Below are 230,686 nucleotides of genomic sequence, written 5' to 3'. Positions count from 1 at the left end.
CCAGCGAAGACGGGCAGGAGCCCGTCGAGCGGACCCCGCTGCTCAAACAGCTCCGCGAGTGCACCGAAGCGATCGCCGCGCCGTTCGTCGTGTCGTCGTTCGTCGGCAACGCCGGGGTCGTCGAATTCGCCAAGGGAACGACCATCGCACTCAAGGCCGAGACGCACAACCACCCGTCGGCGGTCGAGCCGTTCGGCGGGGCGAACACCGGCGTGGGCGGCGTGATCCGCGACGTGCTCGGCATCGCCCACAAACCGATCGCCGTCACCGACATCCTCTGCTTCGGCCCCCTCGACCTGCCGCTCGCCGACCTGCCCGACGGAGCGCTGCATCCTCGACGCATCCAGACCGGTGTGATCGACGGCGTCGCCGACTACGGCAACAAGATCGGCCTGCCGACCGTGGCCGGCGCCATCCTGTACGACCAGGCCTACACGACCAACCCGCTCGTGTTCGCCGGCTGCATCGGTACCGCTCCCACTCGCCCACTCCACGAAGGCCCGCACGCCGGCGACCGCGTGATCGTGCTCGGCGGCGCGACGGGGCGAGACGGCATCCGCGGCGCCACGTTCTCGTCGGCCACCATGAACGCCACGACCGGCGAAGTCGCCGGTGCGAGCGTGCAGATCGGTGATCCGATCGTCGAGAAGCTGCTGATCGATGCGTTGATCGGCGCCGAAGACCTCTACTCCGCCATCACCGACTGTGGTGCCGGTGGTCTGTCGTCGGCGGTCGGCGAGATGGCCGAAGGCATCGGCTGCGACGTCGACCTCGAACTCGTCCCACGCAAGTACCCCGGCCTCGAGCCGTGGGAGGTGTGGCTCTCCGAAGCGCAGGAACGCATGGTCGTATCGGTGCCGCCGCGCGGCGTGAGCGCGCTCGCCAAGCGCTGCGAGCGCGTCGGTGTCGACTGGGCCGACATCGGGTCGTTCACCGGTGACGGCCGACTCGTCGTGCGCGTCGGCGATGCCGTGGTGGCCGACATGAGCACCGAGTTCCTGCACGACGGGCGGCCTCAGCGGACGCTGCCCGCCGACGTGCCGACCCCCAATCGCACCAACGTCACGGGTCGAACCGTCAGCGACCCGGCGGCCACGCTGCTGGCGTTGCTGTCGCACCCGAACATCTCGTCGAAGGCGGCCACGATCCACCAGTACGACCACGAGATCCTCGGGTCGACCGTCGTGCGCCCGCTCGTCGGCGCGGCGAGCGACGGACCGGCCGACGGTGTCGTCTTGGCCGAGCCGACCAGCACCAGCGGCATCGCGATCGGCATCGGCGTCAACCCGTGGCACGGACTGCACGATCCCGAAGCCATGGCGTTCGCTGCGGTCGACGAAGCGGTTCGCAACGTCGTGGCCGTCGGTGCCGACCCCGACAAGATCGCACTGCTCGACAACTTCTCGTGGGGTGACCCACGCCGCCCGTCGACCATGGGCGAACTCGTCGCTGCCGTCGACGGGTGTTGTGCGGCGGCGTTCACGTTCAATGCCCCGTTCGTGTCGGGCAAGGACTCGCTCAACAACGAGTACGTCGGCTCCGACGGCGACCGTCACGCGGTGCCACCCACCCTGGTCATCACCGCCGTCGGACACGTGCCCGACGCCGACCGTTGCGTCACCCCCGACCTCAAGGCCGCCGGCAACGTCTTGATGCTGATCGGCAGCACCGAACCCGAGTTCGCCGGTTCGCACCTCGACAAGGTGCAGAGCCCGCCGCCGAACGTCGGTGTCGCCCCGGCACCCGACCCCGACGCCCCCGAGCACTATCGCCATCTCCACGCGGCGATGCAGGCGGGGCTCATCGCATCGTGCCACGACCTGAGCGAAGGTGGACTCGCCGTCGCCCTCGCCGAGATGTGCATCGGCGGACGACTCGGTGCCACCATCGACGAACTCCCCCACGACGATCTCGCCACGGCGCTGTTCAGCGAGTCGACCGGACGCCTCGTCGTCGAGATCGAACCGCGCAGCGTGCCCGCGTTCCTGCGGATCATGGACGACGACGTCCAGCGCCTCGGCGAGGTGTCCGAGAGCGGGCTGCTCTCGATGCCGCAGGTCGAACCGATCCTCGTGTCCGACCTCGCCGACGCGTTCAACCAGGCGCCCTATCAGACCGAAGGCCGACGCTCGCCGAGCGCCCGACCACCCACCGAACCGCCGGCTGACGCCGAGGGGAGCCAATCGTGAGCAGGGTCAGTGCCGTCGTCATCGCCGGCCCCGGAACCAACCGCGACCTCGACGTGAAGACCGCGCTCGAGATGGCGGGCGCCGACGTGCGCGTCGTGCTGGCCGACGAACTCATCGAGACGCCGCGCTTCCTAGACGACGCACAACTCGCCGTCGTCGCCGGTGGATTCAGCTACGCCGACTCGCTCGGGGCCGGACGCATGTTGGCGCTCGACCTCACCGTCGGCCTCGGCGACCGGCTGCGCCAGTTCGTCGACAAGGGTCGCCCCGTCATCGGCATCTGCAACGGGTTCCAGGTGCTCACCCGGGCACGCCTGCTGCCCGGCGCGCTCGGCCACAACGCCCAGGGCACCTTCGACTGCCGGTGGGTCGTGCTCGACGCCGCCACCAAGTCGAACAGCGTGTGGACCAAGGGCATCGACGCTCCGATCCACTGCCCGATCGCTCACGGCGAGGGCCGCTACGTGCATCCCGACCCGGCGTCGCTCGACGCGGCCGGTCAGATCGCCCTCCGCTACCGGAGCACCAACCCGAACGGGTCGGTCGACGACATCGCCGGTGTGAGCGACAGCACGGGCATGGTGCTCGGACTCATGCCGCACCCCGAGAACCACATCATCCCGCGCCAGCACCCGCACCACGGGAGAGGCGGTGGCGGCATCGACCACCTCGGGTTGCGACTCTTCGAAAACGGCGTCGCCCACGCCAAGAAGCTCTGACATCGAGCGTCGCGATCATGTCGTTCCTCCACCTCGATTCACCGACGAACCACCCGGAGTAGCCGTGACCCCAGAGGCCCTGACCGAGATCGATCTCCCGTTTCCCGACCGGCGTGACGGCAAGGTGCGGGTGTCGTTCGCGCTCGACGGCGAGCACGCAGGTCACCGACTGTTCGTCACGACCGACCGGCTCTCGGCGTTCGACCGCATCCTCGCCGGCGTGCCCTACAAGGGCCAGGTGCTCAACCAACTGTCGGCGTGGTGGTTCGAACAGACCGCCGACATCGTCGACAACCACATCGTGTCGATCCCCGACCCCAACGTGACGATCGCCCGGTCGGCGACGCCGCTCACGGTCGAAGTCGTCGTCCGCGGCTACATCACCGGAGTCACCGACACGGCGCTCTGGACCGCCTACGCACGCGGTGAACGCACGATCTACGGGCACACGCTGCCCGACGGTCTCGTCAAGAACGACCCGCTCCCCCATCCGATCGTCACCCCGACGACCAAGGGCGAGCTCGGTGCTCACGACATCCCGATCACCTGTGCCGAGGTCGTCGACGGCGGGTACGTCGACGCCGAACTGTGGGAGCGGGTGCAGACCGCAGCGCTCGCCGTGTTCGAGCGCGGCGCCGAACGCGGACGCGACGCCGGGCTCATCCTGGCCGACACGAAGTACGAATTCGGGGTCGCCGACGACGGCACGTTGTTGCTCATCGACGAGGTCCACACGCCCGATTCGTCACGCTGGTGGGTCGCCGAGTCGTACGACGAACGCCACGCAGCCGCCGACGAACCCGAGAGTCTCGACAAGGAAGTCGTTCGCCGCGCCTTGGCCGACGTCGACTTCCGCGGCGACGGCGACATCCCCGAACTTCCCGACGACGTCTGGGCCGCCACCACCGCACGCTACGTTGATGCCTACGAACGACTCACCGGCGCGTCGTTCGACCACGCCGACTATCCGGCGGGTCCACGCATCCGCGCGGCGCTCGCGCATCTCGAACCGTCATCTGGAGCAACGACATGAAACGATCGATCCCGGTCCGAGCAGTGCCCGCCGATCCCAACGAGTTGGCCGCCGACGACGTCGCCCATGACGAGTGCGGCGTACTCGGCATCTCGACGCCACACGGTGAAGGCGTCGCTCAGCTCTCGTTCTTCGGCCTCTTCGCGTTGCAGCACCGCGGGCAGGAAGCAGCCGGCATCGCGGTGAGCGACGGCAAACGCGCTCGGGTCCACAAGGAACCGGGTCTCGTGTCGACCGTGTTCACCCCCGAAGCCCTGGCTCCACTGACCGGCTATCACGCGATCGGTCACACCCGGTACTCGACCACCGGCTCCAATGCCGAGCGCAACATCCAGCCGTTCCTCGTCGAGACCATGCACGGCCCGCTGTCGGTGGCCCACAACGGCAACCTGGTCAACGCCACGACACTTCGCGACGAATTGCTGCACAAGGGGTTCGGGCTCACCGCCACCAGCGACACCGAGGTGTTCACGCTCATGCTGGCCGCCGCCGGTGGGCAGACCTGGCAAGAACGCATCGAGCGCACGCTCCCCGCCTGGAAGGGCGCGTTCTCCCTCGTCATCCTCGCCGCCGACCAGGTGATGGCCGTTCGCGACCCGTGGGGTTTCCGCCCGCTCTCGGTCGGACGGCTCCCCAACGGCGGACACGCTGTCGCCAGCGAGACGTGTGCGCTCACCACCCTCGGTTGCGTCGACATCGACGAAGTCCGTCCGGGCGAGATGGTCACGCTGCGCGGCGCCGAGATCGAACGGACCCAGGTGCTCGCACCCCAGGCCAACGGCGCTCGCTGCACATTCGAGTTCGTGTACTTCTCACGACCCGACTCGGTGTGGGCCGACAAGTCGGTCCACCACGTTCGCCAACAGCTCGGTGTCGAACTCGCTCGTGAGTCGATGGTCGACGCCGACGTCGTCATCCCGGTGCCCGACTCGTCGATCCCCGCCGCCATCGGCTTCTCGACCGAGAGCGGTCTGCCGTTCAACGACGGCCTGATCAAGAACCGCTACATCGGTCGCACGTTCATCGAGCCGACCCAAGACATCCGTGAGCGCGGTGTGGCGCTCAAGTTCAACGCGCTCACCGAGAACCTCGAAGGCAAGCGCGTCATCATGATCGACGACTCGCTCGTGCGCGGCACCACCGCCGGGCCGCTCGTCAAACTGCTGCGCGATGCCGGCGCCGCCGAGGTCCACATGCGCATCACCTGCCCACCGATCACCCACGCCTGCCACTTCGGTGTCGACATGGGCCACGACGACGACCTCATGGCCGCACGCCTCTCGGTCGCCGAGATGGAAGCACACATCGGCGCCGACAGCCTCGCGTTCCTCTCGCTCGACGGCATGATGCGCGCTGTTGCCGGTCGCGAGGCCGGTGCCGACGACGGCCACTGCAACGCCTGCTTCACCGGCGACTACCCGATCTCGGTCGGCGACGCGCAGGCCAAACTCGCCTTCGAAGGCGTGTTGAACTGATTTGCCGACCATCACGCACGCCATCACGCACGCCATCACGCACGCTTCGGTGACCTCGCTTCGTTCGCCTCGCCGTCGTCGCGACGCGTCGAGCGTCACCTCCGACTCCACACGCATCCCGGAAAGACACATTGATCGATGAGAGTTCTCGTACTGGGTGCCGGCGGCCGCGAGCAGGCGATCGCCTGGGCCTGCCGTCGCCACGGACACGACGTCCGGCTCGCCGCCGACCTCGGTGACGCGTCGCCCGACGACACCGACCTGGTCATCCCCGGCCCCGAAGCGGCACTCGTCGCCGGTGCTGCCGACGAGTGCGCCCGACGCGGCATCCCGTGCTTCGGGCCGACCGCCGCACTGGCCGAACTCGAGGCGTCGAAGGGCTTCGCCCGCGACCTCGCCACCGCGCTCGACATCCCCGGACCCGCCTATGCACGCTTCGACCCGGCGCGCTCCGAGCGCGTCGTCGACGACGCCATCGCCTGGTGGTCGGCGCTCGACCGGCCCGTCGTGGTCAAGCTCGACGGACTCGCGGCCGGCAAGGGCGTCACGGTTCCGGCGTCCGACGGCGAGACGCGCGCCGCGATCGTCGACGCCGCCGCAGCCGGTCCGTTCGTCCTCGAAGAGCGGATCAGTGGACCCGAGTGCTCGCTTCTCGCGCTGTGCGACGGCACGACGGCGGTCGCGCTGCCGTTGGCCCAAGACCACAAGCGGATCGGTGAGGGCGACACCGGCCCGAACACCGGCGGCATGGGCGCCTACGCACCGGCACCGGTCGCCCACACGGCCGACGACCTGCTGGCGACCTTCGTACAACCCGTGGTCGACCACTTCGCTGCCGCCGGGACGCCGTACGTCGGCGTGATCTTCGCCGGGTTGATGTCGACCGGCAACGGTCCTCGCCTCATCGAGTACAACGTGCGCTTCGGCGACCCCGAAGCGCAGGCCGTGCTGCCGCTCCTCGCGACCGATCTCGCCGAACTCGCGCTGGCCGCCGCCAACGGGTCGATCGGCGACGTGCCGCTCACCATCGACGATCGCTCCGCCGTCACCGTGGTCGCCGCAGCCGCGGGGTACCCCGGCACACCCGAGTCGGGGGCCACGATCACCGATCGAGGTGACGACGGCGACGCCATCCGTTTCGACGCCGGGGTCACCGACGGGCGCACCTCCGGCGGCCGCGTGCTCGCCGTCACCGGACTCGGCGACGATCTCGCAGCAGCCCGCGATGCGGCGTACCGGCGCCTTGCCGCCATCGAGTTCGCCGGCATGCAGCACCGCCGCGACATCGCATGGCGAGCACCCGGCGCTGGCTTCCGGAGCTACGCAGAGGCCGGGGTCGACATCGACGAGGGCGCACGCGCCGTCGCCGAGATGAAGGCGGCCGTCGAGTCGACACACGACGTCGGTTCGGGTCGCGGCGTGCTGCACGGCGTCGGCAGCTTCGGCGGCGTGTTCTCGGCCAAGGCGATCACCGAACTCGATGATCCCGTCCTCGTTGCCTCGACCGACGGGGTCGGCACCAAGGTCGAGCTCGCAGCTCGGCTCGGACGGGTGCGCGGTGTGGGGGCCGACATCGTCAACCACTGCATCGGCGACGTGCTCGTGCAGAACGCTCGCCCGCTGTTCTTCCTCGACTACATCGCGGCGAGCGTGCTCGACGCCGACATGGTCGCCGACGTCGTCACGGGCATGGCCGAGGCCTGCCGTGCAGCCAACTGTGCGGTGCTCGGCGGCGAGACCGCGGAGATGCCGGGTGTGTACCGAGACGGCGCGTTCGACATCGCCGGCACGCTCATCGGCGTGGTCGACACCGCCGACCTGCTGCCGCGCGACGACGTCAGCGCCGGCGACACCCTGATCGGCGTGGCGTCGTCGGGGCCACACACCAACGGCTACTCGTTGCTGCGCAAGGTGTTCGAGTGGATCCCGATGGACGTCGTCCCCGACGGCATGGATCGGCCGCTCGGCGACGCGCTCCTCGAACCGCATCGCAACTATCTCGACCCGCTGCGCGGTGCGCTCGAATCGGGCAAGATCAAGGCGCTCGCGCAGATCACCGGTGGCGGACTGCCCGAGAACCTGCCGCGCGTACTGCCCGACGGCGTGGCTGCCGACATCGAGCTGGGGTCGTGGCCCGTGCCACCGCTGTTTCGCCTGGTGCGTGAACTGACTCCGCAGATGTCGACCGACGAGCTCTACCGCACTCTCAACATGGGCATCGGTATGGTGGTCGTGTGCGCCGCCGCCGACGCCGATGCGGTGCAGGCGGCCATTCCCGAGACCACGTGGCGCATCGGCTCCCTCGTCGCCGGCGAACGCTCCGTCACGCTCCGCTGACAGCTTCGCCACCGGGCGTGACATCCGGCTCAATGGGTTGCTATACCTCGCAGGTTGCGTACTATATCTAGCAACCCGCCAGCAGTGGACCGACGACGAGATCCGTTCGACGAGAAGCTGTCAACAGAATCGGAGCCATCATGAACGCCACCGCCACCATCACCCGCACCCTGTCGGAGACGATCGACAGCATCGAGACGAGCTACGCCGACACGTTCGAGAACATCACGTCGACCCTGTCGGAGCGTGCCAAGTCGATCAACGACGAGATCTCGGGTCGCCTCGACAAGATCGAGCTCAACATGCCCGAACTGCCGAAGAAGATCTTCGCCTACAACCGGGTCGCCGCCGACCGCGTCGTCGCCCAGACCCGTCGCAACAACGACCTCGTCGTCGACGCCTTCCGCCCCGTCGTCAAGATGGCCGACACCGGTGTCCGCACCATCGTCGGCACCGCCAAGTGGGCCGCCGAGCAGACCGCCAGCACGGCAGCGACCGGCGTCCGCTCGGTCATCGGTCAGACGCAGGCCCAGGTCAAGCGCACCGCGTCGACGCTCAGCGACCAGACGTCCGACCTCGTCGAGGAAGCAACCGACCGTGTCGTCGCCGCCGAGAAGTCGGCCGAGCGTGTCGCCCTCAAGTCGATGACCAAGGCCGAGCTGTACCAGATGGCGCAAGACATCGACATCGAAGGTCGCGCCGACATGAACAAGGCGCAGCTGATCACCGCGATCAACAACGCCGGCTGACCTTCGGTCGCTGCCGGGCCACATCGCGGCCGGCACGAGGTCACCACGAGTCCCCCAGACGAACCCCGCTTCCGACATCGGAGGCGGGGTTCGTCGCGTTCGGGCGGCGATCGGGTGAACTGTTTGTTCACCTTGTCCGGGCGTCGGCGGGAGCTGGGTAGCGTTTCGCGATGGATCGGCCGCGACTGGTGGTGTTGGTCTCGGGATCGGGATCGAACTTGCAGGCGATCGTCGACGCCACCACCGACGGCACGCTGGCCGCCGACATCGTCGCCGTCGTGTCGAACCGCACCGACGCCTACGGCCTCGAACGTGCTCGCCAGGCGGGCATCGAGACCTGCGCACTCCCCCGCAGCGCCGACGAGGCACGCGCCGACTACGACGTGCGCCTCGCCCAGGTCGTCGCCGAGTATCGACCCGACTGGATCGTGCTCGCCGGCTGGATGCGACTGCTCACCATGAAGTTCCTCGGCTGCTTCCCGAACCGAGTGGTGAATCTGCACCCGGCGCTGCCCGGCGAACTCGCCGGCACACACGCGATCGAGCGCGCCTGGGAGCAAGCGGTCGCCGGCGAGCGTGACCATTCAGGCGTCATGGTGCACCTCGTACCCGACGAGGGCGTCGATGATGGCCCGGTGTTGGCCACTTCGACGGTACCGATCGACACCTCTGGCACACTGGAAGCGTTCGAAGCAGCCATACACCGAGCTGAGCATCGACTCCTGGTCGACACGCTCGTCTCGCTCACATCCGACCACCGCCCACCGGAGACAACATGACGAACAGCCCCAGCGACTCCCACAACGTGAACGACGGATTCTTCGATCGATTCGAAGCACTCACCTTCGACGACGTGGTCGTCGTGCCGGGCTGGTCCGAGACGTTGCCCGATGCCGTCGACACGACGGCGACGTTCGCCCGAGACATCGAACTCGCGGTGCCGCTGGTGTCGGCCGCGATGGACAAGGTGACCGAAGCTCGCATGGCGGTCGCGATGGCCCGCCACGGTGGCATCGGCGTGATCCACCGCAACATGTCGATCGCCGACCAGGCGTCCGAGGTCCAGAAGGTGAAGCGGTCGCAGTCGGGCATGATCACCGACCCGGTCACGCTCCCGCCGACCGCACTCCTGCACGACGCCGAAGCGTTGATGCACAAGTTCAAGTTCTCGGGCGTGCCGATCACCGACGACGACGGACACCTCCTCGGCATCCTCACCAACCGCGACATCCGCTTCTGCGAAGGCTCCGATTTCGACCGGCCGGTCACCGACTTCATGACGTCCGACGGGCTCGTCACCGCCGAGGTCGGCACCTCGCTCGACGAAGCCAAGGCGATCCTGCAGGAGCACCGCATCGAGAAGCTCCCGCTCGTCGACGGCGTCGGCTGCCTCGCCGGGCTCATCACGGTCAAAGACATCCAGAAGCGGCTCGACTTCCCCAACGCCTCGCGTGACGGACGTGGCCGCCTCCGCTGTGCCGCTGCTGTGGGGGTCGGTGCCGACCTCGAAGAACGCGTTGCGGCGCTCGTCGAGATGAGCATCGACGCCGTCTCGATCGACACGGCCCACGGCCACTCGGCCAACGTGATCAAGGCGATCGAGCGGATCAAGGGATCGTGGCCAGACCTCGCCGTCACCGCCGGCAACGTCGTCACCGAGGAAGGCGTCGAAGCGCTGCACAAGGCGGGCGCCGACGCGATCAAGGTCGGCGTGGGCGCCGGCTCGATCTGCACCACCCGCGTGGTGTCGGGTGCGGGCATGCCGCAGCTCTCGGCGATCTGGCACACGAGTCGCCGCGCGCAGCAGCTCGGCGTGCCGATCATCGGCGATGGTGGCATCACGTTCTCGGGCGACATCGTCAAGGCGATCGTGGCCGGGTCCCAGACCGTCATGATCGGGTCACTGCTCGCCGGCACCGAGGAATCGCCGGGCGAAATGGAGCTGATGGACGGGCGTCGCTACAAGAGCTACCGCGGCATGGGGTCGATGGGCGCGATGACCGGCGACAGCGCCGACCGCTACGCCACCAGCCAGTCGACGGCCGGTGGTCGTACCGACGTCGGGGCGGCGAGCAAGAAGCTCGTGCCCGAAGGCATCGAAGGGCGCGTACCGTACGCCGGCCCGCTCGGCGACGTGCTGTATCAGCTCGTCGGTGGCCTGCGCTCAGGCATGGGATATGCGGGAGCCGCCACGCTCGACGCGCTGCGGACGGCTCGCTTCATGCGGGTCACCACCGCCGGCCGTGAAGAATCGCATCCGCACGACGTCACCGTCACGAAGGAAGCGCCGAACTATCAGCGCGGCTCCTGACGACGCCACGGGCGACATGCGTCGCGTCGTGGTGGTCGGCGCTCCCGGATCGGGCAAGTCGACGGTCGCCGCGGTGCTGGCCGAGCGGCTCGGTGCCGCGCACATCGAACTCGACGAGCTGTTCCACCGGCCCGACTGGGCGCCGACACCCACACCGGAGTTCAGAGCGAAGGTCGCCGCGGCGATCGACGTGCCCCGTTGGGTGGTCGCCGGCAACTACGTCGTCACGGCCGATCTCACCCATGCGCGGGCCGACACGATCGTGTGGCTCGATCTCGGTCGCCGACACACGATCCCGCGGGTCGCCAAGCGATCCATCCGGCGTGCCGTACGACGCGAGCAACTGTGGAACGGCAATCGTGAACGTCTGCGCGACGTGCTGCATCCGAAGCGCAGCATGATCGCCGAGGCGTGGAATGTCCATCGAGCGCATCGCGCGAAGTTCGAGCAACTGTCGACCACTCCCCTGTGGGCACACGCCGATGTCCATCGGTTCCGCACGCCGAGTGAGGTCACCGAGTGGTTGGCGTCAGTGCAGCGCGCGGAGGATCGCGACCAACTCGGGTGACGGGTACACCTCGACGCCGTCGGGTGCGAAGTAGGTCGGAATGCTCGTCATCGCACCGTCTCGCCACCAGTACAACTGCGGGCTCACCGAGCCCGGCCCGTGACGATGCACCTGGCGAGTGATCGGAATCATCGCATTGAGTGCCGTGACGACCGTGGTGTCTTCGATGACGTGGACGAGCACGCTGTGATTGTGCGGGATCGACACGATCGCTCCGTTCGGACCGATGGTTCCGACGACGTCTTCGATCTGGCGCACCAGCGAGGCGTTGAACACGCGGTGGCCGAAGATGTGGACGACATCGGCCCCGCCGACGTCGATCACGTTGACCTCGTCGGGCTGCTCGAGCGCTTCGGTCTGCGCCCAGGCGCTCGACCACACCTCGTCGAGGTCCCAGCCGAGTTCGTCGATCTCGCACCGCGGGACGAGGCGGATGGCGTCGGGGATGTCGACCGCGAGCACTTGCACGATCCCGTCCGCAAACGGTCGCGCGCAGAGTTCGTCGATGACCGGACGATCGGCTGGATCGTCGGGCACGAGACGCACTCGCAGGTCGATCATCGAGATCGGCTCGGCGGAGAGCGTGGCGACCTCGGTGAGATGTGCCGTCACGGTTCGCAGGTGCTGACGGATCAGGTCATGCCAGTCGTCTCGCGGTGACAGGTGGCAGTGCTGTGCGAGTTGGAGCAGCGGCAGCGCTCGACCGCTCTGCAGATGGATGACGCCGGCGTCGATCCGATCGATCGCGATGGCGAGTTCGTCGACGATCGCATACAGCTCGCAGTTGAACTCGAGCCAGGCACCGGGCGCCATGAAGTCGAAGTCGGTGGGCCGGTCGGCGATGTCGGGTCGTGGAGCTTGTTCGAACGGGGTCATGGCGTTCCTTTTCAGCTGCGTTCTCGCCGAGCGCACGGTTGCGTTCGGTCTGAACTCACTCGACTCTTCATCGGCATCCTTGAGAACATCTTGAATGTCGGTTCGGCGTCCGGCGGCGTGGCAGAGTCTCGTCGTGACCGCCGACTACGAGTTTCCGTACCCCTCGGACGACACCGCCGCCCGGTTTCCGTTCCACACGCTCGATTTTCGGCGCTACTCCCCGACCGAGATGCGCGAGCGGGCGAACGACTTCCGCGACGAGATGGAGCGCCGTCGCAGCGTGCGGATGCTGTCGGACGAGCCGGTGCCGCGCGAGTTGATCGAGACGGCGATCGCCACGGCCTCGACCGCTCCGTCGGGGGCGCACCAACAGCCGTGGCAGTTCGTGGCGACCGACGACCCGGCGCTGAAACAGCAGATTCGTGCTGCGGCCGAGGCGGAGGAACGGACCAACTACGACGGTCGGATGAACGAGCGCTGGCAGCAGGAGCTCGCGCCGCTCGGAACCGACTGGCACAAGGAGTTCTTGGAGATCGCTCCGTGGATCGTGGTGCTGTTCGAGGAGCGCTACGGCGTGCGTGACGACGGTTCGAAGCGCACGCACTACTACGTCAAGGAGAGCTGCGGCATCGCTGCCGGGATGTTCATCACGGCGCTGCACCACATGGGCTTGGCGACGCTCACGCACACGCCGAGTCCGATGGTGTTCCTCAGCAAGCTCTTCGGTCGCCCCGAGCACGAGCGGCCGTTCGTGTTGTTCCCCATCGGCTACCCCACCGACGGCTGCCAGGTGCCCACGTTGCAGCGCAAACCCCTCAGCGACGTCGCCACGTTCCTGTAGTCGAGCCTGGCTCACCCGCCAACCCACCGGTCGACACGCCGGATCTGATCGGCTCAGGTGACCGCCCGCGACGCGCTGGCCGCGGGCTTGGCACCAACCGATCAGAGCTGATTCGTCGCGGCGCCCAGGCGGTGCTCGAGGCCGAAAGCCTCGCAGCAGCCGACCGACAGCTTCGATCCGCATACGAACGCCAGCCCGCCGATCCCCGTCTCGTCCAATCCGCGCGACGACTCGCTGCTGAGACGGCTCCTGCGTGGCAGCTCGCAACGACATCTACTGCGCCGACCTCGGTCCCCCAGCAGGTCGCCGGCCTGTCTGCGTGCTGACCCGTGACGCCGCCATCGCAGTACTCACGTCGGTCACCTGTGCGCCAATCACCCGCACCATTTGCGGGATCCGATCAGAGGTGGAACTCGGCGAGGAGCACGGGTTCCCTGAAGCGTGCGTCATCAGCTGCGACAACGTCATCACGATCCCAGTCGAAGCTTTGGACGATGAGCCGGTCGGCCACCTCGGCGAATTCGCACGTGCTCGCCTCGACGAAGCCCTGCGTTACTCGCTCGACATCGTGTACTGACCGGATACAAGTGACGCGTTCTCGAGCGGTCACGGGGCTCGCTGGAGCATGTTGATCGGAGCAGTGTTGACAACTGTTGTCAGCCCCAGCACAATGGTCAAATGAGCCGCAACACGATGAGCTTCGCACTTCCTGAGAGCATGCGCGAGTACATCGACGCTCGTGTCAGCGACGGCAGCTACGGCAACACGAGTGAGTACCTGCGGGAACTGATTCGCCGCGATCAACGTGAGCAGGCTGCCCAACGCCTCCGCGATCTCATCGCTGACGGACTGGCATCGGGCGAAAGGCGCGAAGCGACCGACGACGTGATTTCCGAGTTGCGCGAGCGGGCACTCGGCGCTGACGCGTGACGCGTCCGATTCTTCGCCCACAAGCCGAAGTCGATCTCATCGAACGAGCGCAGCGATGACGGCGTTGGACGCGATTGGACGGATGCCAGGTGCCGGGTCGCCGCGTGTGGGCGAGTTGTGCGCAATCGATGGGTTGCGTGTCCGCCGGGTCCCGAACTTCCCGTGCGGTTGGTTCTACTTCGCCAGCGGCGATCGCGTCGATGTCGTCCGTCTGCTCGCTGACGCTCAAGACATCGCAGCCGTCCTCGCTGATATCGATCACGAGTAGCGATCGTAGGTGCCGATACGAGCGGTTTCGTGCGGGGTCGATGGTGAGCGATATGAGTGGGGATCAGCGAGATCTGTAGATGCGCGAGCGGTGATCGATTCGCAGGACGGTGACGGTGTGCTGATCGTCATCGATCTCGTAGATCACGCGATACACCCCTCGTCGCGCAGAGTGGAGCCCAGCGAGTTCGCGCTGCAGGCGCCCGCCGACGCGATGGAGGTTTTCGACGAGAGCGCCCAGCATGAACTCGACGATCGCAGCTGCGGTGCCTTCTGTGAGTCGACCCAGGTGTCGCTGCGCTGGGCCGGTGACGCGCAGTTCGTAGGGTTCGTCGTGCTCGGTCACTTGGAGGCGAAGCGGGCGCGCAGTTCATCGCCGGTGATGAAATCGCCGGTGTCGGCCGCACGCTTCGCTTCGGTGAGTTCGCGCTCGAGTTGTCACGCTGGAACGCTGACGAGAACCCGGCAGTCGAGGGCGACCAGTACGTGTTCGTCGCAGCAGTCAACTTCGTCGTCAAGCAGTTCCGAAAGCTGCGCGCGAAGTTGCGCCGCTGAGCAACCGACACCGATCAGCTCGAGGTGATCTGGAGCGGGTAGCCACGCCGATACGTGCCGCGATGCGCGGGTAGGCGACGCCCGCGGCGCGATTGATGTGGGAGTTGCGAGAGCAACAGATCTGCCGCGGTCCTCCGCGTGGGCGTTCGTGGACTCAAACGACCCCGACGGTACGTTGGGTTCATGCCGAGCTTCCGCACCCTTTGTGCCGTCTCAGCTGGGTTCTGCGTCGGGACGTTCGCCGTACTGATGGCCGCGCCGACTGTCATCTACTTCCTGTTCGATCTCGAGGAATCCCAAGGCGCTGACGTCATGTCGCGGCGCGCAGCGGTTCTGTTCCTCTCAGTCGGCGTGATCTTGTGGCGACAGCGAGGGGTTGAACAACGCGAAACCAAGGCTGGCCTGGCGCTGGGAATGTTCGTTTTCATGGCTGCGTTTGTGATCCTGGGCCTTGTTGAGTTCGCCCGAGGTGCAGTCGGACCCGGGATTCTCTTGGCCGTCGCTGCCGAGTTCGCCTTTGGCGCGGCGTTCTTCGGTCATCTGCGCGCCACCCGGGGAACTCCCACCTCGGGTTGACCGGTCGAACGTGCGTGGCGGCGCCACCAGCAAGATCCCCGCGTCCTCAAGCGCCGTTCGGGGCGCACATATCGGCTGGGACTCGGTAGCGCTCCTGCTGAGCAGAGCGGCACGTCCGCGAGCGATCGGGCGCTCGGAAGCGTGCGGGTGAGGGCATCGACGGTGCGTCGGGTGCGTGCTGTTGTGCGAACCCTCAGCCGATGTCGAGGATGATGGCGAGCGTTTCCCGAATCTGCGAGAGATCGAGCGGCCCGACGTTGCCTCGGGTTGCGACGATCATCTGCGGAGAAGCGGCTCGAGGGTGCTGGCACTGTACGGCCGCTGTACCGCTCAATCCATTGGTCACGTCGGGTTCGATCACGACCTCGAAATGGAACGTGCGGATCGTGCTGGTGAGCGGAACCACGTGAACGACGGACGGCTCCGCGTCGAGGATCCGCCGTGATCACGATCGCTGGATGGAGAAGTCCTGCTTCGCAGCATTCGGGTTGACGGAGATCGAGGTCGGCGACGTCACCCGAGGTCTGCATCGAGCCAGGCCCGAGAATGGCGTTCAACGGAAGTCGCAAGGCAAGCCGAGCAGCACGGCACCTCGGCGCTCGGGATCGTGCCGTCCGCTGGCTACTGAATCCGCTCGCCTGCTGCGCACGCGGCGACGAGCAGACCGAATCGCCGCTCGCGAGTCTCGGGGCGCTTCGCGTCGCTGATCCAGAAGGAACGCAGCTTGCGATAGCTCGGCGGCGTGGAGTCCCAGAACGCCGCCGCCTTCGGATGGTCACGACGCAGGCGTTCGTCGAACTCGGCTGGCAGTTGGCTGGGCCGCTTCGACGTCGAGTACGGCTCTTCGCTCGTGTCACGGGCGGCGAACGCCTGCCGCCCGGCCTCGGTCATGCGGCCCTCCGCCTCGAGGTCGGCCACCAGCGCGACGTTCACGGCACTCCACCGGCGGCTCTTGCGCGGCGTGAACCGCTGCATGTGGCGCTCGTCGTCGATCGAGCGGCGCTGCCCATCGATCCAACCGAAACACAGCGCCTCACGCACGGCCTCCGCCCATCGCAGCGAGGGCTCGGCTGTGTGCGTCTTCCAATAGCCCACCACGCACTCGGTCGCCGTCGTGTGATGACGCTCGAGCCAGGCGCGGAACTCGTGTGGAGCGCTGAAGAAGATCGGCTCGCCGTCGAACACCCAGCCGATGCTACGTCGGTGCCGTCTCCCGGCACGGCGTCGACCGAACCCGGAGGCCAAGCGACACCGAAGAGCTTCAGCCGTGGGCGAGGCTGCGCGCCAGCAGCGCCACAACGGCCGCCACAGCGAGAGCAACGGCAACGCCGACGGCTGCCTGGCGGACCGATGGTCGACGCAGCCACCACAACATCCAGGTCGCCACGGCCGTACCGACGAAGGCCTTACCCGCGACGTCGTCTTCGAAGAGTGGCGGGCGAGTCCCGTCGCACCGCCCGCCGAACGAATCGCAGCCGCCGAGAGCGACGACCGCCAACATGTAGACCGCCCAGATGACGCCGACGGTCGCAGCCACAGCGATGCGCAGCGTCGAGGACGTGCCCGCCGCCCGGCTCGCTCCAGATGTCGGTTCGGCGTCGCTCAAGAAGCAACACTCTGCCACAGCGATGCTGCGGCGAGTCCGATCCGTGCGAACTCGACCGACTCGTCCGGGTCGATGCTCGGTCGCTGGCCGGCGCTGGCTAGGCCAGGAGGTCGACGAAGGCTTCGAGTTGGCGCAGGTTGCGGCACTCGTAGACGCCGTCGGTGTACGTGCCGTACTCGCCGACGATCGAGTCGCCGGTGTTCCAGTAGCTCTTCGGCTCCGGGTTGAGCCAGTACACGTGACGGGCCTTCTGCTGCATCTCCTTCACGACCCAGCTCTGGCTGGCGTGGTAGTTGTTGCGAGCGTCGCCGAGCAACAGCACAGTGGCCTTGGGGCCGACGTCTTTCTGGTGACGCTGCCAGAACACTTCGAACGCGTGGCCGTAGTCGGAATGGCCATCGACCCAGACCACGTCGGCCTCGGTGTTGACCCGATGGATCGCCTCGGAGATGTCTTCGGTCGACTTGAAGTAGTCGGTCACCTCGTCGATGCCGTCGATGAACACGAACGAACGGACCTTCGAGAACTGGCCTTGGATCGCGTACACCAGCATCAGCGTGAAGCGGGCGAACGCCGCGACCGAACCGGAGATGTCGGCGATCACGATCAGCTCGGGCTTGGCCGGCCGCGGGTACTTGAACTTCGGCTCGGCGGGCACGCCGCCATAGCTGAGCGAGTGGCGCACCGTGTTGCGGAAGTCGAGCGGGCCCTTGCGGCCGTGCTTGCGCTTCCGAGCGAGGCGGGCGGCGAGCTTGCGGGTGAGCGGGTACAGCGACTTCTTGAGCGCCACCATCTCGTCACGCGACGCGTGCATGAACTCGACGTCTTCGGGCAGCGGCTTGCGCAGCGTCTTGGCCATCGCCTCGGCGCCACGGTCGGCGACCAGGCGACGACGGATCTCGGACTCGATCTCGCCCTTGAACTTCTCGATGCGGTCGGAGTACTCCTCCTTCTCGAGGCGCTCCTCCAACGGCGTCATGTCGGAGTCCATCTGATCTTTGGTGGCCTCCATCATCTTGTCGAGCATGTTGTCGAGGTCGAGGTTTCGCAGCGTGCGGTACAGGTAGTACGTGCCGCCGACGGGTCGACCGGGTTCCATGCCGGCGAAACGCTGCACGGCCTGCTTGGCCATCGCCCGCATCATGCCCTGGTCGCCGTTCATCAGCGCCTGCATGAGCATCTGGGCGATCTCCTCGGGCGTCATGGAGTCCATGCCGCCCTGGCCCTTGCCGTTCTGCTCCTGTGAGGCCAGGTCTTGCATCTCGCGCCACAGTTCGTCGATGTCGGTGTCGCCGTCACCGTCGCCGATGTTGTACTCGGGGCCGCGCAGCGAGAAGTAGACCTCGAACACGGTCTCGAAGCTGCGCCAGTGGGCGTGGTTCTTGATGAGCGTGGCGCCGAGCGCGTACTTGAACGCGTCGCGGTCTTCGAGCGGAATGTGCTGCACGGCCTCCATCGCGTCGAGGTTCTCGGTCAACGACACGGGCAGGCCGGCGTTGCGGAGTTCGACGACGAACCCGTTGAGGAGGTCGAGCATGCCGCCTGGCTTGCGTTCGTGCGAGCCCGGGGCTGCGGCGGTGTCGGTCATGTCAGCAGCAACCGATCAGTCGTCGACCGACAGTTCCTTGGCGGCCTTCGCGATGTCGGTCTGGTACTTGAGCAGGATGTTGAGCGTCTCCTTGGCGGTCTGCTCGTCGATGGTCTCGATGTTGAGCAGCATCAGCGTGCGAGCCCAGTCGAGGGTCTCCGACACGCTCGGCGACTTCTTCAGGTCGAGCTGACGGATCGAGCGGACGATGCGAGCGACCTGGTCGGCGAGGTTCTCCGACACGCCCGGGGTCTTGGCGAGCACGATCTCCTTCTCGCGTTCGAGTTCGGGGTAGTCGACGTGGAGGTACAGGCAGCGACGCTTCAGCGCCTCCGACAGCTCACGGGTGTTGTTCGACGTGAGAAACACCAGCGGGATCTGCTTGGCCTTGATCGTGCCGAGCTCGGGAATCGACACCTGGTAGTCGGAGAGGATCTCGAGGAGCAACGCCTCGGTCTCGACTTCGACACGGTCGACTTCGTCGATGAGCAACACGACGGGCTCGTCGGACGTGATTGCTTCGAGCAGCGGACGGGTCAGCAGGAACTCGTCGGAGAAGATGTCGTCTTTGACGTCGGTCCAGTCCTCGCTGCCCTCGTCACCGCCCCGCTCGGTCTGGATGCGGAGCAACTGCTTCTTGTAGTTCCACTCGTACAACGCTTTGCTCTCGTCGAGCCCCTCGTAGCACTGCAGACGGATCAGCTTGGCGCCGGTGATCTCGGCGACCGACTTGGCGAGCTGGGTCTTGCCGGTACCGGCAGGTCCTTCGACGAGGATCGGCTTCTGCAACCGGTCGGCGAGGTAGGCGATTCCGGCGATGCCATCGTCGGCGAGGTACTGCACGTCACGCAACGCGTCACGCACCTGTTGCACGCTTTCGAAGCGGGGTTCCGCATCGAAAGGGTCCACGGCTGCATCAGGGGTCGTCGTCATAGTGGTGCGAACTTACCGTTGAGTACGCCGTTCCAAGGAATCGAAATGCTGTGACGGTCGGCGACACGAGGTCGTGACACCCGACATGCGGCAACCGCCTACGGTGTGGACATGAGTCAGAGTTTGCAGAATTTCGTCAGAGGCGCAGGGATGCTGCGCAGCGTTGCCGTCCGTGTTCCGGCAGGTGCCTGGGACAACTCCTCGTGCTGTGAGGGCTGGTCGGCGAAGGAAGTCGCCGGTCACATCTCGTGGGGTCTCGAGACCCTCGCCAGCATGGCTGCGGGCGGCGGCATGGCCGAACAGATGCCCGAAGCCGAACGGGCAGGGGACGATCCGGCCGCCACGGTGATCGCCGCGATCGACGGGGCCATTGCCGCGCTCGATCAGCCCGGGTCGTTGCAACGCTCCACGCCGCCCGCCTTCGGCGGCATGCCGTTCGACTCGTTCGTCGGAATCATGGCGAACGACGCGCTCACCCACGCGTGGGACATCGCCGACGCGGCCGGCATCGACCACGGCATCGACGAGGCCACGGCCGCTGCGGCGCTCGCATCGATGAAGCCGATGGAGGCCATGCTGCGCGCCCCCGGCCGCTTCGGCAGCGCCGTCGACACCGACTCGCAGAACGCGATCGACCAGTTCATCGCCTTCACCGGCCGCACCAGCATCAACGCCTGACCAGCCTCCAAGCAAGAAGTTGGTGACATCGCTCCGGGAGCGACGTCACCAACTTTTCGCGGAGTGGCGTCAGAGCACGGTGACCGTTCCGGCGACGGGGTCGACGACGATCTCGGAGCCGTCGGGGATCTCGGTCAACGCTCCGGGCACGCCCACGACGGCGGCGATGCCGAGTTCGCGGGCGATCACCGCGGTGTGGCTCAGCAGGCCACCGCCTTCGGTGACCACGGCTCCGGCCATCGCCAGCACCGAGTTGAACGTCGGCACGGTGAGGCGCGTCACGATCACGTCGCCCGGTTCGACTCGTTCGATCGCCTCGTCGGCGTCGGCCACGACGCGAGCGATGCCTCGGTAGCTCGCCCCGCCGATACCGGTTCCGCTCAGCCCGGTACTGAGCGCCGTGTCGCCCGATCCGCGGTCGACACGTTCGAGCAGTTCGGTCACGAGCAGCACGCCGCGCATCATCTCGGGCATCCGACCGGGGAGGATGTCGACCGGCGGCTCCTCAGGCGGACGTCCGAGCACCGTCGGCGGTTCGAGATCGGCGTTCGACATGCGAACCGCGCATCGCTCGGCGAGTTCGGCCGGGCTCGGAGCAGCGGCGCCGCCGAGCAATGCCAGCGTCTCGTCGATCGATGCATCGAAGATGTGCTCGTGGTCGTCGAGCCGACCCGCTGCGACGAGGCGGCGAGCGCACTCCAGCAGCGCAGCTCTCAGAATGCCGAGCGGCCACTGCACGGTGATCGGACCGTTCTCGTCGCGCAGCCCGTAGAGGGCGCGAGCGTCGTCGACGAGCGACACGTACTCGTCTCGATCGACCGGGGCGATCTGTTCGACGAGGAGCGCGAGGGCTGCTGCTCCACGCTGCTCGGCACCATCGGCGGTCGCCGCCGACGTGTCGGCAGCACGGATCGAGGCCACGATCACGTCGGGGAGTTCGGCGAGGGTGCGGTCGCGCACGTCGTAGCCGGTCGAGATGCGGTGGCCGAACACGGCGAGGTACTCGTCGAGGAGCTCCCCGGCTCGATCGCTCGCCGATCGAATCGCCTCGAGCGACGTCGGTGTCGCCCCCGCCAACTCGATCTCGCGGGCGATCGCGGCGACCGCCATGGCGGGCGCGCTGGTCGCTGGCGACGCTCCGGCGAGGCTCGACATCACCTCCGCTTCGTCGAGCCCGGCATCGCGCGACCGCAACAGCAGCAGCGAGATGGGGCCGAGATCGCTCACGTGGAGCCGGAAGTGCAGTTCGGCGCCCGCTCGCACGTGCGACCAGACGTCGGCGAGGTGACGGGCGAGCGCATCGTCGGCGAGTTCGGCGACCTCGACGGCACCCAGTCGGCGACTGGTCGCCACCAACTCCGGTTTCCACTCCGCTTCCCACCGCGCGAACTCGTCCATCCAGTACCGCCCGTCGAGGGCCTCCCCCGAGCGCTTGGTACGTCGTCGAAACTCGGGGTGGAGTCGAGCCGCCAACCAGAGGACGGGTTTCGGCGGCGTCGGAAGGTCTCTCGAACCGCCGACGAGGGGAACCATCCGCAGGTACATGCGCCCGTGTACGAATCGAGCGTCGATGCCGGCGAGGGGCGCCCCGGCGAGTTCCATGCCGGCTTCGAGCCCCTTGCGCATGGCCTCGGTCATGAGATCGCGAACGGGCCGAGACACCGCCGGGTCGAAGTGCGCGGTGTCGAGCTCCCACGTGCCGGGGCCGGGAGGCTCCCACGTCACCGACGCCGTCTGTTGCCCCGTACTCATCGCGCCCTCCAGCCCGCGACCCGGAGCGGTGGCCGGTGTCGCCCGGCCAGTCTCGCCCATCGGGCCGATCAGTGCCAGCCCGATCGACCGAGCGCGGCACTACTGTCTGGCGGATGGCCGAGGCGTTTCACGACAAAGCGAGCGACTTCATCGGTGCGATCACCGAGATCCTCGACGAACTGTCGGGCGGCGCCGACCATCGCGCCGAGTGCGTCATCGAAGCGTCGAACCTGGTCGCGGCATTCATCGATGCCGATGGGCGACACACGGCCGACGAGCTCTCGACGTGGGTCTCGTCGATCGGCACTCGCCTCACTCCCCCGATGATCGTCACCCCGGCCACGTTGCGCTCCGACGACACCTTCGGCGGGCGCAAGGAGTGGCTCGAACAGCCGAGCACGCTGTTCGATCTGCTCGTCAAGGCCGACAGCAACGACACCGGCCGGCGGGCCAACCGTTACTACGCCCTCGCTCTCGACCTCGCGCACGCGACGGCAGCGCTCGACCTGATGCCGTCGCCGGCCGAGGTGACCGCGATCGACCGGTACCGCACGATGCTGCTCACCTCGATGGACCAGCACGGGGTGCCACGACCCGGCCAACCCGATGCGCCGGCGCCCGCCACCAAGGCCGGGGCGACCGCCGGAGCCGAGCCCGCTCCGGTACCGGAGGTCGAACTGCCGCCCGAGCGGCCGATCGAGGAACTGCTCGCCGAACTCGATGCACTGATCGGTCTCGACCACGTCAAGGAGGAGGTGCGCCGCCTCACGTCGCTGCTGCGCATCCAGGAGCTGCGCGCCGAACGTGACCTCCCCACGATCGACACGTCGAAACACCTCGTGTTCAGCGGCAATCCCGGTACGGGCAAGACCACCGTCGCTCGCCTGCTCTCGCAGATCTTCCGCTCGCTCGGCGTCGTCACCAGCGGCCATCTCGTCGAGACCGACCGCTCGGGACTTGTGGCCGGTTTCGTCGGCCAGACGGCCACGCAGACGCGCAAGGTCCTCGACTCGGCGATCGGCGGGACGTTGCTCATCGACGAGGCCTATGCACTCGCTCGTGGCGGCGAGAACGACTTCGGGCTCGAAGCGGTCGACACGATCGTGAAGTTCATGGAAGACCACCGCGACGACCTGTCGGTGGTGGCCGCCGGCTACCCGACCGAGATGCAGGAGTTGATCGACTCCAACCCCGGACTGAAGAGCCGCTTCACACGCACGATCCACTTCCCCGACTACGACACCGACGAACTCGTCGGCATCTTCGGGCTGATCGCCGGTGGCAAGGAGTACCACCTCGACGAGAGCGGTACGGCTGCACTCCAGGCGGTGATCGACGCCGAGCCGCGCGGGCGGGGTTTCGGCAACGGACGCTTCGTCCGCAACGTGTTCGAAGCGGCGGTCGGCCATCACGCGCTGCGCCTCGCCGAACTCGGCGACGACGAACTCACCGACGAGATGCTCAGCACCCTCACCGGCGACGACATCCACCCCGTCGACTGACGGGCTGCACCCTCGGCGTCGACCGCCCTCCCGCATCGTTGTGCGGCTCTCGACTGTCACATTCGTTGCGGAGATCGGCGAGTAACGTCGCAGGACGATGTCGTTTCGGGACCGCTTCTACACCAAGCAGACCGCGCAGGTGATCCTGTCGTGGCGGATCGCCGTCGGAATCGGCGTTGCCGTGGCACTCGTCGTCGGCGGGCTCGCCTGGCCGCTCGGCATCGTCGGCGGCCTCGTCGTCTATGCCGGACTCGTCGCCGTCGGCATGCCGAAGCCGCAGGCTCGACCCAAGATCGACCCGTTCACCGTCGGTGAACCGTGGCGCCAGTTCGTGCAAGGCGCCCAGCGTTCGGCCGCTCGGCTCCACGACACGATCTCCACGGCTCGCGAGGGTCCGCTGCGCGACCGAATGGACGCCGTGGCCCAGAAGCTCCAACACGGTCTCGACGAGACCTTCGAGATCGCGCGACGCGGCGACGAGATCGATGCCGCCGTCACGCGCCTCGACCCGACGGCGCTCCGCTCCAAGCTCGCCACACTCCAACAGCAGCGGGCGTCGATCCCCGACGAGCAGGTCGACGCCGCCATCGCCTCCGTCGAAGCGCAACTGGCCACCACCGACCGACTCAAGGCGCAGTCGGCCCAGACGGCGAGCACGCTGCGCCTCACACAGACCCGTCTCGACGAACTCGTCGCCCGCGCCGCCGAAGTGAGCATCGGAGCCGCCGACACCGACACGTACGAACACGACGTCGACGACCTGGTGGTGGAACTCGAAGGTCTTCGACTCGCCGTCGAGGAGACGAACCGTCCGTGATCGGACGCTGATCGCCTCATGAGCGGTCTCCTCAAGAGCAACCTGGTCGTTGCCGCCGGCACCGCGCTGTCGCGGATCACCGGGCTGCTGCGCGTCACCGCCCTCGCCGCCGTGCTGGGTGACGGTGCGTTGGCCGACGCCTACATCCTCGCCAACGAGTCACCGAACATCGTGTACGAACTGCTGGTCGGCGGAGTGCTGTCGGCGACGCTCGTCCCGCTGTTCACCTCGTTCGACGCGAACGACGACGACGAGTCCCGCAACGTCGTGGTCACCACCTCGGTGGCGCTGATCACCTTGGTCACGCTCATCGCCGTCGCCGCCGCTCCGCTCGTGTTCGGCGTGTTCTCGGTCGATGTGGCCGACAACGTCGACGCCAACCTGTTCCGCACCGTCGGCACGACCCTCGTCCGCATCTTCCTGATCCAGATCCTGTTCTACGGGCTCACCGGCCTGGCGAACGCGTATCTCAACAGCCGCCGACAGTTCTTCGCCGCGGCCTGGAGCCCGATCGTTCCCAACCTGATCATCATCGCGACGCTGCTCTCGCTGCCGTCGCCGGGTGAAGGCGGCTGGCAGCTCACCGACGTGCTCGACGACACGCGGCTCCGGCTCACGCTCGGCTTCGGCGCCACCGTCGGCATCGCCGCGATGGCCCTGATCCTGCTCCCCGCGGCCCGATCGGCCGGCCTCCGCCCGAAGTTCGTGTGGAACCTCAAGCACCCGGCGGTCAGGAAACTGCTCTCGCTGTCGTTCTGGACCCTCGGATTCGTCACCGCCAACATCGTGGCCCTGACGGTCATCCGCAACCTGACCGAACCCGGCTCGTCGAACGCCTTCGCCTACTTCATCGGCTTCACGTTCTTCATGCTCCCCCACGGGCTCCTCGGCGTGTCGATCGCCACGACCTTCCAGCCCGAGATGGCCCGAGCGGTCGCTCGAGCAGACAAGACCGCGTTCATCAGTTCGGCCTCCCTGGGTGTGCGAATGACCGCGTTGCTCACCATTCCGGCGGGCGTCGGGCTGTTCGTCCTCCGACAACCGCTGATCGGTCTCGCCGTGCAGAACGGCGAGTTCGGCGCAGAAGGCTCGATCGCGTCGTCCCGGGCGCTCGCCGGGTTCGCGCTCGGCCTCGGTGCGTTCTCGGTCTACATGTTCGTGCTCCGCACGTTCTACGCCCACCAGGACACCAAGACGGCGTTCAAGGTCAACCTCGTCGAGAACGTCATCAACATCGTGCTGGCGATCGTGCTCGTCGGCTCCTACGGCGTGCTGGGCCTCGGTGCCTCGTTCGCGATCGCCTACGGGCTGTCGGGTCTGTGGGTGTTGCAGATCCTGAGCTACAAGGTCCCCGGGTTCTCGGTCGGCGAGGTGTTGGCGAGCATCTGGAAGATGATCGTGGCCGCCGCGATCATGGGTGAATCGGTCTGGTTCATCACCCGCAACGTCGGCGGCAACGTCGGCATCGACGCCGTCGTCAGGCTCGGCGTCGGCACGATCGTCGGCGTCGTGGTCTACGGCGTGCTCCTCTTCGCCATGGAAGCGACCGAACTCGATGCACTGCGCCGCCGCTTTCCGAGGCGAAGCATCCCGGCGAAAGAGTAAGATCGCCGCATGTTCAAGTACCTGAAGAAGCGTTGGAACTACCTGCTGGCGAAGCTCACAGGCCGATTCGAAGAGAACGCCGACCCGAAGGTGCAGCTCGAACAGGCGATCAGCCAGGCCAAGAACCAGCACGTCACCCTCAAAGACCAGGCCGCAAACGTCATCGCCAACCAGAAGCAGGCCGAGATCCGTCTCAACAAGAAGATGGAAGAGCTCGAGAAGCTCAACGGCAACGCCCGCCAGGCCCTCATCATGGCCAGCGACGCGCAGAAGGCCGGCAACGCCGAGAAGGCCACGCAGTACACGCAGGCCGCCGAGACCATCGCCGACAAGCTGATCTCACTCGAAGCCGACGTCGAGAGCCTGAAGTCGCTCGTGCTCGAGTCGACCCAGGCGTCCGACCAGGCCAAGGCCGCGGTCCAGCAGAACTCCCGCCTCCTCCAGGAGAAGATCGCCGAGAAGTCGAAGCTGCTGAGCCAGCTCGATCAGGCGAACATGCAGGAAGAGATGAACAAGGCGATGTCGGCGCTCACCGAGACGGTCGGCGAAGACGTGCCGACGTTCAACGAGGTGCAGGAGAAGATCGAGGCTCGTTACGCGAAGGCCAAGGCGAAGTCCGAGCTCAGCGAGGTCACCGTCGAGAGCCGCGTGCTCGAGATCGAGCAGGCCACGGCCAACGTGGCAGCGCAGAGCCGCCTGTCGGAGCTCCGTGCCGAACTCGGCCTCGATTCGGCGACCGCCGAGGTCACCGCCGAGTCGAGCGAAGCTCAGGCTCAGCCGTCAGAAGGCTGATCTGCTCAGCGCCGTGCGGCGCTCAGACCGAGTGAGAGCACGACGAGGTCGTCACGATGGACGACCTCGTTGTAGCCCTCGGGGATGTCGGCCGTGCGGCGACCACCGAACTCGCTGACGGCGGCGGCCGACATCGACGCGATGCCCCGAGCGAACACTTCTCCGTCGGCACTCACCACGTCGACCACGTCGCGTGCGGCGAAGTCTCCGGTCGCTGCCACCACGCCCGCGGGCAGCAAGCTGTTGGGCCGATCGATCAACGCCTGACGAGCACCCTCGTCGACCTGCACCACGCCGGCCACTTCGGCGGCGAACGCGATCCAGAGCTTGCGAGCCGACAGCGTGCGTTCGTGCGGAGCGAACGTGGTGCCGACGAGCTCGTCCGACACCGCACCTTGCAGCACGCCACGCCGGGCGGCTCGGGCGATCACGCACCGCACGCCCGACCACGAGGCCATGCGAGCAGCGGTGAGCTTGCTCGCCATGCCGCCACTCCCCCGTCCGCTGCCACCCGAGTCGGCCGAGATCGACAGCAACGGGTCGTCGGCTCGGATGAAGGGGATGAGCGTCGCCGTCGAGTCGGTTCGGGGATCAGCGGTGAACACACCGTCCATGTCGGTGAGCAACACCAGCACGTCGGCGTTGACGCTGTTCGCGATCATCGCCGCGATCCGGTCGTTGTCGCCGTAGCGGAGTTCGTCGTTGGCGATGGCGTCGTTCTCGTTGACGATCGGCACGCAGCCGAGATCGAGCAACCGGTCGATCGTGGTGCGCAGGTGCAGGTACTGCGTGCGCTCGACGAAGTCCATCGAGTCGACGAGCAGTTGGGCGCCGATGAGCGAGTGTCGGGCGAACTCGATGTTGTACGCCTCGACCAGACGGCTCTGACCGACCGCCGACACCGCCTGCACCGTCTGGATGTCGGACGGCCGTTGCGTCATGTCGAGCACAGCGAGTCCGGCAGCGACTGCACCCGACGACACGACGATCACGTCGTGCCCGCCGGCCTTCAGCGCGGCGACCTCGTCGGCGAGGCGCGCGATCGCTGCGGTGTCGATCACGCCGGCATCGGTCGTGATCGACGCCGTACCGATCTTCGCGACGATTCTCATGAGCTCATTCTGGCGTCAGCGTGGCCGAGCGACGTGGATGCGTTTCGTGTCACACCAGCTCAGACGAGCGGGACGTACTCGAAGCTGAACTCGCCGATCCAGATGATGTCGCCTTCGCGTGCGCCGGCTCGGTTGAGCATCTTGGGCACACCGAGTCGTTCGAGGCGGTAGTCGATGTAGGCGAGCGCCTCGGGGGTGGTGACGTCGTTGAGCGCAACGGCTCGCTCGACGTCTCGGCCGACGAGGCGGAACTCGTTGTCGTCGAGGCGCTCGACGATCGCCCCGCTCGCTTCGGGCCGGATGACGATGAGGCCGTCTTCGTGTTCGACCTCCTGGCGGGCGTCGTGGACGAGCGCTGCCATCTTGCCGACCAACTCCCGCACCCCCTGGCCGGTGATGGCCGAGACGGTGTCGCCGGTCCACTCGAGGATCTCGAGGTCGTCGGGCTGCACCATGTCGGCCTTCGTGCCGACGACGAGGCGCGGTCGGTCGAGGAGGTCGGGTTGGTAGCTGCCGAGTTCGTCGAGCAGCGTGGCCACCTGATCTTGGGGCCACACCCCGTCGGTCGGGGCGAGATCGACCATGAGGCACAGGACGCGGGCCCGTTCGACGTGGCGCAGGAACTGGTGGCCGAGCCCCTTGCCTTCGCTGGCACCTTCGATGAGGCCCGGGATGTCGGCGACGACGAACTCGGTGTTGTCGTCGATGCTGACGACCCCGAGGTTCGGTTCGAGCGTGGTGAACGGGTAGTTCGCGATCTTCGGTTTCGCCGCGGAGATGACGCTGATCAGCGTCGACTTGCCCACGTTGGGGAACCCGACGAGTGCGACGTCGGCCATGAGGCGCAGTTCGAGCTTGAGCCAACGCTCTTCGCCGTGTTCGCCCTGCTCGGCGAAGCTCGGGGCGCGGCGCTTGTTCGACAGGAACTTCGCATTGCCACGTCCACCGCGCCCGCCCGCTGCCGCGAGCCACCGGTCGCCCTGGTTGTTCAGTTCGGCGAGCACCTCGCCGGTGTACAGATCGCTGCACTTGGTGCCGATCGGCACCTTGATCTCGAGCGACTCGCCGCGGCGGCCGTGCATGTCTTTGCCCTTGCCGTGCACGCCGCGCTCGGCTTTGCGATGCGGATGGTCACGGAAGGCCAGGAGCGACGCGACGTTGTGGTCGGCGACGAGCCAGATGTCGCCACCGTCGCCACCGTCGCCGCCGTTCGGACCGCCCATCACGACGGGGCCTTCACGCCGGAAGCTGATGCAGCCCGCGCCACCATCGCCGCCCTTGACGTTCAATTGGCATTCGTCAACGAACTGCGACATCCCATCAGGCTAGGGCGGCCGACCCACGCTCCTGACGCCAACCTGGTTACATCGCTCCCGGAGCGATGTAACCAGGTTGGTGCGCGGGGATCGGAGCGGGCGGGCATATCGTTGCCTCATGGACGATCTCCCGTTCGCTGACGACGCCGCCGAGCGTGCCGATCGCTGGGCATCGACCATGTCCGGCCACGAACTCGGCGAACAGGTCGTCGTGGCGCACCGCGACTCGCATGCGACGGTCGGCGAAGCCCACATCATGACCCGCGAGGCACGCGAAGACCTCGAGGGCACGTTGCTCGCCTCCAACGGCACGCGTGCCGTCGGCGCCGGAAACCGCGCCCACGAGGAGGAGCCCGACCCGTATCGCACCTGCTTCGAGCGCGACCGAGACCGCATCCTGCACGACTCGGCGTTCCGGCGCCTGGCCGGCAAGACCCAGGTGTTCGTGTTCCCCGGCGACCACCAGCGCAACCGCATGACCCACGCGCTCGAAGTCGCCCAGGTCGCCCGTTCGATTGCGCAGGCACTGAGCCTCAACGTGCCGCTGGCCGAGGCGATGGCGATCGGCCACGACTGCGGACACGGTCCGGGAGGGCACGCCAGCGAAGACGCGCTGTCGCCGTACCTGCCCGACGGGTTCGACCACGCACCCTGGGGCGCCGACGTCACGTTGCAGCCGCTCAACCTGTGCGCCGAGACCCTCGACGGCATTCGCAACCACTCGTGGAGCCTCCCCGCACCGCAGACCCCCGAGGGTGAAGTCGTGTCGTGGGCCGACCGCATCGCCTACGTCTGTCACGACTTCGAAGATGCCGCAGCCGCCGGCATCGTCACCCCGGGCATGCTGCCCGACATCGTCGCCGAGCGCTGCGGACGAGATCGCAGTACCCAACTCGGAACGTTCGTCCGAGCGATGATCACGGCCACCATGTCGACCGGCCGCATCGGGATGACGCCCGACATCGCCGAGGCGCTCGCCGCATTCCGCTCGTTCAACTACGAGCACGTCTATCTGCGCCCGGCGAGCACCCAGCAGGCCGACGCCGTCATCGCGCTGCTGCGGGCGCTCGTCGAGCACTACGCCGACCGGCCGCACGCCATTCCGTCGGCCACCGCTCGCGCCGCCCTCGGCGACGGCGTCCCACTCGACCTCATCGAGGCCGGTTCGCAGGAGTCGATCACCGCCGCGGTGGCCTACGTCGCCGGCATGACCGACCGCTACGCGTGCGAGCGTGGCCTGGTCGAGCTCAACTGGGACCCGACCAAGCTTCCGACCGCGGTCAGCTGAACGGCAACGTCCAGGTCTGCACGGTCAGCACGGCCAGGCCGACCTCGGTCGCCACGCCGTCGAGGAACAGCGAGCGGATGCCCAGGCCCATGATGAACAGGCTGCCGAGCCCGTACAGCAGGTGGAGCTTGTCGGCGATGAACGGGCTGTTGCGGTAGCTGTAGAGGATCGCCACCGCGAAGATCGTGCTGAATCCGTAGAGCGCGTGGAACGAGTCGAGTTCGACGCCGTGACGGTTCACGATGAGTGCTCCGATCGCTGCGACCACGATGGTCGACATCTGGGCGACGGCGGTCGCCCACCACAGTTCGCGTCGCCGCAACGAGGGAAGCAGGTGGGCAGCGAGTGCCCAGACACCGACGAACGCGTTGGAACAGATGAGAAACCAGCCGGTGGCGACGTGCGCGTCGTGGAGCGAGCTCATCGACCGGCTGGGGTGTTCAGCCCTCGCACGGGAGGCCGCCGGTGATCATGGTGACCGTGTCGAGATCGGTCAGACCGGTGAGATGGCCGCGGAGGTTGTCGTTGACGATGAAGGTCGTCGGTAGGAACTCGTCTTCCTCGATGAACGTGGACGCGGGGTACGCCTGCAGCAGTTCGGCCACCGTCGAGCCGTAGGTGATCCCCTCGGGTGTCGCCAGATCGGGCGGCGTGCCAGGGGCGAGGCCCGCCGGGTCGAGCGACCCGTACTGGTAGGCGTAGAAGTGGAGCCGGCCATTTGCGACGTCGGAGGCGTCACCGAACTCCAACATCAGCGATCCCCAGAAGACACGCCGTGCCTGGGTGCCCGCACAGGCACCGAACTCGAACGGGTCGACGTAGCCGGTGTCGACGGTGGGACCGCCGATGAACGAGCTGATGAACCCGATGATGCCGTCGGGGTCGGCACCGAACGCGGCGGCACCGACACCGGTCAGTTCGAGGTCGAACGGAGCGTCGGCGGACTCGTCGGGAACCGTCGTGGTCGTCGGCGGCACGGTGGTGGTCGGCACCGTCGTGGTCTCTTCGACGGTGGTCGTCGTGTCGTCGAGCGTGTCGGCGGGATCGTCGGCGGGATCGTCGGCAGGCTCGAACACCGGGACCGTGGTGGTCGTGGTCGTGGTGAGCAACGTGATGTCGGGCAGCGTCTGCTCGGCTCCGTCGTCGGAGCCCGACGAACACGCTGCGAAGACGACGAGGGCCGCGACCGAGGCGGCGAAGGCGGTGCGCCGATGCATCCGGCCATCTTGCACGACGCTGCGCCCCGAAGGGCGGATTTCGACGACCACGGTCAGGCGTCGGGAGTGTCGAAGATCCACCCGACGCGATACGGCGGCTGTGCGTCGTGTTCGATGAACCATTCCTTGCCGAACGACATGGCGAACACCTCGGGCGGCATCTCCATGAAGAACGACGAGTCGGTGATCTGGCTGCGATGCGCTCCGAGCGCAGCGCGCTTCTGGTCGATGTAGTCGACCACGTCGACACAGAGGGTGAGCGCCGATTCGGGCTCGCCGAACGGATTGCCGTCGTCGGCCGGACCGGCGGGGTCGAAGTCGAGACCCGCGCCATCGCCCTCCGGGGCCTCGCCCGACTCGCGAGCTGCGGTGATCATCGCCACCATCGCGTCGCGATTCGCTGTCGCTTCGAGCACACGGAGTCCCGGGACCATCTCGGCGGCCCGACGACCGACGGTGTGCACCTTGATGTGATCGGGGTGCCCGTACGTGCCGTGCCAGTCGTAGCAGGTGAGCACGTCGGCATCTTCCTCCCGGAGGATGTCGGCGAGACGACCGGCCGCTTCGTCGAGATCGGCCTGGTGGAAGCTGTCGGCGTTGGCGTTCTGCTCCCAGCCGGTCATGCCGGAGTCGCTGTAGCCGAGCCACGCGACACGATGGATGCCGAGCGCGTCAGCGGAGCGCTCGGTCTCGACACGCCGTCGATCGGCGAGCGTCTCACCCTCGGCGAGGTCGTCGGGGACCTCACCGAAGTCGCCGTTGGTGGCGACGACGAGCACGACGCGATGGCCTTCGGCCGCCGCTCGCGCCATCGTCCCGCCGGTCGAGATCGCCTCGTCGTCGGGGTGGGCGTGCAGGCAGACGAGCGTCGACATCGAGTCAGTCTGTCGGGAAACTCGCGGTGTCACTCCGCGTGCTTGATGGCACCCGACTCCAGCATCGAGTCGATGGCCGTACCGTCGACGCCCCACTCGGCGAACACGTCACGGGTGTGCTGACCGGGCCAGGCCGGCAATCCGTCGACGGTCGCTTCGGTTCGGCTGAAGCGCGGTGCCGGTGCCGGCTGCGTCACTCCCCCGTGTTCGACGAACGTGCCGCGCTCGACGTTGTGCGGGTGTTCGGCGGCCTCGCTCATGGTGAGCACCGGGGCGAAGCACACGTCGGTGTGCTCCATGAGCTCGCACCACTCGTCACGGGTCTTCGTGAGGAACAGTGCGGTCAGGCGTTCTTTGAGCGGACCCCATTCGGACTGGTCCATCTGCTTCGCGAACTGTTCGTCGTCGGCGAGGCCGGTGAGGCGACGGAGTTCTGCGTAGAACTGCGGCTCGATCGATCCGAGCGAGATGTAGGCCCCGTCGCTGCACTCGTACACGTCGTAGAAGTGGGCGCCGGTGTCGAGGAGGTTGGTGCCGCGGTGGTTCTCGTCGAACATGCCCATCGCCTTGAACGACCAGAACATCGTCATCAACACGGCCGAACCGTCGACCATCGCGGTGTCGACGACCTGTCCCTGACCGCTCGACGTGGCTTCGAGCATCGCCGCCACGACACCGAGCGCGAGGAACATGCCGCCGCCACCGAAGTCGCCCACCATGTTGAGCGGAGGCGTGGGCGGGCCGTCTTTGCGGCCGAAGTGGGCGAGCGCACCGGCGAGCGCGATGTAGTTGATGTCGTGCCCCGCGGCCTGCGCGTACGAACCGGTCTGGCCCCAGCCGGTCATCCGACCGAACACCAGCTTCGGGTTGCGTTCGAGGCACACGTCGGGGCCGACGCCGAGCCGCTCCATGACGCCGGGGCGGAAGCCCTCGATCAGCGCGTCGGCACCGGCGACGAGTTCGAGGAGCGCCGCTGCGCCGTCCGGGTGCTTGAGGTCGATGGCGACGTTGCGGCGACCGCGCAGCAGGATGTCGCCGTGGGGCTGGTCGGGTGCCGGGCCGCGCACGGCACCGGCGCGTTCGACGCGCACGACTTCGGCACCGAGGTCGGCGAGCAGCATGGCGGCGAACGGACCGGGGCCGATGCCCGCGATCTCGATGATCTTCTTACCGTGGAGTGGTCCTGGCATGTTCTTCTCCTGAGTGAGGCGTTGGGTCGTTGTGCGAGTGAGATGAGCGGATGTCGAGGCCGTCAGGCGGCGGTGGCGACGCGGATGTGGCCGCCGACGAGTTCGGCGTAGACGGCCCAGAGCGGGCGGGGCATGTCGTGGCCCATGTCGGCGAGCAGCACGTACCGCGATCCGGGGATCAGCTCGGCCGTGCGCTCGCCACCCGATGGCGTGATGAGCGTGTCGTCGCGTCCGTGGATGACCATGGTCGGCACGTCGAGTCGGGCGAGGGCCTCGGTGCGATCGCCGCTGGCGTAGATCGCCGCGAGCTGGCGAGTCGCTCCTTCCGGATAGAAGCAACGGTCGTACTCGGCGGCGGCGCGAGCGCGCACGGCGTCGGCGTCGAAGTGGCGCTTCGACGCCCAGGTCTTGGCGCGCAGCGCCGACTCGATGTATGCCGATCGTTCGCGAGGCGGTGGGGCCAGCAGCGCCTCTCGGGCTTCGGTCGTCGGCTTGCCGACACGCTGGTCGCCGATGCTCGACATGACCGACACGAGGCTGGCGATTCGCTCGGGATGCTCGATCGCCATGGTCTGCACGATCATCCCGCCCATCGACATCCCGGCGACGTGCGCCCGGTCGACGCCGAGGTGGTCGAGGAGGCCGATTCCGTCGGCCGCCATCTCCGACAGCGTGTAGGGCACCTCCGGAACCGGAGCGCCGTCGAGCGTGGCTCGCAGCACTTTCATCGGCGTGACCTTCTGACCGTCGAGTTTCGACGACAGACCGACGTCGCGGTTGTCGTAGCGCACGACGTGCAGGCCCTGGGCGACGAAGTGTTCGACGAGGCCGACGTCCCAACCCAGCATCTGCGACGTGTAGCCGCTCACCAGCAGCAGTGTCGGGTCGCCCGGGTTGCCGTACGCCTCGTACTCGATCTCGATTCCGGAAGACAACGCAGCCCGTGGCATCTGCCGATCATGCCAGAGCACCCGCCCCGACAGGAAAGCGCACCGGCTCTCGCCGGTCAGCGACCGTGTGCGACGTCGAGCGCTCGCGCCATCCGTTCGATGGCCATCGGCGTACGACTCCCCCACCAGAACAGGTCCTGGCCGTCGACGCGCACGACGGCGCTCGTGGGAAGCGCCGCGGTCAACTCGCCGACGTGGCCGTCGTCGAACTCGTACGGCTCACTCGGCACCAGCACCAGGTCGGGAACCTGCGACGCGATCGCGTCGAGTTCGACCGTCGGATACGCGTCGTCGGAACCGGTGGCGACGAGATCGACACCGAGGTGCGCGAGCAGCGAGCCGCCGTAGGTGTTCGAAGCGATCGTCATCCACGGTCGCCGCCAGATGGGAACGAACGCCGTGCGCCTGGCCTCGACGTCGACCGGCTCAGCACGTGTCGTCGTCGGCGCGGCCACGCCCACGGCGGCGGCGAGTTGCTCGACCACGTCGAACCCGGCCGCGACCGAACGCACGTCGGACACCAGCACGTCGAGTCCGGCGACGACCAGCGCGTCGTGATCGTCGATCCGGTTCTCTTCACGGTCGAGCACGACCAGGTCGGGTGCGAGTTCGATGATCTGCTCGATGTCGGGATTCTTGGTGCCCCCGACGTGGCGGAGGCTCGGCTGCTCGCAGAACCGGGTGCAGGCGACGACGTCGGCGCCGAGCGCGAGCAGCGTCTCGGTGCTCGACGGGACGAGGCTGACGACGCGCGTCATCGGCGTGTGCGGCCGCAGCGATCGCGAACGATCATCCGCCGAGCAGGCGGGCCTTCTGCGCCTCGAACTCTTCCTGGCTGAGCGTGCCGCGTTCGAGCATGCCTTCGAGCTTCTCGAGTTGCGTGGCGACGTCGGAACCCGAGCCGGTGGTGTTGACGGTGAACCGACGTTGCTCGTTCGCTTCCATCTGCTTGTGGATCTGGTTCTGCACGCGATCGGGCTGACGGATGTCGGTGAAGCGCTGCTGCCCGTCTTCGCCACCCGACTCGATCAGCAGGTCGCCGGCGCCGATCATGCGCTCGAAGATGCTCTGGTTGAAGTGCACCGTGTTGACGCGTTCGAGCGGGATCTCGATACCCGCCTTGGCGAGCACGCCCGAGCGGAAGATGAGGCGGTCGCTCGTGATGACGAAGTTGGTCGTCGCCCACTTCATGTACCGCACGACCAGCCACACGATCGAGGCGATCAGCAGGATCACCGAGATCCAGCCGAGCACCTTGCGACCGTTGCTGCCGCCATCGGTGAACACGAGCGTGACGATGCCGAGGATGATCGAGCCGACGACTGCGGCGACCGGTTGCGCGTAGTACCACCAGTGCGGGTGGAGATCGACGGCGACTTCTTCGTGATCGTTCAGCAGCTTCTTCGGATACGGCATCCCCACAACGTAGTGCCCAACCACCCGTCGACGACGGAGGAAGCGACCATGAACTGCACCCACGTCTCACGCCGCTCCGCGCACACGTATCATGTCGTCGTGGACGCCGAGGAACTGATCGCGGACCTCGATCCCGACCAACGCCTCGCGGTCACCGCCGACTCGCATCTCGTCGCGGTGATCGCCGGAGCCGGGTCGGGCAAGACCCGTGTGCTGACCCGCCGCGTCGCCTACCGGATCGCCACCGGCGACGCCGATGCCCGCCACACGATGGTGCTCACCTTCACACGCGAAGCAGCGGGTGAGTTGCGACGTCGACTCCATCGGCTGGGTCTGCGCGAGCACATCGAAGCCGGAACCTTCCACTCGGTCATGCTCAGCATCCTGCGACAGCGGTGGGCCGACACCGATCGCCCGACGAAGACCGTCGTTCCCGACCGACGGCGACTGTTGCGTGACGCGCTCACCGATTCACCGCATCGCTCACGCCGCGATCTCGAGTCGGCACACGTCGAGATCGACTGGGCCGCTGCCCGGGGCATCTCGCCCGAGGGCTACGAGTCACTCGCACGCCGAGACGGGCGTCGCCCGGTGGGCGGCGTCGAGCAGGCCGTCGAAGCGCTACGGGCCTACGAGCAGTTGAAGCGCCGTCGCGGCGTCATCGACTTCGACGACGTCTTGCTGCACGTGCTCGACGACGCCCGCAACGACCCGGAGTTCGCGAGCACCCTTCGTTGGCGGTTCCGACACCTGCTCGTCGACGAGGCGCAAGACCTCAACCCGGTGCAGCATCGACTGATCGATCTGCTCCGCTCGGGCCGAGACGACCTGTTCCTCGTGGGCGACCCGTCGCAGGCGATCTACGGTTTCAACGGCGCCGACCCGAGGGTCCTCACCGAGGTCGAAACGACGTTCCCCGGTATCGAGATCGTTCGGCTCCCGGTCAACCATCGATGCACACCGCAGGTGGTCGACGCGGGCCGCCATGCGCTGTCGATGGCCGGCCCCGCGCCGTCGGTGCGGGCACGGCGCCACGACGGGCGACCTGTGACGATTCACGAGGCCGACGACGAGACCGCCGAAGCCGAGTTCGTCGCCCATCAGATCGCCCGCGGCGATCCAAACCTGGTGCGCAGCGGCCAGATCGCCGTGCTCGCACGCACCAACGCGCAGTTGCGGCCCTTCGAGGTCGCACTGGCCGACGTCGGCGTGGGCGTCCGTCGACGCTCGAACGCCAAGGGATCGCCGATGGAGAGCGCGCTCCGCCGGGCGACCGACCTGTCGTCGCCGTCGGCGCTGCGCGCGTGGGCCCACGACACGCTCGACGACCTCGATGCGCTCACCTCCGCCGAGGGGCGGGTCGAGCGACTCGACGAGTTGCGCTCGCAGGTCGAGCCGACCGGGCCGGGTCGGAGCCCGTCGAACCGTCCTCGCCGCCCCGACGCTGCGGCGGTTGCCGAAGCGAAGGAGGACCTGGCCATCATCCGTGCCGAACGGCGCGTGGCCAACGCGCTCCTCGACTTCCTGCGGGACCGTCCTCGCGGCGACGGAGCCGAGTTCCGCGGATGGGTCGCCACCTCCAACCCGTTCGACGACGCGTCGAACGACGGCGTCGAGTTGCTCACCTTCCACGCCGCCAAGGGACGCGAGTGGCACACGGTGTTCGTCACCGGCGTCGAGTCGAGTCTGGTGCCGCACCGGTCGGCCACCACCGCCGAAGCGAAGGCGGAGGAGGCCCGACTCCTCTACGTCGCCATGACCCGCGCCGGCGACGCGCTGACCCTCACCGCGGCACAACGGCGCGGTGGGTACGCCCGCAAGTTGAGTCCCTTCATCGCCGACATCGACCTGTCCGAACCCGAGGCGCTGCCACCGCCGATCGAACTGATCCGCAAGACGCGCGAAGCCGCACCGATCCATCTGCTCAAGAAGTGGCGCGCCGACGCCGCTCGCCGTTCCAACGTGCTGCCTCCGCAACTCGTCAGCGACAGCGATCTGTCCGCTATCGCTCGGCACCGTCCGCACACGGCCGAGGAGCTCGCCGAGGTCACGTCGATGGGTCCGATCACCGCTCGGCGACTGGCGCCCGAGATCCTCGATGCGCTGAGCTGATCAGTCGAGGTCGACCATCACCGGAGCGTGATCGCTCGGCGACTTGCCCTTGCGTGCGTTGCGATCGATGGCGGTCCAGGTGACCCGGTCGACGACCGACTTCGAACACATCAGCAGGTCGATGCGCATGCCGCGGCCCTGGTGGAAGTCGCCGCCGCGGTAGTCCCACCAAGAGAACATCCGATCGTCGTCGTGCATCGTGCGGAACACGTCGGTGAGTCCCCACGCTTCGAGTTCGGCGAGTCGCTGACGCTCGGGTTCGCTGCCGTGGGTCGCGCCGACGAGCACCTTCGGGTCGTGGACGTCGCGGTCATCGGGGGCGATGTTGTAGTCGCCACCCACGATCACGTCCTGGTCGGGTGACGTGTCGGCGTCGAGGTGCGCTTGGAGCCGACCCAGCCACCAGAGCTTGTAGGTGTAGTGGTCGTCGTCGAGCGAGCGGCCGTTGGGCACGTAGACGCTGCTCACGCGCACTCCCCCGCACGTCGCCGTGATGATCCGAGCGTCGGGGTCGGGGTCACCGGGGCCGGCGAAGTTCGCGACGACGTCGTCGAGGCCGACCTTCGAGAGGATGGCGACACCGTTCCACTGGCCTTGGCCGTGGTGTGCGCAGCTGTAGCCCATCGACTCGAACGCGAGCGTGGGGAACGCGTCGTCGGCCAGCTTGGTCTCTTGCATCAGCACGACGTCGGGCTGCACTTCGGCCAACCACTCCTCGACCCGCTCCTGGCGAGCTCGGAGCGAGTTGACGTTCCAGGTGACGATGCGCATTCAGCTGTCCTTCTTCGCCGCGGTCTTCTTGGCAGCCGTCTTCTTCACCGCGGCCTTCTTGGCGGCCGTCTTCTTGGCGGCCGTCTTCTTGGCGGGCGTCTTCTTCGCTGCGGTCTTCTTGGTCGCGGTCTTCTTGGCAGCCGTCTTCTTGGCAGCGGTCTTCTTGGCCGCCGTCTTCTTGGCGGCCGTCTTCTTGGCCGCCGTCTTCTTCGCAGCCGTCTTCTTGGTCGCGGTCTTCTTCGCAGCCGTCTTCTTGGCAGCCGTCTTCTTGGTCGCGGTCTTCTTCGCAGCCGTCTTCTTGGCAGCCGTCTTCTTCGCCGGGGCCTTTCTGGCGGCGGTCTTCTTCGTGGTGGTCGGCTGCTCGGTGGCCGACGACTCCTCGGCATCGGCGTCGTCCGACTCGGCGGCAGCGATCGCGGCCTCGGCCATGTCGGGAAGCGCGCAGTCGATGCTGCGACGTGCGGCAGCAAAACTGACGACGACCAACGACACCTCCTCGCCCATCTTCATCACCTGCTTGGCGCTACGCGGTGCCGGGTCGGCCATGAGCCGAAGCGGGACGTAGGCGCGCACGCCGGTCTCGCCGACGGTGACGTACGCACCGTGCGACGAGTAGGCGTCGACGGTGCCCTCGATGTTCGAGCCGACGGGATGGTGCTCGACGAACTCGAGGAACGGCATCAGGTCGTTGACGGGATCCTGGCTCTTGGGCGCCGACCGGCGACCACTCCGCTCGCCGCTCTTCGACGAATCGTCGCTGCGCTTGGCCGCCGAGCGTTTCGACGCCGGCTTGTCGGATACCGTCTTCTTGGCCGCAGCCTTCTTGGTCGGCGGCGGGCCGCTGGGCACCGGCATGGGTGCCGACGCTTCCTTGCTGCCCGTCCGAACCGTTTCGTCCGACCGCGAGCGTCCTCCACGGCTGCTGCCGCCACCTCGGCCCCGACGGCCACCGGTGGCCTTACGGCTCACCGGGCCGCGGACCGGGTTGCGATCGACCCAGACCCACCCGAGGTGCGGCACCGGCTTGCCACCGATCAGGCGACCGTCGTCGAAGAGCCACTCGTACTCGCCGTGGAATTCCTGGAACGAGTCGTTCGACAGGACCGATGCGTTCGCCTTGTCGGCGATGGCGAGCACGAAGGCATCGCCTCGGCCGACGGCACCTGCCGGCGGAGCAACGAGTTCGTTGTTCGAGATGCCCGCTTCGAACTCCTTCGACTCGGACTTGTCGATGCGGTGGCCGAACGTGGCGTCGACCACGACGGTGATCGCTGCGTCGGGGTACTCCTCCATGAAGCTCATCACTGCTTCCTGCAGTTGCTTCAGACTCGGAAGTGACCGACCTTCGGTGGCGATGTTCGAGCCGTCGACCACGACGTGGGAGGGCCCGTTCTTGTTACTCATTCAGATGTTCTCGTTCCTGTTGTGACGGCGCCGAGAACAGAATCATTCCGGCCGCCGTGTCCCAGTCCTGCGTGTTGCACGGGCCGGGCTCACCGACGATGGTAAGCGGTCGAGGCCCGCTTGGCACAGATACCCCCTGGTTCGACCGACTCGAGATGCTGCCGCGGAGCGCGAAACCGCGGCGCTCGGAACGCTCGATGCCCTCGGCGCACCGCTGCGATCGCGTGGTGAGCGCGACGGTTTCGTAATGTCGCCCTCATGACCGATCGACACATCGAGGCCGTGCTCTGGGACTTCGGAGGCGTCATCCTCACCAGCCCGTTCGAAGCCTTCAACCGGTACGAAGCCGAGCGCGGACTCCCCACCGACCTCATCCGTACGGTCAACACGAACAACCCCGACGACAACGCCTGGGCGAAGCTCGAACGCAACGACATCGGCCCGGCGGAGTTCGACGACCTGTTCGCCGCGGAGTCGGAGGCGCTCGGCCATCGGGTGCCGGGCGCCGATGTGCTGGCGCTGCTCTCGGGTGCCGTGCGTCCGGAGATGGAGACCGCACTCGACCAGGTCATCGCCGCCGGGTACAAGACGGCGTGCCTCACCAACAACGTCGTCTCCGACGACACGGCGACACAGCGCCGACCCGATGTCGCCAACGTGATGGGCAAGTTCGGTCACGTCGTCGAGTCGAGCAAGGTCGGGGTCCGCAAGCCCGAGCCGCGCTTCTACGAGATCGCGTGTGAGCTCGTCGAAGCCGCCCCCGAGGCGTGCGTGTTCCTCGACGATCTCGGCATCAACCTGAAGCCGGCGAAGGCGATGGGCATGACCACGATCAAGGTCGTCAGCGCGGAGCAGGCGATCGCCGACCTCGAGTCGGTGCTCGGCATCGCACTGCGCTGAGCTGTATCGGTCGGCCGACGGGCCGCCCGGACGTCAATCCGTCCAGCCGATCACACTCGCAATGCGTCGGGCGTCGGCGTCTTGGCTCGGATGAACGCCGCCGCTTCGACGAGCGCGGTCGTCGCCTCCGGCATCATCCCGGCGAACGCTTGGAAAACGTGCCACATGTTCGGCGCGACCTCGACGTCGACCATCACGCCCGCCGCGCGGGCCGCCTCGACCAGACGGGTCGAGTCCGACAGCAGGATCTCGTCGGACCCCACCTGCACGAGCATCGGCGGCAGTCCGGACAGGTCGGCGAACAAGGGCGAGATGCCTGGCAGATCGAGCGGCTGGTCACCGGCGTACTTCTCGGCGAAGTCCTGCAACCACGGCGCCTGCAGCATCGGATCGTCGGCCGACTTCGTGCGCGTCGATTCGCCCGAAGCGGTCAGGTCGGTCCACGGCGACATGAGGTACGCAGCGCCGGGAAGCGCGACACCCGCCTCGCGCAACGCGAGCAGGGTGGCCAGCGTGGCGCCACCGCCGGCCGAATCGCCGGCGATCACGACCGACGACGGGTCACGATCGGCGATGATCGCGCGGTAGGCGGCGACGCAATCGTCGATCGCAGCCGGGTACGGATGCTCGGGAGCGAGCCGGTAGTCGAGCACCGTGGTCGACCCGCGAGCCGCCAGAGCGAGACGGGCCGCCATCGCGATGTGGCTGCGCGGCGAGCCGAGGACGTAACCGCCGCCGTGCAGGTACAGGATGTGGCGCTCGTCGGCGCCACGCTTCGGTGTCGCGACGATCGCGGCGACGCCACCGACCTCGGTGTCGACGTAGTCGAGTCCACGCGGTCGAGGGATCTTGTCGGCGCGCTCGAGCGACGCTCGCTGCTCGGCAAGCGGCACCTCGGGGTCGGAGATGAACGCCCCCAGGGTCTTGCGTAGAACTCGTGCTCTCCGACTGGTCTTGCTCATGCGACACACTCCCCGGGTTGTTGAACGAACCAGCACACCTCACCACAGAGGTGCACCGACGTTCAACTCGCCGGGCGAGATCAGTCGACGCTGGGGGCGAAGACCTCGTCCATGAGCTGTGCGAGCTCCTGGTCGTGGATCTTCTTGCTGCCGGTCGCCGGACTGCCAGATTCGGCACGGGCGACGTGGCGCAGGTCGTATCCCTGATCCTTGACGCGCCAGGTGTTGTGCTCGATGAAGTTCCACGCGCCCATGTTCTCGGGCTCCTCCTGGAGCCAACGCAGCTCCTTGGCGTTGGGGTACTTCTTCAAGATCTCGAGCATCTGCTCGGTCGGCAGCGGGTAGAGCTGCTCGATCCGCACCACGGCGACCGGAGCGTTGCGCGCGTCGCGCTCGGCAATGGCGTCCCAGGCGACCTTGCCCGAGCAGAACACGATGCGCGTGACCGCCTGCGGGTCGATGTCGCCCGGATCGTCGAGCACCTCGCGGAACGACCCGGTCGTGAGCTCCTCGATCGGAGAGCGGGTCTGCTTCATCCGCAGCCCCTGCTTCGGCGAGAACACGATGAGCGGCGTCTGGCGCACCTGGTGCACCTGACGACGCAGGAGGTGGAAGAAGTTCGACGCGGTCGTCGTGTTGACGATCTGCATGTTGTCTTCCGCCGCCAGCGTCAAGAAGCGCTCGATGCGCGCCGAGCTGTGCTCGGGCCCCTGGCCCTCGTAGCCGTGCGGCAGCAGCAGGACCACGCCGTTCTGCTGCTTCCACTTGTCTTCGGCAGCGACGATGTACTGGTCGATGATGATCTGTGCGCCGTTGATGAAGTCGCCGAACTGGGCTTCCCACACGACGAGCGCCTCTTGGTTGGCGTGGCTGTAGCCGTACTCGAACCCGAGCGCCGCGTACTCCGACAGGAGGGAATCGAAGCACCAGAACCGGGCGTCGCCGGCACCGTCGAGGTTGTCGAGCGGAACGAATGCTTCGCCGTCTTCGTAGTCGATGAGCGCAGCATGCCGATGGCTGAACGTGCCACGGCGGGTGTCTTCACCGGCGTAGCGCACCGAGCGGCCTTCGAGCACGAGCGAGCCGATCGCCAACGCTTCGGCGGTGGCCCAGTCGACCTCGCCGTCGTGGTACATCTTCGCCCGAGCGTCGAACTGCTTGGCGAGCTTCGGGTGGACGGTGAACCCGTCGGGCACGCGCGTGAGCTGTCCGAAGATCGAGTCGAGCACGGCCTTGTCGGTGCCGGTGGGGATGTGCGGCAACACGCCGACCGGGCTCGGCGGACGAGCCGCCTTGACGTCGGCGGGCGCGTGCTCACGGGTCTGGTCGAGCACCTTCTGCAACTTGTCGTGGAAGTCGGTGAGCGCCTGCTCGGCTTCCTCGATCGAGATGTCGCCGCGCTTCACCAGCGTCTCGACGTAGAGTTTGCGAACGCTGCGCTTCTCGGCGATCGCCTTGTACATGAGCGGCTGGGTGTACGACGGATCGTCGCCTTCGTTGTGACCGTGGCGCCGGTAGCACACCATGTCGATGACGACGTCTTTGTTGAACGTGGCGCGGTACTCCCAGGCGAGGCGGGCCACACGGACGCAGGCTTCGGGGTCGTCACCGTTGACGTGGAAGATCGGCGCCTGCACCGTCTTGGCGACGTCGGAGCAGTACGGGGACGACCGCGCCGACCCGGGTGCCGTCGTGAAGCCGATCTGGTTGTTGATGATGAGGTGGATGGTGCCGCCGATGCGGTAGCCACCGGTGTCGCTCATGGCGAGGCACTCGGCCACCACACCCTGGCCGGCGAACGCCGCGTCGCCGTGGATCAGGATCGGCAACACGGGGAACGAACCGGGCGGGTCGATCTGGTCTTGCTTGGCGCGGACGATGCCCATGACGATCGGGTCGACCGTCTCGAGGTGGCTCGGGTTGGCAGCCAACTCGATCGGCACTTCGGCGCCGCTCGGGCTGACGTAGGTGCCCTTCGAGCCGAGGTGGTACTTCACGTCGCCCGATCCCTGGACCGACGTGGGGTCGAGGTGGCCTTCGAATTCGGAGAACACCGCTTCGTAGCTCTTGCCCATGATGTTGGTGAGCACGTTGAGCCGACCGCGGTGCGCCATGCCGAGAATGGCCGAGTCGAGGCCGGCGTCGGCGGCCCGGCCGAGCACCTCGTCGAGGATCGGGATCGCCGACTCGGCGCCTTCGATGCCGAAGCGCTTGGTGCCGACGTACTTGGTGGCGAGGAACTTCTCGAACGACTCGGCAGCGTTGAGCCGTTCGAGGATGCGCATCTTCTGCTCGGAGTCGAACTCGACCTGTGTCGATTCGACGCGTTCTTGCACCCAACGCTGCTCGTCGGTGTTCTGGATGTGCATGTACTCGACGCCGATGGTGCGGCAGTACGCATCGCGCAGCACGCCCAGCAGGTTGCCGAGCTTCATCTTGTCGGTGCCGCCGACGCCGTCGGTCAGGAACTCGCGGTCGAGATCCCAGATCGTGAGGCCGTAGGTGGCCGGGTCGAGTTCACGGGGTGTGTGTGGCTGCGTCCAGCGAAGCGGATCGAGATCGGCGATGCGGTGGCCGCGAACGCGGTGCACACGGATGAGCTTGGCGACGGCCATCTGCTTGCGCAGCATGGCTTCCTCGCGGTTCATCGGGTTGGTGTCGGGACGCCACTTGACCGCCTCGTACGGGAGGTCGAGCGACGCGAAGATCTCGTCGTAGAAGCCGTGCTCGCCGAGCAGGAGTTCTTTGACCCGCTTCAGGAACATGCCCGACTCGGCACCCTGGATGATGCGGTGGTCGTAGGTGGAGGTGATCGTGACGACCTTGCTCACGCCCATGTCGGCGAGGCTCGCCGGGTCGGCGCCTTCGAACTCGGCCGGGTAGTCGATCGATCCGACACCGACGATGACGCCCTGTCCGGGCATCAGGCGCGGCACCGACTGGACGGTGCCGATCGTGCCGGGGTTGGTGAGCGACACGTTGGCGCCCATGAAGTCGTCGACGGTGAGCTTGTTGTTCTTGACCTTGCGGATGATCTCGTCGTAGGAGGCGAGGAACCCGGCGAAGTCGAGCGTGTCGGCGTCACGAAGCACCGGGGTGAGCAGTGTGCGCGATCCGTCGGGCTTCTCCTTGTCGACCGCGAGCGACATGTTGACGTGCTTGTTCTCGATGATGCGCGGCTTGCCGTCGTCGTCTTCGACGTACGTGTTGATCATGCCGGGCATCTCGTCGGCGATCGCTCGCACGACGGCCCATCCGATGAGGTGGGTGAAGCTGATCTTGCCCTGACCACTGCGGGCCCGGAACCCGTTGATCACCTTGCGGTTGACCTCGAGCAGCTTGGCCGGGACGTTGCGGAAGCTCGTCGCCGTGGGCACGGCGAGGCTCGCTTCCATGTTGCGAACGATCGCGGCACCTGCGCCGCGGATCGGTGCTCCGACGGGCTCGGCGGCTGGTTCGGCCGGCTTCGGCGCCGGGGCTGGCGTCGGTGCGGGGGCGGGAGCCGGGGTGCTGCTCGACTCGGGTGCCGGCAGGTCGTCGACCTCGGCGGTGCTGTGATCGGCGGCGATCGCCCGGACCTGGGGAGATGCTGCCGCAGCCGCCGCCACCGACGGCGCGTCGGACTTGTAGTCGGCGAAGAACTCCTGCCACTGCTCCCCGACCGAGTCGGGATCGTGGACGAATCGCTCGTACATCTCCTCGACGAGCCAAGAGTTGGCACCGAAATCGGAGCCGCTCGATGTGGTCTGGCCATCTGTCACTGACACGTGGGCAAGCGTAACCCTGCGGGTCCGCGCCGACCGCTGTTCGGTCGACGAAATCGCTCGTCACACCCGATTTCCTCGCTGCGGACGCCTGCGGCGAGCGTCCACGGGTCGATTCATGGTCGTCGGACGCGTCGCGATGCCTTCCGAGTGCGCTCGACGGCGCGACACTGGCCGCATGGACGTCGCACGACTCCGTCGCGAGCTCACCGCTGTCGCCGTCGAGGCCGATCGCGCTCCGATGGAGGCGTACATGAAGCATCGGTCGCCGTTCCTCGGGGTCAAGACCCCGGCCCGTCGTGCGGCGTCGAAGCCGTTCATCAGGTCGATGGCGGCCGAATCCGTCGACGAGGTGCTCGCCGCCGCGCTGGCCCTGCGGGAGCAGCCCGAGCGCGAGTTCCACTACGTGGCGTCCGATCTGCTGCGTGCCAACTGCAAGCGTCTCCGCGCCCCCGACATCTCGACGCTGAGCTTCCTGGTGACCACCGACTCGTGGTGGGACACCGTCGACGCGCTCGCGTCGCCCACGATCGGCCAGATGGTCTCGAATCATCCCGAACTCGTCGAGGTGATGGACGCCTGGATCGACCACGACGACATGTGGTTGGCGCGAGTCGCGATCATCCACCAGTTGCGTTTCGCCGACGACACCGACGCCGATCGCCTGTTCCGCTACGCGCTGCGGCGCGCCGGTGACCCCGAGTTCTTCATCCGCAAGGCGATCGGCTGGGCGCTGCGCCAGTACGCCCGCACCGATCCCGATGCCGTGCGATCGTTCGTCGATGCGCACCGCGACGCGTTCGCTCCCCTCACCATCCGCGAAGCCACCAGACATCTCTGAGCATCACTGCTCTGTGCATCACTGCTCTGGGCGTCACAGTGTCTGGGGTTGATCAAGGAGATCGGTCGTTCCGGCCGGTCGGCCACGTTCGGTCGCCGGCCGACAGCGGCAACCCCACGATGCACGCCCGTCTGCACACAAACTTGACCAAGCCTTGACGTCGGTGGCTTGACCACGTCGTGTGACCCGTGATTACCCTGAGTGAGACCAGGAAATGCCGCTTTTCCAGGGCGTTTGGTGCCACCCGGTGCCCCACCGACGACAGGAACGAGACCGATCCATGGACATCACGAGGCTGAGTTCCGGAGCCATGCTCTCCGGCGACGACATCGACGCCAACGCCAACCGCGAGCGGATGCGCCAACAGCGCCTGCGTCGCAAGCTGTACCTGCTGTCGCCGATCTTCGCCTACCTGGTGTACCGCCTGGTCACCGACAACCCGATTCGGCCGGGCATCCCCGGTTGGCTCACGGGCAACCCCGAGATCATCATCGCCCTCGGCCTGATCTGCATCCTCGGCGCCGTCATCCTGATTCCGTTCCTCACCACGGGCCGGTCGCCGCACACGGTGCTGCGAGCCGAGGACTCCAACGTCCGTCTCGACGACGTCGTCGGCGCCGACCAGACGAAGCGTGAAGCGATCGACAGCATGAACCTCTTCCTCGCGTCCGAGACGTTCGAAGAGGTCATGGGCGGCAAGCCCCGCCGCGGCGTGTTGTTCGAAGGCCCGCCCGGAACCGGCAAGACGTACCTGGCCAAAGCGATGGCCGCCGAAGCCGGCGTGCCGTTCCACTTCGTGTCGGCATCCGAGTTCCAGTCGATGTACTACGGCCAGACCAACAAGAAGATCCGGACCTTCTTCAAGAACCTCCGCAAGGCGGCCCGCGAAGAAGGCGGCGCGATCGGCTACATCGAGGAGTTCGACGCCATCGGCGGCGCTCGCAGCGGCATGAACACCGGCTCGCAGCGCGAAGGCATCGTCGGCGTCGTCAACGAACTGCTCGTGCAGATGCAGAGCTTCGATCTGCCGAGCGGCCGCGACAAGTTCAAGATGGTGTGGGTCGACTGGTTCAACAAGTACCTGCCGCCGCATCGCCGCCTGAAGCGTCCGAAGTCGCCGATGGCCAACATCTTGATCGTGGCTGCCACCAACCGCGCCGCCGACCTCGACCCGGCACTGCTGCGTCCGGGTCGCTTCGACCGCACGATCGGCTTCAACGTCCCGGCCCGCAAGGATCGCATCGAGATCGCCCAGTACTACCTCGACCGCAAATCGCACGACGACGAGGTCACCGCCGTGCTGATCGCCGACGTGAGTGCCGGCTACACCCCGGTGCGCATCGAGAAACTGCTCGACGAAGCGCTGATCATCGCGCTGCGCGACGGCCGCACGTCGATGCGGATGGGTGACGTCCTGTCGGCCCAACTCGTCACCGAGATCGGCGTGGCTCAGGAGATGGGCTACCACCCCGACGAACGACGCCGCATCGCCATCCACGAGGCCGGGCACGCTCTCACCGCGGTGCTCACTCGCCGCGACGTCAAGGTCGCATCGATCCTGCGGCGGGCCTCGGCCCTGGGCCTGGTCGCCCACGGCGATGCGGAAGAACGCTTCCTCAAGACCCCGTCCGATGCGCGCGACCTCATCTGCGTCGCACTCGCCGGCCGGGCCGCCGAACAACAGGAGTACGGCGAAGCGAGCAGCGGCATCAGCTCCGACCTCGCCTACGCCACCAACATCGCCTCGCAGTTGGTCGGCCAGTTGGGCAACGGGCCCGGTCTGCTCAGCCTCGAGGCCGCCGCGATGCCGACCGCGGCCAACATCGTGGCCAAGGTGCTCTCCGACGAGGTGAGCCGCGAAGCCGCCGAGGCGTACATGGTCGAAGGCGCCGAGCGAGCGTCGCTGATGGTCGAGAAGTACCGAGCGGCGCTGTACGAGATCGCCGATGCGCTCTGCGAGAACGACGAGGTCGAAGGCGACCAGATCCGGGCGATCGTGGCGGGCTACACCGACATCAGCGAGCGTCGCGGCCCGGTGCGCATCAAAGCGCCGATCTGATCCGACACGCAGCCAGAACCAGCACAGACGCGCATCGCGAAGGCCCACGGCGGGGAGACGTGGGCCTTCGTCGCGCCGCGACGTAGGGTTGCCCGGTGACCACAACGCACACCGAAGCGATGCCGACCGCCGGGCACGTCACACCGTGGAAGGGTCTGCTGATCGGTGCGATCGCCGGCATGTTGAGTGGGTTGTTCGGCATCGGCGGCGGCATCGTCATCGTCCCGGCCCTGCTCGCGCTGACGAAGATGGAGCGCAAGCTGGCGCACGGCACCTCGTTGGCGGCCACGCTGCCGATCGCCGCCGCGAGCCTCGTCACCTACGCCGCCAACGACAACGTCGACTGGCCGTTCGCCGCGTGCCTCGCCGTCGGCGCCATCGTCGGAGCGGTCGTCGGCACGCACCTGCTCCAGGTCATCCCGAAGACCCCGCTCACGATCATCTTCATCGTCACGATCCTGGCCACGGCGGTCCGCCTGCTGCTCTCCGACGAGGTGGTCGGCCGTGATCAACTCAGCGTGCTCGGCGGCATCGCGCTCGTCGTGATCGGCTTCGTCACCGGAACGCTCGCCGGTCTTCTCGGCATCGGCGGCGGCGTCATCATGGTGCCGGCGATGGTGGTGCTGTTCTCGCAGGTGCCGGTCATCGCCAAGGGCACCTCGGTCGCCGTGATCGTCCCGAGTTCGATCGTCGGCACCATCCGCAACCGCAAGAAGCGAAATGCCGACATCCCGCTCGCCGCCGCCATCGGCGTGGCGGGCATCGTCAGTGCGGTGGTCGGCAGCATCATCTCCGACGGCATCAGCGACGGCGTGTCGAACGCGATGTTCGCAATCCTGCTCGTGCTGGTCGCGCTCCTGCAGATCCGGACGCTGTTCCCCTCCCGCGGCGACGACTCGCTTCTCGACGCGTCCGACACCACTGGAGACGCCTGAGCATGCATGCCGCAGTGATCCTGGCGCACCCCAATCCCGACAGCTACGCCCACGAACTCGCCCGGCGAGCGGTGAGTGGCCTCTCGTCGGCGGGCCACGAGGTGACCCTGCTCGACCTCGCCGCGATCGGGTTTCGCGCCGCGATGTCACCCGGCGAGCGTGCGGCGTACCACACCGACGACCCCATCCAGGATCCGATGATCGAGGAACACGCCCGGCTGATCACCTCCGTCGACGCGGTCGTGTTCGTCTATCCCACGTGGTGGGGTGGGCTCCCGGCGCTCTTGAAGGGATGGCTCGACCGCGTGCTCGTCCCCGGCGTCGGATTCCGCTTCGACGACAAGACCGGCAAGGTGCGACCAGGCCTCACCAACGTCCGACGCATCGTCGGCATCACCACGTACGGGTCGCCGCGCTGGTACGTCAAGCTGATCAACGACTGCGGACGTCGATCACTGCTCCGAACGCTGCGGCTCTCGTGCGGGTTGAAGACCAAGACGACCTGGCTGCCGCTGTACGCCATCGACACCGAAGATCACACCGGTCGTACCGAGTTCGCGAGCAGCGTCGAGCGCACCATGGCGGGTCTGCGATGAGCCGCAACGTCCTCGTCGTGTACTGCCATCCGCTCGACGACAGTTTCATCGCCGCCGCCCGAGACCGGACCCTCGCCGGACTCGCCGCCACCGACGCGACCGTTCGGTTTCACGACCTCTACGCGGAGGGCTTCTCCCCCGAACTCACCGCCGACGAGCATCGCAACCACATCCAGCCCGGCGTCGCCGCCGAGTTGCAGACCTACGCCGACGATCTTCGGTGGGCCGACACGCTGGTCTTCGTCTACCCGACGTGGTGGTCGGGGCAACCGGCGATGCTCAAGGGCTGGATCGACCGGGTCTTCGCCGCCGGTGTCGCCTGGGAGTTGCCCGACGGGGCGAACCGACTCGTGCCGAAGCTGCGCAACGTCAAGCGCATCGTGGCGGTCACCTCGCACGGTTCGTCGAAGCTGATCAACAGCGCACAGGGCGAAGGCGGCAAGCGCACGCTGTTCCGCAGTGTGCGAGCGATGTGTCATCCGTTGGCGCGGTGCCACTGGATCGCCTTCTACGGCATCGACAACCGCAGCGATGACGAGCGAGTGACGTTCCTCGATCGCGTCGAGCGGTCGATCACGCGGATCGCCCGCTGACGCACGGGGCGGTCAGCGCACGAACCGGGTGACCGTTTCGACGTGATGCGTCTGCGGGAACAGGTCGAGCACTTCCACGCGCTCGGCGGTGTAGCCGTGCTCGGCGAGGAGTTGCGTGTCACGGGCGAGCGACACCGGGTCGCACGACACCAACACGAGCACCGGTGCTTCGGTGGCCGCGAGTGCACCGACGCCCGGCTTGGCGAGGCCGGGACGTGCCGGATCGGCCACGATCACGTCGATCGGCGGCGAGCCTTCCGGGAGCGCCCACTTCGCCATGTCGCTGCGGACGATCGTGTGGCTGCGACCCTCGAGGTTCGCCTCGGCGTCGAGACACGCCGAGCGTGACGACTCGACGAGCGTGACGTGGCGCGCCGGGCGCATCACGGTCGCGGCGAACAATCCGATGCCGCCGTAGGCGTCGAGCGCATGCTTGGCACGCCCGAGTTCGGGGGCAGCCCGCTCGACGGCGTCGACGAGGAGTTCGGCGGCCTGCACGCCGCTCTGGAAGAACGACGGCGCCGACACCCGGAGGTTGACGTCGGCGACACGTTCGGTCAGGAACGCACGATCGCCGATGTGCACGCTCGAGTGCAGACCGCTCACGGCCTGCTCACCCTTCTTCGCGTCGATCGTGCGGCGCTTCTCGCCGCGACGACGGCGATCTTCGGGCTTCGTCCAGCGTGCCGTGACGCCCCCGGTCGCCTCCGAGGTCCTCAACGTCAACTCGACCCCTGGTGCAACCGTGAGGTTGCGGATGAGCCTGGCGATGTTCTCGTGAGCGACCTGGCAGTGGTCGATGGGAACGATCTCGTCGCTGCGTTCCTCGCGGAACCCGACTCCTCGGCCGACCTTCGACGGCAGACCGGTGAGCCGGATCGTGGTGCGGTAGCCGTACGGCTCGACCGAAGCTCCAGCCTCGACCAGTTGTTCAACCACCTCGACGTCGAGCTTCCCGACACGTCGAAGCGACTCTTTGACGATCTCGACCTTGGCCTCGAGTTGATGTCGAGTGTCGAGGTGCATCCAGCCGCACCCACCGCAACCGGCCACCCGATGCGGGCAGGTGGGTACGACGCGTTGCGGCGACGCCTCGGTGACGTCGTCGGGCGAGGCGAGCTCGGCGCGAACGAAGTCCTTGCGGTCGTTGCGAACCACGGCCTCGGCTTCTTCGCCGGGCAACACGCCACGCACGAAGACCACTCGCCCGTCGTCGAGTCGACCCATCGCTTCGCCACCGGCGACCAGACGGTCGGGGCTCACGGTCACCGTACGGGGAGTATCCATCTCCGCATCGTACGGCCCGGATGGCAGACTGGTTCCATGAGCGATGTCAAGTGGTACTGGGACCTCGGGCGGAGCAAGGCGGTACGCGCCGACGAGCGTGGGCCGGGAGACGACACACTCGGGCCGTACGACACCCGGGGCGAGGCCGAGAACTGGCGCTCGACCGTCGACAAGCGCAACGACGCCTGGGACGACGCCGACGAAGAATGGGACGGCGACGACGACACGCCGGACTGAGTCGCCGCGACTGAGTCAGCAGCAGCGACTCAGCAGCCTCGTTCAGCGTTCGCTGTTGCGCACGGTGCCGACGAGCGGCGCGCCGTTGCTGTTCCCGGCGACGCACAGCACTTCGCGATCGTTCTCCTGGTCCCAACTGGTGAGCGTCGGGACGATCCACGAGTAGAACAGATCGGAGTCGAACGCGCTGATGCCGACGTAGCCCTCGAAATCGCGGAGGCACGCCGCCTGGGCGAACGCCTCGAGCTCGTCGAATCCCGGATACACCGGATAGGTCTCGTCGTCGAGCACCGGCACCGAGTAGATCTCGTGGCTGTGCGGTTCGCCGCAATCGGTCACCGGGAGCGAGTCGATCTCGGGTCCCTGCTCGAGCGGCACAGCCAGACACGTGCCAGGTCCCTGTGACCCGACCTCGATCACCGACTCGCCGTCGACACCGTCACTGCCGCCGGAGCACGACACGAGCAGGATCACCGCGGCGACAGAGCCCACCAGGCGGCTCCATGCGCGCCGGTTCGCCGCTGCTGCGTCGCTCCCCCCGTGTTTCACCGGGCGAACACTACCTCAGCTTCGACGAGCAACATCTCCCCCACCGCCCTTCGACCCCTGAGTTCGGCTACCATCGGACCAGCGATCACGGCGCGTGCTGCGATCAGAACAAGGTCTGGGAGGGCGCAGGTGCTGGAGCACATCGACGACAGTCTCGAAGCACTGTTGCGTGCCACCGTGCCCCTCAGCGCCACCGACGTCGACGTGGCGTTCGAAGCACCCGATCGCGAGTGGAGCGCCAAGCTCACCCGACCGACCGTCAACGTCTTCCTGTGGGACATCCGTCGGTCGACCACGCAGGCGAACAGCGGTCTGCGGACCGTCACCCGTGACGGTGTACGCGTCCATCAGCCGGCGCTGCCGGTGCTCGAGTTGCGCTACGTCGTCACCGCGTGGACTTCCGACCACGGCGACGAACGAGCGTTGCTCGCCGGGCTGCTGCGCTCGCTGCTCGCCCACGCCACGATTCCTCGCGAGTTCCTTCCGGCGAGCATGGCCGAACTCGACCCGCCGCGCGTCGAGATCGCCCGTGCGGGCGAAGACCACATGGACGTGTTCAAAGCGCTCGAAGGCAAGGTCAAACCCGGCATCAACGTCGTGTTGTCGAGCGAGTTCGACATCGGCGTGTTCACCGAGGCGGGCCCACCGATCGAGACCATCGAGACCACCATCGGCCGGTTCGACTCGGTCACCCCGCAATTCACCGGCAACGGACCCGACACTCGTCGCCGGGTCGCCGGCGAAGTGCTCCACGCCGTCGAACGAGGCGCGATCGGTGCGGTGGTCAGATCGAGCATCGACGCCAGCCACGTCAACGCCACCGGACGGTTCGTGCTGCGAACCGGCGTCGACGACGAGATCACGATCGAGACCGAACCTCCGCTCACCATGGCCGTCCCCGCAACCGGAGGCGTGCGCTTCGAGTGATCGAAGTCTGATCCGATGATCACCGCCCTCGAGACCTCTCACCTCTCGGTCACTCCGGGCCGGTCCGCGCGCGTCGACATCCAGGTCACCAACACCGCCGACGTCATCGACGGCATCACCGCGCTGGTCGACGGCATCAACCCCGACTGGGTTCGGCTCGAACGGCCGCTACTCAGCGTGTTTCCCGACGCCTCCGACTCGGTCGGCGTCGTCTTCGACATTCCTCGCACCTGTCCGGCGGGCGACTACCTCGTGGTCGTGCGAGTCGTCTCGACCCTCGATGCGACCCGCGAGAGCGTGCAGGACTTCTGGCTCACGGTCGAGGAGATCGTCGATCTCCAACTCACGCTCACCCCGTCGATCGTCTCGGGCGGTGCCAAGGCCCGGTTCGCGGCGACGGTGGCGAACACGTCGAACACCGAGGTCGAGGTCACGGTCAACGCGTGGGAACCGACTCGGGCGATCGACTGCCGGGTCGAACCACAGAGCATCGTCCTGCCGTACGGCGAATCGGCTCGCGTCGACATCGACCTCCGTGGGCCGCGCCCGTGGTTCGGTCAACCGCTCCCCCACGCGATCGTCGTCACCGCGCAGATCGACGACACCGTCGTCGAACAGAGCGCGTCGTTCAATCAGAAGCCGCGTATTCCTCGGGGCCTCATCACGGCGGTCATCCTCGCGTGCATCGTGCTCCTCTGGGCGCTGATCTTCCTCTGGGTCATCAGCGAGATCCGCGACGGCGACGTGGTCACCAAGGCGGTCGCCACCGACTTCGTGGGCGGAGCCGACAACATCCCGCTCGCCGACATCGCCGGACTCGCCGAAGGTCGCATCACCGCGGCCACCACCGGCGAGGGCGTCGAGCGGATCACGGTCGAAGCGAACCGCGTCACCGCCGATGGCGAACTCCTGCCGGTCGGCTCGGTCGCGTCGGGAGAAGACGGCCGGTACGCGCTCACTGCACTCGTACCCGGCACCTACCTCCTCCGGTTCAGCGCCGACGGCTACGACGATCTCTGGTACCCCGGTGTGCCGACCCCCGACGAGGCGATGCAGATCCCGATCGTCCCCACCTCGGTCGCCACGCCCGACGAACTGGCCGCGTCGTCGGGTCTCGACATCGAGATCTCGGGCGATGTCGGCCGCCTCCGCGGTGCGGTCGCCCCGCCGGCCGACTCGGCCGACGTGGTGCTCACCGTGACCGCCACCCCGGTCCCCGAGGGAGCCGTGGCGGCTCCCGCCGACGCTGGCGCAGGCGTCGACGGTGCCGGCGCCCCGATCGTCGGTGACGGATCGGCGCCGGCTGCCGACGGCCCCATCGGACCCGACGGCACCCCGCTTCCGGTCTACGAGCAGGTCACCACCGACCTCACGTTCGACCTGCAAGGCCTCCCCACCCCGGCGACCTACGACGTGCGCATCAGCGGCGACGGTTTCGAGACGCAGGAGGTGCGCCAGACACTCGGCGGTGGTGACGCCGTCTACATGAACACGGTTCGCCTCGGTGCCGCCGACGGCTCGATCAGCGGCATCGTCGTCAACCAGTCCGACTCCCGACTCGGCGACGTCACGGTCACCGCCCGAGCCGGCGAGAAGACCTTCACCGCCACCACGCCCACTGCCGGTCTGATCGGCGAGTTCCAGTTCGTCGGGCTCGACACACCCGAGACCTACGTGCTGACCTTCGAGCGCGAGGGCTTCGGAGGCAACTCTCTGGCGCTCAGCCTCGCACCCGGCGAGAACCGCACCGGGCTCCGCGCGGTACTCGTCGGCGGCAACGGAACGGTCACCGGCACCGCCGTCGACGGGAACGGCCTGGCGGTCGGAGGCGCCGCGGTCACGGTCGCCGGCGGCGAAACCGAGGCCGAGACGGCCACCCTCACCACCGGGTCCGCCGGTTCGTTCGTGGTGTCCGACCTCGACGTGCCACAGCGGTACACGGTCACCGTGTCGGCCGAAGGGTTCCAGACCGAGACGGTCAGCGCCACGCTGCTCGCCTCCGGCACCACCAACGTCGGCAACATCACCCTGCTCCCCGTCACGTCCGACATCCGCGGCACCGTCACCCTCGACGGCACCGGCGTCGGCGATGTCACCGTCACCCTCGGCAACGGCCAGACGAGCCGCTCGACGGTGAGCGCGACCAACCCGGCCGGTCAGTTCGCGTTCTCGGGTGTCGCCGAGGGCACGTACACGTTGACGGTCGACCGCGACGACGTCGACCGCAAGGTCGTGCTCGTCCGCGTCGTCGGTGGCGTCGACGTCGTGCGCGACGTTGCCGTCACCCGAGCGGCGGTGCCCGCATGACCACCGTGCACGCCGTCGCGTTCCCGCACAACGTCGAGGTCGCTCCCGGCGAAGGTGGGTTGGTCACCGTCACCATCTCCAACACCTCGAAGGTCATCGATTCGTACCAGGTGCAGGTGTTCGGTCTCGATCCGGCGTGGGTGCAGGTCACGCCCGACCGCCTGTCGCTGTTCCCGGGCGACACGCAGACCGCCGAGATCCGAGTCACGCTCCCGGCCGACTACCCGTCGTCGCAGCGCATGATCTCGGTGAACGTCGTGTCCGACGACGACCCGACGTCGTTCCACCTGTCGAACATCGAACTGCTCGTGTCGCCGCGTGCCGAGATGAGCATCGAGCTCGACCCGACCATGGTGACGGGCGGCAAGTCCGCGACGTTCGGCATCGTCGTGTCGAACGACGGCAACGCGGTCGCTCGCGCCGACGGGTTCGCCGTCGATCCGGAGGAACTCGCCGAGTTCACGTTCGACCCGCCGAGCGTCGTCGTGCCGCCCGGACGAAACCAGGTCATCCGCGTCACCGCGCAAGGTGGCCGAACGTGGTTCGGGCAGATTCGAGCCCGGACCTTCACGTTCGGCGTTCGCAGCGATCTCGTCGGCTCGGCCGCCGGGCTCTCCGAGGAAGTGGTCGTCGAGACCGTCGGCACCTTCCTGCAGCGACCGCGAGTCGGTCGATGGATGATGTCGCTGCTCGGTCTGCTCACGGCCGCTGCGGTGTTCGCCGCGGTGCTGAGTCGCACGTTCGACTCGGTCGTCGACGAGGCTGCGGTCACCGACGAGTTGATCGACGCTGCGCTGAGCAGCGACGAGCCCGGCGGCGCGGTCGTCCCGACCGATCCCGGCACGCTCACCGGCAACATCGGCGCGGCGACGGGCGGCGGTGGCCTCGCCGGCGTGCAAGCCGAACTCTTCGTGCCCGGCGACCTCACCACCCCGGTCGCATCCGGCGTGACCGACGAGGCCGGCTCGTTCTCGCTCTCGAACCTCGCAGCCGGTACCTACAAGCTCAAGCTCAGCGGGGCCGGCCTCGAACCGTTGTGGTTCCCCGCCGGCAAGGTCGCCTCCGAAGGCCAGGACATCGTCGTCGGCAAGGGAGAGAATCCGCCGCTCGAGCCGGTCGCCGTCGGCGGCCTGCCGGTCGAGGTCGGCGGAAGCGTCGACGCCGAAAACCCGTCCGACCTGTCCGGCGTGGTCATCACGCTGGTCGCCGAGAGCAGTCTCGACGTCGATGGTGACGCACTCGTGGCCACCGTCGAGGTGTCGCCCGACGGCACGTTCAACCTCGAGAACGTCCCGTCGCCGGGCGTCTACGAGCTCCTGGTCGAGAAGCCGGGCTTCGCGACCGAACGTCGAACGGTCGTGGTCGAACCCGGCGAAGGACTCGGCGACCTCGAACTCTCGCTGCAGCCGGGCAACGGGATCGTCGCGGGCTCGGTCACCGACGAACGCGGTCAACCACTCGGCGGCGTCACGATCAGCGCCACCGATCAGGTCGTCACCGTCGAGACCGTGTCGCTGACCGAAGGCGCCGAGGGAACGTTCCGCGTCCGCAACCTGCCGACGCCGGGCCAGTACACCGTCACCATCAGCCGGCCGGGCTACATCTCCGAGACGCGCACCGTCGCGTTGAGCGAGGGCCAACTGGTCGGCAACTTCAACGCACAACTCGTGCCCGCCATCGGCGAGATCAACGGACGAGCCACGGTCGACGGTGTCCCGGAGCAGGGGCTCACGGTCACGCTCACCGGAGGCGACGTGGTGCGCACCACGGCCGTGGTGAGCCAGGGCCCGGCCGCCGGGTCGTTCGGCTTCAACCAGCTCCCCGCACCCGGCACCTACACGCTCACCTTCTCCGGTGCGAACGTGATCCCGCAGGTTCGCGTGATCGACGTCAACCCGTTCACCGGATCGCCGATCGTCAACGGCGTCGACGTCTCGCTGTCGCCGGAGCGGACCGTGGTCCGAGGCACGGTGACCGGCATCAACGGCGACCCCGAACCCCAGGCGACGGTCATCCTCAGCGACGGCACCAACGTGTTCACCTTCCTCACCGCGGACGAACCGGCGGGTGAGTTCGAGTTCTCCGACGTGTCGCCCGGTGCCTACACGCTCACGGCGAGCCGCAGCGGCACCGATCCGGTCGTGCGCCTCGTCAACGTCAGCCCGACCGCCGGTGCGCCGGTCCAGAATCTCCTGCTCGGCGTGCAGGCCTCGCTGACCGGTCGTGTGAACGGGTTCGACTCGACCGCACGCTCCGTCACGCTCCGCCTGTTCCTGCCCGAGCAGTTCCCGAACGGCGACTCGGTCGCCGTCACGCAGACCGACGCCAACGGCGAGTACACCTTCCCGTCGCTCGATGCCCCCACCACGTACGTCGTCGCCGTGTACGTCAACGAGAACGCGGCCGATCCGCTCGACTCCGTGGCGATCGAGACGCAGCCCAGCGACCCCAAAGAGGTCCCCGACTTCACCGTGAGCCTGCCATCATGACCGCCCAACTCGAGTCCCTCTCCCCTGTCGTCGACGCCACGCCGGGTGAGGTCGCTCCGGGACGCATCCGGCTGACCAACGACGCGGCCACCTCGGTTCGATTCAGCGTGCAGGTCGTCGGGTTGAGTTCGGCGGTCGGCGGTCCGGGAGCGTTGGCCGGCTCGCAGAGTGGCGTGTTCACGGTCGACGTCGACGCCGGGGCCACGGTCGACTGCGACATCCCGGTTCCGATCCCGATCGACATCGCCGTCGGTCAACACGCGGCGGCGTTCCAGGCGTCGTCGAGCCGGCCGGGTGACCGCCCGGTCCTGGCTCCGTTCACCGTGTCGGTCGAATCGGTCGACAAGGTCCGCCTCACGGTCGAACCCACCCCGATCCGAGGGCGTCGCCGAGCCAAGTTCCTGGTCGGCATCTCGAACGACGAGCCGACGCCGGTCGCGTTCACGCTCGACGCCGAGGCGACCGACGTGAAGGTCAAGTTCAAGACCTCGGCGTTCCGGCTCGTGCCCGGCCAACGGGCGGCGACCAAGGCCCGCCTGCGAGGGCCACGTCACCTGTTCGGCGAGGTCATCCAGCACAACCTCGTCATCGCCGCACGCGGCAAGGCATCGGCCAGCACCATCACCACGCCCTACGTGCAGCGTCCGGTGTTCGCCCACAAACTGCGCGCCCTCACCGCCGGACTCGCCGTCATCGCGCTCTGGTTGGCTGCGATCGGTGGCGTGGCGCTGTGGGTGTCGAATCGCAACGACGACGCCGCGACCGAGCAGGCGCTCGAGGCCGAGAACGCGGCGCTCGTCCGCCTCGTCGACGCCAACGGCGACATTCTCGCCAACGGACCGTACGTCGCGCTCGCCGACGGCACGATCGTCGATTCCGACGGCGGGGTCGTCGACGGATTCAGCGTCGACGCGAACGGCAACGTCGTCGACGACAAGGGCAATCCGATCAACGGCGTGTTCGTCGACCCCGAGACCGGCGAACTCGTCGATGCCGATGGCACACCCATCGGACTGCCGACCGGCTCAGGTGACGGAGGTGACGGCGACGGCAACGGATCCGGAGGCGACCAGACCGCCGTCGGAGCCGACGGCACGGGCGGCGACAGTGGCAGCGACGAGCCGGTGCAAGGCATCGTCGCTCCGACGACCACGCAGTTCCGCGGCACCGTCTCGGCCGCCGGAACCGACGATCTCTCCGACGTGGTGATCACCCTCTTGCCGATCGATCTCGGCGAAGAGCCCCGCCCCGACGCCACCGTGCTCGATGCGCCGGGACAGGCGCCAGGCCAGGGCGGAGTCCCCGATGGCACCTCGGCGTCGAAGATGTGGTCGGCTCGATTCGTGCCGCTGACCAACTCGCTCGGCCCGCTCCGCCAGACCGAACCGGCGCCGCCGCTCGAAGCGATCGCCGGCGTCGACGGGGTCTGGCTGCTGTCGGACGTGGCACTGCGCCAGACGTACGAGTTGTCGTTCGCCAAGGCCGGGTTCGACACGCAGGCCTTCGTCATCTCACCGCCCGACGACGGCACACCGGTCGAACTCGACGTGTCGCTCGAACCGTCGAACGGGCTGATCTCCGGTCGCGTCCTCGACAACGGGTCGCCACTCGGCGGCGTCGAAGTCGCCATCTCCGACGGCACGCTGACCTTCACCACGACCTCGTCGACCGACGGCGACGTCGGAAGCTTCGCGTTCGAGGCGGTCAGCACGCCGGGCGTCTACACCCTCACGGCCACGCGCGACGGGTACGGCACCGAGGTCCTCCAACTCCCGATGGACGCCGGGCAGCAGCGCGACGACGTCGTGGTCGACATGCAAGACGGCGTCGCCACCCTGAGCGGCACGATCGTCAACGAATCGGGCACCCGGCTGGGTGGGGTCACGGTCACCGCGAGCAACGGCGAGATCACGCGCACGACCAACTCGCTGACCGACGGCAACCGCGGCTTCTACAGCCTCCCGCAACTCGACGTTCCCGGCACCTACACCGTCACCGTGTCGCTCGACGGCTACCTCCCGCAGACTCGGCGGGTGCCGCTCGGCGGGTCGCTCGGCGGCGTCGACTTCGCCCTGGTCAACACGACCTCCACACTCACCGGCATCGTCTCGTCAGCCGGCGGGGGCGGCATCGTCGGGGCGCTCGTCACGCTGTCGAACGCCGACCTCGAGTTCGAGACGTCGACGGCAGCCGAATCGCGACCCGGGTCGTTCCAGGTCGCCGACCTGCCACCGGGCACGTACACCGTCACGATCGAGCACTTCGAACACGAGACGGTCACCGAACTCATCGAAATCGCCGAGGGGGTCAACCCGCCGCTGTTGGAGGTCACCCTGCCGATCCGCACACGCGGCATCGACGCCGGGTTCGGTTCGCTCGTCGTCGAAGTCGTCGACCCCGGCGCCGAAGACGCCGCCGAACGCGAGATCCGCGGCGCCACGGTCACCCTCGTCACCACGCTGACAGGCGAGACACTCGTGTCTCGGACCGATCCCGACTCGTTCACGTTCGAGTTCACCCAGATCCCGGTGGGCACGTACACCATCAACGTGTCGGCCCCGCTCTACAACGATGCGGCGCCGCGCACGGTGTCAATCGGCCAGTCGCAAGAACGCCGCACGATCGAGATGCTCGCGTTCGGCGCGGCGAGCGGCAGCATGGTCGACTCGATCACCGGCGAGGTCATCCGCGGCTACACCGTGAGGTTCTTCGAGCAGGACCCACTCGGTGGTGGCGAACGCGAGATCGGCCCCGCCGAGGTCAACGTCGCGTCGTCGTCGACCGACGGCTCGTGGGCCACGGCGCCACGTGTCCTGCCGACCGGCACCTACCGTCTCGAAGTGTCTGGCGCTGCCGGCTACCGCGAGCCCGCCACGCAGATCCTCACGCCCGGTCTGCCGCCGATGCAGTTCACGGTCGAACTCAACTCGGGTGAGGCCACCGAGATCCCGACGCTCGTCGCCGATCGCTACCCCGACATCTTCGGACGGGTGTACGAGCCGGTCCTGATCGGTGGTCCGGCCGCTCCGGCGACCGGTACCGACTTCGTGGCGATCGACGAGCCGACGCTGCAGGCCGCCATGAGCTGCAACGGTGGCCCGCAGGTGCCGATGACCATGGGCGACGAGTTCGGCACCACGTCGGGCACCGATCTCGATGCCTTCTCGCTCACCCGTCAGGCGGTCGACGCCAACGAACTCATCGGCGACTGCGAGGTCGAGATCACCGCCGACGGTTACGTGACCGCCACGGTCGACCTGCCCGGTGTGGCCCCGACCGACGGTGACGTGTTCCCCGACCGCGTCGTCACGACCGCTCTCGTGCATCCGGTCGACGAACTCGGCGGACGAGTCTTCTGGATCGACCCGCGCAACGCCCCGAGTGAACTGCCCCTCGCCGGTGTGCAGATCTTCAGTGACTCCGCGATCACGTCGATCACCTCCACCGACACGACGCCGACACCTCCTGGCCCCGAGCCGAGCACGTCGTCGACTCGGATCGAGACCACGTCCGACGCCGCGGGACGGTGGGCACTCGACGACCAGATCTTCGGCGGTGCCCGCTACACGTTCCGTCAGTTCGGATTCCAAGACGGTCTCGTCGACGTCGTCATCGACCAGGACCAGAATCGGGTCGTCAGCGAAGTGTCGGGCGTCGACGTGTCGGGACCGGGAGACGATCTCGCCGTCCAACTGGTGCCGCCGAACGACGGCTCGGTCAGCGGCGAGGTGAGCATCCTCACCATCGACCGCCCGCCGTCGTTCACCGACGTCGGGATCACCGCCGAGAATCCGTTCGGTCAGACCGCCAGCGACCTTCCCGCGTCGGCGCAGTGCCAGGCCGCCGACAGCGGGCTGTGCATCGAGCGCAACGCCAGCAACTTCATCATCGATCAGGCGGCACCGGGTACCTGGCGAGTCGACTTCACGCCGCCCGACAACCACGTCCTCTTCGGCAGTGCGTCCGCCCGCGTCGAGCAACTCGTCGGCCCGCAAGAGGCGAAGGTCGGCTTCAACACGACCTACGTCGAGCTCGGGAGCCTCGACGTCGACCTCTTCGACGTCAGTGCGTCGAACCCTGCACCGACACGCGTGACCTCCAACGTCACGCTGACACTGTCGCCCACGTCGGGGCCGGCGGTCGCACCGATCGTCGCCTGCTTCGGAACGGCGGTGCACCCGGTCACCGGTGCCGCCTGCGACCCGCATCCGATCAACGGGGATCCGTACACGATCGATGGCATCCCCGTCGATCTCTCCGCTCCCGAGGCCGTCGCCGCGTTCTACTCGCTCAACGCCGTCGTCGCCGGGTACGACCAGACCACTGCCGTGGTCACCGTGTCGGCGCCGCTCCCGTCTCCGACCACACAGAGCCAGATCGGATCACGATCCATCCCCGTCGGCTTCTACGCCGGCTCGAAACCGACGGTCAACGTCGACCTCCTACCCTTCGGCAAGATCGAAGTCGACGTGCGCGGCGAGATCGAACCGTGTGTTCAACCCGCACCACCGCCGTCGTACCAGGACTGCTCGGCAACGAGCTACGAAGAGCTGCGCATCGTGCCGACCGATCCTGGTGATCCGGCGCTCGACGTCACGGTCGAGTACGTCGACATCAACGGCAACCCAGCGCCGGTCGACGCCGGCCTGATCGGCGTCACGCAGGCCGACGATCACATCGAGATCCTGGGCCCGGAGGGCTACTACCGGATCCTGGTGAGCCATCCCGAGTACCAGCCCAACGTCCTCCAGCGTCCGCAGAAGACGAACAACGGCGGCATCGGCTGCACTCGCTTCTGCTCACCGTCGTTCGTCGAGGGCGTGTACCAACTCGCGAACGACAACCCGTCGAACGACCTGGCCGGTGCCTTCACCCTGGAGCTGCGTCGGAGCACGTTCGAGCTCTCGGTCTTCGAAACGCTCGACGCAGCGGCCCCCGCCGTCGGTGGCGTGACCTACCGACTCACGCGCACCGACGACAACGTCGTGGCACACACCGGAACGCTCGCCGCCGGCGACAACTCGATCATCGTCGCCGACGTGCTTCCGCGGCCCACGCCGTACCGACTCGACGTGGAGAAGGCGGGTCACTTCACGGCGATCACCAACATCGTCGTCGGCCGCAGCAACACCGACAGCGCCGCGACCAACCCGACCCGCGTGGTCGTCACCGCTCCGCTCCCGGCCGTGGGTGCGAGCGTCGAGGGCAACCTCGTCGTCCGGAACGAAGACGGCGGTCCGGCTCCGGTGCCCGCCGCAGGGTTCACCCTCGCGACCGACTTCGACGAACCACAGATCCTCGTCGACGACGACGGCGACGGCAGCGGCACGTTGCAGGACAACGACAACGCGGCCGGCGACAACGCGGCGGCCGCGCAGACCGGCGGCGGGAGTTCGATTCCGTTCTCGGTGACCGGGTTGGCGAGCGGCGACCACGACCTCACGTTCGAGGTGCCGAACGGTTACACCCCGAACTTCGGCGACACGAACGGAACCCCTGGCCCAGGGTTCACCGTCGTCGAAGAACTGCTCACCAACAACGAAGCCAAGGACTTCGGGGATCTCTCGTACACCGTCGCCGACGTCGACACGGTCACGCTCTCGGTGACCGGTGCCAACGCAGCCGAGATCTTCCCGAACCTCCGCGTGCTCCTCCTCCCGCCGGGTGTGAGCGCCAGCCCACTCCCCGCTGCGTCCGCCGGGTACGACGGCACGCTCGTGTCGGGCAACGCCGACGACAACCCGACACCGGTCACCGTCACGTGGACCTCGATCGCTCCCGACACGCGTGCGTACACCCTCGTGATCGTCGACGACCTGCACACGTTCACGCCCCGCTCCGTCTTCATCCCCGTCGTCCCGCCGGCCATTCCGCCGGCGGCCGGCGGAACGACCCATGCACTGGCATCGGCGACGCCGACGGCCGCCGATGGTCGGGTCCGCGGCACGACGCAACGTGTGGTCGGCAACGACACCGAAGACATCGACAACGCGACCACCATCACGATCTTCCAGGGCGGGACGGCGCTGAGCCCGCAGCCCGCCATCGAGCGCGACGGAGCGACCTATCACGTCGACCTGCCCGCCGGTGGCTACGCCGTCGAGATGTCGCAGCCCGGCTACTCGACCGATCGGAAGACCTTCACGATCAGCCCTGGGCGAGCGATCGACCAGAACCTGTCGATCAACCAAGAGGTCACGCTGACCATCAACGTCACCCCGTTCGCCCCCGCCGACCTCGTCGTGCAGGCCGTGCCGACGAACGGAAACCCGATCGCCGCGACTCGCGTGACCCCCGGTGGCACCACCTTCACCGTGGATGTCCCGCCCGGCAGCTATGTGGCGCGAGCAACAGACACCGACTTCGAGAGCCCCGTCGTTTCGTCGACGGTGACGCTGACCACCGCCGGCGACACCGTCACCCTCGACATCCCGCGGATGCTCACGGTCGACGTCGTCGACAGCGCCGGCAACACGACACGCACCGTTCGTGTCTTCCAGGGAACCACTCAGGTCGCACGCATCCAGCAGAGCGGTTCGAACAAGACCTTCGAGTTCGTTCAGATGGCCGATGGCGCCACCCTCAATCCGAACAACAACCAGATTCCCCGCACCGGTTCGTTCACGGTGCTCGTCGAGGGCGCCAACCGGCTCACCGTCGACGACGCCACCGTCCTCGACACCTTGCAACCCGACATCACGGTCACCCTGCTCCCCGAGGTCGACCTGTCGGGCACGATCTTCGCGGCAGATGGCACCACGCCGATCACCTCGCGACCGGTCGTCGACCTCGTCGTCAAGGCCGGCAGCCCGACCCCACAGGAAGGTCCGGGCAGCAGTCCTCCCGACACGGACCGGGCGAACAACTCGGGCGTCTACGAGTTCGACAACCTCAGCAATGCCTCCGATGGCAGTGCCGTGACCTTCGTGCTCTCCACCTCGGTTCCCGGCCAAGGCGCCGCATCCGAAGAGATCGTGGTCTCGGGGACCAGCACGACCCCGGCCACACAGAACCTCACGCTGGCGCCGCGCGACATCACCGTGACCTTCACGGTGCTCGACGACGAGACGTCCGCGCCCCTCTCGGGCGCGCAGGTGACGTTCGGCGGACAAACGCTCACCACCGACTCGAACGGTCTCGCGGAGTTCACGGTCCCCGAGAACACCGCCCGCGGCTACACGGTCACCGCGAGCCCGTACCTCTCCGACACGGGCACGATCGACGAGGTCACGGCGTACCCGGCGTCGCTCACCGAAACGGTCGACATGGTGCCCGAGACCGTCACCGTGACCTTCACGGCGTCCGGCGTCGCCTCGACGGCCACCCAGCCGAGCGTGACGTTCAACGGCAGCACCGAACAGATGACCGCGGGCAGCGCGTCGTTCACCGTGAACAAGACGTTGTCGACTCCGCAGACGTGGACGATGACATCACCGGCCTATGGCACGCAGTCGGGCTCGATCGCGAGCTTCGCGGCCGACTCGACCGTCAACCAGGCGCTCACGCTGAAACCGATCACCGGAGTCGTGAGCAATGCCGGCGGAACGGTCGCCTCGGCCGGCATCGTGTACTGCCTCCTGTCGGACCCTGTCGTGGCCTGCCCGGCCGGGCCGGCGGTCGCGACCACCGACACTGACGGGGTGTTCAGCTTCGCCCATCCAGGCGACGGCGGCTCGCCCGGCACACCGACCACGTATCAGCTCGAGGCGAGCGGCGGTGGCGAAGCCGGCACGGTGACGTTCGTGGTGGGCGGTGACCTCACGGTCACGCCCACCTCCGTCGACGTCCTCATCGCCTGAACAACCTGGTTATTTCCATCCGGGATGGAAATAACCAGGTGGGTGGTCAGTTGAGATTCTCGTAGATGATCGGGACGATGACGCACGCGGAGAGCGCGCCGCCGAGCAACCACCAGACCCACCACGGCGACGTGGGGGTCTCCTCCAACGGAACCGGCACGAACACCTCGGGTTCTGGCTCGGGTGCCGGGGGCGGCGGTGGAGGCGGCGGGTCGAGATCGGCCTCGCACCTCGTGCAGTGCGTCTCCGACAGCGCGTTGAGCTCGCCGCACTCGGGACAGATTCGGCTGCCGACCCGACGACGACCGCCGGCGCCGGGCAACCGGCGAAGGGTCGCCTGCGCGTTGCCGCCCGGTGTGGTGATCGGCGCCGACGACGGCGCCCAGAACAGCGGATAGTCGCACTGCGAACAGAACTCGTCGGCAGCCCGGCGAACCGCCAGCATCTCGGTCTCGGCGCCGCACTCGGGGCAGGTCACGTCAGCCATCGGTTCCTCCCTGGTCGTCGTTGCCGTCGGGCGGGCGAGGTGCCGGGAGCACATCGCCGGTCTCGGAGGAGGTGGTTCCACCGAGTGTCATTCCGTCGGCACCCGGGCGCAGCGTCGTCGAGTCGTGCGGCAGCGACATCGCCCCCGAGGCTTCGACGGCACCGGCCGGATGGGCACTGCTCGCCGCCAGGCTCTCGGGACGATGCCCGGTCCGGTTCGCCTGGACGTCGGCACGGGGCCACACCTGCTCGGCACCGATCCAGAGATCGAACGTCACCGTGGCCGGCAACTCGGCTCGCACGATGCGAATGAGATCGTCGACCTTGTTCCACCCGGCGTTCTGCACGTCGAGGCGCACGTGTGGCGGCCCACCCGGTGCTTCCTCCTTGGCGAACACGCCGCCCGAATCCTGCACTTCGACCGGTCCGCCCGTCAGCAGTTTGAGCAGCTTGCGCACACCGATCTTGGTGCCGCGCCACTGGATGAGCTCGGAATAGCCCATCACGATCTCGCGCTGCAGACGATCGTCGAGCGACGAGTCGACCCAGTCGACGCCGAACCACTCGGCCATCTGGCGCACCATGTTGTCGGGAGCGACCGTCGGGTCGAACATGTGCTCGAGCGTGTCGACCTGGTCGAGCACGGTGTCGGCGAGACGCTGGAAGATCGTGACGAACCGGACGAAGAAGTCGTCGTCGGTCATGCCGACCGGGAGCTGCCAGAGGAGCCAGTCGTCGCGCCTCATTGCACGACCACCTGATGATTGGTGGAGAGAAACAACGAGTCGGGTGAGAGCTTCACCAGCTCCTTGCCGAACCCCATGCGCTCGTGGTTGCGCAGGTCGTACTCGAAGAACAGGACCTCGTCGACCTTCTCGACGCCCTCGACCGCTTCGAGCACTTGGAACACCGTCGCCGAGTTCAGGTCGGAGTCGAACGACCAACCCTGGCGATCAGCGCCTCCGGAGATGGGGTTGATGTAGTCGTAGAGCGCTCGCTGGCACCGGTCGCGCACCAGCGACGCCGGGCGACCCGGCTGCGCCGAGACGAGACTGGCGACCGTGACGCCCTGGTAGTACGGGGTCCCGATCTCGATCGTGCTGCCGAGCACCCGCCGCTCGTCGAGGTAGCCGGCGATGCGGGCGATCATGTCGTCGGGCAACGCGAAGTCGTCGAGCACGAGCGACTCGGCGCGTCGTTTGACGTTGGGCACCACGAAGAGGCGCACGGGGTCACCGGGCTGCTCAGGAGCGAGGCAGCGCACTCGGGCGACACGACTGTCGGCTTCGCCGGTCAGCCGCTCGAAGTCGGACACGGTGACAGCTCGCCCGCCGGCGCGAACCGACTGGGGCCCGCGCCGCTTCGCGTTCTCGACGGTCTCGGCGTCGACGCCACCCGACGACGGCGCCAGGTTGGTGACACCATTGACGTACGGGATCGCGCTGCGCATGCCGGTGAGGGTCCCGGAGCCGACGTTGCCGGCCGCTCCCCCGCCCGTGCGATAGCTCGTGAGGCGGAGTTCGGCTCCCTCGGGAGGAATCGCTCCGTGCTGGCGGATCCCGCCGTCGGGATAGCGGATGAGCGGCCCGAAGCGGATCTCGCCCGTCGACGAATCCCAGGCGAAGTGGTGATCGTTGTGCGTCGAGTCGACGAAGTCGGTCACCTCGGTCCATTCGCTGCTCTCGGTGCCGACCGTGACGACGAGCACTTCGTGTCCGTCGCGCGGCAGAATCGGCTTTCGCGCGGTCTGGAAGACCTGGTCGGGTTTGCCGGTGCTCATGCCGAGGAACTCGTCGTCGATGCGCTCCGAGTGCTCGGCTTCGACGGTGAGACCGACGCAGGTCGCGCTCACTCGGCGGATCTGTGGTGACGCTCGGTAGAACGGCTGGCCGGGCGCCGGTTCGGTCAACCGGGCGCGCAGCCAGTACGCCCGCTCGCCGCCGAGCGTGAGCGGCTCGTGCGCGTTCGGCACGAGCAACAGGAGCGAGCCGTTCCGGTTGAGCCCACCGGTCGTGTCGGCCACCTCGTCGTTGCCGGGCATGTTGGGGACCGCGGCCGGTATCCAGCCCTCGCCCTGCCAGACCTCCCAGACGATCGGTGGGCGGTCGGGCATCACGCCGATGCCTTCGACGGTCGCCTCGATCGCGAGTCGGATGGCGTTGCCGCTCAGCGAGTTCTCGAAACCAAGGTAGAACGCGTCGCCGGGCGTCAGCGGCGAGCGGGGGAAGCAGGGGATGCTCTCGAGGCCGAGGGCCAACGACTCCCACACGTTGACGTAGCGGTCGTCGCCGTGCGACGTGAGCGCTGCCGTGAGCCGAGGCGGGACCACCGCTGCCGCCTCGATCGTGGTGAACACCCGAGGCGAACCGACCGATCCGACGGTGGTCACCTGGGTCCCGCGCGGGATCTCGATGCCGCCTGCCGCTCCTCCGTTGACCCAGAACGTCAGGTCGGTACGAGCAGCGGAGGCGGGAAACTGCTCGAAGCCGAGGAGGTTCAGCATCCGGGTGTAGAACGTGTCGGGCACCTGGTTGAGCCGGAAGAGCGTCATCTCGGTCATCCAGGCGAACAACTCGATGAGCGCGACGCCGGGGTCCGACAGGTTGTGGTTCGTCCACTCCGGGCAGAGCTGCGGGATCATCCGCTTCGCTTCGTCGACGAGGTCCTGGAACTTGCGATCGTCCAGGTTGGTCACCGGGAGACTCATCAGTCGTCCTCTCTCGGAATCACGTAGAAGGGGTACACGAGGTTGCGTCGATCGTTGGTCGAGCGCACGGTGTAGTCGATGTGGATGTGGACCTCGCCGACGTCGGCGCTGCTGGAGTCGAGTCGTACGTCGTCGAGGTGCACCCGCGGTTCCCAGCGGCTGATCGATTCGCGTACGGCTTCGCCCATCAGCCCGAGCGTGTTGGCGTTGATCGGTTCGAACAGCATCTCCCAGATGCGGCAGCCGAAGTACGGGCGCATCAGGCGTTCACCAGGGGCGGTCGTGAGCACCATGCGAATCGACGAGTCGATGTCGTCGACGCCGGTGGTCGTGGCGATCGCCCCCGTCTGATCGACGCGGAGCGGGAACGAGATGCCGCGGCCGACGAAATCGGACGGGTCGTCGTTGACGTTGCTCATCAGTTGATCTTCACCAGTGAGCCCTTGACCTCGGCGATCGCCGTCGTCTCGACCTTGACCGGTCCTTTTGACTTGAGGTCGGCGCCGAGGGCGCCTTCGAGCTTGAGGTTCTGTTTCGCCTTGACGTCGAGGTTGTTGCCGGAGATCTCGATGTCTTGCTTGGCCTTGATCGTGATGTTGTTGCCGTCGAGCGTGATGTCGCCGTTGTCGGCCAACTCGACGGTCGCCTTGCCGTTGGTGACCTTGATCGGGGTGTCTTGGCTCGTGATCTCGATCTTGGTCTCGCCGAGTTCGAGAAAGGTCTTGCCGTCGCTCAGATCGATGCGGACACCCAGGTCTTCCGGATCATCGCCGTCTTTGTACGTCATCCGGTGCCCCGTGCGTGAGGTGACCGAACGCGACATCACTCTGCCGTTCCTGATGATCTCGCCGACATCCGGGGCGGCGTCCCGACCGTTCCAGAGACCCCCGAGCACGTATGGACGTTGGAGGTCGCCGTTCTCGAAAACGACCGCGACCTCGTCACCGATCTCGGGAATCGACATGGAACCTCGCGCTGCACCGGCTCCCGACGAGATGACTCGAGCCCAATGAGACTCGTTCTCGCCGCGGAGCACCGGGATCGTGACCTTGACTCTGAGGAGTCCCTCGGGGTCCTCCGTATCGGTCACGGTCCCGACGGTGATCCCACTGGTCAGGCGCTCTCGACTCGTCGGCGCCTGGTGGCTGAACAGATCGACGAGGGTCGTCGGTTCGAGCGGGCCGAAGGTGAACTTCGTGGTGAATGACTGTTGCCGACCGAAGAGGTGCTCCACCCCGGTCAGGTAGTACTTACCGTTCCAGTTCGGGTCGAGGTCACCGATCTCGATGACCGACCCCGGAACGAGCTTGCCGTTCACGGCCACTTCTCCGCGCCCGGTCAATTGCGCTGCAGACAGCCGATGCGTGATGCCTTCGGCCACCGCTTTGGCGTCGGCCGGTGTCGACACCGAGATCGGTGAGGCAACGGCCTCCTTGCCGGGGAAGTCGCCGCTGACGTGTCGGGTGATCGGCACCGTGTGCCCGTTCTTCACCGACGAACGCTCGATCTTGCTGTTGACCCCCTTCTTCTCGGACGGGTCCCACCCGAGTACGTCGACCGATTCGGGCTGCTCGGTTCCGCTGAATCGTGCCGAGAACGAACGCAGCGACGAGGCACCGAGATACTTGGCCACGGGTCCGGCGGCGTCGCGACGTCGGACGATCAACTTCGTGTCGTCGACCAACCATTCGCACCCGTAGGCGCGGGTGAGGTCGGTGAGGAACTGATGCGGAGTACCCGATTGCTGAATGTGTTCGAACCTGATGCTTCCGACAGTGTTGTCGACGTCAGCGGTCAAACCGGCCGCCCCCGCGATCTCTCGGATGACGCCACCGAACGTGATGGAGAGATGCGACGTTGCATCGGTCTGGTTGCCGAGCCGGTACGACTTGTCGTACGCACCGATCACCAACTGCGTTTGGCGCACCGACACGTCGATGCCGATCGTCATGACCTCGCCCTTGAAGATCGGGCTGGTTTCGACGTCGTCCTCGGTTGCATCGATGCTCAGTTGGGTACCGACCTTGACCGAGTCCGCAAGCGAGCTCGACTGGTCGAATCTCAGTTCGGCGAACGCTGCCGCACCCGTGGTCCGCGACACGCGCAAGGAGAAGAGCAGGTCGGCATCCTCCGACCGGATCGCGGTGCCGTCGAGCTTGATGAGCGGAGCCGAGGTGACGAGCGTGTCCTGCATGGTCAGGAACCCCGCTCGGGAATCGACAGGAGCCGACCGGGCTTGACGTCGAGCGGGTCGGCGATGCCGTTCAGCGTGGCGATGTCGCGCCAGCGGGTCGGGTCACCGAAGTACTTGCCGGCGATGCGGTCGAGCGTGTCGCCCACCTGGACCTGGTGCGTGCGCTTCGGGTTCGGCGTGCCGGACGTGGGGTTCTGCGGACCCCAGTTCGCGTCGGGTTCGTACTGTTCGAGACTCAGTTCGACGTTGGCGCGTAGGGGCAACCCTTCGTTGGAGAAGTACGTGAACGTGACGTTCGTCGAACTGATGACCGCTTTGAACGAGTGCAGGTGCGTGCCCCAGTGGAACTTCACCCACGGCGGGCGGCCGTTCTTCTTCGCTGCATCGAATCCGGGAAGCGACTCGTCGACTTCCATCAGTTCGAGCAGCTTGTTGGTGTGGATCGTGACGGCCTTGCCCGTGGACGTCGTGTCGAACACGAGGCTCAGCGAGAACGTCCCACCGGCACCGCCTGCATAGCGAAGCGACGGCGTGTTCTTGCCCGGGATCTGGTCGGATTCCCACCGGTTCTGCGTGGCGAACGCGAACGTGGTCGGGTTGAACATGCAGTCGACCCGAGCACCCGTCTCGACTTCGAGGTACGCCTTCTGGAGTTGTGAGCTCATCAGAGCCCTTCCCAGATGCGGCCACCGCGGCGTTCGAACTCGACGATCATCCGATCTTCGAGGGCGGTGACCAACCGGTCGAAGTTGCGATCGAGTTGATCGCTGAACCATTCGGCGGCGTCTTCGGAGTTGCGGAGCTGTGCGCCGATGCCCTGCCCGGATGCGGCCCCGTGCCCACTTGACGGTCCGGACGAGTCCGGCTGACTCGACGTCACGCCGGTCGCTGCCGCAGCGGCAGGGCTGTTGCCCAGGTCGGCAAAGCGCTGCACCTGAGGTCGGCTCGATCCTGAGCCGGTGATCGACGCCGCGAGGCTCGCGGCGGACATGCCGTCGTTCGATGCTGACATGGGCACTGCTCCTGTCGAAGTGGGGGCCGACGCTGGCGTTCGGCGGATCACGTCGCCGCCGCGACCGGCCGGCGAGGAATCACCTGGGGCACGCAGTGCCGGCGCCGCTGCGGCTGGGGCGATCGGCGAGCTCGCCATCACCCGTGCCACCTGCTCGGCTTGGCGTTCTTCCGGGCTGTCGTGTGCGTCGTCGAAGAACCGCGCCACCGGTGACGGGTTCGCGATGTGCGTGAGTTCGTGGGCGATGACCTCGTTCATCCGTGTACCGGGCGTCGGTGCGTCGGCGAGGTGGATCACGTTGTCGGTGGTGGCGGCGACCTTGCCGACCTTGCGAAGTGCCCGTCGTGACACCGAGTCGGTCGAGAGCAGCACGTTGCGCCCGCGGCCGCCGGTGATGGCGTCGGCCATCGGCTGGAACGACACCGGGAGCGGTGCCGGGCGCCGCCGGACCGTCTGGGCGAGTTCGGTCATGAACGCCTGGGCGACGTCGTTGACCTGCGGCGCGACCGTTCTGTGTTCTGCGCTTCGCTCGCTCGACGTCGCCGCTTCGGGGCGGTCGTCGAGCTCCTCGGTGGACCGCCGAACGGTCTGCTCGCCGGCGGCGCGGCCGATGAGTGGATTCGGGTTCATCGGCACGCCGTCGTCGGGAGTACTCGCGACGATCGGGGCCGCCGGGGCGGGAGCGACGACTCGGCGCGAGTCACCAGCCCGAGGCGATGGTGGGACGGTGCTCGACATCGACGGGTCGATCGCCTCGGTCGATCGCGTCGACGGCGACGCCGACGTCGGTCGGCTGGCGTGATCGGACGACGCGGCGGTGTCGGTGCGTGCGAGGTGGGATCGTCGGAGAACGCCGGCGAGCGCTCCCGGCCCGGAGGCGACCAGCGACCGGCGGATCATCGTCGCCGGCCCGGCGGTCGTGTGACTCGTCCCAGGTCGGGGCGTCGCTGTCGGCCGCGTCGACGAGATCGAGGGCGACGCGATCGAGGGCGTTGCCGAAGTCGAGGGCGACGAAGTCGAGGTCGTTGCCGGCGGCGATGATGGCGTCCGTTGTTCGGCCGGCGATGACGTGCGCGATGGCATGGGTTCGGCCGGCGTGGTCGAGGCCGGAGGAGCTGTGGCCGGGAGCGACGAGACGGCGCTGTGCTCCCATCGCTCGTCGACACGTCGCCTCACCAGTGGTGGGGCGACCGTCTCGCTCCCATCGGAGGTCGGCGGCGTCGTGGCGAGCGCCTGGTCGTGCGTCGGATGCGATGTCGGCATCGCCACGGGACCGCGCTGCGACCGCTCGTCTCGACGCCAGGTGACGGCGTTGCGCGGCTCGTCGTGACGGGCGGGGTCGGCGGGCGCGCGATGCGTCGCTCGTGCGGAGTCGGACGGCGCGGCTGATTCCGGGGCTCGACGGACATCGATGCCGGGCGTACGCACGAGTCGGTTCGATCGATCGACCGACATCGGGTTGTCGGGACGGTGATGTGCTGACAGGGCTCGCGGGATGCTCAAGCGGCGTCGGAGCGATGCGACCGAACCGGCGATGCCGGGCAGACGCACGACGTTCGGTGTCGGTGCCAGCACCCCCGACGCCTCGTCGTTGCTCGGTGACGTGCCAGGCGCCGACGTGCCCGTCGAAGTCGGGCCGGGCGCTGTCGGTTCGTCGGTGACGGCGTGCCGCTGCACCGCCTCCGGCTCGTCGAGCAGACGTTGCCGCGTCTCGGTGAGCTGCCGGATCCGGCGAACCACATCGACTCGTTCGTGCCCGCCCGGGCCGACGAGCCCCGGCATGTGCTCGGACGTCGGGTCGTCGACGACCTCGGTCTCCACTCGGTCGAGCAGACCGGTGCCGGCAACGGCAGTGCCGGGCGCTCCCCCGCCGATCTCGACGGTCTGCTGAGCGGCACGGCGTTGCACCGTCGACATGGGGCCGTTGGCGGCCCGACTGAACGCGTCAGCGTCGCGACCTCGCAGCGGTGCCTCCGACGTGTGGTCGGCGACCGATCGGCGGGCCGATGCCGAACCGCCACCTGGGCCACTCGCCCGAGGATCGTTCGGCGCGACGCTGCGATCGCTGCGAGGCGCTGATTGGCGGGCGATGCGGCCGGGTTGCGCTCGGGTGCTGGTGTCGTCGCCGGGCCGCCCCGATGTGCCGCTGGTGGCCGCTGCGCTCTCGCGAGACGGTCGTTCACCGGCCGGGCGCCCGGGTCGGCCGGTGGGGTCACCACCGTCGACAGCCGGATCGGGCGTCGTTTCGTCGTCGCTCGACGGCGAGCCGGGCATGAGACCTTTGCTCTCGAGCGCTGCTCGGAGATCGTCGAGCCGCTGCTCGGCCGACGAACGTTGCGGTGCCCGCTGGCGTTGCGGTGCTCGCTGGCGTTGCGCGACGTTCGCATCGGGCGTCGGCACGACCGGCACGCCGGGAGCCGCGACGCCGGCACCGCGGCGTTGTGTGGCGCGTCCGGCGCTCAGCGCCGTACCTGCGATCGCCGACTCGGGAACGACCGATCGGGCGAGGCGACCCGGCCCGGTCGCTCGCCCGGCGAGCGTGTCGCCACGGACCCCGCCACCCGATGTCGCACCCGACACGGGTTCCGGCTGGTGAGTGTCGGCGTCGTCGGACGCAGCGGCGGCGGGCGCGTTCGCATCGCTCGAGCGTCGAACCGGAGCCGTTTCGGTCGGCCCGTCGTTCTTCGCCGCCAGCAGCAGCCGGAGGTCGTCGAGGCGAGCGTCACCCGACGACACGAAGTCGTCGGCGACCGGCTTGGGTGCCGGCGTGAAGGTCTGCGATGTCGGACGGACGTACCCGACGGCACTGCGCTCGATGACCTGATCGGTCCAGCTGGCCTTGGTGTCCGGCTGCGCGGTGGGTGACGTGGCGACCCGGGCGACCCGCTGCGACGGCTGGTGCCGTCGGCGAACCGACGGACGCGCCGGCGATCGCTGGGTCGATCGCTGAGCGGTCGGAGCGGCGTCACTCGGCGACTCGACTGCCGACTCGACGACGGGGTCGGGCGCGTGGAGTTCGCTCCAGAACCCGGGCGGCGGACGCAGGGCGGGCGTGTTGAGGTCGGCGCGGCGAACGACCGGGCGGATCGATCGCGACCGTCCGACCGCGAGGCCGAACCCGATGCTCGAGCGACCCACTGCCCCGATCAGTCGAGCGGCGGGGCGCTGCCGTGCGAGCACCGCCTGCCGACGGGCTCGATGTACCAGGCCGTGTCCGAGTCCGGCCACCGATGCCGCAGGGGGCTCGGCATCAGTGGTCATTGGCTCGGAATCCGTGATGGGTGATCTCGAGTGACTCGCTCGCGGCCTCGCCGTTCGAGGCGGCGAACGACGGCCCCGACCACTTCACCGGGAACGCGTCGTCGAAGTCCCACGAGCGCAGACGTCGCCCGGCGTCGTCGAGCAGCGTGATCGCCGCCGTCTTGCGAGAGAGCTTGTTCTGGTTCGCTGCGAACTGCTCGCCGGAGCACTCGCGCAGCCACGACAGCAGGTTGTCCTGCCGGGTGAAGCCCCGCTTCAGGGTGATGTTCGGCCACGACATGCGGCCGGGCAGCTTGTGGACGAATCCGTTCTGCCCGCCTTCCTGGATGTCTTCGGTCTCGATCGAGACCTCCAGACCGCTGACCTCGGTGAACCAGCCGAGTTCGAGGCCGTCGACTTCGAAGAGGAAGCGCGCGGTGTTGGTGCCGTGGGCGTACTTGTCAGGCATTGCTCAACGTGTCCCAGGCTCGTTGGTTCATGTCGGCGACCAGTTCGATGAGGCGCGCTCGATCGGCGTGCTCGAGATCGAGCAGCGTCTCGAGGTCCCAGTGGAGGTGGTACGCGAGATATGCGATCTCACTCCAGAGCGACGATTCGGGATACAGCTTCACGCCATACCCACGTCACTCGCGAGCCGATGAAACGACTTCTTCGACGCGCGCCCGGCGCGGGCGGGCCGGTTTGTCGTCGGCGATCGCCCCCAGCGGTGCATCGTCGGTGTTCGCGGCATCGCCGGACAGTTCGGCGTCGCCGGTCTCGTCGCTGCCGTCGGCCTCGGTGGCCGTCGGTGTGTCGACGACCTCGGGTTCGTCGGGCAACACACTCGCCTGCAACGCCTCGACGTCGGCCTGATCGCCGAAGTTGATGATCCCGTAGAGATCCTGCAAGAACGCGAGGTCGGCTGCGAACAGCCCTTCGACCTCGTCGATACCGATCTCGGGAAGCGAACCGAGCTGGGTGATGACCCGTGCCAGCACCAGGATGGTGAGGTACGGGTCATCAGGCCCATCGATGGTTCGATCCCTGAGCGGCTCGATCTCGTCTCGCGCCGTGGCCAGCCGCATCGTGCCATGACGATGCAGCGTCCCGTCGTTGCCGACGTAGCCCTTGGGGAGCGTGAACTCGAATTCGGTGCGCAAGACGGGTGCCGTCAGGCCCAGACGAGGTTCTCGTGGCGGATCGTAAGCTCTTCGATCATCGCCTCACCCGACTTCGCGTTGAGGTCGGACACCGACAGCTTCGACGGGAAACACCCTTCGAGGTTGAAGCGTGCGACTTCGTCGAGCTTGCGGTTGAGCACCACGATCGATCCGGTCTTGCGATCGACGTCTTCACCGGCGTCGACGGTCTTGTCGAACCAGTCGTTGACGGCGGTGTCGGCGGTGAACCCGCGCTTGAGGACGACTTCGGTGAACGTCTGGCGATCGGGGTACTTGACCTCGACGGTGTTGCCACCCGTGCTCATCGTCTTGTGGGTGATCACACTGAGCTCGCTGGCGAGGCCACTGCAACCGGTGAAGTATCCGAGGCTCACGCCCTCCAGCTCGAAGCTGAAGTACGAACCCTGTGCGGCGTTGAAGGTATCGAGACCTGACATCACTTGTTCCTTTCGAGGAATTCGATCTGCAGCGTGATCTCTTCGATCATCGCGTCACCCGAGCCGGCGTCGAGGTCGGAGCAACTCCACTTCGACGGCCACGCCCGGTTGATCGTCCAACGGCTGACTTCGTTGCCGCCCAGGTGGTACAGCACGATGGCGCCGTCTTCGTACGACTCCTGACCTTCGACCATCTCGATGTGCCAGTCCCAGAACTTGCGGTCTCCGGTGAACTCGCGCTTGAGCGTGATCTCGCTGTACTTCACCGTGCCGGGAGTCCAGCGGGTGACTTCCTTGCCCTGCTCGTTGACGACGACGCTCTCGACTTCTTCGATGTCGATGTTGAGCCCCGACACTTCGGTGAACACACCGCCGGCCTTCGCGAACTCGACGTTGAAGAGCGACGAGACGAACGGTGTTGTTTCGGTTGAACCGGGAACGATGGTGGTCATGATTCAGCTCCTGTCGTGTGCTGTGTCGAACTCATTCGCCGTCATCCTTGAACTGGCTGACGCGGAAGATCACGAATTCAGCGGGCTTGACGGGGGCGATACCGACTTCGACGACGACCTTTCCTTCGTCGATGGAGTCGGGCGGGTTGGTCTCGTCGTCGCACTTGACGAAGAATGCCTGCTCAGCCGTATTGCCGAACAGTGCACCGTCACGCCAGAGTCCACGCAGGAACGAGTTGACGGTGCGCTTGAGGCCTTCCCACAACTTCTGGTCGTTCGGCTCGAACACGGCGTACTGCGTGCCGTCCATGATGGTCTGCTCGATCATGTTGAACAGGCGGCGGACGTTGATGTAGCGCCAGTCGCTGTTCGACGAGAGGGTGCGAGCGCCCCACACGCGGATGCCCTGCGTGCCGAACGGACGGATGCAGTTGATGCCGATCGGGTTGAGGAGACCCTGCTCGGCCTTGGTGATGTTGGTCTCGACGTTGAGCGCTCCACGAACGATCTCGTTGGCCGGAGCTTTCCAGACGCCGCGGGTCTCGTCGGTGCGAGCCCACACGCCGGCCAGGTGGCCTGACGGTGGCACCATCATCTCGGAGTCACCGTTGGTACCGATCGGGTTGGCCACTTCGATCCACGGGTAGTAGAGCGCGGCGTAGGCCGAGTCGTACATGGCGATGTCGCTGCGCCATTCCTTGATCTGCTGCGGCGACATGCCGGGAGGCGAATCGAGGATGGCCATGCGGTTGCCCTGGCCTTCGCAGTGGTTGATGATGGCGAGCTGCACGCTCTTCCAGGTGCCGAGGTCGACGGTGCCGTCTTCCTGCGTGGCGGCCGTGATGAGGTCGGGGACCATGACCATGGTGACCTCGTCGGCGATCGTGAGGCCCGAGATGCCCGTGCGAGCGCTCTCGGAACCGTTGAACGCACGGCCCGAGACGCTGACCGGAGTCGGCTCGGCCGGCTCGATGTCGAACGTGCCGGTCGGCATGGTCTGCAGGTCGGCGGCGAGTTGATCGACGTCGATCTTCGTGTCGACCTTCACCTTGGTGGAGGTGCCGTTGATCGTGTCGGAGATGTTGCCGAGCGTGACGCCACTGAAGACCTCGGGCTCGTCGTCGCCGGCGGCGTCGATCGTGACGGCGAACGACGGCGGAGCGTCGTCGCCGGCATCTTCGGCCGGAGGCTCTTCGGAGATCGTGACCGACACGTCGGCGTTCGGCTCTGCGGTCGTGAACTCGACGGCCGGGCCGAGGGCACGGTCAGCCGACGGAAGCGCCAGCATGCCCGGCTCGGTCGACGGCTCGGTGTGCGGGATGCGCACGATGTAGGCCATCGAGCCACCGTTGTTGAAGTAGCCGTACACCGACATGGGGAGCATCGCTCCCTTGACGAAGCCGCCGTACAACTTCTCGAACTGCGACCAGTTGGTCACGAGCCGCGGCTTGAGGCCGTCGGGGTCGCTCGGATCGTCGTTCGGCGCTTTGGCCGTGAAACCGACGAATGCGGGGACGGCTGTCGCCCCAGCGGAAAGTGACTGGCTCGATGAAGGAACTTCCTCCACGTACACGCCAGGGGTGAGATAACTCGGCACTGCTTCCTCCCGTATTCACAAGTTGCCTTGTGGATGTGATGTGCGTATCTCACTCCGAGACACGACCCCAAGAACGGAGAAAAAGCGAGTGACCTCGCCAGAGCTCCCTCCCGTGAGCAGAATCGACAGTACCACTGCACGCGCGTCGAGGGAAGAACTCTTGACAAATACTTTCGACCCCCACCCGACGCTGGTGCCGTTTCAGGCGAAATGGCACCGCCGAGACGCGTCGAATTGCTGCCAGATCAGGGGATCTGTTCGGTGGTGGCGCCCGGAAAGGACACCGAGATCACGCCGCCATACGCGCACATGCACGTCGAGCTGTTGTTGAGCGCCGGGACGTTGCCGATCATCACGGTCGGGCTTCCGGGCATCCACGGCGCCGTGGTCATCGGCGTGCAGACGCCGGGTGTGAGCACGCCGAGCGCAGCAGCGGTCTGAGCGGCGGTGATCGGATTCGCCAGCGACATGCACACACCGAACGGCAAGATGTTGACGAACGGCTTGTTGTCCATGATCGTGGCGGCCGGCTTGTTCTCCATCATCACCTTGTTGGTGGGGATGACGTTGAGTGTGGACGGCGCCGCGCCGAACGAACACGACATCGCTGCGGTTGCGGTCACGGGAATGCCCATGCCGCGAGAACGTAGCGCATCGATTCACGGCGTCGAGCCCGATGTGGTTGACTGACGTCCGTGCTGGGAGGCGACCGGGAGGGTCCGCAGGCGCCGGAATGGTTCGCATTCGGCCGCGATCTGCTGGTTGCGGCCGCCCAGTCTGCGATCGTCGCAGCAGCAGCTGCCGAGGCCGACACGACGGCTGGCGCGTCGCCCGACGTCTCGCTGCCGAGCACGACTCCTCACACCGATCTCGAGTCGCGGGCCGCGTTCGTGTCGTCACTGTCGTCGGCGTCACCGTTCGCGACGATCGTCGCGAACGCTGCGCTGTCGCTCCCCGAGGCGGAGGTGCTCGCCGTGCTGGCCACCGCCGAGGCCGACCGGCACTGCCAGCAGTTGGTCGCGTCGATCCAAGGTGACGCGAACAGCGGCCGCCTCACGCTCGGCACGCTCGGCGACATCTTCGAGCGGGGTCATCTCGGAGCGCTCGCGCTCGGCCCCGAGTCACGGTTGCGATGCGCCGCGCTCGCCGACGTCGCGGTCAAGGGACCGTGGGCCGGACACGTCATCGAGTTGCACCGTGGCGTGGTGTGGGCGCTGATCGGCGACCTCTCGCCCGACCCAGGTCTCCCCAACGCTGTCGACTATCACGAGAGTTCGATCGACGGGGCGGACGACATCGACCAGTCGGGTCACGACCTCGTTGTCGTCAACGGGAGTGACCCGATGCGCCGCCGCCAGATCGGAGCGCAGGCGGCGTTCGGTTCTCGGTTCGTGTGCGCCACGGTCACGCCCGACACGACCGACGAGACGTGGGCGGCGATGGTGCGAGAAGCCACCATCACCGGTCAGGGCATCATCGTCGAAGCCGACAGTTCGCTGCCCGAGATCGGTCGACGATGGATCCAGCGGGCCACGCACCTCGCGTGGGTCGTGTCGGCGCCGAGCGGGCCGCCGGTCGCCGAGATGCCGACGCGACCGTGGCACGCCGTGACCGCCGCGGCGACACCTCCGAGCGACGCCGAGTGGGCCGCAGCGTTCGGCGCCGACACGCCGCGCACGCACCGACTCTCGTACGACCAGATGCACCGAGTGACCAAGTCGCTGCAGTCGAGCGGTGGCGACATCGACGCCGCTGTGCGTCGCCTCGCGAGCGGCCGACTCGAACAGCTCACCCGGCGAATCCAGCCCACGCGCGGTTGGGACGACATCATCTTGAGCCCCGACCGGATGGACGCGCTGCGCGCCATCGTCACCCGCTATCAGATGGCGACGCGCGTCTTCGACGAGTGGGGTTTCTCGGCCACACCGTCCCGAGGGCTCGTCGCACTGTTCTCGGGCCCGTCGGGCACCGGCAAGACGCTGGCGTCGGAGATCATCGCCGGCGAACTCGGCCTCGACGTGTTCAAGCTCGACCTGTCGTCGGTGGTGAGCAAGTACATCGGCGAGACCGAGAAGAACCTCGAGCAGATCTTCGACGCGGCCAGCGCCGCCAACATGGTGTTGTTCTTCGACGAGGCCGACTCGCTGTTCGGCAAACGCTCCGAGGTGAAGGACGCTCGCGACCGGTACGCCAACATCGAGGTGTCGTACCTCCTGCAGCGTCTCGAGACGTACGACGGCCTCGTGGTGATGGCCACCAACTTCGAGAAGAACGTCGACGAAGCGTTCCTGCGCCGCATCCACTCGCGCGTCGCGTTCGCGCTGCCGGGACCGGTCGAGCGTGCCGCGATCTGGCGGCAGAATCTGCCGCCGGGAGCACCGGCCGACGACGTCGACGTCGACTGGCTCGCCGAGCAGTTCGAACTCAGCGGCGGCACCATCCGCAACGCGTCGGTCCAGGCGGCGTTCACCGCAGCCGGCGAAGGCGGCGTGATCACCATGTCGGCCGCCGTTCGCGGCGTGGCCAGCGAGTTGCGCAAGATGGGTCGCCTGCTCCGGCCCGAAGACTTCGGCGAGCACTTCGACCTCCTCGACACCTGACGGGTCGCCGTTCGCGGCGCTCGTCCCCGCGCGGATAGTTTCGGGCACGTGACCCGACCGACACTGATCGCCCCGTCCGTCCTGCCCGCCGACTTCTCCAAGCTGGGCGAGGAGGTCGCCGCGCTCGAAGCGGCCGGTGTCGACCTGATCCAGTGGGACGTGATGGACGGGCAGTTCGTTCCGAACCTCACGTTCGGACCCGACGTGATCGCCTCCGCTCGGTCGCACAGCACGCTGCCGTTCGAGGCGCACCTCATGGTGTACACGCCCGACGTGATGGCCAAGAACTACATCGATGCCGGCTGCTCACGACTGATCGTCCACGCCGAAGCGTGCACCCACCTGCATCGCACGCTCGGCAACATCAACGAGCTCGGGGCGACGGGCGCCGTGGCGCTCAACCCGGCCACACCGGCGTCGGCCATCGAGCACGTGCTCGATCTCATCGACATGGTGCTGGTGATGACCGTCAACCCGGGCTTCGGTGGGCAGGCGTACATCCCGACGATGGAACCGAAGATCGCCGAGGTGCAGCGCATGCTCGAAGCGGCAGGTCGCGCCGACGACGTCCACATCGAAGTCGACGGCGGCATCGGCCCCGACACGATCGCCGGAGCGGCGTCGGCCGGGGCGAACGTGCTGATCGCCGGCAGCGCCCTGTTCCGCGACCCCGAGGGTCTCGAACACGCGGTGACCGACCTGCGCGCACGCGCCGAGGCCGCTCGCGCCTGAGCGCATGAGCGCCTGACTGGGCGCCGCGCCAGCGGGTCAGCGCGCCGGGCGGAGCATCGACCACATGTGCGGCCCCACTTCGGTGGCCGGGTCGTTGCCCCACGACGAGAATCGGTGCGGATGGCCGCCCGCCGGAACATCGAACTCGGCGACCACGTCGAACCCGTGGCGCCGGTAGTACGCCACGTTGACCAGAGTCTCGGTCTCGAGGAAGCAGGCGAGCCCCTCGGCGTCGGCGCGCTCGGACATCGAGGCCATCAGCGCGGCACCGAGGCCCTGACGCTGCCAGTCGGGATGCGTGGCGAGCAGTTGGAGATACCAGTGGTCGTCGGGGTGCGTGTGCTGCGCCATCAGCGGACCGATGATCGAGAACCGGTCGAGCAGTTCGGCGCTCGGCTCGGGCTCCGGGGTGCCATCGGGCGGGGGCGGGATCTCGGGCCGGCCCGGAGGGATCCACACAGCGAGCGCCGCGGCATCGTCGGTGCACCACACCTCGCCGAGACGTAGCCAACCCGCCATCGCCCCGTGGAAGACCGCGCCGTCGTCCGACAGGTACTGGTCGTCGTCGGGGTACAGCCAACGCATGACCGGGTCGTCGACGAACGCTCGCATGGCGGTGACGCTCAGGCGGACGATGTCGGCATCGGTTGCTCGTCGGATGGCCATGCCGACAACGTAGCCAGCGTGCTACAACCGGGGCATGCAAGGTTCCGAGCCGATCGGCGATGCTCCGGTCGTCGGGCGGTGTTCTGCCCGGGCTGCGCTCGCCGGCAACCCGTCCGACGGCTACGGCGGCGCCGTCGTGTCCGTGCCGGTCGCCTCGGTGGCCGCGCACGTCGAGGCGGCGCCCTCCGACCGGTTCGAGATCGACCCCTCCCCCACGGCCGACGACACGTTCAGCGATCTCGACGAACTCTGCGAGCGCGTCGATCGGTACGGCTACGGCGGCACACGTCAGTTGCTCGTCGCCACGCTCCGCTCCCTTCGTCGTCACGTCGACGCGAAGATCGACCCCGTTCGCCTGACCGTGAGCACGACGATCCCGCGTTCGGTCGGTCTCGCCGGATCGAGCGCCATCGTCATCGCCGCGATGCGTGCGCTCACCAGTCGCCATGCCGACAGCGACTGGTCACAGGCGCTGCGGTCCGACCCTGCACTGATGGCTGCGGTGGCGCTCGACGCCGAGACCACCGAACTCGGCATCACGGCAGGGCTGCAGGACCGAGCGGTCCAGAGCCACGACACGCCGATGCTGATGGAGTTCGATTCGGTTCGACCCATCGGGACCGGCTCGTTGCTGAGCGGTACGTACTCCGTGCTTCCGCGTCCACCGGGCATCGTGCTCGTCGCCGCGATCGACGCGACCGCGTCACCGAGCGGCGTGGCGCATCGATCGCTGCGTGACGACTTCGACGCCGACGTCGGTGGCGTCCGCCGACTGATGGGCGAGATCGCCGAACACGCCCGGTCGGCCGCGGCGGCGATCGAACGTGGCGACGTCGAGACACTCGGCTCCGACATGGATTCGACCCTGGAGTTGCGCCAGCAGATGATGGTGCTCGATCCTCGCCACCTCGCGATGGCCGAGGCGGCGCGTAGCCACGGGGCACATGCGAACTGGTCGGGTTCGGGCGGGGCGGTCACCGTGCTCGCTCCCAACGAAGCGGTCGCGGCGATCACGCGTTCAGCGCTCGTCGACGAACTCGGTTGCACGATCGTCGACGTCTGATACTCACCACCCGTTCGACGAGCCGGCCGCAGCTCCGCCGGTCAGGGTCAGACGCCGTTGGCAGGAACCGCAGCGGTCGACGGTGCGGCGGCGGGCGAGCGTCGACTCAGCGAACGCCAGCCGACGATGCCGATCGCAACCGCAGCGGCGGCGACGGTGTAGCGGATGTCGTCACGGCTTCCCCACACCAGATGTCCGACCGGTATCGCTCCCAACGCGGCGACGTGCAGCGCCGTGCGCGAACCGTGCTCGACGGTTGGGGCGTCGGTGCGGCGTCGCGCCGACGGGTGGAGCGCGGCGGCGCCGAGGAGCGACGTGAAGCCAAGCCAGCAGAGGTCGGCGACTCCACCGGCTTCGAAGGTGAAGTCGGCGTTCTGCACGTTGAACACCGCGTTGCCCACGCCCACCAGGACGGGGCCGATGGAGATCATGGCGAGACCGGGGGCCACCCTCGACACGCCGAGTGCGAACCAGGCGGCGACAGCGATCAGTGCGACGTCGAGGAGCGGGTAGGCGCTTCCGACGATCTGCGCTTTCACACCGAACAGGTCGAAGCCGAACAGTTCGTTCATGTAGATCGCGCCGATGACGGCGAAGGCGGCTGCCCCGACGGCGATCCCGTCGAGCACGTCGGCGATCGTCCACTCGGCCACGATCGAGCGACGAATGATCACGACGGCGGCGATGAGCACGGGGTACATCGCGAGATAGATCCAGTCGGCGTTCGACGGGAACGGCACGATGGCGTTGTCGTCCTGCAGGCCGGCGAGCACCGCGTCACCGGTGAGGTAGAGCGCGATGGAGACGGCGATCAGCGCCCAACCGACGCGACTGCTGTCGCGATGGATGATCATGCCCGCGACGACGGCGACGAGCGCCGACACGCCGATCGCTGTGTAGAGGTCGGCGTCGGGCGTCGACGACACGCTCGACACGAAGTAGTACTGACCGATTGCGACGACGAACGCCAGGTACCAGAGCCATGCGTTCTGCTTCACATGTGGTGATCGGCGGGCCTGGCCCGGACCTTGAACACGCGTGACGGTCGACCGACGCGCTCAGTGACGGTCTTCGAGCTCGGCGATCACCTGTGCGGTTGCGCTCATGCCGAGACGGCTGGCTCCTGCGGCCAGCATCGCTTCGACGTCGGCGAGGCTGCGGATGCCGCCCGACGCCTTGACGCCGATGTCGGGGCCGACGGTGTCGCGCATCAGGCGTACGGCGGCTTCGGTTGCGCCGCCTGCCGTGTTGAATCCGGTGGAGGTCTTGACGAAGTCGGCGCCGGCACCGACCGAGAGGCGACAGGCGCGCACGATCTCGTCGTCGCTGAGGATCGCTGTCTCGAGGATCACCTTGAGGGTGGCGTCGGGGGCTGCGGCACGGACCGCGGCGACGGCCTCGGCGGCCGCGCGATCGTCGTGGGCGCGGAGGTGGCCGACGGCGATGACCATGTCGATCTCGACGGCGCCCGAGTCGACGGCGTCGCGGGTCTCGGCGGCGACCGACGTGTTCGACATCGCTCCGAGCGGGAAGCCGACCACGCTGCACACGGCGACGTCGCTCCCGGCGAGTTCGGCGGCGACCGTCGGAACCCACAGTCCGTTCGTACACACGGCGGCGGTCCGCAGCTCGACCGCTTCGGCGCAGAGGTCGACGATCTGGGCGCGTGTGGCTTCGGGTTTGAGCAGGGTGTGGTCGACGAACGCGGCGAAGGTCGCCGCGTCGAGATGCGTTGCGTCTCCGTCAGCCATCAGCTCGCCACCTCGTCCACGCCGTTCAATGCCTCCATCCCCTCAGTGTGCCCCATTCTCCACCCACCCGCGACCACAACGAGCCAGGCCAATAATCACCCCCACAAGACGACATCGAGCCTGGGCAAAAATCACCCTCACGCGACCACATTTGGCCTGGGCAAAAATCACCCCCACGCGACCACATTTGGCCTGGGCAAAACTCACCCCCACACGACCACTCTTGGCCTGGGCAAAAATCACCCCCACACGACCACATTTGGCCTGGGCAAAAATCACCCCCACGCGACGACATCGAGCCTGGGCAGAAATCGTCTTCGGGCAGGTTGTGGGTGCGGTGGGGGTTGCGGTCGCGGTACGTTTCGGACATGAGCACGGTGTTTCATCTCGACCTCGATCGCGAGCGGCTGCAGGGGGCCGAACTGGCGATCATTCCTGGCGACCCGGCACGCGTCGAACGGATCGCGCAGCTGCTGGATCGGCCGGAACCGTTGGCGTCGACGCGTGAGTTCACGTCGTGGTTGGGGTGGATCGGCGAGCGATCTGTGGTCGTCTGCTCGACCGGCATCGGTGGCCCCTCGACCTCGATCGCCGTCGAAGAACTGGCGCAGCTCGGCGTCCGCACGTTTCTCCGAGTCGGCACCACCGGGGCGATCCAGCCCGGTATCCGACCCGGCGAGGTGATCGTCACCACCGGGGCGGTGCGACTCGACGGCGCGAGTTCACACTTCGCGCCGATGGAGTTTCCAGCCGTCGCGGACTTCGCGTGTACGACGGCACTGGTCGAAGCGTGCCGGTCGGCGGGGCTCGATCCGCACACCGGGATCACCGCGTCTTCCGACACCTTCTACCCCGGCCAGGAGCGTTACGACACGTACAGCGGTCGAGTGGTCAAGCGCTTCCAGGGCAGCTTCGAAGAGTGGCGCTCACTCGGCGTGCTGAACTACGAGATGGAGTCGGCGACGCTCTTCACGATGTGCGCGGCGCAGGGTCTGCGCGCCGGATGCGTCGCTGGTGTGCTGGTCAACCGGAACGACACCGAGACTCCCGACGAAGCGGCATCCGCCGCGGTCGAGTCGACGTCGATCGGCGTCGTGGTCGAGGCGGCACGCATCCTGCTCGACGGCTGAGCGGGCAGCGTCACCCGATCTGGCCTACGGTGACGCGCGAGCCGCGCCATGTCCGACACGTCCGATCACGAGCAACTCGACCTTCAGCCCGCTGTCGAGTACGAGAGCGCGGTCGTGGCGCCGGTCGACGCCGCGCCGTCGTCGGCCGTCGGTGGTTTCGCTCCGACCGCATCGATGTGCGCGCTCGCTCAGCGCACACCGGGCCCCGCAGGAGCGTCGTTCCCGGCGAGTCGGGCGCAGCGATCGACCGCACCCACACGTCCCATTGCTTCGTCGCCTTCCCGACAATCGGGGATCGTGCGCCGGGCGGAGCGATCACATCGCGTCTCAGCGGACACCGGCCCGAACGTTCGCCGTGTCCAGCGTTCGCATCACGTCGGCTCCCATCCGACCGCACCCGCTCGACGGGTGCAGCGCCAGACCGGTCGTCCGATCGTGCAGCGAGACCTCGTCGACACGCTCGGGTCGATCGGTGACGGCATCGCGTCGACTGCCCGTGCCATGGGGTCGAAGGCGGTCGATGGCGTCAAGGCACTCGGCAACGCAGCGATCGACGGAGCGCGAGCTGTCGGTGACTTCGCCGTCGGCACGGCGCGAAAGATCCACCGGTCGGACTTCGACGACCTCAACGCGACGCAGTATCTCGTGACGGCCGGCGGCGTGATCGAAGCGATCGACCGGCGGGTGGAGGACGGCGAGGTCGTGTACTACCGAACCGGTTCGGTGACGCCGGGCGATGGTGAACGTCCCGTGGTCGAACCGTACGAGCAGGCGATCCCGATGCCGCCGGGTTGGCTTCCGACGGTGACGCACATCAACGGAATGATGGTGAAGCCGAACGAGGGACTCGGGAGCGCGCTCAGGCTCCAGCAGGAGCTCGAGAACGCCGGCGGTGAGGCACTCCTGACGGCCGATGTGCCCGCCGTGCTCTACACCTACAGCGCCCACCGCGGCTTCGTGACCGACCTCGCCGAATGCGTGTGGGGGAAGCTGTACCAAGACGACGACGCCACCGATCGGCAGACGCAGATCATGCTCGACGCGGTTGCCGGGCAGCATCGCACCACGGTCTCGGCTCACAGCCGCGGCACCATCAAGACCGACAACGCCGTACGCAATGCGCACGCGCAGATCAGCGCCGGTTTCGTCGAGGCGGCGTCGGCTGACCCGGCCTTGCATCAGCGTGCGGCCGAGCTGGCCGAGATGGCGGCCCGGCTCCAGGACGGGCCGGGCCTGTCGGCGAGCATGCTCGAGCCGATGTATCGGCGGTTGCTCGCCCGCGAGCGCGCCGACGAACTCGCCACGATCGAACTCGACCGGTATGTGCAGTTGATCTATGCGGGCAACGCGGTCCAGTTCCCGTCGAACTCGGTGAACCTCAAGTTGGTGGTCGCCGGTTCCGATCCGGTGACGATCGGCGTCGGCAAGTACTTCCGGTTCGCCAAGGGCTCGAAGACCGAGATGACCGACGTCGAAGGCGGGCACGGGTTCGACGACAACTATGCGGCGACGGTTGCGGGATTGATCATCGCCGATCTGGAGGCGCAGCAATGACCAACGATTCGACCGCTTCGTCGGTGGCGCGTGACGCGCTCGACGCAGCGCTCGCCGAGGCGAGCAACGATCCCGATGACCCACATCGGCTCACCGATGGCGAGTGCACACTGGGAGTGCCGCTTCCCGCTGGTCTGGTCAATGGCCTCGACGAGGTGGTGCTGACGGTTCGCCTGTCGGGCGACATCGTGTCGTTCACCACTCCCCTGGCATCGGTGACCGATGGCGGCGAGTTCGGCGAGGTCGCCACGGCGTTGCTCCGCCGGCAGTTCTTCGCTGCGCAGACCGAGGGGGCGAGCTTTGCACTGGCCGACCGTGAGGACGTCGTCGTCGCGACCTACCACTGGATGCCCGAGGCGATCACCACCGACGGGTTCTCGGGAGTGTTCAGCCGGTTCGTGTCGGCGGCGCTCCACCTGCGCGGCGAGTTGGCGCACATGGCCTCGCAGGGCGCACCGCTCGCGATGCTCGATTCGGCGGGTTGACGGGACGGCGACGTTGCCGCACTCGTCGCGGCGACGGCTCAGGCCGAGAGCAGTGCGACGTCCGGCGAGGGTGCCGGGAGCTGCCACAGTCGCGCGTAGTCGTCGGTGACGATGCGAATCGCGGCGACGACACAGCCGGCCGCAACGGGTCCGCGAGCGTGCTGCATGGCCGCTCCGAGATGCAGCATCGCGGCCTGGTGATCTCCGACCGAGGCGAGGAGTTGTGCCAGGTTGCAGCGCAGAAACGAGTCGTTGGGATTGCGTTCAACTTCCGACCGCAGTTCCGCGATTTCCGTGTCGACGACGTTCATGTGAGGTGATCGGACCGGGGTCGCGGCCGCTTGAGTCGACCGAACGAAACCTGCCGAGATCTTTAGAACCTCCGCGATGCGTGCGTTGGGCGGCGCCCTATTCGCGTTCCATGGCGTGGAGTTCGCCGAGGTCGACCCACGGTTGTTTGTCGACGCACCACGCCTGCACTTGCGGTTGCACGACCGTGCGATCGTCGAGCGTGCCGGCCTTGAGCGCGACGAGTCCGGGCGGCTCGACGAGTTCGGAGAGGATGGGTGATCCGCACCTCCCGCAGAAGCGACGGTGCACGTAGACGGCGTCGCCCTTCTCGCCGCGGTCTTCGAAGGTCTTGATCGGGCCCGTCACGGTGACCTGGTCGACGTGCATGATGAGGTTGACCGAGAACGCAGCGCCGCTCTGGCGTTGGCAGTGGTCGCAGTGACAGACCGCCGTGGCGATCAGGTCGCCGCTGAATTCGTAGGAGATCTCGCCGCAGAGACATCGGCCGGTCTGTGTCATCGCCGCAGAATAGTTCGTGCGAGATCGGCGACGAGCGTCGGCCGGCGGCCGCTCGGCCCGCGCCGACACCACCCGCGAAGGTGTGAACGAGGGACCATGTCCTCTGTTCGGCGGTCGCTGCGTCGTGGTGGCATGGGTGACGTGGAGACGCCCAGCAAGCCCCCAGGTCGACCGGATCGCACACCTCCCCCGACGGAACTCTCGGAGTCGGAGTGTCTCGAACTGCTCGGCGGCGTGGACGTGGGGAGGTTGGCGGTCGAACTCGTCGGCGGCGGCGTCGACATCTTCCCCGTCAACTTTGTCGTCCACGACGGCACGGTGTTGCTGCGTACCGGGACCGGCACCAAGCTGACCAGCATCGAGCATGCACCGTCGGTGGCGTTCGAGGCGGACTCTTTTGACTGGTACGAGCGGACGGCGTGGAGCGTGGTGGTGAAAGGCGAGGCGTCGCTGACGATCGACCAGTCGGAGCAGTTCGAATCGCTCGGCATCGAGCTCGAGTCGTGGCAGCCCGGCCGCAAGCCGTTCTTCGTGCGGATCACGCCGTCGTCGACGACCGGCCGCCGGTTCACGGTGAGACGCAGCGTCGTGCCGTGACGAGTTGACGCTCCAGGACGTGGTGTCGCTGCGGAAGGTGGTGTCGCTGCGGAAGGTGGCGCCTCGACCAAGCTCGCTCGTGATGCCGACGAGATGTGTCGGCCCCCGAAAGCCGGGTCGTGCTCAGCTGTGGTGGCCGAGGCGCCAGATCCGTGGTGTTCGTCCTTCTGATTCCAGGATGCACCCGATCACGCAACAGATCAAGAGGAAAAGGTCCCGCCGCGGAGACGAGCGACCGGCACGTCGCACACGGCGGGACGCTCCAGACTCAGGTCGATCCGTCGAGGTAGCCCGAGACATCGACCGTCAGATGCGTCGCCGTGCTCGCGTAGAGGCACAGATCGCCATCGGCGTCGAGCAACGCAACGATCTCGTTGCCGCCGTTCACCCCCGCTGCATAGTTCAGGCTCGCAGCGAGCGGTCGCTCGTCTTCACACGGATGAACCGTGACGAAGCCGACCCCTTCCGGCTGGACCGCCGTGACGTTGACGACCACCGACGACACGCCGCTGGGCACATCACCGCGCCCTGCGATGCTCAGGGTGACCTGATCGCCGGCAGCGAGTTTGCCGTCACCGGCCTGGTCACCGTCGACCGTCTCGCCGCTCTCACGGGTGTCGAGGAAGCGACCCGGATCGACCGGCTGATAGGTGGAGCCGGCGAGCACCGCACCGACGACGTCGACGGTCAGATCGACCCCCGACGAGGTGAAGAGGCAGATGTTGCCGTCGGCGTCGACCGGTGCGATCAGGTCGTTGCCGCGGTTGACGCCCGCCACGTAGTTGAGCGATGCCGAGTTCGGGATCTCGTCGAGGCACGGGTGAACGGTGACGTAACCAGTGTCGGCGGTTCGCACCGCCGTGACGTTGACGATCACCGCGGCGACGTGCTCGGGAACGTCGGCGCGGCCTGCAACCTGCAGCGTGGTGTTCGAACCGGCCGAGGTGCGACCGATGCCCTCCGACAGTCCGTCGACGGTGACGAAGGCGTCACCGATCCGGCTCTCGAGAATTCGGGCAGGATCGACCGGGACGTAGGTGCTGTCGGCGGCGACGAAGCCGACGACGTCGACCGTGAGGTGCGCTGCGGCCGAGGTGAACAGACAGCCGTGTCCGTCGTCGTCGAGGCCGATGATGACCTCGTTGCCGAGGTTGACACCAGCGGTGTAGTTGAGCGACGACGCCAGCGGTGCGGGATCGAGGCACGCGTGCGCGGTGACGTAGCCGACCCCTTCGGGCTGGATCGCCGTCACGTTGGCCACGACCGCCTGAGCGTCGGCGGGCACGTCGCCACGACCACCGAACTCGACCTCGTACTGCGAGCCGGCGGTGCGCTTGCCGTCTGCTTCGAACTCACCGTCGAGCGTGTCGCCGCTCTCGCGGGTGTCGACGAAACGCTTCGGTGCGAGCGACGTGGCGACCGGACCCGGTGCTGATTCGTCGACCGTGAACGTGCGTGCACAGCTGCGGTACGGGCCTGTTTCGGGTGCCTGCGTCTCGGTACCGATCACGGTCACGACAGCCGTGTCATGGTCAGCGAGGATCGCATCCCACTCGGCGTTCGGCGCCCGGTAACGCAGCGCCTCGGTCTCGTCCGACGCGAACAGCAGCTCGCCGGTCGTGGTGCGGTACTCGACGACGAAGGAGTCGTTGGTGCCATTGATGCCACCGTTGCCCGGGGTCCACGAGATCGTCGGCGAGGATGCCGACGACGTCATCGGTGCGATCACGCCACCTGCGATCCGTGGTGCGACGTTGTGCTGACTGAACACACAGTTGACGTCATTGGCAAACTCCGAACCGGCCGTGGTGAACAAGCCGTAGGCGGCCGACAGCGTCTTTGGGTCGCCGTCGTCGAGCGTGGTCCAGATCGTCTTGGCGCCAAGTGTGATGTTGTCGACGTCGTCCTCCTGGGTGTCGAACAGATCCCACAGGATCGACATCACCGTGAACTCGTTGTCCTCGCCGAGCTTGCCGCCCGCTTCGAGGTCGTCGTCGACCTCCTGGTCTTCGGTGTCTTGGTAGTGATCGTCGCCCACGTTGGGGATGCCGAGTTCGGCGGTGTTCATCTCCTGCAGGAGCGACACGGCGAAGTACGTCGGCCACCCCTCACCCCACGCGACGCGGATGCCTTCGTCCTTGTTGCGGCCCTCCGTGTCGGCCAGGTGGTCACGCGAATCGTGGGTGCCGCCGGGGTTGTCCTCGGTTCCGAGTTCCGACGCGACGTAGTGGCCGTACTCGTGGAGCATGACGTCCCAGTCCCAGCGGTCGAGGGCGTCGACGAAGAGTCGCTCGGTGTCGAAGTACGAACCCGACTCCGGGTTCGGGAACACGACCTCGATGCTGTCGAACGGGTCGTCCTGCATCGTCAGGACGTACTCGCCGGCGATGACGAGCGCGTTCTGCAGCGAGAACGCCGTGTTGTTGGGGTCGGTCTGGTTCGTCGTCATGTCGGTCGTGACGATCGAGCCGTTCGACACCTCTTCCGACAGCGGACTGTCGATGAACTGTCCCTCGTAGACCGGTCCGGGGCCGGATTGACGGACGATGCTGAACGTCGGGCCGTCGGCCAGCACGCGAACGAAGACGTCGCGGTTCGGCCCGTCGAACTCGTCGGGATCGGGGTTCGACACCTCCGCAGAGAACGTGCCCGCGTCGTCGCTCGTCACCTCGGTGATCAGCGAGTCGGTCGACTCGGCGACGTTGCGCTCCCGGATCTGGACCGTGGCCTGACGGATGGGATGTGTGCCCCCGGCCGAGTCGGTCCAGAGCAGGGTTCCTTCGACGCAGATGCCTCCGCACGTGAGGTTCGCCGACTTGCTGACCACGACGTCGGCGTCGGTTCGCGACAGCGCCGCGGTGGCAGCGTCGCTCGCCTCGGCGGCGCTGAGCTCGCCGGCGGCGGCCTGTCGCTCGATGATCTGGAGTTCGACGTCTTGAGCGCCGACCGTGCTGACGATCGTCTCGCCGTCGTACGTGTCGAGCCAGATCGTGTCGGCGAACCGGCTGGTTGCGCCGTTGGCGTCGACGGCAACCACCGTGGCGGTCACCGATGCCGAGCCGAGCGGTGCCGACATGTCGACGACGGTCGTTCCGATCCCGTTGCTCAGCGCGATCGGGGTCGACGTGTCGTCGACGTCGATCGCGCCCTCGGCCGCCAGGGTGACGGTCGCGCTGACCGACTCGGGAACCGAGAACGTCACCGACGCGTCCGGGCTGTCGGCTGTGATCGACGAGACGTCGAACTCGACGCCTTCGTACGCGTCGCTGACGGACGCCGATTCAGCGCTCGAGCTGCCCTCTGCACCGGCCCCTGAGGGCACGAACACCATGGCCGACGCGCACGCGAGCGCGACCGACAAACCAAGACGAATACGCAACACCATCTCCTCTGTATGAGCGTGCACGACTCGGCACGGCTCGGACACATTACACACACGCCGTCCGGTCCAACGGACTCCCCGGGCACCGAGATCGAGCGCGTCGTTCAGCCTGATGAGCGAACTCAACAGTGCGGGTGGCGAGGCGTTGGACGGCGGTTGCGGCGCCTACTGGTCGCCGGCGTCCGACGCGCGCTGTTTCAGGCCGATCGTGCCCACCAATCCGAGCACCCCCGCCAGCACGGTCAGGTACAGCCCGAAGCCGACCGAGACGGGCAGGAACAGGTCGTTCACCTCGGACGAGACCTCGCTGATGTCGTAGGCGCCGATCAACGCGATCCCCAGCGACAGGACGATTCCGCCGACTCGGCCACCGGTCGACAGACGCTTGTCCGCACTCTTGTTGACGACGAATCCGATGACGCCGAGCAGCACCGCGAGAATGACCGTGATCTGCCCGTCGCCATCGATGCCGTTGACCGTGAAGGGTCCGGCCGACACCCAGGGCAGGAACGCGCCGACGACCCCTACTCCTGCGCCAGCGAGGAGGATCCACAGCGCCCCCGGCGTGGCGGCGACCTCGACGGGAGGTGGCGGCGGCGGTGGCTGGTCTGGCGTTGCGACCTTCCGCTTCGGCGCCCGGTGCTCCGTCCAACTCTCGCCGTCCCAATAACGGTACTGATCGGAATGCTCCGGGTCGTCCTTCCACCCAGCAGGTACGGTCATGATGTTGACCGTACTCGCCGTGCGTCACTCAGCCGTGACCGACATTCCCGACGGTCGTTCGGCGGTGGGCGCAGAGGGACTCGAACCCCCGACATCTTCCTTGTAAGGGAAGCGCTCTAGCCAACTGAGCTATGCGCCCGGGTTGGCCCGGGGCCTGCCCTCGACGGGCGGCGTCACTCTACTGGCGACACGAGCGGCCACACGCCGCCACTCGGGACGCCGGCACGCCGCGGCTCACCGACAGATAACGGTGCACAACGCCCCGTTCGCCCATACTCGGATCATGAGCCTCGCCGACGCCGCACGCACGATCAACGCCACCGCCTACGGCTACATCTCGTCGTGGGCGCTCCTCACCGCCGCCGAACAGCGCGTGTTCGATCGACTCCCAGCGGCGAGCAGCGACCTCTCCGACACGTACCCCGACGCCGACCTCGTCGACACCTGGTTCCACACGCTCGCGGCTTCGGGACTCGTCGAACACGAAAGCGACGGCGACACGTGGTCGCTCACCGACGACATGGCCAAGCTCCTCAGCGGCGACAACTCTTACGCCGACTACCTCGGCGGCCAGATCATGCAGCAGATGACACCACGCCTCATGTCGGGCTCCGCCGAGCAGAACGTGCTGGCACAGGTGTTGGCCGACCCCGAATCGCGTCGCGGCTACGAAGGATGGTTCGCCGACGCCGACGAGGCCCACGCCTACCAGTCGTCGCAGTACGCCGGATCGCTCGGCCCGGCCAAGGCACTCGCCGCCGCACTTCCCGACCCGACAGGGCGCGTGCTCGATCTCGGCGGCGGATGGGGAGCGATCGCTCGCGCCATCGCGAAGCGTCACGGAATCGACGTCGACGTGGTCGACTTCGCCACGGTGATCGACAGCGCACCGCCGGCCGACTCGACGGTCACCTTCCACGACGGCAACGCACTCGACCCCTCGACGTGGCCGACGAGCACCGACAGCGTTCGCTACGACGGCGCCGTGCTCAGCTATCTCTTCTCGTCGATTCCCGGCAGCGAACACGATCGACTGCTCGGCGCACTCGCCGATCGCGGCGTCCGCTGGATCGCCGTCCACGACTTCATGGTGGGTGGCGGAACCTGGGCCGCGGCGTGGTCACTCCAGCATGCGGTATTCGTTCCCGGCCACACATCACGGTCGTCCGACGAGGTCAACGCGATGCTCCAACGACATGGCTTCACCCCTGTGTCGACCGGCCCGCTCGTCGACGAGATGACAACACTCACGGTCGGTGTTCGTTCGAGCACGGAGTGATCACAGCGTTGCGGCACATGACCTGACAGCGGTGAACAGCGTTCATCACGGACCGTGTTCGGCGCCGCCTTGATCGGTTCTTGACAAAATGTGCGCCATATCAGCGGGGGTCCCCGACACGTTCGTACGGCGTCATGCATACTCCGAAGATCGACCCCGATCGACGGAGAGAGAACATGAACCAACGAACGAGGACCCGGGCGGGCCTCGTGGTCGCAACCGTGATCGCAGCGACTGCAGGCGGCCTCGGACTGGTCCGAGCCGACGACGCTTCCCCGAACAACACCCTCACATCGATCGAACCGTGTCGACTCGTCGACACGCGTGACGCGACCGTCGTCGGCGATCGACTCGAGCCGATCGGCCCCGGTGAGGTCGCCACCTTCGCCGCCATCGGCAACAACGGCCACTGCGTCGGCATCGCCGCCGATGCCAACGCCGTGTCGGTGCACGTCACGGCGAGCAACGCCACCGAACCTTCGTTCTTCACGATGTATCCGGCGGGCGGCGACCTCCCCACGATCGCGCAACTCAACTTCCAAGCGGCCCCGGCGGTCACCTCCAACACCACGACCGTCACGCTGTCGTCGACCGGCGAGTTCTCGATCTACAACCGGTCGGGCAGCGTCGACGTCGTCATCGACCTCCTCGGCTACTTCGCCCCCGGCGAGGCCGGCGAGCCGGGGCCTCCCGGACCACAAGGCCCCGAAGGCCCAGCCGGACCCGTCGGACCGGAGGGGCCCGCCGGACCGGCAAGCGCCGCTGCCCCACCCGGACCTCCCGGACCACAGGGCCCCGAAGGGCCGGCCGGGCCGGCCACGCCAGCGACCTACACCAACCCGCAGTGGGGCGTGATGCTGCGCAACACGACCGGAGCCGCGACCGCACAACTCCGCGGCGGACCGGTCAGCCAGGCCAACGGCGACATCCACCAACCGCCCCACGGCGAGGGCAGCCTCCAGCTTCTGGTTCCCGACGGCGACAAGGTCGACTTCGGCAACGAAGTCGACTTCGTCGGTGACGACGCAACGGCGCTCACCGAGATCGGCTTCCAGTGGTTCTCGACCGGCGAGAGCAACGCGCTGGCCGGCACCAACGTGCCGAGCATCCGCTTCGAGATCGATCCGAACGGTGCCGGCTCCCACGACATCGTCGACGACTACGCCTCGATGGTGTTCGTCCCGGCCGCGGAGAGCCCCGACAACGGCTGGACGGGATACGTCGACGCCACCGATGACGCCGCCGGCACGTGGTTCATCACCGGTGCGCCCGCCGCCGACGACTGCCGTCAGGCAGCTCCGTGCACGTGGAGCACCCTGCAGACTTACCTGGGCACCGCGCCGACTCCCCCGACGATCAGCACCGTGGCCGTCGGCAAGGGCACCGACGTCGCTGCCTTCCAGGGAGCCGTCGACGGCCTGCGCATCAACGACACGATCTACGACTTCGAACCGCTCGGCGTGATCGAAGTGGCGGTCGCCCCGTCCTGACCGAGCCTGCCCTCACCATCCCGGCCCTGACCAACCCTGTCGCACCGTCCGCGTACGGTGTCGGGCATGACACTTCGATTCGACATGTTGGGCATCGTCGCCCGCGACCTCCCGGCCTCGCTGGCCTTCTACCGGCTGCTCGGCCTCGACATTCCGGCGAGCGCCGACGACGAACCGCACGTCGAGATCACACTGCCCAACGGCCTGCGCATGGCGTGGGATCCGGTGTCGACCATCCAGAAGTTCGACGAGTCGTGGGTCGCTCCGAGCGGCTCACCGCGCACCGCCTTCGCGTTCCTGTGTGACTCCCCCGCCGAGGTCGACGAGACCCACGCGCGGCTCGTGGCGGCGGGCGCACACAGCCACCTCGACCCGTGGGACGCGTTCTGGGGCCAGCGCTACGCCACGGTGCACGATCCCGACGGCAACGGCGTCGACCTCTTCGCCCCGCTCGACGCGTCCGGCGAGTAGTCAGCCGCTACGACCCGCCGAGGCGGTACTCCCCCGTCGACCGATACCTGCTCAGGCCTCGAGCAACTCGGCCAGCAGCGCTGCGTTCGACGCAGCGACCGGGCGGCGACGGGCGGCGTGGTCGAGTGTGACGAGATCACGGCCGAGCGCATCGGCCACCACTCCCCCGGCCTCCTCGACGATCAGCACCGACGCGAGGTAGTCCCACACGCCGATTCTGTCGTCGTCGAAGTCGATGTACGCGTCGAAGCCGCCGCCCACGCCTGCACCGGCGACCGATGCCACGTCGAGCGCAGTCGCGCCCATGCCGCGGAACTGACGGGGTCGGAACGTCGACGGTGGTCGAGCGTTGACCGCCACGATCGCATCGGCGAGCCCGACCGGATCGGCGACGGTGATCGGTGCGCCGTTGCGCATCGCTCCCCGCCCATGCACCGCAGCGTACGCGACACCCGTCCGCAGATTGAGCACGTGGGCCACGGTCGGCACACCGTCGACGACCAGGCACATCGCGTTGGCGCACCACGGCAAGCCCAGCGCGGCGTTGGTCGATCCGTCGAGCGGGTCGACCACCACCACCGCATCCGGCGCCTCGCCGAGCGGCGACCCGTCGGGGCCGGTGACACCGCTCTCCTCCGACAACACGGCGAACCCGGCGGCGTGCAATGCGCCGATGCACGCGGCGTCGATGTCGACGTCGATCGAGTACTGGGTGGCCCGCTCGCCCGACATCGACCAGTCGTCGTTGGACGTCAAAATGGCCGCGCACTCCGTCGCGATCGAGCCGAAGAGCGCCAGAACCCGCTCGCTGTCTCGAGGGTCGACCACTCCGTCGGGTCGATCGGCATCGGCGACGTTGGTCGGGTTCACGCAGAGGACGGTAGTGTCCGGATCGCATGGCAGTCATCGATGTAGCGGGATTCGTGGCCGACATTAAGAGTCAGGCCATCGACCACGGCTTTCACGTCCACGACGAGCGTCATTTCGTCGAGACCTATTCGCTTCGCCAACTCTGGGAAGTCGACCTCCACCCCGAGGAGGCCTGCGCCGGCCCGATCGACCTCCACCTCTCGCTCGACGTCGACCCGCGGGCGATGCTCGGGTTCGAAGACGAGGTCATCCGCCTCGAGGAGATGGACGACCCACCGCCGCACGGGTTCACGTTCACCCTGCTGTTCACCTGGACGCTCCCGCCGCTGCCCGAGCCGCCCGACCTGTTGGTGCTCGCCACCGACCTCGCCGGCATCGGCGGCATGGACCTGCCCGTCGAGGTGTCGGCCATCGACTCGTTCCCCTCGGTCACCGACGCTCCCGAGCGCAGCCTCTCGATCGTGGCCAAGATGCCCGTCGACCTCGCCGACGTCTACCTCACCAACGACGACGCCATCGGCGCCGCACTCGAACGCTGCAAGCACGTCAGCCTCTACCTCCTCGACCGGGCTCCCGCCTGGCTCGATGACCTGTGATCACGCAATACGCTGTGATCCCACACCTCACCACCCAAGGAGCCCGCCGTGCGCGTGCATGAACTGATCGACATCCTCACCGACCAGCCGCCAGACGCCGAGGTCGAACTCGCCGTCATCGCACCGGTCGAGGACTCCAACGAAGACATCACCGTCGATCGCTACTTCGTCGACGGAGTGCTGCCGTGGCAGGACGCCGAAGACGACGACGGAGCCGAGATCGCCGATGGCGATCTCACCATCTGGCTCGTCGGCGGCGAAGAGGGCGACGTCAACGCCTTCCTCGACGCCATCGAACAACCCGACGCCTGAGCAGCCCCGACGCCTGAGCAGCCCCGGCGGGTGGGCCTCGCGGCCCATGTGCTGCGGCCCGACGGTGTCCGCGACGTCCTCAGGCGACGAGCATGGTGCCGAGACAGGCCGTCCCTGCCACCAGAATCCACGACAGCAGGCCCAGCACCAGCGGGCGCCCTCCCAAGCGACGCATCTTGGCGATGCGCACGCCGAGCCCGAGGCCGACCAGTGCGACCGTGAGCACGATCTTCTCCACGTCCTTTGCGGTGGCGAGCACGTCGTCGCTCAGCACATCGCTCGATCGCAGCAGAATGGCCGCGAGAAAGCCGACGACGAAGAGGGGCAGCAGCGGCGGGCGCGCTCCCTCGGTGACTTCTGCGTCGGACGTCGATCGACGACGCAACGACACCAGAGCAACCAGCGGGGCCAGTAGCACCACTCGCGTGAGCTTCACCACGGTCGCGGCAGCGAGCGCTTCACTGCCGCCGTGGTTCGCAGTCGCCACGACCTGGCCGACATCGTGGACCGCACCACCGACCCAGGTGCCGTAGTCGGCGCCGCTGAACCCGATCACTTCGGCAATGAGCGGCAACACGACGATCGACAGCGTGCCGCAGAGCGTCACGAGTGTGATCGCGTACGCGGTCTCCTCTTCGTCGGCGTCGATCACTCCGTCCATCGCGGCAATCGCCGACGCCCCGCAGATCGAGTAGCCGGTGGCGACGAGCAGGCTGAGGTCACGAGAGATGCCGAGTCGCCGTCCGAGCCACTGGGTGCCGAAGAAGGTGACCGTGACGACACCGGCCACCACCAACAACCCGTTGGCCCCGAGCCCAGCAAGATCGCCGAGCGACAGGCGAAGACCGAGGATCACGATGCCGACGCGGAGCAACGAACGCGCGCAGAAGGCGACACCGGGTGTGAATCGATCGGGAACGGTCACCACATTGGCGACGAGCGCGCCGAGCACGATGCCGACGACCAGCGGCGACAGCGACGACGACACACCGGCGACCAGCGTCGCCACCGCCGCGATCGCGACGACCAGCAGGATCCCTGGCGCCAAGCGGCAGGCTCGGTCGATGACCGGAGAGGCGCCTGGGCGTTCTTCGATCTCACTCTCCAACATGGCGCCACGACGCTACCGAGGTATGACCGGACAATTCGACGTTCCCCCGGACAAACTCTCGAAGAACCAACCGAACCGGACGCACATGCGAGCGAGTGGGGCGTCCGGGGCTCGAACCCGGGACCGACGGATTATGAGTCCGCTGCTCTGACCAACTGAGCTAACACCCCTCCGCTCCTCGTCGGAGCGTGGCACCAGTCAACACGATCCCCACCGAAAACGACGAAGGCCCACCGCCGGAGCGATGGGCCTTCGTGGCTCCGGGAGCAGGGCTCGAACCTGCGACAACAGCATTAACAGTGCCGTGCTCTGCCAACTGAGCTATCCCGGAATGTGTCGAAGTGCGATGATATCGGCTCGATCTCCACCCGCAACCGGCGAACGGATGTCGTCAGAGATTGGCCGACGCGGCCGACACACCTGCTGATCGAGCCCCCCGCTCGAACCGTGGCTACTCGACTTCGAGAAACTCGCGGAGGCGTTGACTGCGCTGCGGATGACGCAGCTTCGCCAAGGTCTTCGCCTCGATCTGGCGGATGCGCTCTCGTGTCACGCCGAACGCCTTGCCGACCTCTTCGAGGGTCTTGGCCTGCCCGCCGTCGAGCCCGAACCGGAGCCGGACGATCTCCTGCTCCCGCTCCGACAGTTCGTTGAGCACCTCGCCGACCGCATCCGACAGCATGACCTTGGCGGCGGCGTCGGCGGGGCTGTCGGCAGACTCGTCTTGGATGAAATCACCCAGGTTCGATTCGTCTTCCTCCCCGACCGGCGAGTCGAGCGACAACGGATCCTGTGAGATGCGCAGCAACTCGCGGACCCGATCGGGTTCGAGTTGCACGCGCTCGGCGAGCTCTTCGATCGACGGCTCACGCTCGAGCTCCTGGTGCATGGTGCGCTTCGCCCGTGTGACCCGGTTCATGTGCTCGACCATGTGCACCGGGATGCGAATGGTGCGGGCCTGATCGGCGATCGAGCGGGTGATCGCCTGACGGATCCACCAGGTTGCGTACGTCGAGAACTTGAACCCCTTGGTGTAATCGAACTTCTCGACCGCCCGCATCAGACCGAGGTTGCCCTCCTGCACGAGATCGAGGAGTTGCATACCGCGCCCCGAGTACCGCTTGGCGATCGACACCACGAGCCGCAGGTTGGCTTGCGTCAACTCGCTCTTGGCGCGCTCGCCGCGGTTGACCGCCCGCACGAGCATGCGTCCCTCGACGCCCTCGACCGGCTTGCCGGCCTCGTTCGCCTCGTCGATCTTGCCGGCTGCGACCTGGCCTTCTTCGATGAGCTGCGCCAAGCGGCGCTCGTCGTCGATGGTGAGCAGATCGACCTGGCCGATCTCACGCAGATACATGCGAACTGCGTCGGCGGTTCCGCCTTCGCCGCGAGGAGCCTGCTTCTTCGTGCGGCGTTTGCGGCGTCGACTGAGCAGTCGCTCGTCGGCGTCGTCGGGATCGGCCGGCTCGTCGATGACCGAGCGATGAAGCCCCGGCGTGTCGTCGTCGTGGTCGTGCTCGACCGCGTCGTCGATCGAGATGCCCTGATCGGCGAGCGCCGTCTGCACATCGGTGAGCACGTTCTCGGTCAGCTCGACGTGACGCAGCACGTGGCTCACCTGATCGGCGTGCACTTCGCCCGAGGCCTGCCCCTTCTTGAGGAGCTTGCCCCACTCACCGTCGTCGACGCCGAGGAATGGCGCGCCTGACGACGCATCGTTGGTTGCGTCATGTGGTGCGTCAGGAGGTTCCATCGGTCCGTTCTTCTGTGCGGCGGTGCAGCCAACCTAGCAATGACTCAGCGGCGGCGAGGGACCGCTCAGCGTCAGCGCTGGTCAGGTTCTCGACCTCGAGGCGCGCCACACGGTTCTGTTCGAGTTCGACCGGGTCGATCAATCGCTGACGCTGACGCAGCTCGCGACGCACGGCGGCCTCGATCAACTGGCGGGCTTCGACGGTGGCGTCGAGGTCGAGATCGGCCACCGCCGCCCGCTCCAGCACCTGGCGCGCGTCAGGCGGTGCCACCTCGAGGGCGGCCTGCAGGCCACCGGTCTCGGCCAGCGCGAGGAACGCCATCCGGTTCGCATCGTCGTAGAACAGCGCCTCGACGAGCCACTCTGCGATCGAGTCCCAGTCCTGCACCAGCAGCACCAGTGCGGCGAACTCCGCGTTCTCGGGCGGACCGGTGGTGCTCTTGGCCTTGACCTCGATCGACGGTCGGCGCGTGCCGCGCTCGGCGAGGCGGACCATGTCGTTGACGGGGAGCCCCACCTTGGTGGCGACCTCCCCCGCGTACAGCTTGCGCACGTTCGAGTTCGGGTGCTCGTTGACGACCACCATCGCCTCCTCGGCGAGACGTGCCCGGTGCTCGGGCGAATCGGCCGGACGAGAGGCGAGCGTGCGCTGCAACCGGAAACCGAGGAACGGGACCGGGTCGTCGATCGCCTTCGCCAGCGCCTCGGGGTTCGACAGGGCGAGGTCGCCGGGGTCTTTGCCCTGCGGGAGACGGGCGACCGACACCTCCACCTTGTGCTTCTCTTCCCATTCGTAGAAGCGTTCGGCTGCGCCTTGGCCGGCGGCGTCGGCGTCGAACGACAGCACCACCCTGCTCGCGTACCGCTTGAGGATGCGGACGTGTTCCTCGGTGAGCGCGGTGCCACAGGTGGCGACCGCACGCGGCACGCCGGCGAGGTGGAAACCGATGACGTCGGTGTAGCCCTCGCACACCACGACCTGGTCGACCTTGGCCACGTCGGCCTTCGCCCAGTTGAGGCCGTACAGCGTCTTCGACTTCGAGTAGATCGTCGTCTCCGACGAGTTCTTGTACTTCGCCGGGTCGTCGGAGCCGGGCAGGATGCGACCTCCGAACGCCAACGCTTCACCCGAGTCGGAGAAGATGGGGAACATCACCCGCGCCCGGAACGAGTCCTGCATGCGGTTGCGGCGGTTGCGGAACGCGAGACCGACGTCTTGCAGGACGTCGGCGGGCTGCCCGAGCTCACGTGCCAGCAGATCCCAGTCGTCGGGGGCCCAGCCCAGCTTGAACTGGCGAGCGATGTCGCCTGCCAGGCCGCGCTGGCGCAGGTAGTCACGGGCCGCTCGCGCATCGGGGCTCGTCAGCAGTCGCTCGTGATACCACTCGACCGCGTCGCCCATCGCTTCGGTGAGCCGCTTGCGTCGAGCGCGCTCCTTCGACTGCCCGGTGCTCGTGTAGTTGAGTTCGATGCCCGCCTTCGACGCCAGATGCTCGACGGCCCCCGGGAAGTCGAGATGCTCGATCTCCTGGATGAACGTGAACACGTCGCCGCCGGCCTGACAGCCGAAGCACTTGTAGCGCCCCATCTCTTCGCGGACGTTGAACGAGCCCGATTTCTCGGCGTGGAACGGGCACAGTCCGACCCAGTTGCGGCCGACCCGCTTGAGGGCGACGTACTGCTGCACGGTGTCGACGATCGACACCGACGTGCGCAACCGTTCGATGTCGTCGTCGGCGATCCCCATCGCCTGCAACACTACGGCAGCGACGACCGACTCGGGCCACGTGACCGCAGCGTTCGCGGCGGATCGCGTTCGATCGCATCACCCCATCGGGCCTGGTGCTTTTCTACACTTCGACGATGCTTCGACGTCTCGCCATCGCCGCCTCCGCAACGCTGTTGATCAGCGCCTGTGGTGGTGGCAGCAGCGCCCCACAGGAGCAGACCGAGGAGGCGGCCATCGAGGCTGCCACCAAGGCGGTGCGCGGTACCTTCGTGAACCGCTCGGGCGACGTCATCGACTTCATGAACGAGGAATGCCGCAGCAACGTCGACACCGGCGAGATCAAGCAGGCGTTGGCGCTCGCTCAGGTCTTCTTCCAGAGCGACGACTACGACATCGCCGACATCGAGGTCACCGGCACCGTCGAGGACTTCACCCCCGAGGCGGCCACCGTGGTGATCGAGCTGATCACCCCCGAAGGCGCCGACGATCTCGGCTTCCTCACGCTCGGCGACGACGAGGTCGACGTCATCTACGAGAACGGCAAATGGGTCGGTACCGACTGCGACTTCGAAGACACGACCGAGCGCGACGCCGAAGACCTGCAAGCAGCGCTCGACGAACTCGGAGTGTCCGGCACACAGGACGACCCCGCACCGGCCGACCTCGCGGTGCCGATCGGCGAAGGGTTCACACTCGCCATCACCGGCTACACGCCCGATGCTGCGGCGATGATCGAAGACCTCGGCGGCAGCGCCCCGTACCTCGAAGACGGTGAGACGATCGCGCTGCTCGAGTACGACATCGCGTACAGCGGCGACGAAGAACCCGCCTCGCTCAACGATGTCCAACTCCAACTGGTCGGCGCCGACGGCGTGGGTGTCGGCACGACCGGCTGCGGAAACATGAACAACCAGACGTACTACGGCGCGACCGACGTGTTCTCGGGCGGCTCCCGCTCGGTCGTCACCTGCTTCGCTGCGACTCCCGACGCCTTCCCGGCCACGCCGATCGTGTCGGTCAGCGTCGGGTTCAGCGACCGGTCGGTCTACTTCGACGCCGCCACACCGGCCGCCGAGCCCACCTCGGTCGTGGCGAGCACCGGCCCGGCGCCCGATGGCAGCCTCACCGCCGACCGCACCGACCCGTCACCGATCGGCACGCCGGTCGACATCGGCGAGGGATGGACGTTCACGGTCAACGGAGCGAACTTCGACGCCGACGCCGAGGTGCTCGCGGCGAGCGACTTCAACGACCCCGCTCCGGAGGGCCAGGTGTACGTGCTCGTCGACGCGACGATCGCCTACGACGGTGGCAGCGACGGCGAAGCCGGCTCCCTGTTCTCGGTCGACGTGGCGCTCGTCGGCGACTCCAACGTGGCCGCCGACGACCAGTGCAGCGTGTCGTCGCTCGACGGCGAACTCGACCTGTTCGCCGACGTGTTCCCCGGCGGATCGACCTCCGGGACGCTGTGCTTCCTCGCCGACGCCGCCGACACCGACTCGCTCGTCGCCTACGCCACCGGCGAGATCTTCAGCGACGACTACGAGTTCTTCGCCCTCCGCTGACGCGCCGGCTGACCAGCGACGCCAGCGAGCGCTCGATGATCAGTCGTCGACGGTGCTGTCGCTCGGCGTCGCGTCGAAGGCTCGACCGGCTGTGGCCGAGTCCTCCTGCATGCGGGTGAACTTCAACGAGATGCCGATCGATGCGGTGAGCACGATGGCGATCACCGTCAGCGAGAGCCACGTCGGGATGTGGTACCACTCGGCGATGATCATCTTGACGCCGACGAAGGCAAGGATGATCGCCAGACCCTGTTGCAGGAACGCGAATCGGTTGTGCATGTCGGCGAGCAGGAAGTAGAGGGCGCGCAGACCGAGGATGGCGAACGCGTTCGAGGCGAACACGATGAACTGTTCGTTCGACACCGCGAGCACCGCGGGGACGCTGTCGACGGCGAAGATCACGTCGGTGCCCTCGATCAACACGAGGACCGCGAACAGCGGCGTGGCGAGACGCTTGCCGTTCTTCATCGTGAACAGCTTCTGCCCGTCGAACTCGTCGGTCGACGGCACGAACCGGTGAACCACCTTCAAGAACTTCGACTCGCCCGGGTCGATGTGATCGTTGTCGGTGAACACCAGCTTCGCTGCCGTGTAGAGCAGGAACGCACCGAACAGGTACAGCACCCACTCGAAGCGCTCGATCAGGGCGACGCCGGCGAAGATGAACACGGCGCGCAGTGCCAGCGCACCGAAGATGCCCCAGAAGAGCACCCGGTGCTGGTACTTCAACGGCACGCTGAAGTACCCCATGATCAGCGCCCACACGAAGACGTTGTCGATGCTCAGCGACTTCTCGATCAGGAAGCCCGAGATGTACTCGCCGCTCGCCGCCGCGCCGAACCACCAGGCGACCACGCCGGTGAAGGCGATACCGCAGCTGATCCAGACGATCGACTCGATCGCCGCCTCTTTGGTCTCGACCTCGTGCGCTTCCTTGTGCACCACGAGGAGGTCGACGAGCAGCATCACCGAGATGATGACGAGCAGCGTGATCCACTGCCACGGGGCCACGTCGAGGTCGACGAGATTCTCTCGACCCTCGGATTCGGCAAGCAGCGCAGCGAACATCTGCACAGTCTGCCGCCTTCCGAACCCCGCCAGACGCCAACCTGGTTACATCGCTCCGGGAGCGATGTAACCAGGTTGGGCTAGCGGTTGCGGATGACGGCTTGGGCGGCGCTGAGGCGGGCGATCGGCACCCGGTACGGGCTGCACGACACGTAGTCGAGACCCGCTCGGTAGAACAGATCGATCGACTCGGGGTCGCCGCCGTGCTCGCCGCACACGCCCATCTTGAGCTTCTTCTTCGTCGACCGGCCACGCTCCACGCCCAGCCGCACGAGGTCTCCGACACCCGTCTGATCGATCGTGTCGAAGGGGTTGCGCTTCAGCAGTCCCTGGTCGAGGTACGCCGGCATCATCCGGCTCTCGACGTCGTCACGGCTGAACCCGAACGTGAGCTGCGTGAGGTCGTTGGTGCCGAACGAGAAGAAATCGGCCGCTTCGGCGATCTCGTCGGCGCGCACCGCCGCACGCGGGGTCTCGATCATGGTGCCGATCGTGATGTCGGGCTTGTTCTTCATGCCCTTCAGTGCGCTGTCGACCTCGGTCTGTACCCACGAACGAGCGAGCGCCAACTCCTCGCGCGTGACGGTGAGCGGGATCATGATCTCGACGATCGGGTGCTTCTTGCGCTTGCGCAGGGCGGCAGCGGCATCGAGCAGCGCCCGAACCTGCATGGCGTACAGCCCGGGCTTGATCACGCCGAGGCGGACGCCGCGCGTGCCGAGCATCGGGTTGTGCTCCGACCACGCCTCGGCGGCGGCGAGTTCGCGCCGCTCCTGGTCGCTCAGGCCGCCGGAGGCCTGCTTGATCTTCAGTTCTTCGACCGACGGCAGGAACTCGTGCAGCGGCGGATCGAGCAGCCGGATGGTGACGGGAAGGCCGTCCATCGCCTCGAGCACCTCCTCGAAGTCGGCCTGCTGCACCGTGCGGAGTTCGTCGAGCGCTGCGGCTTCCTCCTCCTCGGTGTCGGCGAGGATCATCCGGCGCACGACCGGCAGACGATCGGGAGCGAGGAACATGTGCTCGGTTCGGCACAACCCGATGCCCTCGGCACCGAGGCGACGAGCGTTGGCTGCATCGTCACCGGAGTCGGCGTTGGCGCGAACGGCGAGCTTGCCCTTGCGGACCTTGTCGGCCCATCCGAGCAGGATCTCGAACTCTTCGGGCGGCTCGGCGTCGGCGGTGTGCATCGCTCCGACCACGACCTCACCGGTCGAGCCGTCGAGCGAGATGACGTCACCCTCGCGGACCGTGACCGAACCGACGGTGAACTGCTTTCCGTCGATCTTGATCGCTTCGGCGCCGACGACGGCCGGGGTGCCCCAACCGCGGGCGACGACGGCAGCATGGCTGACCAACCCACCTCGGACGGTCAGGATGCCCTCGGCGACCATCATCCCGTGCACGTCTTCCGGGCTGGTCTCGTTGCGGACGAGGATGACCTCTTCGCCTCGATCGGCGGCGTCGGCGGCATCATCGGCGTTGAAGTAGACCGCACCGACCGCCGCGCCAGGCGATGCCCCGAGGCCCGTGGCCACCACTTCGCCGGACGTGTCGAACTGCGGGTGCAGCACGGCGTCGAGGTGGTCGGCGGTGACGCGTTGCAGCGCTTCCTCACGAGTGATCTTCCAGCGGTCGGCGCCCTTGCCGGTCCCCTTCGTCATGTCGACGGCCATCTTCAGCGCAGCCACGCCGGTTCGTTTGCCGATCCGGGTCTGCAGCATCCAGAGCTTGCCCTGCTCGATGGTGAACTCGGTGTCGCACATGTCGGTGTAGTGCCGTTCGAGGCGCACGAAGATGTCGAGCAGTTCGTCGTAGACCTCGGGGAAGACCTCTTTCATGTCATCGAGGTTCTGCGTGTTGCGAATGCCCGCCACCACGTCTTCGCCCTGTGCGTTGACGAGGAAGTCGCCGTACGGCTTGTTCTCGCCGGTCGACGCGTTGCGGGTGAAACCGACGCCGGTGCCCGAACGCTCGTCACGGTTGCCGAACACCATCGTCTGCACGTTGACCGCGGTGCCGAGCGTGTGCTCGATGTTCTCGCGGACTCGGTAGGCGACGGCGCGAGCCCCGTTCCACGAGGCGAACACGGCTTCGATCGCACCGCGCAACTGCTTGTAGGGGTCCTGTGGGAACGCCTTGCCGGTCTGCTCCTTGGCGAGCTTCTTGTAGTCGGTGCACAGCGACACGAGCGCGTCGGCCGGGATGTCGGCGTCGGTCGCCGCACCGGTCGCCGACCGAGCGTCGGCGAGCCTCGCTTCGAACGCGTCGGCGTCGGCGCCCATCACGACGTTCGCGTACATGGCGATGAACCGGCGGTAGCTGTCGTAGGCGAACCGCTTGCTGCCGGTCACCTTCGCGAGCCCCTTGACCGACTTGTCGTTGAGTCCGAGGTTCAAGACGGTGTCCATCATGCCCGGCATCGAGATGCGTGCTCCCGAGCGGACCGACACGAGGAGCGGGTCGTTCGCGTCGCCGAGCGACCGACCCATCGTGGCCTCGAGTTCCGCGACGTGGCGGGCGATCTCGTCGTCGATGTCGCTCGGCCAACCCGACTCCATGTAGGCGCGGCACGCGTCGGTCGTGACGGTGAATCCCGGTGGCACCGGAAGCTTCAGCACGCTGCTCATCTCGGCGAGATTGGCACCCTTGCCACCCAGCAAGTCCTTGTGTTCCATAGGCGGACGACGATGCTTGTGGTCGAAGCTGTAGACATATCGCATACGTGAATCGAGTGTACGACTCGCGCTGTCCGCGGGCCCGACCGACCAGCCTCCGTCACTCGCCGTAGCATTCCGGGCAGATGTTCCGTTTGCTTGGTTTCGACGTTCGCGTGCAGTCCGGCTTCGTCATCTTCATGGTGCTCATCGTCGCCCTCTACGGCAACGAGTTCGGGTTCTGGCTCGCCGGATCGGTCGCGGTCCTCACGTTGATCCATGAACTCGGTCACGCCGTCGCTGCCCGCAGCGCTGGTGCCGACGCCGAAATCTCGCTGGGGTTCCTCGCCGGCTACGCCTCGTACCGACCGACACGCCCGATCAGCCGAGCGCGTCAGGCGTGGATCTCGTTCGCCGGGCCCGGTGTGCACATCGGCGTCAGCGTCGCCGTACTCCTCGTGATGGGCGTCAACCCGCTGAGCCGCGAGTCGTTCGACGACTCGGCCGCAGCGTTCGCCATCTGGTGGGCGGGTCCGGCGATCGGCATGATGAACCTGATCCCCGTGCTCCCACTCGACGGTGGCAACATCGTCACGTACGGGCTCGATGCGATCGTCCCCGGCCGAGCGCAGAAGCTGATGCTGTACTTCTCGATCGGCGCGACCGTGCTCGGCGCCGGCTGGATGTTCCTCAACGGCTACCAGGGCTTCGGCATCTTCATCGCGTTCCTCATCATCACGCAGCTCCAGATGCTCAACGCCACCAAGCCGCAGCAGCGCGCCACGTCGGCGTGGGACGTCGCCAGGCAAGCGCTCGATGCGGGCAAGGAACAGAAGGCTCGACGTACGCTCGTCGCTGCGCTCACGCACCCGCAGCCGATTCCTGCTCCCGCCGACCTCCGCATGCCGCCCACGCTCGCGAACCGGCTGATCGAACTGCTCCCCCGCCCGCTCCCCCACGGCGATCCGGGCAACGAGTACGTGCTCGCCAATCTGTTGATGATGACCGGTCGCTACGACGAGGCCGCGCACTATGCGGCCGGTTCGTTCGGGCGACACCCCAACACGTTGAGCGCCGCGATCGTCGCTCGATCGGCGGCCGCGCTCGGCGATCACGACACGGCGATCGCCTGGCTCGGGTCGGCGGCCGACGCGGGCACGTCCGACGACGGGCTGGCGACCACCATCGACCGGGCGCCCGAACTGATCCCGCTGCGACAACACCCGACGGTGGCAGCCATCCGCAACTCGCTCGCCCGCTGATCCAAGGCTCGTCGCCGTCGCCAGCCCACCGGCGACTCTCGACGACGAGGCGGGTCAGTCGAGGTGTGCCGGGGCTCGCCCGACGTCGTTGCCGCGCTTGATGTAGGCCAAGCCGATGGTTCCACTCACGCTCGTCACGGTGCCGACCTCGTCACCGTCGACGACGACGGGGCTCCCGGCGGCCGTGCCGTCGGCCACGTCGACGACGCGCAGCGACTTCGGCGCATCCGCGCCTCGGCTGTCCATGCGCTCGACGAGTTCCTGGCCGGGGTAGCACCCCTTCGTGAAGTTGACGGCGAGGTTGGTCACCCCGGTCGTCGCCGGAATCGTCGAACCCGGTTCGATCTCGTTGCCCATGCGCGGCCACCCGGCGGCGATGCGCGCCGCTTCGTGATCGGCGGAGGGCGCTGCCGATGCAGCCGGCGTCAACTCGACGTCGGCGTCGACGCGGATCTTGAACCGGTTGATGCGGGCGACGAGTCCTTCGCCGAAGCCGGCATCGGTGTCGAGCACGAACACGTCGTCGGCCGTGCGGCGGATGCGCGCGAACGAGTCGATCTTGCCGGTCGGGTCGAGGACGAACGTCCAACGAGCGCTGCCGACGGCGAGGTCACGGATCTCCTGTGCGATCTGCGATTGCAGGTAGGTGGAGGCGTCGGCACCCGAGACCGTGACCGTGTCACGGGCCTCGGAGTCGATCAGGTCGGCGGTCAGGTCAACGGCGTCGTCGGTGTTCACTCTTGCAGTCTGGCGTGGCACACTGCGTTCACCATGGCTTCGCAGAATGACTCGAACGACGACGGCCCCATCAGCCCCGACGGCGTCACCGCCGGACGTGGTGGAGCAGACGACGGCGATTTCGGCCTCGACGACCTCGACCGTCTCGCCCGACGCGCCGTCGACAGCGTGCTGCACCTCGTCCGACGAGCCAACGCGCTCGCCGGCGGCGTGCTCATCTTCGTCGTCGTGTGCGCCATCGGTGGCTTCCTGCTCGGGCTCGCTGCGCTGTCGGGTGGTATCCGTACGGTCTGGATCGCACTGGGCGGATTCTTCGGCGTCGTCGCCATCGCGTCGGTGCTCACGGCCATGCTCCGACTTCGCTCGGTCAAGACCGGCGCCGACACGCTCGTGAGCGAGGTTCGTTCGCTGGTCGGAGGCGACCGCGAATCGAAACGAACCGTCGCCGACACCGTCCACTCGACCGAGGGCAAGAGCAACGACGGCATCGTCGACCTGTCACGCGAGTTCTTCTCGATGCGTGGGGCCATCGGCGACCGTGCCGGTCAGTTCCGGGCCCTCACGTCGGCGCTCACTGCGGTCACGTCGTTTCCAGGCCTGATCGCCATCGCCACCCTCATCGGGTTCGCGTTCGCCGGCCTCGGGCTGATCTTCGTCATCGCCCTGCTGCTCTGACTCGACCCGGCCGACGCCGAGTCGGCTCGCCACCTGATCGTCAGGCGTCGGTGCCGGCGGCCCGGCGGGCGGCGGTCATCCGGCGGGCGCCGGGAATCGCCGCGAGCAGAGCCGCCGCTTTGTTGCGACACTCGAGGTCTTCCTCGTCGGGGATGGAGTCGGCCACGATGCCCGCGCCGGCCTGCAAGCTGGCGGTGACGCCGTCGCCGGTGACGAACAGGGTCCGGATGGCGATCGCCGTGTCGAGGTTGCCCGACCAGTCGATGTAGCCCACGACGCCCGCGTACGGGCCGCGTTTGACGGGTTCGAGTTCGTCGATGATCTCCATCGCACGGACCTTCGGTGCCCCCGACACCGTGCCGGCGGGCAGTGTGGCGCGCAGGACGTCGATCGGACCGAGGCCGTCGCGCAGGTCGCCCGACACCTGTGAGGTGAGGTGCATCACGTGGCTGTAGCGCTCGAGGGTCATCAACTCGTCGACCTGCACCGAACCGAATTTCGCCACACGACCGACGTCGTTGCGGGCCAGGTCGACGAGCATCACGTGCTCGGCTCGCTCCTTGGGGTGCTCCATCAACTCGGCGGCCATCATGCGGTCGTGTTCGTCGTTCTTGCCGCGGCGACGCGTGCCGGCGATCGGCCGCGAGATGACCTTGCGGTCGAGGAGTTGCACCATCGGTTCGGGCGACGACCCGACGATCGCGAGCTCGTCGTGCTTGACGTAGTACATGTACGGCGACGGATTGACCTGCCGGAGGACGCGGTAGAAGTCGAACGGGTCGGCGCCGAGTTCGATGTCGTAACGCTGCGACAACACGACCTGGAACACGTCACCGGCGACCACGTACTCCTTCGCCACCTCCACCGCGCGCTGGTACATGCCGTTGGGCATCGTCGACTCGAGCGTCGGGAGCTCGTCGTCGAGCGACGGCGGGGCGACCGGCGTGTACGGGAGTGGTTTGGCGAGGTCGGCGACTGCGACGCTCACGCGTTCGGTCGCGGCGTCGTAGGCCGCGTCGAGTTCGGCGGTGGAGAGCCCGAGGGTCGGCACGCTCTCGATGAGGTACACCCGCTGGCGCCAGTGGTCGAACGCGGCGAGCGAACCGATGACCGACATGACCGCGTCGGGGTAGTCACGATCGTCGTCGGGCGTGTTGGGCAGGTGCTCGACTTCGCGGATGACGTCGTACCCGAGGAAGCCCATGATGCCGCCGTGCAGTGGTGGAAGATCGGGGAACGTCGGGCTGCTGTACTCGGCGAGCATCGCTTCGATCGCCGCGAGGATGCCCTCGTCGGTCGGCACGCCGTCGGGCACCGGCCCATCGATCTCGACGGCGCCGTTGCGCAGGATCAGCGTCGCCGACGGGTTGCGTCCAACGAACGAGAAACGGGCCCAGCGCTCGGCGCCCTCGACCGATTCGAGCAGGAACCCGGGGCCGTCGCCGACGAGCTTGGCGTACACCGCGACGGGCGTCTCGAGATCGGCGAGCAGTTCGGTCCAGACCGGGACGATCGTGTGCTCGGCCGCGTGGGCGTGGAACTCCTCGCGGGAGGGAGAGAACTTCATGGCGTCGACGGCGTGCGCTCGGTCAGCCGAACGAACGGTGGAAGCAGGTGCGCTCGCCCGTGTGGCAGGCGCCGCCGCCTTCCTGGACGACCTTGAACAGCAGCGCGTCGGCGTCGCAGTCGTAGTACGCCTCGCGCACGAACTGCCGCTCCCCCGACGTGTCGCCCTTGCGCCACAGTTCCTGACGGCTCCGTGACCAGTAGACCATCCGCCCCTCTTCGAGGGTCATGCGCAGCGACTCGGCGTTCATCCAGGCCAGCATCAGCACTTCGTTGTCGTCGACATCTTGCGCGATGGCGGTGACCAGCCCGTCGCTGTTGAACTTGATGCCTGCCAACTGCTCGACGACCTCGGGCCGGTCGAGATCGAAAGTGATGCCGCTCATACGAGCAGGATACGGGTGGTGACGCGCTCCGGCCCCACTCGTTTCCGGATCCGTCTGGCGTGTGCGTCGGCGCGTGAACGCTCGGGCATCGGCGACGCGACGAACCCGACGTCAGAGGTAGAGGCCGGTGGACGACTCGTTGCGCTCGGAGGCAACGGCGTGCAGTTCTCGCTCGCGCAGCATGATGTAGTCGTTGCCCTGCACTTCGACCTCGTAGCGGTCGTCGGGGCTGAACAGCACCTTGTCGCCGATCTCGCACGCCCGGACGTTCTGCCCCTGTGCGACGACGGTGGCCCACACGAGCCGCTTCGCCATCTGTGCGGTCGCCGGGATCAAGATGCCGCCCGACGACTTGCGCTCGGCGTCGTCGTCGGCCTCGACGAGGACACGGTCGTTGAGCATCTTGATGGGGAGTTTGTCGTCGTCCATCGCCACGGTCGGGCAGGGTACCGTCAGATCACATGAGCACTGACGACGAGCGCGACGTGGTTCCGACGATCGAGACGGTGTCGTTCACGACGTCCGACGGCGTGGTGATCGAGGGCGATCTCGCATCGGTCGACGGAGCGATCGCCGGCGCCATCGTGTGCCACCCACATCCGCAGTACGGCGGCAACAGACACAACAACGTGGTCGAGGCGCTGTTCGACGCGTTGCCGCGTGCCGGGGTGACGTCGCTGCGCTTCGACTTCCGTTCGGAGTTCGGGGGCGGTGTGGCCGAACAACTCGATGCGGTGGCCGCGCTCGACACCGTTGCCGGTGCGGGCAGCGGTGTGCCGCTGTTCGCCGTGGGCTACTCGTTCGGAGCGATGGTCACGCTGGCGCTCGGCGACGAACGGCTCAGCGGTAAGGCGCTGGTCGCTCCCCCGCTCGGGGTCATGGATCTCGCGCCGGGACGCGACATGCCGACGCTGGTGCTGACGCCGGCGCACGACCAGTTCGCGCCGCCGTCGGTCGCCGAGCCGATCGTCTCGACGTGGGCGGATGCCACGTTCGAGACGATCGAGTCGGTCGATCACTTCGTCGCCGGTCGCGCCGCGCTCGTCGCCGAACGCGTCGCCACCTGGATCACCCGACCTGGTTATTTCCATCCGGGATGGAAATAACCAGGTCGGCGGTCAGCGGCCGATGGCCTCTTCGATCTCGAGGCGCACGTTTTCGGTGATCTCGGGGATCACGTCGACGGTCTCGAAGTTCTGCACGACCTGGCTCACCTTCGACGCGCCGGTGATGACCGACGACACCATGCGGTGCTTGGTGGCCCAGGCGAGCGAGAGCTGCGCCATGGTGCAGCCGATGCGGTCGGCGATCGGGCGGAGGCGCTCGACGCGGGCGATCGCCTGATCGTCGGACAGGCGGTCCTGCAACCACTCGTAGCCCGACAGCGCGCCGCGAGAGTCCTCGGGGATGCCGTCTTTGTACTTGCCGGTGAGAAGTCCTGACGCCAGTGGGCTCCAGATCGTGTTGCCGTAGCCGAAGTCGTCGGTGATGCGGGCGTAGCTCTTCTCGACCGTCTTGCGCTCGAGGAGGTTGTACTGGCTCTGCTCGGTGACCGGCTTGTGCAGTCCGTGGCGGTCGGCGATGTCGATCGCTCCGCGAATGTCGTCGGCCGTCCACTCGCTGGTACCCCAGTAGTGGGCCTTGCCGGCGGTGATGATGTCGCTCATCGCGTGGACGACCTCTTCGAGCGGCGTGTCAGGATCGCCACGGTGGCAGTAGAGCACGTCGACGAAGTCGTCTTGCAGACGTTCGAGCGAACCGTCGATGGCCTGCATGAGGTACTTGCGGTTCAGCGTGTTGCGCATGTTGGGCACTTCGCCGTTGATGCCCCAGTACACCTTGGTGGTGAGGACATACGACCAGCGTGGCCAACCGAGTTCGCGGAAGGCGTGGCCCATGATCTCTTCGCTCTTGCCGCCGGCGTAGGCCTCGGCGTTGTCGAAGAAGTTGCAGCCTGCGTCGCCGGCCGCGGCGATGCACTCGACGGCGGCGTTGTTGTCGATCTGAGCGTCGAACGTGACCCAGCTTCCGAAGCCGAGGACGCTGACCTTGAGACCGGAGTTGCCGAGGCGCCGGTATTCCATGTTCTTGTTGACGGTGGGTTGTGCCATGCGTGCAACGTACCGAGGATTCGGACGGCTGGCTGACACGAGGTCGGCAATCGGCCGACGCCGCGACCGTCGAGGTCAGGCGATCGAGGCGCGGTCGGCTGCGATCTGTCGGCTCATCGTGTCGAGCACGTCGCCACGCAACTTGCGCACGGTCCCGGCGTACGCCCGAGCATCGAGAGCGGCCATCGAACGCGCTCGCTCGATCGCGGTCGGCAACACCTCGTCGGCGGCGACGACCTCGTCGAGATAGCCGGCGTCGGCCGCCCCGGAAGCGCCGGTGATCCGAGCCGTTGCCACGGCCTGCTGGAGGTGCCGCTTGCTCAGTCGTTCGACGGCGATCGTGAAGGCCCAGTCGGGCAGCACCATCCCGATGGCGACCTCGTTCAGTCCGATCTTGCAGTCGACGTCGGCGCCGATGCGCACGTCGCATCCGAGGAGCGTGAGAGCGCCGGCGGCGAGGGCGTGCCCGGTGCACGCGGCGACGATCGGCACCGTCGCTCCGTACAGGCGGCGAACCAGGTCACCGCCGTCGGCGACGAGATCGATCATCGCCGACATGTCACCGCCGCGCATGACGCTCAGGTCGAAGCCCGCCGAGAACTTGCCCTCGCGTCCGTGGAGCACGACCGCCGAGATCGCCTCGTCGGCTTCGGCGACCTCCACGGCGGCGACGATGTCACCGATCATCCCCTTGGAGAGCGCGTTCGCCTTGCCGTCGTCGAGGTGGACGACGAGGACGTTGTCGATGCGTTCGGTGGTCACGGTTGCCATGCAGCCAACGTATTCGCCCCGGCGGTGTGAGGAGCAAACGCCTCGTGGGGTACGCCACCAAGGCGCAACCGGGGCCAGCCGATCACGAATCGTCTCACGCCCGTGCCCGCCGAGCGTTGCGAATCGTGACGGTCGGTCAGGCGGGGCGGACGGTGATGCCGGAGTCGGCCATCGCCGCCTTGGCCTCGGCCACCGAGTGCTCACGGAAGTGGAAGATCGACGCGGCGAGCACCGCGTCGGCGCCACCTTCGACCACGCCGTCGACCAGATGGTCGAGCGTGCCCACACCACCGCTGGCGATGATCGGCACCGACACCACCTCGGCGAGCGCCTGCGTGAGTTCGTGGTCGAATCCCTTGCGGCTTCCGTCACGGTCCATCGACGTGACGAGCAGTTCACCCGCTCCGAGCTCGACGGCGCGCTGCGCCCACTCGATCGCATCGATACCGGTCGGCGTGCGCCCACCGTGCAGGTAGATCTCCCAGCCGAGCTCGGGATCGTCGGGCTCGGGCGATCCGTCGCTCGCCGACGAACCGTCGGGGCGGCGCCGGCGGGCGTCGATCGCACACACCACGCACTGCGAGCCGAACTCGGCAGCGATCTCGGAGATCAACTCGGGGCGTTCGACCGCCGCCGTGTTGACGCTCACCTTGTCGGCACCGGCACGCAACATCCGACGAGCGTCTTCCAGCGTCCGGATTCCTCCCCCGACCGTGAACGGGATGTAGACCTGCTCGGCCACCCGCCGCACCATGTCGACCGTGGTCTCCCGATTGTCGCTCGACGCGGTGATGTCGAGAAACACCAGCTCGTCGGCACCTTCGAGGTCGTAGCGGCCGGCGAGTTCGACCGGGTCACCGGCGTCGCGCAGGTCGACGAAGTTGGTGCCCTTCACGACTCGACCCTCGGTCACGTCGAGACACGGGATGACGCGAGCCACCTTCACGACGGCGCTCCGGTGTCGGAGTTCGATCCGGCGCGCACCCGGTCGAGCACCGCCAATGCTTCGGCAACGTCGAAGCGACCCTCGTAGAGCGCCTTGCCCGTGATCACACCCGCCAAGCCGGGGATCCGTGCCAGCGTCTCGATGTCGTCGAGCGTGGCCACTCCTCCGCTGGCGATCACCGGCGAGCCGGCCACCTCGGCGGAGCGAGCGAGCCCCTCCACATCGGGGCCTTCGAGCATGCCGTCACGACCGATGTCGGTGATGACGAACACGTCGGCCGTCGGGAACAACGCATACGCGTCGTCGAGCTGCAGCCCGCTGCCCTCGGTCCAGCCGTGCACGGCGATCTCGCCGTTCTTGTGGTCGAGGCCGACAGCGACGCGAACGATCTCCGACGCGGCCGCGACCAACGACGGGTCGCTCACCGCCGCCGACCCCATCACCACGCGGGCGACGCCTGCGTCGGCCAACTGCTGCGCGTCGTCGACCGAACGGACGCCGCCACCGGTCTGCACCTGCGCCACGCCCGACACCGCGGCAGCGATCGCCGCGACGACCGGCCGGTTGACCGGGTCGCCCGACTTCGCCGCATCGAGATCGACCACGTGGATCCACGGCGAACCCGCGTCGGCGAACCCACGGGCCACGGCGGCCGGATCGCTGCCGTAGACGGTCTCGTCGGCGTAATCACCCTGGCGCAGGCGCACGACCTGCCCGCCGCGCAGGTCGATGGCCGGGTACAGCTCGGGGAACGAAGCGGTGTGCGACATGGTCATGAGGCCTCTCGGCAGATCTCGACGAAGTTGGTGAGCAACCGGAGACCGGGCTTGCTCGACTTCTCGGGGTGGAACTGGGCGGCGAAGACGTTGTCTCGTCGGAACGCCGCGTTGATCGTGGTGCCGTACTCGACGGTGGCCGCCACCACGTCGGCATCGTCGGGCACGCCGTGCAACGAGTGCACGAAGTACAGCCAGGCGTCGTCGCCCAGACCAGCGAGCATCGGATCGTCGTCGGCGGTGATGTCGAGACGGTTCCACTGCATCTGCGGGATCTTCACCCCGGCAGGCGGAATCCAGCGAACGACGCCGGGAATCACGTCGAGACCGAGCGCCTCGTCGTTTTCTTCCGAACGGGTGAACAGCATCTGCATGCCGACGCAGATCCCGAGAAACGGTCGGCCCGACGCGACCGCGTCGAGCGTCGGTGTTTCGAGGTCGAGCGACCGCAGCGCCGCCATGCACGCGCCGAACGCGCCGACACCGGGCAGCACCACGCCGTCGGCCGATGCGATCAGGTCGGGATCGGCGGTGAGCCGTGCATCGGCGCCGCACACCTCGAGCGACTTCTGCGCGGAGTGCAGGTTGCCGATGCCGTAGTCGATGACCGCGACGACCGGTCGGGTCACAGCACGCCCTTGGTCGACGGCACGCCGGCGCCGTCCTCGACACGTACGGCGTCGCGCAGCGCTCGCGCCAGTCCCTTGAACGTCGCCTCGATGATGTGGTGCGTGTTGCGGCCGCGAACCATCTCGACGTGCAACGTGATGTTGGCGGACGTGGCGAACGAGGCGACCGCGTGCTCGGCGAGCTGCGGGTCGAACGCGGGCGTTCCGAGCGGCAACGACTCGGGGATCTCGACGTGCCATTCGACGTGCGGGCGGCCCGACAGGTCGAGCGCGATGTCGATCAGCGCTTCGTCGAGCGGGTAGCGCCCACTGGCGAAGCGACGCACGCCGGCCTTGTCGCCCAGCGCCTCGGCGAACACTTCACCGACCGTGATCGCCACGTCTTCGACGGTGTGGTGGGTGTCGATCTCGATGTCACCGACCGCCTTGACCGTGAGGTCGAAACCGCCGTGCCGCCCGAGTTGATCGAGCATGTGGTCGTAGAACGGGATGCCGGTCGAGATGTCGGTGACACCCGACCCGTCGAGGTCGATCGACACCTCGATCGACGTTTCTTTGGTGGCACGCGAGCGGGAGGCGGTACGAGACATCTGCAGGCTTTCGTTGTCAGTCGGTGAGCGTCGACAGTGTGGCGTCCAACGCGGTGAGAAACGCATCGTTCTCGGCGGGTGTGCCGACCGTGACGCGGAGACAGTTGGCCAGACGTGGCCACGACGAGCAGTCGCGCACCAGCACGCTGCGATCGACCAGCCCCTGCCACACCGTCTTGCCGTCGGCGGCCTGCGGACGGAACAGCACGAAGTTGGCGCCCGACGGGAACACGTCGATCGCCATTGCGCCCATCGCGTCGCTGATGCGTGAGCGTTCGGCCACGAGCTGTTGCACGCGTTCGTTCATGTCGCCGATGTAGCGCAGCGCGAGGCGGCCGGCGATCTGCTTGACGGCGTCGAGGTGATACGGCAGCACGACCTTCTCGAGCTCGGACACCAGCCAGGTCGGGCCGATGAGGTAGCCGAGTCGTGCTCCGGCCATCGACCACGTCTTGGAGAACGTGCGGGTCACGACGAGCGGTCGCTCCTCCGACACAAGATCGAGCGCACTCCAGTCGGCGAACTGCGCGTACGCCTCGTCGACCACCACGAGACCGGTGGCCCGATCGAGCAACTGCTGCACCCGCTCGGGCGGTTCGACCAGCCCGGTCGGGTTGTTGGGCGACGTGAGGAACACGACGTGAGGGTCGTGCGCATCGATGATCCGGTCGACTTCGTCGGGATCGAGCGAGAAGTCGGCCGCCCGCTCTCCTTCGACCACCGTCGCTCCGGTGACCCGAGCGATCTGCGCGTGCATCTGATACGTCGGCTCGAACGTGGCGACCGTGCGACCCGGGCCGGCATACGCGAGCAGGATCGTCTGCAACACCTCGTTCGACCCGTTGGCGACGAAGATCTGTGCCGGATCGACGTCGTGCATCTCGGCGATCGCCGCGCGCAGGGCGGTGGCCGCTCGATCGGGATAGCGATGCCACTCGACACGGCTCACCTCGGCGGCGACCGCATCTCGGAACCCGTCGGGCGGCGGCACGGGCGACTCGTTCGTGTTGAGGCGGACGTCGACGTCGACCTGCGCCGAGTGGTAGCCGTCCATCGCTCGGAGGTCGTCACGTACCTGGATCACGACATCGCAGCGTATCGACGGTGACCGCACCCGACCGGTATCGATATCAGCTCGGGACGATACGGTCCGTGACATGTCCGACTCGACGCAATCGACTGCGCACGAACTCGCCACGATCGCCGACAACGTCGCCCAGTACCGCAGCCGTGTGGCCGCGCTCGCCGATCGCCACGTCGGCACCGATCGCGACGACTTCGTGGCGGCGATCCACGAAGCCGAGCGGCAGCTGCGCAGTGCCGAGCGCGGCATCCTGCGCGCCGTCCGCACCGGCGGCTGACGATCGCTCGGTCCGACCCGAAAAAGCGGGCGACGGCCCCTCACGAAGAGAGACCGTCGCACCAGGCGACGCCGGGCGGCGGATCCCAGCTGTCGCGCCTACCAGGTGGCGGGAACCTGGTAGCGGAAACTCTACACCACGCCCTCTCCCCCGCAAGCGTTACCGGCGGCGGAACAGCCCAGCGAGAAGCGGCTGTCGGAGCCACGAGATCGCACGATGTCAGCCGTCGACAGCGACCGGTACCGTGGTGTCATGCGGTGCCTCGAGATCAAGCGCGAAATGGCCGACGACGACATCGCGCTCGTGACCGAACTGCTCGACGCCGCGGCGCGCGCCGACGGCCGCCGACCGCTCTCCGATCACCTGTACCTCGATCTCGTCGGCGGTGGTCAGGACGGATTCACCGGACTCGTCGCCTGGGAGCCCGGCCACGAGCATCCGGTCGCCTACGCGCAGATCTCGAGCGGCAACGACTCGCTGGCGTTCGAACTCGTGGTCCATCCGCATCACCGCTACGACATGCGCACCATCGGCCCCGAACTGATGGACGCGGCCCTCGACGTCGTCCGCCGAGAAGGCGGCGGCGAGGTCAACTGGTGGGTGTACGAACCGACCGCCACGCATCGTGCGCTCGCCGCCGAGGCGGGCATGGTGCAAGGGCGCACGCTCTATCAGATGCGGCGCAGCCTGCCCACCGAGCGACACGCCACGATCGACACCCGTTCGTTCGTGCCCGGCGCCGACGACGAGGCCTGGCTCTCGGTCAACAACCGGGCCTTCGCCGACCACTCCGAGCAGGGTGGGTGGACGATCGACACGCTGCGCCTGCGGCAGCAGGAAGCCTGGTTCGACCCCGACGGATTCCGGATGCACGAACGCGACGGGCGACTCGCCGGATTCTGTTGGACGAAGGTCCACCAACCCGATCCGGCGACCTCGACGAGCGACGCCGGTGACGGTCGACTCGGAGAGATCTACGTGATCGCCGTCGACCCCGACTTCCACGGCCTCGGTCTCGGCTCCGAGATGACCCTCGCCGGACTCGACCACCTCGCCGACGTCGGCATCGGTACCGCGCTCCTCTACGTCGACGCCGACAACGCCGGAGCCGTCGCCATGTACGAGAAGCTCGGCTTCACCGTCCACTCCACCAATGCCGCATTCAGCACCACCGTCGACGCCGGCACCGGCGACGCGCCCGACCGCGTCGGCAACTGCTGAGCCGTCCCGCCCGACGACCCTCGACGCACACTCCCGCCTCACTTCGATCAGAAAGACCACACCGATGAGCAACACCACCGCCGACAACGAGGCACTCCCCCGCTGGAGCGTCGCCGACGTCCACGAGAGCTTCGAGTCACGATCGTTCCTCGACGCGAAGGAGCGCGCCGGCGCCGACGTCGACCGTCTCGTCTCGTTGTTCGACGAGCACGGCATCCGTGCGGTCGACGGCGAGGTGACCGAAGCGACCGGCGAGACCGCCGACATCGTCATCTCCGAGTTCAACCGCGTGTCGGCCGACCTCGACATCCTCGGCGCCTACATCTACGCCTCGGTGTCGACCAACTCCCGCGATCAGGTCGCACAGGCGACCATGAGCGAACTCGACCCGGTCGAATCGAAGCTCCGCCCGCTCATGGCTCGGCTCTCCGACTGGGTCAGCTCGTTCGATCTCGACGCGCTCGTCGCCGTCAGCGAACAGGCCGCCGACCACGAAGGGCCGCTCAGCCGACTCGTCGAGCGATCGACGCATCAGATGTCGGAGGCCGAGGAGAACCTCTACGCCGAACTCTCCAACACCGGCGCCGGAGCGTGGGGTCGCCTGCAGCAGGAAGTGACGTCGCAACTGTCGGCCGAGGTCGAACTGCCCGACGGCCCGGAGCGCCTGCCGATGCCGGCCGTGCGCGGCCTCGGCACGCACGCCGACCCCGCCGTCCGCAAGGCCGCGTACGACGCCGAGCAAGTCGCCTGGCCGACCGTCGAGGTACCCGTGGCGGCCGCGATGAACGCCATCAAGGGCGAGGCGAACGCGGTCAACCGTCGCCGCAACTGGTCGTCACCGCTCGACGCGTCGCTGTTCGCCAACAGCGTGAGCCGGGCGACGTTCGACGCCATGCAGGCCGCCGTCACCGCGTCGCTGCCCGATTTCCATCGCTGGATGCAGACCAAGGCCCGGCTCCACCAGCACGAGAGCGGCACGCTCCCCTGGTGGGATCTCGTCGCGCCGGCGCCGGTGAGCTCGGGGGCGATGTCGTGGGACGACGGCATCGACGTGGTGCGCAACGCGTTCACCGGGTTCAGCCCGACGCTCGGCGGACTCGTCGATCGCGCCATCGACGAGCAGTGGATCGATGCCGCCCCTCGCGACGGCAAGACCGGCGGAGCGTTCTGCATGCCGTTCGTCGGCGATCGCTCGCTCGTGCTGCTCAACTGGTCGGGCTCGGCCGAATCGGCGCAGACCACGGCGCACGAACTCGGTCACGCCTACCACAACACGACGCTCGCCGATCGCACGTCGCTCCAGCGACGGCTGCCGATGGCACTCGCCGAGACCGCGTCGATCTTCTGCGAAACGCTCGTCGTCGAGGCCGGTCTCGCTCGCCTCGAAGGCGACGAACACCGCTCCGAACGGTTGGCGCTGCTCGACATCGACCTGCAGGGCACCAACCAGGTCGTGGTCGACATCCGCTCCCGTTTCACGTTCGAGACCGAGCTGTTCGCTCGCCGCCAACGCCGCACGCTCAGTGCCGCCGAGATGTGCGAGATGATGACCGAGGCACAAGCCGATGCCTACGGCGCCGGGCTCGACCAGTCGACGGCCCATCCGTACATGTGGTTGCTCAAGCCGCACTACTACGGCTCGCACTTCTACAACTGGCCCTACACGTACGGCCTGCTGTTCGGGCTCGGCCTGTTCGCCAAGTACCAGGAGGACCCCGAGCGGTTCCGCAGCGGGTACGACACCCTTCTCTCCCGTGCGGGCATGGACACCGCGGAGCAGCTCGGCGAGGCGTTCGGCCTCGACGTGACCGACGAGGCCTTCTGGACGGCCTCGCTCGACGTCGTGCGCGGACGCATCGACGACTACGTCGACATCGCCGATTCGATCGGCTCATGACCACCACGCTGTACGACCTCGATCGCGAGGCCTTCGGCGAGGTGCTCGACGGCGAACCGCGCTACCGCCTCGACCAGCTGTGGTCGGGCCTGTACGAGCAGCTCGCCGACCCGGTCGACATCACCAACCTGCCCAAGAAGCTGCGAGCGCGTCTCGACAGCGAGTTGCCGACCGCGCTCACCAAGGTCACCGAATCGGTCAACGACAAGGGCGACACGGTCAAGTTCCTGTGGGAACTCGACGGCGGCAGCCGGGTCGAGACCGTGCTGATGCTGTACCCCGATCGAGCGACGGTGTGCGTGAGCAGCCAGGCCGGCTGCGCGATGGCGTGTGGCTTCTGTGCCACCGGCCAGGCCGGGTTCACCCGTCACCTCACCGTCGGCGAGATCGTCGAGCAGGTCGTGCGTGCGTCTCAGCGTGCCGCCGAGTCGAACCGGCGCGTCAGCAACATCGTGTTCATGGGCATGGGCGAGCCGATGGCCAATCTCGAACGGGTGTGGTCGGCGACCGAACGGATCCACGGCGACATCGGCCTGTCTGCTCGACACATCACGATCTCGACCGTCGGGCTCGTGCCGGGGATCCGAGCGATGCGCGACCTCCCGCTTCCGGTCAATCTCGCCGTGTCACTGCACGCGGCCAACGACACCCTCCGCAACGAGCTGGTGCCGATCAACAAGCGGTACCCGATCGACGATCTCCTCGACGCGTGCGCCGACTATCTCGACGTGAAGAACCGCCGCGTGAGTTTCGAGTGGGCGATGATCGACGGCGTCAACGATCGCGACTCCGACGCCGAGGAGCTCGCCGAACTCTGCCGCAAGCTCCGCCCGAGCGCGCACGTCAACCTCATCCCGCTCAACCCCACGCCGGGCTACCCCACCAAGGGCACGCCGCTGAAGAAGGTGTACGCGTTCCGAGATCTGCTCGAGAAGCTCGGCGCGAACGCCACCGTCCGCCAGAACCGCGGCACCGACATCGATGCGGCGTGCGGCCAGCTCGCCGCCGGCCAGCCGGTCACCCTGTCGAAAAAGCGCTGAGGGAGCCCGGAAGCGCTGAGCCAGCCCGCCGCTCAGGCGAGGTACTTCGGGTTGGCGACGGCCAGCTTGTCGGCGACCGTGGCGGCGAGGAGCCCGCGGACTTCGTCGAGGCGATCGTCGAGGTCGCCGTTGCGGATGGCGGCCGCCAGTTCGGCGTCGTCGGCCATGCCCAGCTGTTCGAGCCGGGCGCCGTGGGCCTGCGCGTGCGAGTCGCCGAGTTCGAGCTCGCGTTCGACCATCGCCAAGACGTTGACCGCCACGCGCGTGTGGAAACGCAGGCGGCCGTCGGTGGCCGGCGACACGTCGCGCTCGAGCCATTCGCGGACCGACTCGACGAGTTGCGCCGCGGTCGGTACGTCGTGGGGATTCACGGGGTCGGTCACCAGCGGCCCTCCAGTGCGAGGAAGAGGTCGTGTTCGTTCTCGCACACCCGACGGCCGATGGCAGCCAGCTCGTGGCTCCTGACGGCGCCGTTGAGGTGCGCTGATGCTTGCGAGATGCACATGATTCCCCACTTCCAGGTGCCGAGGACTTCCCACCACCGCACGACGTCCGGGTCGATCTCGATGCCGCTCGCAGCCTGATAGGCGTCGAAGAGCTCGTCGTACTCACCGAGTCCGGCGACGGGCGGGGCCCCACCGAAGCGCCACGCCTTGACACAGAGCCAACCGAGATCCTCCATCGGATCGCCGAGGTGCGCGAGTTCCCAGTCGATCACGGCACGCAGCCCTTCGGAGCCGACGATGATGTTGCCGAGCCGGAAGTCGCCGTGAACGAGACACTGCGTCGACGTCTCGGGCCGATGGTCGATGAGCCATCGACGCACGAGTTCGAGCACGGGGTGCGGCTGGCCGAGTTCGTCGATGACGTCGGTGTAGAACGCGATCGGATCGACCGGTTCGAGCCCGTCGAGCGTGGCGTGGTCGATCGCGTGGATTCTGGCGAGTGCGGAGCCGCACTGCCGAGCAAAGACCTGTCGCGCGTCGCGGTACTCGTCGTCGCGCTGGATCTTGCGGGCGATGGTCTCGCCGTCGATCGCTTCGAGGATCATGAACGCCGCACCGTCGTCTTGTCGCTCGGCGTGGAGCAGCTTCGGCACCGGCACACCAGCGTCGCCGGCGGCGCGAACGACGGCCGCCTCGTGGAGCATCTCGCGGATGTCGCCGGGGCGTTGGCGTTGAGCGATCAGATCGGTGCCGTCGGCCGAGAACCGCCAGGTCTCACGGGAAGCGCCACCCGACAGCCGGGTCAGCCGATCGATGGTTGCGCCATCGAGCGATGCCGACAGCGTGGCGGCGAACTCAGCGATCGTGTCATCGAGGTCACCGGTGCTCATCACCCCGATCGTCGCAGATCAGCAGCCCGCGGCGAGAACTGACGGGTACGGGTTGACGTTGACGCCGCCCCCGGGTCGCAGTTCGAAGTGCAGGTGCGGCGTGGAGTACTTCGCGTTTCCGGTGTCGCCGTTGTAGGCGATGATCTCGCCCTGTGTCACCCGTCGGCTCACGCCGTTGTAGCTGTCCATGTGGCCGTAGTAGTAGCGGTTGCCGTTGTCACCGACGAGCGATGCGGCGTTGCCGCCGAGACGGTTGGCCTTGAACGTGACGTAGCCGGACACGACGGCGTAGATCGGCACGCCGCGAGGAGCGATCATGTCGACGCCGACGTGGCGTCGACCGCCCGAGCGAGGTGCGCCCCAGGTGTCGGCGAACGCCGAGCCGAGGATCGGACACACGATCGCGTCGATGTACATCCCACCGTCACCGCTTCCGACGATGACCGGGGTCGGGCTGCTGCCCGCTCCGCCCACACCGGTTCGTCCGCCGCTCTCGCCGCCCGATGCGCCCGAGTTCTCGGGCAGCGTCGACACGGGCGGAGACGTCGTCTCGGGGGTCGTGTCGACGGGAGCGTCGTCGGTGGTGGTGCCGTCGGTGTCGTCGCCGGCCGGGCCCGATGCCGCAGCGTCGTCTCCGTCGGCGGGCACCGTGGTGGTGGGAGGCACCGTCGTGGGTGGCACGACGAGACCCGGATTCGGCTGTGCCCGGGCGGCGGCTTCCGCTTCGAGGCGGGCCTCTTCGACGATGCGTGCCCGTTCCTTCGCCAACTGCGCGGCGAGTGCCTTCTGCACGGCTTCGTCTTCGAGTCGTTCTTCTTCGATCTCGCGCAACCGGACCACTTCGTCGTTCGCAGCGTCGCGCAGGCGAGCGTGTTCTTCACGTTGGGCCTCGACGTCGGCACGCCGCTCGACCACCTGGTCCTGCAATCCGACCAGCGCCTTCTCGGCAGCGTCGAACTGGTCGATCACGTCGGCGCCGGTGTTGGTCAGCACGTCGACGAACACCTCGGCCTGGATCTGGTCTTGCGGCGCGCTCACCTCGGTGAGCAGCGGGATGCCGCTGGTTCCGCTCGCAACGAAACGCGACAGGGCGACGGACTCGACTTCACGGCGCAGTGCCGTGACTTCTTCCTGCAACACCTCTTCTTCGCGTTCGAGACCGATGAGTTCTTCTTCGAGCAGGTCGAGCGTCGACTCGGCAGCGAAGAACGCTTCGGCAGCCGCGTTGGCGCGATCGCGCGCTTCTTGGATCTCGCGAGCGGCCTGCTCGGCGGGAGTCTCGCTCTGTGCGAGCCCGAGACCGGGTGCCACACCGATGCCGCAGGCGACCGCGAGCAGCAACACCACGAGGCGCTGTGGCGTCGACCACCGTCCGCCGTTGCCGGGTGCCTCGGTCTTCGTCGGTGTCGGAGCGCGCCGACCACGACGTAGAGACTGAGGGGCGCGCATCAGTGGGGAGCGTAGTTCTCGGCGGGCTCGGACTCGGGTCATGCTGATCGGTTTCTGTGCACGTCTCACGACGTGGTTGGCTGTGCACGTGACCACCCCCGTCGACAACTCAACGGCAGCGCTTCGCGTGGCCGACATCGTCGTGAAACGTGACGGCGTCTTGATCATCGACAGAATCTCCCTTGAAGTTGAATCGGATCAGCGCTGGGTGATTCTCGGGGCCAACGGTTCGGGCAAGACGACGCTCATGCGGATCATGGCGATGTACGACCATCCGATGTCGGGGACGGTCGAAGTGCTCGGTCAGCGGCTCGGTCAGACCGACGTGCGCGAACTGCGCCGCAACATCGGCTACGCGTCCGCGGCGCTCGCAGCACAGCTCCGTCAGGACATCGTCGCCCACGACGTCGTGCGCACCGCCCGCCACGCCGCGCTCGAGCCCTGGTGGCATCGCTACGACGACGCCGACGACGCCCGCGCCGACGAGTGCCTCGACACGATGCACGTGGGCCACCTGAGCGACCGGCGCTTCGGAACGTTGTCGTCGGGCGAGCAGCAGCGGGTACTCCTCGCGCGCACCCTGATGAACGACCCGGCGGTGGTGTTGCTCGACGAACCGTCGGCGCGGCTCGATCTCGGTGGCCGCGAGGAGTTGGTGGCCACGCTCGCCGGGCTCGCTCAGAACACCGACGCCCCGCCCTTCGTGATGGTCACGCACCACGTCGACGAGATTCCACCCGGCGTCACCCATCTGGCCATGATCCGCGACGGCCAGCTCATGACCGCCGGCCCGATCGACGACACACTCACCGCGCCGGCGCTCAGCGAGTGTTTCGGCCTCGACCTCCACCTCGACCGCCGCGCCGACGGTCGATACGCAGCCTGGGCACCCCGCTGACCGACTCCCCTGCCGACCTGTCGCGAGCTATCCGACGGCGGCCGGTCGAAGCGTCTTGGTGAAGCCGGTGGCCTCGCACACGGTGGTGAACCCGCACGATTCGTAGAGCGCTCGGGCCGCGGTGTTGGTGCTGACGTGGCGGACGAGGGCGCTCGTGGCGCCCGATTCGACCGATCGGCGAAGGGCGTGGAGGATCACGGCCCGGGTGAGGCCGAGGCGCCGGTGATCGGGATGGCAACCCGCTGGTTCGATCTGGACGACGCCGTTGTGCGTGTCGAGCCAGAGCGTCGCGAAGGCGACGACCTCCGACGCGGGCGAGACGGCGACCACGTCGAGGCGCGGGTCGTACACCCGACAACCTCGTAGCGCTCGGTAGGCGTCGACACGGAGTGCTTCTCCGGGGAACGCCCCGTTGAACGCATGGACGCGCGAGACGAGATCGTCGGGGTGGAGTGGCCGGATCGAATACCCGTCGGCGATGACGGGAACGTCGACGTCGGCGGCCGCAATCGCTCGACTCATCGCCGGGACACCGGTGGCGTCGCGTCGAAAGCCCCTGGCGTCGAGGAGGTCGACGACCTCGGGCGACTGCACCCGTCGCCCCACCCGGAGGTCGACCGACTCGCCACCGGTCGCCGTCGCTGCGCAGACCCGCTCGGCCCAGTCCACCGCCTGCTCGGCTGCCTCCGTGCCCGCCCGTCCGGGGCGCACCACCAGGTCGCAGACGCGTGTGCCGTCGTACATGGTGAGCGCCTGCGGTCGACCTGCGCCGTCCGACCACAGACGCACTGCTCCGAGTCGGCTCGGCCAGCGGCCGAAGGTGCCCCAGGCGAGATCGCCGACGTGCATCTCGGAGCTGGGTCCGTGGTGGCGCCACATCTCGGCCACGAAGGCAGCCGCCCGATCGAAGACGGCGTCGGCGTCGCTCGCGCCATCGGCTCGCGCGGTCATCGGCCCGACCGGTGGGATGGCGCCGTGGTGACGTCGCCAGAGAGATTCGCGGTGGGATTCGCGGAGAGGTTCGCGGAGAGACGCGCGACGGCGCCGGCGAGTTCGTCCGGTTCGATGACGTCGACCGGCATGGTGAGCGCGATGCGGGCGACCGTCATGGTGAGGCGGCCGAGGTCCTCACCGCGAATGCGGACCACACAGGTCTCCGCCTCGGTGTGTTCGATCGTGTGATCGACCCATTGGAGCACGTCGGTGGCCTGGTCGAGCGGCGCATGGACGGCGATCGTCGCTTCGTGGAGACGGGCTCGTGGGCCAAGCGTGTTCTCGAGAAAGCGCACGGCGTCGCCGCCCGGGATGTCGCGTGGGGTGAAACGGCCGCCGGCGAGCCGTGCGTCGCCGAGCCGATCGAGCCGGAACGTGCGCCAGTCGTTGCGACGCAGATCCCACGCCACGAGGTACCAGCGCCGATCGGCCGCGACGAGTCGATGCGGCTCGACGAGGCGTTGGCTGTCGTGTCCGTCACGACGCCGATAGTCGAAACGCACCTCCTCGCCGTCCCGACACGCCACGGCGAGCACGCTGAGCGTGTCGGCGTCGACGACACCGTCGTCGGCCGCCCACCGCATCGACGCGACGCTCGTGTGCAGCGCCGACACCCGGCGTCGCAGACGGTCGGGCAACAGTTGCTCGATCTTCGTCAGCGCTCGTAGCGACGATTCGTCCATGCCACCGATCGCCGCCCCTGCGGCCGTGCGCAGCCCGACGGCGACCGCGACGGCTTCGTCGTCGTCGAACACCAGCGGGGGCATGTGCGCCCCGGTCGCGAGGCGGTATCCCCCGTCGACACCCGTCGTCGCATCGACGGGATAGCCGAGGTCGCGCAGGCGATCGATGTCACGGCGCACCGTCCGCTCCGTCACCTCGAGGCGCTCGGCGAGTTCGGCGCCCCGCCACAGCCGGTGCGTCTGCAGGAGCGACAGGAGCTGCAGGGCCCGCCCGGTCGGGTCGTTCGGCATCGTCTCAGTCTGTCAGACATTGCGGACCGATCCTGTCCTGAACGGTCTCTACGTTGATGCGCATCCGTTCAACAGCGAAGAGAAGAGAGCAGACAATGACCACCCCAACCGAGTTTCCCGAACCCACGATGATCGCCGTCAACGGCGTCGAACTCGAAGTGTTCGAAGCAGGTCGCGAGCACCTGGGCAACCCCATCGTGTTGTGCCACGGCTGGCCGGAGCACGCCTACTCCTGGCGCCACCAGATGCCCGCCCTCGCCGCCGCCGGCTACCACGTCATCGTCCCGAACCAGCGCGGCTACGGCAACTCGTCTCGTCCCGACGACGTGACCGAGTACGACATCGAACACCTCTCGGGTGACCTCGTCGGTCTGCTCGATCACTTCGGGTACGACGACGCGGTGTTCGTCGGCCACGACTGGGGCGCGATGGTCGTCTGGTGGCTGACCCTGCTGCACCCGAGCCGTGTCAGTCGGCTGGTCAACCTGAGCGTGCCGTACCAACCTCGGGGCGAACAGCCGTGGATCGAGTGGATGGACGCCGTGTTCGGCGGCGACTTCTACTTCGTTCACTTCAACCGACAGCCAGGTGTCGCCGACGCCGTCATGGACGAACACGCGCCACGGTTCCTGCGCAACCTGTACCGCAAGAATCTGCCCCACGTCGCGCCGGAGCCGGGGATGATGATGATCAATCTGGCCAGAGCCGAGTCGCCCGCCGGCGAACCGATCATGAGCGACGACGACCTGGCCGTGTTCGTCTCGGCGTTCGAGTCGACGGGGTTCACGAGCAGCGTCAACTGGTACCGCAACCTCGACCGCAACTGGCACCTGTTGGCCGATGTCGACCCGATCATCCGACAGCCCGCGCTCATGATCCACGGCGCACACGACATGGTGGCGCCACTCGAGAACCTCAGCGACTTCGTTCCCGACGCCGACGTGATCACCTTGGACTGCGGTCACTGGATCCAGCAGGAGCAGCCGGACGAGACGACACGGGCGATCCTGACCTGGCTCGACGCCCAGGGAGCTTCCGCGGCCACGTGAGCGGCCCGGTCTCGGCGCCGTCGGGAGTGCCGTCAGCTCGGTCGCGACTCGGCGGTGACGAGAGCGAGCAGTGCGGCGCTCCCGGCGGCGACCTTGTCGTCGAGCACGCGTTGCAGCACGGCGCCGGTCCAGAGGTTGCCGCCGTAGCGCAGCGTCATGGTGAGTTCGGTCTGCGCGGCACCGTTCGGGCTGGGCTCGATCGGTGCGAGTTCGGCTCGGAGCATCCACGGCGAATGGTTGCGCCCGTCGGACTCCGCTCGCTCGAACACGGCGACACGGTCGGGCACCAGTTCGGTGCGTTCCATGCGGAGCCGTTTCGATCGGGCGAACGGACCGACGGTGGCGCGGAGTTCGACGTCCCAGGCATCGTCAGCCGATTCACGTTCGACGGCGTGGACGAGGTCCATCCACGCCGGATAGCGCGACAGGTCGTCGACGTGCGCGAAGAGGCGAGCCGGAGTGCACGGGGCGACGAGCCGACGAACGATCTCCATCGGCTGGTCAGTTGCGACGGCCGTCGCCGCGAAAGGCGCGAGCGAGCAGCGGGCTTCGTGCCGACAGCAGACCGTCGAGGTCGTCACCCGAATCGAACGACGGCACCCACGGTGATTCGGGGTCGGCGTCGACGGCGTCGGGCGTCGCCGCAGTCTCGTCGGCGGGCATGGCGTCGGCGACGACCGTCGGCGTCTCGACGGTCACGGTGTCGGCAGCGGCGTCGGCGGTCACGACGTCGGCCGGCGCGACATCAGTCGTTTGGTCGGGAACCACGCCCAGTTGCAACTGCTCGATCGAGTCGTCGCGGTGTCCCGATCGACGGGTGCGCGACGACGGCGCCCGCTTGATCGGCGGTGGCCGGAACAGGTGCAGGTCGGGATCGCGGAGATCGTCGAGCGTCCAATTGCGTGGCACGACCATCGAATCGGCGTGGCGCTGACAGAGCACGCCGCCGGTGATGTTCTCGGACGGGCGGATCACGTCGAGCCAGAACACGAGATCTTCTGCCCGCATGCCGTAGGCGACGGAGGCGTTCTCGGAACATCCCGGTCGTTCGCACAGTCGGCCCATCGGCCCCGACTGTAGTGCTCAGGGCCGTCGGGAGCGGGATGGATGCCGCGGAACCGCCCCCATGGAGCGGATCTCGACCGACTGAGTAATCGTCGGAGCGGATTGAGCAACGCCTGGTTAACGGTGGTTCCGTACGTTCGAATCGTGCACACGACACCCGCAGGCCTCGACCCAGACATCGCCTTCGAACCACTCCCCGTCCGCCGGGCTCGCTGCGCCGATGGCGCCGGCACGTTGGCACCACTGTTCTTCTCCGACGACGACATGGACATCGCCCGCGCCAAGGCCGTCTGCTCGTCGTGCGCGCTGCGCGAAGAGTGTCTCCAGAACGCCATCGCTCGCCGCGAGGCGTACGGCGTGTGGGGCGGCGTGCTGCTGATCGACGGCGAGCCGACCCGCTTCGCGCGACGCCGCGGACGCCCGGCTCGCGACCGCATCGAGATCGCTGCCGAAGAAGTTCCCATCCCCGCGCACTTGGTTGCCTGACCGGACACGGATAGAGTCCCGCTCCCGAAGCAACTTCGGGCGCATAGCTCAGTTGGTGAGAACGCCGCCCTCCAAGGCAGCATCATCGGCTGGACATCCCGAAGCAACATCGGGCGCATAGCTCAGTTGGTTAGAGCGCTGCCTTCACACGGCAGAGGTCAGGGGTTCGAATCCCTTTGCGCCCACCACGAACCCCCGTCCGACGCCACCGGCGCCGCCGGGGGTTTCGTCGTTTTCGGAGCGGCTGACCCCGCCAGCGTCAGCCGGTTTCGGGAGGGCGGGGCTCGATGCAGGCCACGCCCATGCCCTGCCGATCGCGGTGCGGCGTCCACCCGTTCGAACACTGGCGGTCGAACGCGATGAACTGACGTACCACCAGATCGCCCTCGCCCTGACACGCGACCTCACGGGCGTCGGTGTTGGGCAGGATCTCGACGCAATCGCCGTTGCGCAGCACGCCGTCGGGGGCGCCGGGCTCACCGGGGTCGCCGAACTGGGCGAGCACCACGATCACCACGATCGCGATCGCGCTGCAGATCGTCAGCATCCGCCACGGCACACGAGCCGGCCCCTCGGGATGCTGATAGCGCCACTCACGCATCGCTTCGTCGCCCGGACCGTCACGTCGCGGATCGAAATCGGCCGCCGAGGTGGTCGTGGAACCGGACGGGGCGCTGGGCGACGCCGTCCCCGAGCGCAGCGATGCGTCGTAGACCGCTCGGCGAGCCGGGTCCGACAGCACCCGGTACGCCTCGTTGATGGCCGGCATCTTGTCCGACCCCGCCGCAGACCCCATCGTGCGGTCGGGGTGATACTCGCGAGCGAGCCGACGGTACGCCTCACGGACCGTCTCGATCGACGCCTCCTGGCCGACTCCGAGGACGGCGTAATGATTTCGACTCGTCACCATCGACCACGTTAGGAGTGTCGACCGAGATTGCGAAGTGCTCAGCCGACAATCGAGCGCAACATCAGCTTGCTCTCGGTGCGCGCCACAGCGTGGTCGGCGCGAACCCAGCGGACGAACGCGTCGAGCCCCTCGGCACCGACGCACTCCGCGACGATCGTGTAGTCGGCCGAACCGGTGACGTACGCGGCCATCACCACCTCGTCGCGTTCACGCAACCGCTCCTCGAAATCGTCAGCAGCGTCACCGGGCCCGAGGCTCACGTCGATGACCGCCCGCACCGTGCGGCCGAGCGCGACCGGATCGACCCGTGCCGAATAGCCCGTGATGACGCCGCGCAACTCCAAGCGGCGCACGCGCTCGGCCACCGAGCTCGGCGCCAGATGGATCCGCTCAGACAGCTCTCTCCAAGACATTCGACCGTCGTGGCGCAGAATGTCGATGATTCGAGCGTCGACGGGGTCGATGACCGATGAATCCACGGCGCCAACTCTAACCGAAACGGCAGATTCCGTCTCATCGACGGTGCGCGCGAGTTCACAATGACCTCATGTCGAACGCGACCACCACCCCGGCCATCTCCACCGTGGGCGTACCCCGCGAAGTCAAGAACTCCGAACACCGCGTGGCGATGACGCCCGACGGCGTGCGCGAACTCGATCGCGCCGGCGTGGCCGTCATGGTCGAGACCGGCGCCGGCGACGGGGCGTCGATCAGTGACGACGACTACGTCACAGCGGGAGCCACCATCGTGCCGACCGCAGCCGACGTCTGGGCACAGCAGATGGTCGTCAAGGTCAAAGAACCCAAGCCGGAGGAGTTCGAGTACCTCCGCGAGGACCTCACGCTCTTCACCTACCTCCACCTCGCCGCGTACCCCGCCGTCGCCGAGGCGCTGCTCGCAGCCAAGACCACCAGCGTCGCCTACGAGACCGTGCAACTCAGCGACGGCTCGCTGCCACTGCTCGCCCCGATGAGCGAGGTCGCCGGACGACTCGCCCCACAGATGGGCGCTCACTTCCTCGAGCGGCACAAGGGCGGACGCGGCGTGCTGATGGGCGGCGTACCCGGCGTGTCACCGGCAAAGGTCGTCGTGCTCGGCGCGGGCAACGTCGGATGGAGTTCGGCCGTCATCGCAGCGGGCATGGAAGCCGAGGTGACCGTGCTCGACAAGAACCTCGAGCGCCTCCGCTACGTCGACCAGATCCACAAGGGTCGCATCTCGACGCTCGCCTCCAACCAGGGCTCGATCGAACGCACCGTCGCCGAAGCAGACCTCGTCATCGGCGCCGTGCTCGTCGCCGGAGGACGCGCCCCGGTCGTGGTGAGCGACGACCTCGTCCGCTCCATGAAACCGCGAGCGGTCATCGTCGACGTCGCCGTCGACCAGGGCGGCTGCATCGCCACCACCCGCGAGACCACGCACGAGGATCCGGTGTACGAACTGCACGGCGTGGTGCACTACGCCGTCGGCAACATGCCCGGCGCCGTGCCGCACACCAGCACCTACGCCCTGACCAACGCGACGCTCCCCTACCAACTCGACGTCGCCGTCCACGGCGCACTCGGTGCGGCCCGACGCAGCGCGTCGATCGCCCACGGCCTCAACACCGTCGGCGGCCACCACGCCAACGCGATCGTCGCCGAATCCCTTGGCGCCACCGCCGTCGACCCCCTCGCCTGACCGGCCGGGCTCCCGCCGAGCCTCGCGCTGTCGGTCACACAAACCGGCCAGCACCCGATTTCCTGAGTTTGTGTGACCGATTCTGACCGAGGCTCGCGCTTTCGGTCACACAAACCGGACAGGGCCCGAATTTGCCGAGTTTGTGTGACCGATTGTGACTGAGGCTCGCGGATTCGGTCACACAAATCGGAGAGCTCGCGTGCTCACGCGGCGACGGCCGAGCACGTCTCGACCGTCAGCGTGTCGTAACGTTGCGCGATGGGCAGTACGACTGACAGAGATCGCACCGATGCGACCAGCATCTTCGATCTCGACCTTCCGGTGCTCCCGGCCGACATCCGCGAGACCGACCGTCACGAAGCCTCGGCGCTGTACCGATCGCTGGCGAAAGAACACTGGATCGCGCAGAACGTATTCGGATACACGGTGCTCCGCTACGACGACGTGGCAGCCATCCTGCGCGACAAGCGCTGGCACAACGCCGTGGGCAAGCTGCCCGAGATGATGGGGATCGACGACCCGTTCTTCACCGACCGTCCACCGTCGATCCTCGCCGCCGAAGGCGACGTCCACACCCGATTGCGGCGACTCGTGGCCAAGGCGTTCTCGCCGCGGGAGGCCGACAAGCTTCGGCCGTTCATGCGCGAGGTCGTGAACGAATTGGTCGATGCCGTTGCCGACGCTGGCCGTGCCGACATCGCCGTCGACATCTGCGAGCCGTACCCGATCCCGATCATCTGCGAACTGCTCGGTGCTCCCCGCTCCGACTGGCAGCTCTTCTCCCGCTGGGCCGAAGACGTCCTGCGCATCTTCAACGGCACCGCGGCGGCTGAACTCGACGTCATCAAGCAGGCTCAGATCGAACTCAACGAGTACGTCATCGACATGATCTCGCAGCGTCGAGACGACCCGCGTGACGATCTCATCACCCAGCTGATCGCTGCGGAGGAGGAAGGCGACCGGCTCTCGACCGAAGAGTTGGTGATGATGGTCAACGCGGTGATCGTCGGCGGCACCGACACCACTCGCAACCAACTCGGCTGCGCCATCAGCGTCTTCCTCGAACACCCCGACCAGTGGGCGATGCTGGCCGAGCAGCCCGAACTCGCGAAGAACGCCGTCGAGGAATGCATGCGCTATTTCGGGGCGATTCGAGGCACCGGCCGGTTCGCGAGCGAAGACATCGTCTACCGCGACGTGCTCTTCCCCGCCGGCACGTTCGTGTTCCCGTCGCTGGCCTCGGCGAACCACGACGACGGTGTCGCCGTCGGCGACGTCGAGACGTTCGACATCACTCGCGAACCCGTTGCCGGACGGATGCAGATGGGCTTCGGATCGGGCATCCACTACTGCCTCGGTGCGTCGCTCGCACGGGCCGAGCTGCAAGAGGCGCTGCCGATCCTCGCTCAGCGGATGCCCGACCTCACCGCGGCCGGCGACATCAGGTGGAAACCGTCGACCACCGCGATCTTCGGCCCCGACCACCTGCCGGTCACCTTCCGGACCTGACAGAGTCAGTCGTCGTGGCGAGGGCTGCGGCGCTGCTGCTTGAGTTCGCTGCGCTGTGACTTGGCAGCGAGCCGCCGACGTTGCGAGCCCCGTGTGGGCTTGGTCGCCCGACGCCGCTTCGGCACCGCAACAGCGCCGCGGACCTTGTCGACCAGGCGTTGCCGGGCGATGTCGCGATTGCGAACCTGCGACCGCTCGTCGTCGACCACCACCCGCACCACGTCACCCAACCGTTTGCGCACGCGGGCGCGCTGCACCTCGTGCCGGAACGCCGACGACGTGGTGACATCCCACGACAGTTCGACGCGAGTGGCCGCCTTGTTGGCGTGCTGACCACCCGGGCCTCCCGACGCGGAGAACGACTCGGTGAGCTCGTAGGGCGGGATGCGCACGTCGTCGGTCACCACGAGGCGGTCGTCGCCGCTCGGATCGTGTTGGCCCTGGCTCACACTCCCAGTCTGCATCGTCGCTCGGCTGAACTCGCGTCACGTTCCTGTCGTACGGTCTCGTCATGGCTGACATCAAGCTCGGATACAACACCGGATACTGGTCGGCAGGCCCGCCCAGCGGAGCGCTCGAAGCGATCCAGGAAGCAGAGAAGCTCGGCTTCAACTCGATCTGGACCGCCGAGGCCTACGGGTCCGATGCCCTGACGCCGCTGTCGTGGTGGGGAGCCCACACCGAGAAGGTGCAGCTCGGAACCGGCATCATCCAGATGGCCGCGCGCACGCCTGCCGCCACGGCAATGGCCGCGATCACGATCGACCATCTGTCGAACGGTCGCTTCATCTGCGGGCTCGGTGCGTCGGGGCCACAGGTCGTCGAAGGTTGGTACGGCCAGGAGTACCCACGCCCGCTCGCCCGCACCCGCGAGTACATCGAGATCCTCCGTGCCATCTGGGCCCGCGAGGCGCCGGTCGAGTACCACGGCGACTTCTTCGACATGCCCGTCGACGGTGGCATGAACCTCGGCAAGCCGCTCAAGTCGACGGTGCACCCGCTGCGCAACGACATCCCGATCTACCTCGCCGCCGAGGGGCCGAAGAACGTCGCGCTCTCCGCCGAGATCGCCGACGGGTGGCTCCCCCTGTTCTTCTCGCCGAAGGAAGACGCCTGGTACCGCGAGCAACTGCAGGCCGGGTTCGATGCTGCGGGCGACGCCACCAAGAAGGACCGCTTCGAGGTGTCGTCGGGTGTGATGATCATTCCGGGCGACGACGTGCAGAAGTGCGCCGACATGGTCCGTCCGTTCCTCGCTCTCTACGCCGGTGGCATGGGTGCGAAGGGCGCCAACTTCCACTACGAGGTCTTCGAGCGCATGGGCTACGGCGACGTCGCCGACAAGGTGCAGAACCTGTACCTCGACGGCAAGAAGGAAGAGGCCGCTGCGTCGATCCCGCTCGAGATGGTCGAAGACGTCGCGCTCGTCGGCCCCGCCGACAAGATCAAGGGCGAACTCGACAAGTGGCGCGAGACCTGCATCACCGAGTTCCTGCTGTCGGGTCCGGCGATGATGCTGCCGATCTACGCCGAACTGATCAACGGCTGACCCGCATCGCCGCTCGCCGGCTCAGCGGTTGGTTTCGAGGTCGGGGTCGGGCCTGGTGACGTGGGAGGCGACCAACCGGTCGTCGATCCAGCCGCGCAGCTTCTCGAAGGCATAGATGCCCGTCGAGTGGCCGTCACTCCAGTCGAGGTTGAGGCCCCAGGCGCCCTGCATCGCGGCTTCGGTGATGGTGATCTCGTCGGGCTTCGTCTCGGCCAGCACCGACACCGAGCGTCCTTGCTGTCGACGCGAGTTGCACTCGGCACACGGGCACGCCAAGCGCAGCGGAGCGAGATCGAACCTGGCGGTGACGCCGTCGGCGAACTCGATGAAGACGTGCTTGGTGCGATCGACTTCGATCGATTCGATGTCGTGAGCAGCCATGGCCGCGAAGGGTACCGTTCGTGGCGATGAGCTCATCGGGCGACGTGCCACCGCAACCGTTGACCGCTGATTCCCCCGGCCCGGTCTCGCGACGTTGGTTGCGTAACCGGTGGGACGAGCTCACCTTCGTCCACTGGCGGTACCGGCCCGACATCGTGCAGGCGCTGCTCCCCGACGGCCTGCGCGTCGACACCCACGCCGGATGGGCCTACGTGTCGCTCGTGCCGTTCCGCATGACCGATGCGACGCCTCATTTCGTGCCTGCCGTGCCGTGGATCTCGGCGTTCAACGAGACGAACGTGCGCACCTACGTCGTCGACTCGGCCGGCAACCGGGCGATCTGGTTCTTCTCGCTCGAAGCCGACCGATTGGCGATCGTCGCGTTCGCTCGATGGTTTCTCGGCTTCCCCTACGTGTGGGGTCGCCTCACGATCGAACGCCGCGCCTCGTGGCGTCGCTACGTCACGGCACGACGACGCTGGCCGAAGCGTCCGGCCTCGTCGACCACCGTGGCCGTCGAGATCGGCGACGTGATCACCGAGCCGTCCGGGCTCGACGTGTTCCTCACCGCTCGCTGGGGCACGGTCACGAAGTGGCCTGCCGCGCGCGGTGTGCTGCGCCATCATCCGGTCGATCACCAGGCGTGGACGCTGCACGAGGCGACGCTCACCGAGTACGCCGACGCGTCGATCGAAGCCGCGGGCCTCCCGACTCCGTCCGGTGATCCGATCGTCCGCTACGCCCAACCCGTCGACGCCCGGTTCGGCCGCCCAACCCGCGTCTGACGCATCGGTGCGTCATCGGGTGTCTCACACCGGATGACGGGGTGGTCAGAGGAGTTCGGTGGGGATGTCGACGACGCGGGCTCGCAGCCATTCGCCGACGGCTTTGGCCTGTGCGTCTTGGCGCGTGGAGGCGGCGACGCCTTCGTCGAGGAGTCCGTGCACCACGAAGTTCAGCGAGCGGATCTTCGGGAAGCGGTGGCGGTCGATCGGGAGTGCCGCGGCTTCGGGCAGCAGTTCGGCGAGCCGTTCGCTGGTGAGCCACTCGTCGATCCACACCCACGCGTCGTCGTTGCGGGTGAAGACGCCGAGGTTCGCGTTGCCACCCTTGTCGCCGGAGCGCGTGCCGATGATCGTGCCGAGCGGTGCGGCCGTGGTGTCGCCCCACTCCCGTCGAGGAACGTCGTCGAGCACCACCTCGATCGGAGGTCCCTGTGGTGCGACGCTGTCGACCTGCGTGGTCGCTCCGCCCACGACGTGGACGTACTGAGGGACCAGATCGTTGGGAACGATGGCTGGCCGGTACACACCGAACGGCGATGCTGCGCTCGGACCTCCTCCGAGGCCGTACATGCCGGGGATGCTCGCCAACGCCGTGTGCACGTTGGCATCGGCGAAGGCGCGTCCGACCTTGCGCTCGTCGTGGTCTTTCACGGTCACTCGCCAGATCGCGGTCGCCTCCTCCTGCGTCGCCGGATCGGGCTTGTCGGTGCGGATGACGCGGCTCGTGAACGACTCGAAGTCGTCGGCGGTGAAGCTGCACGCGTCCCAGAAGGCGGCTTCTGCGAACGCGGCCTTGTCGTCGATGTCGAGCCCGGTGAGCGCGACGGAGAACGAGTTGCGGTACCCGCCCATCTCGTTCATCGCCACCTTGAGCGTCGACGGCGGCGCCTGGCCACGGACGCCACTGATGCGGACGCGATCTCGTTCGAGCTGTTCGACCTCGAGCGTGTCGAACCGGGCGGTGACGTCGGGGCCGAGGTACTCGGGGCCGCCGATTTCGTAGAGGAGTTGGCTCGTGACGGTGCCGACCGTGACCGCTCCCCCGGTGCCGTCGTGTTTGCCGATGACCGACGAGCCGTCGGCGTGTACGTCGGCCCACGGGAACCCGAATCGCGTTCGGCCTCCCACTTCGGTGCGGCCGTCGATCTCGTTGAAGAAGGAGTAGTTGCCGCCGGTCGCCTGGGCGCTGCACTCGATCACGTGTCCGGCGACGACGCCGCCCGCCAACTGGTCGAAGTCGGTGCGCTGCCAGCCGTGATGCCACGCAGCGGGACCGCAGGTGACCGCAGCGTCGGTGACGCGACCGGTGATGACGATGTCGGCGCCCTGAGCGAGCGCGTCGACGATGCCGAAACAGCCGAGGTAGGCGTTGGCGGTGAGGTACGACGAGACGTCTCCGAGGTCGGTGTCGCCGAAGGGTTGGAGTGCTCCGGACTCGGCGAGTTCGGCGATCCGAGGCAGCAGGTCGTCGCCGTCGATGTAGGCGATGGTCGGGTTCAAGCCCAGCTTCTGGGCGACCTCGTGAACGGCGTCGGCGCAGCCGTCAGGGTCGAGCCCGCCGGCGTTCGAGACGACTTTGATGCCCTGGTCGAGGCAGGTGCCCATCACCTGCTCCATCTGGCCGACGAACGTGCGGGCGTATCCGGAGCCCGGACGCTTCGCCCGGATTCGGCTCAGGATCAGCATGGTCAACTCGGCCAGCCAGTCGCCGGTGAGCACGTCGATGGGGCCGCCCTCGACCATCTCGATCGCACCCGACGGGCGGTCGCCGAAGAAGCCGGAGCAGTTCGCGATGCGAATCGGTTCAGTCATCGGTCGACTCGATCGGGGCGAGGCTGACGAGCAACGTGCCCTGGTCGACGCGACCACCGACGTCGAAGTGCACCTCGGTCACCGTCGACGGCCGCGGCGCGGTGATCTTGTGTTCCATCTTCATCGCCTCGACGACCATGAGCACCTCGCCGGCGTCGACGGTCTGGCCAGCCTCGACGTTGACGGCGATGACGGTGCCCGGCAGCGGCGAGATCGGTCCGCCGCCGGAGACCTCGGCGTCGTGGTCGACGAAGCGCGGCGCCTGTTGCCACACGATCGACCCGGCCGAACTCCGCGTGCGGACCGCGTCGTCGTCGGTGCTGATCACGTCGACGCTCCGCCGAACGCCGTCGATCTCGATCGCGATCCGGTCGGGTTCGACGTGGAGCAGACGCACGGCGACGCGCCGACGCTCGTCGGCCGACAGGGTGCCGTCGTCGGTCGGCGTGGGCCACGGACCGATCAGCACGTCGGCTGCGTCGAGGCACACCGTGAACTCGACGGGCTCGTCGACGTCGCTGTCGATCGCGCGCCACACCTGCCGCTGGCCCTGCGTGCGCAGGTTGCGCCAACCCGATGGGGCGAACCCGGTGACGGCATCGGCGGCCCGGTCGGCGCGTTCGGTGGCGAACACGGCGGCGAGCAACAGGGCGAGTCGGTCGTCGCCGGTCGGGCCGGACGCGGTGACCACGTCGGGGTGCTCGTCGAGATAGGCGGTCGGCGTCTTCGCGTTGAGGTAGTCGCGCTCACCGAGGATCTCGACGAGCGCAGGGATGTTGGTGGTGACACCGGTGACCTCGGATCGACGCAACGCTCGACGGAGCTTGGCGGCGGCACCAGCGCGGGTGGGAGCGTGCGCGATGACCTTGGCGAGCATCGAGTCGTAGTCGGGCGACACGACGGCGCCGGCTCGGAAGCCGGTGTCGACGCGCACGAGATCGGCCTCGTCGCCACCGAGATCGAACGACGTGATCTCACCGGTCGACGGCAGCCATCCGGCGGCGGGGTCTTCGGCGACGATGCGAACCTCGATGGCGTGCCCGCGTGCGGCGACGAACTCCTGGCTGATCGGAAGCTCTTCGCCTGCGGCCACCCGGAGTTGCAGTTCGACGAGGTCGACGCCGGTGACCGCTTCGGTCACGGGGTGCTCGACCTGTAGGCGCGTGTTGACCTCGAGGAAGTTGATCTGATCGACGCCGCCGTCTTCGCCGACGAGGAACTCGACGGTGCCGGCGCCGTGATAGCCGACGCTCTTCGCGAGTGCCACGGCTCCGTCACAGAGCGCGGTGCGCGTCTCGGGCGTGATGCCCGCCGACGGCGACTCTTCGATGATCTTCTGGTTGCGACGCTGGATCGAGCACTCGCGTTCACCGAGGTGGATGACGTTGCCGTGCATGTCACCGATGATCTGCACTTCGACGTGTCGGGCTCGTTCGATGTACGGCTCGACGAAGACGGTGCCGTCACCGAACGATGCTTCGGCCTCGCGGGACCCACCGGCAACGGCGTCGGCCAGTTCGTCGGGCGTGCGGACGATACGCATGCCGCGACCGCCGCCGCCGGCTGCGGCTTTGACGAGCGCCGGCATGGGCACGTCGCTCGGGAGTTGCCCGTCGGTGATCTCGATGATCGGTGCGGTCGGCACGCCGGCGGCGATCGCGGCCTTCTTCGCGGCGATCTTGTCGCCGAGCAGGTTGATCTGGTCGGGTGTGGGGCCGACCCAGATGAGGCCAGCGTCGGCGACACGTTGCGCGACGTCGGCGTTCTCGGCGAGGAAGCCGTAGCCGGGGTGGACGGCCTGGCATCCGTGCGCCAGGGCGATCTCGATGATGGCGTCGGCGCGGAGGTACGACTCTGCGGGAGTGGCCCCGCCGAGCGCGACGGCCACGTCGACCGCGTCGACGTGCATCGCGTCGGCGTCGGGTTCGGAGTAGACGCCGACGGTGGAGATCCCGAGCGCATGCGCGGTCTTGGCGATCCGAACGGCGATCTCTCCCCGGTTCGCGATCAACAACGACGTGATCCGCCGAGACAGAGTCCCAGCAGGAGTGGAAACAAAACTCACGAAAGGCACCTTTCAGAGGCAGGGGCAGATCCGGGCCCGAGGGCGCCGACTCCGACGAACGGAGCGAAGCGAGTGAGGCGGAAGCTCATCAGTGCCTCCACACGCCGTATTCGGTGGCGCCCTTGATCTCGTTGCTGTGGGCGGCCGACAGCGCCATGCCGAGCACGGTGCGAGAGTCGGCGGGGTGGATGATGCCGTCGTCCCAGATGCGGCCGGTCGAGTAGAGCGCGGTCGACTCGTGTTCGATCTGGGCTTCGAGCGCTCCGGTCTGCGCGGCGAGCGCTTCTTCGTCGACGTCGATGCCGCGTCCGGCGGCGCTGTTGCGGGCGATGATGTCCATCACCCCGGCCAGCTGTTTCGGACCCATGACGGCGACTCGATGGTTGGGCCACGAGAAGATGAAGCGTGGGTCGTACGACTTGCCGCCCATCCCGTAGTTGCCGGCGCCGTAGCTGGCTCCGACCATGAGGTTGAAGTGGGGCACGGTCGAGTTCGACACGGCGTTGATCATCTTGGCGCCGTTGCGGATGATCCCGCCCTGTTCGGCGGCCGACCCGACCATGAAGCCGGTGATGTTGTGCAGGAACACGAGCGGGATGTCTCGCTTGTTGCACAGTTGGATGAACTGCGCTGCCTTGCGGGCTTCTTCGGAGAACAGGATTCCGTTGTTGCCGATGAGCCCGACCGGGAAGCCGTGGATCGAACCCCAGCCGACGACGATCTTGTCGCCGATGAGCGGCTTGAACTCTTCGAACCGGCTGCCGTCGAGCAGGCGGCAGTACACCTCGCGGATGTCGAACGGGATGCGTACGTCGGCCGACGCGCAACCCATCAGTTCCATCGGGTCGTAGAGCGGCGGGTCGGCTGGTTCGGTGGGGCCGGGGCCGAGCTTCTTCCAGTCGAGGTGTCTGACGATCTGGCGAATGATGCGCAGGGCGTCCATCTCGTCGTGGGCGAGGTAGTCGGAGAGGCCGCTCGTCCGCGAGTGCATCTCGGCGCCGCCGAGCGTCTCTTCGTCGACGATCTCGTCGATCGCCATCTTCACGAGCGGCGGTCCACCGAGGTAGGCGGTGCCCTGCTCTTTGACGAAGATCGTGTAGTCGCTCATGCCCGGCGTGTACGCGCCGCCGGCGGTGTTGGGCCCGAACGCTGCGGTGATGGTTGGGATGCCGAGCTTCGACAGCACAGTGAGATCGCGGAAGCTGCGGCCGCCGCCGATGAACAGGTCGGCCTGGCGAGGAAGGTCGGCGCCTGCCGACTCGTTGAGGTTGATGAGCGGCAACCGGTTCTCGCGGGCGATCTCGTAGAAGCGGTGCCCCTTCTTCCAGGTGGTCGGGTTGGCAGCGCCGCCCTTGACACTCATGTCGGTGCCGGTGATCGCACACTCGACGCCTTCGATCACGCCGATGCCGCTGGCGACGCCGACGCCGATCGGGTCCTGGGTGCCCCACGCTGCGAGCGGGCTCAGTTCGAGGAACGGCGTGCCCGGGTCGATGAGCGCTTCGATCCGTTCGCGCACGAGCATCTTGCCGCGCTTGCGATGACGGTCGACATAGCGTTGGCCGCCGATCGTGGGCACCTTGGCGAGCTCGGCTTCGACCTCGTCCCACATGCGCTGCATCTCGGCGAGATTGGCCTGATACTCGTCGGAACTCGTGTCGAGCTTGGATCGCAGCACCGTTCCGATCCGACTCTTCCTCGTGGTTGACACCATGCGGCCAACGGTACTCCAACCGCCGGTTCGGTACCGCAGGGTGCGTTCGCCCGCTCTAGCATCGGTTGCGTGGAGGTCGAACAACAGGCGCACGACGAGGTCGAGTCATCGGCTCAGGCACGCCTGCTGCGTGCCGGAGCCCCACGACCGTTGCTGTCACGTTCGGTCGAGGCACGCCTCGGACCGCGGCATCACGAGATCCTCGAGCAACTCGAAGCGTTGTTCCTCACCAGGGGGTTCGCGACGATCACGATCGCCGACCTGGCCGCGTCGATCGGGTGTTCTCGCCGCACGCTGTACGAGATCGCGTCGTCGAAAGACCAACTGGTGCTCGTCGTGATCGACCGGTTCCTGCACAAGAAGGGACGGTCCGCGCTCGACGCGATCGACCCCGACGAACCGTTCGACACGCAGCTCCGCCGCTACCTCGCCGGTGGCGTCACGTTCGCCTGGGAGAGCCGTCTGGCCGATGACCTCGCCGACGACGCGCCGGCCCGGCGACTCGTCGATCATCACTATCGGTTCGTGATGACGGTGGTCGAGCGGCTCGTGTCGCTCGGCATCGAGGCCGGCCAGTTCCGGCCGGTCAACCCGGCCATCGTCGCAGCCACGATCACCGGGGCGACGCTCTACATCGACGAACCCGACATGGCCGAACGACTCGGCCTCGAGGCGAGCGACACGCTCGAACAGATCCTCGACCTCGTGCTCCCGTCGCTCACCGCCCGCCCCTGACCGTTCCGCCCGAATACCCCGCCACTTCCAGACAGGATCACCCATGACCTCCGAGACTCCCGCCGCCGACACACTGACCACGGCATCCGTCCTCGCCGACCTCCTCGCCGAACAGGAGTCCCTCGATGCGGTGATGTCGGGCCTCGACGACGAGCAGTGGACGCTCGACACGCCGAGCGACAGGTGGAGCGTCGCCGACCAGATCGGCCACCTGGCGCACTTCGACGAGACCGCGTCGTGGGCGATCACCGACGAACCGCGGTTCAAGGAGTCGATGAACGAGCTGTTCGCAGCGTTGAGTTCCGGTGGCTCGCCCGACGAACTCGACGACGTCACCCTCGGACGCTTTCGGGCGATGTCGCCGACCGAACTCCTCGACGCATGGCGCGCCAACCGCAAGCTGCTCGCCGACGCCGGCGCCACCCTCGACGACGACACTCGCGTCATCTGGTACGGCCCGTCGATGGGTGCCAAGTCGTTCCTCACCGCTCGCCTGATGGAGTGTTGGGCACACGGCCAGCACATCTGCGATGCCGTCGGCGCGGTGCACGAGGCCACCGATCGACTGCAGCACATCGCGCAGCTCGGCTTCATCACCCGCAAGTGGACGTACGTCAACCGGGGTCTCGATGCGCCGACCACCGCGGTTCGGGTCACGCTCGACGCTCCGTCGGGCACGACGTGGTCGTTCGGCCCCGACGATGCCACCGACACGGTCACGGGCTCGGCCGAGGACTTCTGCCTCGTCGTCACCCAGTGCCGCAACGTCGCCGCCACCGACTTGGTGGTCACGGGCGACCACGCCGCCGACTGGATGTCGATGGCCCAGGCCTTCGCCGGCGGCGCCACCGACAGCCCACCCGCCTGACGACGATTTCTGCCCAGGCTCGAAATCACCCCGAACCAACGTTGTGGGTGATATCTGCCCAGGCTCGAAATCACCCCCAACCAACGTTCAAGGCGATATCTGCCCAGGCTCGATGTCGACGTGGGGCTCGGGTCGCCGGTGGATCGGGGGACCACATAGGTTTCGGGCGTGAGTACTGACGTCCGGCCCTTCACCATCGATGTCCCCGACGAACTGCTGAACGACCTGCGCGACCGGCTGCGGCGAACCCGTTGGCCCGAAGCCGAAGTCGTCGACGACTGGTCGCAGGGCACGCCGCTCGCCTACACGCAGGATCTCTGCGACCACTGGGCGAACAACTACGACTGGCGAACGCGTGAAGCGGCACTGAACCGTTTCGATCAGTTCGTCACCGAGATCGACGGCCTCGACATCCACTTCATCCACCAACGTTCGCCGCACCCCGGCGCGATGCCGCTCATCCTCAGCCACGGCTGGCCAGGATCGATCGTCGAGTTCCACAAGGTGATCGAACCGCTCACCGATCCGACGAAGTTCGGCGGCGACGCAGCCGACGCCTTCCACGTCATCGCGCCATCTCTCCCCGGCTACGGATTCTCCGACAAGCCGACCGAGGTCGGGTGGGGCGTCGAGCGCATCGGAAAGACCTTCGCCACGCTCATGGGCCGGCTCGGCTACGACCGATACGTCGCCCAGGGCGGCGACTGGGGCTCGGCGATCACGCACATGATCGCCGGCCACGACGCCGAGCACTGCGCCGCCATCCACCTGACGCTGGCGATGGGCGCTCGCCCCGGCGATCTCTCGGACCCCACGCCTCAGGAACTCCACAGCCTCGAACGGCTGAAGTACTACCGCGACTGGGACTCGGGCTACTCGAAGCAGCAGTCGACCCGGCCGCAGACCCTCGGGTACGGGCTCGTCGACTCCCCTGCCGGTCAGGCCGCCTGGATCATCGAGAAGTTCTGGGCCTGGACCGACTGCGGCGAGGGCGCCGACCGCCACCCCGAGAACGTGCTCGACCGCGACGAACTCCTCGACAACGTGATGCTCTACTGGATCAACGGCAACGCCGCGTCGTCGGGTCGGCTCTACTGGGAGAGCTTCGGCAAGCGCGAGAAGGTCGACGTGACGGTGCCGGTCGGCTTCGCCGCATTCCCCGCCGAAGTGATGCCGCCCGTCCGATCGTGGGTCGAGCCGATCTACCCGGGGCTCTGCCACTGGGTCGAGTACGACAAGGGCGGCCACTTCGCCGCGTTCGAGGTCCCCGACGTGTTCGTCGAGGAACTCCGCACGTACTTCCGACGATTTCGCTGACGCGTCACGTGATGTAGCCGACAACGTCGATGGCGACGTGCGTCTCGGACTTGGTGTACAGGCACACGGTGCCCTCCGACGACAGCTTCGCGACGACCTCGTTGCCTCGAATGTCACCGGGGCCGAAGTTGAGCGACGACGCCAGCGGCCGATCACCGCAGGGATGAAGCGTGAAGTAGCCCGTGCTCGACGGAGTGATCGCCGTCACGTTCATGACCACGGCTCGGGCATCATCCGGAATGCCATTCCGACCACCCACCTGCACCTCGACTTGCGAGTCGGCAGCGAGTCGAGCGCCGGGTGCCCCGAGACCGTCGATGGTCCCCTGGCCCGGACGCGTCTCGTAGAACCTGGCAGGATCGATCGAGACGAGACCGGAGGTCACCGGGACGAAGCCAACGGCATCACCCGTCAGGTGCGTCTCGGCGGAGCTGTAGATGCACAATGAGCCGGTCGACGACAGCTTCGCCACGATTTCGTTCCCGACAACATCGCCGGGTCCGTAGTTCAACGATGATGCCAGCGGACGGACGCCGCAGGGGAAGATCGTCAGGTACCCCGTCGCAGCGGGGTTGACCGCCGTGATGTTCACCACCGCCGCGATCGCGTCGTCGTCGACACCCGCCCTGCCACCGATCTGCACCTCGACCGTCTCGCCGGCAGCGAGACGTCGCCCGAATTCCTCCTCGCGATCGGCGGTGACCTCGCCGGGTCGCGTCTCGATGACCCGCCCCGGGTCGAGTGACGAGAACGGCGAGTCGCTCGGTACGAACCCGACAACGTCGCCCGTGATGTGGGTCTCCACCGGGGTGTAGATGCACACGTCGCCATCACTCGACAGCTTGGCGATCACTTCGTTGCCGCGAATCTCGCCGGCGCGAAAGTTCAGCGATGACGCCAACGGCCGGTCACCACACGGGAAGATGGTGAAGAAGCCGGTGGCCGCCGGGGCGACCGACGTGACGTTGAGCACGACCGCCGCAGCATCTGCTGCCACCCCGGAGCGTCCCGCGATGTCGAGTCGGTAGGTCTCGCCAGCCGCGAGGCGGCGCCCCACCTCTCCGATTCGGTCGACGGTCACCTCACCGGGCCGTGATTCGAGCACCCGCGCCGGTGTGAGCGACTCGATGTCCGGCGATTCGGCATCCGGGTCGGGGTCGGGTCCGGTCGGGGTCACGGCATTCGATGCCGCCGATACCGGCGACACACCGCTGGCCGTCGTGGCGACGACCGTGAACGTGTGCGCCACGCCGTTGGTCAGACCGGTGACCGTGCACGACACCGCGCCGTCGGTCGAGCACATCGCTCCTCCCGGCGACGCCGTGACCTCGTAGGAGATCTCCGTTCGGCCACCGTTGTCGGCTGGAGCAGCCCACGAGACGTGGGCGGCAGCGTCGCCCGCCGTGGCCACGACAGCCGTCGGCGATGTGGGTGCGACGGCCAGATCCGCCACGTAGGGCTCGATGCCGAACTGCACGGTCTCTGCTGCGAAGTAGAGCCGCCCGTCGACGATGTTCAGATTCTCGATTCGATTCTCTTCGTTCCAGAAGAGCGGCTCGAGGAGATCGTCGCTGCCGTCGCCGATCCACAATCGCACCTCGCCGTCGCTGTCGCCCTCGTACACGAAGTACGCGCGACCACGAAACGACTCCAGGCCACCGAAGTAGCCCGGGTCGTCACCGATCTCGACCAGTTCCATGCTGCCGTTCTCGATGACCGCCAATTGCTCGCCGTCGAAGTCGTCTGGCTCGAAGGGCAGGAAGACGCGACCGTCGCTGGCGGTCGCGTCGCTCACGTCGAACGACCCATCGGCCGGCAGCGAGACCACCTCCCAGTTCTCGCCGGGAGGCGACGAGACCGCGATGTCGCCAGGTGACGTGAGTTCGGCGATCAATGTGTCGTTGGACAAGTGCAGTGCGTCCACTCTGCCATCGAAGGGTGTCGTCAACGCTGCGGTGCCGGCGGCCGTACCGTCTGTCTCGTAGACGCGCTTGGAGCCGGCGACGTCGGTCGCGAGGAACCACGCCGTGGTGCCGTCGCCGACGAAGTCGCGGGGGTTCGACCCATCCGTGCCCGGTCGAATGTCGAGGAGACGCGCGGTTCCGGCCACCGTGCCGTCCGAGCCCCAGAGTTCTCTGCCCGAACCGTCTCCGTCGTTCTGGAACAGGAGTCGTTCGCCCACAGCCGTCCCGGCGCCGCCGAAGGCGTCGCCCAGCAACTCGACCGATCCCGCGGCGGTGAGGTCGGTCGCCCACATCGGATTGTCCACGCTCGGACTGTCCTCGCGGTAACGCATGAACGCGACATCATCTGCGACGACCACCCAACTGATGAACCTGACGCCGGCGGAGCCGGGTGTCGTTTCGGTGATGAGCCTGTCGCCACCGGGCTCGCCTGTCAGGGCGTACGGTTCACATCCTTCGTCGTCGGTGCAGCCGATGGTGAGCAGTTGGTCGCCGACACGAGCGAGGTGCTCCCCGCCGATCCCGATGTCGGTGAGTTTGGCACCGGTCGGCGACGACCGCCACGATCGGCCGGCCGCCCGGAACGCAATACCGTCGCCGAATGCAATGAAGTCATCGGGACTCGACCCGCTGGTCGTCGTGTCGATGTCGGCGAGCAGCGCGGTCCCGCTCACCGTGGAGTCGGTGATGAACAACTCGATCCCGGCATCCGAGCCGTCGTCGCCCGTCACCCACCACGTCGCTTCATCGACGACAATGCCGCTCATCGGGCTGGCCGCAAAGTCGCCGAGACGACTCGTGCCGCTCGCGGTGCCGTCGGTCGACCACCATGAGGAACTCGTACCGTCGTTGGCCCCGAAGAGCGCAACGCCCGAGATCGGATCGACGAGGAACTCGGATGGAAACGAGCTCGCCGAACCCGGATTGAGGTCACCGAGCGGGACCGTGCCCGCAACCGAGCCGTCGGTGTACCACGGTTCGAAACCGTCCGGGCCGTCGGCCGACAGGTAGGCGTTGCCGCCGTCGACTGCCTGCACGTAGACGGTCTCATCGACGATCAACTCGATCGGTGTCGACTCGATGCCCGACGGAAAGACCCAGAAGACCTGGTCGGCGCCCGACCCACTCGATGCGTAGATCCTGTCGCCGGCGATCTCGACGCCGCTCACCGGCGTGCCGATCGACGTGACCTCCTCGATGTCGATGTCGCCATCTGCGCTGATCTGCAACCAATGCAACGTGCCACCACTGGACGACAGCAGATTCGCATAGACGTCGGGCCCGCTCGCCCGAAGACCGACCACATGTTCGCTGTCGACACCTGCCGACAGGTCGTGGACCCGGATTGCAACACCGTCCCAGCTGTACAACCCGGTGTCGGTCCCGTCGCTCGCCACGAAGAAGAGTTCGACGTGTTGCTCACCGCCGGAATCGGCGACGGCCACGGTCAGCCGGCGGACGCTGCTGCTGCCGGCGGCGTTGATGTCACTGAGCTGGGCGACCGACGATCCGTCGTAACGCCACAGCTCGGTTCCTGACGTCCCGTCATCTGCGGAGAAGAACAGCTCCCCATCGACCACCGCAAGATCACTCGGATTCGAACTCGAGTTCCCGGGCCGAATGTCGGCGACCATCTTCGTGCCCGGCTCGGATCCGTCGGTGACCCACAACTCCCGACCGTGGTCATCGCTGAGAGCGGCGAAGAACAGGAGTCCGCCCATCACCGCGCCGTCTTCCGTCTCGGGAGACGAGTCATCGGGTCCCACCCTGATGTCCGCGAGCATCCGGGCTTCCCCACCGGCGATCGGGCGGACCCACAGCTCTTCGCCGTGGACGCCGTCATCGGCGGTGAAGAACACGTTCTCGCCGGCCACGATGAACTCGTCGGGCCGGCTGTGACCGGAGTGGGTGTCGACGTCGGCAAGCAGCTGCACCGTCGGGAGAGAATCACCAGCGGCTTCGACAGGTCGTGGCGTCGCGACGGTTGCCAGTGCGGCCGCCGCACAGGCGAACGAGACGAGCAGGCTGGAGGCAGAACGTTGACGCATGTGGCCCACCGTGACCGAACGCCGTGAACCGGGCGTGACCCGAGCCGGGGTTTGGCGTCCTGACCGATCACAACACCGTTCCAATCCCCTCCCGACGCTAGGGTCGATCGTCGCAGGCTCGACCGGCCCCTCCCGGACCCGCCTCACGCTCGACCGATGACCACGACCGCGCCCGGACCCCCGATCGTCCCGCCCCCCGACCACGGACACGTGGCAGGTACTGCGCGGGCAGCTTTGTCGTACCGCAAATTCCGGATCGTCTTCATCGGGCTGGCCATCTCGCAGATCGGTACGTGGATGCAGAACTTCCTGCTTCCCGCGTACATCCAGGAGCGCACCGGCCGCCCGGCGCTCGTCGGCGTCGCCATCTTCGTGCAGCTCGGACCGCTCCTGTTCCTGTCGATTCCCGGCGGGCTCCTCGCCGACAAGGTGTCGAAGCAGAAACTGATGCTGGCGATGCAGGTCGCGTCGGCGCTGCTCACCCTCGGCACGGCGTGGCTCGTCTGGAAGGACTCGAGCGTCTGGGCGATCTTCGCCGTGCAGTTCCTGATCGGTACCGCCAACGCGCTCAACGCACCGGCGTTCCAGTCGTCGATGCCGCTGCTCGTCCACCGACAAGACCTCGCCGGAGCCATCAGCCTCAACTCGGCGATGATCAACGGCACGCGCGTGATGGGCCCCGTCACCGCTGCACTGCTCGGCGTGGTCGGGCTCTCGCTCTCCCAGATCTTCCTCGTCAACGCCATCAGCTACATGTCGTTCATCGTCGCCCTGGTGATGGTGGCGATGCCCGACGTCAAGGCCGACCACAAAGAGCGTGGCATCAAACAGTTGGGCATCGGCATCCGCATCGCGCGCGAGCGGCCGGTTCTCGGGCGACTCCTCGTCGGCATGTTCTCGTTCTCGGCGATCAGCCTCGCCTACATCGGGCTCTTCCCGTCGGTCGCCGAACTCAACTTCGGCATCGATGCCGACTCGTCGGTCTACCGCTGGCTGTACGCGGCATGGGGCGCCGGCGCGTTCGCCGGCGCACTGTCGGTCGGCACGTTCTTGTCGCGCTATCACCGTCGCGTCCTGATCGTCCGCGGGTTCACGGGCGTCGCACTCTCGCTCGGCGTGTTCTCGCAACTACGCGACCAGGTGACCCCGTTCGTGGTCGGTGCGCTGCTCGGCTTCTTCTACTTCATGACGGCCACGGCGATCACCACGTCGCTCCAGCTCAACATGAAAGACGGCGAGCGGGCGTCGGTCATGCCGCTCTGGTTCATGGTGTTCGGCGGCACCGTGCCGCTCGGCAACCTCGCCGGCGGCGTGCTGTTCGAGGTGATCGGTGCTCGCGCAGTGCTCGGCATCGGCGCGGTGTGGGCGCTGTTCCTCGCTCGTTGGCTCGACCTGCGCCGCCTCCCGCCCGAAGCATTCCTCAGCGAAGCCGACGGCGGCGAACCACCCGTCCCGCGAGTCTGAACGCCGCCGCCGCAGCTCAGCCGAGCAGCTGAGCGACGACCCGTTCGAGACCGGCGCTCCGACTCGCCTTGACGAGCACGACGTCGCCGGCGCCGAGCTCACCGATCTGACCGACCGGGTCGTCGGTGGGGCGGACCCCGTAGAGCTCGGTCCCCGTTGCCACGAGTTGCACCCCGAGCGCTTCGGCCTTGCGCGCCACGTCGCGATGACCTTCGCCGGGATCGTCGAGTTCGCCCATGAGCCCGAGGATGGCGAAGCGACGAGTCGCACTCATGGCGACGAGTGCGTCGAGCGCTGCGGCCATCGACGTCGGGTTGGCGTTGTAGGTGTCGTCGACGACGATCGCACCGCTCGGCAACTCGGTCATCTCCATCCGCATGCCCGAGATCGTGGCGGTCGACAGCGCGGCGACGGCCGCGTCGAGCTCGACGCCGAGCGAACCGGCGACCGCGATCGCTGCCGCCGCGTTCATCGCCATGTGTTCGCCGCTGAGCTCGAGTTCGACCCGGCTGTCTCCCCACGGGGTGTCGAGCCGGAAGCGCGGCCGGGCGAGCTGATCGAGCGTGAGTTCGGAGATGCGCACGTCGCCGGTCGTGCCGAACGTGAGCACCGACGCACCGGTGTTGCGCGCCATGGCGGCGACCCGTTCGTCGTCGGCGTTGAGGATCGCGACGCCCGACGCGGGCAGCGCAGCGACCAGCTCGGCCTTGGCGCGCGCCACGCCCTCGATGCCCCCGACCATCTCGGTGTGCGAGTGCCCGACGGTGGTAACGACGCCGATCTCGGGTCGGGCGATCTCGCAGAGTTCGGTGATCTGCCCGAAGCCGCGCATGCCCATCTCGAGCACCAGCACCTCGGTGTCGTCGGGTGCGTTGAGCATCGTGATCGGCAGACCCTGCTCGTTGTTGAAGCTGCGCTCGTTCGCGGTGGTGCGCAGCGAGGCCGCGCAAGCCGCGGCGATGAGATCTTTGGTGGAGGTCTTTCCGACGCTGCCGGTGACCCCGACCACTCGCGCTGACGACCGTTGACGTGCCCATCCGGCGAGCCGCATCAGCGCGTCGGCGGTGTCGTTCACCTCGATCGCCGTGTGATCCCTGCGGAACGGGTCGGGCTCCGACGACAGGTGCAGCGCCGCCCCGCTGTCGTATGCGGCGCCGATGAAGTCGTGACCGTTGCGTTCGGCGACGATCGGGACGAAGAGTTGACCGGGCTGGATCGAGCGCGTGTCGAACGATGCCCCGTCGAATTCGACGTCGGGGCCGACCAGGCGTCCACCGATGCCCGCTGCTGCTTCGGATGCCATGAACCTCACGAGGGGTGACGGTACTGTCGCGACATGACCCAGACCGGGATCCCATCGGCGGCCAGCCGTCACGTGCGTTTCGCCGAGAGCCGGTTCGGCCGTGAGTGATGTACTCGAGGTGATGCTGCGCGGCGAGCAACACGACGACCGGATCCACCTCGTCGTGCTCTTCGGCGGCGAATCAGCAGAGCACGACGTGTCGTGCACGACCGCGGCGCACGTCCTCGCCGCCGCCGACCCGACGAAGTATCGGATCACGCCGATCGGCATCTCGACCGAGGGCCAGTGGGCCATCGCCCAACAGGCGGTCGACGCGCTGGCGAAAGGGCCCGAGCAGCTGCCCGGCCGTCTCGATCCGAGCGGCAGCAACGTGTCGCCCAGTCCCGTGCTCTCGGCCGCGACGTCGTCACCCGGTCGCACCGTCGTGATGCCGCTGCTCCACGGCCCGATGGGCGAAGACGGCACCGTGCAGGGCCTGCTCGAACTCGCCAACGTCCCCTACGTCGGTGCCGGCGTCCTTGCGTCGGCCGTGGCGATGGACAAGGCCATGGCCAAGCAGGTGCTCGCAGCTGCCGGGATTCCGCAAGCCGCCTATCGAGCGTTCGGCGAGCACGAGATGAATCCGGCGCTCCCGCAACAACTGGCCGACGAACTCGGTCTGCCCGTCTTCGTGAAGCCCGCCAACATGGGCTCGTCGGTCGGCGTGTCGCGAGCGACCACCGTCGACGAACTCCGCGACGCCATCGAACTCGCACTGAGCTACGACGAGATGATCGTGGTGGAGGAAGCGATCGTCGGCAAGGAGATCGAGGTCGCCGTGCTCGGCAACCACTCCCCCGATGCGGCGACGCCCGGCGAGATCGTCCCCGGCGACGAGTTCTACAGCTACGACGACAAGTACGTCACCGATGGTTCGTACGCCGTCATCCCGGCACCGATCGGCGCGGCGGCGCTCGAGGAGTGTCGCGAGCTCGCGATCCGCACGTTTCGTGCCTTGCGATGCGAAGGCCTGTCACGAGTCGACTTCTTCTACGAGACGCCCGGCGACCCCGCCGGAAGGGGTCGTGGCTTCCTCTGCAACGAGGTCAACACGATGCCCGGCTTCACCCCGATCTCGATGTTTCCGAAGATGTGGATCGCCGACGGCGTGAGCTACCCCGAGATCATCGATCGACTCGTCGACCTCGCGATCGAACGCCACACCCGCCGACGCCGTAACACGAAGCACTGAGGCCGCCATGAGCACACCCGACGACGATCTCGGTCCGGCCACCGACCCGCTCGACGATCCCACGCTCGACCCGGCCGCCGTCACCGAGGAGCGCGAGTTCCGAGAACCACCGCTCAATCACCTGTCGCCGATGGGGCAGGTCGAAGCGATCGGCCGATTCGCGCAAGGCGCCGGTGGCGACCGACTCCGCAAGTGGTTTCAGATCGTGATCCCGGTGCTCATCGTGGCGTTGCTCGCCGCGGTGGTGTTCGGCTGATCAGACCGGAGCGAGCGCCGCCCGCAGGAAGCTGCGCAGTTCGTCACGCAACCGACGCAGGCCCGCCGCATCGGCGTGCCAGCCCACCGCCCTGAGCGCTTCGGGCTCGGTGGCGATCCCCGTGATCGTCGCGTAGCCGAGCGCCGCGACCAGTCCGGGGTCTCCACGCCGGAGCCGGCCAGCGCGCATCTCCGAACCGAGGTAGGCGACGGCGCGGTCGATGAGCGGTTGGATGTGCTCGCGCAGCCGACCTGCGTGTGCGTCGTCGAGGCGGCTCATCTCACGCACGATGCCGAGCAACGCCGGACGCCGAACCGCCGGACGGAACACGGCGCGTACGACGGCGTCGATGCGTTCGAGCGGGTCGTCGGGAGCGGCGCGCACCGCGGCGTCGATCACGATGAACAACTCGGCGGCGACCGCTTCGAGCACGGCGTCGACGAGGACGTCCTTCGAGGCGAACCAGTACAGGACCGTCTGCTTGCGGACCCCGACCTCGCGGGCGATCTCGTCGAGTGACACCGAGTCGACGCCACGCGCCCCGAAGAGGTCGACCGACACCCCGAGGATGCGTTCGCGAGTTGTCGGCCCTGCCGTCACAGGCGCCAGTCTGCCACCAACCGAGCACCTCTCTACCAAGTGGTAGAGAATCGTGATAGAACTGACGACCGTGAAAGCCGACTCGATCCCCGAAGCACTCTCGGGCAAACGCATCGCGATCACCGGCTGCACCGGCTTCGTCGGCACCGCGCTGGCCGAACGACTCCTGCGCGGCGTGCCGGATTGCGAACTCGTCCTGCTCGTGCGAGACGGCAAGCGCACGCCGGCCGCTCGACGCACGCAGCGCGAGATCCTCAAGAACGACGCGTTCGACCGTCTTCGTGAGACCCACGGCGACGACTTCGACGAGAAGGTCGCCGGCCGCGTCATCACCGTCGCCGGCGACGTGACCCAAGACGGTCTCGGCCTGAACGACGCCGATCGCGAACTCTGGGGCACCGCCGACGTGATCATCCACTCGGCAGCCGCCGTCTCGTTCGACTCGCCGCTCGACTCCGCCGTCGAGATCAACCTGCTCGGCCCGACGCGCATCGCGAACCTCGCCAACGAGATGGGCGTCACCCCGCACCTCGTCGCCGTGTCGACGTGTTACGTCGCCGGCAACCGGCGGGGCAACGCTCCCGAGATCCTCGTCAGCGACGGTCCGTTCGACATCGGCATCGACTGGCGATCAGAAGTCGCCGCCACCAAGCGCATCCGCTCCGACTTCGACGCGGCGAGCCGACTCCCCGAACAACTCAAGGTGTTCCGCAAGGAAGCCCGCGCCGAGATCGGTGCGGCCGGCGCCCCGGCCCTCGCAGCCAAGACCGAAGACATCCGCCAGAAATGGGTCAAGTCACAGCTCGTCGAAGCCGGCCGCAGCCGCGCAGCGAGCGTGGGCTGGCCCGATGCCTACGCGTTCACCAAGGCGCTCGGCGAACAGGCGCTCACCGACAACAAGGGCAACGTCCCGGTGTCGATCGTGCGCCCGTCGATCATCGAGTCGGCACTCGCCGAACCCAAGCCCGGCTGGATCCGCGGCTTCCGCATGGCCGAGCCGGTCATCATCTCGTTCGCTCGCGGGCTGCTCAAGGAATTCCCCGGCGTCCCCGAGGGCACCGTCGACGTCATCCCCGTCGACCTCGTCGTGGCCACGATCATCGCCGTCGCAGCGCAAGGCCCCGAGGATGCGCCGGCGATCACCCAGATCGCGTCGGGCGGCATCAACGCACTCAAGTACCGACAGCTCGTCGACAACGTCACGGCGTGGTTCACCGCGAACCCGGTCTACGACTCGAAGGGCCAGCCGATCGTGGTGCCCGAGTGGCGGTTCCCCGGACGCGGCCGAGTCCAGAAGCAGCTCAGCCAGGCCAAGACCGTGCTGTCGTCGGCCGACAAGGTGCTCCAGGCGCTCCCGCTGCGCGGCAAGCAGGCCGAGTTGTCGGCACAGCTCGAGGAGAAGCGCATCGAGGTCGAGACCGCGCTCGAGTACGTCGAGCTCTACGGCCTCTACACCGAGTGCGAGGCGATCTATCAGGTCGACAACCTCATGGCGATGTGGGACTCGCTCGGCGAGCAGGATCAGGCCGAGTTCAACTTCGACCCGCGCTCGGTCGACTGGGACGACTACGTCAACAACACGCACCTCCCGTCGATCATCCAGCACGCCCGAGTCAAGACCACGCCGGGGCCGTCGAAGTCGACCGACCGCATGACGCGTATGCGCAAGCAGGTCCTCGACCCGAAGCGGCAGGTCGCCGCATTCGACCTCGAGAACACGCTGATCTCGTCCAACGTCGTCGAGAGCTTCTCGTGGCTCGCCACCCGCCGTCTCAACACGCCCGAGCGCATCCGCTACGTGCTGCGCACGCTCACCGAGGCACCGGGTCTGCTGCGTCTCGATCGGCAGGACCGCACCGACTTCCTGCGTCACTTCTACCGGCGCTACGAAGACGCGCCGCTCGGCCAGATCGAGACCGACGCTCGCGAGATGCTCTCGCAGCTCATCATGACCAAGGCGTTCCCCGAAGGTCTCCGTCGCGTTCGCGAACACCGTGCGCTCGGTCACCGGACGATCCTGATCACCGGCGCACTCGACTTCGCCGTGGCCGGACTCGCCCCACTCTTCGACGAGATCGTCGCCGCCGAGATGGCCGTGCGCCCCGACGGCACGCTGTCGGGCGAGATGATCACCGTGCCGCCCACGGGCGAGGCTCGGGCCCAGATCCTCACCGACTACTGCGAAGCCGAGGGGCTCGACATCTCGAACTCCGTGGCCTACGCCGACTCGTCGTCGGACCTGCCACTGTTCGACGCCGTCGGATTCCCCGTGGCGGTCAACCCCGAGACGCGTCTCGCCACCATCGCCCGCAAGCGGGGCTGGCTGGTCGAGCACTGGAGCAAGGCGAGCGGCGGTCCTCGACCGCTGCTGCCGATCGGCGAGTTGATGGTCGAGCGTGAGCGCAGGAGGAAGTTCGCATGAAGGCGCTGAGAATCTCTCGCAACGTCGGCAAGTTCGGCGCGGCGCGCATCCTGTCGGCGGTGTCGCCGTCGGGTGCCGCCAAGCTCGGTCCGCTCGAACACCGCACGATCGACGATCCCGACTGTCCCGGCGACGGGTGGCACAAGGTCCACACTCGCCTCTCGGGCATCTGCGGCTCCGACCTGTCGCTCGTCGACGGCCACGCGTCGACGTATTTCGACAACTGGGTCAGCTTCCCGTTCGTGCCCGGCCACGAGGTGGTCGGCGAACTCGACACCGGTGAACGCGTCGTGCTCGAACCCGTGCTCGGCCACGCCGCCCGCAACGTCGCTCCCCCATTCGACGGTGCCTGCCCGGGCGACGGCGACGACTACGCCCACCTCGCGGTCACGTCACCCCAAGGTGTCGAGCCCGCCATCCAGACCGGCTTCTGCTGCTCCACCGGTGGCGGTTGGGCGCCGTGGTTCTGGGCGCACGAGTCACAACTGCACCGCATCGATGCGTCGGTCGACGAGTTCCCCGACGAGCGCGCCGTGCTCGTCGAACCCTTCGCCGGAGGCATCCACGCGGCCCTGCTGGTCGCCCCGGCGATCCAGGGCGTCGACCAGCCGGTGGTCGCCGTGCTCGGTGCCGGCACGATGGGCCTCGCCGCCGTCGCCGGACTCAAGCGCTACGTCCCCGGTGTCCGGATCGTCGTCGGAGCCCGCTACCCGCATCAACGTCACCTCGCCCTCGCGCTCGGTGCCGACGTCGCGGTCCCCGCCGCCGAACTCGACCGGGCCGTGCGCCGCGAGGTCGGCTGCCACATGATCGGCAGCGACACCGATGGCGTCCTGTCGTCGGGTGCGCACGTCACGATCGATGCCGTGGGCAGCTCGGCGTCGATCGCCGACTGCCTCCGCTTCACCCGACCGCGAGGCCGCATCGTGCTGCTCGGCATGCCGGCGACCGTCGACGTCGATCTCACGGGCCTGTGGCACCGCGAGATCGAGTTGAAGGGCGCATACACCTACGGCACCGAAACCCTCGCCGACGGCACGACCACCTCCACCTTCCAGCTCGCGATCGACACCGTCGACGCGGTGCGCGCCGAACAACTCGTGTCGGCCACCTACCGCCTCGATGACCACGTCGACGCCATCAGCCACGCCGCCAACGCCGGCCGCCGTGGCGCGGTGAAAATCGCCTTCGATCTGAGAGAAAGCAACCAACTCTGATGCCTCGCCCCGGATTCGTCCTCGACGTCGACCGCTCGACCCCACCCGCACTGTTCTGGCGCGGCGAAGGATTCAGCCTCGAACGCCTGCCCGCCGACCGCAGTCGGATCATCTACCCGCCCGAGCCGCTCAAGGGCATCGATCACCTCGACCAGGCGATCCGCGACGCACTGCTGAACCCGCTCGACATGGATCCGTTGCCCGCGCTGCTCACGCCCGGCATGAAGCTGACGATCTGCTTCGACGACGCGTCGCTGTCGCTGCCCAAGATGCAGCGTCCCGACAACCGTCAGCGCATCGTCGAAGCGGTGCTCGACATGGCCGCCGAGGCCGGTGTCGACGACGTTCACATCATCGCTGCCCTCGGGTTGCACCGTCGCATGCACGAGTACGAGTTGCGCCACGTGCTCGGCGACCGAGTCGTCGACTCGTTCCTCCCGCGGGGCTTCCTCTACCAGCACGACGCCGAGGACCCCGAGAACCTCGCGGTGATCGGCCACACCGACGAAGGCGAGATCCTCGAGATCAACAAGCGCGCCGCGGAGTCCGACCTCGTCGTGTACGCCAACGTCAACCAGGTCGCCATGGACGGCGGCTGGAAGTCGCTCACGACCGGCCTCGCCAGCTACCGCTGCCTCTCCGAGCACCACAACCCGGCCAGCCTGCAGAACACCCGCAGCCTCATGGACCGCCACCACTCGGCGCTCCACAAGTCGATCTGGCGCATGGGCAAACTGCTCCGCGACTCGGGCCCGAAGATCTTCCAGGTCGAGACCACGATCAACACCGACGCGTTCCCCAAGCCGTTCGACTTCCTCGCGAAGCGCGAGTGGGAGTGGACGGCAAAGGACCGAGCGCTGTTCCTCGCGTCGAGCAAGTCACTCGACCGTCTCCCGAACCGCACGAAGCGCAAGATCTTCCACGGCATCGAGGCGCCGTACCGCACGACGAGCGTGCAGGCGGGCTTCACCGAGACCGTGCACGAGAAGACGTTGGAGAACGTCTACAAGCAGCATCTCGTCGAGGTCGAGGGGCAGACCGACATCCTCACGATGGGCATTCCGTTCATCAGCCCGTACAACCCCGAGTCGATCATGAACCCGATCCTCGTCATGTGCATGGGCCTCGGCTACCTGTTCAACATGTACCGCGGCAAGCCGCTGGTCCGCGAAGGCGGAGTGGTCATCATGACGCACCCGACGTACGAGGAGTTCCACCCGGTCCACCACCCGAGCTACATCGACTTCTTCGACGAAGTGCTCGCCGACACGACCGACCCGGCCGTGATGTCGACGAAGTGGGAGAAGAAGTACGCCGAAGACGAGTGGTACCGCCACCTCTACCGCACCAGCTACGCCTACCACGGCGTGCACCCGTTCTACGCGTGGTACTGGGGCGCTCACGGCCAGCAGCACGCCGGCAAGGTCATCATCGTCGGCGGCTATCCCGACGCGGTGCGCCGCCTCGGCTTCACGCCCGCCTCCACGATGAACGACGCGCTGGAGATCGCGTCCGACACCGTCGGCCGATCGCCGACCATCTCGCACCTCCACGTCCCCGGCGTCCTCGTCGCCGACGTCAAGTAACCGAGACCGCCGATGGCCAAGACGAAGCATCCCTACATCCGGCGGGCTCAGCGTCCCGACACGCCCGGTTCGGCGATCCAGACGGCGCAGCGTCTCTCGGGCTCGGTCGAGAGCATCGCTCGCAAGGCCGCCATGCCCTTGCGTCGCTACGGCTTCCCGTTCCGCAAACCGACGGTGCCGCGCGGGGTCGAAGTGCCCGTCGAGGAGAGCAAGCTCGGCCCGGGCTACGACACCGAGTGGGCTCGCTCGCCGCTCGCCCGCACCGCCCGCGGGCTCATCATCGAGGGCCCACTGCGCCTCGCGGTGCGCACGGTCGCCAGCCCCACGGTCACCGGCGTCGACCGCCTCGCCGACCTGATGCGTGACGACGACGTGGCACCCGTGATCTTCGCCCCGAATCATCACAGCCACATCGACACCGGGCTGATGATCCGCTCGATCCCGATGTGCTGGCGTCGCGAACTCGTCGTGGCCGCTGCTGCCGACTACTTCTTCGACGCACACTGGAAGGCGTCGATCTCGGCGCTCGCGCTCAACGCCATCCCGATCGATCGCGATGCGACGAGCCGTGCCACCGCCGACCAGATGCGCGACCTGATCGCCGACGGGCACAGCCTCATCATCTACCCCGAAGGCGGGCGCTCGCCCGATGGCTGGGGCCAGGAGTTCAAGGGCGGGGCCGCCTACCTGTCGGCGCGCACCGGCGCCGCAGTCGTCCCCGTGTTCATCGACGGCACCGGCGAGATCTACGGCAAGGGTGCGAAGAAGCTCCGCCGCGGCCGCACCTCCGTCGTGTTCGGCACGCCACTCACGCCCGACGAGGGTGAGAACACCCGCCGCTTCAACAGTCGCATCGAAGCGGCCGTCACCCGTCTGGGCGACGAGGCGCTGACCGACTACTGGACCGCGAGCAAGCGGTCGGCCTCCGGGGCGAGCCCGTCGCTCTCCGGCCCCGACCACAACGGTTGGCGCCGACAGTGGCAACTCGGCGAACGCCGCAAGATGAGTACCGCCGGCATCCGTCGTCGCCGAGCCCGCAACTGGCCCGACCTCGGTTGACCGGTTGGCCGACCCGCTCGCGATCGGGGCGGCCGACCGGTAACAATGTTGCGGTGAAGTCCCGCCGCCTCGTTCTCGTTCCCGCCGCCGCCCTCGCGTTCACCGCGTGCGCTGCGGAGGAGACGGCGACGCCCCGTACCGCGCCGGTCACCTCGGCGACCACCACGCTGGCTCCGGAGACGACCGTGGCGACCACGGTCCCGCCCGAAACCACGACCACCGCCGTCGACACCACCACGACGGCGCCCACCACGGCACCGCCGACCACCCAGCCCGAACCGCCGAGCGGCACACCATCGGCCGACGCTGCGCCGATCTTCGCCGGCAGCGACCTCGGTGCGTGGCTCTACATCGGACGCTGGACCGGCAGCGCGTGGGAAGGCTCGTTCGACGAGGCCGGAGATGCCATCGTCCCCGAGATCGCGTCGAACGGCGGGGTCACGATCAGCAGCGCTCAGGCCACGCCCGCCGACGGCGAGAGCGGACCGCTGGCCGAGTCGTGCTTCGACGGCCGTACCGGCCCGGTCATCACCCCCAACGCCGGGGCACCCGACCCGCCCGGGTTCGGCTACAGCGCCATCGCCACGACCGCCGAATGGAACCTCCGACCGCGGCAGGTCGCCGACGTCGACGCCGACATCCAGGCCTACGTCGACGCCGGCGTGGCCGCATTCGCGTCCGACGACGTCGAGACCCAGGCGGGCGAAGTCGACCAGATCGTCGTCGCCGACCTCGATGGTGACGGCGACACCGAAGCGCTCGTCGTGTTCGGCGACGAGTCCGAGAGCGAAGGCGACACGGTCGACCCCGGGTTCTCGGGACTGCTGCTCATCGACACCGACACGGGTGAGGCGACCACCGTCGCCAAGAGCTTCATTCCGCTCTCGTTCCCCGAGGGTGAGACGCCGGTGTTCGACAACTACCGCGTGCTCGACGTCGCCGACCTGAACGGCGACGGTCTCATGGAGATCGTGGTCCACACCTGGTACTACGAAGGCGCAGGCGTCGACGTCTACACCTACGACGGGTCGAGCACGACCGAAGTGCTCTCGACCGGCTGCGGTTCCTGAACAACGGCGACAGCCGAGCGCCTCGACGGAGTCGCCGTGGCGGCGGAGCCGCCACCAGTCACCAGGTGTCGATGTTCGGTCGCACCGAGTCGGCGCGAACTGATCGATGCGTGTCGGGAGCAGCGGCGAACAACGTCGCCAACCAGCGGCGCGTGTCGGCAGGATCGATCACGTCGTCGATCTCGAAGTACGTGGCGACGCTCAGCGCCTTGCCGTGCTCGTACATGCGGTCGACCATCTGCTGGAACAGCGCGTCGCGCTCCTCGTCGTTCGTCACCGCTGCGAGTTCTTTGCTGTAGCCGAGGCGAACGGCGCCTTCGAGCCCCATCCCACCGAACTCGCCGGTCGGCCAGGCGACGCACGCGAGCGGCGCCTTGGTCGACCCGCCCATCATCGCCTGCGCGCCGAGACCGTACGCCTTGCGGGTGACCACGGTCGCCGTCGGCACCGACAGGTTGGCCCCGGTCGTGAACAGCCGTGAGCAGTGGCGCACGAGCGCGGTCTGTTCCACATCGGGGCCGACCATCATGCCGGGCGTGTCGCACAGCGTGACGAGCGGGAGGCCGTGGGCGTCGCAGAGCTGCATGAACCGGGCAGCCTTGTCGGAGCCGTCGCTGTCGATCGCACCGCCGAGGTGCTTGGGGTTGTTCGCCAACACACCGACGGGGCGGCCTTCGAGCCGAGCGAGTGCGGTGATCATCCCGGTGCCGAAGTCGCGACGGATCTCGAGGACCGAATCGACGTCGAACAGCCCGTCGATCGCCTCACGGATGTCGTAGGCCCGCAGTCGATCGAGTGGCACGACGTCGCGCAGCTTGGTCTGATCGGGAGCCTCCCAGTCGCTCGTGCTTCCTTGGAAGTACGACAGATACTGCTTGGCGACCGCCACCGCCTCGGCCTCGTCGGCCACCACGATGTCGACGACACCGTTGGCCCGCTGCACCTCGATGGGGCCGATCTGTTTCGGCTCGAAGGTGCCGAGACCGCCGCCCTCGATCATGGCCGGGCCGCCCATGCCGATGTTGGAGTCCTCGGTGGCGATCACCACGTCGCAGCACCCGAGAATCGCCGCGTTGCCCGCGAAGCAGTAGCCCGCGTTGATGCCGACGATCGGAACGGTGCCCGACAGCTCTCCGAACCACCAGAACGCCAAGCAGTCGAGTCCGCTCACGCCGGTCGTGTCGGTGTCGCCGGGTCGGCCGCCGCCGCCTTCGGTGAAGAACACCACCGGCACGCGAAGGTGCTCGGCGAGTTCGATGAGCCGATCCTTCTTGCGGTGGTTCTGGTGTCCTTGCGTGCCGGCCAGCACGGTGTAGTCGTACGACATCACGACCGCTTTCGACGCCCGCTCCCCCGCGCCGAACAGCTCGCCGTTGATCTCACCGATACCGCCGATCATCCCGTCGGCCGGCGTCGACCGGATGAGGTCGTCGAGTTCTCTGCGGCGACGCTGGGCTGCGATGACCGTTGGCCCGTATTCGACGAAGGATCCGTCGTCGACGAGGTCGGCGACGTTTTCGCGAGCGGTGCGACGGCCGCGGTCGCGTCGCTTCTGCACCGCCTCGGGGCGAGCGGCATCGAGTCCGAGCTCGTGACGCTCGACGACCTCGGCGAGGTCAGGCCGATCGAGGCCGATCGACGGCGCATCGTGGCGCGACGTCGGGTCGGCAGGCGGCGGAAGTTGCCCCGCCGACGAGTTGACGGCGTGGTCGTCGAGCTGCATGACCACGCCACCCGGCATCAACGTGGTGCCTTCCGGGGCGTCGATCGACGCGACGATGCCGTCGCCCGGCGCAACGATCTCGTGGTGCATCTTCATCGACTCGATGAGCGCCACGACCGAACCGGCTCTGACCACGTCGCCAGGAGCCACGTACATGGTGACGATGGTTCCCTGCAGCTCGCTGCGAATCTCGATGTCCGACATGCCCCGAAGCTAGCGATCGGTCCGTCGGCCGCTGCAAGCGATGCGGCCCGCGGTCGGGTCGGACGCGTCGACGTTGTGTCAGGTGGTGCTGTCGAGGAGTCGCGATCGGGCTCCGTCCGCCCACGCACGTGGTCGATCGCCGAAGCACTCGAGGATGGCATCGACGCCCACGACCGTGCCTTTGGCGAGCCGGCCCAGGACGGAGAGCGTGCGCGACGCCTCGGGCTGCAACGAGCGCACGGTGGCGTCGTCGTCGGTTGCGATGCCGAGCTCGTCGTGAACGGGTCGGATCACCGATTCGCTGAGCAGGTCGGTGATGACCGGTGCCACGACGGTCTCGAGCCGGGGAGCGTCGAGCACCGAGTCGACCATCGCCTCGGCGGTGACCGTCGTCCCGTTCGACGAGAGGGTCCATCCCGCCGTGGTGCACTCGATCTCCGGGTCGTCGACGAACTCGAGCCTCAGCACGCCGGCGGAGGCCAGCGCACACAACTGGCGGAGGCTCTCGACGGGCGGACCGAACGAGTAGCGCTTGATCCGCTCGTCGAGTGAGATCGTCGCAGCCAGGGCGTCGGCGCTCAGCACGTTGTGGGACAGGCTGGAATAGATGGTGGGGTGACACTGGCGCCAGACCTGGCCGAGGCAGTAGTCGAGGGTGATCGAAGCCTCACCGACTGCCATCGCGACGAGTTCTCGAAGCACCGACTCCGGCGGATGCGCGGCGTCGCCGAGTGCCGGATGTTCCGTGTCGGCATCTCGGAGCCACGTTCCGAGGAGCGACTCGACGTCGTCGATGCTGCTGGGCGCCGCCTCGTGGCGATCGGGGAGATCCGAGAACACCCGGGCGGCGATCGGCACGATCGCGTCGATGAGGAACTCGTCGCTCGTCGCTCGGGCTTGGGCGTCTCGATCGCCAAGAGTGTCGCCCAGCAGCGTGAGTTCCTCGTCGGTGGGAGCGAAGCGTGCGTCGTCGGCCGGCGTGCGCGGTTTCGGCCCCATCGGAAGTCCGTCGAGCGAGAACGGCACCAGTTGGAGCCGTCCGCCACGGGTCTGGTCGTAGACGAGTTCGCCCTCGTCGTCGTTCGGTCTGACGAACTCACCGAACTCGAGAGCGAGCCCGCGAACGACGTCCATCATCGCGAGTCCGTACCCACGAATCGCGACGGTGATGTCTCCATCGAGCATCCGAGCGTGGTCGACGATCGGCTCGATCGGGTATGGCTCGCTGTACAGAACCGCCTTCGCGTCGGGGCCGACGGTCTCTCTCCACGCGATGATCTGGTCGTCGGTGGCCGTCGGTTGGTGGCCGACGGTCAGCAGCACCTCGTCGGCCGACCACTCCCGTCCGCGCGTATCTCTGAGGCACCATCGCCCATCGAGTCGAGACACGTGCTGCACGCGATCCTCGACGAACGTCGCCACACCAGCCTGCACCAGCGGCCCGATCAGACTCTGCGCCCGTGCGTGCAGGTAGCTGCCGAGCTGCGCTCGCGGCGGGAACGAGTCGGCGAGATCGGCAGGCCACTCGTCGTGCGGCAGCCCAACCCACTCGTGATAACTCGGGAACGCATCGACGTGCACCCCGTCGATGTCGAGAGCAGGCCGTCCGTCGAGCTCCAGAGCCCGCTCGCTGATGTTGATCCAGTTGCTCTCCGGCTGGTCGAGGTCGTAGACCGGTCCGGCACCGACGTGGGAGGCATCGTCGAAGAGCACGAGCCGAACTCTCGACAGGTGCGGCGAGTCGGCGAGTGAGGCGAGCAGACATTCGAGCGCGTAGCTCCCCCTCGGGCCCATCCCGACGATTCCGAACGTGTAGAGGCCGAGGTTCACGGCGGCGACGGTACTGCGACGCCCTGGCTGTTCGACCACTCCAGCTCGGGGAACCCACCGGCCGACACGGCCCGATCGAGCGGCAACTACGTCTTCGAGTTCGGGGTGCGCTGGAACGTGGTGATCGAGACTTCGCCCATCACGAGGTCGGCAGCGACGGCGGCGAACAGTGCCGGCACGATGAAGCCTGGCTGGCCCGTCGTCTCGGCGACGAACATCACGGCGGCCAAGGGCACTCGGTACCCGGCGCCGAGGAACGCGGCGATGCCGAGCAGCACGTACAGCGTCGGGTCGACGGTGTTGAACACCTCACCGACGCCACGGCCGACGATCGCTCCGCCGACGACGAGCGGGATGAACACACCGCCGACACCACCACCGGCGAATGTGGCCGCGGTCGCGAGCATGCGAAGGAAGAAGACGGCGACGAGGATCCACACGGTGTGGCTCTCGAACAGCCAGAAGAACACTTCGTAGCCCGAGCCGAGCGTGAGGCTCTCGCCGTCGGCTGGGTCCCAGCCATCGGCGGTGATGATCCGCGTGACGAGGAAGAGACCGGACAGCACCGTGCTCGACGCGACGAGACGGAAGCCGAGCGGCCGGAGCGTGAACGCCTTGGCCATCCGGATCATCTTGGAGAACAGACGGGCACCGAGCGCACAGCCGATTCCGACGAAGATGGCGCCGAACAGGTCGACGTACTGGAACAGCGACACCGTGCGCTCGTCGTCGGTGAACGAGAAGATCGGGTCGGTACTGCTCAGCGCGACGAAGACGAGGTAGCCGGACGCACTGGCGACGAGTGCCGGCAGGAGCATGCGGCGCGCCATCTGGTCGCGGAACGGCACCTCGAGCGCGAAGATCGCCCCGGTCGCCGGCGCCTTGAAGATGGCGGCGACACCCGCTGCCGCACCGGCGACGAGCAGGGTTCGGTAGTCGGCCCCGCGGAACGACGCCGGCAGCCGCCGCTGGATGATCGCACCGAGCGTCGACCCGGCATACATCGATGTGCCTTCGAGCCCGGCTGCGCCACCCGACCCGAGCGTGGCGAACGATGCCGCGACGCGCGCGATGAAGGCGCGCCAACGCAGCGGGTACTCGGCGTCGTGGAACGCTCGGAGATACTCGTCGGACGTCGCCGGCGATGCGCCGGCACCGACGGTTCGCAGTATCAGCGCCGACGCGGTGAGACCGAGACCCGGAACGATGAGCCCCCACTTCCAGTCGGCGTGGAGGAGGCGATCGAACGCGAGCTCGATGACCACGTACTCGAAGTAGCGGACGAACAGCCCGGTGATCGCACCGGTGACCGCTGCGAGGAGCACCACCTCCCGTGAGCGGCGCACGAGGTCGCGGAGTTCTTCGGTGCGTATGTCGAGGCTGGCCGGACGCAATTCCGACAACCCGCTACGACGCCACACGGTCATTGAGCCTACGCGACACGACCCGTCGACCCGCGTCCACATCCTGCTGATTTGCGTGATTTCGTGACGTGAGCATCGCCCTCTTCAGTTTCATCGAGAACGTACGATGAATGATCATGGCAATTGCGCTCGTCACCGGCTCGGCCGGACTCATCGGCTCACAGGCAGCCGAACACTTTGCAGGTCTCGGATTCCACGTTGTCGGCGTCGACAACGACATGCGGAAGGTCTTCTTCGGCGACGACTCGTCGACCGCGTGGATGGCCACGGCGCTCGAGGAGAAGCTCGGCGAGAGCTACACCCACGCCAGCCTCGACATCCGCGATCGCGACGCCGTCGAGCAGTTGTTCAAGGAGTACGGCACCGACATCGAGGTCGTCATCCACACCGCCGCACAGCCGTCGCACGATTGGGCGGCCCGTGACCCGTTCACCGACTTCGACGTCAACGCGGTCGGCACGCTCAACATGATCGAGAACACGCGCCAGCACTGCCCCGAGGCCGTGTTCATCTTCACCTCGACCAACAAGGTCTACGGCGACACGCCGAACCGCCTCCCGCTCGTCGAGCAGGAGACGCGCTGGGAGATCGACCCGTCGCACGAGTACCACGACGGCATCAAGGAAGACATGTCGATCGACATGACCAAGCACAGCCTCTTCGGTGCCTCGAAGGTCGCCGCCGACGTCGTCGTGCAGGAGTACGGCCGCTACTTCGACATGAAGACCGCCTGTTTCCGCGGCGGCACGCTCACCGGCCCCAACCACTCGGCCGCCGAACTCCACGGCTTTCTCGCCTACGTGATGCAGTGCACGATGACCGGCACCCCGTACCGAGTGTTCGGCTACCTCGGCAAGCAGGTGCGTGACGCCATCCACTCGTCCGACCTCATCAACTGCTTCGAAGAGGTGTGGCGCGCGCCGCGCAGCGCCGAGGTCTACAACATCGGTGGCGGACGCTTCTCGAACTGCTCGGTGCGCGAAGCCATCGCGATGTGCGAAGACATCACCGGCAAACAGCTCGATCACACGTACGTCGAAGACAACCGCATCGGCGACCACATCTGGTGGATCGGCAGCAACGCCCGCTTCGAGGAGCACTACCCCAACTGGTCGCTGAAGTACGACGTGCGTGCGATCCTCGAAGAGATGTTCGACGCCAACAAACAGCGCTGGGCCTGACCCGTGATCGACAAGGGAAAGGTGTCGGTGCTCGGCGTGCAGGTCGACGCCGTCGACTACGAGGCCGCGGTCGCGCGCATCATCGCCGCCGCATCCGACGGTCGGCCCTACGCCGTCTCGGCGCTGGCGGTGCACGGCGTGATGACCGGCGTCGACGACGGCGAGCATCTCGCCCGTCTCAACCAGTTCGACCTGATCACCCCCGACGGGCAACCGGTTCGATGGGCGATGAACTGGTTGCACGGCACCGAACTCACCGACCGGGTCTACGGCCCGAAACTCACGCTCGAGGTGTGCCGCGCCGCCGCCGAGCACGGGCTCCCCGTCTACTTCTACGGCAGCACGCAGGAGACGCTCGACCATCTCGCCGAGCAACTCCCGACGCTCGCGCCCGGCATCACCATCGCCGGGATGCGACCGTCGAAGTTCGCCACCTCGACCGAGGACGAACTCGATGTGATCACCGACGAGATCAAAGCGACCGGCGCCAAGATCTGCATGGTCGGCCTCGGCTGCCCGCGCCAGGAAGTGTTCGCGTTCGAGAACGCGAAGCGGCTCTCGATGCCGACCCTCGCCGTCGGTGCCGCGTTCGACTTCCATGCCGGCCTCGCCAAGGAGCCACCCGCGTGGGTGCAGCGTGCCGGCCTCCAGTGGGCACAGCGGCTGCTGGCCAACCCGAAGCGACTCTGGCGCCGCTACCTGATCCTGAACCCGCGCTATTCGGTCGCCGTGCTGCGCCAGAAGCTCGGGCGATACACCCCCACCGACGAATCACGACCCAGCCACATCGGCTACAGCTGAGGACCCCATGCCCCGAGTCCAGAAACTCTCCGTCAGTTCGCGCAACCTGATCTGGTTCGCGATCGTGCTCGTCGTCGGCGTCGTCGTCGGTCTCGTCGCCGGCTGGAAGGTCGGTCTGATCGCCGCCGTCATCGCACTCGCCGTGAGCGAGATCGTCGAGCGGTCGGCTCGACGCAAGCGCCTGGCTGCCACGCAGCCCTGAGGCCGCATCGCGCGGCTGCAGAGCCGTGCTGCTGTAGAGCGGTGCGCTGTAGAGCGGTGCCGCGTTGCGGCGTGAATTCAGCTTCCGGTGTTGTCGCCGAGCATCGCCGCCGGCGTCTTGGCCAGGATGCGCAGGTCGGTGAGGAGCGAGATCTGCTCGACGTAGTCGAGGTCCCATTCGCCGTTTTCGTGCATCGGGCCGTCGCCACGTGCCGAGATCTGCCACAGGCCGGTGAGCCCAGGCTTGACGAAGTGGCGCTGCTCGAGCCCCGGCCGGTACTTGCCGACGACCGATTCGAGTTCGGGCCGTGGTCCGATGATGCTCATCTCACCGCGAAGCACGTTGAAGAGCTGCGGGAGCTCGTCGAGGCTGTAGCGACGGAGGAACTGCCCGACCTTCGTGTGGCGCGGGTCAGCGAGCGTCTTGTGCGTCTCACGACGGTCGTGGATGACGTCGAGCTCACGTCCACGACGATCGGGGCGCATCGTGCGGAACTTCAGCACTTCGAACACTTCTCCGTCCACGCCGACGCGACGCTGGCGGAAGAGGATCGGTCGACCCATCGTGGCCAGGATCACCCCAGCGACGAGCGCCATCGGAATCGCGGCGACGACGAGGCCGAGCGCCGCTGCGGTGCGGTCGAAGACGGGCTTGACGATCGAGGTGTAGACCGTGCGCTTGCGCGGCACGGTCCGCATCGGCAACTGTCGGACGTTGCGCGACGGTCGCTCGTCGGAAGCCGGCACCGACGTGAGTCGGCCGTACCGTTCGGTCGAGGGTGCCAGCGGGATCTCTGCGACAGCCCGCTCGCGCCGCGCTGTCTCCGTGGTGACCATTTTCGCCATGTGCCCGCCCGCCTCTCTGCTCATCGTCAAGGTATCGACCGATGGGCCACTGAACGTGAGTTGTTTCTCGCTCAGAGAGCAGGAAACGCACCTGCCGAAGCCCGCTACGCCTTGATTCGTATGGTCAGTGTGGCAGAGCACCCTGTGCATGACAACCGTGTGGTCCGCCCCTTCACCGAATCTTGACAGGCACGCAACGTGGTGGTCACCCACGCAGCGGGGTCGGCGATCGACGGCATCGCCACCGACGTGTCGTGCTCCGTTCAGGATCTGCTCACTCGCCGTTCCGCGAAGGTGTGGCCGGTACGATCGACGGCGTGGCGACGTGGACCGACCAGGTGACCTCCGGGGTGCGGGCGACGGCCCGATCACTCATCCGAGCCGGAGCGATGGCCACCGCCGATCTGCGGCCGCTGCCCGACCTCGTCGTGATCGGCGTCAAGCGCGGCGGTACAACGTCGCTGTTCCGCGATCTCGAACTCCACCCGGCGATGCTCCCCCTCGTCCCGTCCGCTCGTCGTCTTCCGCTGCGTGAGAACCAGAAGGGCGTCCACTACTTCGACTCACACAGCGACCGTGGCATGCGCTGGTACCGCAGCCACTTCGCGACGCGCCCGGCGCACGCCGTCCGCCGGCGCAGCGCGGGCGAATCGTTCACGGCCGAGGCGAGCCCGTACTACTTCTTCCATCCTCGGGCTGCGCATCGCGCCACCGAGGAACTTCCGCGGACTCACTTCGTGGTGCTGCTCCGCGACCCGGTCGAGCGCACGATCTCGCACTGGAGCGAGCAGACCCGCAACGGCGTCGAGACGCTCTCGCTGGCCGATGCGCTCGCCGCCGAGGCTGACCGCGTCGGCGACGACGCCGAGCGACTCCGGTCGGGCTCGCTCTCGACCAGCCACGCTCACGAACAGCAGACGTTCGCCGCACAGAGCGAATACGCCGATTCTCTCGAACGATGGTTCGACGCCGCTGGCCGCGACCGAGTGATCGTCGCCTTCTCCGAGGACTACTACCGAGACGCCCACAGCGTGCTCGACCCGATCACCGAACGACTCGGCGTGGCGCGGTTCGCCGCCGACGTCGGCGCGCACCGCAACGCGGCGCCTCGACCCAGTGCGATCGATGCCGACGTCGAAGCACAGCTCATCGAGCGCTTCCGCCCCGACGTCGAGCGCATCGCGTCGTTGATCGGGCGCACGCCGCCGTGGCCGCGTTTCGTCGGCGCTTCAGACGACGGCCACGATGGTCGATGACACTTCGATGAGAATGCTCCAGCTCCACGCCGGCTATCGAACGCCGGCGGGGGAAGACACCGTGGTCAACGCCGAGGCAGCTGCGCTGCGGCGCGCCGGGCACACGGTGCACCAGCACATCGAACAGAACCCGACGTCGAGCGTCAAGGCGATCGGCGCACTCGCTCGCAGCCGCAACAACAAGCAGGCTCGCCAGGCCGTCGCCGAGGTGATCGACGAGTTCGACCCCGACGTCGTCCACGTCCACAACACGTGGTTCGCGCTGTCGTCGTCGGTGTTCGACGCCGCAGCCGAGGCGAACCGGCCGGTGGTGATGACGATCCACAACTACCGGCTCGGCTGCCTCAGCGTCGATCTGTTCCGCGGGTCATCGGTGTGTACCGCCTGCGTCGGACGCTCCCCCCTTCGGGGTGTCGTGCACGGCTGCTATCGAGGCTCTCGAGCCCAGTCGGCGATCGCTGCCGTGGAAGTGATGTCGACTCGCCGTCGTGGCGCCCTCGACGCGGTCGACCGCTTCGTGGCACCGTCGGCGTTCATGGCCGACCGGCTCGTCGAGATCGGCGTGCCGGCCGATCGTCTCGTCGTCAAGCCACACTTCACCGCCGACGTGGGTGCCCGCCCGAACCCACCATCGGCGTCGAATGAGATCTTGTTCATCGGCCGGCTCGCTGCCGGAAAGGGGCTGGAGGTGTTGCTCCGGGCCTGGGAGCGGCGCGATCGCGCCGCGCACCCCGACGCCCGGCTGTGCATCATCGGCGACGGCCCGCTGGCCTCCGAACTGCACGAGGCGGCACCGCGCGACGTCGAGTTCGCCGGCTGGTTGCCCTACGACGACGTTCAGCGCCGGATGCTCTCGGCTCGGGCGCTCGTCTTCCCGTCGGAGTGGTACGAGCCGTTCGGCATGGTGCTGATCGAGTCGATGAGCGCCGGGCTGCCCGTGCTCGCGAGTTCGGCGTCCGATGCTGCACGCATCACCGCTGCGCCGCCCGAGTGCGTGAGTCCGGCAGGCGACGAACGCGCGCTCGCCGACGTGTTCGCGGCCCTCACCGACGATGCGGTCGACGCCGCCGGCCGGGCGGCGCGAGCACGGTTCGAGTCGACGTACTCCGAAGCGGTCGGCGTCGAAGCGCTCGAAGCGCTCTACGACTCGGTCATCGGAGCAGCGCGCTCGTGAGCGAAGCACCCGACCTCGTCTGGCGGCGCATCCCGGGGTCGTCTCGCATGCTCGTTCATCCCGACTCCGGGCGTGGAGCGCTGCCCTTGCGTGCCCTCGGCGGCGCGTCGGACTGGCGGCGTCAGCTCGCGGATCGGTTCGGGTTCGCTGCGCTCGCCGTGCTCGGCGCGCGACGGCTCCCTCCCGGCCCGACACTCGCGTGGCCCGACGCGACCCATCGACAACTCTCGGTCGCACTCCGTTCGGCACTCCCCGGATTCCGGCTGCTGGGTGCGGTGACGCCGCGGCAGCACGGTCGCGCCCGGATGTCGCTGCTCGGCCGCATGGCGGGCAACGTCGTCGTCGTCAAACTCGGGGCCGCCGACGAGCGACTCGAGCGTGAGCGTCGAGCACTCGAACTCCTCGCCGTCGACCCGCTTCCCGGCATCGCCACACCGACGCCCATCGCCGCCGGCGCGCTCGACCTCGCCGGTGAGCCACTCACGTATCTCGCCACGAGTGCCGTCGCCGTCCGCAAGCAGTGGCCGGCGATCGATGCGCCCCTCCGGACCTTCGAGTCCGACCTCGGTGAGCGACTGGCGGCACTTCCGAAGCCGAGCCATGCCGCTGCCGACGACGTACCGATCCACGGCGACCTCACGCCCTGGAACCTGCGGCGCACATCACACGGATTGGCCCTGTTCGACTGGGAGGAAGCCGGCTGGGGATCACCCGGATCCGACCTCGAGACGTACCGACGAGCGTCGTCGGAAGTCCGACCGTGGTGGTCGAGAGCGGGAGCGACGTCATGACGATGCGGGCGCTCGTGCTCCACAACTTCTACCGCTCGGTCAACGCGTCGGGCGAGAACCTGTCGGTGCTCGACGAGATCGACGGTCTGCGCGAACTCGGGTGGGACGTCGAACTGATCTCGGCCGACAGCGACGTGATCACCGACGGCGACCTGTCGCTCGCCGACCTCGCCGTCCGCCCCGTGTTCAGCGCCCGCAGCGTGCGACGAGTCCGCAGCGCCCTCGCCCGGTTCCGACCGCACGTCGCACTGGTCGAGAACCTCTTCCCGCTGCACTCCCCCTGGGTGATCCGGACGCTCCGCTCGGCTGGAGTCCCCGTCGCGGCGGGCGTCCGCAGTTACCGCATGATGTGCGCCCGCTCGACGTTCTACCGAGACGGCGCGCTGTGTCGCGACTGCGTCGGTTCGACGATGAACCTGCCGGCGGTGCGCCACGGCTGCTACCAGGACTCGCCACTGCGGACGGTTCCGTTGGCGGCCAGCCTCGCCCTCCACCGCTCGACGTTCGCGTCGATCGACCGCTACCTCGCCGTCAGCGACTACGTCCGTGACGAACTGGTCGGCGCTGGCTTCGACACCGATCGCATCGTGGTGCGACCCAACTTCGTCGACGACCCCGGCGACCTCGACGACACACCGGGCAGCGGCTTCCTGTTCGCCGGTCGGTTGAGCGACGACAAGGGCGTTGCCGAGATGATCGACGGATGGAAGCGCTCGGAGGTGTGGCGAACGCATCGTCTGCAGGTCGCCGGAACCGGGCCGCTCAGCGAACTCGTCGCCCAGCAGGACGAGCAGTTCGCCATCACGCCCCTCGGACTCGTCCCGCACGCCGAACTGCTCGACATCGTGCGCGACTCGGCGGTGACCGTGGTTCCGTCCACGTGGCCCGAACCGTTCGGGCGTGGCGTGATCGAAGCCGCTGCACGCGGACGAGCCTCGCTGGCCAGTTCGATCGGCGGCGTCGCCAGCCTGGTCGACGACGGCGTGACCGGCTGGGTCGCCGACCCCACGCCCGACGGCCTCGCTGCCGGGTTCCGTCGCGCTGCCGATGCCGACGCCCAGGTGCGATGCGGAACGGGAGCTCGCGATCGTTTCGTGCAGCGCTACACCCGCGAGGTGTCGCTCGGCGTGCTCGACGCTCAGTTGCGTGAGCTGGCACGAGCGGGGGTCGATCTCGACGCCTGAGCCCTCGGTCGGGCGCTCGACGACGCTCGGTCAGACGCTGACCATCACCGGCGCCGTGCGGAACGATTCGTTGCCGGCGGCGTCGAGTGCTTGCACCTGGATCCAGTGGTCGCCGGCTCCGAGGTCGAGCGATGCCGTCGGTGTCGCTCCGTCGACCAGCGCCACTTCGGCGAGGTTGCGCAGCACTCGGTACTCGGCGACACCGACGTTGTCGGTCGAGGCGTCCCAGGTGACCGTGAGCGAGTCGTCGGCCTCGACCGCGACCTGCAGGTTGCTCGGGGTGGAGGGCGGCGTCGTGTCGGCTGCGGCGACCGTGACCTCGATGGGCGGGGTCTTGTACGACTGGTTGCCGGCGGCGTCGAACGCACGCACCTGGATGTAGTGCAGTCCCGAACCGAGGCCGGTGAGGTTGGCCGACGTGGTGGCTCCGTCGACGACGAGGACCTCGACCCCATTGCGGAGGATCTGGTAGCTGGTGACGCCGACGTTGTCGGTCGAGGCCGTCCAGGTGATGTCGATCGACGCGTCCGCGCCTTCGGCCCCGGTCAGATCGGTCGGCACGGTCGGGTTCTCGGTGTCGGTGCCGTCGTCGACCTCGACGTAGACCGGCGCGGTGCGGTACGAGATGTTGCCGGCGGCATCGAACGCTTCGACCTGGAGGTAGTGGCCACCCAGGCCGAGGTCGAGTTCGACGCTCAGCGTGTCGCCGTCGACGGTGTCGACCTCGGCGAGGTTGCGACGCACCGTGTACCCCGTGACCTCGACGTTGTCGGCCGATGCGGTCCAGGTCATCGTGATGATGCCCGTCGCTTCGTCGACGGTCGCTGCGGGGCTGCCGGGTTGGGTCGGCCGTTGCGTGTCGGTGTCGTCGTCGATGTCGACGCGGACGGGCGGCGTCTTGAACGACTCGTTGCCGGCGGCGTCGAGGGCTCGCACCTGCAACCAGTGCGAACCGACACCGAGCCCGGGCAGGTTGACGGTCGTGTCGATGCCCGGCACGACGAGGATCTCGACACCGTTTCGGTAGATGACGTAGTCGGTGACGGCGATGTTGTCGGTCGACGCCGTCCACGAGAGATCGATCGAGTCGTCGGCGTTCAGCACCGCGGTGAGGTTCGACGGCGTCGACGGTGCGGTGTTGTCGCCCGAGAGCAACACGGGCGTGCTCGCCGAGCGGTTGCCACCGGGGTCGACGGCGCGCACGAAGTAGCGATCGGCGGCGTTGCCGAACGGGTCGACGTACGAGGTCCCGTAGACGAGCGGGCTGACGACCCGGTCGTTGCGGAGGACTTCGTAGCCGATGAAGCCGGGGAAGTCGTCGGTGGAGTCCGACCAGGTGAGTTGGTTGCCGGCACCGCCGTTGAGCGTCGTGACGCTCGCGTTGGTGGGCACGGTCGGCGCTTGGATGTCACGTTGGCAGAACTTGGAGAAGCTCTCGAGGTACTGGCGCTGTCCGCCGACGTACGGGCCGCCGAGAATGTCACCACCGAACCAGAGGCAGCCGTCGACATCGGCGTGCAGTGCCCAGACGCCTTCGGTGTACGCCGAGTTGAGCGACGGAACCCAGGTCGGTGAGTACGTGCGGTCGGCGACGTCGAACGCACCGACCCACTTGTAGTCGTCGACTCGCGAGTAGTCGTCGAGCCCGGGCCAGGTCATGGCGTCTTCGTAGATCCACGAGTTGCCGTGGCTCGACTGGTACACCGTGCCGTCGATCTGGGCGAACGCCTGCGTGTCGCCGCCTCGACCCGACGTGACGTGCGACTTGACGAGGGAGTAGTCCGCGTCGGCGTACACGTGTGTGTTGTGTTCGGAACCGCCCTGCCAGACCTCGTCGCCGACGGCGATGACGGCCTGCTGGTACTGCCGGGAGCTGTTCGACGTGGTGTAGACGGCCGGAGCGAGCCCGGCGATCACGGTGCCGGTGTTCCAGTCGACCGTCGACACGCCGCGGTCGTCGTTGCCGTTGACGCCGTTGAACGAACCGACGACGTACACCCGCCCGTCGGCGGCGTCGATGTCGTAGGGCACGCCGTCGACGTTCGGCAGGAACGCGTTGTCGGGGTACCCGTCGCTCAGGCGGACGCGCCCGAGACGAGCTTCGTTGCGCGTCGTGGTGAGGCTCTCGATCTTGGTGAAGTTGCCGCCGACGTACACCCAGTCGGTGCCACCGACGTTCTCGATGTCGATCGCACGGGCATACGGGCGAGCGCTCGAGCCGCTGAGTTCCATCGAGGCGCGCCATCCGGGCAGGACGGCACCGGTGATCGGGTCGAGCGCGGCGAGTCCGGCGGTGAGCGCTTCACCGTCGACGTTGGTGAACTGGCCGGCGACGATGAGCTTGCCGTCGGCGATCGCGAGATCCCAGACGGTGCCGTCGAGTTGCGGGGTGAACGTGCTGATCCATGCGCCGGTGTCGCGATCGAAGGCGGCGAGGTAGTTCTGGTCGACGAGGTCGCCGGTGACGCTGTCGCGGACGTCGTCGAACTTGCCGCCGACGTACACCCGGTCACCCGAGGTCGCGAACGCCAGGACGGGAGCGTCGACCTGCGGTTCGGAGTCGCCGACCTTGCGCACGCCGACGACACCGCCGGCGAGTTCTTCGGGCCGGTCGCTCGCCAGCGGGCTGAGCGTCTGTTCGGCCGTGCCGGTGTCGGGGATCGACGGCAGCACTGGGGTGGTGAGCTGCGGTCGGATGTAGACCTGGGTGAAGGCGATCGCGTGGTTCTCGTTGTTGTACTCCCACAGGTACGACGTGGCGTTGTTCTGCCCGCCGATGTTGCCGCCGTACGAGAACCCTGCGAGACCGCCGTGACCGCTCCACGGGTAGGTGAACCAGCGCTCGTCGCCGTTCTCGCCGCGGTTGCCGTTGCCGGTCTCGCCGGGGAGCTTCGAGTTCGAGTCCTTGGTGTTCGAGCCGGTGTCGCCCGAGCCGTCGATCGTGAACGATGCGAGCCGGTGTCCGCCGCCGAACGCCCACGACCAGGTGGTCAGGTCGTCGAAGTTCCAGCGGAGTTCTTGCCAGTCGGTGCCGGCGACGTTCGTCGCTCGACGTACACGCACACCGTCGACGAGATCGACGACGTGGCCGTCGTTCATCAGCCCGTCGATGGTCTCGGTCGACAGCGCACCCGGAGCGAACGCCGCGGTGCCGTCGGGATTGGTCCGGATGTTCTGAGGAGTCGACTGGCCGTAGTCACGGAAGGTCCAGCCTTCACGGCCACGGCCGATCAGCACCCAGCCGCCCCCGTCGGTGGTCATGTCGCAGTAGAACTCGTCGGGACGTTCGAGCGATTCGGTGCGGAGCCAGTAGACGCCGTCGGTCGACGACGGATGCGTCTGCTTGATCTCCCAGCACGATGCCGCGGCGTTCTCCGAAGTGGAGCCGTCGAGCGTCGACGTGGTGGCCGCCGGGTCGACCTGGGCGTGTCCGGCCGACGACACGGCGAGCCCGGCGATGCCGATCGCTGCGCCAGCGGCCAGATACAGCGAGCGTCTGCGCGGCGATCGGCCGTGTGATGCCGCGCAAGCAGGCACCGTCGATGCGCGTACCGTGTGTGTCTGGTGCCAGCTCATACCCGTCCATCCTTCGGCAGTCGGCCCGCCTTTCTTGAGACTATTGAGACAGCTGTCAGGCCCAGCACGCAACGCCGTCAAGGTTTCGTGAACTCCTCGCCGGGAGGGAGTGGTCGGTCACGCCGGCCCGATGGACTGGCACTTCGCTCCCTCGAGACGGAGTGCAACTCTCAACAAAGGCTCAAGAACGAGCTCAGAACGGTCGATCACATCTCATCATGAACACGCCCGCGCCCCCTACCTCAGCGACCCCTGCGACGTTCAGCGGCGGCTCGTCTGGAATCGGCCCTGTCGAGGCGTTCTGGCGGTTTCGTGCCTGGACGGTTCCGATCACGCTCGTCATCGGCGTCCTGGCCGGTCTGGCCGCACTCGCCACGAGCGGCACGTCGACGGCGTCCGCCACCGTGTACCTCACCGATCCCCGAGGCACCTCGATCTTCCGCGATGGTTCGAGCAACCCTGCTGACCTGGAGCGATACGCACGACAGCGCGCCGAGTTCGCCCAGTCGGCGAACGTGCTCGCGAACGTCGTCGAGGCGATCGACGAGGCACGGGCCGACGATCCCTCGATCCCGGCCGAAGATCTCGACACCCTCGACGAGGTCGTCGCCGCCAGCCCCACAGCGACCTCCGACGTGCGGATCGACTGCACCACCACCGAGCCCGCCCGAGCGCTGCGCATCTGCAACGAGGTGATCGAGCAGTACGTCGCGCTCACCATCGACGACGTCAACGAGCGCGCCGAGATCAAGGTGTCGTCGTTGTTCGCCGAACGCGACCGTCTGATTGCCGACGCCGAGGCCCAGGCCAGCTCGATCGCCTCGATCGACATCGAGATCGGCCAGATCCGCTCCAATGCTGCGCTCTTCGGCAGCGGTGTGGAATTCGTCGAGCCGCCGATGGTCGAGGAGGATTCGCGCATCGTGCCCGCCGTCCAGTTCGGCCTCGCCGGTCTGCTGTTCGCCGGCTTCGCCGTGGCGGCGCTCGCTTGGTTCCGGGCCGGCCGACGCCCGGTCGTCACCTCCGGATCCGACGCCACCGCCTCGCTCCGCTCGCCGCTGCTCGGCGAGATCGTCGCCAACCCGGCCGAGCCGTTCGCTCCGGCCACTCCCCCGGGAGCTGCGTATCAACTGCTCGCCACCAGCCTCGGCGCGGTGCATCCCGACGGTGGCATCCTGCTGGCCGGTACCGCTCGACCCAGTTCGCACTCGGCCGAGACCGTTGCCCGTATGGCCACGGCATCGGCTCGCGAAGGCCGCCGGGTCCTCGTCGTCGACGGCGACACCGACGGACGTCGTCTCAGTCGCCTGTTCGGTGTCGACCAGACCAACGGTGGGCTCACCGAACTCCTCGCCGGACTCGCGAGCTTCGAGGAAGTGCGCCGCTCGATCGGCGTCGGCGGGGCTGCAACGCTCGACCTCGTCACCGGCGGTCGCCCGATCGACGATCCGTCGAGTCTGTTCCGTTCGCATCAGGGTCGTGAGGCGATGACGGCGTTCAAGAGCCGCTACGACCTGGTGCTGGTCGCGATTCCGCCGCTGCTGACCGCGGCCGACGGATCGGCGCTCGCGAGCGCTGCCGACGGCGTCGTGATGCTCGTCGACAGCGGGTCGGAGACACACGACCTCGACACGGTCCGCCAGCGCCTCGAAGTGCTCCGGACCCCCACGATCGGCGTGGTGTTCGACCACCGCGCAGAACATGGCCGCTGATCGCCGCTCGCGTCCTGTCGCGGCGATCCTCTCGCAGGGCATCGTCGCCGGCTCCAGCCTCGTCCTACAGCTCATCGCCCTGCGCGAGTTGGGCACCGACGGGCTCGGTGCATTCGCCGTCCTCTTCGGCATCCTGATCACGATCAACTCGGTGCAGAGCGGTTGGCTCGGCGATTCGCTGACCGTGCTCGATCGCTTCGATCCGGGTATCCGGCGAGCCCTCGTCCGATCGCAGGTGTCGATCGTCGGGCTCGTGTTCCTGTTCTCGACGGTGCTCTCGCTGCCGGTGGCCGGTGTCGACCGGACCACGGCGGTGCTGTTCGGTCTTGCGTCGGTCGCGTGGGTCCTCGAAGAGACCATGCGGCGGTTGCTCATCGCTCGGCGCGAGTTCTGGAAACTCGTCGCCAACGATGCGGCGTTCGCCTGCGGATCGTTCGGACTCGTCGGCTTCGTCCTGCTCACCGGTGGCAGCTTCACGCTCGAGACGCTCGTCGTGGCCCTGCTCGCCGGGGCCATCGTCGCCATCGGCCTCGGCGTCACCCAACTTCCCACGGTCGAACTCAGCCGCGGCATCCTCGGCCCGTCTCGGATGCGCGACGTCGCGTCGTTCGCCGTGTGGCGGTCGGCTCAGGTCGGCCTCCGCCCCGGTAGCCAGGCGCTCGTGCGAGCCATCGTGATCGGCGCGGCATCGTACGAGGCGCTGGGTCAACTCGAAGCGGCTCGGCTCCTGCTGGCACCCGTCCTCACCGTCGTCAATGGTGCCGGCGTCTACCTGCTCCCCACCTATTCGACCCAGGCGAAGGCCGGCAAGTCGTTCCGACCGGCGGTGCCGGTCGCGATGGCGATCGTCGGCGCGCTCGCTGCCGCCTACGGCGTGTTCGCGATCGTTCTCCGTTCACCGCTCACCGACCTGCTCACCGACGAGACCGCCGCGATCTCGATCGCGTCGCTGCTGGCCTGGACGCTGTACTCGGTCGGCTTCGGTGCCGGAGTGCCGGTGGGCAACGCGCTCGTCGCCCGTGGCCGATCACGCCTCGCCTTCAACGTGCGAGTGATCGACGCGGTCGCCGGTGTGGCGCTGGCCGCGGTCTTCGCCGTCGTCGGTCTCGTCGAGTGGGTGCCACTCGGTCTGGCGATCGGCACGTTCCTCGGCGCGGCGCTGCTGCTTCGCCGCCTGGGCCTCCTCCCCGCCCCCGATGCGGTACTCGCTCCCCCGAGCATCGACTCGATCGCCGACGTGTCGGCGCCTCCCCCACCGATCCTGGTGGCACCGCGCGGTGACGACGAGTCGATCGGCGACATCGACGATCTGCCGCCCATCGTGTGGCAACCCGTCGCCACCGGCTCGACCGCAGCACCTGCCGCGACGCTCGCCGTCGCTCACGGCGCCGCCGCTTCGGTGTGGCCGATGCCCGAACGGTCGGGGCTGCGCCGACTCGTCTCGGCGGTCAACCCGCGGACTGCCTACGTCCCAGCCGACGAGCCGGAGCCGACGTCGCGCCGAGACGTCGACCGGTTCCTCTGGCTGCTGCCGCTGGTGTTGATCGTCGCCACCGAGTACAAGTTCCGACGGCGTGCGATCGACGACGCGTTGGGCGGATCGATCGACATCATGATCGCCGTCGAACTCGGCATGTACGCCCTCGTCGGAGCCTGGGCGGTGTACCGCCTCGCCCCGACTCGCCCACGGCTCACCCCGTTGATCGTCGCGATGTGGGGGTACATCCTCACGACCGCAGCAAGCGCGCTCTACTCGACGTTCCCGTTCCTCGCCATGGCGCGAGCGGTGCAACTCGTCATCATCGGGGCGCTGCTCCACGTCATCGCCACCGACGGACGACTGTCGATGATCACGAAGCTGGTGCACGGCTGGATCGTCCTGATCTCGGTGTCGATCCTCGCCGGGCTCGCCTACGTCGCCCCCACGACGGGCCCGCAGGAGGGCCGCTTCACGTGGCTCTACGTGCACAGCGTCAGCGCCGGGTCGATGCTCGCGCTCTCGGTACCGATGCTCTTCGGCATCTGGCTCACGATGGGTCAGCCCGGTATGCGGATCCGTCTTCCGTGGCCTCGCTGGGTGTACGGCGCGCTGCTCGTGTTCCAGACCGTGTTCCTGCTCGCCACCCGCACTCGTGGATCGATCGGTGGTGCGCTCGTCGCCGTGGCGGTCATGGCCTGGGTGCTGCTCGGCCAGCGAGCGAAGCCCCAGTTGGTGCTCGGCAGCCTGGTGGCCGGTGGCGCGTTCTCGCTCGCGTTCGGTGGCCCGATCCTCGAGTTCCTGACTCGCGGTGAGAGCGCCGAGAAGATCGGCACGTTCAACCGGCGGACCGAGATCTGGACGCTCGCCTGGGAGGCCTTCGTCGGACGCCCGCTCCACGGCCTCGGCTTCACGTCGGCGAAGGGCGTCTTCTTCGACGAGACCGGACTCGGCGGAGCGCACAACGCGCTGATCAACGTGATGATCGATGCCGGGCTCGCCGGGCTGATCTGGTGGATCGGACTCCTCGTCGCCGTCGGCGTGGTCATCGCCCGCATCGGCCGGCTCGCTCGATCCGACACGCCGATGAGCGGCGCCTGCGGCTCGCTCAAGGCCGATCACGGCATCCTGCTCGGCATGTTCATCTCGAGTCTGATCAACAGCGTCACGACCGAGGGGCTCGGTGCCGGCGTCAACGTGAGCGCCATCTGGCTCTTCCTCATGGTCGCGTGGCTCTGCACGATCCGCCGTGAGTCGCAGTCGTTCGACCAACCCGCCGACCCCATCCCCGCCGACCCCCGTCATCTGGTGTCAGACACCGTGTGACGCATCATCTGGTGTCTGACACCAGATGACGGGCAGGGCGTGGGAGCATCGGCGGATGCCGTCGTTGCGTCGCCATCGCTCGCTGGGGTCGACCGTCGTCGTTGCGATCGCCGTGTTGGGCGCTGGGGCGTGCGGGTCGTCGGCCCCGTCGGGCGATCAGGTTCCGGCTCCCGCTCCGACCGCGATGCCATCGGTGACCACGTTGGTTCCGGCTCGCACGGTGCTCGACGAACCGTTGGGCTCGGTGGACGGTCCCGTCGTGACCGAGCCGTGTCCGGAATCTGCAGCAGACCTCACCGGCGGGCAGGACGCGATGGTCGCCGAGTCGTCACGGCTCGAACCGATGCTCGGTCAGGTGATGGCCTACGGCGGCGACCATCCCGATCAGTTCGGCACCTCCGGGATGATCTGGCACGGTGCGGGAGATGCGTCGGTGTTCGCCTCCTTCACCGCCGATCTCGACGTCCACCGTTCGGCGCTGAGCGATCTGGTCGAGTTCCCCGACGAGCTGATCGTGTGCCAGACCGGGGCCTCGGCCGTCGACGTCGCTGCGATCGAGGCGACGCTGCTCGACGAACTCGCCGGACGATTTCTCAGCATCGGTCGCAGCGCCAGAGGGCTCGAGGTCCAGCTCATGGCCGGCGAGGAGGACCTTGCGGCCGAACTCGACGCCCGATACGGCGATGCGATCATCCTCCTGGTCGGAGAACTGCCCTATCCGATCGGCGACGCCGAGTCGACATGTGAGCCGCCACCGACGCAGAACGAGCTCGACGGACTCGACATCACCATCGACCCACCCGCTGGCCCGCTCGACACGACCGGCCTCGCAGCGCTGAGCCTCACGGCGACCCTCACCAACACCGGCGATGAATCGATCAGCTTCGGCTCGGGAGCGAGCCAGGGCGTGCTCCTCGATCTCGACGGCAGCGTGGTGTCGGGGCGCGCAGCGATGACGCTCGAAGGCATCGGGGTCGATCTCGCTCCCGGCGAATCCAGCCAACTGCCGGTGGTGGTGAGCACGGCGTCGTGCGACCCGGCACTCGGCTCCGAACTTCCACCCGGCGAATACACGCTGGTGGCCCGGGTGCAGCATTCCACCGGCGACGGGAACGCCGAACTGACGTCGACCCCCACCCAGATCACGATCACGAACTGACCCGTGCGTCATCCGGTGTCAGACACCGAATGACGGCGTCATCGGGTGTCAGACACCGGATGATGCGGGTGGGTCAGAGGGCGAGGGCGGTGCGGAAGAACTCGATTGTGCGGGTGAGGCCCTCGCGGAGTTCGATCGACGGTTCCCAGCCGAGCTTCTCGGCGGCCTGGGAGATGTCGGGCTTGCGCTGCTTCGGATCGTCGGACGGGAGCGGCTCGAAGACGATGCCGGCGTCGTTGCCGGTGAGTTCGGTGACGAGCTCAGCGAGTTCGAGCATGGTGAACTCACCCGGGTTGCCGATGTTGATCGGGCCGGTCTCGTCGCTGTCGAGCAGCGCGAGGAAGCCGCGGATCTCATCGGCCACGTAGCAGAAGCTCCGGGTCTGTTGGCCGTCGCCGTAGATGGTGAGCGGCTCACCTCGGAGCGCCTGCGTGATGAAGTTCGACACCACGCGTCCGTCGTCGGGTTGCATGCGTGGCCCGTAGGTGTTGAAGATCCGCACGACTCGGATCGCGACGTCGTGCTTGCGGTGGTACGCGAACGTGAGTGCCTCGGAGAAGCGCTTCGCCTCGTCGTACATCGACCGTTTGCCGATGGGGTTGACGTTGCCCCAGTAGTCCTCGGTCTGCGGGTGGACGGCCGGGTCGCCGTACACCTCGCTCGTCGACGCCATGAAGAACCGGGCGTCGTTGACCCGAGCGAGTTCGAGCAGGTTGCGGGTGCCGATGCTGCCGACGTCGAGGGTCTCGATCGGGAGTTCGTAGTAGTCCTTCGGCGACGCCGGGCTCGCGAGGTTCATCACCGCGTCGACGTCGCCTTCGACGACGAAGCTCTCGGTGATGTCTTGCTTCGTGAGTTCGAAGCCGGGCCGGCCGACGAGGTGCGCCACGTTGTCGGGGCTTCCGGTGACGTAGTTGTCGACGCAGACGACCGCGTCGCCTCGTTCGAGCAATGCGTCGCAGAGATGCGACCCGAGGAACCCGGCACCACCGGCGACGACGACTCTCATGTTGTGCACTTCCTCTGGGTCGGTGTCGTGAACAGGGTGAACACGAGGGTGACGGTCAGTTGCGGCCGACGCCGTCGTAGCCGAGACCGGCGGACTTGACGGCGAACGGGTCGAACAGGTTGCGCATGTCGACCACCGTCGTACCCGCACCGGCCCGCGCCGCGACCTGATCGAGATCGACCTTCGCGAACTCGGGCCACTCGGTGAACACACAGATCACATCAGCACCATCAGCAACATCGATCAACTCCTTGGTCAACTCGATGCCGTCGAGCGTCGATTCCTGATGCGGCGACAACTCACCACACGTCGTCGGATCGAACGCCCGCACACGAGCACCAGCACGACGCAGATCCGCAATGATCGCCATCGCCGGCGACTCACGCAAATCATCGGTGCCAGCCTTGAACGTCAAGCCCATCGCACCGACCGTCACACCCGACAGATTCGAATGATGACGACCAACCGCTTTCGCGACCTTGTCGATCATCCGACCACGCTGCTCGGTGTTCACATCGATGACACCCTTCATCATCGAGAAGTTGTACCCGTGCTCCTCGGCGATCTTCACCAACGCACGCGAATCCTTCGGGAAACACGAACCACCCCAACCAGGGCCCGGCTTCAAGAACTGACCACCGATACGAGTATCGGAACCAATCCCGTCGACCACCGCAGCAACATCAGCACCAACCGCTTCACACATCGCCGCAACCGCGTTCACGAACGAGATCTTCATCGCCAAGAACCCGTTCGCCGCGTACTTGATCGTCTCCGCCGACGCCGGATCGGTGATGATGATCGGCGTGTCGATCGAGTCATACAACTCAGCAACCTTCTCCGCCGCACCACGATCCGCAGAACCAATCACCACACGATCAGGCTGCAAGAAATCACGAACCGCAGTGCCCTCCCGCAAGAACTCCGGATTCGACACCACGAACACATCATCACGCTGCAACTCACGCTCCACCGCAACCGTCGACCCCACCGGAACCGTCGACTTGTTCACCACCACCGCACCCGGCTTCAAGATCGGAGCGATCTCACGCGCCGCCTGCTGGATGTACGACAAATCCGCACTCCCATCATCACCCTGAGGCGTCGGCACACACAAGAACACGATGTCGGCATCGGTGGCGGCCGCCTGCGACCCCAACACGAACTCCAACCGACCAACACCGCGAGCATCGTTCACGATCTGCTCCAGCCCATCCTCCACGATCGGAATGTGACCGTCGTTCAACAGATCGACCTTGCGCTGATCGATGTCACCACACACCACACGATGCCCCATGTGCGCAAAACACGCACCCGTCGTGAGACCGACATAACCAGTCCCCACAACCCCCAAACGAATCTCGGTTTCTGGCATCGGAGTGAATCCTTGACTGATGATGGTGGACATCGCTGACCTTCAGGGTTGTTTCGTACGGTTCGTCGGCGACGCCGCCACAGCGTGCGGTGCGCCTGAGATGGTATCGGTCGTGTGTCAAGCGTTCTTGAGAAACCGAAGTGTCTGGTCTCTGGGTCGGGCTCGACCGGGATCGACCGTTGCGACGAGCGAACGCGACGGGACCTCGAGCGACACCCAGGCGGTCGTCAGGCGTCGATCAGGCGGCGAGGTCGGCGAGCGCGTCGAGGACGTGATCGTGGATCGCTCCCCAGCCACCGCTGCGAGCGAGTCGAGCGTCGTCCACCGCTACCGCGTCGTCGGCGCTGCGGAGCCCGGCGGCCTCGGCCGTCGCCGCATCGTCGGCCGATCCCACGACGGTCGGCTGCCCCGGTGCCACCGTGTCCAGGACCGGAGCAGCCGGAAGCGTGCTCGGGGTCGCGATGTCGGTCTGACTCGACCGGGCGATCTCGGCGTTCTCGGCGCCCTCGGGCGTCGATCCGGGGGCCGGGACCGTGCGGGGAGTGCTCGCCGGGTCGTCGGTCGACGGGGTGGTGCCGGAGGTGGTCCGGCCGTCGCCGGCGCTGTCGGGCTCGTCGCCGACGGTCGACTGGTCGTCGTTGCGAGTCGTGTCGGGGTTCGAGCGTGGGGTCGCCGTGTGGTCGAGCGTCGAGAGTGCCCCGGCCGGGTGCGCACCGGTGACGCCCACGGTGTCGGCGACCGCTGCCGGCAGCGGCGACGCTGCGGGAGCGTCGTCGGCCTGGCGGATGTCGGACGACGACCGGGCGAACGGGTTGCTGCTCGACACCACGAGGTCGCTGCCGTCGCCTTGACCGGTCGCGGCGCGGTGATCGTCGATCGCTGCCGACAGCGAGAGTGGCTGCGGCCAGTTGGCCCAGCGTGACATCAGCTTGGTCGGCGAATCGGGATGCAGCCAGTAGCGGTTGGAGGCGATCTGCACGTCCATGTCGGCGGCAGAGCGGCGCTCGGTCCAGTCGTCGGCGTTGAACAGGGCTTGCGCTCCATCGGCGCCACCGCCGAGCACGTTGTTCTTGACGACGACGCCGGTCAGATCGGCACGGTCGCCGTCGAGCACCCAGATGTCACGGACGTTGTGGAGTGCGGTGTTGTGCCACACGTCGACGCCCGAGCTCTCGAGCACCCAGATGCCGGCTTCGCCGTTGTCGACGAGTGTGTTGTCGAACACGACGATGTCCTGCGACAGTTCGATCTCGATACCCGAACGGCTGTTGCGTTCGGCGGTCGACGACACGACCCGGGAGTCGGTCACGGCCAGGTCGGTCCAGATTCCCGGACCGTTGTTGTCGGACGACACGGTCGACTCGACGACGAGGCGAGCCGTCTCGGTGACCTTGATGCCGCCGGCCGAATGCTTGGCGTCGAAGTGCTCGCGGTTGTTGCCGATCACCTGGAGGTCGGTCATCGTGAGATCGGTCGAGCGGTGACCGTGCACACCGAGGTGGCCGTTGTCGAGTGCTCGCACGTCGACCAGTTCGATACGGTCGCCCATGGCCGAGAGCCCGATGCGAGCGTTGAGTTCGACCGTCGTGTCGGTGATCGAGAGGTCGTCGGCGTAGGCCCGAACCGCCGCCATGTGGCGGTTCTGCGTCGCGTAGCGGCGAACGGTGAGGCCGTCGACCGTCGAGCCGTCGGCCTTGTTGAGGTAGAGGCCCCACGACAGGTCGCTGCCTTCGACGAGTCGGCCGTTGGGGTTCTCGGCGATGACCACGCTGCCGAGGCTCTTGTCGTAGAAGAACTCGCCGGGGTCGAGTTCGGCCAGCGACGTCTCCTCGGCGAGCGGTGCGCCGTCGAGGAAGAACTGTTCGGGCCAGCCGGCCTCGGGAACGTCGGAGGTGGTGTACGGGGCGCCGACGCGTTCGAAGTCGGTCGACCAGGGCGCCGACCAACCGCCGGGGCTCGCCGACCATCCGTCGACGACGCGTGCGCCGTCGAGCACGACGTCGGCGCCCGGTGCCGCGACGAGATGGACTTCCTTCGCGTACACCTGCACCGACTCGTGGTAGGTGCCGCCGGCGATCTGCACGGTGTCGCCGGACTCGGCGAGGCGGACGCCCTGCTCGATGGTACGGACCGGCGAGTCGGCCGATCCCGACGCACTGTCGTCACCGAACGTTGAGACGTGCACGATGTCGGCAGCGCCCGCTTCGGCGGCGACGAACGCGACACCGATCGATCCGCACGCGACGCCGATGGCCGCGGCGGCGCCTGCGAGGCGCAGTCGCGATGCGGGTCGGGATGGTGTGGCGGTCTGAAGCTGGCGGATGGCGGAGGGTGAGACGTTCATGGCGGTTCCTCATGGCTTCGACTCGATCCGCCATCGCCTGAATTCACGTCTTGCACAAGTTCTTCTCTGCGAATCCTCAAGAAACGCCGGAATCCCTTGTGGCGACTGGCGCGAAAGGTTCAAGGGATCGCGTGTGAACCGCTCGGACTTGGGTACGTTCGCGACTGTGTCCGCCCTGTTCGCCCTTCTCGCGACGTCCCGCACGACGACGTTCGCCCTCACCGCCACCGACGACATTCCGGTCGATCCCGCCCTCGCCGACGCGTGCGGCGACGACCCTCGAGCGCTGTGCGAATGGGCGTTCGACGCCACCGAGAGCAAGTGGACCGCTCAGCTGGTCGACTGGCTGATCGGACGCCCGCTCGGCATCCTGTTGATCCTGCTCGGGGCGTGGATCCTCACCCGTCTGGCTCGGCGCTACCTCACCAAGGTCGTCACCAGGTTGATGAAGCCCAACCTCGAGTCGGCGAAGCGCCAACTCGTCCGGATGGGCATCGACAAGCACGAGGTGCTGCTCGGCACGGAGGAACCGAGCGAGATCGTGTCGGCGCGGCGTACGGCGCGGGCGGCCTCGATCTCCGGTGTGATCGGCAGCACGCTCACGGTCATCATCTGGGTCACCGCGTTCATCCTCGTCCTCGGCGAAGTCGGCTTGAACCTCGGGCCGTTCATCGCCGGTGCCGGCATCATCGGCGTGGCGCTCGGCTTCGGCGCGCAGAGCCTGGTGAAGGACTGCATCGCCGGGCTGTTCATGCTGATGGAGGACCAGTACGGCATCGGCGACGTCGTCGACGTCGGCGAGGCGACCGGCACCGTCGAAGAGGTGGCGCTCCGCACCACGGTCCTGCGAGGCATCGACGGCACCGTGTGGCACGTTCCCAACGGCGAGATCCAACGCGTCGGCAACATGTCGCAGCTCTGGTCGACGGCGCTCGTCGACATCGACGTCGCGTACGACGCCGACCTCGACGGCGTCCGGACCATCTTGATGCAGACCGCCACCGACGTCTGTGCCTCAGAGGAATGGGCCGACGACATCCTCGAAGAACCGAAGGTCCTCGGCGTCGAGACGTTGGGCGCCGACGGCATCACCCTCCGGCTCGTCGTCAAGACCGCTCCAGGCGCTCAGTGGGCGCTTCAACGCGCACTGCGCGAGGCGTTCAAGTACGCCCTCGACGACGCCGGCATCGAGATTCCGTTCCCCCAGCGCACGGTATGGATGCGAAACGGCGACTCGTGATGCCATGATGTGCCCTCGATGATCGGGTTGAGTTGGGACTTCTTTGCGCCGACGCCAGGCGGAGCGATGCTCGGAATCGCCGTCGTCCTGACCGTGTGTGGGTACGCGGCCTTCTGGTTCGTCGAACGGATGGCCGCCCCACCGCGCCCCGATCCGGCCGGTACGTCCGGGTCGCTGCGCCGCGAATCGCCAGCGGTGGTCAACGTGCTCACCCACGACGCCACGCTCACCGCCGAAGGGCTTCGGGCCACGGTCGTCGACCTCGCCGCTCGTGGTTGGCTCCGAATCCTGCCGCCTGAAGACGACGACGAGGTGAGCCGGGTCCGTCCGGCGGCCATCGCGGCCGACGGTGACGCCCTCCTCCCCCACGAACGCCTCGTCCAGCAGCACATCCTCGCTCGCTTCACCACCGATCGGGCCATTCCGGCGCGTCACCTCGCGGTCGACGTCACCGGCAGTTGGTGGCGGCGCTTTCGTCGCCTGGTCTACGCCGAGGGTCGCCGCTCCGGTCTGCTCCGCAACCGTTGGACGCCGCAACTCATCGCCGGGCCCGTCGTCATCACGCTGTTGGCCCTGCTCGCTTGGCTCTCGTCTCGCGACGGTGGCGACCCGCCGACGGCGGTCGTCGACTCGGTCGAGCGGCGGTACATCGCCGTCGCCACGCTCGTCGCGCTCCTGATCCTCTGCTATCGCATCGGACACCGGCTCGCCACCGGGCAGGTCACGATGACCGAAGCCGGCGTCGCGGCCACCAGCCGGTGGCTCACCGTTCGCCAACGTCTCGTCGCCGACGGATTCGGACCCATGGCCCCCAGCGCCAACGACATCGGCGACCGCCGCCTCGGATACGCCGCCGCGATGGGGCTGGCCGACGGGGTGTCGGTCGAGCTTCCGATGGCCCGCGACGACCACTACCTCGCCTGGAGTGCGATCGGCGGGTCGGGACGCCTGGTGCGCATCCGGTATCCGTTTCGTCCCGGCTACGGGCTGCACCCCGTCGTCGCGCTCATCGGCGGCCTCGTCACCGTCTTCGTGGCGATCCGATTGCGCCGCTTCTTCTCCGATGTCGCTCGCGGCGACGCCTGGCGCTCGCTGTACGACCGGTTCGAGGAACAGGACTGGCTGATCAGCGACGTGGCCACCGGTCTCGCGGTCGTCTCGTTCCTTCCCATCGTCGTCGGGCTCTGGGTGGCCTTCGCTGGTGCCGCCGACGCGTTCAACTCGGTCGAGCGGACCGGCGTGGTCATCCGTACCCGTCGCCCCGCCGAGGTCTCCCCGCTGCCGAGACAGGTGATGCGGCGTCTCGAAGGCGACCGGTACAGCCTCTACGTCGCGCTCGACGACGGCCGCTCCGACGTGATCACCGCATGGCGAGCGACCGAGAAGGGTGCAATGCCCCAGGACGTCGATGCGATCGTTCGTGCCACGCCGGTGCTCGGGTACATCCGCAAGGCCACACCGATCGGACACGTCATTCCCGAGTGACGTGAGCCCGCTGCCGCAGCCGCTGCGACCGGCTCGTCAGCCGGACGCGAGCGACTGCTCGATGCGGTCGCGCCACTCGAACAGCGATCCGAGTCCGGCGCGCAGGAAGCGTCGAGCACCTCGACGACGCGATCTCACCGGCGTGAGCGTGAGCACCGTGACGTTCGACGACGGGGAGCCGTAGAGCCGGAGTCGTGCCCGTCGACGAGTCCACGGTGTGGTCCGCACGGTCGCGTCCCACGTGATCTGCTTGCGCGACGACGCTCGCGACGTCTCGTCGACCTCGACAGCGGTGACGCTCCGGAAGAGCATCAGGTCGTCGAGCGATTCCGCTGCGACGACCGGGTGAGCGAGGACGGCGACCTGGATCTCCTCACGACATCCGGCCGTTCGAGCTTGTTCGATCGCAGCGCTCGACCGGGCGCCGTCGCCTCGACGCCGATGCTGCAGACCGGGCTCGTCGACCACGAGCGATCCGATCGGGTCGCCGAACAGTTCGACGAGGGTTCGCCGTCGCGCCGCCTCGCGCTGCTCGTGGTCGAGCGCCGCGTGTTCGGCCGCAGTCATCACGATGTCGGCGTCGCGGATCTCACCCCGCCAGATCGCGTCGGGGTCGAGGTCGCGCTCCAACTTCGGATGCCGACCGCGGTGCCATGCCGGTCGCCGCGCTCGTCGGGTCGATGGTGGGTTCGTCGGGCTCATCGCTGACGCTCCGCCCGACCCCGTTCGCCGTCAGCCGTCGGTGGGAGCCGCAGCGTCGGCGTTGCGACGTATCGCCGCCGCCATGTCGGCGTAGCGAGGCGCTGGAAGGTCGTGACCCATGTCGGGGTACATCACCAGGGTCGAGCCGGGAACGGCAGCCGCGGTGGCGATACCACCCGACGGCTTGACGAGCTTGTCGACCAGGCCGTGGATCACCAACGTCGGCACCGTGACGTTGCGCAGACCCGGCGTGCGATCGGGGCTCGCCATGATCGCCGTGGTCTGCCGCTCGGTCCCGCGAGGCCGGAAGCTGCGTGCGACGCCCACCTCGGCTCGGGCGAGATGCTCGGCCGGATCGAAGTGCGGGCCGCTCCACAGCAGGAAGCTCTCGACCGACTGCGCCGGTGCGGACTCCTTGGTCGGACGGGGCAGGCGCGCCATCTTCGCCATCACCTTCGCCGCGATGCGACCCGACTTGCCGTCACCCGGGTTCGACATCACCGACGTGAGCGACCGGACCTTGCCGGGAGCGTCGATGGTGAGCTGCTGCGCGATCATGCCGCCCATCGACATCCCTGCGACATGAGCCGACTCGATGCCCAGCGCGTCGAGGAGTCCGGCTGCATCGGCAGCCATGTCGACGATCGTGTAGCCGGCCTTGGGTGGCCGTTTGACGAGCGCCTTCGCCACGGCCTTGATCTGCTTCGGCGGTTCCCAGTCGAACTCGGTGCTGAGCCCCATGTCGCGGTTGTCGAACGTGGTCACCTGGAAGCCGACGTCGACCAATGCGTCGACGAAACCCTGTGGCCAGTCGGTGAGCTGGCCCCCGAGCCCCATGATCAGCAGCAGCGGGTCTCCCGCGCCGAACTGCTCGTACTCGATCGTGATTCCGTTTGCTTCGACCTGCGGCATGCTCAGAGGCTACGGCCGACGCCCTCGACGGCCTGTGTCGACACGCCAGAAACCCGCCTTGAGGTACGCGCCCTCGTCGAACGTGACCGGATGGTCGATGTCGTGCCCCGTGCGACGGATCTCGGTGAGACGTGCACCGTGTTCGACGGCAGCGGCCGTGACGGTGTCGAAGAAGTCGTCGCTGGTGACCCGGCTCGAGCACGAGGCCTGCACGAGCACGCCGCCCTGCTCGACGACACCCATCGCCAGCTTGGTCAGCTTGGCGTAGGCGGCCTTCGCCCGACCGACCGTGGCGGCCTTCTGGGCGAACGACGGCGGGTCGATGATGACGATGTCGAAACGTCGGTCGGTGCGCCCGAGGTGGCCGAGTGCGTCGAACGCGTCGGCGCACTGAGTGGTGAACTGGCACTCGGCGACGGCCGGGATCTCGTTGTTGTACGCCATGTTGCGCTTGGCCACGGCGATCGTCGGTGCCGACTGGTCGATCGCGTGCACCGAGCGAGCGCCGCCGGCTGCCGCGTGGACACTGAATCCGCCGGTGGAGGCGAAGACGTCGAGCACCGAGCGGCCTCCGGTCATCTTGCCGACGAGGAGACGGTTGGCCCGCTGGTCGAGGAAGTGTCCGGTCTTCTGCCCGGCGCGCACGTCGGCTTCGAAGGTGAGCCGACCTTCCATGAACATCACCGGGTCGGGCGGGTCACCGAAGAGCACGTCGCCGTCGTCGAGGCCGTGGGTCTCACGCTCTTGGAGGTTGCGCGCCAAGCGGAGCACGACGTGCTGCGCGTCGGTGGCCGCCATGACACCGTCGACCACGTCGCGGAGGTACGGGTACCAGATCTCGCTGTAGAGCTTGATGACGGCGACGTCGGTGTAGACGTCGACGACCAGGCCGGGCAGGCCGTCGTTCTCGCCGTTGACGGCGCGGTAGGCGATGCGCTTGCGCTGCGTTCCGGCCCACAACGGGGCTCGGTCGGCAACCGCCTCGGCGATCCGGGCTCGGAACCAGGCGGCGTCGATCGTCGTCGGCTTGCCGACGTGCAGCATCTTCATGCGGATGGGTGACTCCGGGTCCCAGAGTCCGATCGCCGCGAACTTGCGGTTCTTGTCGAAGACGATTGCGATGTCGCCGGGGCCACCCTCGTGATTGGTCGAGTCGATCGACTTGTCGTAGACCCACGGATGACCGGCGCGGATGCGGCGCAGCGCGTCGGGGGTGACCTTGACGGCGAGCCGCTGGTCGTTCGGTGTCGGGAGGGCGTCGAGCAACGAACTCATGACGGCGTTGCTCCAGTCGGCTGTGCGTCGAACGAGGCGACGACACCGACGTCGGGCGACACGGCGCCGGCGTACACGTCGGCCCAACCCTGAGCGACGGCATCGGCACCGATGCGATGATCGATCGTGAGCCAGCTTCGGCTTCCCTCGACGAAGGCGTCGAGCGCATCTGCACAACGCTTGCCGTACTCGGCGCGCCCCCATTCCTCCATCCGACGACCGACCTCCGTGGGAGCGAAGAAGAGCTGCGGCGCCGGCCCGGCCATGTCGGCCGACTCGGGTGCCGGAGCGTCGTGGTGGCTGCGCCCGACCGTCATCGAGTATGCGAGCCCGTCGCCGAAGTGTTCGTGCACGGCCGCGAGTGCCGTCGGGTTGCCGGCCATGTCGATCGACACCGCGCCCCCGTCGGTGGCGATGTCGCCGACCTCGTCGTAGCTCACCACCTGGTCGTAGAACCCGAGCGCTTCGACGAACGCCCGGTTGCCCGACGACGTGACCCCGACGACTTCGATGTCGCTCCGGAGCGACGCTCGCTGGGCGAAGCCGATCGCGGTCTTCGACGACGCCGACAACACGACGACCCGTTGCGTGCCGAAGTAGGGCTCGCCCGATCCGCCGCCGTCGGCGAAGAACTCCTCGGCGAGGAACCCGGTGAGGAACAGACCGCGCAGCAGCACGTGACGGTCTTCGCCGTCGGCCGCTTCGTCGTACATCGGGTCGGTCTCGACACCGACGTAGGCGCGATACACCGGTGCGTGCGCCTGGCGGTGGGGGCCGTCGTCGCGGAATCCATCGGCGGTGACCGTCGGCGTGAACACGACGTGCGATGCCATCGGGAACCAACCGTAGAAGCGACGCCCGACCGCGATGTCGTCGCAGCGAGAGTCGACCACCGTGGCCCAACCCATCGCCGGCACGCGGCCGAACTCCGGGGCGGTGTCGGATGACGTGTCGTCGGTGGTGTCGGCCGTCGGGAAGAAGTCCCAGTAGCCGAGCATGTCGCCGAACACCGCGTAGGTGATGTTGTTGGCCGTGATCGCGAACCGGTCGATGCGCAGGCGGATCTGACCGTCGCCCAACTCGATGTCGTCGGTGGTCAACCGCGTGTCGTCGATGCGGGTACGGGCCACTTCGAGCGTGGTGTTCGTCGAACTCATCCCGCCAGCATGCCCGATGCGAGAGGAGAAGTGCGGCGACGTTCGGCTGCAGGGCCGAACACGACGCCCGAATCGACAACCGTCGGGTGTCGATCGGCCGGTCGGAATTCGGACCGGAACGCTCGGAGCGGCTACACACATGCGATGAGCGACAACACCTTCCGTTCCACCGGCACCTCCGACCTCCACGTCAGCAACCTGTTCGGGCTGCAGGGCAAGGTCGCTGTGGTCACCGGCGGATCGCGCGGTATCGGCTTCATGATCGCCGCCGGCCTCGTGTCGAACGGCGTCAAGGTCTACATCACCGCTCGCAAGGCCGCGGCCTGCGATGCCGCTGCCGCCGAACTCTCGGAGCTGGGTGAGTGCATCTCGATCCCGGCCGACATCTCGACGCAGGAGGGCATCGATTCGTTCGTCGCCGCGGTGACCGCGCAGGAGAGCCAGATCGACCTGCTCGTCAACAACGCCGGTGCGGCGTGGGGCGCACCGCTCGGCGAGTTCCCCGAGGAGGGATTCGACAAGGTCATGAACGTCAACGTGCGTGCGCCGTTCATGCTGACGCAGGCGTTGCTCCCGCAGCTCGAAGCCGGGGCGACCGCCGACGATCCGGGTCGCGTGATCATGATCGGTTCGATCGACGGCATCCGCGTGCCGATCGGCGACAACTACAGCTACTCGGCGGCCAAGGCCGGTATCCACATGCTCGCCCGCCATCTCGGCGCGCACATCGTGGGTCGCAACATCACGGTCAACTCGATCGCCCCGGGTCCGTTCGAGTCGAAGATGATGGCCTACATGCTCGCCGATCCCGACAGCAAGAAGATGGTCGAGGGAGCGAACCCGCGCGGTCGAGTCGGCACCGCCGAAGACATCGCGGGCACGGTCATCTTCCTCGCCAGCCGAGCCGGGGCGTACACCTCGGGCGCCACGATTCCGGTCGACGGTGGCATCAGCACGCTCGCGTGACCGCGCGATACTGAACCGATGGCAGTACGTCTGAAGGAGCGGTATCACCTCGGCGAACAGATCTCCGACGATCCGATCGTCCAGGTCATCGACGACTACGTCACCGAGACCGAACGCCTCCACATCATCGGCCAGGCCCAGGGCAACACGAAGGAAGCACTGGTGAGCGCCGTCGGCGAGGCCAAGCAGAGCGACGGGCGAACCGGTTCGGTGTGTTGGGTCAAACACGACCAGACGCCGATCGTGCGCGGCCTGGTCAAGCGGGTGAGCAACCTCGTCGGCATCCCGGTGAAGCACGCCGAGTCGCTCCAGGTCGTGCACTACGCCGAGACGCAGCAGTACCGGCCGCACTTCGACGGCTGGGACATGAACACCGAGAAGGGCAAGCAGCGCACGGCGAAGGGCGGACAGCGTCTGGTGACGGCGCTCTGCTATCTCAACGAGGTCGACGACGGTGGCGGCACGATCTTCCCGAAGCTCGACATCGAGGTCGAGGCCAAACCGGGTCGCATGGTCATCTTCCACAACGTGAAGGATCCAACGCTCACCGAGATGACACGCCACCCCAAGGCGCTCCACGGTGGGTCGCCCGTGTGGGGCGGCGAGAAGTGGGCCTGCAACCTCTGGTTCCGCGCCGAGCCGTATCAGGCTGCTCGCACCCGCCCGGCCGGCAAGCGCCCACCGGGCCGCGCCCGCCGCTGACTCCCGCCACTCGCCCGACGGCGCTCCGTGCGGTGACGGCGTGTTCGATGCCGTCGGTACGATTCGGCCGATGACTCCGACCGAGACCCTTTTCGCGAAGTGGGCCGACATCTCGGCCGTTGGATCTGCCGCTGCGGTGCTCAGCTGGGACCAGGAGACGAAGATGCCCCGCAACGGGCACGCCTCGCGCGGTCAGGCGCTCTCGGTGCTCGCCGGCATCCATCACGACAAGCTCACCGATCCGGCGCTCGCGGAAGCGATCGAGTCGGCCGCCGAGGCCGTTGGCGACGACCCGGTGCTCGCCGCGCAGATCCGTGAAGCTCGGCGCACCGTCCGTCGTGCGACCGCCATTCCCGGCGACATCGCCCGGCGTATCGCCGAGACGCAGAGCCGCGCCCTCGCGATCTGGCAGCAGGCCCGAGCCGACGCCGACTTCAACGCGTTCGAGCCGGTGCTCGGCGAGGTGCTCGAACTGACCAAGCAGGAGGCCGCGGCGCTGGTCGATGCCGGGGTCGCCAACCACCCGTACGACGCGCTGCTCGACGCCTACGAACCGGGAGCGACCGAGGCCGAACTCGCTCCCCTGTTCGCCGATCTGCGCGACGAGTTGTCGCCACTCATCAAGCAGGTCGCCGACAGCGGCGTCGTCGTCGACGAGTCACCGGCGAAGGGCGACTTCCCCGAAGCGCTGCAGGAGGAGTTCGGCACGATGGTCGCCACGGCCCTCGGCTACGACTTCGACTCCGGACGCCTCGACGTGTCGACACACCCGTTCACCACCGGGTTCGGCCCGGGCGACGTGCGCATCACGTGGCGCAGCGAGCCCGACGACTTCCGCTCCGGGCTCTTCGGCATCATGCACGAAGCAGGTCACGCCATGTACGAACAGGGCCTCCCGGCGGAGCACGCCAACACCCCGATCGGGCAGGCGACGTCGCTCGGCATCCACGAGAGCCAGTCACGGCTCTGGGAGAACCAGGTGGGCCGGTCGAAGGAGTTCTGGACGTGGGCGCTGCCGAAGTTCGTCGAGCGGTTCCCCGCGGCGTCCGGTGTGACCGTCGACGCGATGTACAAGGCAATGCACACCGTCACGCCGTCGTTCATCCGTGTCGAAGCCGACGAGGCCACGTACAACCTGCACATCGTCGCTCGCTTCGACATCGAGCGCCAGATCACGAGCGGCGACGTCGCGGTGCGCGATCTGCCCGAACTGTGGGCGTCCACCTATCAGGACCTGCTCGGTATCCGCCCCGAATCGGTCGCTGACGGCGTGCTGCAAGACATCCACTGGGCGATGGGCAGCATCGGTTACTTCCCGACGTACACCCTCGGCAACCTCATCGCCGCCCAACTCTTCGACGCCGCGGGCGACGCGATCGACGACCTCCCCGGCAAGATCAGCTCGGGTGACTTCGCCCCGCTGCTCGGCTGGCTCCGCGACAACGTGCACCGCCACGGCCGTTCGCTCAGCGCCGACCAGATCGTCCAGCAGGCCACCGGCCGACCGCTGTCGAGCGAGCCGTTCCTGCATCACCTCGAGGCCACGACGGCCGAGGTCTACGGCATCTGACCAGACTCCACACGAGCGACCGATGGGGCGAGGCCTGCGCTGTGCAGCCGATACCTTGTCGGTCGTCGCAGCAGCCGAGACGACGAATGGAGGTGACACGATGAGCGGAAGTGAGATCGCACGATTGACGCAGTTCAGCCACGGAGCTGGTTGAGGCTGCAAGCTCGCCCCGGGCGAGCTGGCGCACGTCGTGCGTCACCTGCAATCCGAACATCCCGACGAGCTCCTCGTCGGCCCCGACACCGGCGACGACGCCGCGGTGTGGAAGCTCGACGACGATCGAGCACTCGTCTCCACCGCCGACTTCATCACACCGGTGGTCGACGACTCGCGCACCTGGGGCCGAGTGGCCGCAGCCAACAGCGTGTCCGACATCTACGCCATGGGTGCGCGCCCGCTCTTCGCGCTCAACCTGGTGGGCTGGAACTCCGACGCGCTCTCGACCGAGCTCCTCGGCGAGGTGTTGGCCGGCGGACAAGACATCGCCACCGCGGCTGGATTCGTCATCGTCGGCGGGCACACCATCGACGATCCCGAGCCGAAGTACGGCATGTCGGTCACGGGCGAGGTGCATCCCGATCGCATCCTCACCAACGCCGGCCTGAAGCCGGGGCAGGACCTCCTTCTCACCAAGCCGCTCGGTATCGGCGTGCTCACCACGGCGATCAAGGCCGGTGTCGCCACCGACGACGAAGCGGCCGGTGCTGTGGCGTCGATGACCCGACTCAACGACATCGGTGCACGCCTGGCCTCCGCTGCCGGGGTCACCGGTTGTACCGACGTGACCGGCTTCGGGCTGCTCGGCCATCTCGGTCGCATGTCGCTCGAATCCGACGTGCGCAGCGAGATCGTGTTCGAGTCGATCCCGTTCCTTCCCGGGGCCACGACCCACGCCGCCAACGGCATCATGCCGGGCGGCAGCCGTCGCAACCTGCTGTGGGGCTCCGAACTGCTCGACGCCGGTGACCACGACGAGCTCGCTCAACTGTTGATCGCCGATGCGCAGACCTCCGGTGGTCTCGTGTTCGGCGTCGATCCGTCGGAGACCGAGGGCATCCTCGCCGAACTCGCGTCGAGCGGACACACCGCCGCGGTCATCGGCACGACGTCAGCACCCGGCACCGCGGGCGCCGGCGTCACGCTCCGCTGACCGCTCCGCTGCTCCACCGCTCCAGGCGGCTCGCCGCGGCCCGTCTCAGCTCGGCGTCCACCGAGCGGCCGAGAGCACATCGTCTCCCCGTACCAGGTGATAGTTGCCGGCTCCCCCGTCGGCCGGACCGCACACGGCGACGTCGTCGGCGAGCACCACGGGTTGCAGATACTCCATCTCGGCACGGCCGACGCGGCCGCTCTCGTCGAGCGCTGCCGCGTGCTCGACGAACTCCCAGTTCGCCGCGTTGTTGACGTGTTCGAACGGATCGAGATCCGTCCGCCGGATCGTCCACGGCTCCCGCCGCTCGTCGCCGTCGGGTGGGGGCACCGACAGACGCGCCGACACGGTGCGACCCGCTGCGGCCTGGCCATACGCCGACCGGAAGTCGTCGACGACACGTGACGGCTTGCCGGTGGCGACGTCGATCTGCACCCAGAGGCTCACCGTGTCGATACGAGCACCGCGTTCACCCGAGATCGAACTGCGGCGCTCGGCCCAACTCCGACCGAGACCGGTGCACCAGGTGGCGACATCGACGGTCTCGCCGAGCATCGCCGGGGTGGTCGTCTCGATCAGTGTGCGGCGCACGAGCCAGCCGAACCGGCGGTCGAGATCGGCGTCGGAGGCGTCGTCGGTGGCGATGTCCTGCAGGTAGCGCGCCGTGGCATCGAGGCGGAGGCGGCCCCGCCGATCGACGTCGCCGAGTCGAACCTTGCGCCGATCGGTGTACACGCGACCGGCGGACGGGAGGGGCAGGAGTTCGACAGCGGGGAGTTCCGGCACCCAGCGATCATGCCAGGCCGACGTCGACTCGCGGGATTCCCTGGCTGGCCTGTTGCCAGTTCATCACACGCGCGTTTCGCACCTCGCCGTTGCCAGTACCTTCGCGGGAATGAGCGAGCCCACGAAGTCAGCGCACACCCGGATCGCAGAGCGACTGATCGATCAGCGAGCCCAAGTCGTCGGTGTGGCGGTGTCGCCCGACGGCAGCCGAGTGGCATCCGTCGTCGCGACGACGAGCCTCGAGCACAACACCACGTACACGAAGGTGTGGATCGACGGCTCACCCGTCACCGGTGGCGAGCACGACGGCAACCCGACCTGGTCGCCCGACGGACGGTTCCTCGCGTTCACGTCTCGTCGCGGCGAGAAGAAGGGCGACTCCACGCTCCACGTCCTGCCGGTCGCCGAGCCGGGCGAGACCCGGCAGGTGTGCACGATGCCCGATGGGCTCGGCGACGTCGCCTGGTCGCCCGACGGCGCCTGGATCGCCTTCACCAGTCGCACTCGCGACGAGCGCTACACCAAGCCCGACGCGTCGTGGCAGTCACCGCGGAAGGTCGAGCGGTTGTTCAGTCGCCTCAACGGCGAGGACTGGGTGTTCGACCGCCCCAACCACGTGTACGTGGTGGCCGCCGACGGCACGAGCGGCGTGCGCAACCTGACGCCCGGCGAGTTCCAGCACAGCGGTATCGACTGGCTTCCCGACTCATCGGCCGTCGTCACGGCCGCATCACGCCACGACACGTGGGACACCGACCTGGCCACCGACATCTACCTCGTTCCGATCGACGCCGACGAACACCCCGAGTCGATCCGCTCGCTCACCGCCCACGACGGCGAGTACGGATCGCCGAGCGTGTCGCCCGACGGCACGAGCGTCGCGTTCATCGGCCACAGTGACCTGCTCACGCTGCCGGTCAACGCGCACATCGGCATCATCCCGATCGGCGACACCCCGGTGTCCGCGAACGACATCACCTGGGCCTCGTCGGCGCTCGATCGCACCTTCTACAGCACCCTCGGCACGCGGAATCCGGTGTGGGAAGGCTCGTCGACGCTGCTGGCCGTCGCCGAAGACCGCGGCGACACCCACCTCTACCGCATCGCCGCCGACGGCAGTGCCGCTCCCGACCCGCTCACGTCCGGCCCGCTCGGCGTTGCGACGTTCGACGCTGCCGGGGGCACGCTCGCCACCGTCGAGACCACGATCGACCGGCCCGGGGAACTCTTCGTCGACGGCGAGCGTCGGTCGAACGTGACCGCCCGGCTCACACCACGTCTGCTGCCGTGGGAGAAGTTCACGGTGCCGACCGCCGACGGCGCCGACGAGATCGACGCGTGGATCATGCGCCCGGCCGACTTCGACGAGTCGTCGACCTATCCCGTGCTCCTCAACGTCCACGGCGGACCGTTCACCCAGTACGGCGAGTACTTCTTCGACGAGGCGCAAGCGCAGGCGGCGGCCGGTTTCGTCGTCGTGCTCGGCAACCCTCGGGGCGGCAGCGGCCGGCACACCGAGTGGGGTCAGGCCATCCTCGGCCCGAAGCATCCGATCGCTCCGGGCACCGGTTGGGGCAGCGTCGACGTCGACGACGTATTGTCGATCATCGACGGAGCGCTCGACCGCTATGCGTTCTGCGATCGTGACCGAGTGGGCATGCTCGGCGGGTCGTACGGCGGGTTCATGGCCACCTGGCTCGCGGCCAATCACGGCGACCGGTTCCGCGCCTTCTGTTCCGAACGAGCGGTCAACAACCTGCTGTCGGAAGAGTGGTCGAGCGACATCGCCACCGCGTTCAAGACCGAACACGGACCGAGTCACATCGACGACCCGCAGGTCTACACCGACCACTCGCCGATCGAGAAGGTCCGCAACATCGACAAGCCGATGCTGCTCATCCACAGCGAGGAGGACTGGCGCTGCCCGATCGTCCAGGCCGAGGAGCTGTGGATCGCGTTGAAGCTGCTCGGACGCGAGGTCGACTTCTACCGATTCCCTGGCGAGAACCACGAGCTGTCGCGCAGCGGCTCCCCGGTGCACCGCGTGCAACGTTTCGAGATCATCCTCGACTGGTTCGCCGACAAACTCGCCGCTCACTGACACGGCGCCGCGCACCCCGGTCGGTGAGCCCCGACCGGGGTGCCGACCTCGCTGCGGTCACGCTGCGTCGCGTGCGTGGCAGTCACAACACCAGGTCTGTCCGAAACCACGCCGCTGCGCCTCCGGTGCGTCGGTAGCGTCGCCGTCATGACTCGCGGCCCCCTGAAGCACGTCGATCGCGACGCGCTCTCCGACGTCGTCCCGCTGCTGATACCGGCGATCCCGTTCGGTTTCGTCATCGGTCTCGCGATCACCGAGTCGGCGATGCCGGGTTGGATCGGCTGGCTCAGCGCCCCACTCGTCTTCGCCGGAGCCGCCCAGCTCGCCATGATCACCCTCGCCGGCACCGCATCGCTGTGGGCGATCATCGCTGCCGTGCTGGTCATCAACACCCGCCACGTCATGTACAGCGCCGCGCTGGCACCGGTGTTCAGAACCCAGCCGCGCTGGATGCGCTGGTTCGCGCCGTTCCTGCTGGTCGACCAGGCGTTCGCCTTGTCGATCGTGCAGGTCGACAAGGACCCCGCGGCGTTCCGGCGCTACTACCTGACCGCTGCGTTCGCCCTCTACCTGACGTGGAACCTCGTCGTGCCACTCGGCATGCTCATCGGCCCCGTGGTGCCCGAAGCGTGGCGGCTCGACTTCGCTCCCCCGATCATGTTCGCCGGGTTGGTGCTCTTCGCGATCAACCGGGTTCCCGCCGGCGTGGCGGCGCTCGCCGGAGGCCTCACCTCGCTCGCTGCCGTCGGGCTGCGTGACCGTGTCGGCATCGTGATCGGGGCGATCGTGGGTGTCGTCGCCGGAGCGGTGGCCGAGCAGGTGATGGCACGGCGCAGCGGCGACACACGTCCCGAATCCGACGCTCCGCACGCCGAGGTGACACCGTGAGCACGTCGAGCGCCCTCTTCGTGCTGTTCGTTGCTGCAGCGGGAACGTACGCGGCTCGTGGCGGCCTGATCCTGCTGCTCGCCGACCGCTCGCTCCCCGCGTCGGTCGAGCGGTCGTTGCAGTACGTCGGGCCGGCCGTGCTCGCTGCGCTCACCGTCAACCTCGCCGTCGGCGACGATGGCGTCGGTTCCGTCGAGTTCGCCGAAGCCGCCGCGCTGCTGGTCGCCGCCGGTGTCGCCGTGTGGCGTCGCAACCTCATCTGGACGTTCGTGGCCGCCATGTCGACACTCTGGATACTCGGCGCGCTGACCTGACTGGGTACTGTCGGCGAATGTCGAAGATCACACTGATTGCAAAGCTCACCGCCGCCGAGGGCAAGAACGACGAACTCGAAACGGTGCTCCAGGGCGTGTGCGACGCCTCCGTCGAAGAAGACGGCCTCGAGATCTACAGCGCGCACCGCGCCAACGACCAGGACGGCGTCTACTACTTCTTCGAGATGTACCAGGACGGCGAAGCGCTCGCCATCCATGGCAAGGGCGACGGGATGAAGGCAGCGATGGGCAAGTTCGGCGGACTCCTCGCCGGCGCTCCCGAGATCACGCTGATGACGCCGCTCGCAGCGAAGGGTCTCGACATCTGATCGCTCCCGACGCCGATCAGCGGCACGGCGTGGATTCACGCCGTGCTTGGCTGACCGTCGTCGCAGCATTCTTCTCGTCGGCGACGACACTCGGCATCGCCTACAGCTTCGGCGCCTTCTTCGAGTCGATGAGCGAGGAGTTCGGTGCCGCGCGCAGCGCCACCGCCGTCATCTTCGGGATCACGACGTTCTCGTTCTTCTGGCTCGGCATCATCACGGGTCGGTTGTCCGACCGGTTCGGCCCGAGGTTGGTGCTGGTCATCGGCGCCGTCGCGCTGTTCGTCGGGCTCTTCGCCACCAGCCGCGTCGATTCGCTCGGCCTCGGCTACGTCACCTACGGCGCCGGAGTCGGTGTGGCGGCGGCCTGTGGCTACGTCCCGATGGTCGCGGTCGTCGGCGGATGGTTCGATCGACAGCGAGCCGTGGCGGTCGGGTTGGCGGTCGCCGGGATCGGCGTCGGCACCCTCGTGTTGTCACCGCTGTCGGCCGCGCTCATCGACCGCTGGGGTTGGCGTGACACCTACGTCGTGTTCGCCTTCGCCGGGGCCGCGGTGCTGCTGTTGTGCATCCCGCTCGTCGACCGTCCGCCGGGCGACGGTTCGCCGCAGCCCTCCCGCTTCGCCGACGCCGCCGCCAGCCCGGTCTTCCGGCAGGTGTTGGTGTCGGCGTTCTTCCTCGGGCTGTCGCTGTTCGTCCCGTTCGTGTTCGTCGGCCAGTACGCGAAGGAGCGCGACGTCAGCTCGGTCGCCGCTGCGGTGCTGGTCGGCGTGCTGGGCGGGTCGAGCGTGCTGTCGAGGATCGGATTCGGATCGCTGGTCCGTAGGTTCGGATCGTTCCGCCTGTACCGAACCTGCTTCATCATCCAGGGCTGCAGTTTCGTGGTGTGGTTCTTCGCCGGTGCGTCGTATCCGCTGCTGGTGGTCTTCGTGCTCGTGCTCGGGGTCGGCTACGGCGGTTTCGTCGCCCTCGGCCCGATCGTGATCTCCGATCGCATGGGCGTAGCCGGTCTGGGGTCGATTCTCGGGCTGCTGTACACCGGACCGGGCCTCGGCGGCCTCATCGGACCGCCGACGGCCGGGTGGATCATCGACCAGACCGACAGCTACCGCTGGGCGATCGGGGCCTGCTTCATCTGCTCGGCGATCGCCGTGGCGTTGCTCAACGGGCTCCCCGTCGATGCGCACGGCCGCCTCGTCCGCGCCGACGACGCCCGCGGCTGAGCAGAGTTGGTTACGTTGCTCCCGGAGCGATGTAATCAACTTCGCCATCCGAGTTGGTTACGTTGCTCCCGGAGCGATGTAACCAACTTTGCTCAGCCGGGATGGAAAAGACCAGGTCGGTCAGTCGGTGTAGCGGCCAGCGAGGCGCGAGTTGGTTACGTTGCTCCCGGAGCGATGTAATCAACTTTGTGATCCGGGATGGAGATGACCAGGTCGGTCAGTCGGTGTAGCGGCCGGCGAGTTGGGCGAGGATCTCGCGACACTCGGCGGCGCAGCTCTGGAGGATGTCGGCGACCGGCTCGACCGAGTCGATGCGGCCGGCGACCTGGCCCGTGAGCGCCAGGCTCGAGTTCATGTCGCCGCCGAAGTAGAGGTCGAGCGCCGTGCCCGCGAGCGCCGACATGGCGTTGGTCTCGGTGTCGTACTCGAGCGCTTCGCTCCGCTCGGTGCGCAGTGCCCGCAGCGCCGGTGACGTGTGGCGGTTGAGGAACACCGTGTCGGTCTCGGCGGCCTCGACGATCGACTGCTTCCAGTTGTCGTGGACCGGTGACTCGGCGGCCGACACCATGCGCGTGCCCATCTGGATGCCTTCGGCGCCGAGTGCCAGCGCCGCGGCCATCGAGGCACCGTCGATCATGCCGCCCGCGGCGATGATCGGCACGTCGACCTTCGATGCGATGAGCGGTAGGAGGACCATCAGCGCCACGTCGCGAGGGTTCTTGAAGCCACCGCCCTCTCCCCCTTCGACGACCAGACCGTCGACACCGGCTTCGACGGCCTTGAGCGCGCCGTGGAGGGTCGGCACGACGTGGAACACCGTGAGGCCGGCGTCCTTCAGCGTGGAGGTGTACTTCGTCGGGTTGCCGGCCGAGGTGGTGACGAAGTTGACGCCCTGGTCGATCACGAACTGCACGATGTCGGGATCGCGAACGAACGCCTGGGCGATGTTGACGCCGAACGGCTTGTCGGTCAGATCGGCCATCTTCGCGATCTCGCCGCGCACCGCATCGAGCTCGCCAGACGAGGTCTCGATGATGCCCATGCCACCCGCGTTCGACACCGCCGAGGCGAGTTGGGCGCGCGCGATCCAACCCATCGGGGCCTGCACGATCGGCAGTTCGACGCCCAGCATCTCGGTGACTCGGTTCGGAAACGTGGTGCTCATGGGCACGATCATGGCCGACGCAGTCACGACACCGCGAACCGGGACCACACGAGCGCGAGGCCCGCCCTTGGGTCGACGCCGCACGGGCGCATACGGTCGGCGTATGGAACTCGCGAACAAGGTCGTCGTCGTCACGGGTGGCGGATCAGGAATCGGTGCTGCCATCGCCCGGGCTGCCGTGGCCGAACAGGCCCGCCACGTGGTCGTGGTCGACCTCGACGCCGACGCAGCGCAGCGCGTGGCCGACGAGATCGGTGGCACGGCCGCCGCCGTCGATGTCAGCGACGACGAAGCGATCCGCAAGCTCGTGGCCGACACCGAAGACGCTCATGGCCCGATCGGGCTGTTCGTGTCGAACGCCGGGTACGTCACCGCCGCCGGCTTGGAGGACTCCAACGAGTCGATCCAGAAGATGTGGGAGGTGCACTGCATGGCGCACATCTATGCGGCTCGCGCCGTGCTGCCGTCGATGATCGCCCAGGGCGAGGGCTACATCTTGAGCACCGCGTCGGCCGCCGGGCTGCTCACGCAACTCGGATCGCTCGCGTACTCGATCACGAAGGCCGCTGCGGTGTCGATCGCCGAGTGGATCGCGATCAGCCACCATCACCAGGGCATCCGAGCGTCGGTGCTGTGCCCGCAGGCCGTGGCGACCAACATCATCCAGAACAGCCCCGACTACGACCCCGATGCGAGTCCTGACGACTTCGAAGGCGGGGTGGCGAGTGGAGACGGCGTGCTCGACCCGGCCGACGTCGCTGCGCTGTGCATCGAGACGATCCGCAACGAGACGTTCCTGGTGCTCCCGCACCCGGAGGTCGCGACGTACGCCGAGCGCAAGGGCGCCGACCGTGATCGCTGGCTGGCCGGAATGCGCCGATTCCAGTCGGTGCTGTACCCCGACGGCGATCTCCCGGGCGACGCGATCTCGCCGCTCTGACCGGGGCGTCGCTGTGGCTCAGACCGCTGCGGTCAGCCGCTTGCGCTGCAGCAGGTCGCGCATCTCGACGACGGTGAGCACGACGAAGAACTGAGCGACGGCGAAGCCGGCGACGGTGGCCGACGCCGCTGTACTGGCGTGATAGCTGAGGGTGAGTCCGAACACCACCGACGACCAGCCGAAGCCGACGGCGACGAGCATCGCCACCGGCATGCGACGGACGACCAGGACGGCCGTCGCCGGAGGCGCCACCATCAGGCCGAAGACGAGCAGGGTTCCGACGACTCGGAACGTCGACACCACCGACAGGGCGAGCAGCAGCAGCATCGCCACGTGGGCGATGTCGGGTCGCAGGCCGAGCACCTCGGCCTTGTCTCGGTTGACGGCGAGGGCCAGGAACGATCGGTGGCCCACGACCATGCCGACCACGGTGACGGCCAACGCCCCCACGCCGATCCAGAGTTCGGTCGTGCGCACGCCGAGCACGTCGCCGAACAGGAACGCGGTGAGGTCGCCCGCGAACGTGACCTCACGACTGATGAGCACGACGCCGAGCGCCAGCATCCCGACGAACAGCAGACCGATCGCGGTGTCGTCGGACACCCGGGTCGTGCGGTGGACCACGTTGATGCCCAGCACCATCACGACAGCGCTCGCCATCGCACCGAGCGTCAGGTCGAACCCCCAGATGACGGCGAGCGCGATGCCCGGCAACACGCCGTGCGCCATGGCATCACCGAAGAAGGCCAGGCCGCGGACGACCACCCAGGTTCCGATGAGTGCGGTGATCGTGGCAGCGAGCAGTCCGCCGAGGAGCGCGCGCTGCGTGATCTGCGACGCGAACGCATCGGCGAACAGGTCGATCACGGCGCCAGGGCCTCAGCGATCAGTTCGGCGTTGGTGGTCATCATCGAAATGTAGTCCTCGGCACCCGACCCGCTCGGTCCGAGTGATCCGGAGAAGAGTTCGACGACCTGGACACCGCCGCCCACTTCATCGGCGAGCGCCGACGCCAACTGATCGGATTCGGTGTTCTCGGCGAACACGGCCGTGACCGATCGGTCTCGCATCAGTTCGGCGAGGTCGTCGAGTGCGGCCGGCGAGACTTCGGCATTGGTCGTGAGCGACGGGATCACGGTGCCGATGACCTCGAATCCGTACCGGTTGGCGAAGTAGCCGAACGCGTCGTGGTTGGTGACGAGCACGCGCTGGTCGTCGGGGATCGGGGCGAGAATCGTCTCGATCTCGGCGTCGAGGGTCTCGAGCCTGGCGATGTAGGCGTCGAGCGATTCGTCGATGTCGGCGCTGTCGACGCCAGCCGTGGTCAGTTCGGCCCGGAGCGCCTCGAGCACGGGGATCAGCCCGGCCGGGTCGGTCCAGAGGTGAGGGTCGACCCCACCGTGATCGTGACCGTCATGGTCGTCGTGGTCCTCGTCGTCGTGGTCCTCGTCGTCGTGGTCCTCGTCGTCGTGATCCTCGTCCGCGTGATCCTCGTCCGCGTGATCTTCGTGGTCCTCGTCCGCGTGGTCCTCGTCCGCGTGGTCCTCGTCCGCGTGATCCTCGTCCGCGTGATCCTCGTCCGCGTGATCCTCGTCCGCGTGATCCTCGTCCGCGTGATCCTCGTCAGCGTGGTCCTCGTCCGCGTGATCCTCGTCCGCGTGATCCTCGTCGCTCGTGCTCAACACGTCGAGGTGATCGGAGAAGGCGAACACCGGCGTACCGGTGTCGGCGACGGCGTCGATGATGCCATCGAGACCGGCTTCGAGGTCGAGACCGTTCGTCACGAGCAGGCCGGCGTTCTCCATCAGCTCGGCTTGCTTCGCCGACGCAGAGAAGTCGTGCGGGTCGGCCCCGGCCGGCATGACGACATCGATCGTGATCGCGTCGGGCACAGCGTCGCCGAGCGCGGACCGAACGATGTCACCGTGGATCGACGTCGTGACGACGATCGAGAACGCGTCGCTGTCTCCGGTCGCGGCGTCGGAGCCGCACGCTGCCACAGCGCCGAGCCCGAGGGTGGAGGCGAGCAGGGTCGTACTGATATTGAGAATCTTTCTCACTTGCAGAAGCGTACGGGGGCGCACCTCCGGCAACAACCAGAAATCAGAAGATCGGGCTCAGGTGCAGTTCGCGCAGCGGCCGTACACGTCGAGCGTGTGATGCCCGGCGACGAACCCCTCCGACGACTCGAGCGCCCGCAGTGCCTCGTCGAGCGATCGTTCGACCGCCGGGTCGAGCACCACATCGGCCACCGAGCCGCAGTTCTCGCAGATCAGATGATGATGGTGCTCGGTGAGCGCCTCGGAGAGCTCGTATCGGGCGTACTCGCCACCGTGAGCGAGGCGACGAACGACACCGGCCTCCTCGAGGAGCGAGAGATTCCGGTACGCCGAGCTCTGTGCCAGGTCGGAGGAGGCCTCGAGGAGTTCGGGAAGCGTGACCGGGCCGTCGGCGTCGTGCAGTCCGGCGACGATCGCGCGTCGACCCGACGTGTAGCGGAGGTCGTGATCGGCGAGTTGCTGTGTCACCGCCCGATCGAGTTCTGTCGTCGATCCCATCGTCGTCCGAGGGTAGTCGGCACCAGGCGTCAGCCGGTGCCCCCGTCGCGTGCGATCACCGGGTCGGCGATCGCACCGCTGTCGACGAGCCGGTCGATGTCGGCATCGGCGAGCCCGGCGTCGCGCAAGACACTGCGGCTGTGCTGCCCCACCGCCGGCGACGGTGAAGAAGGCGTGGTGTCGACGCCACGAATCCGTAGCGGTGAACGCACGGTGCGGTACTCCCCCAGCTCGGGATGCTCGATCGTCGGGAACATCCCCATCGCTTCGGCCTGGTCGTCGGCAACCACCTCGTGCAGCGCGAGCACCGGACCCCAGATGATCTTGTGCTCGTCGAAGATCGGACCCCACTCGTCACGTGTTCGCACCGAGAGCGCCTCGTCGATCAGGTCGACGAGTTCGTGCATGTTGTGGAACCGCTTGCGCAGGGTGTCGAAACGCTCGTCGTCGATGAGGTGTTCGAGCCCGACCGCTTTGGCGAACTGTGCGAACCCCGACTCCTCCGGCATGTTGAACACGACCCAGCGATCGTCGCCGCAGGGGTAGCGGTTGGCCGTGGCCGTGATCTGTTGGTACCGCGAGCGGTGACGAACGGGCGCCTCGTCGACGGCGGTGACGCCGTAGTCGGTGGCGAGCGTCCAGGCGGCGGTCTCGAACAGCGAGGTCTCGACGACCTGCCCCTCCCCCGTCCGGTCGACGACGCGCAGCGCCGCGAGGATCGTGGCGACGAGCGCCAACCCGGTCGTGTGATCGCCCTGTGCGGGGCGCGCCATCGACACGAGCGCATCGCTGGCCTCGCGCGTCGAGTCGTACAGGCCCGACCGCCCGAAGAACGCCGTGACGTCGTAGCCCGGACGCCACGCCTGCGGACCTTCGGTGCCGTAGCCGGTGAGCGTCGCGTGGACCAGTTTGGGGTTGAGCTCGTGGAGTCGTTCCGGATGGAGGCCGAAGCGTTCTTGGCGTCGGGTGAGCAGGTTGCACAAGAAGATGTCGGCGTTCTCGACCAGGCGGCGAACGACGTCGGCACCGGCGTCGGAGCCGAGGTCGACGGCGATGGAGCGCTTGCCCCGGTTGTCGACGTCGAAACCGAAGTCGTAGCCGTTGAACTCGCCGTCGACCTTCGCCGGGCGGCTCGTGTTTCGCATGGGGTCACCCGTGAGGGGCTCGACCTTGATGACGTCGGCGCCGAGGTCGGCGAGGATCGCTCCCGCGCTGGGAGCGGCCATCCAACTGTCGACCTCGATCACCCGGATGCCGTCGAGCGGCTTGATCTGCGTCATCGGACGCGCTGCATCTTGTTGGTCACGCAGGACAGTGTCATACGGCGACGCTGGCGCCGAAGAATCCACGCAGTGCGGCGGCCATCTGTTCGCGGTAGGTCGCGGAGGTGACCATCGCTCCGACCGCCGGGACCGACGTGTGGATCTGGCCGTGGGCCTGGACGTGTTCGACGTCGACGCCGGCCTCACGGAGCGCTGCGGCATAGGCGTCGCCTTCGTCGCGCAGCGGGTCGAACTCGCACGTGACGATCATCGCCGGAGCCAGGCCTGCGAGATTGCTCGCACGCAGGGGCGATGCGATCGGATCGGTGCGGTCGGCCTCGTCGATGTAGTTGTCGAGGAAGTAGTCCATCAAGTTCTTGGTGAGCACGTAGCCCTCGCCGTTGTCGGTGTACGACTGGCGCTGTTCGGCGCAGTCGGTCACCGGCGTCAGCAGTACCTGCCCGGCGAGGGACGGACCACCTTCGTCGCGGGTGCGCTGAGCCACATGGGCGGCGAGGTTGGCCCCTGCGCTCCATCCGGCCACGGCGAGTTCGCCGTTGCCGCCGAGTTCGTCGGCGTGCTCGGCGACCCATGCGAGCGCGGCGTAGGCGTCGTGATGCGCGGCGGGGAACTTGGCTTCGGGGCCGTGGCGGTAGTCGACAGAGATGATGATCGAGCCGGAGTTGTTGCACAGGTCTCGGCACAGTGCGTCGTCGGAGGTGGCGTTGCCGATCACCCAGCCACCGCCGTGGAAGTAGAGCGTGATCGGGTGCGGGCCGGGGGTGGCCGGTCGGTACAGCCGGTAGTCGAGGTCGTTGCCGTCGGCCCCGGGCAGCGTTGCGTCGATGACGTCACCGACCTCGGGGCCGGGAGGGCTCGCCGCGCCCATCGCTTCGGAGAACGCACGGGCGTCGGGGGCCGGCATCGACTCCATCGGCGGAAGGTCGAGTTCGGCCATCATCTCGAGCATCACCATCACGTCGGGCTGCAGCCGGCAGATCACGCCGGTGTCGACGTGTTCTCCCGACGGACCGCTGCGGGCGAATCCGACGTAGTCGCCATCGACGACCGCGTCGCAGATGCGTCGGTACCGGTCGACCCCACCGAGGTACGGCAGCACCACGCGGGCCTTGCCGGGCACGTTCGCACCCATGTACCAGGAGTTGGCTTCGGGGAAGAGGGTCATGTCGGCGAAGTCGTTGGCGTGAGCGACCCAGCCGTCTTCGGCTTCCTGCGTGGGCTCGATGACACGCTGGTCGTGGTCACGCAGGTGATCGAGCGTGTCGCAGATCCAGTCGACGTGCTGCTCGATCGACACGGCCATGTTCGACAGCACCGATGGGCTCTGCGGACCCGTCACCATGAAGAGATTGGGGAAGTCGTGCGACATGAGCCCGAGGTAGGTCTTGGGGCCCTCGGCCCACTTCTCCTTGAGCTGCACGCCGTTGCGGCCGGCGATGTCGACTCGGACGATGGCGCCCGTCATCGCGTCGAATCCGGTGGCGTAGACGAGCGCGTCGAACTCGTACGAGGTGGCGCCGTCGCCGTCGACCACATCGATGCCCGCCGGCGTGATGCTGCTGATCGGATTGGCGAAGAGGTCGACGAGCGTCACGTGCGGTTCGTTGAACGTGGCGTAGTAGTTCGTGTCGAGGCAGAGGCGCTTCGTGCCGAGCGGGTAGGTGGTCGGGCACAGCGCTTCGGCGGTGGTCGGGTCGTCGACGATGCTGCGGATCTTGTTGCGCACGAACTCGGCGGCGTACTCGTTCGCGGTGCGGTCGACGAGGAGGTCCATGAACGCTCCGGTCATCGAGAAGATGGTGCCCTCCTCCCACGCTTCCTCGAAGCGCTCCTGGCGGCGCTCTTCGCTGACGGTGAGCGCGCTCTCCTCCGACAGCTCGCGCGGCACGCCCGCCGACGAGTACTTCGCCAGCTGTCGGTACGCCGCGCGGTCGGCGTCGATGGCCGCGCGGTCGGCGGGTCGGACGGGGCCGTTGTGGGCGGGCAGCGAGAAGTTCGGCGTGCGCTGGAAGACCGTGAGTTCGCTGGCCTGCGAGGCGATGATCGGGATCGACTGGATGGCCGACGACCCGGTGCCGATGACACCGACACGCTTGCCGGTGAAGTCGACGCCTTCGTGCGGCCAGCGCCCGGTGAAGTAGACGTCGCCCTCGAACGTGCCGGTTCCGGCGATGTCGGGATCCTTCATCGACGACAGACACCCGGTGGCCATCACGTAGTAGCGGCAGGTGGTCTGCTGTCCGTCGTCGGTGGCGACGGTCCAGAGTTCGGTGTCGTCGTTCCACGCGGCTCCGTCGACTCGCGTCTCGAAGGTGATGTGGCGTCGCAGGTCGTGTTTGTCGGCGACGTGGTTGACGTAGCGCAGGATCTCGGGCTGGGTGGCGTAACGCTCCGACCACTCCCAGGTCTCGTCGAGTTCGGCGTCCCAGCTGTAGCTGTAGTCGATGCTCTGCACGTCGCAGCGTGCGCCCGGGTAGCGGTTCCAATACCAGGTGCCGCCGACGTCGTCGCCAGTTTCGAACGCGACGGCCGACATGCCCATCTCGCGGAGTCGATACAGGAGGTACAGGCCGGCGATGCCGGCTCCGACCACGACGACGTCGACATCTGGTTGCTGATCACTCATGTGACCATGATCGCACCCCGCGAGGGGGCCTCTCGACTCGGGCTGGCCGTCGATCTCTCGACCGAGCCCGTCCGGCGCCTCGGTACTACTTCTTGACGAAGCGCCAGACCGTCGGGAAGAGCAGTCCGGCGGCGATCATCTTCACGAGGTCGCCAGCGAGGAACGGCCGCACACCGAGCGACCAGCCAGTGGTGCCGCTGCCGGCGAACGGCACGCCGACGACGTGGGAGAGCCAGGCTGCGCCGAGTACGTACAGCACGGCGTTCGCCAGGACGACCGCGGCGATGAACGGTACGGCTCGACGGTCACGACCGTGCTCGGCGGCGAGTCCGACCATGACGGCCATCACGAGGTAGCCGACGAGGTAGCCACCGGTCGCACCGGTGAAGTGGTCCCAGCCGCCGCTCGCGTTGGTGAAGAACGGGAGGCCGATGATGCCGAGGGCGAGGTACAGGCCCATCGAGGCGGCGGCCCGCCGGGTGCCGAGCGCTCCGCCGACGAGCACGGCGGCGAACGTGGCGAGGTTGATCGGCACCGGGGTGAATCCGAGCGGGATGCGCACCTGCGACGCGGCGGCGGTGAGCAGTGCGCCACCGACGACGAGCGTGGCGGTCTTGTCGCGCAACGTCGGGATCAGATCGATCAAGACAGCGCTGGCCGGGCGCGGAGTGGTGAGGGCGACAGCTTCAGACATGCGGGATCTTCCTAGCGTTGGGGGTGTGGAGCACGTTCGTGCTCCCTGCAAGATCGCACGCGGACAGGCCGCTCACCAAGTACGTGAGGGCTCGAGCGGGCCGGTCAGATTTCACACCGGTTCGGTGTCGACGCGTGTGGCCCGGCCTGCGATGATCGTCGGTCGCCGCTGCCGCGCTGGGCGACAGCGGCGACGCTCGACGATCGATCGATCACTGCGAGTCGCGACGCTCCATGTCGGAGCGGTACTCCTCGGCGAGCGAATTCTTCTCGTCGTCCGACAGCGCCTTGCCGGCGAGTGGGAACACTTCGACTTCCTCTTCCTCGAGGTGGTGCAGCAGGCGGTGTTCGAGTTCCTTGGCGGTCTGGATCCACTGCGGACCCGACATGTCGTACTCCTCGAGCTGCTCGATGAAGTCGTCGAGTTCCTTGTGCTCCGACACGGAGTGGCGGGCGTGCTCCTGGGTGAGGTCGTGCTCCATGAGCGGCACGTAGAAGTAGCGCTCCTCGGCGCCGGCGTGGGCGGTGAGGGCATCCTTGAGCTGGTCGAACAGTTCCTTTCGGCCGTCGCTCGATCCCTCGGTCTTGACGACGAGGTCGATCAGCGTGCGCTGCTTGTCGTGGTCCTCACGGAGTGCTTCGAAGATCGTGGTCATGACAGGGATGTTCTCCATTCTTGACGGAATTCAAACGGTCGGTGCCCGGCCGGTGCCGTCCGAACCGGCTGCTCAGGCCCATTTGACGCTCAATCTCCCCGGCGGTGAGCGGCAATCCGTGCTCGATGAAATCCTCCTCGACGCGTCGTCGAGACGGTCAGGCGGACGTGGTGCCGGCCGCCGTGCGCTCGCCGTCGAGGTCGGCGACGCTGCGAGCGTGACGGCGGGTGACCTGTACGACGTCGGTCGACACGCGGTTACGACCGTCTCGCTTGGCGGCATACAGCGCCAGGTCTGCCCGTCGGACCCATTCCGACACCGTGTCGCCGCGGCGTACGTCCGCCACCCCGATCGATGCGGTGACCCCGGTGCCCGCGATCACGGTGCGGAGACGCTCGGCCGTGTGGGTCGCAGCAGCCAGGCCGGATGCCGGCAGCAGGACGAGGAACTCCTCGCCGCCCCACCGACAGACCTGGTCGGTCGGCCGCACCGTCGAGGTCATCGCGTCGGCCACGTCGACGAGGGCCGCGTCGCCGGCGAGATGGCCGCGAGAGTCGTTGATCGACTTGAAGTGGTCGAGATCGATCAACAACACGCTCGACGCCTCCCCCTCGGGTCCGGCGAGGGCGATGCGCTGATCGAGGCGCTTGACCATCGAACGCCGGTTGAGCAGGCCGGTCAACGGGTCGATCGACGCCATCGCTCCGGCCTCTTCGGCCTTGTGGGTGTGGACGTCGAGCACGGCGATGGCGGCGCCGTGAACGATGAGCACGGCGCAGGCTTGGAAGAAGAGGATCGTGTCGTCGGGGATCAGATGGATCGCTGCCGGGAGCAATGCGATCGCCACCACGCCTGCCGCCCACCACCGCCGTTGCGATCGGGGTGCGATCATCAGCGCAAAGATCGAGAGGATCGTGCCGTAGGCGACGGCTTCGAGCGCTACTCGATCGGGGTCCGGTGCGAGCACGAGCGACCATCCGACCATGGTGAGCAGGCCCTGAGCGAGGAAGGCCCGGCCGCACCCGATCGGTCCGATGCGACCGGTGCGCAGCAGATACAGATTGACGAGCAACGCCCCGGCCCGGAACGGAAGCGTCAGGAGCGCAACCCGGGTGTCGAGTGCGACCGTTTCGAGCGGCGTGACCACCAGCACCGAGACGATCACCCAGGTGAGCGCTGTCCGATTGAGTCGCCCCGTGGGCATGTTGGGCGAAGCGGACATCGATGTTGCATCGGTCGACGCAACAGCGACTTGAGACCAACAATCGTCAGTGCGTCAAGCGATTCGTGGTCGATTCGACTCACGCCGTCGTGGCCGCACGACCTGTTCGACCAGGTGCGACGCGGACGTCACGCGCAACTCAGTCGGCGACGTCGAAGCCGGCGGTCACCTTGGCGGCGTGGAGTCGGACGACGAGTTCGCCGTCGACTCCGTTGCGCTCGCCGTATTCCTCGGCCCGGTCCTGGCCCATGTAGCGACCGCCGATGAGCGTCGCGAAACGCCGGACCTCGTCGAGGTCGTCGGAGATGGTGACCGGCCCGTCGACCTTGACGAACGAGAACGGCGGCGTCTGGTCGTCGACGACGAGCGATGCTCGCCCTTCGCGTGCGAGCGCCTTGCCCTTGCCGCTGCTGGAGTGCGTGTTGAACACGACGTCGTCGCCGTCGAGCACGAACCAGATCGGCGCCACGTGTGGCGCACCGCTGCTGGCCACCCAGGCGATCTTCCCGGTCCGTGTGCCCGTGGAGAGAAAGTCGCGAATCCGTTCATCTGCAAGCGAAGCCATACCTCAGTATGTCAACGAGACGGGGCGAGTGCGTGCCGTCACGCGCCGCCGCCGTTGTTCCACCCGAAAAAGCCGTCGACCAGGGCCGAAGCCCTGGTCAACAACGAATTTCTTTGGTGTCGAAGATGGGACTTGAACCCACACGCCCATTAATAGGGCACTAGCACCTCAAGCTAGCGCGTCTGCCAATTCCGCCACTTCGACAAGTGGTGTTTCGCACGATGTGCGGGAACAGATGATAGCCGCTACCGAGGCAGCGTCCACCTGAGATGTGCGATCAGACTCGTTCGAGGAAGAACGTGAACGCGACCAGCGAGAAGATCCACACGAGCGCGGCCACGAACGTGATCCGGTTCAGGTTGCGCTCGGCAGCCGTCGACCCGAGTGCCGCTCCCCCGCCGCCGCCGAACATGTCGGACAAGCCGCCACCCCGACCGCTGTGCATCAAGATGCCGGCGATCAGGCCGATCATCGAGACGACATTGAGCACCAGAGTGATGTAGAGAAAGACGTCACGCACGAGCAGAGATCCTAGCGGCTCGCAGCGAATCCCCGGCGGCAACGCCGAGCCCACTCCGCACAACCTGGTGATTTCCATCCGGGATGGAAATAACCAGGTCGGCGGGGATGGATCGGGTCAGGACGTCGGTGGTTGCCACCGTTTGCTGCGGTAGATCCAGGTCGGCGCCACGTCGTCGCCCGGCCGGATCACTTCGTCGAACCCGATCTCGTCGCCCCGCTCGCCGAGCACCGCATCGAGCTCGTCGTGTTCGGCGCCCGACTCCGCCTGGTCGACCAGCAGATAGCGACGCTTGCCCACGAGCGCGATGAGCCCACCGTGCTGCAGTCGTCGCATGCTCGCCACACTCGGGCGAGTTCGCGACAGTTGACGAACGTCGCTCCACGCCAAACGGTGGCTGCGCAGCATCGCCCGGCGCGTCACACCCTCGGCGTCGAACGTCGAGCGAAGCGGATAGTCGACCGCGACACCGAGCACCAGCAGCAACCCGACCGCGGCGATGATGCCGGTCACGACACTCAGGCCCGACGCGAACACCGCTGCGGAACCGACGCCGAACACCATGAGAGCGCCCAGCGACGACGTGATGATGCCGCGCCACGACGAATGCAGCGTGATGCTGGCGCCGTCGGCCATGTGCGCCCGGTTCGGCTCAGCCGGTGGTGACGACGTCGCTCTCGCGACCCATGTCTTGGATACGCGTGAGCAACGGCTCGCCGTTCAGCAACGGGAAGTGGCACGCCACCTGCTGCGTCGGCGACACGTCGGTGAGCACCGGCGTCTCGGTCTTGCAGCGATCCTGCGCGATCGGGCAGCGCGGGTGGAACCGGCAACCCGACGGCGGGTTCGACGGGCTCGGCACGTCACCTTGCAGGATGATCCGCTTGCGCGAACGCTCGCGACGCGGATCGGCCACGGGCACCGCCGACAGCAACGACGCCGTGTACGGATGGGCAGGAGCGTCGTAGAGCGAGTCACGATCGGCCACCTCGGCCAAGCGACCGAGGTACATCACGGCCACGCGATCGCTCGTGTGACGCACCACCGACAGGTCGTGGGCGATGAAGATGAAACTGAGGTCGAACTCGTCCTGGATCTCGTCGAGCAGGTTGAGCACCTGGGCCTGGATCGACACGTCGAGCGCCGACACCGGCTCGTCGAGCACGATCACCTTCGGGCGCAGCGCCAACGAACGTGCGATACCGATGCGCTGACGTTGGCCGCCCGAGAACTCGTGCGGGTAGCGGTTGCCGTGTTCGGGCAACAGACCCACGCGCTTGAGCAGGTCACCGACACGCTGGCGCGATTCGGTACGACCCACCCCGTGGATCCGCATCGGCTCGCCGATGATGTCACGGATCGGCAGACGCGGGTTGAGCGACGCATACGGGTCCTGGAAGACCATCTGGAGGTCTCGTCGGAGCTCACGGAGACGAGACTTCGACGCCTCGGTCACGTCTTCGTCGCCGAACAGCACATCGCCCGACGTCGGTTCGATCAGTCGCAGCAGCGAACGGCCGAGCGTGCTCTTGCCGCAGCCCGACTCGCCCACGACGCCCAGCGTCTCCTGCGGGTACAGGTCGAACGACACGTCGCTCACGGCCTGCACGGCACCGACCTGGCGGCGGAACACGCCCGCCCGGATCGGGAACTCCTTGACCAGGTTGCGAACACGCAGCAGCGGCTCACGTCCGTCGCTGGCGAGCGACGCCATGCGGTCGGAATCGTCGATCATCGTCATGCCGGGGCTCCTGTCATCTCGATGTCGTCGACCCGCAAGCAACGGCTCGCGTGCTGTTCACCGACCGTCACGAGGGTCGGCTCGGTCTCGGCGCACGCCGGAATCGACATCGTGCAGCGCGGTCGGAACGCACAGCCCGACGGCGGGTTGAGCAGGCTCGGCGGGTTGCCCGGAATCGGTTCGAGCGTCTCTTTGGTGCCCTCGAGGTCGGGAATCGACTCGAGCAGCGCACGCGTGTACGGGTTGCGGGACTCGTAGAAGATCTTGTCGATCGACCCGGTCTCCATGAGGCGACTCGCGTACATGACCTGCACACGGTCGGCCGACCCGGCGACGAGGCCCAGGTCGTGGGTGATCAGCATCATCGCTGATCCGGTCTGGGCCTGCACCTCGTGCAGCACTTCCATCACCTGGGCCTGCACGGTGACGTCGAGCGCCGTGGTGGGCTCGTCGGCGATGAGCAGCAACGGGTCGTTGGAGATCGCCATCGCGATCATGGCTCGCTGACGCATGCCACCCGAGTACTCGTGCGGGTACTGCGATGCCCGTCGCTTCGGTTCGGGCACACCGACCATCTGCAACAGATCGACCGCGCGGCTCCACGCCGCTTCCTTGGTGACGTCGGCGTTGTGGATGCGGATCGCCTCGACGATCTGCTCACCCACGGTGAACACCGGGTTCATCGCCGTCATCGGGTCCTGGAAGATCATGGCGATGTCGCGTCCACGGATGTTGCGCATCTCGTTGTCGGTCATCGACAGCAGGTCCATGCCCTGAAACATCGCCGACCCGCCGATCTCGGTGTTCCGCGGATGCAACTGCATCAACGCCAACGCCGTCACCGACTTGCCCGACCCCGATTCGCCGACCACCGCGAGCACTTCGCCCGGGTTGATCTCGAAGCTCATGTCGCGAACGGCACGGACCACACCCGACTTGGTGTGGAAGCCGACCGACATGTTGTCGACCTTGAGAAGTGGTTCTGTCGTCATGGCCCCACCTGTTCCTGCGTCACGTTCGCTTCGGTGCTCTCTGCTTTGACCGGCTTGTTGCCTTCGGCCTTCGACCGCGGATCGAGCGCATCGCGCAGACCGTCACCGAGGAAGTTCACACACAACACGATCAACACGATCCAGATACCGGGCATGAGCACGCGGAGCGGATCGCTGTCGATCGAACCCTTCGCGTCACGCACGAGCGTGCCGAGCGATGTGTTCGGTGGCTTGACGCCCAGGCCGAGGAACGACAGCGTCGACTCGAGCACGATGACCGTGCCGAGCAACAGCGTCACCTCGACGGCGATGGCGCCCATGACGTTCGGGAGCAGGTGCCGGAAGATGATGCGCCAGTGCGACGCCCCGGCAGCACGCGCCGCCATGATGTACTCCTGCTCCTTGATCGCGAGCACCACGCCGCGCACGACGCGAGCGATACGAGTCCAGAGCAAGCCGGCCAGGATCAACGCCAGGCTGATCGCCGTGCCGCCGAAACGCAGCGCGAACACCGACAGGATGATGAGCGCCGGCACGATGAGCAGCAGGTTGACCAACTGCGACACGACGACGTCGACCCAGCGGCCGAAGTAGCCACTGACCGCGCCGAGCAGCGTGCCGATCATCGTCGAGATGACCGCGGCGAACAGACCGATCTGCAGCGAGTAGCGACCACCGGCGGCGGTCCTCACGAACAGGTCGCGACCGATCTCGTCGGTGCCGAACGGATGGTCCCACGACGGACCGAGCAGACGATCGCGCACGTTGCGGTCGGCGACTCCGTAGTCGCTGAAGTACGGCGCCAGGAAGAACAGCAGCACGATGACCACGAGGCCCACGGCCCCGACGAGGGCGAGACGGTGATTGAGGAAGCGTTCCCAGGCAAGCCTGCCGAACGACTTCGGCTTGTCACTGAGACCTTCGAGGTCGGCGGCGTCGGCCACCTCGGCGACGGAGGACGGCGCCTCGATCTCACTGAGGCCCGTCGAGCGAATTTCTGTACCGGCCATCGGTCAGTCCAATCGGATTCGAGGGTCGAGGATGCCGTACAACACGTCGGCGAGCAGGTTCATCACGACCACGACGATGCCGGTGAACAACACGATCGCCAGCACGAGGTCGATGTCGGCGTCGGGCAGCGCTCGCAAGAACACCTGGCCGATGCCGGGCCACGAGAAGATGGATTCGGTGACGATCGAGCCACCCATCAGCGCCGAGAAGTTGAGCGCCCAAAGCGTGACGAGCGGAATCAGCGCATTGCGCAGCGCGTGCTTCCACACGACCGTCCGCTCGGTGAGTCCCTTGGCCCGAGCGGTGCGGATGTAGTCCTGGTTGAGCGTTTCGAGCATGGAGGCACGACCGAAACGACTGTCGGCCGAGATGAACAGGATCGAGAGCGACAGCGCCGGCAACGTGATGTCACGCAACAGTTGCAGCAGGTTCTCGTTGGTCTTGCGGCCGGTGTTGAACGGCTTGAAGCCCGTCCAGTTCTCGAACTGCACACCGAAGATGTTCTGGATGACCAGTGCGAGCACGAACGACGGGAAGGCCAGGCCGATGAAGGCGAGGCCGGTGAAGGCGTAGTCGCCCTTCGAGTACTGGTTGCGAGCCGAGTACACCGACAGGAGCAGTGCGAAGATCGCGCTCACGACGAAGGCGGGGATGGCGACCATGGCGGTGTTCCACACACGTGACCGCATGACGTCGGTGACGGGCTCGCCGACCGACGACGAGAACCCGAGGTCTCCCCCGAGGATGTTGCCGAACCAGGTGAACGGACGGACCCAGATGTTGACGTCGAGCTGGTACTGCTCGGTGATCTGGTCGAAGCCGTCTTGGCAGCGAGGGAGACAGAGATAGAAGTCTGCACGTGGATCAACGGTGAACGAGATGCCGACGTGGACGAGGTAGAGAGCGATCATCAGCAACGGAATCGTCGCGAGCAATCGCCTGGTGATGTATGCGAACACAGTGCTGGGAACCCTAGATCGCTGAGAAGGGACGGGTTGACAAAACCGAGCCGGGGTGCAGCCGGGGCCCCGCAGATGCGGGGCCCCGGCCGTTCAACTCGATGTGAGAATCGAGTTACCGATTCAGCTCGCGAATGCGAAGTCCACGACGTTGGTCAGCGGGCCAGCAAGCTGTGCGTCGGGAGCGACACCAGCGGACGCGAGGTCCGAGGTGTAGCCGTAGAACGACGGCTTCTGCGTGAGCGGGAGCATGAACAGACCGTTCTCGGGGTCCATTTCCAGCGTCGTCACGTAGCGGTCGAGCTCGTTGTAGCAAGCGGCGCGCTCGGTGTCGTCCACCGTTGCGTCACACTCGTCCGAACGGGCGTCGAATGCCTCGTTGGCGAATCCGTAGGGGTTGTTCTCCCCGCCGGAACGGTACGAAGCGGACTGACCGCCGGGCCACGGGCCACCGACCCATGCGAACTGGGTGATGTCCCAGATGTCGCAGTTGCCTTCGGCGCCACCGCTCGTCGCACATGCGATCGCGTCAGCGGAGAACGGCACTTCTGAGAAGTACGCGCCACCTTCGACGTTGTCGATGACGATCTCGATGCCAGCATCCTTCATCTGCGCCTGGATGAGTTCCTCTTGGATCTCACGCAGACGGTTGCCACCGGTCGTACCGACACGGAGGCTGAGCACGCCGTCTTCCGGGTGCTCGTAGATGCCGTCGCCGTTCTGGCTGTAGCCAGCGGCTTCGAGAGCTGCCTGTGCCGATTCGATGTCGCCTGCGCCGTAACCGGCATCGCCGGCGTGGTTCTCGTAGGTCGACTGGTTCGACAGCCAGTAGGTGTTGCCCAGGCCTTCGGCCGGGAGCGTGTCACCGAACAGCGGGGTGTAGAGGCCAGCCATCACTTCGGTCTTGTCCATGGCGAACGCGAGGGCCTCACGGACCTCAGGCTTTGCCAGGTGAGCGTTGTTCAGGTTGAGACCCCAGTGCTCGAAGACCGGTCCAGCGGAGGAAGCCACCGTGAACTCGTCGCTCGAGGCGAGGCTTTCGAACGCCAACTGCGGCTGCGTCATGACGATCTGAGCTTCGCCGGCCTGCAGCGCGTTGATCTGCGCATCGGTGTCGGTGACGAAGTTGATCTGGACGCCGGCAACGCTCGCGACGCCGGTGTTGCTGGCGTCGGGGCTGTTGGAGCCGTGGTAGTTGTCGTTGCGCACCAGGTTCATCTGGACGCCCTTGTTCCACGAGTCGAAGATCATCGGACCGGAGGACGGCAGAACTTCGCCGTCGTGAGTCCAATCGCGGAGCGCGGTGTTCAGCTGCTCTGCGGCTTCGGCCGGGTCCTCGGAGAACACGTGGGCCGGGTAGACCTCTTCGAGGAAGCGCTTGTAGCCAGCGTTGAACGAGTTGAATTCGATGGTGAATTCGGTCTCGCTGTCGGCCGTGATCGAGTCGACGGCGTCGTCGACCGAGCGGTCACCGAGGAGGTAGATGTAGTTGGGGTTGCCCTCTTCATCTTCGCCATCGGCGGCTTCGCGGATCCCGAAGGTGAACTCGAGGTCAGCGGTGGTCAACGGCGTGCCGTCGCTCCACATGAGGCCCTCGCGCAGCGCGAACTTGCCGGTGACGGTGCCGTCACCGTTCTCGGTCAGTTCACCGTCGTCGGCGAGCAGTTCCGGGTAGAACTCGGTCGAACCCGAGACGCCCCAGAGGCCTTCGATGAGCGGGTTGCGGATCCACGACGTGATCGAGAGGTTGTTCTCGGGATCGTCGAGGTGGAGGTCGCCCGGCTCTTGCTCGTGGGCCCAGATGAGGGTTCCACCTTCGCCCGCTTCGGCCGGCTCTTCGGTCGGCTCTTCCGTGGGCTCTTCAGTCGGTTCTTCGGTCGGCTCTTCCGTGGGCTCTTCGGTCGGCTCCTCAGTGGGCTCTTCCGTGGGCTCTTCGGTCGGGGCGTCGCTGCCGCTCGGTGCGGCGTCGTCATCGCCGTCGTCGCTGCCGCATGCGGCAAAGACGAGAGCAGATGTTGCGGCGACCGCGAGGAGCTTGGTACTCCGTCGGGTGTTGTTCACGTATGTGTCCTCCTGTATTGGACTACAGAACGGGAGGATGGATGGTGGCGTAGGAACCGCCCGTCGTCCGGATGGACAACGGCGTTCGACCACACCGCACGGCTGACGACCAGTTGGTCGGTCCGAGCTCTGAAACCCTCCCCGGTGAATCAGAGATCACGAACATAGCAGCGTTTGTTACCGAGGGGTAGACCTATCTGTGTCAGCTGTGTGAACTGTCAAGCAGGTTTCGCCACCATCGACGCATACGGCAGTCGAACTGCCATGCGTCACACCGTTCAACTGCCGAACTGGATGACCCGTGCGAACTCGTCGGGATCGAGGCTCGCGCCACCGACGAGCGCGCCGTCGATGTCGGGCTGACCCATGAGCTCGGCGGCGTTTCCACCCTTGACCGATCCGCCGTACTGGATGCGGACCGCGTCGGCAGTGGCGTCGTCGGCCATGTCGCGGATCTTCGAGCGGATCGCCGCGCACACCGACTGTGCGTCGTCGGACGTCGCCGTCTTACCGGTGCCGATCGCCCAGATCGGTTCGTAGGCGATCACCAGCGACGCGATCTGTTCGTTCGTCACGCCGGCGAGGCCGGCTTCGATCTGACCGAGGACCTTCGACTCGGTCTCGTCGGCTTCACGCTCGTCGAGCGTCTCACCACAGCACATGATCGGCGTCATGCCGTGCTTGAGGATCGCCTGCACCTTCGCGTTGACCATCTCGTCGGTCTCGCCGAACACCTCACGACGTTCGCTGTGCCCGCAGATGACGTACTTGGTGTTGAGCTTCGCGAGGAACGCCGGCGACACCTCACCCGTGAACGCACCCGAGTCCTCGAAATGGCAGTGCTGCGCGCCGAGCGAGAAGTCGAGTTCCTCGCTCTCGATCAGCGTCTGCACCGACCGGATGTCGGTGAACGGCGGATGGATCGAGACCTCGACGTCGTCGAACACCTCCTTGGGCACGAGATAGTGCAGCTTCTGCACCACCTGGATCGCTTCGAAGTGGTTGAGGTTCATCTTCCAGTTGCCGGAGATGAGCGGAGTTCGTTTCATGATCGTTCGGCCTTTCGAGTTGGTTCGGCCTCACGGACCGTCGGCGGTTGACTGCTCTTGATCGGCCTCACGCCAGCCTTGGTCGCTGGCGCTCCCGGCGGCGGCCGTGCCGGGCGTTCTGAGATGGTTCGGTCTTTCGAGTTGGTTCGGCCTCACGGACCGTCGGCGGTTGACTGCTCTTGATCGGCCTCACGGAGCGTACGTGGTTGAATCCGTACGATCGGCCTCTCGCACGTCATCTGGTGTCTGACACCGGATGACGGGTCAGTTCTTGCGGAGGGCGGCGAGGCCGGGGAGATCGCCGTTCTCGAGGAGTTCGAGGCTGGCCCCTCCCCCGGTGGAGACGTGACTCACCTCGTCGTCGAGCTTGAACTGTGCGAGCGCGGCCGCCGAGTCGCCGCCGCCGACGACGGTGAACGCCTTGGTGTCGGCCATCGCCTGCGCGACCGTGCGCGTACCCGAAGCGAACCGCTCGTCTTCGAACATGCCCATCGGGCCGTTCCAGAACACCATGCGTGCGTCCATGATCACGTCGGTGAAGGCGGCGGCAGAGCCGGGCCCGATGTCGTAGCCGATCGAGCCCTCGCCGAGACGCGACCCGAACTGCGCGAAGTTGCCACTGGCGTCGGTGCCGGTGATGTCGTCGGGCAGGTGAATGGTCTTGCCCATCTCGGTGGCTTTCGCCAACAGATCACGACACGTGTCGATCATGTCGGGCTCGTGGAGCGACGAACCGATCGGCTTGCCCTGCGCGGCGAAGAACGTGAAGCACATCGCCCCGCCGATGACGATGGCGTCGACCGTTTCGAGCAGCGCTTCGATCACCCCGAGCTTGTCGGAGATCTTGGCGCCGCCGAGCACGGCCACGAACGGATGCTTCGGCTTGTTGCGCAGGCCGAGCAGCACGTCGACCTCCTTCTCCAACAGCCGACCCATCGCCGACGGGACGTGTTGCGGCGGCCCCACGATCGACGCGTGCGACCGGTGCGAGGCACCGAACGCGTCGTTGACGTAGGCATCGATGCCGTCGACGAGTTCGGCGACGAACGCCGGGTCGTTGGCGGTCTCCCCCGCGTTGAACCGGAGGTTCTCCAACAGTTCGACGCCCGGCGCCAACTCGGCGAGGCGAACCCGCACCGGCTCCATCGAGTACTTCGGGTCGGGCTCACCCTTCGGTCGACCGAGGTGGCTCGCCGTG

At 67.4% G+C, this 230,686-nt stretch carries 201 protein-coding genes and 5 tRNA genes (2 of these 206 only partly in view); 92 read left to right on the top strand and 114 right to left on the bottom strand.

The features are described 5' to 3' along the window. The 9 genes from purL to YM304_RS11835 form a co-directional block, all read left to right on the top strand. A protein-coding gene (gene purL / locus YM304_RS11880; RefSeq protein ID WP_162142066.1) for a phosphoribosylformylglycinamidine synthase subunit PurL crosses the window boundary here: on the top strand, positions 1-2,189 show its 3' portion. Its footprint begins 715 nt before the window's first position; only the last 2,189 of its 2,904 coding nucleotides appear in the window; the start codon falls outside the window, past its left edge; its stop codon occupies positions 2,187-2,189. Beyond that, positions 2,186-2,908 (top strand): phosphoribosylformylglycinamidine synthase I, encoded by a 723-nt coding sequence (gene purQ / locus YM304_RS11875; RefSeq protein WP_015441932.1) that lies wholly within the window; start codon positions 2,186-2,188, stop codon positions 2,906-2,908. Before purL ends, purQ begins: the two co-directional genes overlap by 4 nt. A 64-nt stretch (positions 2,909-2,972) precedes the next feature. Further along, entirely contained in the window at positions 2,973-3,941 is a 969-nt protein-coding gene (locus YM304_RS11870; protein WP_015441931.1) for a phosphoribosylaminoimidazolesuccinocarboxamide synthase, read from the top strand. Next, positions 3,938-5,416, top strand: coding sequence for an amidophosphoribosyltransferase (gene purF / locus YM304_RS11865; RefSeq protein WP_015441930.1), 1,479 nt, complete (start codon positions 3,938-3,940; stop codon positions 5,414-5,416). Before YM304_RS11870 ends, purF begins: the two co-directional genes overlap by 4 nt. 138 nt (positions 5,417-5,554) lie before the next feature. Then, positions 5,555-7,753, top strand: a complete 2,199-nt coding sequence (gene purD / locus YM304_RS25400; protein WP_015441929.1) for a phosphoribosylamine--glycine ligase — start codon at positions 5,555-5,557, stop codon at positions 7,751-7,753. 140 nt (positions 7,754-7,893) lie between these two features. Then, positions 7,894-8,502, top strand: coding sequence for a Rho termination factor N-terminal domain-containing protein (locus YM304_RS25395; RefSeq protein WP_015441928.1), 609 nt, complete (start codon positions 7,894-7,896; stop codon positions 8,500-8,502). Between the two features lie 170 nt (positions 8,503-8,672). Next, positions 8,673-9,281 carry a phosphoribosylglycinamide formyltransferase gene (purN, locus tag YM304_RS11845; protein ID WP_015441927.1) on the top strand — a complete coding sequence of 203 codons (609 nt, stop codon included), beginning with the start codon at positions 8,673-8,675 and terminating at the stop codon, positions 9,279-9,281. Next, positions 9,278-10,813, top strand: a complete 1,536-nt coding sequence (guaB, locus tag YM304_RS11840; protein ID WP_051071416.1) for an IMP dehydrogenase — start codon at positions 9,278-9,280, stop codon at positions 10,811-10,813. The genes purN and guaB overlap by 4 nt, the downstream gene beginning before the upstream one ends. Then, positions 10,746-11,381: an AAA family ATPase gene (locus YM304_RS11835; RefSeq protein WP_154723428.1), complete on the top strand. Its 636-nt coding sequence runs from the start codon at positions 10,746-10,748 to the stop codon at positions 11,379-11,381. Before guaB ends, YM304_RS11835 begins: the two co-directional genes overlap by 68 nt. On the opposite strand, the gene YM304_RS11830 is transcribed toward YM304_RS11835, so the two are convergent. Further along, positions 11,343-12,257 (bottom strand): hypothetical protein, encoded by a 915-nt coding sequence (locus tag YM304_RS11830; RefSeq protein WP_015441924.1) that lies wholly within the window; start codon positions 12,255-12,257, stop codon positions 11,343-11,345. The two genes, YM304_RS11835 and YM304_RS11830, sit on opposite strands and share 39 nt — an antisense overlap. 133 nt (positions 12,258-12,390) lie before the next feature. Between YM304_RS11830 and YM304_RS11825 the strand changes: the two genes are divergently transcribed. From YM304_RS11825 to YM304_RS11820, 3 genes are all read left to right on the top strand, one after another. Then, a complete protein-coding gene (locus YM304_RS11825; RefSeq protein WP_015441923.1) occupies positions 12,391-13,098 on the top strand; it encodes a nitroreductase family protein in 708 nt (235 codons plus the stop codon). Positions 13,099-13,351: 253 nt separating this feature from the next. Next, positions 13,352-13,675: a type II toxin-antitoxin system PemK/MazF family toxin gene (locus tag YM304_RS23980; protein WP_015441921.1), complete on the top strand. Its 324-nt coding sequence runs from the start codon at positions 13,352-13,354 to the stop codon at positions 13,673-13,675. Positions 13,676-13,776: 101 nt separating this feature from the next. Next, a complete protein-coding gene (locus YM304_RS11820; protein ID WP_015441920.1) occupies positions 13,777-14,028 on the top strand; it encodes a type II toxin-antitoxin system ParD family antitoxin in 252 nt (83 codons plus the stop codon). A gap of 331 nt (positions 14,029-14,359) precedes the next feature. On the opposite strand, the gene YM304_RS25765 is transcribed toward YM304_RS11820, so the two are convergent. Next, the gene (locus tag YM304_RS25765; protein ID WP_015441918.1) at positions 14,360-14,641 is read right to left on the bottom strand and encodes a type II toxin-antitoxin system RelE family toxin; all 282 of its coding nucleotides are present in this window, start codon (positions 14,639-14,641) and stop codon (positions 14,360-14,362) included. 392 nt (positions 14,642-15,033) lie between these two features. On the opposite strand from YM304_RS25765, the gene YM304_RS22520 reads away from it, so the two are divergent. Beyond that, complete coding sequence (locus YM304_RS22520) at positions 15,034-15,426, top strand: hypothetical protein (RefSeq protein WP_051071415.1); 393 nt, start codon at positions 15,034-15,036, stop codon at positions 15,424-15,426. Between the two features lie 193 nt (positions 15,427-15,619). On the opposite strand, the gene YM304_RS25390 is transcribed toward YM304_RS22520, so the two are convergent. From YM304_RS25390 to YM304_RS11780, 5 genes are all read right to left on the bottom strand, one after another. After that, positions 15,620-15,832 carry a type II toxin-antitoxin system PemK/MazF family toxin gene (locus tag YM304_RS25390; RefSeq protein WP_015441916.1) on the bottom strand — a complete coding sequence of 71 codons (213 nt, stop codon included), beginning with the start codon at positions 15,830-15,832 and terminating at the stop codon, positions 15,620-15,622. Between the two features lie 215 nt (positions 15,833-16,047). Beyond that, positions 16,048-16,611, bottom strand: a complete 564-nt coding sequence (locus YM304_RS11795) for a YdeI/OmpD-associated family protein (RefSeq protein ID WP_015441915.1) — start codon at positions 16,609-16,611, stop codon at positions 16,048-16,050. A 76-nt stretch (positions 16,612-16,687) separates the two neighbouring features. Then, on the bottom strand, positions 16,688-17,032 hold the full coding sequence (locus YM304_RS11790; RefSeq protein ID WP_154723427.1) for a hypothetical protein: 345 nt from the start codon (positions 17,030-17,032) through the stop codon (positions 16,688-16,690). A 97-nt stretch (positions 17,033-17,129) separates the two neighbouring features. After that, positions 17,130-18,620: a vWA domain-containing protein gene (locus tag YM304_RS11785; RefSeq protein ID WP_154723426.1), complete on the bottom strand. Its 1,491-nt coding sequence runs from the start codon at positions 18,618-18,620 to the stop codon at positions 17,130-17,132. 15 nt (positions 18,621-18,635) lie between these two features. Continuing rightward, on the bottom strand, positions 18,636-19,553 hold the full coding sequence (locus tag YM304_RS11780; RefSeq protein WP_083908333.1) for an AAA family ATPase: 918 nt from the start codon (positions 19,551-19,553) through the stop codon (positions 18,636-18,638). Between the two features lie 111 nt (positions 19,554-19,664). Here YM304_RS11780 and YM304_RS22515 point away from each other — a divergent pair, with 111 nt between their 5' ends. Then, complete coding sequence (locus tag YM304_RS22515) at positions 19,665-20,231, top strand: TIGR03086 family metal-binding protein (protein WP_015441911.1); 567 nt, start codon at positions 19,665-19,667, stop codon at positions 20,229-20,231. 69 nt (positions 20,232-20,300) lie between these two features. On the opposite strand, the gene YM304_RS11770 is transcribed toward YM304_RS22515, so the two are convergent. Next, positions 20,301-21,983 carry a PEP-utilizing enzyme gene (locus YM304_RS11770; RefSeq protein ID WP_162142065.1) on the bottom strand — a complete coding sequence of 561 codons (1,683 nt, stop codon included), beginning with the start codon at positions 21,981-21,983 and terminating at the stop codon, positions 20,301-20,303. Positions 21,984-22,096: 113 nt separating this feature from the next. Here YM304_RS11770 and YM304_RS22510 point away from each other — a divergent pair, with 113 nt between their 5' ends. The 4 genes from YM304_RS22510 to YM304_RS11750 all read left to right on the top strand — a co-directional run bounded on the left by YM304_RS22510 (position 22,097) and on the right by YM304_RS11750 (position 26,699). Next, positions 22,097-23,485 carry an AAA family ATPase gene (locus YM304_RS22510; RefSeq protein WP_015441909.1) on the top strand — a complete coding sequence of 463 codons (1,389 nt, stop codon included), beginning with the start codon at positions 22,097-22,099 and terminating at the stop codon, positions 23,483-23,485. A 97-nt stretch (positions 23,486-23,582) separates the two neighbouring features. After that, on the top strand, positions 23,583-24,302 hold the full coding sequence (locus YM304_RS11760) for an AAA family ATPase (protein WP_015441908.1): 720 nt from the start codon (positions 23,583-23,585) through the stop codon (positions 24,300-24,302). 18 nt (positions 24,303-24,320) lie between these two features. Next, positions 24,321-25,907 (top strand): murein biosynthesis integral membrane protein MurJ, encoded by a 1,587-nt coding sequence (gene murJ, locus YM304_RS11755; protein WP_015441907.1) that lies wholly within the window; start codon positions 24,321-24,323, stop codon positions 25,905-25,907. Between the two features lie 9 nt (positions 25,908-25,916). Continuing rightward, positions 25,917-26,699, top strand: coding sequence for a PspA/IM30 family protein (locus tag YM304_RS11750; RefSeq protein WP_015441906.1), 783 nt, complete (start codon positions 25,917-25,919; stop codon positions 26,697-26,699). Positions 26,700-26,704: 5 nt separating this feature from the next. Here the strand turns inward: YM304_RS11750 and proB are convergent, their stop codons facing one another. Both proB and obgE read right to left on the bottom strand, forming a co-directional pair. Continuing rightward, the gene (gene proB, locus YM304_RS11745) at positions 26,705-27,811 is read right to left on the bottom strand and encodes a glutamate 5-kinase (protein WP_015441905.1); all 1,107 of its coding nucleotides are present in this window, start codon (positions 27,809-27,811) and stop codon (positions 26,705-26,707) included. A gap of 59 nt (positions 27,812-27,870) precedes the next feature. Next, positions 27,871-29,127, bottom strand: a complete 1,257-nt coding sequence (gene obgE / locus YM304_RS11740) for a GTPase ObgE (RefSeq protein ID WP_015441904.1) — start codon at positions 29,125-29,127, stop codon at positions 27,871-27,873. A gap of 178 nt (positions 29,128-29,305) precedes the next feature. Between obgE and YM304_RS11735 the strand changes: the two genes are divergently transcribed. Then, entirely contained in the window at positions 29,306-30,415 is a 1,110-nt protein-coding gene (locus YM304_RS11735; protein ID WP_083908581.1) for an HD domain-containing protein, read from the top strand. Here YM304_RS11735 and YM304_RS11730 read toward each other — a convergent pair. From YM304_RS11730 to YM304_RS11695, 7 genes are all read right to left on the bottom strand, one after another. Beyond that, positions 30,408-30,839: a hypothetical protein gene (locus YM304_RS11730; protein WP_015441902.1), complete on the bottom strand. Its 432-nt coding sequence runs from the start codon at positions 30,837-30,839 to the stop codon at positions 30,408-30,410. The two genes, YM304_RS11735 and YM304_RS11730, sit on opposite strands and share 8 nt — an antisense overlap. A 16-nt stretch (positions 30,840-30,855) precedes the next feature. Continuing rightward, a complete protein-coding gene (locus YM304_RS22505; protein ID WP_015441901.1) occupies positions 30,856-31,632 on the bottom strand; it encodes a hypothetical protein in 777 nt (258 codons plus the stop codon). A gap of 53 nt (positions 31,633-31,685) precedes the next feature. Next, positions 31,686-32,507, bottom strand: coding sequence for a PIG-L family deacetylase (locus YM304_RS11715; RefSeq protein WP_015441900.1), 822 nt, complete (start codon positions 32,505-32,507; stop codon positions 31,686-31,688). Positions 32,508-32,536: 29 nt separating this feature from the next. Beyond that, the gene (locus tag YM304_RS11710; protein ID WP_015441899.1) at positions 32,537-33,697 is read right to left on the bottom strand and encodes a CaiB/BaiF CoA transferase family protein; all 1,161 of its coding nucleotides are present in this window, start codon (positions 33,695-33,697) and stop codon (positions 32,537-32,539) included. A 62-nt stretch (positions 33,698-33,759) separates the two neighbouring features. Next, on the bottom strand, positions 33,760-34,647 hold the full coding sequence (locus tag YM304_RS11705) for an alpha/beta fold hydrolase (RefSeq protein ID WP_015441898.1): 888 nt from the start codon (positions 34,645-34,647) through the stop codon (positions 33,760-33,762). Between the two features lie 56 nt (positions 34,648-34,703). Next, positions 34,704-35,405 (bottom strand): helical backbone metal receptor, encoded by a 702-nt coding sequence (locus YM304_RS11700; protein WP_015441897.1) that lies wholly within the window; start codon positions 35,403-35,405, stop codon positions 34,704-34,706. Between the two features lie 31 nt (positions 35,406-35,436). Continuing rightward, entirely contained in the window at positions 35,437-36,063 is a 627-nt protein-coding gene (locus YM304_RS11695) for a PH domain-containing protein (RefSeq protein WP_015441896.1), read from the bottom strand. Positions 36,064-36,162: 99 nt separating this feature from the next. Between YM304_RS11695 and YM304_RS11690 the strand changes: the two genes are divergently transcribed. Then, complete coding sequence (locus tag YM304_RS11690) at positions 36,163-38,175, top strand: ATP-dependent helicase (RefSeq protein ID WP_015441895.1); 2,013 nt, start codon at positions 36,163-36,165, stop codon at positions 38,173-38,175. Here YM304_RS11690 and YM304_RS11685 read toward each other — a convergent pair whose 3' ends face one another. Both YM304_RS11685 and YM304_RS23975 read right to left on the bottom strand, forming a co-directional pair. Continuing rightward, positions 38,176-38,946: an exodeoxyribonuclease III gene (locus YM304_RS11685; protein ID WP_015441894.1), complete on the bottom strand. Its 771-nt coding sequence runs from the start codon at positions 38,944-38,946 to the stop codon at positions 38,176-38,178. After that, positions 38,947-40,350 carry a histone H1-like repetitive region-containing protein gene (locus YM304_RS23975; protein WP_015441893.1) on the bottom strand — a complete coding sequence of 468 codons (1,404 nt, stop codon included), beginning with the start codon at positions 40,348-40,350 and terminating at the stop codon, positions 38,947-38,949. A 258-nt stretch (positions 40,351-40,608) separates the two neighbouring features. Here YM304_RS23975 and YM304_RS11675 point away from each other — a divergent pair, with 258 nt between their 5' ends. Then, positions 40,609-41,250, top strand: a complete 642-nt coding sequence (locus tag YM304_RS11675; RefSeq protein WP_015441892.1) for an HAD-IA family hydrolase — start codon at positions 40,609-40,611, stop codon at positions 41,248-41,250. 50 nt (positions 41,251-41,300) lie between these two features. On the opposite strand, the gene YM304_RS11670 is transcribed toward YM304_RS11675, so the two are convergent. Both YM304_RS11670 and YM304_RS11665 read right to left on the bottom strand, forming a co-directional pair. Then, positions 41,301-42,212 (bottom strand): alpha/beta hydrolase, encoded by a 912-nt coding sequence (locus YM304_RS11670; protein WP_015441891.1) that lies wholly within the window; start codon positions 42,210-42,212, stop codon positions 41,301-41,303. Positions 42,213-42,292: 80 nt separating this feature from the next. Beyond that, the gene (locus YM304_RS11665) at positions 42,293-45,973 is read right to left on the bottom strand and encodes a multifunctional oxoglutarate decarboxylase/oxoglutarate dehydrogenase thiamine pyrophosphate-binding subunit/dihydrolipoyllysine-residue succinyltransferase subunit (RefSeq protein WP_015441890.1); all 3,681 of its coding nucleotides are present in this window, start codon (positions 45,971-45,973) and stop codon (positions 42,293-42,295) included. Between the two features lie 181 nt (positions 45,974-46,154). Here YM304_RS11665 and YM304_RS11660 point away from each other — a divergent pair, with 181 nt between their 5' ends. The 5 genes from YM304_RS11660 (at position 46,155) to YM304_RS11640 (ending at position 51,000) form a co-directional block, all read left to right on the top strand. Next, on the top strand, positions 46,155-46,817 hold the full coding sequence (locus tag YM304_RS11660; RefSeq protein WP_015441889.1) for a DNA alkylation repair protein: 663 nt from the start codon (positions 46,155-46,157) through the stop codon (positions 46,815-46,817). A 280-nt stretch (positions 46,818-47,097) separates the two neighbouring features. Continuing rightward, on the top strand, positions 47,098-48,876 hold the full coding sequence (locus YM304_RS11655; protein WP_051071412.1) for an AAA family ATPase: 1,779 nt from the start codon (positions 47,098-47,100) through the stop codon (positions 48,874-48,876). 95 nt (positions 48,877-48,971) lie between these two features. After that, positions 48,972-49,811, top strand: a complete 840-nt coding sequence (locus YM304_RS11650; RefSeq protein ID WP_051071411.1) for a sulfite exporter TauE/SafE family protein — start codon at positions 48,972-48,974, stop codon at positions 49,809-49,811. A gap of 2 nt (positions 49,812-49,813) precedes the next feature. Next, on the top strand, positions 49,814-50,407 hold the full coding sequence (locus YM304_RS11645; RefSeq protein WP_015441885.1) for an NAD(P)H-dependent oxidoreductase: 594 nt from the start codon (positions 49,814-49,816) through the stop codon (positions 50,405-50,407). Continuing rightward, positions 50,404-51,000, top strand: coding sequence for an NAD(P)H-dependent oxidoreductase (locus YM304_RS11640; RefSeq protein ID WP_015441884.1), 597 nt, complete (start codon positions 50,404-50,406; stop codon positions 50,998-51,000). The genes YM304_RS11645 and YM304_RS11640 overlap by 4 nt, the downstream gene beginning before the upstream one ends. A 12-nt stretch (positions 51,001-51,012) precedes the next feature. Here YM304_RS11640 and YM304_RS11635 read toward each other — a convergent pair whose 3' ends face one another. After that, a complete protein-coding gene (locus YM304_RS11635; protein ID WP_015441883.1) occupies positions 51,013-52,287 on the bottom strand; it encodes a class I SAM-dependent RNA methyltransferase in 1,275 nt (424 codons plus the stop codon). Between the two features lie 36 nt (positions 52,288-52,323). Between YM304_RS11635 and YM304_RS11630 the strand changes: the two genes are divergently transcribed. After that, on the top strand, positions 52,324-52,524 hold the full coding sequence (locus YM304_RS11630; protein WP_015441882.1) for a hypothetical protein: 201 nt from the start codon (positions 52,324-52,326) through the stop codon (positions 52,522-52,524). Between the two features lie 42 nt (positions 52,525-52,566). On the opposite strand, the gene YM304_RS11625 is transcribed toward YM304_RS11630, so the two are convergent. Then, positions 52,567-53,073, bottom strand: coding sequence for a septum formation family protein (locus YM304_RS11625; protein ID WP_015441881.1), 507 nt, complete (start codon positions 53,071-53,073; stop codon positions 52,567-52,569). Between the two features lie 129 nt (positions 53,074-53,202). Here YM304_RS11625 and YM304_RS11620 point away from each other — a divergent pair, with 129 nt between their 5' ends. The 4 genes from YM304_RS11620 to YM304_RS11605 are packed head-to-tail and all read left to right on the top strand — an operon-like array spanning position 53,203 to position 66,595. Next, the gene (locus tag YM304_RS11620; protein WP_015441880.1) at positions 53,203-54,000 is read left to right on the top strand and encodes a DUF4255 domain-containing protein; all 798 of its coding nucleotides are present in this window, start codon (positions 53,203-53,205) and stop codon (positions 53,998-54,000) included. A 15-nt stretch (positions 54,001-54,015) separates the two neighbouring features. Beyond that, complete coding sequence (locus YM304_RS11615) at positions 54,016-56,307, top strand: carboxypeptidase regulatory-like domain-containing protein (RefSeq protein ID WP_015441879.1); 2,292 nt, start codon at positions 54,016-54,018, stop codon at positions 56,305-56,307. Then, positions 56,304-58,796: a carboxypeptidase regulatory-like domain-containing protein gene (locus YM304_RS11610; protein WP_015441878.1), complete on the top strand. Its 2,493-nt coding sequence runs from the start codon at positions 56,304-56,306 to the stop codon at positions 58,794-58,796. Before YM304_RS11615 ends, YM304_RS11610 begins: the two co-directional genes overlap by 4 nt. Next, positions 58,793-66,595: a carboxypeptidase regulatory-like domain-containing protein gene (locus tag YM304_RS11605; protein WP_015441877.1), complete on the top strand. Its 7,803-nt coding sequence runs from the start codon at positions 58,793-58,795 to the stop codon at positions 66,593-66,595. Before YM304_RS11610 ends, YM304_RS11605 begins: the two co-directional genes overlap by 4 nt. Before the next feature lie 46 nt (positions 66,596-66,641). On the opposite strand, the gene YM304_RS11600 is transcribed toward YM304_RS11605, so the two are convergent. The 14 genes from YM304_RS11600 to YM304_RS11540 form a co-directional block, all read right to left on the bottom strand. Next, a complete protein-coding gene (locus YM304_RS11600; protein ID WP_041298226.1) occupies positions 66,642-67,082 on the bottom strand; it encodes a hypothetical protein in 441 nt (146 codons plus the stop codon). Continuing rightward, positions 67,075-67,827: a phage tail protein gene (locus YM304_RS22500; RefSeq protein ID WP_015441875.1), complete on the bottom strand. Its 753-nt coding sequence runs from the start codon at positions 67,825-67,827 to the stop codon at positions 67,075-67,077. Before YM304_RS22500 ends, YM304_RS11600 begins: the two co-directional genes overlap by 8 nt. Then, positions 67,824-69,776, bottom strand: a complete 1,953-nt coding sequence (locus YM304_RS11590; RefSeq protein WP_231897588.1) for a putative baseplate assembly protein — start codon at positions 69,774-69,776, stop codon at positions 67,824-67,826. The genes YM304_RS22500 and YM304_RS11590 overlap by 4 nt, the downstream gene beginning before the upstream one ends. 11 nt (positions 69,777-69,787) lie before the next feature. After that, positions 69,788-70,207 (bottom strand): GPW/gp25 family protein, encoded by a 420-nt coding sequence (locus YM304_RS11585; protein WP_015441873.1) that lies wholly within the window; start codon positions 70,205-70,207, stop codon positions 69,788-69,790. After that, complete coding sequence (locus tag YM304_RS11580) at positions 70,207-71,982, bottom strand: phage baseplate assembly protein V (RefSeq protein ID WP_015441872.1); 1,776 nt, start codon at positions 71,980-71,982, stop codon at positions 70,207-70,209. The genes YM304_RS11585 and YM304_RS11580 overlap by 1 nt, the downstream gene beginning before the upstream one ends. A 2-nt stretch (positions 71,983-71,984) precedes the next feature. Then, the gene (locus YM304_RS11575; RefSeq protein ID WP_015441871.1) at positions 71,985-72,647 is read right to left on the bottom strand and encodes a CIS tube protein; all 663 of its coding nucleotides are present in this window, start codon (positions 72,645-72,647) and stop codon (positions 71,985-71,987) included. Next, complete coding sequence (locus YM304_RS11570; protein ID WP_154723424.1) at positions 72,647-76,255, bottom strand: eCIS core domain-containing protein; 3,609 nt, start codon at positions 76,253-76,255, stop codon at positions 72,647-72,649. Before YM304_RS11570 ends, YM304_RS11575 begins: the two co-directional genes overlap by 1 nt. Continuing rightward, on the bottom strand, positions 76,245-76,703 hold the full coding sequence (locus YM304_RS11565; protein WP_015441869.1) for a phage tail protein: 459 nt from the start codon (positions 76,701-76,703) through the stop codon (positions 76,245-76,247). Before YM304_RS11565 ends, YM304_RS11570 begins: the two co-directional genes overlap by 11 nt. Beyond that, complete coding sequence (locus YM304_RS24735) at positions 76,696-76,866, bottom strand: DUF6760 family protein (RefSeq protein ID WP_015441868.1); 171 nt, start codon at positions 76,864-76,866, stop codon at positions 76,696-76,698. The genes YM304_RS11565 and YM304_RS24735 overlap by 8 nt, the downstream gene beginning before the upstream one ends. A 12-nt stretch (positions 76,867-76,878) precedes the next feature. Beyond that, positions 76,879-77,394 (bottom strand): hypothetical protein, encoded by a 516-nt coding sequence (locus YM304_RS25385; protein WP_015441867.1) that lies wholly within the window; start codon positions 77,392-77,394, stop codon positions 76,879-76,881. An 11-nt stretch (positions 77,395-77,405) separates the two neighbouring features. Continuing rightward, complete coding sequence (locus tag YM304_RS22495; RefSeq protein ID WP_015441866.1) at positions 77,406-77,852, bottom strand: phage tail protein; 447 nt, start codon at positions 77,850-77,852, stop codon at positions 77,406-77,408. After that, complete coding sequence (locus tag YM304_RS11550) at positions 77,852-78,304, bottom strand: phage tail protein (protein ID WP_015441865.1); 453 nt, start codon at positions 78,302-78,304, stop codon at positions 77,852-77,854. Before YM304_RS11550 ends, YM304_RS22495 begins: the two co-directional genes overlap by 1 nt. A gap of 31 nt (positions 78,305-78,335) precedes the next feature. Then, entirely contained in the window at positions 78,336-79,901 is a 1,566-nt protein-coding gene (locus tag YM304_RS11545) for a phage tail sheath family protein (protein ID WP_015441864.1), read from the bottom strand. A gap of 245 nt (positions 79,902-80,146) precedes the next feature. Beyond that, complete coding sequence (locus YM304_RS11540; protein ID WP_015441863.1) at positions 80,147-80,536, bottom strand: DUF4280 domain-containing protein; 390 nt, start codon at positions 80,534-80,536, stop codon at positions 80,147-80,149. Between the two features lie 60 nt (positions 80,537-80,596). On the opposite strand from YM304_RS11540, the gene YM304_RS22490 reads away from it, so the two are divergent. Then, complete coding sequence (locus YM304_RS22490; protein WP_015441862.1) at positions 80,597-82,501, top strand: ATP-binding protein; 1,905 nt, start codon at positions 80,597-80,599, stop codon at positions 82,499-82,501. 48 nt (positions 82,502-82,549) lie between these two features. Next, on the top strand, positions 82,550-83,233 hold the full coding sequence (gene rpe, locus YM304_RS11530) for a ribulose-phosphate 3-epimerase (RefSeq protein ID WP_015441861.1): 684 nt from the start codon (positions 82,550-82,552) through the stop codon (positions 83,231-83,233). 36 nt (positions 83,234-83,269) lie between these two features. Here the strand turns inward: rpe and YM304_RS11525 are convergent, their stop codons facing one another. After that, positions 83,270-83,899, bottom strand: coding sequence for a GNAT family N-acetyltransferase (locus YM304_RS11525; protein ID WP_015441860.1), 630 nt, complete (start codon positions 83,897-83,899; stop codon positions 83,270-83,272). 34 nt (positions 83,900-83,933) lie between these two features. Here YM304_RS11525 and YM304_RS11520 point away from each other — a divergent pair, with 34 nt between their 5' ends. Next, on the top strand, positions 83,934-84,962 hold the full coding sequence (locus YM304_RS11520) for a mevalonate kinase family protein (protein WP_015441859.1): 1,029 nt from the start codon (positions 83,934-83,936) through the stop codon (positions 84,960-84,962). 47 nt (positions 84,963-85,009) lie between these two features. On the opposite strand, the gene YM304_RS11515 is transcribed toward YM304_RS11520, so the two are convergent. Both YM304_RS11515 and deoC read right to left on the bottom strand, forming a co-directional pair. Beyond that, on the bottom strand, positions 85,010-85,960 hold the full coding sequence (locus YM304_RS11515; RefSeq protein WP_015441858.1) for a hypothetical protein: 951 nt from the start codon (positions 85,958-85,960) through the stop codon (positions 85,010-85,012). A 60-nt stretch (positions 85,961-86,020) separates the two neighbouring features. Continuing rightward, positions 86,021-86,713 (bottom strand): deoxyribose-phosphate aldolase, encoded by a 693-nt coding sequence (gene deoC, locus YM304_RS11510; RefSeq protein WP_015441857.1) that lies wholly within the window; start codon positions 86,711-86,713, stop codon positions 86,021-86,023. Between the two features lie 368 nt (positions 86,714-87,081). On the opposite strand from deoC, the gene udp reads away from it, so the two are divergent. The 3 genes from udp to YM304_RS11495 are packed head-to-tail and all read left to right on the top strand — an operon-like array spanning position 87,082 to position 89,882. Further along, positions 87,082-87,843, top strand: a complete 762-nt coding sequence (gene udp / locus YM304_RS11505) for a uridine phosphorylase (RefSeq protein ID WP_015441855.1) — start codon at positions 87,082-87,084, stop codon at positions 87,841-87,843. A 48-nt stretch (positions 87,844-87,891) separates the two neighbouring features. Beyond that, on the top strand, positions 87,892-89,397 hold the full coding sequence (locus YM304_RS22485) for a hypothetical protein (protein ID WP_015441854.1): 1,506 nt from the start codon (positions 87,892-87,894) through the stop codon (positions 89,395-89,397). Then, positions 89,394-89,882, top strand: a complete 489-nt coding sequence (locus YM304_RS11495) for a type III secretion system chaperone (RefSeq protein WP_015441853.1) — start codon at positions 89,394-89,396, stop codon at positions 89,880-89,882. Before YM304_RS22485 ends, YM304_RS11495 begins: the two co-directional genes overlap by 4 nt. A 38-nt stretch (positions 89,883-89,920) precedes the next feature. Here YM304_RS11495 and YM304_RS11490 read toward each other — a convergent pair whose 3' ends face one another. Then, positions 89,921-90,193: a tetratricopeptide repeat protein gene (locus YM304_RS11490; protein WP_015441852.1), complete on the bottom strand. Its 273-nt coding sequence runs from the start codon at positions 90,191-90,193 to the stop codon at positions 89,921-89,923. A 97-nt stretch (positions 90,194-90,290) separates the two neighbouring features. Further along, the gene (locus YM304_RS11485) at positions 90,291-90,692 is read right to left on the bottom strand and encodes a GFA family protein (RefSeq protein ID WP_015441851.1); all 402 of its coding nucleotides are present in this window, start codon (positions 90,690-90,692) and stop codon (positions 90,291-90,293) included. A gap of 96 nt (positions 90,693-90,788) precedes the next feature. On the opposite strand from YM304_RS11485, the gene YM304_RS11480 reads away from it, so the two are divergent. Continuing rightward, a complete protein-coding gene (locus YM304_RS11480; protein WP_197536877.1) occupies positions 90,789-91,289 on the top strand; it encodes a pyridoxamine 5'-phosphate oxidase family protein in 501 nt (166 codons plus the stop codon). 268 nt (positions 91,290-91,557) lie between these two features. Here YM304_RS11480 and YM304_RS11475 read toward each other — a convergent pair whose 3' ends face one another. The 3 genes from YM304_RS11475 to YM304_RS11465 form a co-directional block, all read right to left on the bottom strand. Further along, positions 91,558-94,797, bottom strand: a complete 3,240-nt coding sequence (locus tag YM304_RS11475) for a hypothetical protein (protein ID WP_015441849.1) — start codon at positions 94,795-94,797, stop codon at positions 91,558-91,560. A gap of 39 nt (positions 94,798-94,836) precedes the next feature. Beyond that, entirely contained in the window at positions 94,837-95,394 is a 558-nt protein-coding gene (locus tag YM304_RS23965; protein WP_015441848.1) for a DUF2510 domain-containing protein, read from the bottom strand. 65 nt (positions 95,395-95,459) lie between these two features. Then, positions 95,460-95,533, bottom strand: a tRNA-Val gene (locus YM304_RS11465). A gap of 144 nt (positions 95,534-95,677) precedes the next feature. On the opposite strand from YM304_RS11465, the gene YM304_RS11460 reads away from it, so the two are divergent. From YM304_RS11460 to YM304_RS11450, 3 genes are all read left to right on the top strand, one after another. After that, complete coding sequence (locus YM304_RS11460) at positions 95,678-96,673, top strand: class I SAM-dependent methyltransferase (RefSeq protein ID WP_015441847.1); 996 nt, start codon at positions 95,678-95,680, stop codon at positions 96,671-96,673. Between the two features lie 176 nt (positions 96,674-96,849). Further along, positions 96,850-98,163 carry a hypothetical protein gene (locus YM304_RS23960; RefSeq protein WP_051071409.1) on the top strand — a complete coding sequence of 438 codons (1,314 nt, stop codon included), beginning with the start codon at positions 96,850-96,852 and terminating at the stop codon, positions 98,161-98,163. A gap of 66 nt (positions 98,164-98,229) precedes the next feature. Next, positions 98,230-98,634: a VOC family protein gene (locus tag YM304_RS11450; RefSeq protein ID WP_041298222.1), complete on the top strand. Its 405-nt coding sequence runs from the start codon at positions 98,230-98,232 to the stop codon at positions 98,632-98,634. Positions 98,635-98,685: 51 nt separating this feature from the next. Here YM304_RS11450 and YM304_RS11445 read toward each other — a convergent pair whose 3' ends face one another. After that, the gene (locus tag YM304_RS11445) at positions 98,686-99,504 is read right to left on the bottom strand and encodes an inositol monophosphatase family protein (RefSeq protein WP_015441844.1); all 819 of its coding nucleotides are present in this window, start codon (positions 99,502-99,504) and stop codon (positions 98,686-98,688) included. Between the two features lie 26 nt (positions 99,505-99,530). On the opposite strand from YM304_RS11445, the gene YM304_RS11440 reads away from it, so the two are divergent. Continuing rightward, positions 99,531-100,100 carry a hypothetical protein gene (locus YM304_RS11440; RefSeq protein WP_041298220.1) on the top strand — a complete coding sequence of 190 codons (570 nt, stop codon included), beginning with the start codon at positions 99,531-99,533 and terminating at the stop codon, positions 100,098-100,100. A gap of 48 nt (positions 100,101-100,148) precedes the next feature. Next, positions 100,149-100,412, top strand: a complete 264-nt coding sequence (locus YM304_RS11435) for a hypothetical protein (protein ID WP_015441842.1) — start codon at positions 100,149-100,151, stop codon at positions 100,410-100,412. Between the two features lie 79 nt (positions 100,413-100,491). Here the strand turns inward: YM304_RS11435 and YM304_RS11430 are convergent, their stop codons facing one another. From YM304_RS11430 to dnaG, 5 genes are all read right to left on the bottom strand, one after another. Beyond that, complete coding sequence (locus tag YM304_RS11430; RefSeq protein WP_015441841.1) at positions 100,492-101,523, bottom strand: YeiH family protein; 1,032 nt, start codon at positions 101,521-101,523, stop codon at positions 100,492-100,494. A 96-nt stretch (positions 101,524-101,619) separates the two neighbouring features. Beyond that, positions 101,620-101,693, bottom strand: a tRNA-Ile gene (locus tag YM304_RS11425). A gap of 85 nt (positions 101,694-101,778) precedes the next feature. Continuing rightward, positions 101,779-101,854, bottom strand: a tRNA-Asn gene (locus YM304_RS11420). Positions 101,855-101,974: 120 nt separating this feature from the next. After that, positions 101,975-103,276: an RNA polymerase sigma factor RpoD gene (gene rpoD, locus YM304_RS11415; protein WP_015441840.1), complete on the bottom strand. Its 1,302-nt coding sequence runs from the start codon at positions 103,274-103,276 to the stop codon at positions 101,975-101,977. After that, entirely contained in the window at positions 103,263-105,023 is a 1,761-nt protein-coding gene (dnaG, locus tag YM304_RS11410; protein ID WP_051071408.1) for a DNA primase, read from the bottom strand. Before dnaG ends, rpoD begins: the two co-directional genes overlap by 14 nt. A 116-nt stretch (positions 105,024-105,139) precedes the next feature. Between dnaG and YM304_RS11405 the strand changes: the two genes are divergently transcribed. Next, positions 105,140-106,570 carry a hypothetical protein gene (locus YM304_RS11405; protein WP_015441838.1) on the top strand — a complete coding sequence of 477 codons (1,431 nt, stop codon included), beginning with the start codon at positions 105,140-105,142 and terminating at the stop codon, positions 106,568-106,570. 39 nt (positions 106,571-106,609) lie between these two features. On the opposite strand, the gene YM304_RS11400 is transcribed toward YM304_RS11405, so the two are convergent. Continuing rightward, positions 106,610-107,638, bottom strand: a complete 1,029-nt coding sequence (locus YM304_RS11400; protein WP_154723423.1) for a TerC family protein — start codon at positions 107,636-107,638, stop codon at positions 106,610-106,612. Between the two features lie 80 nt (positions 107,639-107,718). Next, a complete protein-coding gene (gene ppdK, locus YM304_RS11395) occupies positions 107,719-110,358 on the bottom strand; it encodes a pyruvate, phosphate dikinase (RefSeq protein WP_015441836.1) in 2,640 nt (879 codons plus the stop codon). Positions 110,359-110,438: 80 nt separating this feature from the next. Here ppdK and YM304_RS11390 point away from each other — a divergent pair, with 80 nt between their 5' ends. Then, positions 110,439-111,554 carry a metalloprotease gene (locus YM304_RS11390; protein WP_041298218.1) on the top strand — a complete coding sequence of 372 codons (1,116 nt, stop codon included), beginning with the start codon at positions 110,439-110,441 and terminating at the stop codon, positions 111,552-111,554. A 54-nt stretch (positions 111,555-111,608) separates the two neighbouring features. On the opposite strand, the gene ygfZ is transcribed toward YM304_RS11390, so the two are convergent. Continuing rightward, positions 111,609-112,292 carry a CAF17-like 4Fe-4S cluster assembly/insertion protein YgfZ gene (gene ygfZ / locus YM304_RS23955; RefSeq protein ID WP_015441834.1) on the bottom strand — a complete coding sequence of 228 codons (684 nt, stop codon included), beginning with the start codon at positions 112,290-112,292 and terminating at the stop codon, positions 111,609-111,611. Positions 112,293-112,325: 33 nt separating this feature from the next. Here ygfZ and YM304_RS24725 point away from each other — a divergent pair, with 33 nt between their 5' ends. Further along, positions 112,326-112,967, top strand: a complete 642-nt coding sequence (locus YM304_RS24725) for a hypothetical protein (protein WP_015441833.1) — start codon at positions 112,326-112,328, stop codon at positions 112,965-112,967. A gap of 40 nt (positions 112,968-113,007) precedes the next feature. On the opposite strand, the gene trpE is transcribed toward YM304_RS24725, so the two are convergent. From trpE to YM304_RS11365, 3 genes are all read right to left on the bottom strand, one after another. Then, positions 113,008-114,534, bottom strand: coding sequence for an anthranilate synthase component I (gene trpE, locus YM304_RS11375; RefSeq protein ID WP_015441832.1), 1,527 nt, complete (start codon positions 114,532-114,534; stop codon positions 113,008-113,010). A gap of 22 nt (positions 114,535-114,556) precedes the next feature. Continuing rightward, on the bottom strand, positions 114,557-114,919 hold the full coding sequence (hisI, locus tag YM304_RS11370) for a phosphoribosyl-AMP cyclohydrolase (RefSeq protein ID WP_015441831.1): 363 nt from the start codon (positions 114,917-114,919) through the stop codon (positions 114,557-114,559). Positions 114,920-115,030: 111 nt separating this feature from the next. After that, a complete protein-coding gene (locus YM304_RS11365; protein ID WP_015441830.1) occupies positions 115,031-115,348 on the bottom strand; it encodes a GroES family chaperonin in 318 nt (105 codons plus the stop codon). Between the two features lie 32 nt (positions 115,349-115,380). Here YM304_RS11365 and YM304_RS22470 point away from each other — a divergent pair, with 32 nt between their 5' ends. Then, on the top strand, positions 115,381-116,025 hold the full coding sequence (locus YM304_RS22470) for an alpha/beta hydrolase (RefSeq protein ID WP_015441829.1): 645 nt from the start codon (positions 115,381-115,383) through the stop codon (positions 116,023-116,025). A gap of 12 nt (positions 116,026-116,037) precedes the next feature. Here YM304_RS22470 and YM304_RS11355 read toward each other — a convergent pair whose 3' ends face one another. The 7 genes from YM304_RS11355 to hisC form a co-directional block, all read right to left on the bottom strand. Further along, entirely contained in the window at positions 116,038-117,003 is a 966-nt protein-coding gene (locus YM304_RS11355) for an aldo/keto reductase (RefSeq protein ID WP_015441828.1), read from the bottom strand. Positions 117,004-117,105: 102 nt separating this feature from the next. Next, positions 117,106-117,801: a crotonase/enoyl-CoA hydratase family protein gene (locus YM304_RS11350; RefSeq protein ID WP_015441827.1), complete on the bottom strand. Its 696-nt coding sequence runs from the start codon at positions 117,799-117,801 to the stop codon at positions 117,106-117,108. Positions 117,802-117,937: 136 nt separating this feature from the next. Continuing rightward, positions 117,938-118,747 (bottom strand): imidazole glycerol phosphate synthase subunit HisF, encoded by an 810-nt coding sequence (hisF, locus tag YM304_RS11345; protein WP_015441826.1) that lies wholly within the window; start codon positions 118,745-118,747, stop codon positions 117,938-117,940. Then, on the bottom strand, positions 118,744-119,523 hold the full coding sequence (locus YM304_RS11340) for a 1-(5-phosphoribosyl)-5-[(5-phosphoribosylamino)methylideneamino]imidazole-4-carboxamide isomerase (protein ID WP_051071407.1): 780 nt from the start codon (positions 119,521-119,523) through the stop codon (positions 118,744-118,746). Before YM304_RS11340 ends, hisF begins: the two co-directional genes overlap by 4 nt. Continuing rightward, a complete protein-coding gene (gene hisH, locus YM304_RS11335) occupies positions 119,520-120,152 on the bottom strand; it encodes an imidazole glycerol phosphate synthase subunit HisH (protein WP_015441824.1) in 633 nt (210 codons plus the stop codon). The genes YM304_RS11340 and hisH overlap by 4 nt, the downstream gene beginning before the upstream one ends. Beyond that, complete coding sequence (gene hisB, locus YM304_RS11330) at positions 120,149-120,742, bottom strand: imidazoleglycerol-phosphate dehydratase HisB (RefSeq protein ID WP_015441823.1); 594 nt, start codon at positions 120,740-120,742, stop codon at positions 120,149-120,151. The genes hisH and hisB overlap by 4 nt, the downstream gene beginning before the upstream one ends. A 16-nt stretch (positions 120,743-120,758) precedes the next feature. Then, positions 120,759-121,826 (bottom strand): histidinol-phosphate transaminase, encoded by a 1,068-nt coding sequence (gene hisC / locus YM304_RS11325; RefSeq protein WP_231897586.1) that lies wholly within the window; start codon positions 121,824-121,826, stop codon positions 120,759-120,761. A 73-nt stretch (positions 121,827-121,899) separates the two neighbouring features. Here hisC and YM304_RS11320 point away from each other — a divergent pair, with 73 nt between their 5' ends. The 4 genes from YM304_RS11320 to rlmN all read left to right on the top strand — a co-directional run bounded on the left by YM304_RS11320 (position 121,900) and on the right by rlmN (position 126,261). Continuing rightward, a complete protein-coding gene (locus YM304_RS11320; protein ID WP_015441821.1) occupies positions 121,900-122,103 on the top strand; it encodes a hypothetical protein in 204 nt (67 codons plus the stop codon). A 252-nt stretch (positions 122,104-122,355) separates the two neighbouring features. After that, the gene (gene mshD, locus YM304_RS11315) at positions 122,356-123,324 is read left to right on the top strand and encodes a mycothiol synthase (RefSeq protein ID WP_070105355.1); all 969 of its coding nucleotides are present in this window, start codon (positions 122,356-122,358) and stop codon (positions 123,322-123,324) included. A gap of 64 nt (positions 123,325-123,388) precedes the next feature. Further along, positions 123,389-125,221 (top strand): M3 family oligoendopeptidase, encoded by a 1,833-nt coding sequence (locus YM304_RS11310; protein ID WP_015441819.1) that lies wholly within the window; start codon positions 123,389-123,391, stop codon positions 125,219-125,221. After that, positions 125,218-126,261, top strand: a complete 1,044-nt coding sequence (rlmN, locus tag YM304_RS11305; protein WP_015441818.1) for a 23S rRNA (adenine(2503)-C(2))-methyltransferase RlmN — start codon at positions 125,218-125,220, stop codon at positions 126,259-126,261. The genes YM304_RS11310 and rlmN overlap by 4 nt, the downstream gene beginning before the upstream one ends. Positions 126,262-126,293: 32 nt before the next feature. On the opposite strand, the gene YM304_RS11300 is transcribed toward rlmN, so the two are convergent. From YM304_RS11300 to YM304_RS22465, 3 genes are read right to left on the bottom strand one after another with little or no spacing between them, the layout of a single operon-like run. Continuing rightward, on the bottom strand, positions 126,294-126,644 hold the full coding sequence (locus YM304_RS11300) for a DUF6285 domain-containing protein (RefSeq protein ID WP_015441817.1): 351 nt from the start codon (positions 126,642-126,644) through the stop codon (positions 126,294-126,296). After that, complete coding sequence (locus YM304_RS11295; protein WP_015441816.1) at positions 126,641-127,597, bottom strand: phosphotransferase family protein; 957 nt, start codon at positions 127,595-127,597, stop codon at positions 126,641-126,643. Before YM304_RS11295 ends, YM304_RS11300 begins: the two co-directional genes overlap by 4 nt. 18 nt (positions 127,598-127,615) lie before the next feature. After that, on the bottom strand, positions 127,616-128,941 hold the full coding sequence (locus YM304_RS22465; protein ID WP_162142064.1) for a peptidoglycan DD-metalloendopeptidase family protein: 1,326 nt from the start codon (positions 128,939-128,941) through the stop codon (positions 127,616-127,618). 145 nt (positions 128,942-129,086) lie between these two features. Here YM304_RS22465 and YM304_RS11285 point away from each other — a divergent pair, with 145 nt between their 5' ends. Then, on the top strand, positions 129,087-129,944 hold the full coding sequence (locus tag YM304_RS11285; RefSeq protein WP_015441814.1) for an ABC transporter ATP-binding protein: 858 nt from the start codon (positions 129,087-129,089) through the stop codon (positions 129,942-129,944). Between the two features lie 27 nt (positions 129,945-129,971). Here YM304_RS11285 and YM304_RS22460 read toward each other — a convergent pair whose 3' ends face one another. After that, positions 129,972-130,895 carry a GNAT family N-acetyltransferase gene (locus tag YM304_RS22460; RefSeq protein WP_015441813.1) on the bottom strand — a complete coding sequence of 308 codons (924 nt, stop codon included), beginning with the start codon at positions 130,893-130,895 and terminating at the stop codon, positions 129,972-129,974. Beyond that, positions 130,892-131,911, bottom strand: coding sequence for a helix-turn-helix transcriptional regulator (locus YM304_RS11275; protein ID WP_015441812.1), 1,020 nt, complete (start codon positions 131,909-131,911; stop codon positions 130,892-130,894). Before YM304_RS11275 ends, YM304_RS22460 begins: the two co-directional genes overlap by 4 nt. A gap of 95 nt (positions 131,912-132,006) precedes the next feature. Here YM304_RS11275 and YM304_RS11270 point away from each other — a divergent pair, with 95 nt between their 5' ends. Next, positions 132,007-132,960 carry an alpha/beta fold hydrolase gene (locus tag YM304_RS11270; protein WP_015441811.1) on the top strand — a complete coding sequence of 318 codons (954 nt, stop codon included), beginning with the start codon at positions 132,007-132,009 and terminating at the stop codon, positions 132,958-132,960. A 32-nt stretch (positions 132,961-132,992) separates the two neighbouring features. Here YM304_RS11270 and YM304_RS11265 read toward each other — a convergent pair whose 3' ends face one another. Both YM304_RS11265 and YM304_RS11260 read right to left on the bottom strand, forming a co-directional pair. Further along, entirely contained in the window at positions 132,993-133,454 is a 462-nt protein-coding gene (locus tag YM304_RS11265; RefSeq protein ID WP_015441810.1) for an SRPBCC family protein, read from the bottom strand. A 7-nt stretch (positions 133,455-133,461) separates the two neighbouring features. Then, positions 133,462-134,025 carry a hypothetical protein gene (locus YM304_RS11260; protein WP_015441809.1) on the bottom strand — a complete coding sequence of 188 codons (564 nt, stop codon included), beginning with the start codon at positions 134,023-134,025 and terminating at the stop codon, positions 133,462-133,464. 144 nt (positions 134,026-134,169) lie between these two features. On the opposite strand from YM304_RS11260, the gene YM304_RS23950 reads away from it, so the two are divergent. Further along, positions 134,170-134,511 (top strand): WhiB family transcriptional regulator, encoded by a 342-nt coding sequence (locus YM304_RS23950; protein ID WP_162142063.1) that lies wholly within the window; start codon positions 134,170-134,172, stop codon positions 134,509-134,511. 111 nt (positions 134,512-134,622) lie between these two features. Then, positions 134,623-134,699: transfer RNA gene (locus YM304_RS11250), tRNA-Val, on the top strand. Positions 134,700-134,770: 71 nt separating this feature from the next. Here the strand turns inward: YM304_RS11250 and YM304_RS22450 are convergent. Beyond that, complete coding sequence (locus YM304_RS22450; RefSeq protein WP_015441807.1) at positions 134,771-135,421, bottom strand: J domain-containing protein; 651 nt, start codon at positions 135,419-135,421, stop codon at positions 134,771-134,773. A gap of 38 nt (positions 135,422-135,459) precedes the next feature. Next, positions 135,460-135,900, bottom strand: coding sequence for an Lrp/AsnC family transcriptional regulator (locus YM304_RS11240; RefSeq protein WP_015441806.1), 441 nt, complete (start codon positions 135,898-135,900; stop codon positions 135,460-135,462). A gap of 68 nt (positions 135,901-135,968) precedes the next feature. Between YM304_RS11240 and ald the strand changes: the two genes are divergently transcribed. Continuing rightward, positions 135,969-137,102 (top strand): alanine dehydrogenase, encoded by a 1,134-nt coding sequence (ald, locus tag YM304_RS11235; RefSeq protein WP_015441805.1) that lies wholly within the window; start codon positions 135,969-135,971, stop codon positions 137,100-137,102. A 258-nt stretch (positions 137,103-137,360) separates the two neighbouring features. Next, on the top strand, positions 137,361-138,611 hold the full coding sequence (locus YM304_RS11230; protein WP_015441804.1) for a cytochrome P450: 1,251 nt from the start codon (positions 137,361-137,363) through the stop codon (positions 138,609-138,611). 5 nt (positions 138,612-138,616) lie between these two features. Here the strand turns inward: YM304_RS11230 and arfB are convergent, their stop codons facing one another. Beyond that, positions 138,617-139,060, bottom strand: coding sequence for an alternative ribosome rescue aminoacyl-tRNA hydrolase ArfB (gene arfB, locus YM304_RS11225; protein ID WP_015441803.1), 444 nt, complete (start codon positions 139,058-139,060; stop codon positions 138,617-138,619). A 71-nt stretch (positions 139,061-139,131) separates the two neighbouring features. On the opposite strand from arfB, the gene YM304_RS11220 reads away from it, so the two are divergent. Then, the gene (locus YM304_RS11220; RefSeq protein WP_041299633.1) at positions 139,132-140,160 is read left to right on the top strand and encodes an LLM class F420-dependent oxidoreductase; all 1,029 of its coding nucleotides are present in this window, start codon (positions 139,132-139,134) and stop codon (positions 140,158-140,160) included. 21 nt (positions 140,161-140,181) lie between these two features. Here YM304_RS11220 and YM304_RS11215 read toward each other — a convergent pair whose 3' ends face one another. Next, positions 140,182-140,541 carry a DUF971 domain-containing protein gene (locus YM304_RS11215; protein WP_015441801.1) on the bottom strand — a complete coding sequence of 120 codons (360 nt, stop codon included), beginning with the start codon at positions 140,539-140,541 and terminating at the stop codon, positions 140,182-140,184. Positions 140,542-140,567: 26 nt separating this feature from the next. On the opposite strand from YM304_RS11215, the gene YM304_RS11210 reads away from it, so the two are divergent. Then, positions 140,568-141,326 (top strand): YqjF family protein, encoded by a 759-nt coding sequence (locus tag YM304_RS11210; RefSeq protein ID WP_083908325.1) that lies wholly within the window; start codon positions 140,568-140,570, stop codon positions 141,324-141,326. Between the two features lie 45 nt (positions 141,327-141,371). On the opposite strand, the gene YM304_RS11205 is transcribed toward YM304_RS11210, so the two are convergent. The 3 genes from YM304_RS11205 to YM304_RS11195 form a co-directional block, all read right to left on the bottom strand. Then, positions 141,372-143,138, bottom strand: coding sequence for an acyclic terpene utilization AtuA family protein (locus tag YM304_RS11205; protein WP_015441799.1), 1,767 nt, complete (start codon positions 143,136-143,138; stop codon positions 141,372-141,374). After that, positions 143,131-145,152, bottom strand: coding sequence for an acetyl/propionyl/methylcrotonyl-CoA carboxylase subunit alpha (locus YM304_RS11200; RefSeq protein WP_231897585.1), 2,022 nt, complete (start codon positions 145,150-145,152; stop codon positions 143,131-143,133). The genes YM304_RS11205 and YM304_RS11200 overlap by 8 nt, the downstream gene beginning before the upstream one ends. Before the next feature lie 139 nt (positions 145,153-145,291). Then, the gene (locus YM304_RS11195) at positions 145,292-146,917 is read right to left on the bottom strand and encodes an acyl-CoA carboxylase subunit beta (protein WP_051071405.1); all 1,626 of its coding nucleotides are present in this window, start codon (positions 146,915-146,917) and stop codon (positions 145,292-145,294) included. Between the two features lie 69 nt (positions 146,918-146,986). Between YM304_RS11195 and YM304_RS22445 the strand changes: the two genes are divergently transcribed. The 3 genes from YM304_RS22445 to YM304_RS11180 all read left to right on the top strand — a co-directional run bounded on the left by YM304_RS22445 (position 146,987) and on the right by YM304_RS11180 (position 149,837). Further along, entirely contained in the window at positions 146,987-147,652 is a 666-nt protein-coding gene (locus YM304_RS22445; protein ID WP_015441796.1) for a TetR/AcrR family transcriptional regulator, read from the top strand. Positions 147,653-147,695: 43 nt separating this feature from the next. After that, positions 147,696-148,520: a TIGR03084 family metal-binding protein gene (locus YM304_RS11185; protein ID WP_015441795.1), complete on the top strand. Its 825-nt coding sequence runs from the start codon at positions 147,696-147,698 to the stop codon at positions 148,518-148,520. Positions 148,521-148,688: 168 nt separating this feature from the next. Continuing rightward, a complete protein-coding gene (locus tag YM304_RS11180) occupies positions 148,689-149,837 on the top strand; it encodes an epoxide hydrolase family protein (protein WP_015441794.1) in 1,149 nt (382 codons plus the stop codon). A gap of 4 nt (positions 149,838-149,841) precedes the next feature. On the opposite strand, the gene YM304_RS11175 is transcribed toward YM304_RS11180, so the two are convergent. Beyond that, the gene (locus YM304_RS11175; RefSeq protein ID WP_154723418.1) at positions 149,842-153,996 is read right to left on the bottom strand and encodes an ELWxxDGT repeat protein; all 4,155 of its coding nucleotides are present in this window, start codon (positions 153,994-153,996) and stop codon (positions 149,842-149,844) included. A 9-nt stretch (positions 153,997-154,005) separates the two neighbouring features. Between YM304_RS11175 and YM304_RS11170 the strand changes: the two genes are divergently transcribed. Next, positions 154,006-155,313: an MFS transporter gene (locus YM304_RS11170; RefSeq protein ID WP_041298215.1), complete on the top strand. Its 1,308-nt coding sequence runs from the start codon at positions 154,006-154,008 to the stop codon at positions 155,311-155,313. A gap of 16 nt (positions 155,314-155,329) precedes the next feature. On the opposite strand, the gene YM304_RS11165 is transcribed toward YM304_RS11170, so the two are convergent. After that, the gene (locus YM304_RS11165) at positions 155,330-156,616 is read right to left on the bottom strand and encodes a UDP-N-acetylmuramoyl-tripeptide--D-alanyl-D-alanine ligase (RefSeq protein WP_015441791.1); all 1,287 of its coding nucleotides are present in this window, start codon (positions 156,614-156,616) and stop codon (positions 155,330-155,332) included. A gap of 121 nt (positions 156,617-156,737) precedes the next feature. Here YM304_RS11165 and YM304_RS11160 point away from each other — a divergent pair, with 121 nt between their 5' ends. Together YM304_RS11160 and YM304_RS11155 are read left to right on the top strand one after the other, a co-directional pair. After that, positions 156,738-157,847 (top strand): D-alanine--D-alanine ligase family protein, encoded by a 1,110-nt coding sequence (locus YM304_RS11160; protein ID WP_015441790.1) that lies wholly within the window; start codon positions 156,738-156,740, stop codon positions 157,845-157,847. A gap of 7 nt (positions 157,848-157,854) precedes the next feature. Further along, positions 157,855-158,103, top strand: coding sequence for a hypothetical protein (locus YM304_RS11155; RefSeq protein WP_015441789.1), 249 nt, complete (start codon positions 157,855-157,857; stop codon positions 158,101-158,103). Here the strand turns inward: YM304_RS11155 and YM304_RS22440 are convergent, their stop codons facing one another. Beyond that, positions 158,104-158,703, bottom strand: a complete 600-nt coding sequence (locus YM304_RS22440; protein ID WP_015441788.1) for a TetR/AcrR family transcriptional regulator — start codon at positions 158,701-158,703, stop codon at positions 158,104-158,106. 70 nt (positions 158,704-158,773) lie between these two features. Between YM304_RS22440 and YM304_RS11145 the strand changes: the two genes are divergently transcribed. Genes YM304_RS11145 through YM304_RS22435 form a run of 5 tightly spaced genes read left to right on the top strand, consistent with a single transcriptional unit; the run spans position 158,774 to position 166,057 of the window. Continuing rightward, positions 158,774-161,125 carry an HAD-IB family phosphatase gene (locus YM304_RS11145; protein ID WP_015441787.1) on the top strand — a complete coding sequence of 784 codons (2,352 nt, stop codon included), beginning with the start codon at positions 158,774-158,776 and terminating at the stop codon, positions 161,123-161,125. After that, entirely contained in the window at positions 161,122-162,342 is a 1,221-nt protein-coding gene (locus YM304_RS11140) for a zinc-dependent alcohol dehydrogenase (RefSeq protein ID WP_015441786.1), read from the top strand. Before YM304_RS11145 ends, YM304_RS11140 begins: the two co-directional genes overlap by 4 nt. Further along, on the top strand, positions 162,342-163,928 hold the full coding sequence (locus YM304_RS11135) for a lactate racemase domain-containing protein (RefSeq protein WP_015441785.1): 1,587 nt from the start codon (positions 162,342-162,344) through the stop codon (positions 163,926-163,928). Before YM304_RS11140 ends, YM304_RS11135 begins: the two co-directional genes overlap by 1 nt. 12 nt (positions 163,929-163,940) lie before the next feature. Further along, positions 163,941-164,987, top strand: a complete 1,047-nt coding sequence (locus tag YM304_RS11130) for a lysophospholipid acyltransferase family protein (protein WP_015441784.1) — start codon at positions 163,941-163,943, stop codon at positions 164,985-164,987. Between the two features lie 53 nt (positions 164,988-165,040). Beyond that, positions 165,041-166,057 carry a hypothetical protein gene (locus tag YM304_RS22435; RefSeq protein WP_015441783.1) on the top strand — a complete coding sequence of 339 codons (1,017 nt, stop codon included), beginning with the start codon at positions 165,041-165,043 and terminating at the stop codon, positions 166,055-166,057. 58 nt (positions 166,058-166,115) lie between these two features. Here YM304_RS22435 and YM304_RS11120 read toward each other — a convergent pair whose 3' ends face one another. From YM304_RS11120 to YM304_RS11110, 3 genes are all read right to left on the bottom strand, one after another. Further along, positions 166,116-167,984 (bottom strand): carboxyl transferase domain-containing protein, encoded by a 1,869-nt coding sequence (locus tag YM304_RS11120; protein WP_015441782.1) that lies wholly within the window; start codon positions 167,982-167,984, stop codon positions 166,116-166,118. 78 nt (positions 167,985-168,062) lie between these two features. Further along, positions 168,063-169,814 carry an FAD/NAD(P)-binding protein gene (locus tag YM304_RS11115; RefSeq protein ID WP_041298212.1) on the bottom strand — a complete coding sequence of 584 codons (1,752 nt, stop codon included), beginning with the start codon at positions 169,812-169,814 and terminating at the stop codon, positions 168,063-168,065. An 86-nt stretch (positions 169,815-169,900) separates the two neighbouring features. Further along, positions 169,901-171,235 carry a chloride channel protein gene (locus YM304_RS11110; RefSeq protein WP_162142062.1) on the bottom strand — a complete coding sequence of 445 codons (1,335 nt, stop codon included), beginning with the start codon at positions 171,233-171,235 and terminating at the stop codon, positions 169,901-169,903. A gap of 119 nt (positions 171,236-171,354) precedes the next feature. Between YM304_RS11110 and YM304_RS11105 the strand changes: the two genes are divergently transcribed. From YM304_RS11105 to YM304_RS11095, 3 genes are read left to right on the top strand one after another with little or no spacing between them, the layout of a single operon-like run. Continuing rightward, positions 171,355-172,419 carry an NAD-dependent epimerase/dehydratase family protein gene (locus YM304_RS11105; protein ID WP_015441779.1) on the top strand — a complete coding sequence of 355 codons (1,065 nt, stop codon included), beginning with the start codon at positions 171,355-171,357 and terminating at the stop codon, positions 172,417-172,419. 3 nt (positions 172,420-172,422) lie between these two features. Further along, positions 172,423-173,220, top strand: coding sequence for a WecB/TagA/CpsF family glycosyltransferase (locus YM304_RS11100; RefSeq protein WP_015441778.1), 798 nt, complete (start codon positions 172,423-172,425; stop codon positions 173,218-173,220). 7 nt (positions 173,221-173,227) lie between these two features. Continuing rightward, on the top strand, positions 173,228-173,422 hold the full coding sequence (locus YM304_RS11095) for a hypothetical protein (RefSeq protein ID WP_015441777.1): 195 nt from the start codon (positions 173,228-173,230) through the stop codon (positions 173,420-173,422). A 77-nt stretch (positions 173,423-173,499) separates the two neighbouring features. Here YM304_RS11095 and YM304_RS11090 read toward each other — a convergent pair whose 3' ends face one another. After that, entirely contained in the window at positions 173,500-174,291 is a 792-nt protein-coding gene (locus YM304_RS11090) for a sugar transferase (RefSeq protein WP_162142061.1), read from the bottom strand. A 293-nt stretch (positions 174,292-174,584) separates the two neighbouring features. Between YM304_RS11090 and YM304_RS11085 the strand changes: the two genes are divergently transcribed. From YM304_RS11085 to YM304_RS11070, 4 genes are read left to right on the top strand one after another with little or no spacing between them, the layout of a single operon-like run. Continuing rightward, the gene (locus YM304_RS11085; protein WP_154723414.1) at positions 174,585-175,523 is read left to right on the top strand and encodes a sulfotransferase; all 939 of its coding nucleotides are present in this window, start codon (positions 174,585-174,587) and stop codon (positions 175,521-175,523) included. Positions 175,524-175,530: 7 nt separating this feature from the next. Then, on the top strand, positions 175,531-176,697 hold the full coding sequence (locus YM304_RS11080) for a glycosyltransferase (protein WP_015441774.1): 1,167 nt from the start codon (positions 175,531-175,533) through the stop codon (positions 176,695-176,697). After that, on the top strand, positions 176,694-177,488 hold the full coding sequence (locus tag YM304_RS11075) for a phosphotransferase (protein ID WP_015441773.1): 795 nt from the start codon (positions 176,694-176,696) through the stop codon (positions 177,486-177,488). Before YM304_RS11080 ends, YM304_RS11075 begins: the two co-directional genes overlap by 4 nt. Further along, complete coding sequence (locus YM304_RS11070) at positions 177,485-178,672, top strand: glycosyltransferase (protein WP_015441772.1); 1,188 nt, start codon at positions 177,485-177,487, stop codon at positions 178,670-178,672. Before YM304_RS11075 ends, YM304_RS11070 begins: the two co-directional genes overlap by 4 nt. Before the next feature lie 30 nt (positions 178,673-178,702). Here the strand turns inward: YM304_RS11070 and YM304_RS11065 are convergent, their stop codons facing one another. Further along, positions 178,703-182,248 carry a fibrinogen-like YCDxxxxGGGW domain-containing protein gene (locus YM304_RS11065; protein ID WP_015441771.1) on the bottom strand — a complete coding sequence of 1,182 codons (3,546 nt, stop codon included), beginning with the start codon at positions 182,246-182,248 and terminating at the stop codon, positions 178,703-178,705. Positions 182,249-182,466: 218 nt separating this feature from the next. On the opposite strand from YM304_RS11065, the gene YM304_RS11060 reads away from it, so the two are divergent. Genes YM304_RS11060 through YM304_RS11050 form a run of 3 tightly spaced genes read left to right on the top strand, consistent with a single transcriptional unit; the run spans position 182,467 to position 187,922 of the window. Continuing rightward, complete coding sequence (locus tag YM304_RS11060; RefSeq protein WP_015441770.1) at positions 182,467-183,960, top strand: polysaccharide biosynthesis protein; 1,494 nt, start codon at positions 182,467-182,469, stop codon at positions 183,958-183,960. Beyond that, positions 183,950-186,763 (top strand): O-antigen ligase family protein, encoded by a 2,814-nt coding sequence (locus YM304_RS22430; RefSeq protein ID WP_015441769.1) that lies wholly within the window; start codon positions 183,950-183,952, stop codon positions 186,761-186,763. The genes YM304_RS11060 and YM304_RS22430 overlap by 11 nt, the downstream gene beginning before the upstream one ends. Positions 186,764-186,818: 55 nt before the next feature. Then, positions 186,819-187,922 (top strand): hypothetical protein, encoded by a 1,104-nt coding sequence (locus tag YM304_RS11050; protein WP_015441768.1) that lies wholly within the window; start codon positions 186,819-186,821, stop codon positions 187,920-187,922. A gap of 73 nt (positions 187,923-187,995) precedes the next feature. On the opposite strand, the gene YM304_RS11045 is transcribed toward YM304_RS11050, so the two are convergent. The 3 genes from YM304_RS11045 to YM304_RS11035 all read right to left on the bottom strand — a co-directional run bounded on the left by YM304_RS11045 (position 187,996) and on the right by YM304_RS11035 (position 192,650). Beyond that, a complete protein-coding gene (locus YM304_RS11045) occupies positions 187,996-188,931 on the bottom strand; it encodes a UDP-glucuronic acid decarboxylase family protein (protein WP_041299606.1) in 936 nt (311 codons plus the stop codon). A 55-nt stretch (positions 188,932-188,986) separates the two neighbouring features. After that, positions 188,987-190,306 (bottom strand): UDP-glucose dehydrogenase family protein, encoded by a 1,320-nt coding sequence (locus YM304_RS11040; protein WP_015441766.1) that lies wholly within the window; start codon positions 190,304-190,306, stop codon positions 188,987-188,989. Between the two features lie 238 nt (positions 190,307-190,544). After that, positions 190,545-192,650, bottom strand: a complete 2,106-nt coding sequence (locus YM304_RS11035; RefSeq protein WP_015441765.1) for a right-handed parallel beta-helix repeat-containing protein — start codon at positions 192,648-192,650, stop codon at positions 190,545-190,547. Between the two features lie 166 nt (positions 192,651-192,816). On the opposite strand from YM304_RS11035, the gene YM304_RS11030 reads away from it, so the two are divergent. Continuing rightward, complete coding sequence (locus YM304_RS11030) at positions 192,817-193,890, top strand: mechanosensitive ion channel family protein (RefSeq protein ID WP_015441764.1); 1,074 nt, start codon at positions 192,817-192,819, stop codon at positions 193,888-193,890. 18 nt (positions 193,891-193,908) lie between these two features. Beyond that, complete coding sequence (locus tag YM304_RS11025; protein ID WP_154723412.1) at positions 193,909-195,375, top strand: DUF2207 family protein; 1,467 nt, start codon at positions 193,909-193,911, stop codon at positions 195,373-195,375. Between the two features lie 36 nt (positions 195,376-195,411). Here the strand turns inward: YM304_RS11025 and YM304_RS11020 are convergent, their stop codons facing one another. The 4 genes from YM304_RS11020 to YM304_RS11005 are packed head-to-tail and all read right to left on the bottom strand — an operon-like array spanning position 195,412 to position 199,421. Next, on the bottom strand, positions 195,412-196,077 hold the full coding sequence (locus YM304_RS11020) for a hypothetical protein (protein WP_015441762.1): 666 nt from the start codon (positions 196,075-196,077) through the stop codon (positions 195,412-195,414). A gap of 30 nt (positions 196,078-196,107) precedes the next feature. Further along, positions 196,108-196,989: an alpha/beta fold hydrolase gene (locus YM304_RS11015; RefSeq protein WP_015441761.1), complete on the bottom strand. Its 882-nt coding sequence runs from the start codon at positions 196,987-196,989 to the stop codon at positions 196,108-196,110. A gap of 9 nt (positions 196,990-196,998) precedes the next feature. Further along, on the bottom strand, positions 196,999-198,264 hold the full coding sequence (locus YM304_RS11010; RefSeq protein WP_015441760.1) for a class I SAM-dependent rRNA methyltransferase: 1,266 nt from the start codon (positions 198,262-198,264) through the stop codon (positions 196,999-197,001). Continuing rightward, positions 198,261-199,421 (bottom strand): DUF2855 family protein, encoded by a 1,161-nt coding sequence (locus tag YM304_RS11005; RefSeq protein ID WP_015441759.1) that lies wholly within the window; start codon positions 199,419-199,421, stop codon positions 198,261-198,263. The genes YM304_RS11010 and YM304_RS11005 overlap by 4 nt, the downstream gene beginning before the upstream one ends. A gap of 144 nt (positions 199,422-199,565) precedes the next feature. Here YM304_RS11005 and YM304_RS11000 point away from each other — a divergent pair, with 144 nt between their 5' ends. From YM304_RS11000 to selD, 4 genes are all read left to right on the top strand, one after another. Beyond that, a complete protein-coding gene (locus tag YM304_RS11000; RefSeq protein ID WP_015441758.1) occupies positions 199,566-200,387 on the top strand; it encodes an SDR family oxidoreductase in 822 nt (273 codons plus the stop codon). A gap of 18 nt (positions 200,388-200,405) precedes the next feature. Further along, complete coding sequence (locus YM304_RS22425; RefSeq protein WP_015441757.1) at positions 200,406-201,089, top strand: prolyl hydroxylase family protein; 684 nt, start codon at positions 200,406-200,408, stop codon at positions 201,087-201,089. 70 nt (positions 201,090-201,159) lie between these two features. After that, a complete protein-coding gene (locus tag YM304_RS10990; protein WP_015441756.1) occupies positions 201,160-202,659 on the top strand; it encodes a carboxypeptidase M32 in 1,500 nt (499 codons plus the stop codon). Positions 202,660-202,759: 100 nt separating this feature from the next. After that, entirely contained in the window at positions 202,760-203,809 is a 1,050-nt protein-coding gene (selD, locus tag YM304_RS10985) for a selenide, water dikinase SelD (protein WP_015441755.1), read from the top strand. A 45-nt stretch (positions 203,810-203,854) separates the two neighbouring features. Here selD and YM304_RS10980 read toward each other — a convergent pair whose 3' ends face one another. Further along, complete coding sequence (locus YM304_RS10980; protein WP_015441754.1) at positions 203,855-204,595, bottom strand: acyl-[acyl-carrier-protein] thioesterase; 741 nt, start codon at positions 204,593-204,595, stop codon at positions 203,855-203,857. Positions 204,596-204,704: 109 nt separating this feature from the next. On the opposite strand from YM304_RS10980, the gene YM304_RS10975 reads away from it, so the two are divergent. The 5 genes from YM304_RS10975 (at position 204,705) to YM304_RS10955 (ending at position 209,447) form a co-directional block, all read left to right on the top strand. Then, positions 204,705-206,696, top strand: a complete 1,992-nt coding sequence (locus YM304_RS10975) for a S9 family peptidase (protein ID WP_015441753.1) — start codon at positions 204,705-204,707, stop codon at positions 206,694-206,696. A gap of 147 nt (positions 206,697-206,843) precedes the next feature. Then, positions 206,844-207,584: an AzlC family ABC transporter permease gene (locus tag YM304_RS10970; protein ID WP_015441752.1), complete on the top strand. Its 741-nt coding sequence runs from the start codon at positions 206,844-206,846 to the stop codon at positions 207,582-207,584. After that, positions 207,581-207,898 (top strand): AzlD domain-containing protein, encoded by a 318-nt coding sequence (locus YM304_RS10965; protein WP_015441751.1) that lies wholly within the window; start codon positions 207,581-207,583, stop codon positions 207,896-207,898. Before YM304_RS10970 ends, YM304_RS10965 begins: the two co-directional genes overlap by 4 nt. 17 nt (positions 207,899-207,915) lie before the next feature. Next, positions 207,916-208,227 (top strand): putative quinol monooxygenase, encoded by a 312-nt coding sequence (locus YM304_RS10960; protein WP_015441750.1) that lies wholly within the window; start codon positions 207,916-207,918, stop codon positions 208,225-208,227. Positions 208,228-208,256: 29 nt separating this feature from the next. Further along, complete coding sequence (locus tag YM304_RS10955; protein WP_015441749.1) at positions 208,257-209,447, top strand: MFS transporter; 1,191 nt, start codon at positions 208,257-208,259, stop codon at positions 209,445-209,447. Positions 209,448-209,664: 217 nt separating this feature from the next. Here YM304_RS10955 and YM304_RS10950 read toward each other — a convergent pair whose 3' ends face one another. Further along, the gene (locus YM304_RS10950) at positions 209,665-210,624 is read right to left on the bottom strand and encodes an NAD(P)H-dependent flavin oxidoreductase (protein WP_083908580.1); all 960 of its coding nucleotides are present in this window, start codon (positions 210,622-210,624) and stop codon (positions 209,665-209,667) included. A gap of 91 nt (positions 210,625-210,715) precedes the next feature. On the opposite strand from YM304_RS10950, the gene YM304_RS10945 reads away from it, so the two are divergent. Continuing rightward, positions 210,716-211,552 carry an SDR family oxidoreductase gene (locus tag YM304_RS10945; protein WP_015441747.1) on the top strand — a complete coding sequence of 279 codons (837 nt, stop codon included), beginning with the start codon at positions 210,716-210,718 and terminating at the stop codon, positions 211,550-211,552. Between the two features lie 18 nt (positions 211,553-211,570). Here YM304_RS10945 and aztB read toward each other — a convergent pair whose 3' ends face one another. From aztB to YM304_RS10850, 19 genes are all read right to left on the bottom strand, one after another. Next, entirely contained in the window at positions 211,571-212,419 is an 849-nt protein-coding gene (gene aztB / locus YM304_RS10940; RefSeq protein ID WP_015441746.1) for a zinc ABC transporter permease AztB, read from the bottom strand. Next, on the bottom strand, positions 212,416-213,612 hold the full coding sequence (locus YM304_RS10935; protein ID WP_162142060.1) for a metal ABC transporter substrate-binding protein: 1,197 nt from the start codon (positions 213,610-213,612) through the stop codon (positions 212,416-212,418). Before YM304_RS10935 ends, aztB begins: the two co-directional genes overlap by 4 nt. 57 nt (positions 213,613-213,669) lie before the next feature. After that, positions 213,670-214,110 (bottom strand): Fur family transcriptional regulator, encoded by a 441-nt coding sequence (locus tag YM304_RS10930; protein ID WP_015441744.1) that lies wholly within the window; start codon positions 214,108-214,110, stop codon positions 213,670-213,672. Positions 214,111-214,139: 29 nt separating this feature from the next. Continuing rightward, positions 214,140-215,390: a CaiB/BaiF CoA transferase family protein gene (locus tag YM304_RS10925; RefSeq protein ID WP_015441743.1), complete on the bottom strand. Its 1,251-nt coding sequence runs from the start codon at positions 215,388-215,390 to the stop codon at positions 214,140-214,142. A gap of 37 nt (positions 215,391-215,427) precedes the next feature. Beyond that, positions 215,428-218,019: a flavin-containing monooxygenase gene (locus YM304_RS10920; protein WP_015441742.1), complete on the bottom strand. Its 2,592-nt coding sequence runs from the start codon at positions 218,017-218,019 to the stop codon at positions 215,428-215,430. 85 nt (positions 218,020-218,104) lie between these two features. Next, on the bottom strand, positions 218,105-218,713 hold the full coding sequence (locus tag YM304_RS10915) for a biotin transporter BioY (protein WP_041298204.1): 609 nt from the start codon (positions 218,711-218,713) through the stop codon (positions 218,105-218,107). 211 nt (positions 218,714-218,924) lie between these two features. Next, positions 218,925-219,368, bottom strand: a complete 444-nt coding sequence (locus YM304_RS10910; RefSeq protein ID WP_015441740.1) for a hemerythrin domain-containing protein — start codon at positions 219,366-219,368, stop codon at positions 218,925-218,927. Positions 219,369-219,525: 157 nt separating this feature from the next. Beyond that, positions 219,526-220,590, bottom strand: a complete 1,065-nt coding sequence (locus tag YM304_RS22420) for a GGDEF domain-containing protein (protein ID WP_015441739.1) — start codon at positions 220,588-220,590, stop codon at positions 219,526-219,528. Positions 220,591-220,729: 139 nt separating this feature from the next. Then, complete coding sequence (locus YM304_RS10900; RefSeq protein WP_015441738.1) at positions 220,730-221,155, bottom strand: PPOX class F420-dependent oxidoreductase; 426 nt, start codon at positions 221,153-221,155, stop codon at positions 220,730-220,732. A 114-nt stretch (positions 221,156-221,269) separates the two neighbouring features. Next, positions 221,270-221,359: transfer RNA gene (locus tag YM304_RS10895), tRNA-Leu, on the bottom strand. 73 nt (positions 221,360-221,432) lie between these two features. Continuing rightward, complete coding sequence (gene secG, locus YM304_RS23945) at positions 221,433-221,675, bottom strand: preprotein translocase subunit SecG (protein WP_015441737.1); 243 nt, start codon at positions 221,673-221,675, stop codon at positions 221,433-221,435. Between the two features lie 117 nt (positions 221,676-221,792). After that, positions 221,793-222,311, bottom strand: coding sequence for a PH domain-containing protein (locus YM304_RS10885; RefSeq protein ID WP_015441736.1), 519 nt, complete (start codon positions 222,309-222,311; stop codon positions 221,793-221,795). A 16-nt stretch (positions 222,312-222,327) separates the two neighbouring features. Further along, on the bottom strand, positions 222,328-223,416 hold the full coding sequence (locus YM304_RS10880; RefSeq protein WP_015441735.1) for an ABC transporter ATP-binding protein: 1,089 nt from the start codon (positions 223,414-223,416) through the stop codon (positions 222,328-222,330). Next, positions 223,413-224,408: an ABC transporter ATP-binding protein gene (locus tag YM304_RS10875; protein WP_015441734.1), complete on the bottom strand. Its 996-nt coding sequence runs from the start codon at positions 224,406-224,408 to the stop codon at positions 223,413-223,415. The genes YM304_RS10880 and YM304_RS10875 overlap by 4 nt, the downstream gene beginning before the upstream one ends. Then, entirely contained in the window at positions 224,405-225,418 is a 1,014-nt protein-coding gene (locus YM304_RS10870; RefSeq protein ID WP_015441733.1) for an ABC transporter permease, read from the bottom strand. The genes YM304_RS10875 and YM304_RS10870 overlap by 4 nt, the downstream gene beginning before the upstream one ends. A gap of 3 nt (positions 225,419-225,421) precedes the next feature. Beyond that, a complete protein-coding gene (locus YM304_RS10865; protein WP_154723411.1) occupies positions 225,422-226,330 on the bottom strand; it encodes an ABC transporter permease in 909 nt (302 codons plus the stop codon). A gap of 171 nt (positions 226,331-226,501) precedes the next feature. Next, positions 226,502-228,532, bottom strand: a complete 2,031-nt coding sequence (locus YM304_RS10860) for an ABC transporter substrate-binding protein (protein ID WP_083908313.1) — start codon at positions 228,530-228,532, stop codon at positions 226,502-226,504. Between the two features lie 185 nt (positions 228,533-228,717). Beyond that, positions 228,718-229,491, bottom strand: coding sequence for a triose-phosphate isomerase (gene tpiA / locus YM304_RS10855; protein WP_154723410.1), 774 nt, complete (start codon positions 229,489-229,491; stop codon positions 228,718-228,720). 261 nt (positions 229,492-229,752) lie between these two features. Continuing rightward, positions 229,753-230,686 carry the 3' portion of a phosphoglycerate kinase gene (locus tag YM304_RS10850; RefSeq protein ID WP_015441729.1) on the bottom strand. The gene runs 185 nt beyond the window's last position, so the window shows 934 of its 1,119 coding nt (coding positions 186-1,119); the start codon falls outside the window, past its right edge; the stop codon is at positions 229,753-229,755.

Source organism: Ilumatobacter coccineus YM16-304, assembly GCF_000348785.1.
GTDB classification, from domain to species: domain Bacteria; phylum Actinomycetota; class Acidimicrobiia; order Acidimicrobiales; family Ilumatobacteraceae; genus Ilumatobacter_A; species Ilumatobacter_A coccineus.
This window is presented reverse-complemented; position numbering and strand designations above follow the sequence as displayed.

Bases quoted from the DNA above. Each gene is read 5' to 3' on its own strand.
- purF (WP_015441930.1), top strand. From the start codon at position 3,938: ATGAAACGATCGATCCCGGTCCGAGCAGTGCCCGCCGATCCCAACGAG.
- purD (WP_015441929.1), top strand. From the start codon at position 5,555: ATGAGAGTTCTCGTACTGGGTGCCGGCGGCCGCGAGCAGGCGATCGCC.
- YM304_RS25395 (WP_015441928.1), top strand. From the start codon at position 7,894: ATGAACGCCACCGCCACCATCACCCGCACCCTGTCGGAGACGATCGAC.
- purN (WP_015441927.1), top strand. From the start codon at position 8,673: ATGGATCGGCCGCGACTGGTGGTGTTGGTCTCGGGATCGGGATCGAAC.
- guaB (WP_051071416.1), top strand. From the start codon at position 9,278: ATGACGAACAGCCCCAGCGACTCCCACAACGTGAACGACGGATTCTTC.
- YM304_RS11830 (WP_015441924.1), bottom strand. From the start codon at position 12,257: ATGACCCCGTTCGAACAAGCTCCACGACCCGACATCGCCGACCGGCCC.
- YM304_RS11820 (WP_015441920.1), top strand. From the start codon at position 13,777: ATGAGCCGCAACACGATGAGCTTCGCACTTCCTGAGAGCATGCGCGAG.
- YM304_RS22520 (WP_051071415.1), top strand. From the start codon at position 15,034: ATGCCGAGCTTCCGCACCCTTTGTGCCGTCTCAGCTGGGTTCTGCGTC.
- YM304_RS11785 (WP_154723426.1), bottom strand. From the start codon at position 18,620: ATGACCGACACCGCCGCAGCCCCGGGCTCGCACGAACGCAAGCCAGGC.
- YM304_RS11780 (WP_083908333.1), bottom strand. From the start codon at position 19,553: ATGACGACGACCCCTGATGCAGCCGTGGACCCTTTCGATGCGGAACCC.
- YM304_RS22515 (WP_015441911.1), top strand. From the start codon at position 19,665: ATGAGTCAGAGTTTGCAGAATTTCGTCAGAGGCGCAGGGATGCTGCGC.
- YM304_RS11770 (WP_162142065.1), bottom strand. From the start codon at position 21,983: ATGAGTACGGGGCAACAGACGGCGTCGGTGACGTGGGAGCCTCCCGGC.
- YM304_RS22510 (WP_015441909.1), top strand. From the start codon at position 22,097: ATGGCCGAGGCGTTTCACGACAAAGCGAGCGACTTCATCGGTGCGATC.
- YM304_RS11760 (WP_015441908.1), top strand. From the start codon at position 23,583: ATGTCGTTTCGGGACCGCTTCTACACCAAGCAGACCGCGCAGGTGATC.
- murJ (WP_015441907.1), top strand. From the start codon at position 24,321: ATGAGCGGTCTCCTCAAGAGCAACCTGGTCGTTGCCGCCGGCACCGCG.
- YM304_RS11750 (WP_015441906.1), top strand. From the start codon at position 25,917: ATGTTCAAGTACCTGAAGAAGCGTTGGAACTACCTGCTGGCGAAGCTC.
- proB (WP_015441905.1), bottom strand. From the start codon at position 27,811: ATGAGAATCGTCGCGAAGATCGGTACGGCGTCGATCACGACCGATGCC.
- obgE (WP_015441904.1), bottom strand. From the start codon at position 29,127: ATGTCGCAGTTCGTTGACGAATGCCAATTGAACGTCAAGGGCGGCGAT.
- YM304_RS11735 (WP_083908581.1), top strand. From the start codon at position 29,306: ATGTCCGGCCACGAACTCGGCGAACAGGTCGTCGTGGCGCACCGCGAC.
- YM304_RS11730 (WP_015441902.1), bottom strand. From the start codon at position 30,839: ATGAGCTCGCTCCACGACGCGCACGTCGCCACCGGCTGGTTTCTCATC.
- YM304_RS22505 (WP_015441901.1), bottom strand. From the start codon at position 31,632: ATGCATCGGCGCACCGCCTTCGCCGCCTCGGTCGCGGCCCTCGTCGTC.
- YM304_RS11715 (WP_015441900.1), bottom strand. From the start codon at position 32,507: ATGTCGACGCTCGTCTGCCTGCACGCCCACCCCGACGACGAGGCGATC.
- YM304_RS11710 (WP_015441899.1), bottom strand. From the start codon at position 33,697: ATGCCAGGACCACTCCACGGTAAGAAGATCATCGAGATCGCGGGCATC.
- YM304_RS11705 (WP_015441898.1), bottom strand. From the start codon at position 34,647: ATGCCACGGGCTGCGTTGTCTTCCGGAATCGAGATCGAGTACGAGGCG.
- YM304_RS11700 (WP_015441897.1), bottom strand. From the start codon at position 35,405: ATGACGCGCGTCGTCAGCCTCGTCCCGTCGAGCACCGAGACGCTGCTC.
- YM304_RS11695 (WP_015441896.1), bottom strand. From the start codon at position 36,063: ATGCCGTATCCGAAGAAGCTGCTGAACGATCACGAAGAAGTCGCCGTC.
- YM304_RS11685 (WP_015441894.1), bottom strand. From the start codon at position 38,946: ATGCGCATCGTCACCTGGAACGTCAACTCGCTCCGAGCTCGCCAGGAG.
- YM304_RS23975 (WP_015441893.1), bottom strand. From the start codon at position 40,350: ATGAGTAACAAGAACGGGCCCTCCCACGTCGTGGTCGACGGCTCGAAC.
- YM304_RS11675 (WP_015441892.1), top strand. From the start codon at position 40,609: ATGACCGATCGACACATCGAGGCCGTGCTCTGGGACTTCGGAGGCGTC.
- YM304_RS11670 (WP_015441891.1), bottom strand. From the start codon at position 42,212: ATGAGCAAGACCAGTCGGAGAGCACGAGTTCTACGCAAGACCCTGGGG.
- YM304_RS11660 (WP_015441889.1), top strand. From the start codon at position 46,155: ATGGACGTCGCACGACTCCGTCGCGAGCTCACCGCTGTCGCCGTCGAG.
- YM304_RS11655 (WP_051071412.1), top strand. From the start codon at position 47,098: ATGGACATCACGAGGCTGAGTTCCGGAGCCATGCTCTCCGGCGACGAC.
- YM304_RS11645 (WP_015441885.1), top strand. From the start codon at position 49,814: ATGCATGCCGCAGTGATCCTGGCGCACCCCAATCCCGACAGCTACGCC.
- YM304_RS11640 (WP_015441884.1), top strand. From the start codon at position 50,404: ATGAGCCGCAACGTCCTCGTCGTGTACTGCCATCCGCTCGACGACAGT.
- YM304_RS11635 (WP_015441883.1), bottom strand. From the start codon at position 52,287: ATGGATACTCCCCGTACGGTGACCGTGAGCCCCGACCGTCTGGTCGCC.
- YM304_RS11630 (WP_015441882.1), top strand. From the start codon at position 52,324: ATGAGCGATGTCAAGTGGTACTGGGACCTCGGGCGGAGCAAGGCGGTA.
- YM304_RS11615 (WP_015441879.1), top strand. From the start codon at position 54,016: ATGATCACCGCCCTCGAGACCTCTCACCTCTCGGTCACTCCGGGCCGG.
- YM304_RS11610 (WP_015441878.1), top strand. From the start codon at position 56,304: ATGACCACCGTGCACGCCGTCGCGTTCCCGCACAACGTCGAGGTCGCT.
- YM304_RS11605 (WP_015441877.1), top strand. From the start codon at position 58,793: ATGACCGCCCAACTCGAGTCCCTCTCCCCTGTCGTCGACGCCACGCCG.
- YM304_RS11600 (WP_041298226.1), bottom strand. From the start codon at position 67,082: ATGGCTGACGTGACCTGCCCCGAGTGCGGCGCCGAGACCGAGATGCTG.
- YM304_RS22500 (WP_015441875.1), bottom strand. From the start codon at position 67,827: ATGAGGCGCGACGACTGGCTCCTCTGGCAGCTCCCGGTCGGCATGACC.
- YM304_RS11585 (WP_015441873.1), bottom strand. From the start codon at position 70,207: ATGAGCAACGTCAACGACGACCCGTCCGATTTCGTCGGCCGCGGCATC.
- YM304_RS11580 (WP_015441872.1), bottom strand. From the start codon at position 71,982: ATGCAGGACACGCTCGTCACCTCGGCTCCGCTCATCAAGCTCGACGGC.
- YM304_RS11575 (WP_015441871.1), bottom strand. From the start codon at position 72,647: ATGAGCTCACAACTCCAGAAGGCGTACCTCGAAGTCGAGACGGGTGCT.
- YM304_RS11570 (WP_154723424.1), bottom strand. From the start codon at position 76,255: ATGACCACTGATGCCGAGCCCCCTGCGGCATCGGTGGCCGGACTCGGA.
- YM304_RS11565 (WP_015441869.1), bottom strand. From the start codon at position 76,703: ATGCCTGACAAGTACGCCCACGGCACCAACACCGCGCGCTTCCTCTTC.
- YM304_RS22495 (WP_015441866.1), bottom strand. From the start codon at position 77,852: ATGTCAGGTCTCGATACCTTCAACGCCGCACAGGGTTCGTACTTCAGC.
- YM304_RS11550 (WP_015441865.1), bottom strand. From the start codon at position 78,304: ATGACCACCATCGTTCCCGGTTCAACCGAAACAACACCGTTCGTCTCG.
- YM304_RS11540 (WP_015441863.1), bottom strand. From the start codon at position 80,536: ATGGGCATTCCCGTGACCGCAACCGCAGCGATGTCGTGTTCGTTCGGC.
- YM304_RS11525 (WP_015441860.1), bottom strand. From the start codon at position 83,899: ATGGCCATCCGACGAGCAACCGATGCCGACATCGTCCGCCTGAGCGTC.
- YM304_RS11520 (WP_015441859.1), top strand. From the start codon at position 83,934: ATGCAAGGTTCCGAGCCGATCGGCGATGCTCCGGTCGTCGGGCGGTGT.
- deoC (WP_015441857.1), bottom strand. From the start codon at position 86,713: ATGGCTGACGGAGACGCAACGCATCTCGACGCGGCGACCTTCGCCGCG.
- udp (WP_015441855.1), top strand. From the start codon at position 87,082: ATGAGCACGGTGTTTCATCTCGACCTCGATCGCGAGCGGCTGCAGGGG.
- YM304_RS22485 (WP_015441854.1), top strand. From the start codon at position 87,892: ATGTCCGACACGTCCGATCACGAGCAACTCGACCTTCAGCCCGCTGTC.
- YM304_RS11495 (WP_015441853.1), top strand. From the start codon at position 89,394: ATGACCAACGATTCGACCGCTTCGTCGGTGGCGCGTGACGCGCTCGAC.
- YM304_RS11490 (WP_015441852.1), bottom strand. From the start codon at position 90,193: ATGAACGTCGTCGACACGGAAATCGCGGAACTGCGGTCGGAAGTTGAA.
- YM304_RS11485 (WP_015441851.1), bottom strand. From the start codon at position 90,692: ATGACACAGACCGGCCGATGTCTCTGCGGCGAGATCTCCTACGAATTC.
- YM304_RS11480 (WP_197536877.1), top strand. From the start codon at position 90,789: ATGTCCTCTGTTCGGCGGTCGCTGCGTCGTGGTGGCATGGGTGACGTG.
- YM304_RS23965 (WP_015441848.1), bottom strand. From the start codon at position 95,394: ATGACCGTACCTGCTGGGTGGAAGGACGACCCGGAGCATTCCGATCAG.
- YM304_RS11460 (WP_015441847.1), top strand. From the start codon at position 95,678: ATGAGCCTCGCCGACGCCGCACGCACGATCAACGCCACCGCCTACGGC.
- YM304_RS23960 (WP_051071409.1), top strand. From the start codon at position 96,850: ATGAACCAACGAACGAGGACCCGGGCGGGCCTCGTGGTCGCAACCGTG.
- YM304_RS11450 (WP_041298222.1), top strand. From the start codon at position 98,230: ATGACACTTCGATTCGACATGTTGGGCATCGTCGCCCGCGACCTCCCG.
- YM304_RS11440 (WP_041298220.1), top strand. From the start codon at position 99,531: ATGGCAGTCATCGATGTAGCGGGATTCGTGGCCGACATTAAGAGTCAG.
- YM304_RS11430 (WP_015441841.1), bottom strand. From the start codon at position 101,523: ATGTTGGAGAGTGAGATCGAAGAACGCCCAGGCGCCTCTCCGGTCATC.
- rpoD (WP_015441840.1), bottom strand. From the start codon at position 103,276: ATGGAACCTCCTGACGCACCACATGACGCAACCAACGATGCGTCGTCA.
- dnaG (WP_051071408.1), bottom strand. From the start codon at position 105,023: ATGGGGATCGCCGACGACGACATCGAACGGTTGCGCACGTCGGTGTCG.
- YM304_RS11405 (WP_015441838.1), top strand. From the start codon at position 105,140: ATGCTTCGACGTCTCGCCATCGCCGCCTCCGCAACGCTGTTGATCAGC.
- YM304_RS11400 (WP_154723423.1), bottom strand. From the start codon at position 107,638: ATGTTCGCTGCGCTGCTTGCCGAATCCGAGGGTCGAGAGAATCTCGTC.
- ppdK (WP_015441836.1), bottom strand. From the start codon at position 110,358: ATGCGATATGTCTACAGCTTCGACCACAAGCATCGTCGTCCGCCTATG.
- YM304_RS11390 (WP_041298218.1), top strand. From the start codon at position 110,439: ATGTTCCGTTTGCTTGGTTTCGACGTTCGCGTGCAGTCCGGCTTCGTC.
- YM304_RS24725 (WP_015441833.1), top strand. From the start codon at position 112,326: ATGGCTTCGCAGAATGACTCGAACGACGACGGCCCCATCAGCCCCGAC.
- trpE (WP_015441832.1), bottom strand. From the start codon at position 114,534: ATGAAGTTCTCTCCCTCCCGCGAGGAGTTCCACGCCCACGCGGCCGAG.
- hisI (WP_015441831.1), bottom strand. From the start codon at position 114,919: ATGAGCGGCATCACTTTCGATCTCGACCGGCCCGAGGTCGTCGAGCAG.
- YM304_RS11365 (WP_015441830.1), bottom strand. From the start codon at position 115,348: ATGGACGACGACAAACTCCCCATCAAGATGCTCAACGACCGTGTCCTC.
- YM304_RS22470 (WP_015441829.1), top strand. From the start codon at position 115,381: ATGAGCACTGACGACGAGCGCGACGTGGTTCCGACGATCGAGACGGTG.
- YM304_RS11355 (WP_015441828.1), bottom strand. From the start codon at position 117,003: ATGGAATACCGGCGCCTCGGCAACTCCGGTCTCAAGGTCAGCGTCCTC.
- YM304_RS11350 (WP_015441827.1), bottom strand. From the start codon at position 117,801: ATGGCAACCGTGACCACCGAACGCATCGACAACGTCCTCGTCGTCCAC.
- YM304_RS11340 (WP_051071407.1), bottom strand. From the start codon at position 119,523: ATGACCATGTCGCACACCGCTTCGTTCCCCGAGCTGTACCCGGCCATC.
- hisB (WP_015441823.1), bottom strand. From the start codon at position 120,742: ATGTCTCGTACCGCCTCCCGCTCGCGTGCCACCAAAGAAACGTCGATC.
- YM304_RS11320 (WP_015441821.1), top strand. From the start codon at position 121,900: ATGTCCGACTCGACGCAATCGACTGCGCACGAACTCGCCACGATCGCC.
- mshD (WP_070105355.1), top strand. From the start codon at position 122,356: ATGCGGTGCCTCGAGATCAAGCGCGAAATGGCCGACGACGACATCGCG.
- YM304_RS11310 (WP_015441819.1), top strand. From the start codon at position 123,389: ATGAGCAACACCACCGCCGACAACGAGGCACTCCCCCGCTGGAGCGTC.
- rlmN (WP_015441818.1), top strand. From the start codon at position 125,218: ATGACCACCACGCTGTACGACCTCGATCGCGAGGCCTTCGGCGAGGTG.
- YM304_RS11295 (WP_015441816.1), bottom strand. From the start codon at position 127,597: ATGAGCACCGGTGACCTCGATGACACGATCGCTGAGTTCGCCGCCACG.
- YM304_RS11285 (WP_015441814.1), top strand. From the start codon at position 129,087: ATGCTGATCGGTTTCTGTGCACGTCTCACGACGTGGTTGGCTGTGCAC.
- YM304_RS22460 (WP_015441813.1), bottom strand. From the start codon at position 130,895: ATGACCGCGCGAGCCGATGGCGCGAGCGACGCCGACGCCGTCTTCGAT.
- YM304_RS11275 (WP_015441812.1), bottom strand. From the start codon at position 131,911: ATGCCGAACGACCCGACCGGGCGGGCCCTGCAGCTCCTGTCGCTCCTG.
- YM304_RS11270 (WP_015441811.1), top strand. From the start codon at position 132,007: ATGACCACCCCAACCGAGTTTCCCGAACCCACGATGATCGCCGTCAAC.
- YM304_RS11265 (WP_015441810.1), bottom strand. From the start codon at position 133,454: ATGGAGATCGTTCGTCGGCTCGTCGCCCCGTGCACTCCGGCTCGCCTC.
- YM304_RS11260 (WP_015441809.1), bottom strand. From the start codon at position 134,025: ATGGGCCGACTGTGCGAACGACCGGGATGTTCCGAGAACGCCTCCGTC.
- YM304_RS22450 (WP_015441807.1), bottom strand. From the start codon at position 135,421: ATGGTGACGAGTCGAAATCATTACGCCGTCCTCGGAGTCGGCCAGGAG.
- ald (WP_015441805.1), top strand. From the start codon at position 135,969: ATGTCGAACGCGACCACCACCCCGGCCATCTCCACCGTGGGCGTACCC.
- YM304_RS11230 (WP_015441804.1), top strand. From the start codon at position 137,361: ATGGGCAGTACGACTGACAGAGATCGCACCGATGCGACCAGCATCTTC.
- YM304_RS11215 (WP_015441801.1), bottom strand. From the start codon at position 140,541: ATGGCTGCTCACGACATCGAATCGATCGAAGTCGATCGCACCAAGCAC.
- YM304_RS11210 (WP_083908325.1), top strand. From the start codon at position 140,568: ATGAGCTCATCGGGCGACGTGCCACCGCAACCGTTGACCGCTGATTCC.
- YM304_RS11205 (WP_015441799.1), bottom strand. From the start codon at position 143,138: ATGACTGAACCGATTCGCATCGCGAACTGCTCCGGCTTCTTCGGCGAC.
- YM304_RS11195 (WP_051071405.1), bottom strand. From the start codon at position 146,917: ATGGTGTCAACCACGAGGAAGAGTCGGATCGGAACGGTGCTGCGATCC.
- YM304_RS11185 (WP_015441795.1), top strand. From the start codon at position 147,696: ATGACCTCCGAGACTCCCGCCGCCGACACACTGACCACGGCATCCGTC.
- YM304_RS11170 (WP_041298215.1), top strand. From the start codon at position 154,006: ATGACCACGACCGCGCCCGGACCCCCGATCGTCCCGCCCCCCGACCAC.
- YM304_RS11165 (WP_015441791.1), bottom strand. From the start codon at position 156,616: ATGGCATCCGAAGCAGCAGCGGGCATCGGTGGACGCCTGGTCGGCCCC.
- YM304_RS11160 (WP_015441790.1), top strand. From the start codon at position 156,738: ATGCTGCGCGGCGAGCAACACGACGACCGGATCCACCTCGTCGTGCTC.
- YM304_RS11155 (WP_015441789.1), top strand. From the start codon at position 157,855: ATGAGCACACCCGACGACGATCTCGGTCCGGCCACCGACCCGCTCGAC.
- YM304_RS11140 (WP_015441786.1), top strand. From the start codon at position 161,122: ATGAAGGCGCTGAGAATCTCTCGCAACGTCGGCAAGTTCGGCGCGGCG.
- YM304_RS11135 (WP_015441785.1), top strand. From the start codon at position 162,342: ATGCCTCGCCCCGGATTCGTCCTCGACGTCGACCGCTCGACCCCACCC.
- YM304_RS11130 (WP_015441784.1), top strand. From the start codon at position 163,941: ATGGCCAAGACGAAGCATCCCTACATCCGGCGGGCTCAGCGTCCCGAC.
- YM304_RS11120 (WP_015441782.1), bottom strand. From the start codon at position 167,984: ATGTCGGACATCGAGATTCGCAGCGAGCTGCAGGGAACCATCGTCACC.
- YM304_RS11105 (WP_015441779.1), top strand. From the start codon at position 171,355: ATGGCAATTGCGCTCGTCACCGGCTCGGCCGGACTCATCGGCTCACAG.
- YM304_RS11095 (WP_015441777.1), top strand. From the start codon at position 173,228: ATGCCCCGAGTCCAGAAACTCTCCGTCAGTTCGCGCAACCTGATCTGG.
- YM304_RS11090 (WP_162142061.1), bottom strand. From the start codon at position 174,291: ATGAGCAGAGAGGCGGGCGGGCACATGGCGAAAATGGTCACCACGGAG.
- YM304_RS11080 (WP_015441774.1), top strand. From the start codon at position 175,531: ATGAGAATGCTCCAGCTCCACGCCGGCTATCGAACGCCGGCGGGGGAA.
- YM304_RS11070 (WP_015441772.1), top strand. From the start codon at position 177,485: ATGACGATGCGGGCGCTCGTGCTCCACAACTTCTACCGCTCGGTCAAC.
- YM304_RS11065 (WP_015441771.1), bottom strand. From the start codon at position 182,248: ATGAGCTGGCACCAGACACACACGGTACGCGCATCGACGGTGCCTGCT.
- YM304_RS11060 (WP_015441770.1), top strand. From the start codon at position 182,467: ATGAACACGCCCGCGCCCCCTACCTCAGCGACCCCTGCGACGTTCAGC.
- YM304_RS22430 (WP_015441769.1), top strand. From the start codon at position 183,950: ATGGCCGCTGATCGCCGCTCGCGTCCTGTCGCGGCGATCCTCTCGCAG.
- YM304_RS11050 (WP_015441768.1), top strand. From the start codon at position 186,819: ATGCCGTCGTTGCGTCGCCATCGCTCGCTGGGGTCGACCGTCGTCGTT.
- YM304_RS11045 (WP_041299606.1), bottom strand. From the start codon at position 188,931: ATGAGAGTCGTCGTCGCCGGTGGTGCCGGGTTCCTCGGGTCGCATCTC.
- YM304_RS11040 (WP_015441766.1), bottom strand. From the start codon at position 190,306: ATGCCAGAAACCGAGATTCGTTTGGGGGTTGTGGGGACTGGTTATGTC.
- YM304_RS11035 (WP_015441765.1), bottom strand. From the start codon at position 192,650: ATGAACGTCTCACCCTCCGCCATCCGCCAGCTTCAGACCGCCACACCA.
- YM304_RS11025 (WP_154723412.1), top strand. From the start codon at position 193,909: ATGATCGGGTTGAGTTGGGACTTCTTTGCGCCGACGCCAGGCGGAGCG.
- YM304_RS11020 (WP_015441762.1), bottom strand. From the start codon at position 196,077: ATGAGCCCGACGAACCCACCATCGACCCGACGAGCGCGGCGACCGGCA.
- YM304_RS11015 (WP_015441761.1), bottom strand. From the start codon at position 196,989: ATGCCGCAGGTCGAAGCAAACGGAATCACGATCGAGTACGAGCAGTTC.
- YM304_RS11010 (WP_015441760.1), bottom strand. From the start codon at position 198,264: ATGAGTTCGTTGCTCGACGCCCTCCCGACACCGAACGACCAGCGGCTC.
- YM304_RS11005 (WP_015441759.1), bottom strand. From the start codon at position 199,421: ATGAGTTCGACGAACACCACGCTCGAAGTGGCCCGTACCCGCATCGAC.
- YM304_RS11000 (WP_015441758.1), top strand. From the start codon at position 199,566: ATGAGCGACAACACCTTCCGTTCCACCGGCACCTCCGACCTCCACGTC.
- YM304_RS22425 (WP_015441757.1), top strand. From the start codon at position 200,406: ATGGCAGTACGTCTGAAGGAGCGGTATCACCTCGGCGAACAGATCTCC.
- YM304_RS10990 (WP_015441756.1), top strand. From the start codon at position 201,160: ATGACTCCGACCGAGACCCTTTTCGCGAAGTGGGCCGACATCTCGGCC.
- YM304_RS10975 (WP_015441753.1), top strand. From the start codon at position 204,705: ATGAGCGAGCCCACGAAGTCAGCGCACACCCGGATCGCAGAGCGACTG.
- YM304_RS10970 (WP_015441752.1), top strand. From the start codon at position 206,844: ATGACTCGCGGCCCCCTGAAGCACGTCGATCGCGACGCGCTCTCCGAC.
- YM304_RS10960 (WP_015441750.1), top strand. From the start codon at position 207,916: ATGTCGAAGATCACACTGATTGCAAAGCTCACCGCCGCCGAGGGCAAG.
- YM304_RS10950 (WP_083908580.1), bottom strand. From the start codon at position 210,624: ATGATCGTGCCCATGAGCACCACGTTTCCGAACCGAGTCACCGAGATG.
- YM304_RS10945 (WP_015441747.1), top strand. From the start codon at position 210,716: ATGGAACTCGCGAACAAGGTCGTCGTCGTCACGGGTGGCGGATCAGGA.
- YM304_RS10930 (WP_015441744.1), bottom strand. From the start codon at position 214,110: ATGGGATCGACGACAGAACTCGATCGGGCGGTGACACAGCAACTCGCC.
- YM304_RS10925 (WP_015441743.1), bottom strand. From the start codon at position 215,390: ATGACGCAGATCAAGCCGCTCGACGGCATCCGGGTGATCGAGGTCGAC.
- YM304_RS10920 (WP_015441742.1), bottom strand. From the start codon at position 218,019: ATGAGTGATCAGCAACCAGATGTCGACGTCGTCGTGGTCGGAGCCGGC.
- YM304_RS10915 (WP_041298204.1), bottom strand. From the start codon at position 218,713: ATGTCTGAAGCTGTCGCCCTCACCACTCCGCGCCCGGCCAGCGCTGTC.
- YM304_RS10910 (WP_015441740.1), bottom strand. From the start codon at position 219,368: ATGACCACGATCTTCGAAGCACTCCGTGAGGACCACGACAAGCAGCGC.
- YM304_RS22420 (WP_015441739.1), bottom strand. From the start codon at position 220,590: ATGTCCGCTTCGCCCAACATGCCCACGGGGCGACTCAATCGGACAGCG.
- YM304_RS10900 (WP_015441738.1), bottom strand. From the start codon at position 221,155: ATGGCTTCGCTTGCAGATGAACGGATTCGCGACTTTCTCTCCACGGGC.
- YM304_RS10885 (WP_015441736.1), bottom strand. From the start codon at position 222,311: ATGGCCGACGGCGCCAGCATCACGCTGCATTCGTCGTGGCGCGGCATC.
- YM304_RS10880 (WP_015441735.1), bottom strand. From the start codon at position 223,416: ATGACGATGATCGACGATTCCGACCGCATGGCGTCGCTCGCCAGCGAC.
- YM304_RS10875 (WP_015441734.1), bottom strand. From the start codon at position 224,408: ATGACGACAGAACCACTTCTCAAGGTCGACAACATGTCGGTCGGCTTC.
- YM304_RS10870 (WP_015441733.1), bottom strand. From the start codon at position 225,418: ATGGCCGGTACAGAAATTCGCTCGACGGGCCTCAGTGAGATCGAGGCG.
- YM304_RS10865 (WP_154723411.1), bottom strand. From the start codon at position 226,330: ATGATCGCTCTCTACCTCGTCCACGTCGGCATCTCGTTCACCGTTGAT.